Source organism: Longispora albida DSM 44784, from assembly GCF_000379825.1.
GTDB lineage: Bacteria > Actinomycetota > Actinomycetes > Mycobacteriales > Micromonosporaceae > Longispora > Longispora albida.
The window spans coordinates 221,233-437,346 of the sequence record NZ_KB903836.1; the positions used below are offsets into that span (position 1 = coordinate 221,233).

Sequence of the window (216,114 nt, forward strand, 5' to 3'; positions counted from 1 at the left end):
GCCGCCCGGGTCGGCTGGATCCACCACGAGGACGCGGCGGCGGCGACCGTCGCGGCCGCCGAGCGGGGCCGGGCCGGGGAGGCGTACAACATCGTCGACGACGTACCGGCGTCGTGGACCGAGCTGATCCGCGAGAGTGCGACACTGGCCGGGGCGCCGGCACCCCGGGTACTGCCGCCGTGGCTGGTCCGGATCGCCGCGCCCTACGGCTGGTCGGTGCTCGGCGGCACGAGCGTCCAGGCCAGCAACGCCAAGGCGCGGCGCGAGCTGGGCTGGGCCCCGGAGTACCGGTCGTACCGGGAGGGGCTGGCCGCTGCGGCCGCCGCGCTGTAGAGGACGGGAGACACATGCGGCTCTTCGTGGCGATCTTCCCCGACGCCGAGGTCATCGAACATGTCTCCGCCTTCGCGGACGGCCTGGCGATCGGCCGGGCCGCCGCCGGCGGGGTCAACACGCGGCGGCTGGCCCCGGACATGCTGCACGTGACGCTGGCCTTCATCGGCGAGGTACCCGACAAGAAGCGCGCGGGTGCCGAGCTGGCCACGGCCGAGGCCGCCGCCGTGCTCGCCCCGGCCGGGCTGCGGCTGCGGGGCGGCGGGAGCTTCGGGCCGGTGCTGTGGACGGGGGTCTCCGGGCCGGTCGGCGCGCCAGCCGTCGCGATCCGCCGGGCGCTGACCCGGCACCGGGTGCCCTACGACCAGCGGAAGTTCCGGCCACACCTGACACTCGGCCGGCCGGGCGACCGGATCCCGCTGGCGGACTTCGAGGACGACGTCGAGCGGCTGGGCGGGTACGAGAGCCCGGAGTGGACGGTCGGCAGCCTCGAACTGGTCGGCAGCGTGACGGGGCCGCAGACCCGGTACGAGATCCTGGGGTCCTGGCCGTTCGGCCGCACCGGCTGAGCGCAGTGATGATCAGTACGTCTCGATGCGGCTGCCGTCAGCCTGGACGTGTCAAGTCAGTCGGTGGCGGAGTTCTGCGAGCCCGTTCTGGGCCGCGTGGCGGATGGGTTCATGCTTGTGGGGCAGGAAGCCGTTCAGGATTGGTTCCACGCTTGGGTCGCCCGTTGCGCCGAGGATGGGAAGCAGGTACTCCACCGCGGACAGGTTCAGCGTGGCCAGGGCAGGGAGCAGGGGTGCCAGATCGTTCAGCGGCAGGTCCTGAGGGATGCCGCTGATCACGTTCGCAAGAGCTTCCTGGACAGCGGCGTCAGTTTCGGCTGCGAGGTGTGTGATCGCCAGGTGTGCCAGATCTGTGTGATCCGCAGCCGGCGTCCAAATCTGAGTCAGGTCACTCAGCTCGTCGGCGGCCAGCTCGCGGACACGTGAGTCACCACTGTCTAGCCGCCGCTTGATCCGAGCCAGTTCAGGATCCATAGCCCACAGTGTGGCCGAGAGCGTCTACCCCGATGCCTCACATGACTGTCGCCTGCGCGGGCCGATGCCGTCTCGCCGCATCAGAGGACCCAGCGCGTCCGTGCCCAGCCGATTGATCGCCCGGAGCGCGGGCGCGCCGAACACGCACAGCGTCGACTCGCACGCGCTCGCAACCAGGCCGAATCGCAGGTCCCGGGGCACCAGGATTGCGGGGTCACGCCAGCCCGCCAGTACTTTGGCTTCGTTCTCGCCAGGCCCGCCCTCAGGTACGCAGCAGGGCAGGAACAGGCTGGACGGGTGAACCCAGTCGTGGAAGACCGCTGCCTCGCCGAACCCCAGGCACTCCTCCAGGACCGCGCAGACCAGCTGCCCGACACCCAGCCAGTCCGGCGGCCCTGCGTCGCGCACCGGCAACAGGTCCCAGGTCAGCGAAGGTGCCGGCTCCGTCGCCAACGGCTGGCAGAAGGTCGCGCGCCCGAACTCGTCCTGATACTCCTGCCACAGCCCGCGCCAGGCGTCGTCCTCCAGTTCTACCCACGGGCTGGGCTCTTCCTCAAGGTCCGCCAGGTGTGCCATCGCCGTACCGTAATGGCCGCAGCCACCCCGCGTCGCCCGAGATTGGCCGGCCACGCATCAGCCCAGAAGAGCATCACACCGTCGCCTACGATTCCGATCGTGCGAGCCGGTGGCGAGCGCGATCAGCCGATCAGTTGCGCCGCAGCCCATGTCTCTCCTCACGTCCCGCGTCTGGTCCAGTGCCATCCAGCACACCAACGGAGGTAGCACCCGCCTCAGCCAGGACTCGGCGCAACCGGCCGGGGCACGATCGCCTGTGGCGACGGCAGCCCTGGTGTCGGCATGATCCCTCCCCGTTCTCGTGTCTGCCGTCAGCAGTAGTCAGGATGCGGTCAGGGCGGTGGGGAGTACCGGGTCGGGGGTGCCGCACGGGACCTCGGCTGTGCAGCGGCGGATGCGGGCGAGGGCGAGACGGGTGCCGATCCAGGCGCCGTAGACGCGGATCGCTTCCGCGCCGTACCGGCTGCAGCTGGGCGTGTAGCGGCAGTGCGCGCCGAGCCGGGGTGAGACCCAGCGCTGGTAGCAGCGGATGGCGAGCAGCCCGGCCCTGGCCGGCAGGGTGACCCGGCCGAGCGGGCGCGGGTCGGCGACGGACATCCACAACGAGGTGACCCGCTCGACCCACTGGGCGGACTGTCCACAGGAGAGGTTGGAGTCCCCGCAGTTCAGCGTGCCCTTCGCGCAGCTGTCGTCGACGATCGCCTGGCAGGTGTCCTCGACGATGTCTTCCATGATGTCGCCGCACACCTGGTTGCACGAGTCGTCGCAGCTGTCGCCACAGGAACCGCCGCAGCTGATGGGGCCCGTTCCGCCCGTATCGGGTGTCTGCCCGATGACGCCGGGTGTGGTCTTCGTTCCGGTCGGCAGTGGAGTGGGTGTTCCTGAGTGGGCGGTCGGGGAAGCGGAGGAGGCGGGGGCAGCTGGCGGGGTGCGGCGCTGGCTCAGCCACCAGCTGAAGGCCAGGGCCGCGGTGACCAGAGAGGTGAGGGCTCCCAGCGCCCACCAGAGCGGCCGTCGTCGATCGGGCACGTCGGGCAATCTACCTCGCGCGGGGGATCGGGGCCACCGCTGAGCGGGATGGCTGGCGGCACGGGCTGGGCGAGAGTCGGGTCATGAGATACGGATACCTCGCGGTCGCGGCCATGTTGCCGTACCTGTTCCTGAAGATCGCATGGCTGGCCGGCAGCGACATCGGCGTGAACGAACCCGGGATGATGAACACACCGGGGATGCTGGCGGCCAACGCCGTCACGGGCGGGATGGAACTCGCGGGCGCGCTGATCGCCGTCGCGCTGACCCAGCGGTGGGGGCAGCGGCTGCCCGGCTGGCTGGTGACCTTCCCGATGTGGGTGGGGACGGGGCTGCTGGTGCCGATCCTGATGACCGTCCCGGCCGGGATGGCGCTCGGTGCGATGTCGGCGGCGAGCGACGAGCTGCAGCCGTGGGTGTACCTGGTGGTGTACGGCGGGTTCTGTGTCCAGGGTGTCGCGCTGATCCTGGCGTTCGGTGCGTACACGAAGCGGCGCTGGCCCGGGGCGTTCGCCGCCGGGCCGGGGGTCGCGGGCCCGGCTCGGCCGTTGCAGGCGACCGTGGCGAAGGGGATGGCGGCGCTGTGCGCGCTGAGCGCGGTGCTGGGCGTGTACTGGCTGCTCGGAGGCTCGGCTGGCCGGCCTGACGCGTACCGGTACACGACTGTCCAGGTGCTGTCCCATGTGGCCGAGGTGCTGCTGGTGCTGGCTGCGGCGGCTGGGCTGGCGATGCTGGTGTTCCGGTACGGCAGGCCGGGGCTCGGGGCGGCGCTCGCGTGGACCGGCAGCGGGGCGATGTTCGCTGGGGGCGTCATGGGGCTGCTGCCGACGCTGCTGGGCGCGGTGGAGGGCAGCGGGCTCGGTGACGTCGCCGCGCTGGCGAACGGGCTGACCGGCGTGACGATCGCGCTGTCCGCCGCCTTCGTGCTCGCCGAGCGCCAGGCGGCAGCCGAGGCGTGATCTCAGGGAAGGAGTGCTCTCAGTGGAGGGCAGCCAGGTCGGCTGCCCTCCACTGAGGTCCTTTAGCGGAAGCGTTTGACCAGCACGTATCCGAGCAGCCAGAGTTCGGCGACGGCGGCTGGGACGATGGCGAACGGGCTCACCTCCGCGCCGATGCCGGGGACGAGGAACCGGGTGTACATGTCGGTCAGGTAGCCGAGGCAGCCGATCCCGAGCACCACGCCGAGCGTCTTCGGGAAGAAGCCGGAGCGGTAGGCCAGGTAGCCGAGCGGGGCGAGCCACAGCGCGAAGAAGATCTGGGCGATGAGGAAACCGTAGGCGTTCAGGTCGAGCAGGAGCAGCACGAGCGCGTCGGAGCCGGCCTTGCCGAAGGCGGTCGCGTAGGAAGGGCCGGTGGCGACGAGCAGCGCCCCGGACTGGTGGACGAGGTTGAGTGCCATGGTGGCGCTGGCGGCGGCGACGAACAGCATGAGCAGCCGGGCCGCGTTGCGGCTGACGTGGCCGAGCAGCCGGCAGAAACCGAAACCGACGAAGATCATCAGCGTGGCCTGGGTGAGGTCGGCGGCGAAGCCGAACCGGAGCAGCGTGGCGTGCTCCGCCACGTTCCTCGCGGTCGCGGCGGCGTCGCCGGGGACGTGGATCGTGCCGCGCACGGCGAAGTGCGCGAAGGCGCTGAGGAGGGCGACGAGCAGGTAGAGGACGCCAGTGATCTTGGCGATCCGGTTACGGGGGGTCATGGGTGGCTCCCAGCGGGGTCCAAGAGAAGGGATGTCAAAGATTCTTGACAAGGCCAATGTATGGCCCTGCTTGACATGAAGTCAAGAATTCTTTACTCGTACCCTGGGGGAATGACGGACGTGCTGACCGCGCTGGCTGCCCGGGTACGCCGGCGGGGCACCGGAGGCGGCGAGCTGCTGGGGCCGCTGGACGAGATCTACCGCCCGGCCGCGTACGAGATCCGGATCGAGGCCGAGGCCCGCCAGGAACAGGGCGCGCCGCACGCACGCGGGGGCGAGGACTCCGGGTACCGGGGAATGGGTTTCACCGTGAAGGGACAGTGAGCGGCCTGCCCAGCGGAAAGCCCTACTGGCAGTGCTACTGGTATGACCTGCGCTTCCGTGCCCTGGGCGCACCGTCGTTCGAGCCGTTGGGGGACGGCCGGCCGCAGCAGGTGCCGAACACGTGGCTGGCGACGGGCCCGGTCGGGGATTTCGCGGACTGGATTCTCGCCGAGGCCGCCGGAGAGCTGGACGATCTGCGCGGTGAGCTGCGCGTTCTCATCTACACCGATGCGCGGCCCGGCCCGGACGCCGAACCGGTGCTCGCCCGGACAGCCAGCCTCGGCGCCACCCGGGCTGGTGAGGTCAGCAGAAGCCGGACTCGAAGGCGGCGATGACCGCCTGGGTACGGTCACGGACGCCCAGCTTGACCAGGATGTTGCGGACGTGGGTCTTCACGGTCTCCACGCCGAGGAACAGCTCGGCGGCGATCTCCGCGTTGGACAGCCCGGAGGCCATCAGGCGCAGCACGTCCTGCTCACGGTCGGTCAGCCCGGCAGAGGCGAGCCCGGCCCTGAGCCCGGCCTGCCGGACGCTCATCGCGCGGATCGCCGCCGGGAACAGCAGCGAGTCGCCGCTGGCCACCACCCGGACAGCCTGCACGATCTCGGCCGGGCGCGAGCGCTTGAGCAGGAAGCCCTGCGCGCCGGCCCGCAGCGCGTCGTAGACGTAGTCGTCGTTCTCGAACGTCGTCACCACAATGATCTTCGGCGGGTCCGGGATCTTCTCCAGGATGTGCCGGGCGGCGGAGATGCCGTCCACTCTGGGCATCCGCACGTCGAGAAGTACCACGTCGGGGCGCAGCCTGCGGACGGCGTCGAGCGCCTCGACCCCGTCGGCGGCCTCCCCGGCCACGGTCAGGTCCGGCTCGGCGGCGATCACCGCGCGCAGGCCGACCCTGACCAGTTCCTCGTCGTCAGCGATCAGTACCGATGTCATCGCGGTAACCACACCTCCACCCGCCACAGTTCCCCTTCCAGTCCAGCGCTCGACCTGCCGCGCAGCGTCCTGGCCCGTTCGGCGATGCCGCGCAGGCCCCGGCCGCCGGACGGTACCGGGGTGCCGGGGCCGAGCGGGTTGGTCATCACGATCAGCAGGCCCTCGGCGTCGGGGGCGAGCCGGAGCGCCGCCGGTACCTGGCCGGCGTGCCGGAGCACGTTCGTCAGGCACTCCTGCACGATCCGGTAGGCCTCCCGTGACACCTTCTCCGGCAGGCCCGACAGGTCACCGGACAGGTCGAGGGTCACGGAGACGCCTGCGAGCCGGGTCCGGTCCAGCAGGTCAGGGAGGGCGCCCAGGTCCGGGCTGCCGGGCTGGGTGCCCCGCTGGTCGTCGTGGTCCTCGCGGAGCAGCCCGAGGACCTGGTCGAGATCGGTGAGCGCGGCCCGGGCCGTGTCCTCGATCGCCGCGAGGGCCCGGCGGGCGAACTCCGGATCGGCGTCGAGCACGTGCCCGGCCGCCCCAGCCTGGACGGTCACGATGCTGAGCGCGTGGCCGACGGAGTCGTGCAGGTCCCTGGCGAGCTGGTTGCGCTGGGCGAGCCGCTCGGCGCGGCGTTCGGCCTCGGCGAGTTTCTCGGCGGCGGACGGGCCGAGCAGTACCGGGGCGAGGCGGGCCAGCAGCCAGCCGGCCCCGGCGACCAGGGCGGCGAGAGCGGCCAGGCCGGCCAGGCCCGCGAGGGGAGCGGTGCCCGAGCCCCACTCGGCGGGCTCGTACCCCCACAGGTGCATGTCGCGGCTGGCCTGCTCGCCGAGGAGCGGCACGCCGAGCAGTACCAGGCAGGCCGGCGGCACGCTCAGCGTCAGTGCGCTCATGACGCCGCCGAGGATGAGGTGCGCGGTGAGCCACAGGCCGGTACGCCACCGGTCGGCCCAGGTCGCCGAGCGGGCCGGGGTGAGGTGCACGCCGAGCAGCTGGCGGGCGACGGCTGCCGACAGTGCCCTGATCACGGGTACCCAGCCGGTGACCACCAGCGCCGGGATCGTCCCGGCGAGCACCAGCACCTGCGCGCGCAGCATGTCCGCGGAGTTTTCGAGGCTGACGCTGGAGCCGACGGAGAAGAGCACCACGCCGAGCAGCACGTACGGGGTCAGTAACGCCCCGCCGATGATCAGGAAGGCCCAGCGGCCGAGCAGCGCTCGCACCACATGATCTTGCCATGCGGGCCGGGCCGCGCGCGTTCCGCCCGGATCGGCGGACGGCGTGCGGCAGGATCGATCACGTGGCCGGAGGGTGCACGCGGCTCGGTGGTGTCCGGATCGGAGGGCGCACCTGGTTCGGAGGGGGCCTGGTTCTGAGGACGCAGGCGGATCGGGGTGCACCCGGCTCGGGGACGTACATGTATCGGGGGTGCGTGTGGCCCGGAAGGTGGCGGGGCGGGAACTCGCCGGGCTGCTGGTGGTCGGCGCGGTGGCGCTCGGTGCCGTGCTGCTCCTGCGCGGTTCGCGGGGAGAACCGCCGGCTCCCGCCCCGCCAGTCGCCGCCGCCGAGGCGCTGAGCCTGCTCGCCGGGCTGCGGCAGGAGACGCAGAGCCACTGGGAGAGCTACGACCGGCGTGCGTTCGGTGAGCCACTGTGGACGGACGACACCGATGCCCCGGACGGGGGCAACGGCTGCGACACCCGCGACGACGTGCTCCGCCGGGACATCCCGGACGGCGACCACGGGACCGGGTGCGGGGTGCGGGCCGGGACGCTCCGTGACCCGTACACCGGCCGGGAGCTGTACTACGACCGGCGTCAGGCCAGCGAGATCGAGACCGATCATGTGGTCGCGCTCGGGGCGGCCTGGCGGTCGGGCGCGTGGGCCTGGGAGCCGCAACGCCGGCGCGCGTTCGCCAACGACACCGGGAACCTGCTCGCTGTCTCGCGGGCGGCGAACCAGGAGAAACGGAGCCAGACGCCGGACAACTGGCGGCCGCGGCGGGAGTTCTGGTGCGGCTACGCCAGCCGGTACACGATGATCAAGTCTCGTTATGAGCTGAGCGTGACGGCCACCGAGCGCGACGCCCTGGCGGACATGCTCGGGACCTGCTGAGTCAGAGCGCCGCGACCCGGTCGAACACCCGGGACTCGCCGACGGCCAGGTCCCACAGGTCCTCGCGGGGCAGGCCGGCGTCCGCCCAGGCCACGCGGGCCTTGTACAGCGGTTCGAGTACGGGTTCGGGTGTCAGGCCGAAGGTGCCCCAGTGCATGGTCGCCATCTTCGCCGCCCCGAGTTCCCTGGTCGCCTGGACGGCCTCGGCCGGGTCCATGTGGACGGACCGCATCATCCAGCGTGGCGAGTAGGCGCCGATCGGCATCAGGGCCACGTCGAGCGCCGGGTATCGTTCGCCGATCTTCTGGAAGTACGGGCCGTAGCCGGTGTCGCCGGCGAAGAACAGCTGCTCGCCGAGTACCCAGCCGCCCCACAGGCTCTTGCACGTGTCGGTGAGGGTACGGCGGCTCCAGTGGTGTGCCGGGACGAAGCCGAACGACAGGCCGCCCACCGAGGCCGACTCCCACCAGTCGAGCTCGGCGACCTGCGTGAAGCCCCGCCGGCGGAACCACTTGCCGAGCCCGCCCGGTACCAGGACCGGCGTGGCCCGGTGCAGCCGTTTCACGGTCGGCGCGTCCAGGTGGTCGTAGTGGTTGTGGCTGATCACGACGGCGTCGATCCGGGGCAGGTCGGCCCACGGCACACCGGGCGGGGTGTACCGGGCCGGGATCGCCGGGATCTTGCGCGACCACACCGGGTCGGTCAGCACGGTCAGCCCGCCGATCTGGACGACGAAGCTGGCGTGCCCGGCCCAGGTGACGGCGGCCTGGCCCTCGCCGACCACCGGCAGCCCGTCGCGCTTCTCCGGCAGGCCGGGTATGCCGTCGAGGGCTGTTCCCCGGGGGACGAGGCCGCCCTGCCGGTACACCCTGAGCAGGTCGCGCAGGCTGGGCAGCGGCGCGGACAGCCGGTCGGCGAACGTGCTGGGCCAGGTGCGTGTCATGTCCTGATTGTCCACCCTGGTGCGCGGCTGGAGGATCGAATGCCGCAGGAGGTCACAGACTCCATATAGTGAACTAGATCGATGTATGATCCCGCAGTGGATCGCCAGCCGTCCGCCCGGCTCCCCGTCGGCCTCGTGGCCCTCGGGGTGAGCACGCTGCTCCTGCTGACCTCCGGTGGCTACGGGTACCACCGCGACGAGCTGTACTTCCGGCTGCTGTCGGCGCATCCCGCGTGGGGGTACACCGACCAGCCGCCGTTCACGCCGATGCTGGTGCGCGCCTCGATCTGGCTGTTCGGGGACACCGTGGAGGCCATCCGCGTGCCAGCCGCGCTGTTCGCCGGCTTCGCCGCCGTGCTGCTGGCCCTGGTCGCGCGGGAGGCCGGCGGAGACGCGCGGGCACAGGTGCTGGCGGCGCTCGGCGGCGGGGCCAGCGGGTACGCGCTGGTCAACGGGCACCTGGCCGTCACGAGCGGACCGGACCTGGTGGTGTGGCTGCTGGTGATCCTGTTCGCGCAGCGGGCACTCGGCCGTGGCGAGCCGCGCTGGTGGCTGGCGGCCGGCGTGGCCGCCGGCCTCGGGCTGTACAACAAGCACCTGGTCGTCCTGCTGCTGCTCGGGCTCGCCGCCGGGCTGCTGGCCGCCGGTCCGCGCCGGGTACTCGCCTCGCCCTGGCTGTGGGCGGGCGTGGCGGTGGCGGTGGTGATCGGGGCGCCCAACCTCTGGTACCAGGTAACGAACGGCTTCCCGCAGCTGGAGATGGCCGAGGCCGTCCGGCGCACGAAGGGCGGCGAGTCCCGGGCCACGCTGCTCCCGATCCAGCTGCTCGTCCTCGGCCCGCTCCTCGTTCCCGTGTGGATCGCGGGGCTCGTGCGGGCGGCCCGGCGGGCGGAGCTGCGCGCCTTCGCCGTGGCGTACCCGGTGATCCTGGTTCTGGTTTTTGTCACGGCTGGCCAGCCCTACTACCCGTCCGGGCTGCTCCTGGCCCTGTATGCGATGGGGTGCGTGACTGCCGCGCGCTGGTTCCGGGTGTACGCCTGGCCAGCCGTCGCGCTCAACGTCGTCACGGCCATCGTGATAGCGCTGCCGATCGTGCCTGCCGGGCTGCTGGGCAGCACGCCGATCCCCGAGATGCACCCTGGCACCCGCGACCAGATCGGCTGGGAGGCATACGCGGCGCAGGCCGAGGCCGTCCGCCAGGGCCTGTCACAGGAGGAGCAGGCCATGACGATCGTCCTGACCAGCAACTACGGGGAGGCCGGGGCGCTGCGCCGCTTCGGCGGAACCCCGGATGTCTACAGTGGGCACAACGAGCTGGCCCGGTTCGGCCCGCCTCCGGAGAGCGCGCGGATCACGATCCTCATCGCGCGCCGGCCCGTCGCCGCGCTCGGCGCCTGCGAGGAACGCGGCCGGCTGAATAACCAGGCCGGCGTGGACAACGAGGAAGAAGGCGTGCCGATCTGGATCTGCCGCGACCGCCGCGTGCCGTGGCGCGACCTGTGGCCGCAGCTCAGGCACTACTCGTAGATCCGCTCCAGGACCAGGGCCACGCCGTCGTCGTTGTTGCTCGCTGTCCGCTGGTGGCCTGCGGCCTGGACCTCCGGATGCGCGTTCGCCATCGTGTACGCCGTGCCGGCCCAGCTCAGCATGCCGAGGTCGTTGATGCCGTCCCCGAACGCGAGCACGTCGGCAGCCGTCAGGCCCAGGCTCGCGCTGTAGGCGGCCAGGGTACTCACCTTCGTCACGCCCGGCGCGCTGATCTCCAGCAGGCCCGCCCCGCCGGAGTGCGTGATCTCGGCGAGGTGGCCCGCCGCCGCGCGGGCCGGGCCGAGCATCGCGTCGGCGGTGAGGTCCGGGGCGTGCACGAGCAGCTTGCTGATCCGGGCAGCGTGGCCTAGCGCGGCCTCCACATCGGGCACCTCCAGCTCGATGCCCGGCCCGTCGTGGCCGCAGCGCCAGGTGAACGATGGCAGGCAGTACACCAGGTCGCCGGTCTCCACCGCGCAGCCGGCCGAGGGCAGCGCCACGCTGATCGCCTCGACGAGCTTGCGCGTCACGGCCGGTTCGAGCGACCGCTCGGCGAGAACTTCCCTCGTACCGGGCGCGTACGTGATCGCGCCGTTCGAGCAGATCGCCGCGTCGGCGTACCCGCCGAGCCAGTCGATGAACCGTGGCGGCCGGGCCGTGACCGGCACGACGAGCGCCCCGCGCGACCGGGCGAGCGCGAGGGCCGCCTTGGTGCGATCGGAGAGGACGCCGCCGGTACGCAGCAGGGTTCCGTCAAGGTCGGTGGCGATGAGACGCGGCAGCATCCGCCGATTCTGCCAGCACCCCCGTGAACCCTGCCCGGTGGATCTTGCCAGCGCGAGCCGGGTCCCTGAAGTCCTACCGGCCAGGCCCCAGCGCCCCGGCGATCCGGTTGAGCATGGGGCGCGAGTCCGACACGCGCCAGGCCAGCGCGATGCCGCACCGGTGGGCCGGCGGCAGCGGGACGAAGGTGAGGCCGGAGCGGGCGTAGTGCTCCCCGGTACTGAGGCTGCTCAGCGCGAGCCCCTGCCCGGCGGCGGCCAGCTCGAGGATCTCCTCGATGGACGCGCACTCGGTGACGCCGGCGATGTCGGTGATCCCGAGGTGGCCCGGATGCCGGAAAGCCTGGTACCGCCGGTCGGGTGTGCCGGGCACCAGCCACCGCTGCCCGGCCAGGTCGGACGGCTCGATCGTGTGGCGCGCGGCCAGCGGGTGGCCGGCCGGGAGCGCGATGGCCCGCTGGTCCGTCGACAGCGGAAGGACGGCCAGCGCCTCGTCCCCGCCGAGCGGCGGCCAGACGATCGCCAGGTCACTGGCCCCGGACAGCAGCCCGCACGACGGATCGTCGAAGTCGTACCTGCGCAGCCGCAGCTCCCGCCCCGACTCCCGCTCGATGACCTCCAGTACCCGCCGGGTGTCCGACGCCGCGGCCTCCCCGAGAAACCCGATGGTCAGCGGCGCGGCGTCCCGGCCCGCCAGCAGCGACCCGAGGTCGTCCGCGGCGCTGACCAGGGCCGTGGCGTGGGGCAGGACGCGCCGTCCGTGTTCGGTGAGCCGGACCCCGTCGCGTTCCCGGTGCAGGAGCTGCTGCCCGGCGCTGTCCTCGAACCGCCGGACCGCCGCGCTGAGCGTCGGCTGGCTGACCCCGAGCTCCCGGGCGGCCGCACGGAACGATCCGGCGGCGGCGACAGCGGCGAACGCGCGGACGGCTGGCAGGGTGATCTCGGGGGTGCGCTCCACGCAGCGACAATAGCCTCAGGCTATCGGGTTAGCCACACGCTATCGGGTACCCGGGGCGGCCATCAGGCAGGCTGTACCCATGATCGGAAGCATGAACGGGACCATCCGCCGGCTCGGCGTCGCCGAACTGCCCGCCTGCATGGCGCTCGCCGCCGACCGGGGCTGGCAGCCAGAGGAAGCCAAGTGGCGGCTGCTGTTCTCCGTCGGCGAGGTGTACGGGCTCGAACTCGGCGGGCAGGTCATCGCCACGGCGACGCTCACCCGGTACGGGACCGGCCTCGGCGCGATCAGCATGGTCCTCGTCGCGGCCGCCCACGAGGGCAAGGGCCACGGCCGCCGCATCATGAACCACCTCATCGACGCGGCGGGCCCGGAAACGACGGTGTTCCTGCACGCGACCCCGATGGGCCAGCCGCTCTACGAGAAGCTCGGCTTCCGCGTGACCCACCACGTCGGCATGCACGCCGGGACGATGGACGTGCCCCCGGCCAGGATCTCCCGCCCCGCCACCCACGCCGACCTGCCGGACCTGATCGCCCTCGACGCGAAGATCTTCGGCGTGGAACGGGCGGACCTGGTGACCCGGCTGCTGGACTTCGCCGCCAGCGTGCGGATCGCCCTCGACGGCTCCGGCTACGCCGCGGCCTGGGACAACACCAGCAACCACGTCATCGGGCCACTCCTGGCCGGCTCGCTGACCACAGCGCAGGGGCTCGTCAGTGACCTGGCGGCGGACGTGGCGGGGCCGGTACGCCTCGACCTCGACGACCCGGCCCTCACGTCCTGGGCCCTCGGCCACGGAGCCCAGCTCTTCGCGTCCGGCACCTTCATGGTGCGCGGCGCCGGCATGCCCGGCCTCCGCGCACACGTCTGGTCCCCGGTGATGCAGGCCCTCGGCTGACCGGTACCGGGCGCGGCGCGAGGGCTCAGCGATCACGGACGGGACATGGTGATCTGCCGCTCGAAGTTCACGTAACCGGCGCGCTCGAAAGCCCTGGCCATCGGCACGTTGCCCAGGTCGGTGGCCGCCCGGATCCGGGGCATGCCGGCCTCGGCGAGGATCCGGGTACCCGCGGCGAGAATGTCGTCGATGTATCCCTGCCCGCGATGTGCGGGCAGCACGCCGATGTAGGCGATCACCGGGTTGTACGGGTTGTGCGCGCCGACGACGAACCCGACCGGCTCGCCGCCGGGCAGCTCGGCGATCTGCCACCAGTCCCGGGGGCTGGTGTAGTGCGCGAACTCGCCGTCGTAGTGATCGGCCGCGGCCTCCTCCGGCGTCATCCGGGTCAGGTCCTCCTGGCTGTGCGCGTCCAGGGTGCCGTCGAGTACCTGGGTCATCAGGCCGATCAGCTCCTCCCGGCCCGACACCGGCCGGAAGTTCAGCCGGCCGGCAGGCTCCGCCAGCGGGGTACCCGGGCGCCACTCCAGCCGCAGCCGCTCGACCTGGAAGACCCACCCGGCCCGTTCCACGACAGCCGTCCGGTCGGCGACCACCTGCCCCGCCTCGGGATCCTCACGCCAGTCCGGCGGGATGAACCGGATGTAGTCCGGTGCCTGCGTACCAGCCGGGAGCACCTCGGCCATCGAGGCTTCCAGGAGCCGCACGCCGACCTCGACCCGGTCCGGGGCCTCGCCGTCGAGGTCGAGGAAGTCCAGGACATCGGGGACGGCGGCGCCGGGCTGCGACCACCAGGCGAGCCGGGCGACCGGGCGGCCTTCGCGCAGCGCCAGCCACATCCACTCCGGACGGCGGCGGCCGGTGCTGAGGTCGTCGGCCAGCTCGTGGTCGAGGGAGTAGCTCAGGCTGGTGAACAGGCCGAGTTCCTCAGCGCCGGTGATGGTACGGATAACCAGGGACAAGCCAGACTCCTGACAAAAGATGATCTTCGCCAGGAGGCTACCAACCTGCGGCGCTGACGGCGCTGGCAGTCAGCTGGCCGGCTCGAGCAGGTGCTCGTCGTTGGCCTTCACCTGGTTGATCCTGGGGGAGATGCGGTACGCGGTCACGAGGCCGGTCGCGGGTTCCAGGAGGCTGACAGCGGCTGCCGGGTCGCTCAGGGCCGGGTCCAGCCAGTCGTCCCACGAGCCTGCCGGGACCGTCATCGGCGTGCGGTCATGGATGTGACCGAGGTGGTCCTCGGCGGTGGTGGTCAGGATCGTCATCGACAGTACCCACGCGCCGGGCGCGCTGACGTCACCGACCTCGGGATCACGCCAGTACCCGTACAGCCCGGCCAGGTGCAGCATCTCCCCGTCGCCGCCCTGGGGCCTGAGGTACCAGGGCAGCTTCGACTTCCCATCGTCACCCGTGGTCCACTCGATGTACCCGGACGCGGGGACGATGCAGCGCCGGGTACGGATGCCCTTCTTGAACGACGGCAGCTCGGCAGCCGTCTCGGCGCGCGCGTTGATCAGAGGCTTCGCGCCCCGCAGGCTCTTCACCCATGGCGGCAGCAGCCCCCACCGCGCGGCGTGCAGTCTCCGGACAGCCTCGCCGTCCTCGCCTGCCCGTTCGAGGATCGCGGGGACGACGTTCGTCGGCGCGACGTTGTAGGACGGCAGCACCGTGAACTCCGGCGCCGAGCCGTCGGGCATCGGCTCCGCCCGGTACAGGGCCGCGAGAGCCTGCGGGGTGGCCTTGACCGTGTAGCGACCGCACATCGAAACCTACCGGTACGTTGACACCCGGCGAGGCTACGCCGGGAACGGGTTGAGTCACGCAGGGGTCCAGGGTAACCATGACGGCTGGGAAGCCGTGATGGCGAAGTAAGCGCTGATGTCAGGCCGGAGTGGCGGGGGCGCGCCTGTAGCGCTCGTAGATCACACGCGAGCCGAAGGTCCTGGTCTCGACCAGGTCCAGCCGGACGTCCCCGGTGACCGGGGGGAGGAACGGCGTGCCGCCGCCCACGACGATCGGATTGCGGAACATCCTCAGCTCGTCGACGAGGCCGAGTTCGACGGCTGCGGCGGCCAGGCCCGCACCGCCGATCGCGACATCCCTGTCAGTCGTGCCGAGCACCGTGGCGACCTCCTCGGCCACGGACCCCCGGGCAAGCCGGGCATTGCCCTGGACGCTGCCGAGCGTCCGGCTGAAGACGACTTTCGGGAGGGCGCTCCACACGCCGGCGAACGCATCGCCGAGTTCTTCCTCCCGTAGCGAGGGATCCGTCTCCCACACCAGCATGGTCTCGTAGAGCCTGCGGCCCAGCAGCATGCCGCCGAGTTCACGGGTCTGCGCGAGATGGAACCGGAACTGCTCCTCGCTGGGCTCCGACCACCCGAACGCCCCTTCGCGATCGGCGATGAAGCCGTCCACCGAAACGCTCATCGAGTAGATCAGCATGGTTGCAGGATACGTGCCTGTTCCCGTGTGATCGTGGCGTTCGGGCAGCACACCCGGCAGCGGAAGGGGCCGCGGGTGTAGCTTGGGCGCGCGTCGATCACCGGCGAAAGATTCACCGAAGTCACCGGCATCGGAGTGGGCCTGATGGGGCTGTGGGCAAGGATCATCGTGGTCAGGGCGGAGTCGGCCGAGGATGTCGATGCCGACCTCGTCGAGTCCGTCATCGTTGACGACCTGCCGCTGCGCGAAGGGTGGCGGCGAATCGTGCTGACAGGCACCAGCCATCAGGCCCTGGTGGACGAGGTGCGCGTTCTCGCGGAGAACTCGGGCACACACGTTCTCGGCGCCAGGGTGCTCGGCAGCGCGTGCGCAGTCCTGGCCGGGGCGGATCCGGACGGCTCGTGGTGGCAGACATCCCTCCACGAGCGGGTGTTCGCGGCACACGGCGCCCCGCTGGTGGGGGAGCCCGTGCTCGAGGCGGCACCGAAGGTGGTGGCCTGGGCGGAACGAGCCGGGCTGAGAAGCGATCCGCGACTGATCGGCCGGGCACTGGCCGCCTGTGAGGATTCAGCAGAGCGCACGTTCGACGGGCTGATCGTGGCACTGGACCTGGCCTGACGCCATCGTGCCGCCGGCTACCAGCCCGTTATGGTGGTCCGGTCCCGCGCTGGCTGTGCAAGGAGGTTTGGTGTCCGTTCCGGTTCTCCGCGAAGCGCCAGCGCCTCCCTCGTTCGCAGTGCGGAGCGGGCTCTGGCTGTTCGCCCGCCATCTTTTCACCGTCATGGTCACGGTCGCGGTCGTGATGGCAGTGTGGGCTGTCGTCTCCGCGCCATTCGTGATGGTCTTCATCGTCGACAAGTCGTTCTCCGCCTCAGGTTATGCGGGAGCGGCCCTCTGGGTGGCTGGTGTCGTGGGCGTGGCGACTCTGGCGATCACGCCGATCGCGCTGGTGCTGGAGAGGCTGGTCCTCCGGGGCGGTCGAGTGTGGACGGTGGCAGGGGTGCTCCTGCCGGTCGTCCTGGGCGTGGCGATAGCCGGGGGTGTCGTCGCCATGTTCAAGCTCACCGGGTCACCCGGGGCTTACAAGGCCGTCGGTATCACGGCCTTCCTCATGCTTCTCCTCGTGATCTACTGGCCGGTGCTGTGGGCGCTCAACCTCGCCAGCTTTGTCCTGCGCCGGATCCGCCACGCCTACCAGGTCCGCCGCCGCCCGTGACCGCCGGTGCGTAATCGGATTGACGCCGCTGCCCCGGCTCCGCATGCTGACCGCCGATCTTGTTTGCCGGATGACGGGGTGCCCGGACATGGACTTTGCTCTTTTCGACCAAGGCACTGCGACCAGCTCGGACTATGAGGCGATCACCGGGATGCTGTCCCGCGTCTATGCCGCCGACCAGCCCGGGAGCACGCCGGCCGCCGTGGCCGCGACAATCGCGTTCCTGACCGAGGCCGATCCTGCGGCCTCGGGCGCTTGGACCTTCTGGCTGGCCCGCGACGACTCCGGCGAACTGGCGGGCATCGGACGCGTTTCCCTGCCGGAGCAGGAGAACACCGACACAGCGATCGTTTTCCTGGAGGTCGATCCCAGCCGCCGCCGCCAGGGCATCGGTACCGCCTTCCTGCGGGCGGTGCTGCCGTCGGTGCGGGCGGCCGGCCGGACACGCGTCCTGGCACGGAACGTCACCATCGCCGGGGACGGCGAGCGGTTCGCCGAGGGGTGGGAGCCAGGTGCACCATCCGAGGCCTGATGCAGACGCTGGACATCCCTGCCGCCGATCCGGCGCTGTGGGAGGTTCCCGCGCCGGCCGGCTACCGGGTCGAGAGCTGGAACGCGGCAGTACCAGAGGAGTTCCTCGTCTCCTACGCCGAGGCGCGCACGGCCATCGCCGACGCTCCCTCCCAGGAACACGAGTGGGAGCACATGGCCTGGACGCCCGCGCGGGTCCGTGAGGAGGAAGCCGCGTTCGCCGCGTCCGGACAGGACTACCGGCAGGCCGTCGCCATCTGCGAGGCGAGCGGGGAGGTCGCCGGCCTCACGGAAGCCGTCGTCCATCCCGCCGAGCCCGAGCACGCTCAGCAGATGGACACCGCCGTGCGGGAGACCCACCGGGGCCACGGGCTCGGCCGGGCGATCAAGGCCGAGCTGATGCGCAGCCTGGTCGCCGAGCGGCCAGCCGTGCGTCAGGTGACGACGACAACCGCGTCGGACAACGTGCACATGATCGCCGTGAACCACGCTCTCGGCTACACCGACACCCGCGGCCTGGCCTACTTCGAGGCGACCGTGGAGGAACTGGCCGCACGGCTGGGCGGTTGAGCTGCCCGCGCCGGTCCTGGATACGCGGGTATCACTTCAGGTGCCTGGCGAAGAAGCGGGTCGCGTCGTCCGCCTCGAACTGCGGGACGCCCGTGTGGCCGCCCAGGTTGGCGTGCAGTGTCTTCTCCGTGGAACCGAGGGCGCCGAACAGGTCCAGGGCCATCTGCCGGTCGTTGCCCTCGTCGTCCCACTGCAGCAGGACCAGGAGTGGGATGGTGACCTGCCGGGCCTCCTCGAACACGGCTCTGGGTACGTAACTCCCGGCGAACAGGAGGGCGGCCGCGATGCGCGGGTCGGCGGCCGCCAGCCGGACGCCGATGGAGATCACCCCGCCCGAGTACCCGGCGGGGCCTGTGATCCCTGGCAGCGACAGGAGAGCGTCCAGAGCGGACTGCCATTCCGGTACCGCCTGGTCGAGCAGCGGGAGAACGAGCCGGTCGACGATCTCGCCGGTCACCGGCTCGCCGGCGCGGAGCGCGTTGTGCAGTGCGGCGCGGGCCTCCTCGGCGGCGCCGGAACGGGGCCGGTCACCGGCCCAGGGGAGTTCGATGGTGGCTGCGGCGAAGCCCTCCGTGACGGAGTGCCGGGCCCGGGCCGCCAGCCGGGGGTACATCCTGCGCAGCCCGCCGGGGTGGCCGAGGAGGATCAGCGGGGCCGGCGCGGACGCGGATCCGGCTGTCCACAGGATGCCGGGGACGCCGTCAAGGGTGAACTCGCGTTCGAGTACGCCGTCGAGGTGTTGTCCGGAAGTGAAGCGCATGGTCGTGCCTTTCGGGAGTGCTCCTGAACGGCGCTCCCGGGCGGCCTATCGCCCGGCCGTGACCCCGGAGGGGAGCACCCACGTCGATACGTTCACGGGTACCACCTCCTCGTTGTCCAGCACGGCTTCCGGCAACGTAGCAGCAGCCGGGTGGCGGGCAAACAGGTTTATCGTCATGACTGCAGGTAGGCGAGGATCTCTGGCAGCGGGTCGGTGCCGGAGGTGTCCACGGTGAGCCGGGGGCCGGTCCACGGCTCGTAGGGGAGTGCCTGCACCTCGGCCCAGGTCGGCGGCGTGTGGCCGGTCAGGTCCGGTAGGCGCTGCTCGACGCGGCGGCGGAGCGCGGCCGGGTCGGCGCAGACCACCTCGACGAACCGCGCTGCCGCGCCATGCTCGGCCGCCAGCGCTGGCCAGCCCGAGCGGGAGACCGCGACCGGGTGGACGGCGTCCACGATGACGGTGCCGCCGAGCGCGAGCTGGGCGGCGGCCAGCTCGGCGGCCACCGCGTAGCCGGCGGTCCCGACCGGGCGGGCACCCGAGCGGCCGATGGCGGCCTCGATCGCGTCGACCCGCAGCCAGGTCGCAGCCATCCGCCGGGCGAGCTCACGGCTCACAGTTGTCTTCCCGCTTCCTGGCAGGCCACCGAACACGATCAGCATGGGCTCAGTCTGCCCTGCCGCCACACGTGCCTGTCCGCAAGCTCCTCCGGGACTGCGCGTGAACGAGGTCAGGGGTGCTGTCGCGCGTGCGCGATGGCTGATGGGGCCAGCCGCCCGACGATCGCCGGGGCCTCGTGGATCAGGGCACGGTCGCCGATCGCCTCGACCATGAACTGGGCGTAGTCGACGCGCCGGGTCAGGTTGCTGGCCAGCACCGGGTCGCCCACGTGCCTGCTCCACACCGGCAGTCCCTGGCTTTCGCCTTCCTCCAGGTCGCTGCCGCGCACCACAGTCCATTGTGTACTGCTGGCGAAGATCCGGCGGCAGGCTTCCACCTGGTCGTCGATGTCCACGAAACGGGCGAGCTTGGCCAGCCGCCCGAACACGGCCGCGTACAGCCGGAACGAGCGGGTGTAGACGTCCAGCCCGTCGCGGGTGATGTGCCAGCCGCAGGAGAACACCAGCCGGGCTCCGGGCTCGGCGTGGTCGAGGACAGCCTGGGCCGTACCGGTGGCGTAGTGGTTCATGCCCCACGGCACCAGAACTGTGAGCACGGCATCGCAGCCCCGCACGGCTCGCGCGATGACGGCCGGGTCGCTGGTCGGCCCGGGGATCACGGTCAGCAGCCCGGCGAAGTCCGCCAGCTTGCCAGTGCTCTTCTCACGGCACACGCCGACGACCTCGTACCCGCGGTCGAGCGCGTGCCGCACCATGTACCGCCCGAGTTTGCCGGACGCGCCGACGACGCACACCCGCTTGCCTGTTCCGGACTTGCCGATCGGTTCCACAGTGGCCTCCTCGCGCCGCGCCCAGCTCGGCTTACCCTGCAAAACTAAGCGACCCCGCAGCCGGGCGGCATGACATACTGCTCGGGTTCCTGCCGGAGGATGGAAGAAGTGAGGTGACGCTGTGGACGCCATGACTGTCCGCCTGGGCGTCGCCGCCTGCCGCTGACCGTCGTGTCGCGGCATCGCCGTTCGCGCCCGGGCTCAAGCCCGTTGAATTCTTTGCGCGAAAGGCAACTCCTGGATGAACCAGCAAGCAAGCACTGCCATGCCAGCGATGGAGTCCGCAGGTGTCGTCCTGCTCGGCGGCGACCTGCCGGTACGACGGCTCGGGTACGGCACGATGCGACTGACCGGGCCCGGTTTCTGGGGGCCGCCGGCCGACCGTGACGAGGCAGTCCGGGTACTGCGCCGGGCTGTCGAGTGCGGCGTCACCCTGATCGACACCGCCGACTCCTACGGGCCGCACATCGCCGAGGAACTGGTCGCCGAGGCGCTGTACCCGTACCCGCCGGACCTCGTCATCTCCACCAAGGGCGGCTACACCCGCCAGGGCCCGGACCAGTGGCGGCCCCTCGGGCGGCCGGAGTACCTGCGCCAGTGCGTCGAGCTGAGCCTGCGCCGGCTCAGGCTGGACCGCATCGACCTCTACCACCTGCACCGGATCGACCCCGCCGTACCGCTGGCCGACCAGCTCGGCGCGCTGGCCGAGCTCCAGTCGGAAGGCAAGATCGGCCACATCGGCCTGTCCGAGGCCGGCGTCAGCGAGATCCGGGCGGCCCGGCAGCTGGTCGAGGTGGCCGCCGTCCAGAACATCTACAGCCTCACCCGGCAGCGGATGCGCGACACCCTGGAGTACTGCACGGCCGAGGGCATCGCCTTCGTGCCGTACTTCCCGCTCGGCAAGGGGGAGCTGGCGCGGCCCGACGGGCTCCTGGCGGCCGTGGCCGGCGAGCTCAGGGCCACACCGGCGCAGGTGGCACTGGCGTGGCTGCTGCACCTGTCGCCGCTGGTCGTGCCCATCCCGGGTACATCAAGGGTGTCTCACCTGGAAGAGAATCTCCGGGCGCCGGCGGTCAGCCTCACCGCCGGGCAGGTAGCGGCGCTCACGGCCGCGTGGACCGACCACCCGGTCTCGTAGGGATGTCAGGCCCGGCGGGTTGTCCCCGCCGGGCCTGGCCAGGCTGACTAAGGGTGAACCCTGAGGGGGTTGCAGGGAGTTCCCTGACACCGAAATCGGTGCCCTGGTCATCCTCCGGGCTGACGAGTGGCGCACGGCACGGGCCGACGATATGCGCATGACTCGAAACGCAGTGATGACGTCGACCGCGGTGGCCGCGCGCGCCGATGAGGTCTGGAAGGTGTACGGCAGCGGCGAGGCCCAGGTGATCGCGCTCGGCGGGGTGAGCGTGAGCCTGGCCAGGGGTGAGTTCACCGCCATCATGGGGCCGTCCGGCTCCGGTAAGTCGACGTTGATGCACTGCCTGGCCGGGCTGGACACCGTGACCCGCGGCGAGGTGCACGTGGGCGACACCAAGGTCACCGGCATGTCGGACCGGCAGCTTACGGCGCTCCGGCGGGACAAGGTCGGCTTCATCTTCCAGCAGTTCAACCTCCTGCCGACCCTGACGGCCGAGGAGAACATCCTGCTGCCGCTGTCGATCGCCGGGCGCAAGGCCGACCAGGCGTGGTTCGACACCGTGATCCGCACGGTCGGGCTCGCCGACCGGCTCAGGCACAAGCCGACCGAGCTGTCCGGCGGGCAGCAGCAGCGGGTGGCCTGCGCGCGGGCGCTGGTCGGGCGGCCCGAGGTCATCTTCGCCGACGAGCCGACCGGTAACCTCGACTCGCGGTCGGGTGCCGAGGTGCTCGGCTTCCTGCGGAACTCGGTGCGGCAGTACAACCAGACGATCGTCATGGTCACGCACGACCCGAACGCCGCGTCCTACGCCGACCGGGTCGTCTTCCTCGCCGACGGTCACATCGCCGGCGAGCTGCGCAACCCGACCGCCGACGCGGTGCTCGACACCATGAAGCGGCTCGACGGGGCCGGTGCGCACTGATGTTCAGAGCCGCGTGGAAGAGCCTGCTGTCCCGGAAGCTGCGGCTGCTGCTGTCGGGAATGGCTGTGGTACTCGGCGTGATGGCGGTGTCCAGCGCGCTGATCCTGACGAACTCGCTGAGCGCGTCCTTCGACTCGATGTTCCGCACGATCAACGCCAATGTGGACGTGCAGGTCACCGCCAAGCCGCTCGCCGAGAGCAACGGCGAGGACGAAGACAACGCGATGCCGCAGTATCTGAAGCCGGACGCGATCACCAGGGTCGCGGCGGTGCCCGGCGTGAAGACCGCCGTGGGGCAGGTCGACGCCAACGGGGCCCGGGTGGTGGCCAAGAACGGCAAGGTGATCGTCACGCAGGGCCCGCCGAGGCTCGGCACGGCGTGGCGGGACGGTGACGGCGTCGCCGAGCTGCGGACCGGCACCGGGCCGAAGAGCGACGACCAGGTCGCGATCAACGCGGTACTGGCCAAGGAGGGCCCGTTCAAGGTCGGCGACACCATCGAGGTGCTGACCCTGGAACCGAAGAAGAAGTTCACGGTCAGCGGCATCTTCGGCCTGTCCGGCGGCCGGGACTCGGTCGGCGGCGAGACGATCGTCGCGTTCACCGAGCCGGTCGCGCAGAAGCTGATGCTCGGCCAGCCCGGCGTGTACTCCTCGATCAGCGTGACGGCTGCCTCCGGCCAGACCCCGGCGCAGCTCAAGACGGCGATCGCCGCCGCGCTCGGCGACGGCTACGTGGTCAGGACCAGCGAGGAGGTCGCCAAGGCGCAGAGCGCGGACGTGCAGGAGTTCCTCAGCCTGTTCCAGAAGTTCCTGCTGGGCTTCGCCGGCATCACGCTGTTCGTCGGCATCTTCCTGATCCTCAACACGTTCTCGATCCTGATCGCCCAGCGCACCAGGGAACTGGCGCTGCTCCGCTCGCTCGGAGCCGGGCGGGGCCAGGTGATCCGGTCGGTGTTCTTCGAGGCGCTGATCGTCGGCGTGGTGTCGTCCACACTGGGCCTGTTCGCCGGGTACGGCGTGGCGGCGCTGCTGAAGAGCCTGATGTTCAGCAACCTGTCGGAAGCCACCCTGTCGTTCACTCCGGCGGCCGTCATCGCCGCCTACGCGGTGGGCGTGCTGGTCACGCTGGTCGCCGCCGTCGTGCCGGCCATCCGGGCCTCGCGGGTCGCGCCGATCGCCGCGCTACGGGACGCCGCGGCCACCGAGAAGTCGATGGTGAAGATCACGGTGGCCGGTGCGGTACTGCTCGCCGCCGGAGCCGGGGGCATCGCCTGGGCGCTGTTCGGCAGCCTCCCGGGCAGCACGATCTCGCTGGTGCTGATGCTCGGCGTGCTGCTGGTGTTCACCGGCGTCGCCCTGGTCACGCCGAGCGTGGCGCGGCCGATGGTCGGCGTGATCGGCCGGGCGTTCTCCTGGTCGCTGCCGGGCAAGCTGGGCAGGCGCAACTCGGCCCGCAACCCGCGGCGTACCGCGAACACCGCGGCGGCACTGATGATCGGCCTGGCCCTGATCACGGGGGTGAGCGTGCTGGCAGCCTCGCTGAACGCGAGCATGGAGGGCACGTTCAAGCGTGAGCTCAGTGCCGACCTGCTGATCATCCCGGACTCCGGTGACGCCACCTACGATCCCGAGGTCATCACCCGGATCAAGAACCTGCCGGGTGTGGACAAGGCGATCGGCCTGTACGGCGGGGTCACCGCCGACGTCACCGGCAAGCGGGTCTGGATGACGGGCCTCGACGTGGCCAGCGCGATCCCGATCCTGAACATCAAGGCGAAGGCTGGTGAGGTCCGCGCGCTCAAGCACAACGAGATGCTGATCAGCCAGCAGTTCGCCGACCTGCGCGGTCTCGGTACCGGGTCCTCGATCAAGCTGAAGACCGCGCGGGCCGGCGAGCAGACCTTCGTCGTGGCCGGCGTGTACGCCCCGCAGGAACTGTTCAGCGAGCCGCTGATCTCCGACACCGACGCCCGGGAGTACTTCCAGAGCCAGATGCCCGGCGTCGGCGCGGTCAAGCTCAAGCCGGGCGCGGACGAGAAGCAGATCCGCAAGGAGATCGAGGGCATGCTCGCCGGCTCGCCCGAGGTGGCCGTCGCCAGCCAGGCGGAGTTCGTCAAGCAGCAGTCCGGGCAGGTCGACACCGTGCTGAACATGCTGTACGCGCTGCTGGCCCTCGCCGTGATCATCGCGATCATGGGCATCGTGAACACCCTCGCCCTGTCGGTGCTCGAACGGACCCGCGAGCTGGGCATGCTCCGCGCCGTCGGGCTCAGCCGGTGGTCGGCGATGCGCATGATCACAGTGGAGTCCGTGGTGATCTCGGTGTTCGGCGCGGTGCTGGGCCTGGCGGTCGGTACCGGGCTGGGTGTCGCGGTGGTCCGCGCGCTCAAGCACGAGGGCTTCGACGAGCTGGCCGTGCCGTGGACCCGGATGCTGGTCTTCCTCGGGCTGTCGGTCGTGGTCGGGCTGTTCGCGGCGATCCTGCCCGCGATCCGCGCCGCCCGGGTCAACGTGCTCCAGGCCATCTCGTACGAGTAGCCGGGAGACCTCCGCCCGCCGTCTCGGGACCGGCGGCGGGCGGATAGAAGCTCAGCCCGTTCCTGGTGGCAAGGCCCCGCCACCGGGAACGGGCTGAGCCTTTGCTGGGAAAGGGCCCGGTACCGGCACAAAATCACATATGGTCCCCGTTATGGACACGGTGATCTTCGGGGTGCTCCTGCTGGCGGCGGTCGCCGTCCTGCAGGGACGGTCCCGGCGCGACGTCCTGATCGTCTTCGCCGGCGGTCTGGTCGTCGTGCTCCTGCTGTTCAACCACCACGTCACCAGCTCGCTCAACCTGGAGTTCTGATGACGTGGAACCGGGCGGGATTCTGGGCGCTGCACCTGTTCGTGCTGGCCTACTGCGGGGTGCTGCTGGGCGGCTTCATCGTCCAGTTCGGCGGGCACGAGTATCCGTGCCCGCTGTGCGTCCTCCAGCGGATGGCGATGATCCTCACGGCGCTCGGCCCGGCATACATCATCGTGCGGGCCAAGGCCGGCCCGGTGAGCCTGCGCGACTACACGACCGGGCTGGGCATGGCGATGGCCGGCGCGCTCGCCGGGGCGGCGATGTCCACGCGTCAGGTGCTGCTGCACATCGTGCCCGGCGATCCTGGCTACGGCGAGGCCGTGATGGGCCTTCACCTGTACACGTGGGCGCTGGTCACGTTCATCGTCGTGCTCGTCTACTGCGCCTTCGCCCTGATCTTCGCGAAGGAGCTGGTACCGGCGGGCGTCCGCTTCGGCTGGCCGTCCAGAGCGGTGCTGTGGCTGTTCACCGCCCTGATCGCCGCGAACATGATCGTGGTGTTCTTCGAGGAGGGCTTCCACTGGGTACTGCCGGACGACCCGGTGCGCTACCAGCTCTGCTACGACCTGGGCCTGTGTGACTAGCTGAGCACGGCGCGAGTCAGCTCCGCGGTCAGCAGCACGGCGAACGCGAGCATGACCCCGCCGGAGATCCGGTCGAACCACACGCGCCTGTCCGGCGTCAGGTACCGGCGCAGCAGCGCGGCCCCGACCGCCAGCACCGCGAACCACAGCCACGACGCCGTCACGGCACCCGCGCCGAACGCGACCCGCCCGGACTCGGGCTGTGCGGCGATGGCCGCGCCGAGCACGCCGACCGTGTCGAGAATGGCGTGCGGGTTGAGCAGGCTGACCGCGACCGTCCGCGTGACGACCCGCCGCGTACTGAACGCGGTGGCGTCGGCGGCCAGCTCGCCCCCCGCGTCCGGCTTGGACCGCAGGCTCTGCACACCGAGGTGGCACAGGAACACCACGCCGCCGGCCAGCAGGACGACGCGCAGCCCCGGTACGACGCCCAGCAGCGCCGAGACGCCACCGGCCCCGGCGAGGATCAGCAGGGTGTCGCAGGTGGCGGCAGCAGCGGCCGTCCACAGTGCCCGGGGCAGGCCGGCCGCGACGCCCTGGCCGAGCACGAACACGTTCTGCGCGCCGATCGGGGTGATCAGGGCCAGGCCGAGCGCGACGCCGCTGAGGAAGACGACCATCAGGGCAGCGGTGCGGGGCCGGTGAGCATCCGGGTACGGTACCTCAGCTCGCGGCCGTAGCCACCTGGGTCGGCGGCCAGCAGCGCCCGGTGCAGGCCTGGGAGCCGGTGATGCGGGACGCCGGGCCAGAGGTGGTGCAGGGCGTGGTGCCCGTCGCCGTGCGGGTGCACCAGCAGCCGGTGCCACGGGCCGAGGTTGGACCAGGTCGCCGCGAAGAGGGTGGCCGTGCCGGTGTACGAGTGCTCGGAAGCCTCGCCGGCCAGCCGGACAGCTGGCAGGACGAGCAGGAAGCCTGCCAGCCAGACGGCACTGCTCAGCACGGCTGCCGCCGGACCCCAGCTCAGGCCCGAGACCGCCGTGAGCGCCAGCCCGCAGAACGACGGGCCGGCCACGGCGGCCCAGCTGGCCGGTGTCACGGTGCGCTGGTACCAGAAGAGGCGGCGGTACACACCGCGCAGCAGGGCCAGCGGAGAGTGCCGCGGAAGCGCGGCGAGGTTGAGCTCCTGGTAACGGCGCCATTCCGGGTCCTCCCACGTGCCGAACCGGCCATGGTGGACCAGGTGCGCCGACCGGTACGCGCTCAGCCGCAGGCCGGACGGCAGCCCGGCGAGGGTGACGGTGAGCAGGTCGTTGAGCCAGCGGGTACGCCGGACCCAGTTGAAGTGCGAGCCCTCGTGCACCAGGCATTCGAGGCCCCGCATCGCGCGCGCGTAACCGGCCAGGCCCGCGAGGCCCGCCAGCACCCCGGGCACCGGGCCTGCGATCGCCAGCGTCCACGCTGGGCCAAGGAGCGAGAACACGAGCAGCAGGTGGCAGGCTCCGGCGGCCGCGAAGGTCAGTACCGGATTCGTGCGGTGGGCGGCCGCGACGAGCCCCCTCAGGTGCGCGGGCGGGGTGTACCCGCGCCTGTACGTCCTTGCCCCCGTAGCAACAGACATGCTGGCGAGGCTAGGCGGGCGCTCGCTCGGATCCGGACCCTGTTCCTGCATAGTGGACAGTCGCGTGACGCTGGCCGGCCGGTGTTCCGCGATCGGTGGTTACGTTCACCAGCGTCGATGCGCGATCGGTGCGGCCCGGGTCTGGCGGTCGAGTGTGGCGCAGGTCACGTGGCGGCGTTCCAGGATGCGGGCGCGCCGTCCCAGTTCAGTTCAGCTCGTCGAACTCTTCCGGGTACGTGACGTGACCCTGCGGCTCCCCGTTGTAGGCGGGCAGCGGCAGCACCTGGTAGGCGGCCCCGACCCCCGGCCACGGGGCGACCAGGTTGTACTCCGAGGCCGGCTCGAACCCGAACCGCGCGTAGTACCCCGGATCGCCGAGCACCACGACCAGCGGCAGCCCGGTCGCGGCGGCGGCGTCGAGCACCGCGCGGACCACAGCGGAACCGTAGCCCCTGCCCTGGCACTCGGGCAGCACGGCGACCGGTGCCAGGCTCAGCGCCGGCGCCCCGTCCACCTCGACCCGGGTGATCAGGGCGTGCCCGACGACCACCTCGTCCTCGGTGACCACCCAGGACAGCCCGCCGATCCACGCCTTGCTGTACCGGAGCGCGTCGACGAGCCTGGCTTCCTCCGGCCGGCCGAACGCCGCCTCGTGCACGCGGTGCACCGCGCCGCCGTCGCCGGGCCGCTCGGCCCTGACCGTCATCTGTTCACGCTAATGCCAGGCTGGCCTGCGCGAAGGCCTGATCGACAAGCTCGCCGAGGTCTTCGGCCCCGTCGGCGGCCGCCCAGCGCTCGACGGCGGCCTCGTAGGCGGCGAAGCCGATCGCGGCCTGGACACTGGCCCGGTACGGCTCGCCGGTCCGGGCGGCCAGCAGGCCGGCCACCTCCGTGCGCAGCTGGTGCTGCCGGTCGAGGTACCTGGCCCGGACCGCCGGGGTGCCGAGGACCAGCCGGGCCAGCCGCAGGCTCTTGGCCGGATCCGGGTGCCCGGTGGTGAACTCGTCGATCGGGATCTGGAACACCGCACGCAGCGCCTCGGCAGGGGACTCCGAGGCCGGGCGGGTGGCCAGGCCTGCCCGGATCGCGTCGGCCAGCTCGCTGAGCATCTCGATGAGGACGTCTTCCTTCGCCGCGAAATACCGGAAAAATGTTCTTTTCGACACCCCGGCGGCGGCGGCGATCTGCTCGATCGTCGTTTCCTCGAAGCCCTGGTAGGCCAGCAGCTTGAGCGCGGCCTCGGACAGCTCGTCGCGGACGAGCTGGCGCTTGCGGTCGGCGAGGCTCCTCATGACGGCGAGCCTACCAGGTGCCATAGCTGGCGTGATGAGCCTTAGTTGACACTCAGTGCCATGCGAGGCATGCTGTGCTCATGAACGCGACTCGCTGGACCGCAGACCAGATCCCCGCCCAGCACGGCCGGACCGTCATCGTGACCGGAGCCAACAGCGGGCTCGGTTACGTCACCGCCCGTGAGCTCGCCCGGCACGGTGCCCACGTGATCATGGGAGTGCGCAACCCCGCCGCCGGCCAGGCCGCAGCCGCCCGCATCCGGCAGGACCACCCGGCAGCGCAGCTCGACGTCCGCCAGCTCGACCTGGCCGACCTGACCTCGGTCCGGGGCTTCGCGGAGAGCATCGGCGAGGCCGACGTGCTGGTCAACAACGCCGGCGTCATGATGTGCCCGAAGGGCGAGACCGCGCAGGGCTTCGAGCGGCAGTTCGGCACGAACCACCTCGGGCACTTCGCTCTCACCGGCCTGCTGCTCGGCAAGCTCCGCCCCGGCCGCGACCCGCGCGTGGTCACCGTCTCGTCCGACCTGCACAAACGAGGCAGGATCGATGTCGGGAACCTGGGCGGCGGCTCCTACAGCCGCGTCGGCGCCTACTGCCAGTCCAAGCTCGCCAACGTCCTCTTCGCACTGGAACTCGACCGGCGGCTGCGCGCGGCCGGGTCGCCGGTGCGCAGCCTCGTCACCCACCCCGGATACTCCGACACGAACCTCCAGTCCAGCGGGCCGACCGGCCTGATGAACCTGGTGCTCAAGGTGACCAACCGGTACATGGCCCAGCCTGCCGAGATGGGCGCGCTGACCCAGCTCTACGCCGCTGCGGCCCCCGAGGCGGCCGGCGGGCAGTTCATCGGGCCCGACGGCAGGGGCGAGAAGCGCGGGTACCCGGCGATCGTCCACCCGGCACCGCTCGGCACGGACGCGGCGCTCGCCCGGAAACTGTGGACGGTGTCGGAGGAGATGACGGGCGTGACGTACGCGGCCCTGGTGTAAAGGTCAGGGCGGGGATCAGGGGCAACCCTGACGCGGGCCGGACCAAGATCAGAAATCATGGTCGCCATGACGACGGCGAAGATCTTGATGGCAGGCGCGGCCGGGCTGCTCCTGGCCGGGACGGTATCCGGCTGCCGGATCGAGTCCGGCGACCGGACCGAGACTTCCAACGCCTACGAGGTCGCCGAGGTGGCCACCAGGCTGGAGATCACCGGTAAAGCCGGATCGGTCCGGGTGGTGGCCAGCAGCGGGCCGATCAAGGTCCGCGAGCGGGTGAAGTACAAGGACAAGAAGGTCACCACCCGGCACGCCGTGGCCGGCGGGGTCCTCAAGCTGACCGACGACTGCGTGGAGGACTGCGAGGTCGGCTACACCGTGCAGATCCCCGCAGCCACGGTGGCCGCCATCAACCTCGGCGAGGGCTCGATCGCGGTCGAGGACCTGACCGGCGACCTCGACCTGCGGACCGAAGGCCAGATCGAGGGCATCGGGCTGGGCGGCAAGCGGGTCAAGGCGACCGGCGACTCCGGCAGGATCAGCCTCAGCTTCGCGGCCGTGCCGGATGACGTGACTGCGAAGAACACGGCGGGGGAGGTCACGATCGCTGTGCCGTCCGGCACGAAGTACAAGGTCAAGACCTCGCGTTCGGCCGGATCGGCCAAGGTCACCGTGGACACCGACGACAGCTCGGCGCACGCGATCACGGCGGGCACCGACGTGGGCGACGTGGTGGTCAAGAACTCCTGACAGGTGTACCCGCGCTCAGCGCGCGACAGCCGACAGGCCGAAGTGGGCGATGGCCCGCCCGGCGACGGCCTCCGGGCTGAGCGCGGTGTTGTCGACCCGCAGGTACCCGGGCTGGTCGTCGAACCGGCCTTCCGAGCTGAACTGGTGCTGCTCGTCCATCGTGAGCAGATGCCGGTCCGACCAGGCGAGATCCCGCTTGGACGGCTTCTCGGCCAGCCGGGTCGCGCCCCGGTTCCGCTCGATCCGGACCTCCTGGCTGGCCGACAGCTCCAGGTACCTGACGGCGGCACCCCGGGCACGGAACGGCTCGGCGTAAAGGCTGAGGGCCTCCTCGTCGCCTGGCAGGTCGTACGCCCACGCGTACGTGAAGATCAGGCCGGGCAGGTCACTCGCGGCGACCTCCTCGAACACCTGCTGCCGGAAGTTCCGCACCAGCCTGCCGAACGGCTCGGTACCGAAGTCGAACAGCCGCAGCACCGGCTCTATCGCCATGTGGTTGTGGAAGAGCCTGAGCCCGGTACGCCGGGCGATCTCCTGGCCGACGGTCATCTTCCCGGCGGCCAGCGGGCCGACGACGAACAGGAGGGTCTGGTCTGACATCCCGCGAGGCTACAGCAGCGCCTCCGGCTCAGCCGCCTGGTTTTAGAGGTCCTAACTCAATGGCGGTGGTGCTGTGGCGAGTTCCAGGAGGCGAGCGGCAAGCAGATCTCAGAGCCGGATACCGGTGTTGTATCCGGCTCTGAGATCTGCGCAGTCCGGTCGTCTTCTGGGGCCGCCAGAGCGCCGCCAGTCATTGAGTTAGGACCTCTTATCCCGGAGATCTCGGCGCAGCGGGCCAGCAGTTGCTCCTGGAAATCAAGGCCGGAGGCTGCCGGGTGCGGCGTGATCGCTGCCTGGTGCTTGAAGAACAGGCCCGAACGGGCCGCCTCCGCCTCCTCGCTGACGGCCAGCCAGGCCTGGGTCGCTGCGCCCAGCGTGAAGTCGCTCGAACCGCCGGGGCCGCCCATCCTCGTCGCCACCCAGCCGGGGTCGACGGCGTTGGAGCAGGTCTCCGGCCAGCGGCGGGCATAGGCGAAGGCGAGCCCGATGACGTGGAGCTTCGTGTCGGAGTAGGCACGGGAGGCGTTCCACGGGCGGCGCGACCACTGGAGGTCGCTGAGATCGGGGTCGCCGCCGCGCTGCATGACCGAACTCAGGTACACCAGGCGGGCCGGGCGGGCGATCAGCTCGGTGAGCACGTACGGCGCGAGGGTGTTGACCGCGAAGAGCGCGGTCACGCCGTCGGCCGTCATGGTCCGGAGTTCCCTGCTGCCCAGCGCGGCGTTGTGGATCACCGCGTCGAACTGGCCGAGCGCGTTGGCCCCGTCAGCCACCTGCTGCATGCCCTCCACTGTGGAGAGATCGCCGACCAGTACGTGATCCGCCGACGGCAGGGCTGCCCGGGCGTCGGCTGCCCGCTGTTCGCTGCGGGCGTGGAGGGTGACGGCATGGCCTGCGGCTGCGAGGAGACGCCCGGCCGTCAGGCCGAGCCCGTCAGCGGAGCCGGTGATGAGCACACGTGACATACCCGGAAAACTACCGCAGGAGCTGCCTCTATGGACACCTCTGGGCTCGTCGATCCGCTGTTGAACGTTCGTTGACCGGCGGCTGGTGTCCTTCGTGGTGCACGGGCCCGGCACAACGGGCTCCCTCCACTGAGGAACGATCATGACGCGTAACACCATCGGCCGGGCCGGGCTGGCCGTCGCGGCCGGAGCTGTCGTCGCCGCATCGCTGGCCGGTACGGCACAGGCCGCCGAGGTCTACCCGGCTTCGCGGTACGTCAACGGGGCGACCGGCTACTGCCTCGACGGTGACTACGCCGGCCGGGTGTACACGATGGGCTGCAACGGCGGGAACTACCAGAACTGGTACGTGATCGACCACGGCACCTCGCAGGAACTGGTCAGCGCGCAGACCGGCCGCTGCCTGGACAGCAACGCCGTCGGCAACGTCTACACGCTGCCGTGCAACGGCACCGCCTACCAGAAGTGGACGCTGGTGTTCACCCAGGGCGGCTACGGCTACAGCAACGTCGCCACCGGCCGGGTACTCGACAGCAACTGGCAGGGCCAGGCCTACACGCTCCCCCTGAACAACAGCCCCTACCAGACCTGGCGGCGCGCGTAGTGCCGACCCGCTGAGGACGAATCTGGACTGCGCATCACGGTTTCCCACGTACAACACCGGTACGAGGGAAACCGTGATGCTTGCCAGATCCGCCCTCAGCGGGCCACCGCGCGTCAGATCAAGAGCAGATCAAGTGCTTTAGTGCTTCAGGCTTTCCGCGCCGATGATCCGCAGGCTCGGGCTGAAGTCGCCCGGGCCTGCCGGGGCAAGCTCGACGGCGAGGACCTTCTCCGGGCCTGCGTCGAAGAGCGGGCAGTAGACCTGCTCGCCCTTGCCGTGCCGGTGGTGCTGCCAGCCCTGCTCCGACCACAGCACCGGCTGGGCGCAGTCGGCGCAGATGTAGTTGCGGACGGTGCCCGGCTCCACCGGGTAGCGGTCGGCGGGCCGGGCCTTCGGCTCGGTGCCGGACATGCCGGGGCCGAGCACCCGGCCGTCGGTGCCGCCGCCAGGGGTCCGGCTGGCGATCCGCCACGGCAGCTTGCGCTCGGGATCGGTCCGGTTGAGCATGGCGCGGGCCTCGTCGAGGCTGCCGTGCGCGGAGATGTGCCAGCCGCGCGGCGTGTCGACGACGAGCGTCCACATCGCCACGGCCGCGTCGTCCCTGGCGATCCGGTACCTCGCCTCGACGCTGCCGCCCGGCGCGCAGCCGAGCTGCTCCACGACGTCGATCAGGTCCTCGGCGAGGTGGAGTGTGATCAGCCGCCGGGCGACCTGCATCTCCGACGTGCGGCAGGCCAGGGCGAGGCGGGGCAGCCGGGTGCGGCGCTGCCAGCCGCCCCGGAGGATCTCGTCGTCGGACGCCGTCCAGTACTGCCGGCCGTCAGCCGCATACCGGCTGAGGACGGCGCTGCGCCAGTCGTAACCCGGCTCCTCGGCCAGCCGCTGGCGCAGCCACTCCTCGGCGACGGACACCTTGCGGATGTCGAGGTCGAGGGGGGTGAGCTGCTTGAGCTGCGCCTCGATGGCCGGCACTGAGCGGCCGAGGTCCGCGGCGATCTGCTCGATCGTCAGGCCGCGGCGCAGCTCGACGATCAGCTCGGCGTGGTGGTGCTCGGTCCAGGTCTCCCCGGAGTGCGAGGGACGGTGGGCAAGATCGGGAACAGCCATGAGGAAACCTCCGCCATAGGGAAAGCATCGGTGGCGAGGTGAACATTACGCGGGGGGTACGACAGTTTTAGATCGATCAGCGCCGATGTCCACTGCGGAATCAGTGACTGGCGGCCGCGGTGGCTTTCACGGGCGGTACCAGGAAAAACACCGCAACGGCCAGCAAGATCATCGCAATGCCGACACCCACGCCGGTGACGCTGAACGCTGAGCTGAACGCATCCCTGGCAGCATCGGCCAGCGCCGGGCCGCCGGGGGCCGGCAGGGTGCCGGCGGTGAGCACGGCCTCGCCGATCGAGTCCTGGGCGGCGGTCACCGAGCCCGGGGGAGTCCCGGGCGGGATGTCGAGCCAGCGCCGGTAGAGCGCCACGGTCAGGCTGCCCAGCACGGCGACGCCGAGCACGTTGCCCAGCTCGTACGACGTCTCCTGGATGGACGCCGCCCCGCCTGTCCGTTCCGGCGGCGCGAACGCCATGATCACGACGGTGCTGGAGATCAGGGCGAGGCTCAGCCCGAAGCCCATCAGCGCGAGGGAGATCCCGACCAGCACCGGGCCCGGCGCGCTGACGGCGCTCGGCACGACCAGCGCCGCACCGAGCAGCGCGATCCCGGCAGCCATCGCCGTGCGGGCCGGCCACCGGTCGAGGATGCGGGGCCCGGCCAGCGAGGCGGCCATCGACGCGATCGGCGCGGGCAGCAGCGCCAGGCCCGCCTCCATCGGCGACATGCCTTTCACGAACTGGAGCCACTGCGTGAGCAGGAACATCAGCGCGCCGAAGCCGACCATCGCCAGCAGGTAGACGGCCACCCCGACCGAGAACGACCGCGAGCTGAACAGCCGCACGTCGACCATCGGATCGTCCTGGCTGAGCTGCCGCCGGGCGAACAGCGCCAGCAGCACGACGCCCAGCACGAAGAACCCGCCGGACTGCCAGTCGAACGGACCCTCCTTCGCCGTCATCTTGATCCCCTGGACGAGCGCGGCGAGACCCGCGCAGGACAGCACGACGCCGGTCCAGTCCCAGCGGGCGGACGACGGGGTGAACGACTCGCGGATCAGGTACAGGCCGGCGGCCAGGGTCACGAGCACGATCGGGATGTTGACCAGGAACACCGAGTTCCAGTGGAAGTGCTCCAGGAGGAACCCGCCCAGGATCGGGCCGATCGCCGCGCCCACCCCGGCGATCGTGGCCCAGATCGCCAGCGCCCGCGTCCGTTCCCGCTCGTCGTCGAACGTGTTGCGGATGATGGACAACGTGGACGGCATGATCATCGCCCCGCCGAGGCCGAGCAGGCCACGGGCAGCGATCAGCGCGGCCGGGTCCGGAGCGAGGACCGGGATCAGTGAGGCGAGGCCGAACACGACCAGCCCGGCGCACAGGATCCGCTTACGGCCGGTCCGGTCACCGAGCGCGGCCATCGTGACGAGGAAACCGGCCAGCACCAGCGCGTAGCCGTTGACCACCCACAGCTGCTCCAGCGAGGTCAGCTTCAGGTCAGCGACCAGCGACGGCAGGGCGACGTTCAGGATCGTCGCGTCCAGCGCCACCATGAGCAGGCAGGTCGACAGCACGCCCAGGACCCACCACCGCCGATTGTCCATGACGGCAGTTTTTCATGGCTTACCGACCGTTATTAGCTATTCCATTTCAGGAGTACCTGACGGGAACGCTCGAACCCCAGCACCGACACCGTGGACGTGTCCAGCCGCAGCCGGCCCCCGCCCGACGGTGGCAGCCCGATCCACCGCGCGGCGCACACGCGCAGGCAGTGCCCGTGCCCGACCAGGGCGACGTCGCCGTCGGCCAGCAGGGGCAGGGCGGCAGCCAGTACCCGGTCGGCCCGCGCGCCCACCTCCTCCGGCGACTCCCCGCCCGGGCAGCCGTCCCGCCACAGGTCCCAGTCGGGCCGGCCCTCCCAGATCTCGGCGGTGGTGATGCCCTCGTACCCGCCGTACGCCCACTCCGCCAGATCCTCGTCGACCCCGGTCACGCGCAGCCCGGCCAGCTCGGCCGTCCGCTGGGCCCGCAGCCGCGGCGAGGTCCACACGGCGGCGAAGTGCCGGCCACGCAGCTTGGCCTTCAGCGAGCGCGCCTGGTCCTCACCGGTACTGGTCAGCGGCAGGTCCGTGACAGACGTGTGCCGGCCGGTGGCGCTCCACGCCGTCTCCCCGTGCCGGACCAGCACGATCTCAGACATGCCCGGCCTGGCCAGCCACCGTGCCCAGCCCGCCGGAGCCGGGCTGGAGGATGCCGGGCTGCGCCAGGCCTGGCTGGGCCAGATCCGGCTGGCCGAGCCATTCCGCCCGGGTCGGGGGCATGCCGCTGCCACCCCCGGGCAGGGGGCGGACCGCGAGGATCTGGTTCACGCCGATCTGGCCGTACTTGAAGCCGAGGGCCGAGGCCGTCATGTACAGCCGCCACACCCGGGCCCGGCCCTCGCTGGTCAGCTTGACGGCGCGTTCCCAGCCGGCGTCCAGGTTGGCAGCCCAGGCCAGCAGCGTGCTGGTGTAGTGCTCGCGGAGCGACTCGAAGTCCCTGACCTCGAAGCCGGCCCCCTCGATCAGCGACAGGGTCAGCCCGGCCGGGCTCAGGTCGCCGTCGGGGAACACGTACGACTCGATGAACGACGGCTGCGCCGGGCTGCTCGCCGGGCTCCGGCTGATCTGGTGGTTGAGCAGCCGCCCGCCCGGCCGCAGCAGCTCGAACAGCCGCGCGCAGTACCCGGCGTACTCCTCCTCGCCCACGTGCTCGGCCATGCCCACACTGGACACCGCGTCGAAGGGACCGTCGGCGACGTCCCTGTAGTCCTGGAGACGGAAGTCGACCCGGCCGTCGAGGCCGGCCTGCGCCGCGCGTTCCCTGGCGAGTTCGAGCTGCTGCTCGGACAGGGTCACGCCCACGACGTCCGCGCCGTACTCCTTGGCGGCGTGCAGAGCCAGCGAGCCCCAGCCGCAGCCCACGTCGAGCAGCCTGCTCCCCGGGCCGAGGCCGAGCTTGCGGCAGATCAGGTCCAGCTTGGCCTGCTGGGCCTCCTCGAGCGTGGCGGCGGGAGCGGTGAAGTACGCGCAGGAGTACACCATCGTGGGGCCGAGGACGAGCCGGTAGAACTCGTTGCCCACGTCGTAGTGGTGGCTGATCGCCGCCCGGTCGCGGTCCCGGCTGTGCTTGGCCCCGGCGAGGTGGCCGATCTCCTCCGGCGGCGGGTCCGGCTCGCCGCCCAGCACGCCCAGCAATGTGGCCTGCCGGAGCAGCTCGGCCTTGTCGATCGCGCGGAGCAGCGGGCGGCCCCTGATGACCGAGAGGCGTTCGAGCGCGGTGTACAGGTCGCCGTCCACGTCGAGCTCCCCGGCCACGTACGCCCGGCCGAGGCCCAGCTCGTTGGGCTGGCGCGCGATGCGGCGCAGGGCCTGCCTGTCGCGCACCCACAGGACCGGCCCGCCCTCGGGCCCGGCCTCCGAGCCGTCCCAGGCCCGGATCCGAAGCGGCAACCCGTCGCCGAACAGCGTCGTGAACACCTTCAGCAGGCGCCCGGCAGCAGCCATCGCAGCTCTCCCTCCGCTGGTGATCCCAGACTAGGGGAAATCGCGTGAGCGGGGCGAGAAGTAACGCACTCCGGCGAGTGCCGGCGTTTCCGCAGGTCAGAACGTCAGGACTGTGCGGCCCACGGTGCCTTGAGGACGTAGCTGCTGACCGAGCCCGACGGGTTGAGCACGACCTTCCAGCCCTCGACGAGGTGGGCCTGGAGCCGCCACTGCTGGCGGTCCTCGACGACGAGGTAGCCGGCGCCGTACCGCTTGGCGATCGCCGTCACCGCCGCCGGGGCCAGCCGGTCGAAGTCGGCCGTGTGCCGGATGCACTGGTCGAAACCGCCGAGCGCCTCCATCCGGGCCGCGTACTGCTTCCACGGGTCACCGCCGTACGGGCCGTACTTGCAGTCCACGACGATGGCGCGCTTGGTGACCTGGCGGATCCGGCCGGAGGTGGGGGAGACGAGCAGCTGCTCGCCGGGCGGCACGACCCGCTCGACCTGCTCGCCCCACGAGCGCAGCGCAGCGTCGTTGTAGAACGTCGGGTCGAACTTGCGGAAGTGCATCCGCCCGCTCGTGAAGGCCGGGAGCAGGGTCAGCAGCGCGACGGCGAGCACTGCCGTCGTCCACGCCGGAGCCTTGTACTCCTTGAACTCCGGCACGGTCATCAGCAGCGTGATCAGGATCAGCACGGCGAGGGTCGCGAAGGCCACGGCACCGCCGCGCGGGTACCCGAGGATCCAGCCGCCCTGGCCCAGCGCCACGTACCCGAGCATCATCGTCAGGCCGAGCAGCGCCCAGCGGGCCAGCACCCCGACCCGCGCGAAGATGATCGCGACCATGCCCCAGACGGCGAGCGGGAGCATCATCACGTCGAGCCGGTAGATGTTCAGCCCCTGCGCGAGCACGCCGAGCCCCGGCACGTCGTACCGGTCGACCATCACGCCGGCCGTCAGTCCCACGGCGGGCAGGATCACGACGACCCACCAGCGCCAGCGGTCGGAGCGGGCCAGGTACACGATGGTCAGGAAGGCGAAGGCCATCAGCGCCATGCCGCCGGCGATCTGCTGCGGATCCCAGATCGTCGCGTTGCAGTGGAACGGGATGAGCTTGTCGCACGCGGCGGCGAAGTCCTCGAGGTGGCCGGCGACCGGCCGCAGCCGCAGCCCGAAGAACACGATCGCCGCCGAGGCCAGGCCGGAGCCCGCCAGCCACCAGTCGATCTTCCGGGTACGCGCGAACACCACGGCAGCCGCCGCCAGCAGCAGGACCAGCACCACCGCGCCCTGCTGCACGTGGACGAGCGCAGTCGCGACGGCGGCCAGCCCGGCGACCCGGTGCCTGCCGATCAGCAGCGCGCCGGTCGCGAGGTAGATGAGGAACCCGCTGAGCACGCCGGGCAGCGCGATCGCCAGCAGCGGCGAGCCGGTGCCGAGCAGCCACTGTGGCGTGATCGCCGCGATCGCGGTCACCAGGAGCACCGCCAGCCACGGATGCCGTCCTGCCCAGGCCCGGGCCATCATCGTGGTGGCCGCCCCGAAGACGACCAGGCTGATCACCCAGTAGGCGAAGTAGACCGCCGCCACCGAGCCCAGCTTCACGCCGAGGAACGTCACGATGTCGAACAGCCAGTGCGGCTGCGGGGCGTTGTCGACCGTCCAGTCGTTCTTGAACCAGTCGGGATTCGCCCAGCGCATGCCGACCGGCGACAGCACGAGATGGTCGTTGTCCCCGGCGTTGTACCCCCACCGCATGTGCATCAGCACACCCAGCAGCAGGGCGCTGAGCCCCGTCATGCCGAGGTCCGCAGGGCGGAACCAGCGGCGGCGGGCCGGGGCCGGTGCGCCAGCAGCGGGATCGCTGGCCGTGTCCTGCTGGCCCGAGCCGATCCTGGTCATACCGGTTGCCAAGACACCCTCCCGTAAGCTGCCGGGCCCCGGTACCGGGGCCACCCAGGCGATCGGGCCAGGGTGCGGCATTCCGCAGAACAGGGTACGTGGTCGTGGCGAATCCTTTGCGAGTGCCGGGTTGCCCGCCAGAACCACATCTTCCGGACTTTCACCCCTGAATCAGGCGCCAGTACTGCCGTTTCTTCTCTTCGCGGACAACAACCCCCAGCCGGGCGAGCTCGGCCCGCAGCTCGGCTGCGTCGCGTGTCTCACTCTTTCCCAGCGCCTTCTGCCTGGCCTTGAGCAGCGCGTCAGCTCCGGCCGGCAGCCCGTCCATGCCCTCGGCCCACCGCCGGAACTGGGCGTGATGAGGATCGCCCCCGGCCAGCCACGGGTAGCCGTGCCGGGTGAAGGCACCGGCCAGCGCGTCCGCCGGCAGGTCACCGGTCTCACGGGCCAGCTCCGCGGTACCGGGACCGAGCACGACGACCTGCTTGCCGTCGAGGAACACGGCGTGTACCTGCTGCCGGGGCACGTGGTGCTCCTTGCCGCCGCGCAGGAAGTCCACTCCGGACACCGCGACCCGGACGGTCAGGCTCTCGTGCGCGGCGAGCAGCCCGAGCACCACCCCGGCGAGGAGGCCCACGCCGATCCCGCCCAGCGTGCGGCCCGGCTCGGGCAGCGAGCTGATCAGCTTCGCCGGCCCCTGGAACGGCGCCCACGGCCACGTCGTCATCCACTGTGCCAGCAGTGTCAGCAGCCAGCCGGCCACCGCGCCCAGCGCCGGGAACACACCCCAGATAATGATCTTGTTGATGGCGGGCTCGGCGACCACTGTCCCGGTGCTGTCGTCGGAGAACATCCGCCCAGTCTGCCCTACCGTAATCAGCACACCGCCCCGCTGGAGGTACCGATGCCCGACCTGCCCACTGCGGTACTGCTCGCCGCCGTCGTCTGCATGGGACTGTCGGCAGGCCTGTTCTACGCGTACAGCTGCTCCGTGATGCCCGGCCTGCGCCGCGCTGACGACCGGACCTTCGTCACCACGATGCAGGAGATCAACGTCGCGATCCTCAACGGCTGGTTCATGCTGAGCTTCCTCGGCGGCCCGCTGCTGGCCGGCGTCGCGACAGCCGTCCACTTCGGAACCGGCGGCAAGGTCCTGGCCTGGACCATCGCCGGCCTGGTCCTCGCCATCGCGAAGCTCGTGATCACCGGCGCCGTCAACGTGCCGCTGAACAACGTGCTGGCGGCGGCCAGCCGCGAAGGTGACGTGGGTGCGGTCCGCGCCCGGTTCGAGGCGCGCTGGGTCCGGTTCAACAACCTCCGCACCCTGGCCGCGCTGGGCTCCTTCGCCTGCCTGGCCTGGGCGCTCGCCATCCGGTGATCAGGCGGTTCCGTCGCGGGCCGCGCCGAGCTGGGCCGCGACGGATTCCTCCAGTTCGGACATCGTCCGGCGGAAAACCGGCCCAAGATCTATCTCGTACTTGGCCGCGAGGACCAGCACCGACCACAGGCAGTCGGCCAGCTCGTGCTCCAGGGCCCCCCGCCCGCCGGGCATGTCCCGGGCACCCTCGGCCGCCATGACCAGTTTCGCGAGGTCGCCGACGTCGCCGGTGAAGCCCAGCATGAACTCCTCCCTGGTCCACACCCGGCCACGCTTCGCGAGGTTCAGCTCGTCGTACAGGTCGTGCACGCGGAGCGCCCGCGCTGTGAGTTCATCAAGATCCATAACTGGAGGACGGTACCGGAGCCGGCCGCAGTTCTCAGCCCCGCCCGGCAGCTGGGGGCTCGCCGCCGGGCGGGCGTGACGTGATTCAACGGACAGTTCGCGCGGTAGATCAACGCACTGTATGCGGCACATGAGAATGCTCCAACCTTGTCGCGCCGCCAGCTCCTTGGGCGGAAATATCAGGCAGGGGTCCTCTTGACGCTGCTTGTACGCTCGCGGCCATGGACGCAGGCCACCTCCTTGCTCACCTGAACGCCCTGGAGCCCGATCTGCGGGCCGACTGCGTCTTCCGGGCGGGCTACGCGGATGAGGTACTCGGCGAGCTCCGCGACCGGCTGGCTGCATGGGACGGCGAGGATCTGCCTGCGCTGTTCAGCGCGGTCAGCGACGGCATGGTGGCGTATGCCCTGGCCCGCGTCGTGCACAGCGCCCCCGGTTTCGCGCCGGCGGCGCCAAGCCGCGCCGGCTCGGTCGAACCGACCGGTGCCGAGGAGTTCGAGCGCGTGATCGCTGGCGACCTCCACGTCGGCGGAGACGTCGGCATGTACAACGGGGAAGCGCTGATCGTCCTGGGCGACCTTCACGCGAACGCGGTCAGCGCCGACGAGACCGCCCACGTCATCGTTGCCGGCACAGTGACAGCGCGTTCCGTGTGGAGCGAAGGAAACGTGCTGGCCAACGACATCAACGCCGAGCTTGTCTACGGCTCGTACGAGGCTGGCACTCTCGGCGTCAGCGGCACACTGCGGGCCCGCCTCGTCGTCAACAACAGGCACGGCTTCGCGGCGGGATCCGTCGAGGCCGGCTTCGTCTTCGACGGCGACACAGGGTTTCTGTCACCGCAGGACGAGCAGCGCCTCGACGAGCTGGCCGTGCGGGTGCCGCAGTCTGTTGTGGTTCGCGACGGCGAAAAGGGAGACCAGCTCGTCGGACGCGTCGACATGGGGAAACTGATCCGGCACGTTGACGCAGGCGGTAGTCCCCTCGCTTGATTGTGGGGCGCCCCGGTTGATCGGCGGCGGGGCTCGGCCGAAGCGTCCCGGCGACAGCGGCGCGAACATACGCTCATCGGCAGGGCTGGATGTTCGCCATGCGTCCTGCCGGCAAGGATCCTTCGTATGGCTGGGATTCCCCTAACGGACACGCGGTTCCGGGTCGGGCTGGGCTGTCGGCAGGTCGGCCAGGCGTAGTCAGCCGTGCCGATGACCGGAGGCCGCAGCGGCCCGGCGTCGGCAGGATCAGCTCCGGTTCGGTGGCTGGCGGGTGCCGGGGTACAGAAAAGCACTGGCGTAGCTGCACCCGATCCGCTGTGATCTTCCCGATCAGGCGTCAGCCCGGTTTTCGGCCGAACGGGGGTTCACATGTCGGAACTGAGTGGCGATGTCACGCCGGCCCTGCTTGCCAGTGCCTACACACTAGGCAGTGTCAGCGGCTGGGCGCAGGCGGCGGAAGGGTCGGCTGGCGAGATTTTCCGGCTGGTGACCAGCGAGGGCGTCTTCGCCGCCAAGGAGTTCACCGGCGAGCAGCGGCCGGCCTCCGAGGACCTGGAATGGCGGGCCGGCTTCGCCAGCGCCTGCCGGGCCGCAGGGGTGCCCAGCCCGGACACGCTGCGCACGACCAGCGGCGGCCTGCTCTTCGACCATCCGGAAACGGGCAGGCCATGGCTGGTCCAGCCGTGGGTGGACGGTACTGTGCCCGACCGCACCGATCTGGCGGCCACGGTGTGGCTGGCCGAGCAGGCGGCGCTGATCCACCAGCTCGCCGTGCCCTGTCGTGCAGGCGAGGAGGTTTTCCCGTTCTACGTCCAGGTGGACGCGGACTGGGCTGGCCTCGCCGCTGGCGCTCAGGAAGCAGGTCTCGAGTGGGCTGGCCGGCTCGCGGACCGGGCGGCGGAGTTCGCTGAACTGACCGAGTTCGTCAACGCCGCGCCGATCGGTGACGTGGTCAGCTGCCACCGCGACCTCAAGACCGCCAACACCCTCGCCGGTGCGGACGGGAGCCGGTGCCTGCTGGACTGGGACACGGCCGGCCCTCAGGAACCCTGGCGGGAACTCGGCACCCTCCTGATCCACCACGTGCGGGACGAAGCGGCGCTCCGCGCCATCGCCGGGGCGTACCGGCGAGCCGGCGGCCCGGCCTGGCCGGAGGGCGCGGTGCTGTTCGCCACCGGCCTCGCCGTCTGGCTCAACTTCCTCGACGGCCAGGTCTCGGCCGCGCTGGACCCGGAAGCTGACGAGGACGCCCGGGACTTCGCGGAGTTCATCGCGCCGAAGCTCACCGAGGACATCCCCGGCTTCGCGATGCTGGACGCCGCAGCTGGCGTGGTGGCTGCCAGCTGACACACCCAGAACAGCGCGGAAAGCCGCCAGGGCGCTCCGCGCTGTTCTGCGCGCACAAATGAGCCGCGTGAAACCCTCCCAAGGCGCCAGAGCGCGTGGCATTCGGCAGGTCGGCCAGGCGTAACCGGCCGTGCCGATGACCGGAGGCCGCAGCGGCCTGGCATCAACAGGGTCAGCTCGATCGGGTGCTGTCCGATCCGCGTGTCGCCAAATCGGCCGTCCGCGCCTTCCGGGTGGCAGACGATGGATTCGTTCCCTCGTTTCCCGGGAGGCGCGGACGGTGCAGGAACAAGACGGTGCCAGTCAGCCGGGCCTGCCGGTGGGTGAGGAGCTCAGGCGGCTGTCGCGGGCCGGGCGGGCCAGGGAGGCCGTCGCGATGGCCGACCGGCTGCTCGCCGGGCAGCTGAGCGACCGCGACCGGGTGACGGTACTGCTGGCCAAGATCACCGCGCTGCTCAACCTCGACCAGGTCAGCCGGTGCGCGCCGCTGATCGACACCGCCTTCGGGCTGCTCCAGCGCCTGGACGCCCCCGCACTGCTGGGCAGGCTGCACGCCCTCGCGGCCGGCATGTCGCGACGGCACGGAGCACTCGACCGGTGCCTGGCCCACCTGGTACACGCGGCACGGGCTCTGGAACTCGCCGGCCCGGCCGGTGACACCGACGCGGCTACGGCATGGCTGGTGATGTCCGTGGTGTACTCGCGGGCCGGGTTCCACGAGATGGCCGCGGTCTCCCTCGGGAACGCGCAACGGGTCGCCGCGGAGGCTGGCCTGCCGCCCGGCCCGTACACGCACCCCGAGGTCCAGCTGCGGTGGGCGCTGTGGCTGGACCACCACGGCGACACGGCGGGGTGCCTGCGGGAGCTGTCCGCCCTGGCCAGCGGGCTCGGCCCGGACGACGTCGTGGCTCAGGAGCGGCCGTTCCTGGCGTACGCGGGCGCGCGGATGGCCGCCCTCGGCGCTGTCCCGCCCCGGGATCCGCTGGCGGTCCTCGGCTCCCACGAACCACAGAGCCCGCAGGGCCAGGCGATGGTGGACCTGGTCCGGGTCTGCCTGGCCCTCGCCGCCGGCCGGTCAGCCGAAGCGCTGTCCCGGCTCGAAGCGCCGGGACTGACCGGGCAGGTCACCGAGGCCGAGGCCCAGCGGTTGCGCGCGCTGGCGCACCGGGCGGCGGGTGACCTGGAGGCAGCGCTGGAAGCGGAACGGGCGGTGGTCCGCGCCTCGGCGCCCCTGTCCCGGCGGCTCCGTGCCCTGTGCGTCGACGGAGTCGCCGCGCGCCTCGACCAGGACGAACTTCGCCGGAACATGTCGCGCTACTCCGACGAGGCGCAGACCGACGCGCTGACTGGCCTGCCGAACCGCCGTCACCTGGAGCGGTTCGTCGCCGACCTGACCGCGCACGGCGGGACCGGCACGGTGGGGGTCGGCGACCTGGACGGGTTCAAGGCGGTGAACACAGTGCACGGTCACCTGTCCGGTGACGCGGTACTCCAGCAGGTCGCGGCGATCCTCACCCGGGTACTGCGCTCGGCCGACTTCTGCGCCCGCTACGGCGGCGACGAGTTCGTGGTGGTGCTGCCCGGCACCGGGCTGCCCGAGGCGGGGGAGGTGGCAGCCCGGCTGGCCGCCGCCGTGTCGGGATTCGACTGGGCCACCCTGGTACCCGGCACCCCGGTCGCCCTGACCGTCGGCCTGGCCGAACTGACCCCGGGCGGCACGCTCGCCGAGGCGTTCGGCCGCGCCGACCTCGCCATGCTGCGCAGCAAACCCAGACCCAGCTGAGCGGCTGCGTCTCCTGTGAAGCGTTGCGTCACATGACGAATCCAGGCGCACTACCAGGGCGGGAGGGCGGTCGGGGCTCCGTGCTTTTATTGCCGCAATACCGGTAACGATAATTCGATAATCAACGCCAGAAACCTCCCGAGGGGACAACACCATAATCCCTGTTATGTGGTGGGTGTGCTGAACGGGGAACTGCACTGGCCGGCATGAGCTTGGCTGGTGTCAGGTCCGGAACGTGTCGGTGTACAAGCCACCCCCAAGGGGCCTGTCCGACCCGGCACGGTGGAGCATCAATCCAGCCCACGTGAAGGAAGCACTATGGACCAGCAGCCTCAGCCGGACGCATCCCCAGGCGAGATTCACTTCGACGAGCCCACACAAAGCCACACGGTCACCCTGCCCACCATCGGCCGGCTGTGGCTGATCTCCGACGACGAAACTCCCTTCGTCGATCTGCTTCCCCACGCCCGCCGGATCATCGCCGCCTTCGACCAGGTCCACCGCGAAAGCCTCGCATTCCTATGGTCCTGGGGCGCCACGGGCGACGAGACAGCCGAGGACCAGGCCCGGTTCCGCGACGAACTGCGCCCCGAGACCGTGACCCTGCACCCCTCAGGTGCCTTCGTCGTGCACTACGCCGTCACCGCCGGCCGGCACTTCCCCGACGGCTACTGGCCCGCCGTCCACCACCACGCCGACCTGACCCCAGCAAGGGTCACTGTGGAGGCATGAACCCACCAGCTGAAGACACCGCCGATCTCCGGTGCCGCCGTCGACGAGGCTCGCGCCCTAGAAACGACAGGTAGATCCGGACACCCCAGGTGGCAACCGTCCGGATCAAGTTGTCGCACCCCAGCTCAACCGGCCGTCGCCCGACAAGTCTTACCGGAGGGCGAAGGCCGGGAGCAACTGCCAGAGCGGTGCTGGAGTCAGCAGTTCGAGCGGGTGGCCCGGTGCGGTCGTTCACACCGCCGCGCTGTGCCTGGTGGTGCGGGATGAGCCGGTGGTCGCCTGGGAGCCGGCACTGTTACCCGAGCAAGACGTGGCGGAACTGGGCGAGGACGAGTTCTTCGGCTACGGCGTGGACGCCGGCCCGGGTGCGTTCCCGCCGGGGGTGCTGCCCGAGGAGCCAGTGCCGGGCCTGCTGGCATCCGGCGTTGCCGCCGCCGGCCGGGCCGACCTGGTCTCGGTGACCTCTGGCTGGGGCGACGGCTGCTTGGGGACCTGGATCGGCTGGACGGCCGCCGGCAATGTGGCGGCGGCAGTTACGGACTTCGGGGTGTGGCCGGCACATGCCTGACCTGCCACAGGTCTTCCGGGAAGCGGGCCACCGGCGCTGATGCCGTTCCGCTTCCGGCAGACTCTTACAGATCAGTAATCGACGACATGGTTGCGGGCCATCACCCGAACTTCGTCCATTGCCCTTCGGAGACCACCTCGACGGAGCCGTCGATGACCTTGATCGCCGTCTGCTCGTCGATGGCATAGGCCGGCACGCCTAGGTCAGCAGCCCACCTCTCCGCGTCAGCGAGGGTGTTCTCCGGGAAAGCGTCCAGGTGCGGGAAGATCGAGAAGCCGACGACTCCAAGGGTCCGGTCGTCCGGCGCGGACGGCCACTCGACGAATTCCGCCCCGATCCGGGGCGTCATCACCATGCTTCCCGCGCTCACCCCCACCCAGACCATGTCGGGCAGCGAGGGCAGCAGATCGGCCAGCCCGGATTCTCGCATCCAGTGACACAGGTACGTCGCGTCGCCGCCGTCGACCAGGAGCACGTCGGCCTCCCGGACCCAGGGGACCCATCGCTCCGCGCCGACGGTGGGCAGCGCGATGAGTTCCAGCAGGCCCAACGACTTCCAGCCAAGGCCGCACAAGTCCGACGGGCTCTGGCCGGCGATGAAACGCCAGGCCGAGGCGGGGGTGCACATGGGGTGCCCGTACTCCGCTGTGGGAATACAGAGGGCATTGGATTCGCCGATCGGCTTGCCGAGGAGCTGCACGAGCGCCGAGTGGATGCTCGGGTTCGTGACGCCACCTGACGTAAGCAGGAGCTTCAAGGTGCCTCCGATGTCGCGCGCGGAAGGGTAGTTGCCTGAAGATCAAAGTCCGAGCCGGGACTCATCGTAGTTCGGGCACCCTCTTTTCGGAGGCCCCACGTTAGGGTCTCCGTCCGCAGTGGACTTCCTCGCGCGTCTTCAGCGGCGTACCTGATAGCGCAGGTGAAGCACCCGGTTGCCCTGGATCACCGCGTCAGGATCGTCCAGCAGGTGCTGCGCGCGGACCGATCCGAAGTAGCGCTTTCCGGAGCCGAACACGACGGGTACGACGTCCATGCGTACCTCGTCGATCAGGCCAGCGGCAAGCAGCTGGCCACCGACGTCGCCAGCGGCGACCTCGACGATGCGGTCGCCCGCGAGCTCCTGCGCCTTGGACATGGCCGCCTCGACGCCGTCGACGAAGTGAAACGGCGCCTCGGGGTTCCAGCCCTCGGGCGGCGGCCGGTGCGTCACGACGACCAGGTGGTCGACCCCGCCCGGAGGCTTACCGCCCCAGCCGTCCGTCATGTCGAAGACGTGGCGGCCGACGATCGTCACCCCGATCTGGTCCCAGTACGGCCGGGTGTAGTCGTAGGAGGTCTGCGACACCTTCAGGTAGCCGCTCTCGTCCAACGGGACATCACCGTTGGACAACCAGTCGAACAGGGGTCCGGGCTGGTCATTGTCGTCCGCGACGAAACCGTCCGCCGACACCGAGCTGTACATGACCACTTTGCCCACGAGGCTCTCCTCTGCTCTGGGTTACCCCCAAGCTAGCCTGTCGTGAGCTGTCTCCCTCAAGAAATCAGCGGCCGGCCGTCCAGTGGCGGAGAATGTTTGCCGTGGAGATCATTCCCGGCGTGGGCGTCGACATGGTGAAGATCGGTGATCGCCGTGAGGTGGCGGAGAGCCGGCTCGGCGCGCCGGTTCATCCAGGCCGCGACCGAAGGGCCGTCTACTCCTCGGACCCGATGCTGGTGGTCACCTACGACGCGGACGACATTGTGGAACTGGTCGAGGCCAGCTGCAGCGGCCAGCACGGAGGGGAAGAGATCTTCTTCAACGGCGTGCAGCTGACCTGCAGGTTCATGGACGACGTCGTCGCCGACCTCGCGGCACTGGGTCACGCCGGTACACCGTTCGACATCGGGGTCTCGTTCGAGCCTGGCTTCGCCATCTTCTCCATGTCGTCGCTACGTGCCCGTGACCTGGACCCTGACGCCAGCGAGGACGACGCACGCGCAGTGGCCGAGGGTGTGGCGATCGCACCTCGTGCCTACTTTGACTACGGTCCTCCGGCCGATGCCACCCCTGAAGAGCTGGAAGCATGGTTGCGCGAGCAAGGGGTACTTCCTGCCGAGGCCGGATGATCCGGCGCAGCCCGGCGCCTGCAATCCTCACCAGGCCCCTCTTGGACCTGCGGCTGGGCGGGAATGTCGTACGTGCTGTCTAGGGTGCCGTGCGTGGAGATCACTCACGAGGTTGCGTTCATCGTCCTGACCGATCGGGCCGGGCGGGTGCTGATGCAGCATCGTGACCTGGACAAGCAGGCGGAGCCGGGACGGTGGTCGCCGCCGGGCGGACTGGTCGAGCCAGGGGAGGACGCTCTGGCCGCCGCCCATCGTGAGCTGCTGGAGGAGACCGGGCTGACCGCCACCCTTGAACTCCGCCGGGTGCTGGAGCAGGCCGGTGCCGACGGAAACGGGGTTCGCTTCCACGTGTTCGAGGGCAGCACCGACGCCCGTCAGGAAGACGTTGTCCTCGGTGAGGGGCTCGCGATGCGGTTCCTCACCCGTGAGGAGATGAGTACCAGGGAGCTGGCCAGCAATGCCTGGGCGTTGCTCGGCCAGGAGTGACGGCGCTCAGTCCTGGCCGGGGGCCAGCAACCCGGTAGCACGCCGGTGATCTTGCCGGTAGGGTCGCCGGGATGTCGACGTGGCCCCTGCCCGAACGGCCCGAGCCGCCGCACGCACCGGCCGGTGAGCGGGCCGCTCTCGAAGCCCTGCTGGACTTCCAGCGCGCCACCTTGCTGATGAAGTGCGCGGGGCTCACACCCGAGCAGCTCGCGATGCGTTCCGTTGAGCCGTCGGCGCTGTCGCTGCTGGGACTCGTCCGGCACATGTCCGTAGTGGAGTCGTGGTTCCATTTCTACGACGGCAAGCCGATCCACCAGTTCTTCTGGGACTACGACCCTGATCGTCCCGAGGGCAGCGACGATGTGGACGCCAGCCACGCCGGTGACGACCTGGCTCTCTACCTCGCGAGTGTCGAGCGGTCCCGCGAGGCTGCGGCGATGCACGACCTCGGTGACATCATGCCGGACGACGACTACAGCCTGCGCTACGTCTACCTGCACATGATCGAGGAGTACGCGCGCCACAACGGCCATGCGGACCTCCTCCGTGAGCGCATCGACGGAGTCACCGGAGAGTAGCGGCTGTGGGTGTCCGTGCTAGCCGGACGGCGTACCGCTGTCGTGGCGCTGGCGCTGGCGGTGTTTGCGCATGGATACCTGGGAGCCGCAGCCAGTGCTGCAGTACAGGCCGCCGCCGTTGCGGGTGCGGTCGAAGAACCCGAAGTGGCATGGCGGGTTCCGGCAGGCTTTGATGCGCCGCCAGTCGCTGCTCTGGGCGAACGTCGTCACTGCGGCCAGTACGGTTCCGAAGACGCGCGGTACTCCGGCCTGTGGTGAGGCCAGTTCCACGCCGCTGGCCGTGACCACTGTCGCCAGCGGGTAGAGCGAACCCACGCGCCGCAGGTGCCGTTCGGCACGCAGTAGCGGCTCACCCAGGCTTTCCTCGTCGCCCGAGTGCGCGAGCAGCACGGTCACCAGGGCATCGCGCAGCTCGCGGGCGACCGCAGCGTCGGCGTCGGTCACCACGGTTTCGCCGTCGAACTCGTCGCGCTCCGCCAGCCACGCCGCGAACGAGTCTCCGTTGCCGAACAACTCCCGGCGGCCCGATCCGTCCGCGCGCGTGTTCACGAACGCGAGAACGGTCTCCACCGTCGGCGTGACGGTGCGCGGGCTGGCTTTGGGGGATCCGGCGGCCGCAGTGATCATCTGCCCACAGTACACCAGTGCGAGGGGCGCTAATCGATCTAGTGAGCAACTGGTATGCTGATCTGGCTTGACGTGTTGCGAGCTAACGGCTTACGGTCGCAACATGAATGGAACATCGGACCACCGGCCCCACTCCCGCACATGGCTGATCACCGGCGCGACATCAGGCATCGGCCGCGAACTGACACTCCAGGCCCTCGATAACGGCGACACCGTCTCGGCCCTCGCCCGCGACACGTCCGCCCTGGCTGAACTGGCGCAGGCGCACGGCGAGCGCCTGCTCCTCAACCAGGCGGACGTACGAGACGAGCGAGCAGTCCGCGACGCGGTCGAACGCACGCTCGCAATGTTCGGCCGGATCGACGTCGTGGCCAACAACGCGGGATACGGGCTGTTCGGAGCCGTGGAGGAGGCCTCTGACGCGCAGGTGCGTGCAGTGTTCGACACCAACGTCTTCGGAGTGCTCAACGTGCTCCGCGCGACGCTGCCAGTGCTTCGCGCCCAGCGGTCCGGGCACATCCTGCAGGGCTCGTCGGTCTATGGGCAGTCCGCCCATCCCGGAGTGGGCCTGCTGGCAGCTACCAAGTACGCGGTCGAGGGGCTGTCTGACGCGCTCGTGGCCGAGGTCGCGCCGCTCGGTATCAAGGTCACGATCATCCAGCCCGGGATGACCGCGACCCCCTTCCTGGCCAATCTCCATGTCGCCGACGCCCTGGGCGACTACGACCAGACAGTCCGCGAGGTCCACAAGGCCATTGGGGAGATGCCGGCTTCCGCGTTCTCCGCTGCGGCGCGGATCGCCGCAGGCATGCGGGATGTGGTCGGCAGCCCCAACCCTCCGTTGCGCCTGGCCCTTGGCGCCTCCAGCACGACGGGTATGCGCCCCGCCCTGCAGGCGCGGCTCGCGGACCTGGACACCTGGCAGGGCGTGACCGAAGCCGTCGACAGGTAGCAAACCGCGAATCTCGCCGGCAACCTGGTTATGGGTAGCCCGGCGCTGCCATGACCAGCGGGTCTGGGCCGAAGCCACCTGTCGCTGCTTCGGTCCAGCCCGCTTCATGCGGTGGCCATCGGGTGCGGCGTTCGTGCCCGCTGGCGGTTGCCTGGGTCATTTTGCGGGACGCCGGGAGTTCATTCCGTCCAATGTGCTCAGTTGTACCACCTGGGGTGCAACTGCCGGTGCGGCCCGGCTGATCGCCAGCCTGTAATACTTGATCCATGACTGTAGATGTGATGGTCGAGCCGTTCGACCCTGCGCACGCGACGGACGCGGATCTCGCGGCGTATCACGAGCTGGTGGCCGCCGTCCGCGTCGCCGACTGGCCGGGTGATCCCGTGCCGTCCTACGAGCAGACGGTGGAGGGGCTGCGTGCCGTCATGACCGATCGTGGCGTGCCCAGCTACCTCGTGGCCCGCAGTGGCGGGCGCGTCGCGGGATCAGCCCGGGTCGGCCTGCTCGACGGTGGCAACGCGCACATCGCGATGGTCCACGTCCAGGTACATCCGGGGCGGCGCAGGTCGGGGATCGGCACGGCGTTGCTCCGGTCGGCGCTGCCGCTGGTACGGGACGGAGAGCGGCGGGTGATCCTCGGCGTGCCGATGGAAGGCGGAGCCGGAGCCTCCTGGGCGGCCGGCCTCGGTTTCCGGGTCACCCAGCGCCACGTCGTGATGCGCCTCGACCTCACCTCGGCGGACCAGCGGCTCTGGCAGCCGGCCGCCGCCGAGGGGTACCACCTCATGAGCTGGCGGAACGAGGCCCCGGAGGATCTCGTCGTCTCCTACGCCCGGGCACGCAACGCCATGCACGACGCGCCAAGCGGCGACGACTCCGCCGTCCAGCAGCATTCGTGGACGCCCGAGCTGGTCCGCGAGCTGGAACGCGACCTCGCCAGCCGTGACGTCGAGCAGTGGGTCGCGGTCGCCGTGCACTCCGCCACCGGCGAGGTCGCGGGCTTCACCGAGCTGGAGCTGTACCCGCACATGCCCGGCATCGGCGTCCAGCAGGACACCGCGGTGCTCGCCGCCCATCGTGGTCACGGGCTCGGCGTGCGGATCAAGGCGGCTGTCCTGCGCCAGCTGGCCGCCGACCGCCCCGGCTGCCAGCGGATCGACACGTCCACCGACCAGGCCAACGCCCCCATGATCGAAGTGAACCGGCGGCTCGGGTTCACGATCCACGGCGTGCCGATGTCCGTAGAGCAGGACACCGCCGATCTGGGGACGCGGCTCGGTCTCTGAGTCCGTATTGGATGGCGAGGTCAGGCGGCTGCCGGTGGCATGATCACTCGGTATGGCAGGTACTAGCAGTTTCGAGCTGAAGACCGTGGTGTTCGACGCGCGGGATCACCGGGGGCTGGCCCGGTTCTATGCGGAACTCACCGGGGGCGAGGAGCGGTACGCCGACGACGAGTGGGTAACTGTCTTCACCGGTGACGGCTGGCGGCTCGGGTTCCAGGCCGCGCCCGATCATGTCGCCCCGGAGTGGCCGGGCCAGGCGCGGCCCCAGCAGATGCACCTCGATTTCCAGGTCGCCGACCTGGCGGCGGCCACCACCGGGGCCGAGCGGCTCGGCGCGCGCAGGATCGGCGGCGGGGACACGTGGAACGTGATGGCCGACCCGGCCGGTCACCCGTTCTGCCTGTGCGCGGGCGAGCACGCCGAGCCGATCCGGACGTACGGGGTGAGCATCGACTGCTCCGACGGCGGGCCGCTGGCGGTGTTCTACGCGGAGCTGCTCGGGTACACAGTGAAATATCAGCAGGATGGGATGGCCTGGATCGGAACCGCCACGCCGGCTCCGATGGGCGAGATGCTCTTCCAGGCTGTGGAGGGTTACAACCCGCCACAGTGGCCGGACCCGGCGCACCCGCAGCAGCTGCACCTCGACATCACGGTCAGCGACATCGAAGCGGCCGAGCGCCGCGCGCTGGAACTCGGCGCGACCCGGCTGCCCGGGGACGGCGAGAACTGGCGGGTGTACGCGGACCCGGCCGGTCACCCGTTCTGCCTGCTCTGGATGGTGTGACCCGCAAGGCGGACGGCACACTGGCATGCTTGCCGGATGAAATTGGTTCTGCTGTACGGGCCGCCGGCCGCAGGGAAGCTGACGATCGCCACGGAGCTGGCCGCGATGACCGGGTACCGGCTCGTCCACAATCACCTCACGCTGGACCTCGCCACGGCCGTGTTCGAGCGGGGGAGCGACGCGGCCGTCGAGTTCGTCGACGAGACCCGGCAACGGCTGATCGGAGCCGCCGCGGCGCACGGGGTGCCGGGGATGGTGTGGACGATGGTGTACGACACGGCCAGGGTGAAGCACATCGACGGGTACCGGCGGCGGCTCACGGAGGCCGGGGGCGAGCTGTGCCTGGTCCGGCTGACGTGCGACGAGGCTGAGCTGCACGTCAGGGCCGGGTCGGAGTCCAGAGTGGATCGGGGGAAGCTGGCCGACCCGGTGCGCTACGCCGCGTATCTGGCCAGTCTGGACGACCCCTATGCGGTGTACCCGCACCAGCCCAGCCTCGTCGTCGACACCGCGATCACCCAACCAGAGACGGCGGCGAAGCTGATCGCCGGGCGTTACGAGCTGCCGGGGCGGTAGCCGCCGCGCCCTCCAGGGGTCAGGTCGCGAGCTCGACCGGGTCGCCGATCGTGAGGTGGCCCGGCCGCTCCACCGTCGCCCACACGCCGAACAGCAGGCTGTGGTCCTCCGCGACCGCCTTGAGGATCCGGCCGTGCTCGGGGAGGTGGTCCTGGGCGAAGTCGACCATGACGCACCGGGTCATGGGCTTCTGGACGCGCAGGACGACACCGGAGCCGATCCGCAGGGCCTGGCCGGGCCAGGTGTCCTCGGGGTAGCCGGTGCCCGGCGTGCCGATCACCAGGTTCGCCCGGAAGCGCAGCGGGTCGACGGGCTCGCCGAGTACCTCGCCGAGCTGGCGCAGGCCGGCGGTGGTGATCACGCTGACCGGCCCGTCGTCGTGGTGCAGGACCTCGGCCTCACGCGTGACGGTCACCTTCCGGCCCACCGTCTCGCTGAGCGCGGCGTGCCCGGCCGGGTCACTGGCGGCGAACCGCCGCCCGTCAGGGAACTCCACTTCGGGCTCTCCGCCGGTGTGCAGCCCGCGCAGCCCGAACAGCCCGGGCATCCGGCGGAACCGGCGCGTGTTCTTGCCGCTGCCGAACTTCCCGTCCTCGTCGCGGACCGCCCAGAGCCGGTCGCCGGTCAGGCCGCGGTCACCGACCCCCGACTCGGTCACCTGCTCGCCGAGCAGTGACTTGACCGGGAACCGGCGGATCTCCAGGAGTCTCACCGCGCCATCCTAATCAGGATCTTGAGGACTCCGGCGGCCCGTCTCCTACGCCGCCGCCTCGCCAGGTAGCCCGGCCTGGCGCAGTTCGCTCGGGCTCACGCCGTGCCAGCGCCGGACCGCGCGGCGCAGGGCGCGGGGGTCGCTGTACCCGGTCCGCGCGGCGATCGCGTGCAGCGGCAGCTGGCTGGCGCGGATGAGTTCGCAGGCACGCTGGGCCCGGGCGGCTTCGGCCTCGGTACGCCAGGTGGTGCCGTGTTCGGCGAGCCGGCGCTGGAGGGTACGGGTGGTCGTGCCCATGCGGGCGGCGATGGTGGCCAGCGACGGGTTCGGTTCCTCGGCGGACGCCTGGCAGGCGGCGGCGTGGAACGCTTCCAGCCAGGTACGGACCGGCCTGGCCTCTGCCAAGGTGGAGTCCGCGTGGGCGCGCAGGATGCCGAGCAGCCCCGGGTGGTGGCCGGGCAGGGGCGCGGCGACGTCGGAGCGCAGGAAGGTGACCGTGTTGGCTGGCGCGCCGTACGCGATGTTGCGGGTGCCCAGCAGCTCGGCGAGCGGGCCGGGTACGGCAGGCGCGCGATGCCGGAACGACACGCTCACGGGCCGGATGTCCCGGTGGGCCGCTGCCCGGGCACGAGTGATCATCAGCCCGATCCCGAACTGCTCGACGGCGGTGACCACGTCCTGCTCGGCCGTTCCCGTGCTGTACCGGACGGTGACCAGTGCGCCGTCCTCGACGACCTCGAACTGGTCGGCCCCCGGATCGCCGAGGGAGCCGATGTACTCGCCGATCACCCGGAAGGCGTCGATCAGGTCCCGGCTGGCGGCGAACGCGCCGACGCCGGTACCGCTGTCGGTCAGGATGACCTGCTCCCAGAGCCAGAGCACGGAGCTGGTCGGCACGCGGACCAGGCCGTCGCCGAGGATGTCCGGTCCGGTGTGCGGGATCCGGGCGAGCCTGGCCCCGGACATGCCGGCCGAGCGGGCCGCGCCGACAGCGAAGCGTCCCATCGCCGAGGACACTGTGCCGCTCAGCGCCGGGCCAGCGGGCCGGTCCGAGTCCGCACGAGTCGTCCTCTGTGACACGGCGCAGAGCCTAACAGAGTTGATCTTGGCGCGTCAGGTCCTCTTCGTGGCGCCCCCGGTCCCTCCCCGGGCGTGCCCGGGCGTCATACGGTCTAGATCGGCAAGGCGGCCCTACCGGACCGCCTGCCCGGCCACCGGGCCCCGGCTCACCAGCCCGGGGCCACATCCCGTCCGGCCACTTCGGACCACCTCCCGCGTCATTCCCAGAGCACAGGAAGAGAGCAGCCATGCCGCGTCCCGCCAGGATTCTCGCCATCTCCGGCAGCCTGCGAGAAGACTCGTTCAACTCCGCGCTCGTGCGCGCGGCGCGGAAACTCCAGCCCAGCACGCTCGACATCGAGATCTTCGACGGCCTGCGCGACATCGGGCCGTACGACCAGGACCTTGACACCCCGGAACTCCGGCCCGCGCCGGTGGCCGAGCTGCGCCGGCGGATCGCGGAGGCCGACGGGCTGCTGATCGCCACTCCCGAGTTCAACTACGGCATTCCCGGCGTGCTGAAGAACGCGCTGGACTGGGCGAGTACGCCGGGGCCCGGCGCGCACTCGCCGCTCCACCGCAAGCCTGCCGCGATCATGGGTGCCGCGCCGACGAACTTCGGCTCGGTACGGGCCCAGCTCGCCCTGCGCCAGGCGTTCGTGTGGATCGACGCCGACCTGGTGGTCAAGCCGGAGGTTGTCGTGTTCCGGGCGCACGAGCGCTTCGACGAGACGGGAAACCTCACCGACCCGGGGACCATCGACCTGGTCAGCGGGCTGCTGGACGCGCTGGCCGCCAAGACCCGGTGCGGCGCCGTGACCGTGGTCGCCCGGCTCACCGCGCGCCCCGGCCTGGAGGACCGGGTGCGCGAGACGGCACTGTCGCTCGTGGACGCTTCCCGGGCCGAGCCGGGTAACCTCTCCTACCGCACGTTCGCCGACCTCACCGATCCCGGGTCGCTCGTCGTGGTGGAGGAGTGGGAGTCCCGCGCGGCGTTCGACGCGCACCTGACCAGCCCGCACATGGCCGAAGCCTTCGCGGCTGGCGCCGCGCTGCTGACCGGGCCGCCGGTCGAGCACATCATCGCCAGCTGAACACACCGACGAAGAGAATATGGGGGACGCACATGCAGGCCACAGAGGACATTGTCAGCGGTACCACCGCCAGCGGCTTCGAGGCGGCCCGCGCGGCCTTCGCCCAGGTCGCCGCCGCCGAGCCCGGGCTGTCAGCCCAGCTCGCTGTCTACCGGCACGGGCAGCAGGTCGCCGACCTGTGGACGGGGCCGGGGGTGTCTGCGGACTCGCTGCTGGCGCTGTACTCGTCGGGCAAGGGGGCTGCCCACCTCGTGATGGCGCTTCTCGTTCAGGACGGCGCCGTTGAGCTCGACGCGCCGGTGGCCGCTTACTGGCCGGAGTTCGCGGCCGAGGGCAAGGGCTCGATCACGGTACGGGAGCTGCTGTCCCACCAGGCTGGCCTGATCGGGGTCGAGGGCGGGTTCACCCTCGCCGAACTCGCGGACGACCAGGTGCTCGCCGCGCGGCTGGCCGGGCAGAAGCCGTGGTGGGAGCCTGGTACCGCATACGGGTACCACGCCTTCGTCATCGCCGCGCTGACCGGCGAGGTGATGCGCCGGGTCACCGGGCTGCGGCTCCAGGAGCTGTTCGAGCAGCGCGTCCGGGCGCCGTACGGGATCGACTTCCACCTCGGGCTGCCCGGCAGCGAGGAGCACAGGTACCTGCCTGTCCAGCCGCTGCTCCCGCACCAGCAAGCGGCACTCGATGCCGGGATGCCCGCACCCGACTCGCTGACGGGTATCGCGTTCAACCTCAACGCCACCCCGCCCACCGATCTGGTCACCTTCGCCAGCGACCGTACTGTGCGGGCGCTCGGCCCCGGATCGTCTGGCAGCATCGGCAGCGCGCGGGGACTCGCCCTCATGTACGCGGCGGCCATCAGCGAAGTCGGCGGACGCGCACCCCTGCTCCGGGAGGACGTCCTGGCCGAGTTCACCGCGCCGCACACCCGGGGCATCGACGTGGTCACCGGCGAGACTGACCATTTCCTGCTGGGCTTCGAGGCGCAGGCTGTCCGGTACGCGGGCCTTGGCGCACGCGCGTTCGGCCACAGTGGTGCGGTCGGCGCGCAGGCGTTCGCCGATCCGGACTCCGGCATCGCCTACAGCTACACGCGACGCCGTTTCTCCTTCGGCGGTGGCGGGGGTGCCCCCGAGAACCAGCAGCTCGTCGCCGCCGTCGTCGAATCGGCCACCCGGTAGGAGGAAAGAGACCTGCGGCACCGAGCCCTGCCGCTGGAACGCGTTTCCGCTGGCGGGCAGGGGCAGCGGCACATTTGATCAATGGTTACGCTCGGCGGATGCGTGAACCTGAGCTGGAGACGGAGCGGCTGCGGCTGCGGCGCTGGCAGGAGTCCGATCGGGAGCCGTTCGCCGCGCTCAACGCTGACCCGGAGGTGATGGAGTACTTCTCCTCGCCCCTGAGCCGCGAGCAGAGCGACCGGATCGTCGACCTCAGCGAGGCCTGCTTCGACGAGCGTGGCTACAGCCTGTGGGAGCAGACGTTCGACGCGCACTTCACGCCCGCCGTCGAGATCGGCTGGCGGTTCGCCCGCTCAGCCTGGGGTCACGGGTACGCCACGGAGGCTGCTCGCGCTGTCCTCGAATACGCGTTCGGCCCGCTGGGTCTCGCCGAGATCGTGTCGATGACCGCGACGGCCAACGAGCGCTCGATCGCCGTCATGCGGCGCCTCGGCATGGCCAGCGACCCGGCGGAGAACTTCGACCATCCGAAGGTGCCGGAGGGCAGCCCTCTGCGCCGTAACGTGCTCTACCGCATCAAGCCCAGCTGAACACCCACGAGCAGATAGGTCCCGCGGAGATGGAATGGCGAACTGTGCGGTCCGAGCCGTGTATCGACTCCCCGTACTTCCGGGTCCGGCGTGACGATGTGGAGTTGCCGTCGGGTGACGTCGTGCCCGGGTACCACGTCTGGGAGTCCAAGGACATCGCGACGGTGGTACCTGTGACGCCCGGCGGCGAGTTCGTGCTGGTCAGGCAGTGGCGTCACGGGACGGGGCAGCTGATGCTCCAGTTCCCGGCCGGTGGTGTGGACGCGGGGGAGACGGCGCTGGAGGCAGCCCGGAGGGAACTCCGCGAGGAGACCGGCTACCTGGCCGGGAACTTCGTCCACCTGGGAGACACGAGCTCGTACCCGACGAAGATGACCGGCTGGAGCCGCCTGTTCCTCGCTGAGGATGCCTACCCCGGCGCGGTTCCCGCCGACGATCCGATGGAGCAGACCGAGATCGTCGTGGTGGACGCGGCCGGCCTCCGGGAACTGATCGAGACCAACCAGTTCCAGGTGGCCGACTCGCTGGCGGCAGCTCTGCTGACAATGCGGAGGCTGGGCCTGTAGCCGGGGCGCTCGCTGGTGTGGCCAGCTATGCCCGGCCGTCGCAGAAGACCTCGTTGACGAGACGTTGCATGGCGCTGCGGCCTGGTCCCTGCATGGAGCCCGAAGCGTTGTCGACGTAGGTCAGTGAGGCGGTCAGGGTCCTGCGGCCGTCGGGGGTGCTGTACATCAGCGTCCCGTAGCCCTGGACGCCGCCGTTGTGCGTGACGAGCGTGACCTTGCAGCTCGGCTGCGGGAACGGGGACGGCGTGACCCCGTCGAGCACGAACAGCCCGTAGCCGTAGCCCGCGACCGGATCGGGCGTGCGCATCTCGGCCACCAGCGAGAGCGGCAGCAGCCTGCCGCGCATCAGTGCCGAGACGAACGTGCCGAGGTCCTCGGTGGTCGAGATCATGTCACCGGCTGCGGAGATCCACGACGGGTTCTGGCTGCTGACGTCGACGGTCTTCTGCTCGCCGTTCTCCTCGTAGCTGTAGTAGGCGTGGGCGTGCTGGCCGGGAATCTCCGTCGAGGTTCCGGGAACGAACGTGCCGCGCAGGCCGAGCGGCTGGATGATCCGGCGGTGTGTCTCCGTGGCGTACGAGCGGCCGCTCACCCTCTCGATCAGCAGCTTGGCCAGCACGTAGTTGGTGTTGGAGTAGCTCCAGGACGCGCCGGGTTCGAAGCGGGGCTGGTGGGACAGTGCGAACCGGACCAGTTCCTCGTCGGTGTAGGTGCGGAACCGGGTGCTGACCCATTCCTTGCCCGCCGAGACGATGCCCGGCACGACCGTGCCGTCCGGGAGGTACTCCCCGGTGAAGTTGAAGATCCCGCTCGTGTGCTGGAGCAGCATCCGCACCGTGATCCGCCGGTCCAGAGCGAACTCCGGCAGGAGACCGGCCACCGGGGTGTCCAGCCCGATCCGGCCCTCGGCCACCAGCTGGAGCACCACGGTCGCGGTGAAGGTCTTCGTGACGCTGCCTACGCGGAACCGCCCGTTGACGGACGGCCGGGCGGTCCCGCCCAGCTCGCGTACTCCCGCGCTGCCGGCCCACTCGCCCCGCTGGTCGCGCACGCGCAGCTGGACGCCGGTGAACCCGGAAGCGGCGATGTCCTGCATGGCCTTCTGGAGTTCCGGGCGTTTCCGGGCGGCTGTGCCGTCGTGGGCACTGGCGGCCCCGGGCGCGGCCGCCACTCCGGCCAGCAGTGCGGCCGCGAGTGCTGTGACACCTGCCCGGAGGAGGGGCCGAAGCAGCTTCTTCGTGCTCATGATGGCTCTGGAACCTCTCGGTCGATGACGGGCGGGCCGGCCGGCCACAGTGCTGCGGCCGGCCCGGGGAACGCGGGTCAGAGGCTGCGGGCGGTGATGTTGCCGTAGGCGGTGGTGGCGTGGATGGTCACCTGGGCGGAGCCACTGCCCGTGTTCGCCAGCGCGTTGCTGATCCGGCCGTAGGAGGTACCGGCGTCCAGGAAGGCCGAGACCCCGGCCGCCACGCCGACCGTCACGTCGCCGGCCTCGGTACGCAGGGTGAGCGCGCCGCCCGTGGCCTCGGCGATCCGGATGTCGCCCTTCGCCGTCCGGACCTCCGCCGGGCCGGTGATCCGGCCGAGCGCGATGTCACCGGCCTGGGTGGTGATCCGGGCACCGGCAGCTTCGGCGATCTCGACCGAGCCGTGCGCACCGTCGTAGCGGACCTCGCCGAGGCGGCCCGAGGTGCGCAGCTCGGCGCTGGCGGCCTTCACCTCGACGTGCGACCCGGCCGGGAGCTGGACAGTCACGCTGACCGAGCCGGAGGAGCCGAACGCCTGGTTCTTCTCCGGTGCGGCGATCCGCAGCACGCCCTCGGCGTAGGAGACCTGGGTTTCGGCCGCCAGCTTCACGTCGCGGTCCTTGGACGGGTCGGCCGGCCCGACCTCGACCACGGTGCCGTCCCGCTCGGCCGCGGCGAACCGGACGGTGCCCGCCGGGATGTCGAGGATAGCGGTGATCGGGGCGGTGGTGTCGAACTGCTGCATGATGGTGCCTCTTCCGTGTGGCTCGTCGTTGTTTCCGATGTGCGAAACGCTACGTTGCTTTCCATGTCCCTGCAACACGATCATTGCGCATGATCAGTGTTTGTGCAGCTAGGCGGCCGATAATCATTGCACTGTGACTGAGCGCTAATGCAACGCCAGGTGCGAGTCCGTTGCAATGGACTGAGCGTGAACGCATACCCGCGCCCACTTCCCGCGTACTTGATCAAGGGCCGGGCCAAGCATCGCCAGCGCGCCGGGCGGGAACAATGGCCGATCCGGCAACAGGCGTTAAGCCCCGGTTATCGACGGGGGTTGCGCCCGCCGGGGCCACTGGGAATACTTAACCACATGGTTAACCGTCGCGGATTGGATGCCGCCTTCCACGCGCTGTCCGACCCGACCCGGCGGCGGATCCTCGCGGCCCTGGCTGGCGGGGAGCACACGATCGCCCAGCTGGCCGCGCCGCTGGACATGTCGCTGGTGGCCGTCAGCAAGCACGTCACGGTGCTGGAGCAGGCAGGCCTGCTGGCCCGCGTGAAGGCCGGCCGGTCGCAGGTCTGCACGCTCACGGCCGGCCCGCTCGGTGAGGCCGCCGCCTGGCTGGACGGCTATCGCGAGTTCTGGGCGGAGCGGCTCGGCAACCTGGCCCGGTACCTGGAGGAAGAAGACACCGATGAAGCTTGAACTGCGCCGCACGGTCAGCGCCGCCCCGGCTCGCGTCTGGCGCGCGCTGACCGCCCCCGGGGAGCTGGCCGCCTGGTTCTGGCCCGAGCGCCTGTCCCCGGCTGCGGCCGCCGATCTGCGTGTCGGCGGCCGGTACCGGATCTCGGGCGACGGCCTGGCCGTGACGGGGGAGTACCGGGTGGTCGACGAGCCGTCCAGGCTGGAGTTCACCTGGCAGTGGGAGGGTGACTCCGAGGTCACGGTCGTCGCGATCGAGCTGTGCCCTGTGGCCGGCGGCACGGGTACCGAGATCGTGATCGTCCACACTGGCCACTCGGATGAGACCACTACCGGTAACCACGCCCAGGGCTGGGCAGACTGCCTCGGCCGCCTGCCCGCCTGGCTGGAAACAACTCCCTGAAGCCCCGCCCGGCTTGTCAGCGGAAGGCCGGCAGGTTCCGGGCCGCCCACGCGCTGAACGGGCTCGCCGGGCGGCCGAGCACCGTCTCGACATCCGGGCTGACCCGCCGCTCGGCGGGCAGTGGCTGGCCGAGGATGTCCAGCGTCCCGCCGACGACTTCCTCCGGCATGAACTGGGCCAGGTGCCCGGCGGCCTGTTCGCGCGACAGCTCGGCGAAGGTCACCTGCTCACCGAGTACCTCGGAGAACACGGCTGCCTGCTGGCGGGGGCTGATGGCTTCGGGGCCGGTCAGCTCGTACACCTTGCCGGCGTGACCGTCCCCGGTCAGGGCCGCCGCCGCGACGGCCGCGATGTCGGCCGGGTCGACGACCGGCAGGGCCACGTCCCCGAAGGGCGCGTGGATCGTCCGCTGGGTACGGACGGGCTCGGCCCAGGCGTAGGCGTTGGAGGCGAAGCCTGCCGGGCGGAGGATCGTGTGGTCCAGCCCGGACTCGCGGACGGCTGCCTCGTACTCGCGGAGCCGGTCGTGGGAGCGTGCGGCCGGGCGGGTGGCGCTGACCTGCGAGGACACCAGGACTACCCGGCGCACTCCGGCTTCGGCCGCCACCTTGAGCAGCGCGTGAGGGCTCTCGCCATACGCGTTCAGCTCGCCGCCGACCAGCAGGAACAGCGCTTCGGCCCCGTCGAGGACCTCGCGCATGCTGGCGGCGTCGCCGACGTCGGCCTGCGCGTGGCGTACGCCGGCTGGGAGGCCGGGCAGCTCCGCGCGGCGTGAGACGGCTGTGACGGCGTGCCCGGCCCCGGCCAGCAGCGGGACGAGGTGCTGGCCGATGTTGCCGGTGGCTCCGGTGACGATGATCATGGGTACCACTCCAGAAGTTAGTTGGGTGACTGACTTATTCCGTCGGGAGTGGACAGTACACAACCGGCGGCCGGCTGTCTATAGTGGGTCAGGTGACTAACTCAGTACGGGCCGCGCAGCCGCGCGGGACGGAGAAGCGCCGCCGGCTGACGGCCGCGGCCGCCCAGGTCCTGCACGAGCAGGGCGTCGAGCGCACCACGCTCGCCGACATCGCCCGCGTCGCCGGGGTGCCGGTCGGGAACCTGTACTACTACTTCAAGACCAAGGACGAGCTGGTCCAGGCCGCGCTGTCGGAGCACGTCGCGTACCTGGGCGAGCTGACAGCCCGGCTCGGCGAGCTGCCCGGCCCGCTCGACCGGCTGCGCGGCCTGGTCGCCGCGTGGGTGGAGCAGCGGGAGCTGGCGGCGCGGTACGGGTGCCCGACGGGCTCGCTGGCTTCCGAGCTGGGGAAACGCGGGGACGGCACGCTCGACGCCGAGGCCGGTGGCGTGATCAGGCGGCTGCTGGGCTGGACAGCGGAGCAGTTCCGTGAGGCCGGGTTCGACGACGCGGAGGATCTGGCGGTGACGCTTGTGTCCGGGTACCAGGGAATGTCCTTGATGGCCTGTGCCCTGCGCGATCCCGGCATCATGATCCGCGAGGGCGACCGCCTCCTGCGCTGGCTCGACGGCCTGGACGCCTGACTGCCGGGGCGTGCGCACGCCCCGGCAGTCAGCGGGAGAACTCAGGAAGCGAAGCAGATCGCGCTGGTGACGACCTTCGTGCAGCGCACCTGCCTGGTCACGGCCGAGGTCTGGCCACGGCTGTCCGAGACGGTCAGGCTGACGGTGTAGGTGCGGGTCTCTGCCGGATACGTGTGGCTGACCGTCCTGCCCGTCCCGCTGGTGCCGTCACCGAAACTCCAGGTGTACCCGGAGACGGGGCCCTCGGCGTCCGCCGAGGATGACGCGTCGAACGAGCACACCGCCCGGCTGCACCGCCCCAGGTAGGCCGCGGTCGGCGGGAGGTCGCCGGCCTTCACCAGCCGCCGCGCGACATTGGTCTTGCCGGCGTTGTCGGTCACCGTCAGCTTGACGCTGTAGTAGGCCGCGCGCGGATAGGTGTGGCTGGCCGTCTTGCCACTCCCGGTCGCGCCATCGCCAAATTCCCAGGTGTACCCGGTGAGCGTCCCATCCGGATCCCGCGAAGCACTCGCGTCCACCGAGCACGTCAGGTGCTCCGCCGAGCACGCCGCTGTGAACGCGGCCACCGGACGGCCCGGGTCGGGCGTACCGGCCGGGTAGTCCGCCGTGGACGACACGTCGAGCAGGGGCTCGCGGACGCCGTCGCCGGAGTCGTCCGTCCAGTTGGTGTTCGCGGTGTCCAGGAGCCGCTGCCGTACGGCGGCGACGCCGTCGCGCCCGGTGGCCCGGTTGCCGTTGGCCGTCAGGAGCGCTGCGGCCCCGGCGACGTGCGGGGCGGCCATCGAGGTGCCGGAGAGCGTGGCGTAACCGCCGTCCTTGCTGGTCGAGTAGATGCAGGTACCCGGGGCGGTGATCTCCACGACGCTGCCGAAGTTGGAGAAGTCGGCCAGGGTGTCGTCCTGGTCGGACCGGCAGGTGGAGGCCGCGCCGCCGCCCGGTACCCCGTTGAAGTCCGCGAGCGCCGACACCGTGATCACGTCGGGGTGGTTGGCGGGGGAGAAGGTCCTCGCGTCCGCGTGGTTGTTGCCGGCGGCGACGGCGAACACCACGCCCCGGCCGACTGCGTTCGTGATCGCCGTGTTCATGCTCGCGTTCTCGCAGTTGTTGCAGCCGAGGCTCATGTTCGCGACCTCGATCTCGTCCGAGTGCGCCGCGACCCAGTCGATGCCGGCCACCACACCGGACAACTGGCCGCTGCCGGAGGAGTCGAGCACCTTCACCGACCAGATCCGCGCGCCCGGTGCCACGCCGACCACGCCGATGCCGTTGTCGCGGGCAGCGATGGTGCCGGCCACGTGGCTGCCGTGGCCGTGGTCGTCGGTACCGGAGTTGTCGGTGCACGTCGTGGTGTTGAGGCAGCTGGTACGGGCGACGACGTTCAGGTCGGGGTGCCCGGCGTCGACTCCGGTGTCGATCACCGCGATGTCGGCGTCCACGCTGTAGTCGTCCGTGCCGTTGATCTTCAGGTTCGCGTTGCCGGCCGCCCCGGAACGCGCGATGCCGGTCGGGGTGGCCTGGGCCGTGGTGTGGACCAGCACGTCGGGCTCGACGGCGAGGACACGCGGGTCACGGCCGATCGCCGCCGCACCCGCCTGCGTGAACTGGCCGGCGAAGCCGCGCACGGCGTGCCGGTAGACGTGGCCGACCTGCCCGCCGTACTGCCGGGCGTAGCCGGAACCCAGCGCGCCCGGGTCCGTGCCCTGGTCCCGGAGCGTGACGATGTAACCGGCCGCTGGTTCGGCCGCTGCCGCGGGGACGGCTGGTGCCAGTACGGCGGCCATCGCGGCGATCAGAAGAGCTGTGCTGAGGGGACGCACGATTCCTCCCTGGTATCGGTTGACGCTGTTGCGTCCCCGACACCTTCGGCCCTCACCGCCGGCCGGAACAATCCGGGAATCCTGGGTACCACCTACCTAAACAATGCGGCCCGGCCGGGACGGGGCGCACAGCACCAGCGGGAGCGGTCTGGGCCGGGCACGCCTGCTGCCGTGTGCCCGATATCGTTTCGCTGCTCAGCAAGGACGAACATTTACGGGGATCGCATGAAAGACCGCAGGATCGGCTTACTCACCCTGAGCCTCGCCGGTGTCCTGGCCTGGACCGGCGGATGTACAGGTGAGCCAGCGTCCGCACCGCCAGTGTTCCGGGAGCTCACACCCACCGCCGAACCAGCCACCACCGAACCACCGGCGGATCCGGTGCGTAACGAACTCCTGCAGGCACTGCGCAGGTCACAGGGCGCCGCATACCAGTACACCGTGCAGGGCAGCCTCCCTGAAGGCGCGAGTGTGCAAGGCACCGGCAAACACGATCCAGGGGAGCGGGTGTTCGAGTCCACCGTGAACATCACTGGCGGAAAGAGCCCGTCAGCCATCCAGCGCATCGTGATCGGCCAGGACAGCTACACGCGGGAACCGGACGACCAGACCTGGGTGCACCTGGACCTGAGCCGGGTGAAGCAGGACAGCCTCGCTTACTTTGACATGGGTGACCCCACCGGTCTCGTCAAGTTCAGCTCAGCGATCGGGTCGGTCCGGCAGACCGGCCCGCACGCTTACGCCGGCACGTTCAGCCCCGAAAGCAGCAACATCCTCAAACCCTTCCTGCCGGTGGGCGCGCCGAGCATGATCGCTGTCTTCATCATCAGCGCCAAGTTCACGGCCACCACGGACGAGCATGGCTGGGTCACGTCGATCACGGTCGGATTCGAGCCCAGCAACAGCCCGCCGCTGAATATGACCACCACGATGACCGGCCACGGCACGAAGCTCCAGGTGAAGGCGCCGCCAAAAGGACAGGTTCACGAGGCCGCCGGCTTCTATTACGAGAAGTGAGCCACCCGGCGCACGCCTAGACCATGCGGCTGGCGATGTCCGCCCGGCTTGTTGCCCCGAGCTTGCGCAGCAGGCTGGCCACGTGGTTCTCCACGGTGCGGACGGAGAGGAAGAGCTGGCCTGCGATCTCCCGGTTGCCGTACCCGGCGGCGGCCAGCCGGGCCACCTCACGTTCCCGGGGCGACAGGCCGGTGCCGTAGCCGCGCCGTCCGGGCCGGGCCATCGGGGCCGCCCGGCCGTGCCGCCTGAGGAGCTGGGCGCACCGGTCCCCGTCGTACCGCGCCCCGAGGCCAGCGAAGATCTCAGCCGCCTCGGCCAGGAACCCGGCCCCCGCCAGCCCTGTACGGGCGCGGCCCTGAGCGGCGAGTTCCCGGGCCTGGTCGTAGGGCCGGGGGAGCCCGCCGTACAGCGCTGCCGCCTCGCCGTGCGCGTCGGCGTCGCCGTCCACGGCTGCCCGGCATGCCACGATCACGGCCGTCCCCAGTGGATGGTCGCGGCCCTCCATGTCCGTCCTGAACGCGGCGAGGAGTTCCCGGGCGCCTGCCTCGTCGCCTGACCGGAGCAGTGCCTGGACACCGGCCTCGGCCAGGTCGGCGGCCCACGCCCAGCAGCCCTTGGCGCGGACCCGGCCCGCCGCCCGGTCCAGTATCGACAGCGCCCGGGGCAGTTCGCCGAGGCGGAGCGCGAGGCGGATGCCGGCTGCGGCGTACTCCGTCATCTCCGGTCCCGACCGGTGCTCGTGCGCGACGGCCGCCGGGTCGGTGAGGTACCGGCCTGCCAGCTCCAGCTCGCCTGCCGCCGTGGCGAGGGCTCCGCACACGAGCGGGGCGACCCCTGCGGCATAAGGGCTGTCCGGGTTGGCAGCCAGATGCCCGGCTGCCCGGCCGGCCAGGCCCTGCCACTGGCCGGTGACCCAGTCCAGCCGCATCCGGTTGCCGACCGGCAGGTACGGGGCGACGCCGGCACCGACCCGGCTGGCCAGTTCCTCGGCGCGTGCCACGAATCCGGCGGCCGGCCGCAGGTACCCGAGGGTGATCGCCGCGTCGGCCAGCCCCGTGTACCCCCGCACGAGCTGCTGCCGCACCGCCTCCGACTCCGCGTCGACCGGCAGCTCGCCGATCGTGGGCCAGGCGCGCGGGTCGCCGAGTTCGAGGAGGGCCATCGCCCGGTTCACGGCGATGCCGGCGAGCACGGCTACGTCCCCTGTGGACGGTGCCGTCCGGGCCGCGCGGTCGAGCCACTGGACGTGCTCGGTGACGTGTGCGGTGCTCCAGTACGGCAGGGCCAGTGCGGACATGGCCCGGGCGGCCAGTGCCGGGCGGTACCTGAGGTCCTTCAGCGCCCGAAGCAGCTCGGCCCGCCCGGCGTCCTCGTCACCCGCCTGGGAACTGAGCAGCATGCCGAGGTACAGGCGGACCTCGCCGCGCGCCCCGCCCGCCGGTATCGCAGCCAGCAGCCCTTCGAGCAGCCCGGCCGTGTCGGCGCACTGCGGGACGCTCACGGCCAGCGGGGTGAGCCGGCCAGCCAGCGCCGCGTGCCCGGCGGCCGGCAGCCCTGGCTCGGTGATCAGCGTGCCGAGCAGCCGCGCCGCCCCGGCCGCGTCACCAGCGGCCTGAGCCTGCCCGGCGGCCTGCCCGACGAGCCGGGCGACCTCGGCCGCGTCGCCGGCGCCCCTGGCGTGCGCGAGCAGCCGCTCCGGATCGGCCCACGTACGGGCCCCGGCCAGGATCGCCGCGTGGACGGCGCGCCGCCGTTCGTGGGACATGGCCCGGGCCACGGCATCCGCGAGCAGTGGCGGTCCACAGCGGACAGTCTCCTCGCCGCTGGCCAGCCCGGCCGCCTGCGCTTCGTCGAGCGCCCTGGCGACCTGGGCCGGGCTCAGCCCGCACACCGCCGCCAGCTGCCCGATCCCAGCCGGGCCGGCCAGCAGCGCCAGGGTCTCCGTGACCAGCCTCGCCCGCTGCGACAGGGACGCGAGCTGCCCGGCGGCCCACGCGCCGAGCACCGGGGAGCCCCGGCCGGCCACGTATCGGGGGATCCCGCCCGTCGCCTCGTACACCGCTTCTGCCTCATCGGGCGGGACTCCAGGGAAGGCAGCGACCTCGCCGGGCGTGAGCGGGCCGAGGTCGACGCGCGTCCCGGTCAGCCGTACGGGCGACGTGCACGTCGCGACCAGTGCCACCCCCGCCGGCAGGCGGCCGGCCACACAGGACACCACCTGGCGGGAAGGCTCGTCCGCGAGGTCGAGGTCGTCGAGTGCCACGAGCACCGGGCCGGCGTCGCGCAGGCCGGCCCGGATCGCCCGGCACAGCTCGTACACGGCCGGGTCGCGGACGTCCGGCAGGCCGAGGGCGTCGAGCAGCTCGCGGGCGGCCGTGAACGGCGTACCGGGCAGGTCCCGGCACCCGGCCGAGACCACCGGCCGCCCAGCCCGGCGCGTGACCTCGCCCAGCAGCCAGGACTTGCCCATGCCGGGGGCACCCGCGAGCAGCGTGGCCCCGGTACCGGAGGCCAGGCTCGCGGCGAGCGCTGTCCGGTTGCCCATCGGTGCCTCCCGATGCCTCGCGAGAGTGTCAGTGGCCAATGTTAGGGTCCGGCCATGCGCTTCACCGTCCGCAACATCGCCATCGACTGTGCCGATCCGTACCGGCTCGCTGTGTTCTGGAGCCAGCTGCTCGGCGTCCCCATGAGCGAGGACGACGAGCCGGGCGACCCGGTCGCGATCGTGCAGCCGCCCGGCGCGCCGGCCTTCTACTTCGCGCAGGTGCCAGAGCCCAAGCGCGGCAAGAACAGGGTGCACGTGTGCCTGACCCCGGAGGATCTGGGCCGGGACGCCGAGGTCAGCCGGATCCTGGCCCTCGGCGCCAGCCTGGTCACCGACCAGCGCGACCCGGACGGGACGGGCTGGGCGGTGCTCGCCGACCCCGAGGGCAACGAGTTCTGCGTGCTGCGCAGCGCTGCCGAACGGGCCGCGACGGGCGGCTGAGGCTCCCTCCGGTACACCGGAAGATCTATAACCCACGGGGATGGCCGCAGGTATTGGAGCGGCGCGGCGTGCCTGGCGCATGGTGGATGGGAGACACCACACGGGGGAGGCTGACATGGGTGCGATGGGCGCAGGAGTGATGAGACTGGGTCTGGTGACCGGCGCGATGCTGCTGGCGGTGAGCGCCACGACCGCCCTGCCCGCGCAGGCGGAGACCGGCCCTCGCGGCTGGTGTGGCTGGGAGCCCGCCACCGACGAGGGCACCTTCGGGAACGCGGCGACGTTCACCGTGCCGCTGCGGACGGGTGCGGGCACGCACTGCCAGCAGATCGGCCAGGCGAGCCCGGACGACGCCCTGCACTACCGGTGCTTCACGACCGACCGGCGCGGCCTGGCGTGGACATACCTGACCGATCTCGCGACCGGGGTCACCGGCTGGAGCTACAGCGGCAACCTCATCGGGAACGGTGCGAGCCTGGCCTGCCAGTGATCGTGAAGTGATCTGCCTTGCGTTGACAGCCGGCCGCTGCCCGGTTTGAATGGTCTGCGTGCCACGTGGCACCGGCCAGGAGATCTGGGCAGGCCGGCTGCTGGGTGTCACCTGCACAAGGGACGATGCCATGAACACGGACTCGTAAGCGCTGAAGCTGCCGCGCTAGATCTCGCACCGTCCGCCGTCCCTTGCGGTTCTTCCCTCTTGCCCCCTGAGCGCTTTGGTCACACGAGCGCTTTGGTCACATGACGTAACTCGGGGCTGGTCTTCTCCTGCAAGGTTCGCGGGCTCATCACACCCATTTTTTCCGCGTACCCGGTGTGCGCGCGACCGCGTTACCCCAACACCACAGGAGAACTATGTCTTTCAACCAGTCCGTCATCGAGGAGTTCCGGGCCAACGGCGGCCGGGTCGGCGGGATGTTCGAGGGCGGCGACCTGCTGCTGCTCACCACGACCGGCGCCAGGTCGGGGCGGGAGCACACCGTGCCGCTCGGCTACGTCCGCCACGACGGCGGGGCACTTCTCGTGATCGGCTCGGCCGGCGGCTCCGACCAGCATCCGGCCTGGTACCACAACGTCCTCGCGCACCCGATGGTCAGCGTCGAGGTGGGCACCGAGCAGTTCGGCGCCGTCGCCGTACCGGCGGAGGGTGCCAGGCGGGACGAGCTGTTCGCCTACGTCGTCGAGCGCGTCCCGGGCTACGGTGACTACCAGGCCGGCACGAGCCGTACGCTGCCCGTCGTCGTCCTCGAACGCTCCGAGCCCGACGAACCGGTCCCGGTCGCGAACCTGGCCGACAAGCTCATCGAGGTGCACACCTGGCTCCGGTCGCAGCTCAAGCACGTCAGGTCGGAGGCCGGCGCCTACTTCGCCGGCCGGGTACCAGGGGCGGCGCCGGGGCTCGGTCTCCAGCTGCGGCAGCACTGCCTGGCGTTCTGCCAGTCGCTGGAGTTCCACCACACCAGCGAGGACGCGCACATGATGCCGGCGCTGGCCGCGTCGCACCCGCATCTCGCCCCGGCCATCGACCGGCTGCGCGAGGAACACAAAACCGTAGCGCGGCTCCAGTCGTCCCTGGCGGCCCTGCTGGGCACGATCGCCGAGGCCAGCCCGGCCGCCTTCCTCTCCGAACTGGACGAGCTGGCCACCGAGCTGACCCTCCACCTTGACTACGAAGAGGAGCAGCTGCTGCCGGTCCTGGCGGAGATCCCGTTCCCGCCGAGGTGACCGGGGAGACTGGTGTGGTGCCGGGGATACCGGCACCACACCAAGATCGTTTAGACTCGCCCTCCGGTACAGGCGGCACGGGGGCGGGGCATGGAACTGCGCGACATCGAGATCTTCCTGACGCTCGCCGAGGAACTCCACTTCGGACGGACAGCGCAGCGGCTCTTCATCTCGCAGGCCCGGGTCAGCCAGGCCATCAAGAAGCAGGAACGCACGATCGGCGCACCACTGTTCGAGCGGACCAGCCGCGTCGTGCACCTCACAGCCGTCGGCCAGCAGCTCCGCGACGACCTGCGCCCGCTGTTCGCCGGGCTGCGCGACAGCATCGACCGGGCCAGCCTCGTGGCGCGCGGTACGAAGCCGCTGCTGCGGATCGGCACGATCGCCGGGTTCTTCGCCGAGATGCGGCCGTACTTCGACACGTACCGTCGGCGCCATCCCGGCTGGGACTTCGTGATCCGGCCCACCCCGTTCCTCGAGCCGTTCGAGCCGCTGCGCCGGGGAGACATCGACCTCATGATCTGCTGGCTGCCGGTCGAGGAGCCGGACCTGACCACCGGCCCCGTGCTGCGTACCGAGAGCCGGATGCTCATGGTCAGCCCGCAGCACAGGCTGGCCGGCGAGAGCTCGGTGTCCATCGAGGTACTCGGTGACCAGCCGGTGCTGAGCGCCGCCCGGCCACTGCCCGACTACTGGGAGAACGCCTACATGCCGTTCTTCACACCCAGCGGCCGGCCCATCGAGCGGGGTACGCCGATATCCACGCTGGACGAGATCCACGCGATCATCTCCACCACCGACGCGATCCACCAGATCTTCGCGCACGCGACCGTGTACAACACGCGGCCGGACATCGTGCACGTGCCGATCGTGGGCGGCAGCCCCGGCCGGTGGGGCCTCGTGTGGCGGTCGGAGTCGGAGAACGACCAGATCCGCGCCTTCGCGGCCGTCGTCAGGGAACTGGGGGAGATCCCTCCGCTGTGAACCGGCTACGGCCCGGCCATGGGCCCGGTAGCGTCAGCGGTCATGGAGATCTCCGCGGTCACCCACATCCTGGTGGTCGCCGACCCGGCGGCCTCGAAGGACTTCTGGGCCGGGCTGCTCGGCGGGCGGCTCTACCGGGAGTACGGCTCCAGTGTGGTCATCGACTTCCACGGGAGCTGGCTGTTGCTGGTGTCCGGCGGTGAGCCGACGCCGGACAAGCCGGACGTGACCTTCGCGGGGCCGGGTGACCCCGGCCGGGTCAGCCACGCGATGACATTGCGGGTCGCCGGCTGCCAGGCGGCCTACGACGAGCTGACCGCCCGGGGCGCGCGGTTCCTCACGCCGCCCTACGACTGGGGCGGGGAGGTGCGCTGCTTCCTGCGCGACCCGGACGGGCACCTGGTCGAGCTGAGTGAGGCGAGATGAAGCTCAGCCGATCGACAGGCAGACCTTCCAGTCGCCGTCTTCCCTGATCAGCGGGATGTCGTCCGCGGGCTGCCTGTACTCAACCCTGGGGTGGTCCACCTTCACCCACACGGTGGCGGTGTCGCCGTTCTCCTCGACCCGGGTGACGACGAACTTCAGCTTCTTGAGCTCCGCGCGCTTGCGGGCCCGCTCGCCGGCCGTGTCGTCGTCGTCAAGGTCCACCAGCTTCGCCGCCGCCTTCTGGAGGCTGGACAGGATCTTGTCGCGCTCCTTCTGGGTGTCCTGGTCGGAGCGGCACATCCGGCTCGTCGCGCCCTCGTAGTCCCCCTCGGCGACGGCCTCCAGGAACTCGGTGGCTGTCTCGTCCGGCCCGTCCTTGCCGACGAGGAACACCCCGGCCATCGCCCCGACCAGCAGGTAGAACACGATGCCGCCCGCGATGGCCGCCAGCCCGCCGCTGCCGACGCTCGCGTGGAACGAGCGGAACGCCGCCTGTCCCTTCTGGACCGGGGACGGCACGGGCGCGGGAAGAGCCGGCGGCACCGGCACCGCACCGGAACCCGGCTCCGGCATGTACACCGGCGGCGCGGGGGACAGGACAGTGCTGAGGTTGAACGCGAAGCCCGGGTCCTCACGCAGCAGGCTGGCGAGCACGGCGGTGACGGTCTCGCGCGCCTCCAGATCCCCGGGGGCCAGCTCCCACGCGGTCAGGGCCGCGTCGCCGGTCTCGGAGGAGTGGAGCCTGGCTGCGGCCATCAGGTACACCGGGTCCTCCCCGGCGCTACCTGCGGCCAGGCTGGCGGCGATGGAACTGACGGCTGCGACGGCGAGGGAGTCGATATCCACTTGTGTGTCCCCGGTATCCATTGTGGTCGGCCGGGACACTGTACTGCGCCGGTGCCAGCGCCCGCCTACCGCCAGTGGGCCGGCCGCTGGAGCACGCCGGGCAGCCTGGTCGCCGCGTCGCCCCGGGCGGCGTTGACCTGGGCCTGCGTGAGGAACAGGCAGCCGGACAGGTCGGTACCGGACACGTCGGCGTCGCGCAGGTCCGCGCCGATCAGGTCGGCGTCGGTGAGGTCGGCCCCGCGCAGGTCGGCGCCGATCAGGTACGCGCCGCGCAGGTTGGCCCCGCGCAGTTTCGCCCCGCGCAGCCGGGCGCCGATCAGGTCGGCGTTGCGCTGCTCGCGGCCCCGGTGCTTGGCGCGGGTGAGCTTGCTGGCTTCGAGGAGGAGTTCGCTGACCTGCTGGCGGAGGGCCGCGACGTCGAGGGCCTGCAGGGTGCCTGCGTCCTCGCGCGTGTGCTGTTCGATCGTGGCCTGGGCGGCGCGCAGTGCGGGGTGCAGGGGGCGGGCGGGACGGAGGGTGACGGCCTCCGCCAGGTACCACAGAAGCTCGTGGAGCTGGCGCATCACCGGGAGCATGGCGAACATCTGCGGGGCTGTGCCCGGAGCCTCGCGCCAGGACCGGCCGCCGAAGGTGACCTGGGAGACCTGCTGCCCAGCGCCGAAGCAGTCATAGGTCGTGCAGCCCTGGAAGCCCTTGGCCCGCAGCTTGCCGTGGATGCCGCAGCCGAAGGACTCACCCAGGTTGGGGCAGGGGTCACCGGCCGCCTTGGTGATCGCGAAGTCGGCCGACGCGGTGAACGCGAGGGCGACGCAGCACAGGCCGAAGCAGTTCGAGCAGTCTGACTGGAGTGACTGTGGGTGCATGATCGCTCTACTCTGCCACAGGCTCGCCGGCCGCCCGTCCGGACCATACGAGGACATGCCAGAGCTGTTTGACGTACTGGAGGCATTCGTCCTCGGTGCCCCACCGTGCCCAGTTCTGCGAGTCGCGGTGCAGGCCTGCGGCTGCCCGTCCGAGAACGGACGCGGTGAGCTCCTCACCCTCCGCGCAGATCCAGGCGGCCAGGCGGGGCATGACCGGCCCCCTGAAGTCCGCGCCGACCTCATCCGCCGCGAGCACGAAACCGGCGTGCCACTCCACCGGCACCCCGATGGAGGCCAGCTGCTCCCCGGCCGCCGTTCCCCGGAACGACGGGTCCAGCACCAGCGCTTCCGCGTCCCTGACCAGGTCGATCTCGCCGTGGACCTGCGCTTCGACGTAGTCGTCCAGCGCCCGGCCGTTCGGGCGGGCAGGCTGGGCGGCCAGGTCCAGCAGGTGCGCCACCGGATCAACCCCGGAAACCCCCAGGGTGTACCCGCTGGCGGCAGCCCCGGCGACCAGCCCGCCCAGCACCCCCTCGAACGCGGCCAGCGTGCCCGTGAACTCGGGCCCGAGGTGGCTGTCCCCGTAACAGAACGTGGCCCGGTGCGAGACCTCCGGCCGGAGCCGGACGTGACACGATCCGAAACGGGGCGCGGCACCGTCGGCGTGGCGCATCAGGTTCAGCGCCCCGTACTTGGGCCGGTCGCCGGGCAGCACACCCGGCCCGTGGTAGGCGCCGCCGAACAGCGCCAGCTCCCAGCTGTCGCGCAGCCCGCCAGCGAACGCCGTGCGGCTGCCGCTGGACAGCCCCGTCTCGTACTGCCCCCGGTACTTGCCGCAGGCCGCCATCGACTCGGCGACCGTCCGCCCACTGGGGAGGACGCGGTCGGGATGGAAGTTGAGCGTGATCCGGCCGTGCGCGGCGACGGCGGCCACCAGCCCGGCCGCGTGCGGTACCGCGACGGGCGGCGGCGCAGCACCCCGCCGGACATGGTCGATCGCGGCCAGCTGGGCTGGCGTGAGGCGCACGGTGTCCACGCGGCGAGTATCTGGAGCCGTTCGCGGCGCCGCAAGCCGGATCCAGGCGTCTCCCATCGTGGGAACCTCGATCCCACCCCTGTAGACGGTCACCGTATGTAGTCTGCGCTCATGGATACGCTGATGATCGCGGCGCTCGCCGCCGCGCTGGCCGCCCCGGCCCCAGTGGCCATCCCGGCGATGGAAGGCGCGCCTGTGGCGCAGACAGCCCGGGTGGACCGGGTCAGGGTCGCCCAGTGGCCCGGCTTCCTGCCGGCCTGCTTCGCCCTCCGAGGCAAGGTTACTGTGAGTTATGACGGCGCCCGTTACTCGCTGATCGACACGGCGGCCATGCCGCGCTGGGTGTGCCTGGACAACGGGCCGGAGCTGCACGGCGATCCGGTCGAGGTCCGCACGGTGTGGACGGGCAACCCGAGCCTCGACCCGCCGATGACCGTCGAGGTCGACCTGGCCGCAGACCTGCCGTCGGGGGTGCGGCGGCTGGCCGCCGGGTCGCTGGAGTTCCACAAGTACCCGATCGCCTCCGACGACTGCATGACGATGGGCCGGACACTGAAGGACGTGGCGACGATCGAGGTCAACGTCCAGTTCTGCGGGAACTGACCCGGTGCCGGCCCCGCCGGGCGTACCGTACGGATCATGGGCGAGGCCGTGGAACTGGAAGTCGCCGGGCACGCTGTCCGGGTGTCCAGCCCGGACAAGGTCATGTTCCCCGAGCGCGGATTCACCAAACTGGACGTCGTCCGCTACTACGAGGCGGCGGGTGAGGCCATCCTGCGTGCCCTGCACCACCGGCCGACCACGCTCCAGCGGTTCCCCGACGGGGTGGGCGGCGAGATGTTCTTCCAGAAGCGGATCCCGCAGCGGGGCGTGCCGCCGTGGATCGAGACCGTCGAGATCAAGTTCCCCAGTGGACGGACGGCCGACGAGTTGTGCCCGCCCGACCTCGCCCACGTGATCTGGGCGGCGCAGATGGGCACGGTCGTGTTCCACCCGTGGCCGGTACGCCGCGAGGACGTGGACCGGCCCGACGAGCTGCGCATCGACCTGGACCCGCAGCCCGGTACCGGCTTCGCCGACGCCGTGGTCGTGGCCGGCACCGTCCGCGAGATCCTCGACGAGCTGGGCTGGACCGGCTGGCCGAAGACGTCCGGCGGCCGTGGCGTGCACGTCTACGTGCGGATCGAGCCACGGTGGACGTTCACCGAGGTACGCCGGTGCGCCATCGCCATCGCCCGTGAGGTCGCCCGCCGCCGCCCCGACCTCGTCACCACCGCGTGGTGGAAGGAGGAACGCGGTGAGCACGTCTTCGTCGACTACAACCAGACAGCCAGGGACCGCACGATCGCCTGCGCGTACTCGCTGCGCGCCAACCCCCGCGCCACCGTCTCCACGCCGGTCACCTGGGACGAGCTGTCCCAGGTGGAGCCCGACGACTTCGACCTCGCGACCGTGCCGCCCCGGCTCGCGGCGACCGGCGACCCGCACGCCGCGATCGACGACTCCCCGGCTGACCTGAGCCCGGTACTGGAGTGGGCCGAACGCGACGAGCACGCCGGGCACGGCGACATGCCCTACCCGCCCGACTATCCGAAGATGCCCGGCGAGCCGAAACGCGTCCAGCCGAGCCGCGACAAGGACCGGCCACGCGACGCCGACACCTGATCGCGGCAGCGTTACCCGGCCGGCCAGACGACGTACAGTTTTGCCATGCCCAGCAGCCGTGAACTCGTGCAGGAATGGATCGCAGCGCTGACCATCCTCGGGGACAGCAGCCTGACGCCGAGGGAGCGGACCGACCTCGTCGCCCAGGTCATCCCGCCGCCCACACTGGAGGTGCGGATCTCCACGCCGCTGCCCAGCGAGGACATGACCGCCATCCAGGACGCCTTCTCGCAGGCCGGCTGGCTGCACAGCCGCAAGACCGGCGTGCACCTGCTCGTGGAGAACCAGCTGATCGCCTGGTTGTCGGGGGAGACCGGCGAGACGCGGGAGCAGATCCTCCAGCGCCTCGCCCTCACCCTCGACGCCCAGCTCGGCGACGACTGACCGGGCTCACGCCACGGCTGTGCCCTCCAGCTCGACCAGCAGGCCGGGGATCGCCAGCCGGGTCACGCCGAGCATCGTGGTGGGCGGGGTGGCCCCGGCGGCGGCCAGCCGTCCCGCCAGTACGCCATAGTGCTCGAAGAGGACGTCCACGTCGGTCGTGTAGACGGTGAGCCGGACGAGGTCCGTGAGGGACATGCCGGCCTCGGCGAGCACGGCTTCCAGGTTCGCGAGGCTCAGGGCCAGCTGCGCCGCCATGTCACCGGGGTGCTCGGGCTTGCCGTCGGCGCTCATGGCGGCCTGCCCGGCGCAGTACAGGGTCCTGCTGTGCCCGGAGACGACCTCGCCCTGGTTGTAACCCAGCTGCGCCGACCACGGCCACGGGTTGACCGCTGCTCGTTCGACTGTCATGTCAGCTCCGTTCGTAGGAAACGTATGCTGACCAGCCTCGCAGCTAATCACGACATCCTCTGTCATGTATCGCGGTAAAGTTCTGCGATGCGTGCTGACCGGTTGATCTCGCTCGTGCTCCTGCTGCGGCAGCGGGGCCGGCTGTCGGCAGCGACCCTGGCCAGCGAGCTGGAGGTGTCCACCCGCACGGTGCTGCGCGACATCGAGGCGCTGTCGTCGGCGGGCGTGCCGGTCTACGCCGAGCGGGGCAGGCACGGCGGGTTCGAGCTGCTGCCCGGGTTCCATACCGAGCTCACCGGGCTGAATCACGACGAGGCCCTGGCGCTGCTGGTGGCCGGGCCGGGGCGCGGGGAGCAGGCGCTCGGGCTCGGCCCGGTGCTCGCCTCCGCGATCCGCAAGGTGGCCGACGCGCTGCCCGAGGGCCACCGGCTCACCGCGAGCGACGCGGCGCAGCGGCTTCTCGTCGAGCCGGAGACTGACCTGCTCGCACGCCGGGCGATGACCGAGGAGGTGCCGGGCGCGACGATGGCCGAGGTCAGGCGGGCGGTGCTGGCCGGTAACAAGCTGCGTATCCACTACTCGGCCACCGGCCAGGACCCGCAGTGGCGCACCGTGGACCCGATCGGACTGGTCACGGTGCGCGGCCGGGGTTACCTGCTGGCCACGCGATCCGGCGCGGACCGTACCTACCGGCTGTCGCGCGTCCTGGCCGCCGAGGAACTTCCCGAACCCGCCGAGCGGCCGGACCAGGTCGACCTGGACCGGATCTGGCGGGAGCGCTCCGCGCAGTTCCTGGGCGACGGCCATATTTCCGTGCCGGTACGGGTGAACCCGGCCCGCCGCGAGGAGCTCGTGTACACCGCGATCGCTGTCCGCGCCGAAGAACCCGATGCCGGCGGCTGGCTCCGAGCGGAGGTCACATACCAGGACTCAACACACGCGGAGTGGGCACTGTGGCGGCTCGGTACCGATGCGGAAGCACTGGCCCCGGCATCGCTGCGCGCCGCACTGCGCCAGCGGGCAGCCGCGTTCGCCGCCCGCTACGAAGACTGATCGGTCACGGCCATTCCAGCAGCTCGAAGCGCGTGTCGAGGTCGCCCAGGCTGATGGCCAGCGTCTCGCCGTCGTCGAACGTGCAGCAGGCCATCCGCCCGAGGATCTTGTGCGCCTGCACGGCGTCGATGCGCATCGTGCGGGGCGTGCCGCGCAGCAGCCGCCAGGTCTGGCCGGGTGCGGCGAGGACGTAGGGCGAGCGCCGGTCGTACGCCTCGGCGGCCAGCGCCCTGGCGGCGGCGTGTGGCAGCAGGTCCTGCCGGCGCAGCCGCCTGCCGTGCGCCTCGACGAGCCGCCTGCGGCGCAGCGGCCCGATGAGCGCGTCGATCCGGTCTGTCATCTCGTCAACCTCCTCCCGCTGGGGGCCAGGGGATGTTCATCCAGCGTGAGGGCAGGTCACGGGGTCCGTCCAAGGCCGAACGGCTCTTTTCCCGGTACCCGGACGGCCGGCTCCGCGTCACGAAAAGGTCGCGGCGGGCCTGGCGGGAATCGGCCGCCGAGGGCCGGGTTCACACGTCTGTTTGCCGCCAGACCGGCGCGCTCCGCCCAGCCAGGATCGAACTAGTTGATCAAGCAGGCAACGAGGGAGCAGCGCAATGTCCAAGGTGTACATCGTCACGGGTGGTACTTCCGGCATGGGCCGGGCTGTCGCCGGGAGGCTCGCGGCGGACGGAGCCGCCGTCGTGATCGCGGCTCGTGGCAAGGAACGCGGCGAGGCGGTCGCCGGGGAGATCCGCGCGGCTGGCGGCCGGGCACTGTTCACGGCGGCCGACCTCACCAGGGAGGAGGACAACGCGATGGTGGTCAGGGCGGCGCTGGACGAGTACGGCCGGCTCGACGGCGCGTTCAACAACGCCGGCGGGGTGTGTGCCTTCGGCCCGGTACAGGAGATCAGCGACGGGAACTGGCGGGCCGACCTGGAGCTGAACCTGTCCTCCGTGTTCTACGCGATGAAGCACCAGGTACCGGCGCTGCTGGCGTCCGGCGGCGGCTCGATCGTGAACAACGCCTCGAACCTCGGCGCGGTCGGCATGCCGGGTGTCGCGCCCTACGTGGCGGCCAAGCACGGCGTGGCCGGGCTGACCCGCTCGGTGGCCCTGGAGAACGCGGCCAGCGGCATCCGGGTCAACGCCCTGCTGACCGGCGGTGTGGACACCCCGCTGTTCCGGGCCACGATGGGCGCGACGGAGGAGGGGGCCGCCCAGATCGCCGCGCTGCACCCGGTGGGCCGGATCGCGGAGCCGGCCGAGATCGCGGCCTTCACCGCGTTCCTGCTCAGCGACGAGGCGAAGTTCATCACGGGTGCGTGCCTGGCCATCGACGGCGGCTTCACGGCACGCTGACCCCGGGGGCCGGGACGGCTTCGGCGTCCCGGCCCTGCGCGGGTACTACAGCAGGTCGTTGATCTCGCCGAAGGTGAGGGCCTCGCCGAGGGAGGTGTAGGTGCCCTGGCCGAGCATCTCGCGGGCCGTGCGCTGGGCGACGGCGTAGGCGGCCTCGGCGACGGCCGAGCCGAGGCTGATCCGGGCCACGCCGAGCTTGCCGAGGGTGGCCACGTCGGGAGCGCCCGGGCCAGCCAGCACGTTCAGCGGGACCGTGACCGCCTCCGCCAGCGCCGTGATCGTCTCGGTGTCGACGACGCCCGGGACGAAGATCCCGTCGGCACCAGCCGCGGTGAATGCTGTGGCTCGCTCGATGGTCTCGGCGAGCCGGTTCTCCGGTTCGCCGAAGCCGAGGAGGAAGTTGTCGATCCGCGCGTTGATGAACAGCTCGTCTCCGGCCGCTGCCCTGGCCGCCGCCAGCCGCTCGCACTGCTCGGCGATCGGCAGCTGCTGGTAGGCGATGGTGTCCTCGATGTTGACGCCGGCGGCCCCGGCCTCGATCACGGCGCGGATGGTGCCGGCGACGCCTGCCGGGTTGTCCGCGTATCCGGCCTCGATGTCGGCGGTCACCGGCACGCTCACCGCCGCCGCGATCCGGGCGATCAGGTCGATGGCCCGGTCACGGCTCAGGTTGCCGCCGTCGCGGGTACCGAGGCTCCACGACACCCCGGCGCTGGTGGTGGCCACGGCGGCCGCCCCGGCGTCCTCGACGATGCGGGCGCTGGCGACGTCCCAGGCGTTGGGGAGGGCGAGCGGGGAGCCGGTGTGGTGGAGGGAACGGAAGAGCTGCGCGTTGGTCATAACTGGGAAGTCTGGCCGGCATGTCCGGATCCCGCTGGCGAGAATACGACGTGGACGTGGAGGGGTCGCGGGAATACGACGTCGCATTCCCGCTGGACCACACCCGGGTGCTGCGGGGATGCTGACCCGATGCATGAGGACAGGCAGCGGTGCGTGCGCGCCGTGCACTCGCGGGACGCCCGCTTCGACGGCTGGTTCTTCACGGCGGTCCTGACCACCAGGATCTACTGCCGGCCGAGCTGCCCGGTGCCGCCGCCGAAGGTCGAGAACATGGTTTTCTACCCGAGCGCCGCGGCGGCTCAGCAGGCCGGCTACCGGGCGTGCAAGCGCTGCCGCCCCGACGCCAGCCCGGGCTCTCCGCGCTGGAACGAGCGCGCCGACCTCGTGGCCAGGGCCATGCGCCTGATCTCCGACGGGGTGGTCGACCGGGAGGGTGTGCCGGGGCTGGCAGCCCGGCTCGGGTACAGCATCCGGCAGGTCGAGCGGCAGCTCGGCGCGGAACTCGGGGCCGGCCCGCTCGCCCTGGCCCGTGCCCAGCGGGCGCAGACGGCCCGGCTGCTGATCGAGACGACGGCGCTGCCGATGGGGGAGGTGGCGTTCGCGGCGGGGTTCGGGAGCATCCGCACGTTCAACGAGACGGTGAAAGAGGTGTTCGCGCTGTCCCCGACGGAGCTGCGCGACCGGCTCGCGAAGGGCAGGCCCCCGGCGACGTCCGGCACGATCTCGCTGCGGCTGCCGTACCGGGCTCCGCTGTGCCCCGGCAACCTGTTCGGTCACCTGGCGGCCACGGCGGTGCCGGGCGTGGAGGAGTGGCGCGACGGCGCGTACCGGCGGACGCTCCGGCTGCCCCACGGCCACGGCTTCGCGACGCTGCGGCCCGCCGCCGGGTACGTGGCGTGTGATCTGGCGCTGACCGACCTGCGGGACCTGTCGAACGCGATCAGCCGGTGCCGGTGGCTGCTCGACCTGGACGCCGACCCGGCGGCCGTCGACGCGCTGCTCGCCGAGGACCCGGCCCTGGCTCCGCTGGTGGCCGCCGATCCGGGCCGCCGGGTACCGCGCACGACCGACCCGGCCGAGTTCGCCGTGCGCGCGGTCCTCGGCCAGCAGGTCTCGACGGCCGCCGCGCGTACCCACGCCGCCCGCCTCGTCCTCGCGCACGGCGAGCCGGTGTCCGACCCGGCAGGCGGGCTGACGCACCTGTTCCCGACGCCGGAACAGCTGACCACTGTGGACCCGGCGACGCTCGCGATGCCCGCCACCCGCCGGCGTACCCTCACGACGCTGATCGGCGCTCTCGCGGACGGCACAGTGGACCTGGGGATCGGCGGAGACTGGCAGCGTGCCCGGGCTCACCTGGCGGCGCTGCCGGGTATCGGGCCGTGGACGGTGGAGACGATCGCGATGCGCGCGCTCGGGGACCCGGACGCCTTCGTGGCCACTGATCTCGGCATCAGGCTCGCAGCCGCCGGGCTTGGCCTGCCGGAGAGCCCGGGGGCGCTGATCCGCAGGTCGGAGCGCTGGCGGCCGTGGCGAGCCTACGCCGTGCAGTACCTGTGGGCCACGGGTGACCACGCGATCAACCGGATGCCGGCGTAAGGGGCGGACGGGAACTGCGAGGATGGCGCACAACGTGCCATCCTCGCGTCATGTCAGCGACAGTCGTGAATATGTCGAGCCTCTAGCGTGACGGGATCCCTCATCCACAGTGGAGACCGCCCATGCACGCATATCTCCGCAGGCTGCTGGCATCCGCCGCAGCCCTCGCGCTGACCTTGACAGCCCTGCTCACCGCCAGCATGCCGGCCCAGGCGGCCGTGCCCGACGTGTGGGCCTTCGCCTACAACGACACCCTCGCCCCGGCTCCCGGCAGCACCATGAACACCGCCTACCAGTGGGGCACGTTCAAGACGGCGTGCCCGCTGTCCTGGGCGACGATCACGATGGTCACGCCGGGCAAGTACGCGGTGGTCCTGCCCTGCTCGTCGGGGGCCGACAGCCGTGGCGTCGTCCACGTCACCGCCGTCAACGACAACGGCAGGTACTGCGAGATCGAGAACTGGGCCGACAGCGGCACCTCGAAAGTCGTGACCGTGCTGTGCTTCAAGGGCCCGTCGCCCGATCCGTCGAAGTTCACGGTGTCCTACATGCGCAGCTCCGGCCCGGCCGGGGCCGGCGCGCACGCCTACGTCCACTCGGACTTCGCGGGCTCCATCATCGACGCCTACAACTCAGCTTCCGGAGCCGTGACGGTCACGCACATCGGGACCGGCCGGTACGAGGCGAGGTTCGCCGGGCTCAGCGGCGGGCTGGCGACCTACAACGGTGACTGGCAGGCCACCGCGCAGCACGTGAACGACCTGCCCCGCCGGTGCAAGATAGACAACTGGTTCTACAGCGGGCCCGACTACTCGGTGCTCGTCTCGTGCACCAACCCGAACGGTGCCCTCACCGACACGTGGTGGACGCTGTCGTACCACCACAAGCGGGCTGTGACGGGTGTGCTGCCCGGGTCGAACCGGTTCGCGTACGAGACCACGCTGGCCGGGGCTCCGGCGGGCAGCAACTACAACCCGATCGCCCCGCCGAACACGTTCGTGGCCGTGCCGCCCGGCAAGTACACGATGATGTATCCGGGGGTCTGGGGTGGCCGCACCCACATGCAGGTCACGGCCCTGGCCGGCACCTACGGCCACTGGTGCAACCTGGAGAGCGTGTGGACGCCGTTCGCCCCGTCGGGTGTGCAGGCCAAGGTGATCTGTTTCAGCAACGTGGGCACGCTCGCCGACAACATGGCCTTCACGACCTACACGTCAAACGCCTGACGTGCCGTCCGGTGGGCTCGGGGCACCCGGGTCCACCGGCCGCTCGAAGAACGTCTCCAGCACGACGGTGGCGCTGGTGCCGGTCACGCCGTCGATCTCGTAGATCCGGCGCAGGACTCCCTGCAGGGCTTCCGTGCTGCCCGTCCGCACCTTGACCAGCACCGAGGCCGATCCGGCGATCACGTGCGCCTCCTGGATCTCCGGCAGGGCCGCGAACGCGGCGGCCGAGTCGCCCATCCACGAGCTCGCCTCGACCATCACGTAGGCCAGGACCCCGCGTCCGAGCGCCGCCGGGTCGGCGTCCACTGTGGTCCGCCGGATCACGCCCCGCTCGCGGAGCTTGCGCACCCGGTCGTGCGCGGCGCCAGCCGACAACCCGACGGCCTGCCCGAGCGCCGCGTATGCCCGGGTGGCGTCCTGCTGCAACAGCGCGACCAGCGCGCGATCGATGTCGTCCATGCTGTGCCCGAGTCTACGGCCAGGGCGTGGTGCCGTAACCTCGCCGGGGTGGATGATCTTGCTGAGATCCGCGAGGCGGGAAGGCTGCGGGCCGCTGCCCGGACTCCGGGCCCTGCCATGAAGACCGAACACCATCGTGTACCCGCACCAGCGCGCCTCTACCAGCCACAGTCCCCGGCCTGCGTCGTGTACCTGCACGGCGGCGGCTGGACGATCGGCAGCGTGGACACCCACGACGCGGCGTGCCGGCGGCTCGCGGCGGGTACCGGGCTGGCCGTCCTGTCCGTGGACTACCGGCTGGCGCCCGAGCACCCGTACCCGGCGGCTTTCGACGACGCGCTCGGGGCGGCCGAGTGGGCGCTCGGCAGGTACCCGTCGGTGTCGGTGGCGGGGGACAGCGCCGGCGGCACCCTCGCGGCCCTCGTCGCGCTCCGGCTGCGGGGCCGGCTCGCCGGGCAGTTCCTGTGCTATCCGAACACCGATCTCACCCTGAGCCAGCCGAGCATCGCGCTCACCGGCTGCGACCTGAGCGCTGCGGACCTGGAGTGGTTCGCCGGCAACTGGGTACCGGATCCGGCCCTGCGGTCCTCGCCGGAGGTCAGCCCGCTGTTCGCGGCGGACCTGGCCGGGCTGCCACCGTCCCTTGTGGTCACCGCCGAGCACGACCCGCTCCGCGACGAGGGCGAGCTGTACGCCGCCCGCCTCGCCAGCGCCGGTGTCCGCACGATCGCGCGCCGCGAACCCGGCCTACAGCACGGCTACCTGACGACCGACGCGCCCGAGTGCTTCGCGGCGGCCGGGCGCTTCCACGCCGACGTCCGGGCGCTGCTCGGGCTGACTACACCTGGCTCGTGATCAGCGCCAGCCGCCCGGCCACCGGGCCGGGCGGGATCTCGGCCAGCTCGTAGCCGAGCGCCTCGTACACCTCCTGGTGGATCCGCTCGAACCTCAGCGCCTCAGGGAGGGTGATCCGGCGTACGGCTGTGCGCTCGACGTGGCCGAGGGTGCGGACGAAGAAGACGCGGCGCTCGTAGACCTCCTCGCGCTGGATGCGGTCTAGCTCGGCCTCCAGGGCCGCTGACGGCGGGCGGCCGGCGTAGACGCTCAGTGCGTACGTGCACACGGGCGACCGGTCGAAGAACTGCACGCTCCCGGCGGCGCCGGCCTGCCGTTCCCGCTGGCAGGCCACGATCTCGTCGATCAGGTCCGGCCCGTCCAGCTTCTCGCCCCGCCGCCGGCTGGCCGCGATGACGTCGGTGGCCGCCTCGGCGACGACCGTGTACCCGAGCCCGGCCAGCCCGCCGAGGATCGTCGTCTTGCCAGCTCCCGGCGTGCCGGTGAGGACGAACCGCTTCACTTCTTCCCCCTTGCTCGTACCTGCCCCGCCAGGTCCCGGGCCGCATCCGCCCACTCCGTGAACTCGAACGAGAACCCGGCGCCGAGCAGCAGGCCCGGTACGACGCGGCGGCTCTTGAGCAGCAGCTCCGTGTCGGTCCGCAGTGCGAACGCCCCGATCTCGGCCATCATCCGGGTCGCGGGCAGCCCGGCCGGCACGCCCCACGCGCCGCGCAGCGCCCGCATGAACTCGCGCTGCGGCAGCGGGCCGGGGGAGGCCAGGTTGACCGGGCCGGTGATGTCCTCCCGCCCGAGCAGGAACAGTACCGCCGCCACGAAGTCGCGCTCGTGGATCCACGACACGTACTGCCGCCCGCCGGCGACCGGCCCGCCGAGCCCGAGCCGCACCATCCACAGCAGGTAGTCGAAGACGCCGGCCCGATCGGCGCTCATCACCATCGCTGAGCGCAGGGCGACCTTCCGGGTACCGGGTACCGGGGCGAGTTCCTGCTCGCGTTCCCAGGCCTTGGCGATGTCGATGCTGTAGCCCCAGTAGCCGGGCACGCCGGGTTCCGTGCCGCCGATGACGCCGGTGGCCTCGTCGTTGGCGGTGTCGTACCGGTGCGCGTAGATCGTCGCGGTGCTCATCTGGAGCCACACCCGGGGTGGCCGGCTGGCGGCGGCGATGGCCTGCCCGACGGCGCGCGTGGAGTCCACCCGGGAGTCCATCATCTCCTGGAGGTTCTCCTTGGTGTACCGGCAGCTCACGCTCCGGCCGGCCAGGTTGATCACGGCGTCGCAGCCGTCGAGCTCCGCGGCCCACGGCCCCAGGGTCGCGCCGTCCCATGCCACCTCACGCGGGCCCCGTGGCCGCCTCGTGAGGATGGTGACCTCGTGACCGGCCCCGGTGAGGGCGCGGCCGAGGAGCCGGCCGACCTGGCCGGTACCGCCCGGAATCACGATCTTCATCTTCGCCCCCGCACCTTGAACACGTTCAGTTGAACGCGTTCAAGATAGCGGATCGCCCTCACATCCGCGACTGGAGCTTGCGGGCCAGGGTGCCGAGGGTGGCCAGCTCCGCGGGGGTGAGGACGTCGACGACCATGCGGCGGACGCTCTCGACGTGCGCGGGAGCCGCCGCCTTGATCGCGGCCAGGCCTTCCGGGGTGAGGACGGCGTACACGCCGCGCGCGTCGCCGGAGCACTCCTCGCGGCGGGCCAGCCCCCGCCCGGACATCCGGCGGATCTGGTGCGACAGCCGGCTCTTCGACCACGACAGCGCCGTGCCGAGGTCCTGCATCCGCAGCCGGTGCTCCGGGGCCTCGGAGAGCACGACGAGGACGACGTAGTCCGGGTACGACAGGCCGGAGGGCGCGAGGTCGCGGGCCAGGCCGGCCTCCAGCATCTCGGCCAGGGTGATGAAGGAGCGCCAGTCGCGGAGCTGGTCCGGGCTGAGCCAGGTGGTCATGGTCCCCATCCTAGTGGCATAGTTGATGCGTCAACCAAGGGAGTGACCATGACTGTGCGCAGGCTCAACCACGCTGTGCTCTATGTCCGTGATGCTGAGGTATCGTCCGAGTTCTACCGGGAGACCCTCGGCTTCGAGGTCTCGGCGGCGCATCCCGGAGCGGTCTTCCTCAAGGCGGCCGGCAGCGCCAACGACCACGATCTCGGGCTCTTCAGCGTCGGCCCGGACGCCGGCGCGCCCCGCAGGGGCCAGACCGGCCTGTACCACCTGGCCTGGGAGGTCGGCACGCTCGGCGAGCTGCTGTCCGTCGCGGAGCGGCTGTCGGAGCGCGGGGCGATCGTCGGGGCCTCCGACCACATCGTCGCCACCTCGATCTACGCCAAGGACCCCGACGGCATCGAGTTCGAGGTGATGTGGCGGGTGCCGGCCGGGGACTGGGACCGCGAGGCCCGCAGCCGCCAGCTCGACCTCGACGCCGCGCTGGCCCGCTGGGGAGCCGACCTCGCCACGGGGGCCGCGGCCGGCTCACCCACCTGATCAGGCCGTCGCGTACCGGAGGGTGTGCGCGGTGAGGGACCCGTACGGTGTCACGACCGCGAGCCGTACCTCGTGCTCGCCGGGCGGCGGGAGCGGCAGCACGAACTCGGAGCCCGCCTCGGCGCCGTCCACGGTGAACCCGGCCGCGAACGGGTGCGCGGCCCGCATCGTGATCGCGACCCGCCCGTCCCGGTCCGCCGTGCCGATGGCCAGCTCCGAGAGGTCCGGGTAGGACAGTGCCCGGTCGGTCACCAGCTCACGGACCGACATCGGCATGCCCTGGAAGACGGGCACGAAGTGCCCAGGGGTACCCCAGCTGGTGCCGTTGGAGCCGGTCTGGAAGTAGGACCACCACAGGGCGGCGTCCTTCTCGGTGGTCTCCTCCGCCAGGTACGTGAACGGCGGGCGGGTCTCCAGGTCGAGCAGCTCGGGCAGGCCCAGCGGCGTGCCGTCCTCCGTGTGCCAGTAGAGGCCGTTCTGGCCGTCGAGGACGACCCACTTGCCGAGGTCGTCGATCCAGGCCTCGGAGACGACGTGGCCACGGCCCAGCCCGGCGTGGTAGCCGTGCTGCCGGAGCGCCACCCGGCGGGCCGGGATGCCGGAGGCGTTGAGGGCCTGGCTCAGCACGGTCGAGTACTCGACGCAGGCGAACCGGGCTCCCTCGTCGACGCGTTCCAGGATCTTCACGGCGTCGTCGGAGGGCTCGTGCTCGTTGGTGTGCTTCCAGCACGTCGTGACCCAGTGCAGCAGCCGCACCGCCGTCTCCCAGGCGCTGGCCTCCGGCGCGGGAAGCCGCTCACGGAGCATCGCCTCGCGTTCCTCCGGGAGCCGGAAGAGGGCGAGCGGCGCGGCCGGGGTGATGGCTGGCCAGCTCAGCAGGGTCACGGGGGACGGGCGCAGGTTCGCGGCCATCGCGGCGAGCAGTGCCGGCCACTCCGGGTCACTGCCGAACGCGTCGGCCATGTCCGTGCCGAACAGCTCCGGCTGCGCGAAGCCACCGCTGACCGCCTCGTCGAGGAAGGCCCGTGCCCGGCCGTCTCCCTGCTTGCTGGCCGCCAGCGCGCACATCGGCGCCCAGATCCCGGGCCAGAACTCCGTGTCGAGGCGCAGCTCCGCCTCCATCTCCAGCAGCCCGGCCATGTTCTCGGCGTTGGACGCGTCCTGGCCACGGGTGCGGATGTCCACCAGCTGGTCGTTCCCCAAGTTCCCCATGACGGGCAACCGTAGCGCTCAGCCGAGGCCCTGTCTGTCCGGTGTCAGCGCGATCGCCTGCTCCCGGCTGTCCGGTACGAGGCGGCGGACAGCCCCGGTCAGCATCTCGCGCTGGGCCCGCACCTCCGGCAGCAGCTCCTCGGGGAGCACAGCCGCCAGGTCGTCGAGCCCGGCGAGGAGCCGGCGGCTGATCTGCGGGGAGCCGGCCCCGTACAGCCGGATCTCGGTGAAGGCCAGCCGGAGCAGGTCGGCGAAGCCCGGTACCTCGATGACGACGCGGGCCACGCCCTTGCGGTCGTGGTGCACGCCTGCGGCCGCCGGGCGGGCACCGATGTCGACCATCAGGTCCACGAGCCGGTCGATGGCCTGGACGGCAGTGGTCGGGTCGTTGACGGCGGGGGAGAGCGCGCGGATCGCGATGTCGACGAGCAGGCGCAGCGAGTACGAGGGGTCGTCGGCCACGGTGCGCTCGCGGCCCCAGTGGAGTGCCTCGTAGGCCGCCCACGGGCGGGCCGGTCCGTAGACGAGGAAGAGGGGTGCGCCCCGGGCGACGAAGTCGCCGATTCTGGGTACAAGATGAAGCACTGTGCCGGAGCGGGCAGCCACCCGCACCAGCCGGCGGTGCTGGACCGCTGTGAGGACCGACGCTTCGGTGGCCGCGAGCACGAAGTCGGGCTGGCCGCGTTCCGGCAGTGGCTCGCCGGCCGCGACCGGGTACCACTCGTTGAGCACCGCCCGTGCCTCGCTCGCCACCGCCTCGATCACGTAGGTGGCCCGCATGAGCCGCAGGACGGTGTTCACGTAGAACACGAACAGGACCAGGCTGCCGAACAGCAGGACCCACGTCATGAGCAGCGAGGTCAGCGGCACGAACGAGTTGCCTTCGGCGTCCTTGTACTCCCCGATCGTGCCGAGCACCGTCAGCGAGTAGACGAAGGTGGCCAGGAAGACGCCCAGCGTGACCTTCGTGATGGTCAGCCGGGCGAAGATCCGCAGCACGCGCGGCGACATCTGGCTCGCCGCGAGCTGCAACCCGACGAGCGACATGGAGAACACGACGCCGACGAAGCTCAGCATCGCGGCCGTGACGGCGCTGGTGACGGCCCGGTTCGACTCGTCGCTGAGCGGCGTGCCGTCCACGAGCGACGGTGGCAGGGCCAGCTCGTAGTCCAGCCAGTCGGTCAGGCTCGGCAACGCGACGCCGACCAGCAGCAGGAACAGCGGCAGCGGCCAGAATGCCCCTCTGACCTGCTCACGCCAGTGCCGCATGCCTCCCATCGTGCCCGCCACGCCGGGCGGGGATGCGCAGAATGGCGGGATCTGCGAGTCTGGGCGGATGCAGGACTGGACACAGCGTTTCCGGGTGCCGTCGTTCTCCTTCCCGCAGCAGGCCCGCGACCTGCCCCACCGGGCCGTCTACACGTCGACGGTCACCGGAGCGATCCAGGTGTACGCCTGGGACAGGCTCAGCGGCACCCACCGCCAGGTCACCCGCCACGACCAGGGCACAGTGCTGTGCGCGGTCAGCCCGGACGGCGCGTACGTGTGGTGGTTCTCCGACCCGGACGGCGACGAGCGCGGCGTGTGGCTGCGCGAGCCCTTCGGCGGGGGCGCTCAGGAGCGCATGTCGGAGCCCGCGTGGCCCGCCGGGCTCGCCATCGGCCGCACGCTGGCGGTCGCCGGCTGCTCGACCGGGGAAGGCGTGACGATCCACGCGGGACAATCCATCGTGTACTCGGCGAAGACCGACGCGAGCGTCGCGGCCCTCTCCGACGACGAGTCCCTGATCGCGATCGAGCACTCGGAATACTCCGACGCCCGCCGGCGTGCCGTCCGCGTCCTGCGCCCCGACGGCAGCGTGGCCGGTGAACTGTGGGACGGGCCGGGACTGGGCCTGCGCGTCTCCGGTACCGGCTTCGAGCCCGGTGGCCATCGGCTCCTGCTCAGCCACGACCGCGACGGCCGGCCGGAACCGCTCATCTGGGACCCGCTGACCGGCGCGGAGACCCCGGTGACGCTCGGGCTGGCCGGTGAGGTGACCGCCAAGTGGTACCCGGACGCCTCCGCGCTGCTCGTCCTCCACGCCTACCACGCCCGCCACGAGCTGTACCGCTACGACCTCGGCACCAGTACCCTCACCCGGCTGGACAGCCCGCCCGGCTACGTCCTCGGCGCAGCGGCCCAGCGCGACGGCGGGGTGGAACTCAAGTGGACCTCCGCCGAGCACGCCCCGACGATCCGCCGCCTCGACGGCACGGTCCTGCTCGGCGTCGAGGCGCCGCCCTCCGTACCCCTCGAGGACGCCTGGGTCGGCGACGTCCACGCCCTGATCGCCCGGCCGGCAGGCGAAGGCCCCCACCCGGCCGTCTTCTACCTGCACGGCGGGCCCGACGCCCAGGACGTGGACATGTACTCGCCGATGCGCGCGGCTTTCGTCGACGCCGGGTACTGCGTCATCCACGTCAACTACCGGGGCTCCCACGGGTACGGGCTCGCGTGGCGTGACGCGCTGGTCGGCAATCCGGGCCACCCGGAGCTGGAGGACACGGCTGCCGTGTACGACTGGGCGGTGGCCCAGGGCATCGCCGACCCGGCCCGGTGCGTGATCGGCGGGGCGTCGTGGGGCGGGTACCTGACGCTGCTCGGCCTCGGTACCCAGCCGGAACGCTGGGCCGCCGGCCTGGCCCTCGTGCCGATCGGCGACACCGTCGCGCTCTACGAGGACGAGATGGAGCCGGTGCGCGAGTACGACCGGGCACTGTTCGGGGGCTCGCCGGACGAGATCCCCGAGGTGTACGCCCGCTCGTCCCCGATGACCTACGTGGACAACGTGGCAGCCCCGGTGCTGATCACGGCCGGGCTCAACGACCCGCGCTGCCCGATCCGCAACGTGGAGAACTACGTGAACCGCCTGGCGGCCCTCGGCAAGCCGCACGAGGTGTACCGGTTCGACGCCGGCCACTCCAGCTTCGTCGTCGCCGAGCGGATCGCCCAGGCCAGGCTCCAGCTCGACTTCCTGGCCCGCCACGTACCGGCGTGACCACGGGGCCTGGGGATGTGCGGGACGTGCCCGCCTCGGGCTAGGGTCACGCGGTGACCGCACGAGACACCCCGGCCCCGCCCCTCCAGCCGCGCCCGGCGTGGACCAGCCTCGTCGCTGACGGGCTGGGCCATCACTGGTGGCGGCTGCTGCTGGTCGTCCTGGCCGGCGACGTGCTGTCAGCCCTCGCGTACATCCCGCTCGCGCTCTACCTGCGCAACCCGGCGGAGGGCATCGCCGCGACGGTGACCGCCCTCGCCGGCACGGCACTGGCCAGCGCGTGGACCTGGTCGGCCACGCTCGCCATCCTTGAAGGTGCCGGGTTCCCGGCGGCGCTGCGCCCGCGCCCCGGCCGGATGGTGCGGCTCGCCGGGTGGTTTCTGGTGATGAAGCTGGCCGGGTTCGTCACGCTGCTCAAGTTCGTCGACATCGACCTCTACCTGCGGTTCCTGATGTCTGGCTGGGCTGTGGTGCTCGGCCCGCTCCAGTGGCTCCTGGCGATCGTGACCGCGATGCTGCCCATGGCCGTACTGCTGGAAGGCAAGGGCATCCGGCGGTCCTGGCAGCTGCTCTGGCGCCTGCCGACCGCCGGGTACGTGCTGCTCGTGGTGGGCCTCGGGGCCCTGGCGACGATGGCGATCAGCGGGTTCGGCGGCCGCTCGCTGTTCGACGCGCCTGTGACCGGGGTGGTCATGGCCGTGCCCGGGGCGCTGATCACCGTGGTGACCTCGACCGCGCTGTACTGCGCGTACTGGCTCTCACCGGCCCGCCAGCCCGCCGACGGCACCACGCGGGGATGACCGGGCCAGCACCCGTCGTCCTGCTCGCCGACGACGACCAGGCCATCACCGGGCAGCTCGCCCCGCTGCTGGAACGCTCCGGGTTCACCGTCCTGGTCGCGGCCGACGGCGAGGCCGCGCTCGGCATCGCGCAGGACAGCCATCCCGACCTGATCGTGCTGGACGTGCTGATGCCCAGGCTCGACGGCCGCGAGGTCCTGCGCCGCCTGCGCCGCGCGGGCGTGGCCAGCCCCGTCCTGCTGCTCACCCAGGTCGGCGGCTCGACCGAGCGGGCGATGGCCCTGGAGGAGGGCGCCGACGACTACCTCAACAAGCCGTTCGACCCGTACGAGCTGATCGCGCGGCTGCGGGCCGTGCTGCGCCGCTCCCGGCGTGGCCTGCCGGCCCTCGGCGCCGCCGGGCAGCTCCGCGCCGGGCAGCTGCGCCTGGACCGGGTGGCCAGGCGGGCCTGGCTGGGAGAACGGGAACTGCGGCTCACCCCGAAAGCCGCACTGCTGCTCGACTACCTGGTCACCCATCCCGACGAGCTGCTGTCCCGCGAGCGGCTCCTGGAAGTGGTGTGGGGCTGGGACGCGATGAGCGGTACCCGTGCCGTCGACAACCGGATCGCCGAGCTGCGCCGGGCACTGGCCTGCGACCCCGGCGCCCCGCAGTGGATCGAGACGATCCCCGGCCAGGGGTACCGCTTCCTGCCGGCCGTCGTGGTGGTCCCGTGAGGCGGCGGGCGCTGGCGGCCGGCGTCGTGCTGGGTACCGGGCTGCTCGCGACCCTGCTCGCCGCCGTGCTGGCCGGCGACCTGCGCGTCGTCTTCCGGGTCTCGCCGGCCTTCCTCGCCGGGCTCGTGACCCTCGGTCTCGCCGGCGCGTACGCCGCCCGGCTGGCGGTCAGGCGCTCGCTGGCCCGCGCCAGAGCCGAGGCAGCCGAGGCCGCGCGGCACGAGCACCGGCTGTTCCTGCGCCGCCTCGACCACGAGCTCAAGAACCCGCTCACCGCGATCCGCGCGGGCCTGGCCAACCTCGGCGGGGGCGAGGCGGCCCGTGCCGTCGACGCCCAGGCGATGCGGCTGTCCCGCCTCGTCGGTGACCTGCGCAAGCTCGCGGACATCTCCGAGGCGCCCGCCGAGCGGGTACCGGTGGACGTCGCGACCCTCCTCCGCGACGCCGCGGCGTACTGCGAGGACAAGGGCGCCGCCTCGGTCACCGTCACCGTGCCGGAGGTGCCGTGGCCGCTGCCGCCGGTACCGGGTGACCCGGACCTGCTGGACCTCGCGATCTGCAACCTCGCAGACAACGCCGTCAAGTACAGCGCGCCGGACGGGCAGATCGCCCTGCGCGCCTCCGAACAGGACCAGCACATCGTCATCGAGGTCGCCGACACCGGCCGGGGCATCCCCGCAGCCGAGACCGGCCTCGTCTGGGAGGAACTGGCCCGGGGCAGCACCGCACTCGACGTGCCGGGCAGCGGGCTGGGCCTCGCATTGGTGCGGGCGGTCGCCGCCCGGCACGGCGGTACGTATGACCTGCGCAGCCGGCCCGGCGAGGGTACCGTCGCGCGGCTGCGGCTGCCTGTCTGAGGCGTGTCGCGAACCTGGTACATCGCTGCGATAGCCGTGCCACACCGGCTGCCTAGGCTCAGTCGCGAGCACACCGATCCACTGAGGAGTGAACGAGATGCGCAAGGCCGCGCTGTTCTTCGCCGTCACCACGGCCGCCCTGACCGCCACCGCCGGATGCACGGCGACTATCGAGCGCGAGAACGCGCAGGCCCCGGCGCCGTCGGCCATCCAGAGCACAGCCCCGGCCGGGCCGGCGCCAGCCCGGGGAGGCGCAACGCCACCGGACATGGTCGTCTCCGGTACCGGGGTCGTCGAGTCCTTCGACTGCACTGGCCAGAACGTGACGGTAGAGGCCAGCGCGGGGACGATCACCCTCAAAGGCAACTGCCTGAAGCTGGTCGTGTCCGGCTCGGTCAACACCATCAGCGCCGACCAGCTGGCCGAGGTCCGCTTCGTCAGGGGCGGCGGCGGCAACACTGTCGTCTACAAGGGTCCGGCTCCAGAGACGATCAGCGACACCAGCAACGCGCCCGGCAACACTGTGACCCGCAGGGCTATCTGAGGATGTTGATCGCCCGTGCGATCACCAGGGCCGCCGTGACCAGCGAGACTCCCGACTGGAGCATCATGGCCATCTTCGCCCACCGGCTCAGCGGCATCGTGTCCGTCGGGCTGAACGCGGTCGCGTTGGTGAACGACACGTACAGGTAGTCGAGGAACTGCGGGTGCCAGCCGGGCCCGGCGAGCTTCGGTGCCGTCATCTGCGGGAAGAGGAAGTCGGGGTCCGGGCAGCGGCCCTTGGACCGTGCGGCGGGGCCGCCCCGGTCGAGTTCCCAGTACCACAGGGCGAAGACCACCACATTGGTCAGCCAGATCCCGCCGCCGTTGAGCAGCAGCATCGGCGGGTCGCTCTCGGCGCGCCCGGTCGCGATCTGCCAGACCAGCTTGAACGCGGCGAACGCGGTGACCAGGCTCGCGACGCACACCAGGGCCAGGCTCAGCCAGCGGATCACCCGGGACTCCCGGGTGATCCGCGCCGGGTTGGCCCAGAACAGCGCGAGGAACAGCGCGGACTCGATCCCCGGCAGCAGCCACCACGGCCGGAAGGTCAGGCTGTCGTTCAGCGCCACCTGGCAGGCGATCATGACGAGGATCGCCAGGCTGGCCGCCACCCGGTGCTCGGGCAGGTGCGGCTTGTCCCAGGCCGTCGCGCCCGCGGCCGTGCCGGTGCTCATCACACCATTGTGGCTGGTCAGGCCGGGTACTGTGCGCCGTTGACCGTGACGCGCAGGGTGTACAGCGAGGTGGCGGCCGTGATGTAGAGCTGGTTGCGCTTCGGGCCGCCGAAGGTCAGGTTGGACACCGACTCCGGCATGAGCAGCTTGCCGATCAGGTCGCCGTCCGGTGCGAAGACGTGCACGCCCTCCCACGTCGCGGCCCAGATCCGCCCGGCTGCGTCCACGCGCAGCCCGTCGAACCGGCCGAAGGTGCACAGCGCGTGGATCTTCCCGCCGGTCAGCGTGCCGTCGTCCTGCACGTCGAAGACGCGGATGTGGCTGGGCTCGCCCCGGGTGTCGGCGATGTAGAGCTTCTTCTCGTCGGGGGAGAAGGCCAGCCCGTTGGGCCGCTGGAAGTCCTCGGCGACGACGGTGACCGCGCCGGTGTGCGGGTCGATCCGGTACACGTAGGACGCGCCGATCTCGCTTTCGCCCTGGTTGCCCTCGTAGTCGGTGAGGATCCCGTACGGCGGGTCGGTGAACCAGATCGAGCCGTCGGCCCGGACCACCACGTCGTTGGGGCTGTTGAGCCGCTTGCCCTCCCACCGGTCGGCGAGGACGGTGACCGTGCCGTCGTGCTCGGTGCGGGTGACGCGGCGGTTGCCCTGCTCGCAGCTGATGAGGCGGCCCTGCCGGTCGATGGTGCCGCCGTTCGCGTAGCCAGAGCCGGCCCGGAACACGCCGGTCGCGCCGGTCGTCTCGTCCCAGCGCATCAGCCGGTCGTTGGGGATGTCGCTGAAGACCAGGTAGCGGCCTGCCGGGAAGTACACCGGGCCCTCGGTCTTGCGGGCGCCGGTCCACAGCCGCTCGACGACGTAGTCACCGTTGATGCCGGTGAACCGGTCGTCGAGGAGTTCGAACTGTGCGGGGGTGACGTCGGCCATCAGAAGCTCCTGTCCGAGATGCTGTTCACCCAGAACCTACCAAGGCCGAATGAGATTCGGTCAAGGCCTCCGTTTCCCAGATCACATCCGTGTACCGGGCTCGTTTAGACTGGCGCCCACCCTCGTCACCGGAGTCGTCGTGAATCGCCGTGCCCGCAAGCCGCTCATCCTTCTCGTCCTCGCCGCCGCCGTCGCGCTGACGGCTGGCGTCACGGGGACGCTGGCCGTGCTGACCGCCGGCGAGCCGGGCGAGGCCCGGATGGCCCCGGCCGCGGCGTCCGCTGTGGCTACCCCGGAGGTGACCACGCCGGCACCGTCGCCGTCCGAGTCGCCCTCGCCGTCGCCCACACCTGCGCCTTCGCCTTCGCCTTCGCCGGAGAGCGTGCCGTCGCCCGTTCCCGAGGCGCCACGGAAGACGACGCCGGTCCCGCCGCGCCCGCCGAAGACCCTGGCGACGCTCAAGCAGCCGCAGCCCCAGCCGGCCGGGTGCTCCACGACCGGGCAGGTGACCTTCCGGCCCGGCGACACGTTCGGCGTGGTGACCGCCAGCGTCGCGATCAACACCGGCCCGCCCTACCAGCTCTGCCCCGGCGCGCAGGTCCGCGTGTACTGGGCGACCTACACCATCGACACGGCAGGCGTGAAGCACCTGTACGCGTCGGGAGCCTCAGCGCTCAGCCACCAGCAGCCCCAGGTCACGATGACGATGAACATCCCCGGCGGCTCCCAGTGCGACCGGCTGTGGTTCTACGGCGAGGGCAACGGCGCGATCCCGTCCACCTACACCGGTAGCGGTGAGTCGTTCAGGCCGCCCGGCGTCCGGGGCGGGTTCTTCCCCAACCACTACGACGGCTGCCCGAACCGTTCCTAGCGGACGATCCGGTAGTGGGTCGTCAGCCGGTTCGCGTCGTCGAGCACGTGGAACGCGATGACCGGCGGGTCGTCCAGCGTGATGTGCTCGCCGGTCTCCCACGGCAGCAGCAGTGTGGACACCACCCCGCCGCCGACCAGCATCGGCTTGCCGGCGAAGGTGCTGACCGCCGCGGTGTGCGCGTGCCCGCAGAGGACGGCGGTGAGGTGGGCGTGCTTGGCCAGTACGGCGGAAAGTCGTTCTTCGCCCGTCTGCCGCAGTGAGTCGACCAGGGTGTTGTGCAGCATGACCGGCGGGTGGTGGAAGCACACGAAGGACGGCGCGTCACTGGCGGCGAGCTCGGCGTCGATCCAGGCCAGTGTCTCGTCCGGCAGGTAGCCGTCGTCGCGGCCAGGGATGGTCGAGTCGCAGAGCAGGAACCGCGCGCCATCCACCTCCCGCACCACGTTGACCGGGCCGAACCAGTTCTGGAACTCCTCCCGGTTGTCGTGGTTGCCCGGCAGGATCATGACCGGATACGGCAGCTCCAGCGCCTCCCGCGCCTCCTTGTACTCCTCGGCCAGCCCGTGGTCCGCGATGTCCCCGGTGACCAGGACAGCGTCGATCGGCGCGGCGAGATGCGCCAGGTAGCCCGTCACGGCGCGGGTGCGCGCGGCGGCGCGCTCACCGCCGTCGAGATGCGTGTCGCTGATGTGCGCAAAGATCAACATCAGCCCATCGTAGGCAGGTCAGGCAGCTCACCGGTGAAATAGCGCTGGAGTGCCGGGCCGACGGCCGCGACGATCCAGGCCGGCTCCGCGCTGGCGAGCGGCTCGAGCTTGATGATGTACCTGGCCATCGCCAGCCCCATCAGCTGCGAGGCGACCAGCGCGACCCGCCGGTCGCTGTCCGGCACGTCCAGCTCGGCGGCGACCCGGCGCAGGACCTGGCTGACCAGGAACTCCCGGATCAGCCGGGCCGACCACTCGTGGCTGACGGCCGCGCGGAGGATCCCGGCCGCGGCGGGCCCGGCGGGGGAGTCCCACACGCCGAGGAACATCCGGACGAGCCGCTCACCGAGCTGCTCCCGGTCGCCGGCCAGCACCTGCGGCAGCAGCTCACGCGGGTCGGCCGGTGCCTGCACCGCGGCCAGGAACAGCTCGTCCTTCGTGCCGAAATAATGGTGTACCAGCGCGGGGTCCACACCAGCCGACGCGGCGATCTGCCGGATCGAGGCCCGGTCGAAGCCTCGTTCGGCGAAGGCGTCCCTGGCTGCGGCCAGGATCGCTGCCCGGGTGTCCGGGCTGCCCGGCCGCCGTCCCTTGCGGATACCCATGTGCCGGTCAGCCGCTGCGCCTGCGCAGGGTCGCGGCGCCCAGGATCAGCGCGAGCACCACGGCACCCCCCACGATGGACACGTCCCGCCACAACGTACCGGTCGGCTCGGCTTGCGTGCCGACCTCCTGCAGCGCTTCGACAGCGTACGTCAGGGGGAGTGCGTCGCTGATCGCCTGGAGCCACCCGGCCATCTGGTCACGGGACACGAACAGCCCGCACAGCAGCAGCTGTGGCAGCGCGAACACCGGCATGAACTGCACAGCCTGGAACTCGTTGCGGGCGAAGGTACTCGCGAACAGGCCGAGCGCCATGCCCAGCAGCGCGTTGACCACGGCGATCGCGATGACCAGCGCGAGGCTGCCGCGCGGGTCGAGGCCGAGGGCGAAGTACGCGAAGAGCGTGCTGACCGCGGCCTGGAGCGCGGCGGCGACCGCGAAGGCCAGCCCGTAGCCGAGCAGCAGGTCGAGCTTGCCGAGTGGCGTGGTCAGCAGCCGTTCGAGGGTGCCGGAGGTGCGCTCGCGGAGCATCGCCACGCTCGTGACCAGGAACATCAGGATGAACGGGAACACGCCGAGCATGATCAGGCCGACGCCCTGGAAGACCGCCGGCTGCGCCTCGAACAGGTACTTGATCAGGGTGAGCAGCACCGCGGGCACCACGAGCACGAGCCCGACGGTGCGGTGGTCGTGCCGGAGCTGGCGGAGCACCCGCCCGGCGGTACTGAGAGTGATCCGGGGGTTCATGCCGCCACCTCCTGGGCCTTGATGAGCCGGAGGAACGCTTCCTCCAGGTCGTCCGTACCGGCGGCGGCCCGCACAGCGGCCACCGTGTCGTCGGCGATGAGCCGGCCCTCCCGGATCAGCAGCAGCCGGTCACACCGGCCAGCCTCGTCCATGACATGGCTGGAGACCAGCAGCGTCGTACCGGCGGCCGCCATCGCCCTGAACCGCCCCCACAGCTCGTCGCGCAGCACCGGGTCCTGCCCGACGGTCGGCTCGTCGAGGACCAGCAGCTCGGGGCTGCTGACCAGGCAGCAGGCCAGCGAGGCCCGGGCGTGCTGCCCGCCGGACAGGCTGCCAACGAGCTGTCCGGCCGCCTGGCCGAGGCCAACGTCGCGGACCGCCGCTGCCGCTTCGGCGGCCGGGACGCCGTAGAGGCTGGCGAAGTACCGCGCGTTCTCCATGACGGTCAGGTCGGCGTACACGCTGGGGGCCTGGGTGAGGTAGCCGACCTTGCGGCGCAGAGCCGGCGAACCGGCGGGCTCGCCCAGCACGGTGACCGCACCCGACCTGACCCGCTGCACCCCGACCACGCACCGCATGAGCGTGGTCTTGCCGCTGCCGCTCGGGCCGAGCAGGCCGGTGATGCTGCCCCGCTGGATGGTGGTGCTCAGGCCGTGCAGGACGGGACGCCCGCCCCGGTCGACGGCCAGATCGGTGATCGTGATGGCAGGGTCCATGATCCCTCCAGAGCCGGCAGAATTCATCACCTGTTGAATTCCACGGTAAACGGGTTCCGCCCACCGGGGCAAGGCCAGGTATCGTCCCGGCATGCCAACCGCCCGGCCCTCCGCCGCCTGGGGTTCGGCCCTGGTCCTGCTGTCGGCGGCAGGCTTCGGCCTCGCCCCGCTGTTCGCCACGCGCGCCTACGACGCGGGGATCAGCGTGCCGTCCCTGCTGTTCCTGCGTTTCGGCCTGGCCGCGGCGGCCCTTTTCGCGTACCTCGCCCTGCGCGGCACCCTGCCCCGCCGCACCGCCCGCGAGCTGGCCGGCCTGGCCCTTCTCGGCGTCCTGTACGCGATGGTGGCCCTCGGCTACTTCACCGCGCTCAAGCACGTGTCGCCAGCCCTCGCCGTCCTCCTGCTGTACCTCTACCCGGCCTTCGTCGCCCTCTCCGGCCGCGACCGGCTGCTCGGGGCGGTCGCCGTGTCGATGGCGGGCATGGTGCTCGTGGTCGGCAAGCCCGGCGGCGCGAGCCTGCTCGGTATCGGCTGCGCCGCCGGGGCCGCTGTCGTCTACGCGGCGTACATCCTGGCTGGCAACAAGCTCGCCGCCGCGATCCCGCCGCTGGAGACCACCGCGTACGTCGCGCTGGTCTCTGCCGTCGTCTTCGCCGGGCTCGGGCTGGGCCGTGGCGACCTCGATCTCGGGTTCGGGCTGGCCAGCTGGGCGGACGTCCTCGCGGTGTCGTTCCTGGCCACGGTGCTGGCGATCGGCTGCTTCTTCGCCGGCATGCGCAGCCTCGGCCCGACCCGCGCCTCGATCCTGAGCATGGCCGAACCGGTCATCGGCATCCTCGCCGCCTGGCTGTTCCTCGGGTCCACGCTGAACGCGGTGCAGCTGCTCGGCGGGGCGATCGTCCTGGCCGGCGCCGCCTGGGGCATCCTCGGCCGCCCAGCCCGCCAGCCAGCACTCGACGGCTGAACGGGTACCCGCCGGCCGGCGCCAGCCTGGCAGGATGGGCCGCATGAACAGCGCACCGGCCGACAACGCCCGCCTCGCAGCCAGCCGGTGGGGCAGGCAGGAAGTGGCCGCCCGGTGCGCCGCGATCCTCCACGGGACGGAAGACGCCGAGCTGACCGTGGTCATCGGGGGCCTGCACGGCCGCGCCGTCGAGGCCGGTACGACGAAGGAAGGCGACTGGCCCCGCGTCTGGGCGGCCCGTGCCCTGCTCTACGTCTGGGACGAGCCCGCAGCCCCCGCCGTCGTCGCGGCGCTCGGCGATCCACAGTGGCGGGTGCGCGAGATGGCCGCGAAGGTCGCCGCCCGGCGCGAACTGGGCGAAGCCGCCGAAACCCTGGCCGGCCTGCTCGCTGATCCCGTACCCCGGGTCCGCGCCGCCGCCTGCCGCGCGCTGGCCGTCACCGGCGAGTCCGAGCACGCCCCCGGCCTGCACGCCCTCCTGTCCGACCCGGACCCCGACGTCCGCACCCGCGCCGAACAGGCCCTCGGCACCCTCGAACACCGCCTCGACCGAGCGGACCTCTGAGGGTTCACCATCCACGCGGAGGGGTGGATTCCGGCAGCGGCGGGACGGTACGGCTACTCCCGAGCGGTCTTCCACTGCCCATAGTGGACAACGTCCTCCACCGGCCGCTTGCGCTCCTGGAACGAGGCTTTCCGTTCGGGTGTCAGACGGGCATCGGAGGGCGCCGGGTAGCCGACGGTGATCGCGCCGACCGGGGTGTAGGAGTCCGGCACGCCGAACTCCGCCCGGTACCGGGGGATCTCGCCGGGCATGATGCCGAACAGGCAGGCCCCGAGCCCCTCGTCGACGGCGGTCAGGAGGACGAGGAGGGCGGCCATGCCGGTGTCCACGTCCCAGTACGGCACCGGCCAGCGGTCCTCAGCCCGGTCCGACCAGCCCTTGTCGTCCCGCGCGTACCGGTCGAGGTACACGTCCTTGCAGGAGTGCGCGACGACGATCAGCGGCGCGGTCATCATCCCGGCCCGCCACTCGGCGAGGCCGGCCGCCGCTGCGGTACCGGCGTTCGGGTCGGAGGGGTCGAGATCCGTCGCCGCCCAGAACCTGTCGCGATCAGCCTGCTCCGTCAGGAACAGGAACCCCCAGCCCTGCGAATAGCCGGCCGAGGGCGCGCGCTGGGCGTGGCGGGCGATCCGCTCGACTGTCTCCTGTGGTACCGGCCGGGAGGGGTCGTAGGCCCGCACCATCCGCCGCCGCCGCACGACATCCCGGAACTCCATAGACGAGAGTCTAGGCCGCGACCCGGGCCACTGTCGCGTCCCGTCACTAGGGGTAGCATGGCGCTTCGTGCGGGTGCATCCGGACAGCAGGCGTCCGCCCACACGCCGGCGTTCCTCCTGGTGCACCGCGCTGACCACGGACTCGTCACCGGAGGTAGCACGACATGACTGTCTACACCCTGCCTGATCTGCCCTACGACTACGGCGCACTCGAGCCGGCCATGAGCGGCCAGATCCTCGAGCTGCACCACAGCAAGCACCACGCGGCCTACGTCGCCGGTTCCAACGCGACGCTCGACGCGCTCGCCGAGGCCCGGGACAAGGGCAACTACGCCGGCATCGTCGGCCTGGAGAAGACCCTCGCGTTCAACGTGTCCGGTCACGTCCTCCACTCGATCTTCTGGGAGAACCTGTCCCCGGAGGGCGGCGAGCGCCCCGAGGGTGAACTGGCCGCCGCGATCGACGAGTACTTCGGCTCGTTCGAGGCGCTCCAGGCCCAGCTGTCCAGCGCCACCAAGCTGGTGCAGGGCTCCGGCTGGGGCGTGCTCGGCTACGAGCCGCTGTCCGGCCGTCTCCAGGTCACCCAGGTCTACGACCACCACGGCAACGTGGGCGTCGGCACGACCCCGATCCTGGTCTTCGACGCCTGGGAGCACGCGTACTACCTGCAGTACAAGAACGTGCGCCCCGACTACGTCGACCAGCTCTGGAAGATCGTGAACTGGGCGGACGTCGCGGCCAAGTTCGACGCCGCGCGCGGCACGGCCAAGTAACGAAGTACTGCTCACGCCAGCGCCGGGGCCTGCGGGCTCCGGCGCTGGCGTGTTAGAACCGGGCATGCCCGAAAGCCTGATCAGCACGCTCGCCGACGTCCTGGCCGCCGACGAGACCGTCCTCGGGGTGTGGCTGGCCGGCAGCCGTGGCCGGGGCGACGACGACCAGTACAGCGATGTCGACCTGTGGGTGGTCAGCACGGACGTGGACGCGTTCCTGGCCACGTGGCCCGAGCGCTGCGCCTCGGCGGTCGAGGTGGTGCTGACGAAGCGGGTCGGTTTCGCCCCGGTGTTCGCCCATGTCACCCCGCAGTGGTTGCGGTTCGACATCTCGGTCTCAGATCCTTCTTCGGTACCCGGGCGCGGCAGCGCCGGCCTCAAGCCCCTGCTCGACCGGGCTGACCTGCACGCCCAGCTCTCCGGCGACGCGCCGGACCTGATGCCGGACCCGCGCCGGGTGGCCGAGCTGACCGGCGAGTTCATCCGCGTACTCGGGCTGCTGCCGATGATCCTGCACCGTGGCGACTACGTGCTCGCCGCTTCGGGCTCGAACCTGCTGCGCCAGTACCTCATCCAGCTCATGACCGAGGACATCGCCGTGCCGGACCGGGGCGGGGCCGGTCGGAGGTACGCGCTGCTGCCCCGTCAGGTACTCGAGAACCTTCCCCCGATCGCCGCGACCCGCGAATCGGCCCTCGCCGTGCACCTGGCCTGCGCCTCGGCCTTCGAACCCCTGGCCCGCCGCCTCTGCGGCCCGTCATTCCCCGAGGCACTGTGGACAGCCATGACCGCCCACCTCACCCGCGAAGGCATCCCCCTCGCATGAACCACACCACCCGTGTCGTACCCCTGTGGCACGATGCCGGGCATGGCAGACGGGATGCTTCGCGGGCTCGATGACGTTGACTGGGCCGGGTTGCAGCACGCGTACGGCTCGGCGGGCGACGTGCCCGTGCAGATCCGTGCGCTGCTGTCGGCGGAGCAGAAGGTCCGTGACCGGGCGATCTGGGAGCTGAACGGCAACATCTTCCACCAGGGCACCCGGTACGAGGCCACGCCGCACGCCGTGCCGTTCCTGCTGGAGGTCCTCGCGTGGCCCGGCTGCGAGTGCCGGGCGGAGCTGATCGTGCTGCTCGCCTCGATCGCGATCGGGTACGAGGAGGCGTGGCTGCCGGAGCCTTTCCCTGTTGCCGAGCTGCGCGCGAAGGCTGAGGGCGGGGCCCGCTTGATGGCAGCCGTGCCGCAGGCCCGTGACTACGGGTCCGATGACGACTACGGCGACGCGGTGTACCAGCACCACGAGTCACTGTCCGAAGAGGAATCCGAGTCCCTGTACGCCTACGAGGGCCTGGAGTGTTACGACGCCGTCGCCGCCGGCCTCCCGCAGGTCCGGGCGCTCCTGGCTGACCCGGCCCCGCCGGTCCGTGCCCTGGCGGCGAATCTGCTGGCCTGGTTCCCGGAGGCGGCCGAGGGCTCCGTGCCCGCGCTGCGAGCGCTGACCGCCGACCCGGACGAGTCCGCTGCGGCCACTGCGATCGTGGCGCTCGGCCTGCTGGGTGAGGCCCCCGCAGCCGGGCTGCCTTCCGGCGGCTCGCCGCTGGTCCGCTGGGCCTCAGCCGTCGCGCTGGCCGCTGTCCACGGCCGCGACGCCGGACCCGGTGTGGCCGGCGAGCTGGAGAAGTGGGCCGATGAGATCACCACAGCCACAGTCAGCACGCCGTTCCTCGACGGCGACACAGCCGCGTACGCCGGGCATGCCTTCGACCAGGTCGTCCTCGGCCCGCCGGCCTAGTCAGGACCGCTTGAGGCAGGTGTAGGCCCCGAAAGCCCGCATCGTGTACTCCACGGACACGATCTCGAAGCCCGCCGCCTCCAGCATCGGCTCGAACAGCCACCGGAAGGTGCTGTGCTCGGTGCGGATGTGCTCGATGTAGTCCTCAGCGGTGTACCCGGCCGCCGGGTCCTTCGACGCCCCCGCGAACCAGCGCTGGAACACGGCCGGCGCCTCGCCGGGCGTGAAGTCGTAGATCAGGTCGCGGACCCGCAGCACGCCGCCCGGCCGGAGCATCCCGGCGATGCGGTGCAGCGCGATGGCCTTCCAGAAGTCGGGTACCTGGTGGAGCGCGTTTCGAGTGTAGACGCCGTCGGCCACCTGCTCCGGCTCGTAGCTGAGGAACCCGGCGCGGACGGCAGTCAGCCCCGGGTCCTGCGCGCGCAGGTACTCCACCATCACCGGCGACACGTCGACGGCTGTCACGTGGCCGAACACCTTGCGGGCGGCCAGCGCGAACTGCCCGGTACCGGCGGCGAGGTCCACGACGGCCGAGCCCGGCCCGAGCCCGTGTGCCTGGAACTCGGCGATGTCCGGGGCAGGGTCCGGGTATCCCTGCTTGCGGTCGTAGCCGGCCACGAACTCCGGGTCGAGGTGCTCGGGCCCGGCGTGGGCCAGTTCGTCGAGAAGCCAGGAATCGGTCATGCCCCGATCATGGCTGGCGGTGCCGGGCTCTGCCCCTCCTTTTCAGATGTCGTCGCAGCCGGGGAAGCGGCGGGCGACGTCGTCGGGCACGTGGCCCTTGCAGAAACCGGAGCTGCCGGCGCTGACCGGCCGCCACTTCTTGTTCTCGGTCACGAACAGCACGCGGATCGTCTGCGTGGGCCCGTCAGCCCTGGCCACGGCCCACTTGTCGGCGCACACCGCTTCCTTGAGGGCTGCGGGCTCGCCGGCCTGGGTGTACACATCGGTGAGTTTGAGCACTGCCAGCAGGTCGGCTGCCTTGACGGCGCAGGCAGTGGCGCTCGGTACCGGGCTGCGGCTCGCCTTCGGACGCCCGGTGGCGGTGGTACCGCCGGGGGTCGCCGCGCCGGGGGAGCCCTGCTGGGCCGCTGACGACATGGGGGCGGTGGCCTTGCCGCCAGCCGGAGGCTGCTCGGCGGCTGGCTTGTCCTCCGCGCACCCGGCGAGGGCGAGAGCGAGGAGGATGAGGGGGGTGATCCTGCGCACGGCGAGATCCTACGAGATCACTCCACCGGGCGGGCGCGGGGAGCACACGCCGGCGCGATCCCGGGACCACAGTGCAGGGTGGGACGGAGACTGGACAGGGCGCGGGGCGCGGCGCACCATCATGGGCGTGGCCAGCCGTGGCCGGGGCCCTGGTCTCGCCGCTCTGCTTCACGGTGACGGGCGGCCGGCCAGCAGACAGCTCCCCGGCCGGGACGAGACGGCCGGGGAGCCCCTTCGTTCTCCCCTTCATTTCCGGTGCGCGTTCGGCCACGATGGACAGATCAGGCCAGATCGGAGTGATCCGAGTGAATGGAGTGATCATGGTCAAGGTGCTCATCGTCACCGGCGACGCCGCGGAAGACCTTGAGGTGATGTACCCGTACCAGCGCCTGCTCGAAGAGGGCTACGAGGTGCTGATCGCCGCGCCCAGCGCCAAGCGGCTCCAGTTCGTCGTGCACGACTTCACGGACGGTTTTGACACGTACACCGAGAAGCCGGGCCGGACGTGGCCGGCCGACCTGGCTTTCGCCGACGTGGACCCGGCCGGGTTCGCCGCGCTCGTGGTGCCGGGTGGCCGGGCCCCCGAGTACCTGCGGAACGATCCGGAGTGCCAGCGGATCGTGCGGCACTTCGTCGAGGCTGGCAAGCCGATCGCGCACCTGTGCCACGGTGCGCTGATCGTCGCCGCGGCAGGCGGGCTGGAGGGCCGGCGGTCGGCCGCGTACCCGGCGCTGGCACCTGATGTGCGCGCGGCCGGCGGAGAGTTCGTGGACGGCGAGGCCGTCGTCGACGGGCTGATGGTGTCCGGGCGGGCGTGGCCCGACCACCCGGGCTGGATGCGCGAGTTCCTCACGGTGCTGAGAGCGAAAGGCTGAGAACGGGCGAAGGCTGGGTACCCGCCGGGTACCCAGCCGCTCAGCTCGTGACGTCCTTCGTGGCGAACCGCGCCCACGCCGCCGTCGTGAAGATCAGCGTGTAGATCCCGGCGGACAGCAGGCCGGGCCCGGCTGAGTTGAACGAGACCGGGTCGCGCAGCAGGTCACCGAACGCGAACCAGTAGTGCGTCGGCAGGTAGGGGCCGATCGCGCTGAGCTGGGGGATCGTGTCGAGGATCTGGCTGACGATGTAGAGGATCAGCACGGCGATCCCCGCGCCGATCGGCTGCTCGGTCAGCGTGGACACGAACAGGCCGATGGCGGCGAGCGCTGACAGGCAGACCGCCGCGTACCCGCTGACCATCGCCACCCGGCCCAGGCCGCCCCAGAAGCCGATCTCCGTGCCGGACAGCAGCGTCATCTTCCCGCCGCCGAACAGCAGCAGCCCGGCGATCATGCCGGTTCCGACGACGGTCAGCACGGCGGTGGCCGCGAACACCACCAGCGCGGCGAACTTCACCGCGATCAGCCGAGTCCGGTGCACCGGCACCGTCAGCAGGTAGCGGAGTGTGCCCTGGTTGGCCTCGCCGGCCACCGCGTCACCGGCGATCGTGGAGATCGCCAGCGGGAGGAAGAAGCCGAGTTCGACGGACAGCGCGGCCAGCGCCACGAACAGCCCGTTGGTGGTGATGCCGCCGAAGAAGCCACCCTCGTCCTCACCCGGGGCGTTCACCTTGGCCGCGACCGCGATGATCACGGGGACGACCGCGAGGATGGCCAGCCCCAGCCAGTTGCGCCGCCGCCCGAAGATCAGCAGCAGCTCGGAGCGGAAGAACCTGCCGGTACCTGCGAGGCTAGCCACTGACATCGAACCCTTCACCGGTCAGGTGCACGAACAGCTCTTCGAGGCCGGGCCGCTCGACGGCGAACCCGCGCACCGGTACGCCGGCGCGGACCAGCCCGGCCACGATGTCCTCTGGCGCCAGGTCACCGAGCAGGCCCCGGGCCTCGCCGTCCGCGGACGACACGTCCTTGAGGCCGAGGGCCTCCAGGCACCGGCCGGCCTCGGCGGGATGACTCGTCTCGACGCGTACCCGCGTTTCCGATCCGGCCCGCAACGCCGGCAGCGAGCCCTGCGCGACGAGTTTGCCGAGGTGCATGACCCCGGCGTGCGTGCAGATCTGCTCCACTTCGGACAGCAGGTGGGTCGACAGCATCACCGTCGTACCCTCGGCAGCCAGCCCCGAGATGATCGAGCGGACCTCGCGGGTGCCCTGCGGGTCGAGCCCGTTCGTCGGCTCGTCGAGGATCAGCAGCTTACGCGGCCGCAGCAGCGTGCCGGCCAGGGCGAGACGCTGGCGCATGCCCAGCGAGTACGCGCGGTACCGCTTGCGCGCGGCGGCCAGCAGGCCCACCCGGTCGAGGGCCTCGTCGATGCGCGCGGCCGCCGTGGCCGGGTCGGCGTGCCGGTCGGCGGCGTCGAGGCGGCGCAGGTTGTCGCGGCCCGACAGGTACAGGTGAAAAGCTGGGCCCTCGACCAGGGAGCCGACATCCGGCAGCGCCGCGAAGCTGGTCGTGCCGAGCAGGTTGCTGGAGCCGGCGGTCGGCTCGATCAGGCCGAGCAGCATCCGGATCGTCGTGGTCTTGCCGGAGCCGTTCGGGCCGAGGAAGCCATAGACAGAACCGGCCGGTACGGCCAGGCCCACGGCGTTCACCGCGACCTGGCCGGACCGGAACCGCTTCGTCAGCCCCTCGCTGCTGACTGCGAGACTCACTTACTCGCCACCTCGTAGAGCTTCTCGGGAGCGACGGCACCGGCGAAGAGCCGGCCGTCGTCGGTGATCAGTACGGAGAACAGCTTGGAGCTGATGACGCGCCCGGTGCCCCACGACCCGCTGGCCTGGGTGCCGAGGGAACCCAGCAGCCCCGGAGCTTCCTTCTTCACGTCCACCTTGGCGGTGAGAACGCTGGTCCAGCCGGTACCGACGATCTTCGGCTCCAGCTCCCTGCGGCCCGGCTCCTCTTCCTTGTCCTCCTTGCCCGGCACGTTCTGCACGCCGGCCGGCGGCTTGAACTGGAAGTGCTCCTCACCCGGCTTGTCGAAGCTGATCTGCTGGAAACCGACCTCGAACGCCGGGGACGCCGCGTTCTTCGAGAACACCTGGACGCGCAGCGGCACGTGCTTGTCGCCGTCGATGGCCAGCCGGACAGAGCCGACCAGCGACGCCCGGTCACGCGGGGCGAGGATCAGCTCGTAGGCCGGCCGCCCGGCCACCTTCACCTGGCCGCCCGTGGAGACCACAGTGGTCGGGTCGAGCGCGCCGAGGATCGCGTCTGCGGCTTCCTGCGGGGTCTTCGGCAGCTCCTTCGGGTCGGTGAAGGAGGGCTTGCTGTCCGCGGGTACGTCGTAGTGGGTGGCCTTGTTCTGCTGGCTGGACCAGATCCACAGATCCTTGCCGTTGCGGATCACGTCGGACTCGCCGAGCGTGCCGAGCAGCGCGAGCCGCACCTTGTCCTGCCCGCCGTACCAGATCCGCAGCGTGTGCGTGCCGGAGATCATCGAGGACAGCTCGGAGCTGGCGCCGGGCATGGGCGGCAGCCCGAGGTCCGCGCGCTGCACGATCGTGCCGCTGAGCGGGTCGAGCCTGGCCTGCTCCAGGTCCATCAGCAGCTGGGAGGCGCTGCGTTTGGGCAGGTCGGGCTGTGCTGAGGCGAGCTGGCTGAAGCCCGCGACCGCCGAGACGACCGCCACGACTCCGATGGGTACCGCCCAGCGCAGTGCCTTGTTCTTCGTCATGCTCCCCATGGTGCGCCAGCCTAACTGTGAGAAGGCTGAGAGCGGTTCAGGCCGGGCTCCGCCGCCGTGGCAGGCTGACGGCATGCGGGTGCTGGTGGTGGAGGACGAGGTGCGGCTGGCGAAGGCCCTGAAGAAGGGGCTGGAGGCCGAGGGCTTCGTGGTGGACGTGGCCGGCGACGGGCTCACCGGCTTGGAATCCGCCAGGTTCGGCGGCTACGCGGCCGTTATCCTGGACATCATGCTGCCCGGTATGTCCGGCTATCAGGTGGTCCGGACCCTGCGCCAGGAGGCCAACTGGGTGCCCGTCCTGATGCTCTCGGCCAAGGACGGCGAATACGACCAGGCCGACGGCCTCGACTGCGGCGCCGACGACTACCTCACCAAACCCTTCTCCTACGTGGTACTCCTGGCGAGACTGCGCGCCCTGCTCCGCAGGGGAGCCCCGGAACGCCCGGCCGTCCTCACCGCCGGAGACCTCACCCTGGACCCGGCCAGCCGGGAGGTCAGCCGGGGCGGGGTGCCGATCACGCTGACGGCCCGCGAGTACACACTGCTGGAGTACCTGATGCGCCACGCGGGCACAGCGCAGTCCAAGCTCGCGATCCTCGACCAGGTCTGGGAGTCCGGCGCCGACACCGACCCGAACGTCGTCGAGGTGTACATCGGGTACCTGCGGAAGAAGATCGACGTGCCGTTCGGGCGGCGGACCCTGCGGACGGTCCGCGGCGCCGGATACCTGCTCGCCGACGACGGGAGCTGAACCGTGCACCTGCGGACCCGGCTCGTCCTGATCGCGGCCACCGGCCTGGCCGTCGTCCTCGCGATCGGCGGGCTGATCCTCGTCCTCGTGCTCCGGATCGCCCTGCTGCACTCGCTGGAGACCTCGGCGAACCAGACAGCCCGCGACACCGCCCAGCTCGTCCTGGCCGGTGAGCTGCCCGATCCCATCCCGTCCGGCGGCTCGGCCGTCGTCCAGGTCCTCGACAGCGAAGGCCGGATCCTCGCCGCGTCGATGGGCGCCGACCGCCTCGTCCCGGTCCTGAACGGAGACCTCGCCGCCCAGGCGCGCTCCGGCCGGGCCGTGTACCGGGAAAGCGCACCCACCGGCATCGACGGCCCGGTCATCGTCGCCGGCGCGGCAGCGGGGGAGCAGACCGTCCTCGTTGTCGTGTCGGCCCGGGACACAGAGGACATCCTCCGCGCGCTCGGAGCCAGCCTCCTGGTCGCCTTCCCCGTGCTGCTGGCCGCGATGGTCGCCGTCGGGTGGGTCGTGATCGGCCGCGCGCTGCGGCCAGCGGAGGAAGCACGTACCCGCCAGCGCATCTTCGTCGCCGACGCCGCCCACGAGCTGCGCAGCCCGATCGCGAGCCTGCGTACCCAGCTCGAAGTCGCCGTGCACCTCGACGACCCCGCCGACCCCGCCGAGCTGCTCGCCGACGTCGAGCGGCTCGGCCGGCTCGCCGACGACCTGCTGCTCCTGGCGCGGGTGGAGGGCGAGGCTCCGGCCAAGCGGGTACCGGTCAACGTGGCGGCCCTCCTCGGCCTCGACGGCGAGCACTGGGTCCTCGGCGACGAGCACGAACTCCGCCGCGTCTTCGAGAACCTGGCCGGCAACGCGCGCCTGCACGCCGGCTCCGAGCCGGACATCGCGATCGGGCGCGACGGGCCTGATGTGCTGGTCACGGTCACCGACCACGGGCCGGGCATCCCCGCAGCCGACCGTGAGCGGGTGTTCGCCCGGTTCACCAGGCTCGACGCCTCGCGCGCCGGTACCGGCACCGGCCTGGGCCTGGCCATCGTCCGCGAACTGGTCACCGCCCACGGCGGCACGGTCCGCCTCGCCGACGCCGCCCCAGGCCTGCGAGCCGAGGTCCGCCTGCCCCGCGCCCGGGCCACACCGGCGACCGGCAGGTAGTCCTTCCAAGGCCAACCCCATGCCCTGCCCGGGCCCCGCCGCGCGACCGGCAGGTAGTCCTTCCAAGGGCAACCCCGCGCCCTGCCCGGGCCCCGCCGCGCGACCGGCAGGCAGTCCTTCCAAGGCCAACCCCGCGCCCTGCCCGCGCCACGTCGGCGACCGGCAGGCAGTCCTTCCAAGGGCAACCCCATGCCCCCGCCACGTCGGCGACCGGCAGGCAGTCCTTCGAAGGGCAACCCCACGCCCTGCCCGCGCCACGCCGCGCGACCTAGTTCACACTTCGTTCACGTCGCAGCCTCCCAGTGCGAATATGGCCGGATGACGCACCTCGCGGAACCACTGACGGCACCGGCGCCGTGGTGGGAGCTGGAGCGCTCGGCGCTGGCCCGGCTGGCCTCGGGCTGGTCTTCCCGGCTCTCCCCGGCCGAGCTGGAGCCGCTCCGAAGCCTCGGCGACCGGCTCGACGCGACCGAGCTGGCCCAGGTGCTGCTGCCGGTGGCGCTGCTCGTCGAGGCCTACGCGACAGGTACGCAGGCCAGGCAGAACGCGCTCGACACCCTGCTGGCCAGCGTCGACGCCCGTGGCCCGGCCCACGCGCCGTTCGTGATCGGGATCGCAGGCGGTGTGGCGGTCGGCAAGTCCACCGTCGCCCGCGTCCTGCGCGAGCTCCTGGCTCGCGGCCCCGGTAACCCGCACGTCGAGCTGATCACCACCGACGGCTTCCTGCTGCCGAACGCCGAGCTGACCCGGCGGGACCTGATGAGCAGGAAGGGCTTCCCGGAGTCGTACAACGCGCGGGCGCTGCGCCAGTTCCTCGCGGCGGTCAAGGGCGGGGCCGAGGCCGTGTCAGCCCCGGTCTACTCGCACCTCGCGTACGACGTGCTGGCGGGCGAGCGCGTCATGATCCGCAAGCCCGACGTGCTGATCGTCGAGGGCATCAACGTGCTCCAGCCCCCGCGCACCGGGCCGAACAAGCGCAGCCAGCTCGCCGTCTCCGACTTCTTCGACTTCTCGATCTACGTCGACGCCCGGCTGGAACACGTCCGCCAGTGGTACGTCGAGCGGTTCCTCACGCTGCGCCGCACGGCCTTCGCGAACCCGGCGTCCTTCTTCCACCGGTACGCCTCACTCAGTGACACCGAGGCCGTCGCGACCGCCCAGCGCATCTTCCGTGAGATCAACGAGGTCAACCTCGTCGAGAACATCCGGCCGACCCGCAGCCGGGCCAACCTGGTACTGCGCAAGGGCGGCGATCATGCGGTCGAGCGGGTACTCATCCGCCACTAGGCTCCGGTTCCGTTTGGCTCGATGAGCGACGTCAGGTCATCTTTGAATGCCACCATGCGGTGCAGCCGCCCACTGTGAGCGCCGGGCACACGTTCGGCGTGAGGCGTCAGCAGCACAATCGCATCGGTGATCGCGGTCAGCGCTTCGTCCCATGCGGAGCTGCGCGCGTGGACTCTGGCCAGGGTGCACAGAAAGTCCGCGAAAGTGGGCTCGTACACTCCCGGATTGGCTCTGGCCAGTGGCCGGCCGAGGTTGATCGCCTGTTCGACGGCCGTCCGGGCGTTACTGACCTGGCCCAGCTCGAGCAGGCAGGATCCCAGATTGTTCAGGGACCTCGCCAAGCCGCGCTGGAAGGTCTCTGGCTGGAACAGCGCCAGCCCCGCCCAGATCCGCACGGCTTCCCGTGCGGCATCAGCTGCTGCCGCATAGTTTCCGTGATGGGCTAGTCCGGCAGACAGATTGCTCAGGGCATCCGCGAGGTGATTCCTGTCGCTGGGGTCGACGCTTGCCATGTATCGGGACAGGGCGACGGCCTCCTGGCTGGCAGCCAGAGCCTGGTGGTCGTCGCCGACCTCGGCCAGACCTACCGCCAGTCCGCTCAATGCCGCTGACAGGCTCCGCGCTGCTTTGTAGTTGACGCGGCTGGCCGACCGCAGGATCGTCACCGCTTCACAGGTAACGGACAAGGCTTCAGATCGCCGCCCCATAGAAGCCAGGCAGCTGCTGAGGTTGCTCAGTGCCAACGCCAGGTCCGGCCCGCGGTCTTCCGGGTCAGCTGCGGCGACCGCCCGCCAGCTTTCGACCGCGTTCTGGAGGGCAACCAGCGCCTGCTCGTACCACTCTCCCCGCAGTAGCCTCAGCCCATAGTGATTGTGGTAGCTCGCCCGCCCGGCCGGGTCGGTGATCAGACCGACGCGATGCTTGTAAAGCCGCCGGCTCACCGCAGCGATGCCAAGCTCAAGGCTGTTGTGGTACTCGCTCGTCGGCGGGAATTTCCTCTCGATCAGCTCAAGGAGGCCTAGATCGGCCGCCGGGTCCTCGGCGAGCGCGACCAACCCGGCTGGCCCCATTTCCAGTGCCAGGCCGGGATCGTCGCGCAGCATCGGTTCCAGGTATCCGGTGCGGACGTGGGGCCAGCGGCGGGCGGCGGCAGCCACGAGGAGCAGGGGTCTCAGGGTCCATACCGGGGCAGGGATGTCGCCTATGGACACTGTTCGTACCGCCTGGGCGCTCCACGGGTCGGCAAACGGGCTTTCCGTGTCACCCGGCAGGGTGAGCGCGATGAAGTCCTCAGCAAGCCGATCGGGGTACAGCGGTTCGAGGACACGCGCCTGGCCGCCTGCTGGGTAGCACCTGGCGTGGAGGTCTGTGAGCTGCTGAGGGCTCCAGCCTGGCCAGGAGGGCAGGCCTAGGGTCTTCAGGGTGATGAGGGCCGACGCGTTGTCCACCGGGCCGAGAAGGGCTGCGACGAAGACGATGCGGCGCGCGTCGACGTGACGGTCGGGGCCGTATAGGCGGTGCCAGTGCTTTGCTTCGCGTTTGAGGAGGTACTCGGAGAGGCCTGCTGCGTTCGCGGGGGAGTGTTCGTTGTGGACGGTCGCGTCGACGGCGGCGAGGGCTGCCATGTGCAGGGCAAGGGTGAGGGCGTATTCGGGGTCGGAGAGGGGACCCGGTACGGGAAAAGCCTGGTCTTGGGTTTCGTAGATCTCGGCGAAACGGGTGCACGTGGCGTCGAACATCTCGCGGCGAGCAGCCTCGGAGTCCGTCAGGGACGGGAGTGCTTCGCTGGTGGTGCGGTAGTCGAGGTCGTCGCAGTGGCTGTCGGCCTGGGACCAGAAGGTTTCGGAGCGTGCGAGCAGGATGACGCGTACCTGGTCAGCGCGCGCCGCGCTGCTGAGTAGTGACTGCAGGTCCTCGGATGGCCAGCGGTCTGCGTAGTCGACGAGGACCAGGAGAGGACCTGCGGGTGGCTCGGGGGTGTCGGCGGGTAGCTTGCCTTCGTGGCGGTGGCGGGCCCAGACGGTTGTCCAGCCGTCCTGCTGGGCGAGGGTCGCGACGTGGGAGGCGAGGCGGGTTTTGCCCTGGCCACCTGGGGCGTGGAACAGCCAGGCCGCGCGGCGGGCGGGGCTGGCGAACCAGGCCGTCAGGCGGGTCAGGAGGTCGGTGCGGCCGGTGAAGGGGATGGCCTGGCGGCGGGCGATCAGCAGCTTGCTGGGCTGGTCGCGCATCTCCCGCAGCTCGGTGAGGCCGGCCGGCTCGTCACGGTGCTGCTGGAGGACGTACGGGACCTCGGCCGAGCCGTAGTGATTGTGGACAGTGGCGGCGGCGTTGGGGCCGAACGCCGCCGCGCTGCCGGCTGCGAGCAGGCCCTCGTAGCGGTCTCCCATGCGGATAGTTATAGCTCGATCGTTGATCCGTCACTGCCGGTACCCGGACCATGGAGAGTGGCTATGCCCCGGCCAGCAGGTTCGCGGCGGCAGCCCGGGCTCCGTCGGGGCGGACCGTCCCGGCCACTGTGGCTGCCCGGGCACGGACGTCGGGGTCCAGGGCTGCGGTGAGCGCGAGGGACAGCGAGTCCACAGTGGGTGCTGGCCCGTCGTGCGCCACTCCGATGCCCAGTTCGGCGACGCGGCTGGCCCAGTACGGCTGGTCGGCGCCCTGGGGCACGACCACCTGCGGTACACCGGCCAGCGCGGCCCTCGTCGTGATGCCGCCGCTGCCGTGGTGCACGACAGCGGCCACCCGGCCGAACAGTGCGTCGTGGTTGACCTCGTCGACCACGAGGCAGTCGCCGTGGTCACCGGCCAGGTCTAGGCTGGCCCAGCCGCGCGCGAGTACGAGACGCCGGCCCTGCGCCTGGACCGCCCCGGCTACGACCTGGGCGATGTCCGGGGCCGCGTTCATCGGTGAGCTGCCGAAACCCGCGTACACCGGTGGTTCGCCGGCTGCGAGGAACGCCTCCAGCTGTGCCGGGAGTGGCCGGTCGTCTCGCCGTACCCACGCGCCGGTCTGGACCACGCCGAGGCTGGTCGGCTGCCACGGGCTCAGTACCGGGTCGGTGGCCAGCCACGGCTGTTCCGTGAACGCGTAACTGCGGACGTCGTCCACCGGCGGGAGCCCGAGCGTGGCCCGCTGGGCGTTGAGCGCCGCGCCGAACATGTCCTGCGCGATCTCGGCGTCCAGCTTCCACAGCTCGCCGTTGTCGGTGACGTCGGCTGGCAGCGGCCGGCCGCGCCGTCCGGGCGGCCGGTGGCCGGGCGAGGGCAGGCCGATCGGGGTGTGGCTGGCGTGCACGTACCGGATGCCCAGCTTCTCGGCCACCGATCGCGCGCCGGCCACCACCGGCAGCGGCCCGGTGGCCACGATCGCGTCGCAGCCCTCGGCAGCCGCCGCGACGATCCCGAACTGTGCGTCCATCAGGGCGGCGACCCGCTGAGCCAGACCCTCCGCTGAACCCGGAACCACAGTGGTCACCAGCTCCCGCACCGGTGCCCCGGCCGCCACCACCGGAACCCCTGCCCCGGCCAGCAGCTCCGCGAACTCCTCATCCGGCGGGGCACACATCAGCACGTCAGCGCCGAGATCCCGTAACGCGACAGCCAGGGCCGCCAGTGGCTCGACGGTTCCGCGCGGCCCGTACGCCGAGAACAGCACCCGCATCTCGTGACTCCCTGCTTTCATGATCCTTTTCGCTCGTGATTGTGGACCATGTCCCGCCCCGGTCTTTCGCTGGATCTGTCCCCACCGGGTGACAGGATCGCGCCTGATGACAGCAGACGACTCCTGGAAACGCGTCGCACCTGGCCTTCTGACGTGGGAGAAGCGCTGGACGTGGCCCGGTCCATCGCCCACCCGGTAACCCGCGACGAGGTGGTCAGCCCGGCTCGGCCTGGAGCCTGCGGAGTAGCGCACGCAGGGCGTCGAGTTCGGCGGCCAGCGCGGCCTGCCCCTGCGGGGTGATCCTGATCCACGTCTTGGGCCGCCGGCCGTCGTACCCTTTCTCGATCTCGACCAGGCCGGCCTGGTTCAGCACGTCGAGGTGGCGGGAGAGGTTGCCGGGGGTGAGTTCCAGGGCGTCGCGCAGGTAGGCGACCTCCACCCGGTCGGCCTCGGCGGCGATGGTGAGGATGCCGAGCCTGTGCCGTTGATGGACGGTGTCGTCGAGCCCGTTCGTCGGGAAGGTCATGCCGTCTTCTTCCGGGAACCGGCGTAGGCGACGACGCCGCCGATGAGCAGGACGGGCGCGGGCAGGACCGCGGCGATCAGGTAGCCGAAGCGGTTCACGTCGGCGGTGCCGAGGTCTGTGGCCGCGAAGTAGAGATTCACCAGGGCTGTCGCGGCGGCGAAGCATATGGCGACGACGACGAGACCTTGGCTACGTTCCAGCCGGGCGAGGACGAACAGGCCTGCCGCGATGGCGACGTGCGGGAACAGCCCCAGGCTCCAGGCCCGGAACAGTGGCGTGATGATCCAGCCGACCAGGTCGCTGGAGTACCAGTTCATCAGCACGAAGCGCAACACCATGGGCAGCGCCAGCCCGGTCAGGATGCCGGTCGCGCCCGCTGTGACGTACGCGCGGGTGGAGGTCCGCACGCCTACCCGGCTGCCGTGCCAGCGGTACCAGGCCAGGCTGACCAGGTAACCGGCGATGAGGGCCACCAGCCAGTACCAGCCCAGGGCTCCTGAGTGTTCGAGGAGGTCGCCGCCGAGGCCGGCGAGCGCCGGGTTGTGCTTGGGCGCGCGGATCAGCGCGGGATCTGCGGACTCCGCGTACAACGGGGCAGCCAGGACGATGAGCAGCCCGAACAGCAGGAGCGGTAGCCAGTAGGCATGCCGCGCCGAGCGAGTACGCCGTCGCAACGCGTCAACAGCCGCGAGAACTTCGCCGGGTGTGGATGCCTGTCCCAGGTTCACTTTCGCTTGCTCTCCCATGGCAATAGCTTTGCATTGCAAAGTAGTTTGCACAAGGGCGGTTCTGGTGCGAGTACGGCCGCTCGGCCATGCTCGTGCTCTGCCGCTGTCAGTCTCGCCCGGCTGATTCAGTTCCTGGTCCGTACGCCTCGATGAGGTCCCGGCGGGTTTTGCTGAGACCGGTGAGGAAGGCGGTGTAGGGGGCGGGGCTGCGAGCCGCCAGGGGTTCGCAGACGGCTATCGCTTCGGTGACGACGGGGAGCGCGGCCTCGTGGCTGGCGGGGTCGTCGCAAAGGACGCGGGCGAGGGCTGTGAGGGACTGCAGGAGGCCTGCCTGGTGGCGGCTTGGGTTGGCCGCAGCGAGTACGCGGCCGATGGCTGCGGCTTCCTCCAGTGTGGTGCGCGCCTCGGCGCTGCGGCCGGTGTCGGCGAGCCGGGTGCCGAGAGTGGTGAGCGTTGCGGCGAGGAGGAGCTGGTATCGCTCGGGGTCGCGGCCGGCCGCTGACCGGGTGATGCGGACGGCACTCTGGGCGACCTTCAGCGCCTCGTCCAGCCTGCCGAGCCGTTCGAGGATGTTGGCCAGGTTGTTCAGCAGCGCGGAGAGTTCCGTGTGGTACGTGTCGGGGTCGTCGCGGAACAGGGGGAGCATGATCGCGACCGCCTCGCGGAGGGCGGCGTGGGCTTCGGCGTCGCGTTCGAGACCGGCCAGGTTACGGCCGAGGTTGCCGAGCATGCGGGCGAGGTGGGCGAGGTGCTCGTCGTCGCCGGACTGGGCGAGTACCTGACGGATGGAGACTCCTTCCTGGAGGGCTTCCACCGCTTCCTCGTACCGGCCGAGCTCGGTGAGGCTGCCGGCCAGGTTGTTGAGCAGCACGGCGACGGCTGGCCGGTAGACGTCCGGCCGGGCGGCGGCGAGTTCCCGGAAGATCGTGAGGCTCTCCCGCAGGTGGGTGAGTGCCTCGGCTGGGCGGCCGGCGGCGTAGAGACGCAGCCCGCGGTGGAACAGCAGGTCAGCCCGTCTGACCGGGTCGGATGCCGTGGAGATCTGGTGTTCGAACAGCCTGCCGTTGAGAGCTGCCATGCCCACTTCGATGCTGGAGTAGGACTCGTGGGCCTCAGGGAACTCGTCCTCGATCGCGGCCAGGACGGCCAGGTCGAAGTCCTCGTCCTCCGCGAGCGCCGCCAGCCCGGCCGAACCCGCGTCGAGGGCGAGGGCCGGGTCGTCACGCAGCATCGGCTCCAGGTACCCGGTGCGGACGTGGGGCCAGCGGCGGGCGGCGGCTGCCAGGAACAGCAGGGGCCTCGGGGTCCAGACGGGAGCCGGGATACCGCCTGTGGACACGGTCCGTACCGCCTCTGCGCTCCACGGGTCAGCGAAGGGACTTCCCGTGTCACCCGGCAGGGTGAGGGCGATAAAGTCCTCGGCGAGCCGGTCCGGGTACAGGGGTTCGAGGACCTGGGAGTGGCCGGCGGCGGGGTAGCAGCGGGCGTGGGCGTCGAGGAGTTCCTGTGCGGTCCGGTTGTGGCCGGCGGGGAGGCCGAGGGTGGTCAGCGCGACGAGGCCGGAGGCGTTGCCGACCGGGCCAAGCAGGGCCGCGGTGAAGACTGTGCGGCGGGCGTCGTCCACGCCGCCGGCTCCGTACAGGCGGTGCCAGTGTTTCGCTTCGCGCTTGAGGAGATACTCGGAGAGGCCGGCCGCGCTGGCGGGGGAGTGTTCGTTGTGGACGGTCGCGTCGACGGCAGCCAGGGCAGCCATGTGCAGGGCGAGGGTGAGGGCGTAGTCGGGGTCGGACAGTGGCCCCGGTACAGGGGAAATCTGCTCTGGGGCTTCGTATATCCCCGCGAAACGGGCGCATGCGGCGTCGGACATCTCCCGGCGGCCGGCCTCCGTGCCGGTGAGGGATGGCAGGGCCTCGCTGCGGGTGGTGATGTCGAGATCGTCGCAGTGGCTGTTTGCCTGCGGCCAGAAGGCAGCCGAGCGGGCGAGCAGGACCAGCCGGACCCTTCGCGCACCGGAAACGCTGCTGAGCAGGGCTTGCAGGTCCCCGGCAGGCCAGCGGTCCGCGTAGTCGGCGATGACCAGCAGCGGGCCTGCCGGGACGGGTGACACCTCAGCTGGCCTGCCTTCGGTGCGGTGGCGCGCCCACACCGCCGTCCAGCCGTCCTGCTCGGCGAGGGTCGCGAGGTGGGAGGCCAGCCGGGTCTTGCCCTGGCCGCCTGGTGCGTGGAACAGCCAGGCGGCCCTGCCGTCGCCGTCGAGCCAGGCCCGGAGCCGTCGCAGCAGGTCAGCGCGGCCCGTGAACGCGATCGCCTGCCGCCGGGCCAGGAGCAGCTTGCTCGGCTGGCCGCGCATCGCGCGCAGCTCCGCGAGGCTCGCTGGCTCGTCGCGGTGCCGCTGGAAGACGTACGGCGGGCCGTCGGCCCCGTAGTAGTTGTGCGTGCTGGCCACCGCGCCCGGCCCCTGGGCGACGGAACTGCCCGGTGACAGCGAGGCCTCGTACCGGTTCATGCCCGGCCGAGTTCGGTGAGGACGGCCTGGTGGACCTGGTGCATGAGGAAGAACATGTGGCCGTACGCCTCCGGGTTCTGTTCGGCGAGCGGCGACTGGATGCCGATCGCCTGGGTGATGTCGGCCAGCGCCTGGTTCAGGTCCTTCCTGATCAGGAGCTGCGCGCGGGCGAGGTTGGCCAGTGCCCTGGCGACGTCCGGCCGGTACTGTGCCGGGCTGCGCGCGGCGAGCCGTCCGTAGAGGACGAACGACTCCTCGAAGGCCGCAAGCGCCTCCTGGTGGCGGCCGAGGCCGAGCAGCCCGTTCCCGAGGTTGCCGAGGACCTGGGCCAGGTCGGGGAGGAACCTGCCAGGGGCGGCCCCGGCCAGCCCCCGGTAGACGGTGGCCGCCTCCCGGATGGCGTCGAAGGCCTCACGGTACTGGCCCAGGCAGGCCAGGCTGCGGCTCAGGCCGCACAGTCCGGCCCCGAGGGTGTGGACGTGCCTGCCGGGCTCTTCCCGTACCAGGTCCCGGCACTGGGCGACCGCCGAGCGGAGGGTATCGATCGCCTCGTCGTACCGGTGCACGTCGACCAGGCAGCTGCCGAGGCTGTACATCGCCGCGACGAGCCTGCTGCGGTACCCGGGCTCCACGTCGGCCAGCAGCTGGTACAGCCGGGCCGATTCCTGGTGCGCGGACAGCGCCTCCTCGTACCGGCCTGCGACGCCCAGCCTCAGCCCCGTCTCGTGGTGGATCCGGGCGCGTTCCGCCGGGCTGGCGGTCCTGGGTACCCGGTGCCCGGCGAGCCGCCTGCTGACGGCGGCGAGCCCGGGATCCAGGCTGGCGTGGCGTTCCCCGGCCGGCGGGAACGCGCTTTCGACCGCTGCGAGGACCTCCACGCTGATCGCCGGGTCCTCGGCCAGCGCTGTCAGCCCGGCCTGGCCGGCCTCCACGGCCAGCGCGGGATCGGCCAGCAGCAGCGGTTCGAGATGCCCTGTGCGGACGTGCGGCCAGCGCCGGGCCGCAGCGATCAGGAAGAACAGCCCGCGCGGTGTCCACACAGGAGCCTCGATGTCCCCGCTGGTCATCGTCCGCAGTGCCTCGGTGCTCCACGGGTCGGCGAAGACGCTGTCCTCGCTGCCGGGAAGGGTGAGCGCGATGAAGTCCTCGGCGAGCAGGTCGGGGCAGAGGGGTTCGAGGACTGTGGCCTGACCGGGGGCGGGGTACCGGCGGGTGTGCTCGTCGAGCAGTCCCTGTCTCGTCCAGCCCTGCGCGCTGGGCAGCCCGACTGCCTCCAGGGCCGCGAGGGCGGCGGAGTTGCTGGCCGGGCCGAGTACCGCCGCCGCGAACACCGCCCGGCGGGCGTCGCCGCCGTACCAGTGCCGGGACTCCCGTTTCAGCAGGTACTCGGACAGGCGCGCGGGGCCGGACGGCGCCTCGGTGTGGCTGGCCGCCGCGTCGACGGCAGCGAGGGCCGCCATGTGCAGGGCGAGGGTCAGGCCGTACTCCGGGGCTGCCAGGCTTCCTGGCGGATCGAAGGAGCGGGGCTCCAGCTCGTACACCTCCGCGAACCGGGCGCAGGCCGCGTCGAACAGCTGCCGCCGGGCACCGGCGGGCGGAGCGAGGCCGCTCGCCGCCGTCGCGTAACCCAGGTCCTCGCAGTGACTGTCCACGTGCGACCAGAACGCCGCCGACCGGGCGAGCAGGATGATCCGGACCGGGCCTTCGTGCCGGGCCAGGTCGCCGGCCAGCCGCCCGAGGTCCTCGGCGGGCCAGCGGTCAGCGTAGTCGGCGACCACCAGGACCGGTCCTTCCGGCGGCGCGCCCGGATGCTCGCCGGTACCGTGCTGTGCCCACACGGCCGTCCAGCCCCGCCGGGCAGCCAGGCTAGCGACGTGCGAGGCCAGCCTGGTCTTGCCCTGCCCGCCGGGCGCGTGGAACAGCCACGCCGCCGGGCCGTCCCCCTCCAGCCAGGCGGTGAGCCGTTCCAGCAGGTCCTCGTGGCCGGAGAACGGGACGGCCTGCCGCCGGGCCAGAAGCAGCCTGCTCGGCTGGTCGCGGAGTTCCCGCAGCTCGGCCAGCCCGGCTGGCTCGTCTCTGTGCGGCTGGAGGACATACGGCGAAGCCGGGCGGCAGTAGTGGTTGTGCACCTGGGCTGTCGCGCCCGGCCCGAACGCCCCGGCGCTCCCGGCCGCGAAGCTGCCCTCGTACCGGTCTCCGGTCATGCGGACAGTTATATCCACATCGGAGAATCGCAGGCCGGTCTCTGTCGGCTAGTTGCCGGGCTGGTCGTGGGTGGCGCAGTGGATCCCGCCGCCGCCGGCCGCGATCGCGTCGATCGGCAGCGCGACGACCTCGCGGCCGGGGAAGTGCTCGCGCAGGATGCCCCTGGCCCGGTCGTCGGCCTTCGCGTCGCCGAACCCGGGCAGGAACACCGACTTGTTGGCGACGTAGAAGTTGACGTACGAGGACACGAACTCCTCACCACGGCCCCGGATCAGCTCCGGGTCCGGCTGGGGCAGGTCGAGGACCTCCAGCTTCCCGCCCCGCGCGTCGGTGGCCTCGGCGAGTACCCCTCTGGCCTGGTCGATGGACCGTGACCAGACGTCGGGCGGCCCGCCGGGAGCCTGCTTGTCCAGGAGCACGACGCCGGGCGCGGCGAACCGGACCAGGGTGTCCACGTGCGCGTCGGTGATGTCCGCGCCGCGCACCCCGGCCAGCCAGATGACCTTCCTGGCACCGAACGCCGCCACGAGGTCCGCCTCGATCTGCTGGCGCGACCGGCCCGGGTTGCGCTTGCCGTGCACCAGCGAGCTCTCCGTGACCAGGAGCGTGCCCTGCCCGTCGGTCTCGAAGGAGCCACCCTCGGCCACGAGCGGGGTCTCGATCCGCCGGATGCCGTACTTCGCCAGCACCTCGCGGGCGACCTTCCCGTCGTTCGGGTGCTGCTGCTTGCCGCCCCACCCGTTGAAGTTGAGGTCCACCCCGGCGAGCTTGCCCTGATCCTCGACGAAGACAGGCACGGTGTCCCTGGCCCACAGGTCGTCGACGGGGACCGGGACGACCTCCACCCCCGATCCGCACGCCCGGCGGGCCTCCTCGGCCTGCGCGGGCCGGGCGAGCAGCACGACGGGCTCGTATCCGGCCACCGCGCGGGCGATCCGCGCCACGTCCTCCCGGACGGCCGTCAGGTCGGGACCCCAGATGCCGGTGGAGGCCGGCCAGGCCATGAAGGTCCGCGCGTGGTTGTCCCATTCCGCGCCGAGCCGCCGGCTGCCTGGCTGCGCGGTGGCCGGGTCGTCAGCCCCGCCCGGTTCGCCGAGCGGGGTGCATCCGCCCAGGCCCAGGGCGGCCAGGGCCACCAGGACGCTTCTGCGGGTCAGGGTGGCGGGTGTGCGCACGGAAGGCCCCATCCACAATCAGATTTTCTGGTACTTACAGGGTAAAGCTGGCAGGGGTTCAGGCGGCCGGTTCCTGCATCGTCGAGCAGTGGATCCCGCCCCCGCCCGCCATCAGCCGGTCCACGTCGAGCTGCACGACCACCCGGCCCGGGAACGCCCCGGCCAGCGCGGCCTTCGCCGCCTCGTCCCGCACCCGGTCGCCGAACTGTGCCGTGATCACCGCGCCGTTGACGACGTGGAAGTTCAGGTAGGAGTCGACGAACTGGTCACCGGACGCCCGGGTCCTGACCGGCCCGCCGACCTGGATCACCTGGAGCCGGCGTCCCCGGGCGTCGGTGGCCGCCGACAGGATCGCCAGCTGCTGGCGCGCGTCCTTCGCCCACACGTCGGTGCGGTCCGCCGGGGGTACCTGGACCATGACCACGCCCGGCCGGATGAACCGCGAGGTCACGTCGATGTGGTCGTCGGTGATGTCCTGGCCCTTGATGCCCGGTACCCAGATCATCCTGTCCGCGCCGTAGGCCAGCAGCACGGCCCGCTCCACGTCGGCGCGGCTCATGCCCGGGTTGCGGTTCTTGTTGACCAGGCTGCTCTCCGTGGCCATCACCGTCCCGTCCCCGTCGGTCTCGATCGCGCCACCCTCGCCGACGAAGCCCGCCGTCGTGAACGGCAGAGACAGGTACCCGGCGACGTATCCGGCCACCCGCGCGTCGGTGGCGTGGCGCTGCTTGCGGCCCCACCCGTTGAACCGGAGACCGATCGTGTCCACCCCGCCAGCCCCGTCGCGCCGGAACACCGGAGCCGTGTCACGCATCCACAGGTCGTCGGCCGGGATCTCGCCTGTCACGGTGACCTGCGGCCCGCACAGCGCCCGGGCGTCCGCCGCCGCGTACTGGCCTGCCGCGCACATCACCACCGGCTCGTACGCCGCGACCGTGCGGGCGATCAGCGCGATGTCGGCCTGCGCCCCGGCGAGATCACGTCCCCAGATCGAACGGCTGGCCGGCCACGACATCCACGTGCGGGCGTGCGGGACGTCGTCGGGAGCCACCCGCCACCGCGGCTCGGTGCTGCGCGGCACCGCACCGGCTGCCCCGAACCCGGCAGCGCCGAGGACGGCCCGGCGCGACGGCTCCTGCTGTGATGTACCCACGGTTGGCTCCCAAGCTCGATGCGGCACTTTCGCCTGCTCCGTGTACCCGATCGAGCACCGCGACCGCGAGCAGCCCGAGGCCGGTCACTGCTCGCTGCCGGACGGGCATGCCGCTCCCTCCCGCCGGCTGGATTCCGGCTCCCGCCCCCAGCATGCACGGCGGGAGCCAGGCACGTCCGGCGTTCGGGAGGTGCGCCGCTACCAGGCCCCGGGAGCGGCAGGCCTCGGAGTGTGTACCCGGCGGCGGCGCAACGCCCACCAGGCCACCGGGACCAGCAGCACAGCAGCGAACCCGATACCGGCGGCGCGCGTCCACAGTGGCCACGGCCCCCGCTGGATGTTGCCTGCCGACCGGCGCACCGAACCGCGCAGCAGGCCCGTGGCGAGCTGGACGTCACCCACAGCGAGATCGTCGCGCCGTCCCACCTCGAACCGGCTGATCACCTTGTGCTCGCCGGTCAGCTGCACCTCGATGATCAGGTTGGACGTCGTCCCGTCCACGTCGCCGCTGCTCGCCAGGAACGCCGACCCCGACCGCCAGCCCAGCACCTCGCGGCCGGTGTTGCGGGGCACGAGGTTCTTCGCCGGGATCGGGCCGGGCACCCGCTCGGCGTACCCGTCCACGTCGAGGAACACGAAGCTCGCGCCGCCGCCGTGGTAGTGGCTCTCGGTCCGGTCCTGCTCGTACTCCATCAGGACCAGCAGCGTCCCGTCCGGGCTCCACGCCGCGGGCCCGGTCAGGTGCTGCCCGTTGCTCAGTTCCTTCGTGCTCGCGGCCGCACCGTCCAGGCCGACGATCGTCAGCCCCCGGCCGTTCTGCACGGCGATCCGCTGCCCGTCGGGGGAGAAGGCCGCCCGGTTGTACCGGCTGTCGTCGTGCATCGAGCCGGGCCGGATCTGCCAGTGCTTCCCGGTCAGGGTGTCCAGGATCCACACGCCCCGCGCGACCGGGTCCATCCGGCTGGCCTCGTGCGTGTTGTACACGAGGTGACGGCTGTCGGGGGACCACGCGACGGGGAACGCCCCGCCGCTGGCCGGTCCCTTGTAGAGGCTGACCTGCCCGGTCACCAGGTCCACGATCCGGACCTCCGCCTGGCGCCCCGCACCGCCGACCGCGACGCGCGTGCCGTTCGGCGAGAGCTGCGGATGGTCGGCTGTGCTCGCCTGGGTCACCTCACGGTACGTGTTGTTGTACGCACCGGCCACGACCCGCTGGGCGAAGGTGAAGTCCTCGTGCCCGGTACCGCTGGAGTACATCGCGATGACCCGGCCGGGCGGGCTGTCACCCACAGCGCCGGTGAGCGGCGAGTAGCCCGGGAAGCTCACCGGCAGGGTCGGGGTGCCCTTGTCCGGCCGGTCGCTCTCGGGCGGGTACAGGGCGATGGCAGCCAGGATCAGCCAGGCCAGCAGGGCCGCGCCCGCGACGGTCAGCCGTTTCGTGTTCGCTCGCACCGTGCCAGTGTGCAGCAGCCCGTCCACTGCGGCGGGCTGGCCAGCTGTCTCATGTGGAGTGAAGGGGGGCTGCGGTGCCTCGTACAAAATGATGCTCTTGATCTGAGGGGTAGTTCAGGTGGTTGGCCTCAGCAGGGTGGCGGCCCGCGAGTGTCGCTATGCGGAGTTTCTCAGGGGCTCAAGGGCGGCCAGGATGAGGTCGAGGCCGAAAAGGAACTCCTCCGCCGGGTCGTAGCCGGAGGCGGCGAGGGTCGCGGCGGACTCGTTGAGATAGGGGAACTCTTCGGGAGGAAGCTGGGGCAGGTAGACGTCCTCGACCATGTCCGCGAGCTCACCGGCGGTGTCGAACGGCACGCTGGCTTCCTGGAGGGCGTGCCCGTAGACATAGCTGTCGAGCAACCAGTTGGCGTGCGTCGCCATCAGGACAGAGAAGCCAGCCCTCCGCAGGCAGGCGGTGACCGCTTCGAGGTGGCGGAGGTGCGCGGGCCCCGGCGATGTCCGCGCGTCCATCAGGCCGATCGCCCACGGGTGGCGGGCGAGAACCTGCCGGGCGGATATCGACCGCCGCCGCATCGCCGACTGCCAGCCAGTCTTCTCTGGCGGGAGCTCGATCTCCTCGAACACGACGTCGATCATGGCGTCCAGCAGCTCCTCCTTGCTCGCCACGTAGTAGTAGAGCGACATCGCGCCCGCGCCGAGCGCGCCTGCCAGCCGGCGCATGCTCAGCCCGTGGACCCCCTCATGGTCGGCGAGCCGGATCGCCTCGGCCACCACGCGCTGCTTGTTCAGCCCGGAGTCTGACGCGGCCTGGCGTTGTTCTCTCGCGGACACGGGTCTCCTCGCTCCCTCGGACGGCTTGACGATCGTACAGCGTACGACCCATAGTACGGTGTACGACGTACAGTGTACGAGACGGCGAGGGGCCCCGGCTCGGACGTAACGAAGGGGTAGTGATGAGACCACCGGAGAACACCTCCACCACGCCAGCCAGCAGCCGGTTCGTCCGAGGCCGGCTCGTCGGCGCTGCGGCGATCGCGTTCGCGGTGCTGGTGGTGACAGAGAACGTGTTGTTTGCGGTAACGGGCGCGCCGCCCTACGACGCTCCGATCGAGAAAGTGCTGGCCTACTACCAGGCCAACCGCGACGCGGTCGCGATCGAGTCCGGCCTGGTAGCCCTGTACCTGCCCCTGCTGCTCGTGTTCGTGACGGGACTGCACGGCCTCCTGGCGCGGCGCGGCGGAGCGGGCACCGACTGGTCGCGCCTTGCCGTGGCCGCTGGCGCGACGCTGTCGGCGATCTTCGTGCTTGTCAACGTCCTGCAGATCGGGCTCGCGCTCGCCGCCGACGGGCTCGCCGAGCCGACGCCCGCGTTCGGGCTCATCTGGCAGATTCACGCGGCGGCGTACGCGCTGGCACTGCCGATGCTCGGCACCACCTGCATCGGCCTGGCCCTCGCCACGCACGCGAGCGGGCTGACTGCGGCCTGGCAGCGCCTGCTGGGCATGGCGGGCGGGAGCCTGCTGCTCGCCGCGGGGCCGGGCAGTCTCGCGATCGCCGACGGATCGCCGCTGATCTTCGCCGGGCTCCTGGGGTTCCTCGCCTGGCTCGTCTGGCTGCTCACGACCGGCGTGCGCCTCGTCAGGTCATGACCGGATGAGGGCGGCACCGAGGTCGCGCACGCGGGCGAGGATTCCGCGGAGGGCCGCCCGGGGCCTTCCAGGGCGGGAATGACAAGAGGAAGGCCCGCCCACGTACCGGAGTTGTACGTGGGCGGGCCTTCCGCGCTGCTCATTCCTGGTCTGGGAGGTGTCCCGGCCAGTCTGGTCAGACCTTGGAGGCCTTGAGGAAGTCGCGGTTGAGGCGGCCGATGGTCTCCAGCGGGATGCCCTTCGGGCAGACCGCCGTGCACTCACCGGTGTTGGTGCAGCCACCGAAGTCCAGCTCGTCGTGCGTGTGCACCATGTTGAGCACCCGCTCGTCGCGCTCCGGCTGGCCCTGCGGCACCAGGCCCAGATGCGTGATCTTCGCTGCGGTGAACAGCATGCCGGAACCGTTCGGGCAGGCTGCGACGCACGCGCCGCAGCCGATGCAGGTCGCGGCCTCGAACGCGGCGTCGGCGTCGGCCTTCGGCACCGGCACGGCGTGCGCGTCGGGCGCGGAACCGGTCGGAGCCGAGATGTAGCCACCCGCCTGAATGATCTTGTCGAACGCCGTGCGGTCGACGACCAGGTCCTTGATGACCGGGAACGCCCGCGCCCGCCACGGCTCGATGTCGATCGTGTCGCCGTCCTTGTAGTGCCGCATGTGCAGCTGGCACGTCGTCGTGGCCTTCTGCGGGCCGTGCGGGGTGCCGTTGATGACCAGGCTGCACGCGCCGCAGATGCCCTCACGGCAGTCGTGGTCGAAGGCGACCGGCTCCTCGCCGTCCAGGATCAGCTTCTCGTTGAGAACGTCGAGCATCTCCAGGAACGACATGTCCGGGGACACGTCCGACAGCGGGTAGGTGACCATGCGGCCCTTGTCCCCGGGACCGTTCTGCCGCCAGATGCGCAGAGTCAGGTTCATTACTTGTAGCTCCTCTGCGAAGGCTTGACGTACTCGAACACGAGCTCTTCCTTGTGCAGCACCGGCGCAGAACCGGTGTGCTCCCAGGCCGCCACGTACGAGAAGTTCTCGTCGTCGCGCTGCGCCTCGCCGTCGGCGTCCTGGCTCTCGGCGCGGAAGTGCCCGCCGCAGCTCTCGGTACGCGCCAGGGCGTCCAGGCACATCAGCTCGGCCAGGTCCATGAAGTCCACGACCCGCCCTGCGCGCTCCAGCGCCTGGTTGAGGCCCTCACCGGTACCGCTGACCTTGACGCGCTTCCAGAACTCCTCGCGCAGCTCCGGGATGCGCTCCAGAGCCTTGCGCAGGCCGGCCTCGGTGCGCTCCATGCCGCAGTACTCCCACATGAGCTGGCCCAGCTCGCGGTGGAAGGAGTCGGCGGTGCGGTCGCCGTCGTTGGTCACGAGCCGCTCGATCTGGCCGGTGACCTTCGCGATGGCTTCCTTCGACGCCGGGTGGCTCTCGTCGACCTTGTCGAACGGGCCGGCCGCCAGGTAGTCACCGATGGTGTTCGGCAGCACGAAGTACCCGTCGGCGAGGCCCTGCATCAGCGCGGACGCGCCGAGCCGGTTGGCGCCGTGGTCGGAGAAGTTCGCCTCGCCCGCCACGAACAGGCCCGGGATGGTCGACTGGAGGTCGTAGTCGACCCACAGCCCGCCCATCGTGTAGTGCACGGCCGGGTAGATCCGCATGGGCTGCTCGAACGGGTTCTCGCCGGTGATCCGCTCGTACATCTCGAACAGGTTGCCGTACTTGGCGTCGACGGCGTCCCGGCCGAGCCGCTTGATCGCGTCGGCGAAGTCGAGGTACACGCCCAGGCCACCCGGGCCGACACCACGGCCCTCGTCGCACACGTTCTTCGCGGCGCGGGAGGCGATGTCACGGGGCACCAGGTTGCCGAACGCCGGGTAGATGCGCTCGAGGTAGTAGTCGCGCTCGGCCTCGGGGATGTCGGCGGCCCTGCGGGTGTCACCCTTGGCCTTCGGCACCCACACGCGGCCGTCGTTACGCAGCGACTCGCTCATCAGGGTCAGCTTCGACTGGTGGTCGCCGCTGACCGGGATGCAGGTCGGGTGGATCTGGGTGTAGCAGGGGTTCGCGAAGTACGCGCCCCGCCGGTGCGCACGCCAGCTCGCCGTGACGTTGCAGCCCTTGGCGTTGGTCGACAGGTAGAACACGTTGCCGTACCCGCCGGACGCCAGCACCACGGCGTCGGCGAAGTGCGTCTCGATCTCGCCGGACACCATGTCCCGCACGACGATGCCCCGGGCCCGGCCGTCGATGACGATCAGGTCCAGCATCTCGTGGCGGGAGTGCATCTCGACGGTGCCGGCCGCGATCTGCCGCTCCAGGGCCTGGTACGCGCCGAGCAGCAGCTGCTGGCCCGTCTGCCCCCGGGCGTAGAACGTCCGCGACACCTGCGCGCCGCCGAAGGACCGGGTGTCGAGCAGGCCGCCGTACTCACGGGCGAACGGCACGCCCTGTGCCACGCACTGGTCGATGATCTCCACCGAGATCTGGGCCAGCCGGTGCACGTTGGACTCGCGCGAGCGGAAGTCGCCGCCCTTCACCGTGTCGTAGAACAGCCGGTGGATCGAGTCGCCGTCGTTGCGGTAGTTCTTCGCGGCGTTGATGCCGCCCTGCGCGGCGATCGAGTGGGCGCGGCGCGGGGAGTCCTGGTAGCAGAACGACTTCACCCGGTAGCCCAGCTCGCCCAGCGTGGCGGCGGCGGCGCCACCGGCCAGGCCGGTGCCGACGACGATCACGTCGAGCTTGCGCTTGTTGGCCGGGTTGACCAGCTTGGCGCCGAACCGGCGCTTGTCCCACCGGGTCTCGATCGGGCCCTCGGGGGCCTTCGAGTCCTTGATGGGCTCGCCTTCGGTGTAATCCGAGAACGTCATCGCTACTTCACCAACCCCGTGACAACCGCGAACGGCACGGACAGGAACATGGCGCACAGGAGCACGGAGAAGCCGAGGGCGACGCCCTTGAGGAACTTCTCTCGCCGCTCGTTGCTGCGGCCCAGGGTCTGGATAGCACTCCAGAGGCCGTGCCGCAGGTGGAACCCGACAGTCACCACGGCCAGCACGTAGAACGCGGTCACGTACCAGCGCGAGGGGGCGAAGTCGGCGGACAGCCGGGCGAAGGGGCCGCCGTCCGGGTTCGGGTTCAGGTGACCGGTGGTGAGGTCGAGGATGTGGTAGATGACGAAGAGGACGACGATCACGCCACCCCAGCGCATCGTCCGCGCGGCGTAGGAGCCCTGCACCGGCTTGCGGTGGGCGTACTTCACCGGGCGGGCGCGCTTGGCCCGCAGCGCGAGCGAGGTCGCCGACCAGATGTGCCCGATGACCGCGGCCAGCAGGCCGACCCGGGCCAGCCACAGGAAGCCCTCGTGCGGCAGGATCGGCGTCAGCACCGTGCGCAGCCAGTGCGAGTAGTGGTCGAACGCGTCGCCGCCGAAGAACACCTTCATGTTCCCGAGGGCGTGGAAGAACAGGAACCCGACGAGCATCAGGCCCGTCACCGCCATCACGGCCTTCTTGCCCACCGTTGACCGCGTCAACGACTTGGACCTAGTCATAACTGCCACAACGTCAGACGCTAAGCACGTACCGGACAGTCGTCTAATGCATCAGACCCCCATGGTCCATTCCCTTAGGCTATGGGTATGCAGCTCCAGCAGCTCCGGTACTTCGTCGCGGTCGCCGAATCCCGGCATTTCACGCAAGCCGCCGAGAATATCGGTGTGACCCAACCCACGCTGAGTAAGCAGATTCACACCCTGGAGATGGATCTCGGGGCCACCCTGCTCAACCGGGGCCGTGGCGCGATCACCCTGACCCCCGCAGGTGAGGCCTTGCTGCCCCTGGCCAGGAGAATCATCGCCGACGCCGACACCGCCAGGTCCGAGATCGGCGACCTGATCGGCCTGCGTACCGGGCGGCTGCGGCTCGGCGCGACCCCCAGCCTGTGCACGTCGCTGGCGGCCGAGGCTCTGCGCGCCTTCCGCGACGCCCACCCCGGAGTCCGGTTGCAGGTGGAGGAGGGCGGCTCCCAGGACCTCGTGCGTACCCTCACCCGGGGCGGCCTCGACCTCGCCCTCATCATCCTCCCCGAGCACGGCACCGACCCGGCCCTGGAAACCCGGCCGCTGCTGTCGGAGAGCCTCGTCGTCGCCTCCGCGTACTCCCTCGGCCGCCGCGAAGTGGAGATCACCGACCTGCGGCACTACGACCTGGTCATGTTCCGCCCCGGGTACGACCTGCGCGACGCGACCCTGGAGGCGTGCGGCCGGGCCGGGTTCACGCCGCGCTTCGCCGTGGAGGGCGGGGAGATGGACGCGGTACTCGGGTTCGTGGAGGCGGGCCTGGGCGTCGCCCTCGTACCCGCGATGGTCCTCGCCGGCCGCCCGCGCCTGCGCGCCACCCCGCTCGCGGCCCCCGGCATCCCGCGCACCATCGCCCTCGCCCAGCGCCGCGACGTCGAGCCGACCCACGCGGCCCGCGCGTTCCAGGAGATCCTGCTGGCCCACCTCGCCGACCGCTGAGCTGGGCAGGCGCCTGTGCGGAACAGAACGGAACAGCATTCCGTACTCATCGGAACACTGTCAGCCATTGTGCCCCTCTGTGGGTGCCCCGAAGCTGGGGCCAGCGCCGCCGGTGACGTGCCGGCGGTGATCGATCCTCAGGAGGAACTCTTGATCAGGAAGACGCTCACCGTGATCGTGCTGACCGCAGGTGTGCTCGGGGCTGCCACGCCGGCTGTGGCCGCCAGCCCGGATGCCGCCCCGAGCGTGAGTGCGGACGGCCCCTACTGCGCACTGTCGTGGAACGACAACTACACCGCTGGCATCACGTGCGTCGGCGGCGGAAACGGCTCGTTCCGCGCCAGCGCGCAGTGCAAGAACGGCCAGTGGGCACGAGGCGAAACCGTTGCGCTGGGCTATACCTCCTACGCCTACTGCTCGTCCCTCGGTTCCTCGCTGTACAAGCCCGTGCGGTGGAACGCCTTCGTCGGCACCTCGAACTGAGTGTCAGCTGGCTCGCGGCCCCCGGCCTGGCACCGGCCAGGGGCCGCGAGCGAATCGTCCCGCCAGGCCCGTCAACGGCGGCCTAGAATCGGCACTCCACCATGCATAGGAGCGTGTCGATGTCGCCAGTGCGTGCCCAAGGCCTCCTGCGCCGCCTCGCCCGGCTGATGCCGCCCCAGCGCGGCTGGGCGCTGGCGGGGCTCGTCGTCCTGATGTTCATCATCCCGGTGACCGTCCACAACCTCCAGGAGATCTACCGCAGCCAGAAGGACTTCGTCGTCGGCCTCGCGTTCTCCGCCGCGTCGTTCTGCTTCGGCCGCGCGTACAGCCGCAGGTCCGAGCAGGAGGCCATCCACCTGGTCCAGAGCCCCACACCGGAGGTCGAGCGCGCGCTCCGAGAGGAGACGTTCGCCTGGCTGGCCCGGCGAGGGGTGTTCGCGGAGTCCTCGGTTCTCGGCAGGAACCTGGAGGCGGCCTGCGAACGGCTCGGCGAGTTCTACGACCTCCAGGCCGGGCACGCCGGGTTCCACCAGACCATGCCGGTGCTCAAGGTCGCCATCTCCGACGTCGAACGCGCCCGGCGGAACGTCGTGGCCCTCGACCTGATGCTCGACCCCGACCGGCAGGACCGGCACGAGGGCATGCCGGAGGGTGTCCGGCTCCGGCTGCTGTCGGCCGGGCGCGACCTCGCCGCGGCGAACGACCGGCGGGACAAGGTACACACCTGGCTCCTGGACGCGCTGCCACCGGAGGAGCAGGAGGCCATGCCCCTGTTTCTCGTCATGACCTCGGATGTCCTCAAAGCACTGCGCGGTCTCGACGCCGCGCTGAACAACGACACCGGCCAGGCACTGGCCGAGCAGCTCACCGTGGTGCGGGACTTCCTGCTCGTGGCGGCCGAGCGCACTGAGGAACTCGCGCAGCTCCTCGGAGTCCTGCGCCTGCCGCCACCCCAGATCTTCCGGGTGATGGACGCCGACATCCGCCACGCGAGCCAGGGCATCTCCGGGATCCTGGCGGCAGGCGCGCGACCGGACGTGCCCGGGCCGCGCCGGCCGAAGCCGGAGGCGGCAGGCTAGTTCTTCCTGGCCAGCAGCACGTACGTCTCGTGCTGCGACCTGATCGTCCCGCCCAGCTCGTCAACTGCTTCCCGGACCGCGCCGAGCAGGGCCGCCAGCCGCTCGGGGCCGAGGCGGCGGTGGTCGCTGATCGTGGAGGCCAGCCCGGCCCACTCGCCGGAGGTGAAGGAGTACTCCCAGCCGTAGAACCGGGGTTCCTCCACGGTGAACCGGGGGTCTCCGGCGAACGGGTCGCCGGACAGGTCGTCAAGAATCGTGTCGCTCCGTGGCCGCCACATCTGCGACACCTCGGGCGCGTGCTGCTGGTAGACGGCGTCGAGAGCCTCGACCACATGCTCGGATACCGAATAGGTGTTCCAGAACCGTGCGGCGGTCCCGCCCGGGTTGAGGATCTCGGCTGCCTTGGCCACGCCCTCGGCCGGGTTGATCCAGTGCCACGCGTCGGCGCAGGTGAGCAGGTCGAAGGTCCGGCCGGCGGCGTCCCAGGTCTCAAAAGCGGCGATCTCGACGTCCAGCCCATGCCCCCGCGCCACGGTGGCCATCCGCTCGTCCAGCTCGACGCCGAGAACGGCCAGCCCGCGCCGGGCCAGCGCTGTGGCCGCCTTGCCGGTGCCGCAGCCCACGTCCAGCACGGTTCCAGGGTTCCGTGCGGCCAGGTCGCCGATCAGAGCCTCGGGATAGGACAGCCGGTACCGGTCGTAGTCCCCGGCCGCCGAGCCGAAGGACCCGGCCCGGGCCCGGTCGCGGTGCAGTTCCTCGATGGTCATGATCGCCACGCTACCCGGGGGCAGCGTGGCGATCATCGGGTGCGTTACTGCCCCAGCAGCCTGCGGACCCGGTCGGCGCCGACCGCCAGGAGCAGCGTGGGCAGCCGCGGGCCGGTGTCGCGGGAGACGAGCAGCGTGTAGAGCAGGGCGAAGAAGTTCCGCTGCGCGACCTTGAGTTCCGGGGTCGGCTTGGTGTCGGCGGGCAGCCCGGCCTGGATCTTCGGCACGCCGTAGACCAGGGTGGTCAGGCCGTCGAGCGACCAGTGCTCGTCCAGGCCCTCAGCGAGCAGCCGCAGCGACTCGCGCTGGGTGTCGCCGAGGGAATCGAGAAGTTCCTTGTCGGCTTCCTCGCGGACCTGGGTGCGCTGGTCGGCGGGCACCTGGGTGGTGATCCAGTGCTGGGCCAGGTCGAGCCTCGGCCGGGCCTCGTCCAGGCTGGTGATCGGGTCGGCCGGGTCGAGGTCACGCAGGATGCGCAGTGTCTGCTCGTCCTGCCCGGTCGTGATGTCCACGATCGAGGCCAGCGTGCGGTACGGCAGCGGCCTCGGCGTCACCGGCAGCGGCCCGGTGGCCGTGCCGGCCGCGCGGCCGTAGGAGGAGGTGTCCGCCTCGTTCGCCGTGCCCTCGGTGACCTTGCGGGTCAGCACGTCCCACTCGTCGTACGTCCGCTGGATCTCCTGGTCGAACGCGATCTTGAAGGACTGGTTCGGCTTGCGGCGCGCGTACAGCCAGCGCAGCAGCGGGGCCTCCATGATCTGGAGAGCGTCGGCAGCCGTCGGCACGCCACCCTTCGAGCTGCTCATCTTCGCCATGCCGCTGATGCCGACGAACGCGTACATCGGGCCGATCGGCTGCTTGCCGCCGAACACCTCGCCGACGATCTGCCCGCCGACCTGGAACGAGGAACCGGGGGACGAGTGGTCCACACCGGAAGGCTCGAAGACCACGCCCTCGTAGGCCCAGCGCATCGGCCAGTCGACCTTCCAGACCAGCTTGCCCCGGTTGTGCTCGGACAGCTTCACGGTCTCGGAGTGCCCGCACTGGCAGGTGTACGCGAGCTCGGTGCTGGCCTCGTCGTAGGCGGTGACCGTCGTCAGGTCACGCTCGCACACCGAGCAGTAGGGCTTGTACGGGAAGTACCCGGCCGCGGCCTTGCCGTCGTCCTCGCCAGCCGCCCCGGAACCCTCCGCCGCGGCGGCCTCGTCCTCGTCGGCCGACACCTTCGCCGGCTTCTTCGTCCGGTACCGGTCGAGCACCGTGTCGATCGTGTTCCGCTCGCGCATGGCCAGCAGGATCTGCTCCCGGTACGCGCCAGAGGTGTACATCTCGGTCTGGCTGATGCCCCGGAACTCCACGCCCAGCTCGGCCAGCGCCGCGATCATCGGGGCCTTGAAGTGCTCGGCCCAGTTCGGGTACTCGCTGCCGGCCGGGGCTGGCACCGAGGTCAGCGGCTTGCCGATGTGCTCGGCCCACGAGGGGTCGATCCCGGCGGGCACCTTGCGGAACCGGTCGTAGTCGTCCCAGGAGATGATGTGCACGGCGTCGTGGCCCCGGCGGCGGATCTCGTCGGCCACCAGGTGCGGGGTCATCACCTCACGCAGGTTGCCCAGGTGGATCGGGCCGGAGGGGCTGAGCCCCGAGGCGCAGACGATGGTCTTGCCCGGCGCTCGCCGTTCCGCCTCGGCGATAACCTCGTCAGCGAACCTTGACACCCAGTCGGCGTCGGTGCTCTGCGCCACTACCTGCACTTCCTTCCTCAATATCCGTCAGCGGACCATTCTCGCAGTACCGCATGACGGGCCTGAAACTCGGTGGCGGGAACGAGCCACCTCGCCCACGCTGCTCGCCATGCGACGCTACGACTACACAGGACCAGACGATCTCCGCGCCATGCAGTTTCTGGTGCGGCGGCTGTGGCCGCACAGCTATCAGGGGCACGCCGGGAACCTGGCGTGGAGCCGGTTCCAGCACACCGGCCGCGAGGGGGAGTGGCGCACGTCCCTGTGGGCCGACGGGGACACCGTCGCCGCGTGGGCGTGGACCTACGACGACGGCACCATCGAGATCTGCACCGATCCGGCGTACCCGGAGCTGGCCGCCGAGGTCCTCGCCTGGAGCCAGGCTGCGTGGCCGGGCGTCCAGCGGCACAGCGTGGAGATCCTCCAGTCCGCCGGGCATCTGTCCGCCGCGCTGCTGACCGCCGGCTTCACTCCCGCAGACACCAGCGGGATCGTGATGGCCCGTCTCCACCACAACCTCGAAAACCTCGCAGATCCTGTCGTACCCGGCGGCTTCACCCTCCGTCACGCCCAGCCGGGCGACGAGGGCCGGTGGGCCGCCGTCCACCAGTCGGCCTTCGCCCCCTCGCGGGTGACAGAGGAGAGCATCGGGAACGTGTGGTCGGCCTGGCCGTTCGAGCACCGGTTCGCGTGGCTCGCGGAGGCGCCCGACGGCAGCTTCGGGGCGTACGTGATCGGCTGGTACGACGAGGTCAGCCGGGTCGGCGAGTTCGAGCCGGTCGGTGTTCGTGAGGACCTGCAACGGCAGGGGCTCGGCCGGGCGGTGTGCCTGGCCGCGCTGCACGCGTTCCGGGCGGCCGGCGCCGAGCACGCTGTCGTGTACTGCCGCGCCGACGACGGGTACCCGGCTCCGGCCGCGCTGTACACCGCGATCGGCTTCGAAGAGTACGACCGCACCGAAACATATGAAAATCGCCGTTTAGCGGACTAGCCGCCCGGGCATCCCGCACAGTAGGGGGGACGCGAAGGGGGGCCGGTCAATGGCGGTCTGTGAGGTCTGCGGAAACGACTACTGGATGTCGTTCGAGGTACACACGGTCGGCGGCAACGTGCACATCTTCGACTCGATGGAGTGCGCTGCCCACCGGCTGGCCCCGGTGTGCGAGCACTGCCGGTGCCGGGTCCTCGGGCACGGCGTCGAGGTCGACGGCCGCTTCTTCTGCTGCGCGCACTGCGCCCGGACCAGCGGCATGGAACACGGCGCCGAGATCCGCGACTGCGTCGGCGCGCACCCGGGCTGATCCGGCCAGGTCAGGCGGCCCGTGCGTGGGCCACCCGGGCACGCTGCCGCTGATCGCGCTGGCCCGCCGAGCTGGGGCCAGCGCGATTCTGCGTGCCCTACGCCGTTGCGGGCTCCGGCTCAGGCTCAGGCTCCGGCTGGGGCTCCGCCTCGATCGACCGGGACCCGGCCGAGTCGTAGGCGTCCCGGTCGAGAGTGCCCTCGCGGGCGCTGACCACGACCGGTACGAGGGCCTGGCCTGCCACGTTGGTCGCGGTGCGGATCATGTCGAGGATCGGGTCGATCGCCAGCAGCAGCCCGGCGCCCTCCAGCGGGAGGCCGAGGGTGCTCAGGGTCAGGGTGAGCATCACGATCGCCCCGGTCAGGCCGGCGGTCGCCGCCGAGCCGACGACTGAGACGAAGGCGATCAGCAGGTACTCCTTGATGCCCAGCGGCACGTTGAACACCTGGGCGACGAAGATCGCGGCCAGGGCCGGGTACACGGCGGCGCAGCCGTCCATCTTGGTCGTCGCGCCGAACGGCACCGCGAACGAGGCGTACTCCTTCGGCACGCCCAGCCGCTCGGTGACCCGCTGCGTGACGGGCATCGTGCCGACCGAGGACCGCGACACGAAGGCCAGCTCGATCGCAGGCCACGCCCCTGCGAAGAACCGCAGCGGGTTGAGCCGGGCGAACAGGGCCAGGACCAGCGGGTACACCACGAACAGCACGATGGCGCAGCCGACGTACACGTCGATGGCGAAGGTCGTCAGCGGCTTGAGCAGGTCCCAGCCGTAGCCGGCCACCGCGTGCCCGATCAGGCCCAGGGTGCCGATCGGGGCGAGCCGGATGACCCACCACAGCGCCTTCTGCGTGACCTCCAGTACCGCGCGGTTGAGGTTCACGAAGGCCTCGGCCTTGGCTCCGGCCGCCAGCGTCGCGGCACCCGCGACCAGGGCCAGGAACACGATCTGGAGCACGTTGGGCTTGCTGAACGCCTCCACCAGGTTGGTGGGGATGATCCCGGTCAGGAAGTCGATCCAGGTACCCGACTTGCTGGGCGCCTTCGCGCCGGTGACGTCGAGGGTGACGCCCTTGCCGGGGTTGGTGAGCAGGCCCAGCCCGATGCCGACGCTCACGGCGACCAGCGAGGTGATGCCGAACCAGACGAGGGTCCGCACGGCGAGCCGTGCCGCGTTGCTCACGCCGCGCAGGTTGACCAGGCTCACCACGATCGCGGTGAACACCAGCGGCGGAACGGCCAGCTTCAGCAGCTGGACGAAGATCGAGCCGGTCTTGTCGAGGGCAGTGGCCAGCCAGGAGATGTCCTGGCTCCTGGCGAGCAGTCCCAGTGCCACGCCCAGGACGAGGGCGAGCAGGATCTGCGCCGAGAAGGGAAACTTCTTCATGCTTTGTCCAATTTTTTATCTGGTACGCGGGAGGGGAAGGTGTTACCGGTAACCGGGACAGCCGCCGCTGGCCTGTAGTCGCAGGTCGACATACAGGCGCTTCGTGAAGAACCAGACTTTGGTCATAGCGCGGGCGAGCCTATCCAGGCCGGGCAGATCGAATCCACCTTTCGGCCCGTGATGGCACACACACGCCCCGCGACCTTGCCCCGTTGCACTAGTGTGCAGCGGCGTGTACCCACAAACTCCACACCAGCCCGCAGGGCTCACCCTGACCACCAAGTACCACTGGCTGACGTTCATGTTCGCCCTGTTCAAGCCCAAGGCTCTGATCAACGGGCACGAGGCGCAGCTCGCGTGGGGCGACAACCACCTTCCGCTGCCTCCCGGCCTGCACACGATCGAGGTCTGGATCCCGTACCTGTGGAAGGTCGGCTCGGCCACGATCCAGGTCGACACCCGCAGCGGGCAGCCGGTGGCACTGTTCTACTCGGCCCCGGCGATCGCCTTCTCTGGCGGCGCGCTGGACTACCAGCAGCAGAAGCACCCCGGCATGATGCTGGCCATCCTGCTCATGGTCGTCCCGCTGGCCCTGGTCATCCTCTGCTGCTGCGGCAGCACGCTGCTCAGCGCGATGAGCGACAGCTCGTCCTACTAGGCGAGCACTGCGGGGCTCCGCGCACCGGAAGGCATAAGGTCGGCAGGTGACTGTGGACCTGATGCCTTCCGGTGCCGAGCTCCCGGCGGGGTTCGCCATGCCCGCCGCCGCGCGGATCGCAGCAGCCTTCCTGCTCGGCTACCGGGGGAACACCCGTGCGGCGTACGCGGCGGACCTCGCCCACTTCGGGCGGTGGTGCGCGCACCTCGACGTGGAGGTCCTCTCCTGCGGGCGCGCGCACCTCGACGCCTATGTGGACCAGCAGTCCCGGGACGGTGCGGCCCCGGCCACGATCCGCCGCCGCGTGTCGGCGATCGCCGGCTTCTTCTCCTACGCCCTCGACGAGGGGCTGATCCAGCGCAACCCGGCCGCCCGGGTACGGCGCCCGTCGGCAGGGGACAACGTCCAGTCGACCGGCCTGACCCCGGCCGAGGCAGCCGCCCTGATCGCCGCCGCCGAGGAACACTCCACGCGGGCGGCCGTGATCGTCCTGCTCTCCCTCCTGCTCGGCCTGCGGGTCAGCGAGCTGTGCTCGGCCACCGTCGCCGACCTGTCACACCAGCGCGGCCACCGGGTACTCACCGTGACCCGCAAGGGCGGCAAGCGCCAGACGATGGCCGTGCCGCCCCGGGCCGCCGCCGCGATCGACGACTACCTCGGCGGGCGCGCCGAGGGCCCGCTGCTGGTCACCGCGACCGGCCGGGGCATGGACCGGCACGCGGTGTGGCGCCTGATCCGGCTGCTGGCCGGGCGGGCCGTGCCGCATCTCGCGCACACCCTGCACCCACACGACCTGCGGCACACGTGCGCGACTCTCGCGCTCGACGCCGGGGCCACGCTTCGCGACGTGCAGGACCTGCTGGGCCACGCCGACCCGCGGACGACCCGGCGCTACGACCGGGCGAGGTTCAGCCTGGACCGCTCGCCGAGCCACCAGCTCGCCGCCCTGCTCAGCTGAGCGGTGCCCATATTGGCTGGCGGGCCGCCGGCCGCTCCCGTTACGGTGGCCGCATGATGATCGCCGCACTCAGCACGACGACGCCGGGCACACCCCGGCGGATGTGGCGAGCGCGGTAGTCACCGCTGACACCAGAACCCCGGGGCATGCGCCCCGGGGTTCTTTCGTGGTTCCCGGTGCGCGTGTCCCCGTATCTCCAGGGAGCACACCATGAGCCTGCACGCTGACCTCGGCCGGGAACTCGGCATCTTCGACTCACACCCGCTGGCGGGGGCCGGCCTGCCGATCTGGCTGCCCGAAGGCGCGGCGGTCCGGCTGTCCGTTGAGGACTACCTGCGCAGGGCGGAACGCGCTGCCGGGTACCAGCACGTCTACTCACCGCCCATCGGCAAGCGTGAGCTGTACGAGATCTCCGGCCACTGGCAGCACTTCGCCGAGGACATGTTCCCGGTGATGGACGGCGAGGTGCTGCGGCCGAGCCTGTGCCCGCACCACGCGATCGTCTTCGGGCTGCGCGGCCGGTCGTACCGGGAGCTGCCGCTGCGGATCGCCGAGATCGGCCAGCAGTTCCGGGCCGAGCGGTCGGGTGTGGTCGGCGGGCTGTCCCGGGTGCGGTGCATGAACCTGAACGACGCGCACATCTTCTGTTCCCCGGACCAGATCGCCGCCGAGGTCGGGGCTGTCCTCGACCTGATCATCGCCGCGTACGAGCATCTGGGCATCTCCGGCCACCGGTTCCGGCTGTCGCTGCGGGGCGCGCCGGACGACCCGAAGTACGCGGCCGGGGCCGCGATGTGGGACCGGGCCGAGAATCACCTGCGGAACGCGCTGCTCGACCGGCAGTCCGGGTTCGAGGAGATGCCGGGGGAGGCGGCGTTCTACGGGCCGAAGATCGACGTGCAGGTACCGGACGCGGCCGGCAAGGAGTGGACCCTGTCGACCGTGCAGCTCGACTTCTGCAAGCCGGGCCGGTTCGCGCTGCGGTACAGGGGCGCGGACGGGCAGTCCCATGAGCCGGTGATGATCCACCGCTCGATAGCCGGGTCGATGGAACGGCTGGTCGCCCTGATGCTGGAGCAGAACCAGGGTGCCTTCCCGGCGTGGTGCGCCCCGGTACAGCTCGCGGTGCTCCCCGTCGGGGACGTGCCCGTGGACGGGCTGCTGTCGCCGGACCTGCGCTCGGTGGTGCTCAGCGAGGGCTCTCTCGGGTCCCGGGTACGGGAGGCCATCAGCCGCAAGATCCCGTTCGCCGCCGTCGTGGGGGAGCGGGAGGCCCGGGCCGGCGAGGTGTCGCTGCGGGTACGCGGCAGCTCCGAAGCCCGGGTACTGCCGCTGGCCGAGGCCAGGGCGCTCATCGCGCGGGAGTGCCAGCCGCCTCACTGACCTGCCTGACCGGCGTGTCCCCGCCGCTGGCTTCCCCGGCCGGCGGCGGGGTCACGTCCTCTGGCTGCCTGTACCCCCGGCCGATCAGCCAGGTACCGAGGCCCATGAACGAGACGGCGAGCCCGGCGAGCCCGAACTGCGCGTACCACGGCTCAGCCCACGTCCAGGACTGGAGGATGTCGCCGTTGCCCTGGAGTTTCCAGACGGCGGAGAGCACCAGGAACACCGCGAAGGAGCACAGGCCGAGGCCGATGAGCCAGGGGTTGCGATAGGGCTTGGCGGGCTCGCCGTTGACTGTCATGGATACCATCTTCCCCGGCCGGGCCGCCGCGCGCCTGCTCCCGGCGGGGGAAACGCGCGTACGACTCAGGTCTGACCCGGGCCGTGGTTCCTCCACTGTGGGTCAGCGCTGGGCCGGCAGGACCATCGGCTCGGCGTCGAGGTACTCGTCCACGTCGACCTCGACGAGCGAGTCGCCGTGCGCGAGGCGGACCTCGGCCAGGTCGAGCCGGTAGATGCTGTGGCCCTCGCCGATGCCGAGCAGGTCGCTGACCGGGTTGACCTCGGCGAATTCGAGGGCTGCGGCGCGGGCGGCGATCCCGTCGAGCCTGGTGGCCCAGCCGGACAGCCACAGCCGGCCGTGGCTGGGGTGGTCGATGGACAGGACCGCGCCGGTGTCGGTGCCGCCGTCCTCCGGTACGAGCGCTTCGGCGAGGTGGCTCCGGTCGTGGACGAGGAGCAGCGGGCTGCCGTCGCTGCCGGTGGCGTGGCGTACGCGGAGCGGGCAGAAGTACCCCTTCACGTGGGCCATGCCGGGCAACCGCCCGCTGGCGAGAGTCCTGGCGACTGCGGCCGGGCTGGCATCCACTGGCCACCTCCTGTGATGTTAGGCTTCCCTTAGTTAGTGAAGGCTAACCTATTAAGGAGGCAGTGTGAACCAGGCCCGGCCCAAGGTGCGGCTCTCCCGCGCGCTCGGCATCCCGCTCACCCCCAAGTGCGTGAAGTACTTCGAGCGCAGGCCTTTCCCGCCGGGTGTGCACGGCCGGGCCCGCAAGAAGGTCAGCGACTACGGGACCCGGCTGCTGGAGAAGCAGCGGCTGCGCCACCAGTACAACGTCAGCGAGAAGCAGCTGCGCCGGACCTTCGAGGAAGCCGTCCGCAAGCCCGGCAAGAGCGGTGACAACCTGGTCGCCCTGCTGGAGTGCCGCCTCGACGCGCTCGTGCTGCGCTCCGGCTTCGCCCGCACCATCTACCAGGCCCGCCAGATGGTCACCCACCGGCACATCCTGGTGAACGGCCGGCGCGTCGACAAGCCGTCCTTCCGCGTCAAGCCGTACGACACGATCGAGGTCGCCGCCAAGAGCAAGCAGTCGGTGCCGTTCCAGACGGCCGCCGCCGGCGGGTACGCCTCCGAGCGCCCGGCCGCCTACCTCGACGTCAGCCTGTCCGCCCTGCGGGCCACGCTGCTGCGGGTACCGGAGCGCGTGCAGGTGCCCGTGGTGTGCGACGTGCAGCTCGTCGTGGAGTTCTACAGCCGCTGACCCCGTTGTTACCGGCCGTGTAAGGTAACGGCCCGTGACTCCAGACGCTCTCGCGGTACCGGCCGCTGGTGACGGGCGGCTCCGGCACGGCGCCAGCCTCAAGTTCTTCTACGGGCCGATGGACTGCGGTAAGTCCACTCTGGCCCTCCAGATGAACCACAACCACGCCCGGCAGGGCCGGCGGGGGCTGCTGCTGACCAAACTGGACCGTTCGGGAACCGCCCAGATCACCAGCCGGATCGGCCTGGGCCGCGAGGCACTGGAACTCACCGACGACATGGACCTGCGCGAGCTGGTCCGGGCCAACTGGGCGGCCGGCGAGCGCGTCGACTACCTGATCTGCGACGAGGCACAGTTCTACACCCTCGCCCAGATCGAGCAGCTCGCCGACCTGGTGGACTGCTCCGACGTCGACGTGTACGCCTTCGGCCTGGCCACCGACTTCCGCTCGGAGCTGTTCCCGGCGGCCCGGCGGCTGTTCGAGCTGGCCGACTGCGTGGCCAGGCTCCAGGTCGAGGTGCTGTGCTGGTGTGGCCGGGAGGGCAACTTCAACGCCCGCATCATGGGCGACCTGGTGATCCGGGAGGGCGAGCAGGTCGTGATCGGCGACACGGGAGCCGACGCCGTCAGGTACCAGGTGATGTGCCGCAGGCACTACCGCACCGGCGACCTGGGACCGGTGGCACCCAGCGCGGGCCAGCTGCGCCTCGCCTGAAGTCACACAATCCAGTCATAGCGGAAGGGGGCCGGTGCGCACCGGCCCCCTTCCTGCTGCTCGCGTCACTGATTGACCGGCACTGGTACCGGCACCGGCAGGCACGACGCCGCGCCCGGTGCCGCCTTGGTCAGGTCCGTGACCGTCGTCTGGACGCCCGTCACCTGGCCGAGGAGCCCCACCACGTCCGGCAGGGCGCCGCCCAGGGTCTTGAGCAGGTTCTGGAGCAGGCCGAAGAGCTGCGACAGCAGGCCGGCCGCCGGCGCCGCGCACGGCGGGACGGCGGGGACACCCGGCAGCGGCAGTCCTTCGTTGGCCGCCACGGGAACCGGCACGGGGACTGCGGTTGCCGGGTTCGGCAGGCAGCCGAGGGCGACCAGGTTGGTCGCGATCCCGGTGATCTTGCCGACGATCCCGGTCACCTTGCCGATGTCGGGCGGGATGCCCTGCAGTGCCCCCGTGATGTCGGTCAGGGCCTTGGTGATCTCACTGGTCAGGTCCGCGCACGCCGCTGCCCCTTCCGGGGCCGGTGGTTCGGCTGCGGCGCTGCCAGCAGGGAGGACGCCGACCGCGAACGCCGCGATCAGGGACATGCCGAGCAGCTTGAGTCTTCGGGTACCGAACATCATTCCTCCGTCCACGCAGATGCGCTCCGGCGGACAACGGCGGAATTGCCGTAGTCCGCCAGTTACAAACCGTAGTCATAACAGCGCGGACACATGATGGAAATACCACTATTTGCGAAAAAAACTCAAATCGCTCATAGCGTGCTTGGCGGCGTGTTACCGGCCGCCACGATCGCCCTGCGCATCGGCACGGCGAGCAGCAGGAAGAAGCCAGCCACGAAGAACACCAGCAGCATGACGATGCCGGACCGGTAGGAGTGCGTCGCCTGGTACGTCAGGCCGAACACCAGCGGGCCCAGCCAGCTCATGCCCTTGTCGGCGAGCGCGTAGAAGCCGAAGTACTCGCCTTCCTTGCCGCGCGGGATCAGCTGGCTGAACAGGGAACGGCTCAGTGCCTGGCTGCCGCCGAGCACCAGGCCCAGCGCGACACCGAGCAGCATGAACGCCGCCGGATTCCGCGCGGGCAGCCAGAACGCGCTGAGCACCACGCCGATCCACAGGATCAGGGACAGCAGTACCGTCTTCCACGCGCCGATGCTCCTGGCCAGCCGGCCCAGGCCCAGCGCGCCGCCGAACGCCACGAACTGGATGAGGAGGATCGTGGCCGCGAGCACGTTCTGCTCCAGGGCCAGCTCCTCGGTCGCGTACAGGCTGGCCTGCGAGATGACGGTCTGGATGCCGTCGTTGTAGACGAGGTACGCGGCGAGGAAGAACAGGGTCAGCGGGTACTTGCGCATGTCGCGCAGCGTGTGCCCGAGCTGGCGGAACCCGGCGGTCAGCCGGTTGCCCGGCAGCACGCTCACCTCGACGGGCTCACGGTCCTTGAGCCGCGACACCGAGAACAGCATGAACCCGGCCCACCACACGCCGGCCGAGACGAGCACATAGCGCGCGGCACCGTTGCCGAAGGTGAACAGCGCGACCATGCCCAGTGCCAGGTGCAGTCCGCCGCCGATGTACCCCATCGACCAGCCGATGCTCGACACCGAGTCGCGTTTCTCCGGCCCGGCGAGCTGGGGCAGGAACGAGTTGTACACGACGGCCGCCGCCGACAGGCCCACCGTGGCGAGGATGAACAGCGCGCCGCCGAGCAGGTACCGCCCGCCGGTGACGAACCAGAACCCGCACGTCGCCGCGATGCCGAGCGAGGCCAGCCCGGTGAGCAGCCGCCGCTTGTGCCGGGACCTGTCGGCGATGGCGCCCACCACCGGCAGGGTCAGCACGGCGATGATCACGGCGACGGTGACCAGGTACGGGTAGTAGGAGCCGACAGCGATCTTGATGCCCAGCGGGTACAGGTAGCTGTCCGGGCACTTGTCGGTGGTGCAGCCGGCCGCCGTCTTCGCGATCGAGGTCAGGTACGGCGCGATGATCACCGCGGTGACGGTGGTGTAGAAAGCGTGGTCGGCGAAGCCGTAGAAGTACCAGCCGACGCGTTCCCTGCGGGTGCTGACGTCCGGGGTCTCCGGGCTGCTCTCCGCTAGCTTTTCCACAGGCCCCGCTCCTGGTAGACGTCGCGCAGCACTTCCACGCGATCGGTCATGATGCCATCAACGCCAAGATCGAGCAGCTCGCCGATCTGCGTGGCGTCGTCGATTGTCCACACGTGCACGCGGACGCCGTGCCGGTGCGCGGCCTCCACGAACCGCCGGGTGACGATCGCCAGCGGACCGTAGCGCACCGGAACCTGAGCCGCGATCCCCCCAGCGGGCTTTTTCCCGGCATACCGCAGCCCGGCGACCTCGCGCAGGGTGAGGGAGGTCGCGATGTGCGGGGCGGCCCTGCGGATCCGCAGCAGCCGCGCCGAGTCGAACGTCGCCAGCAGGCACCGCCCGGCCGCCCCGGCCCGGTCGATCGCCGCGACCGTCGGGGCGATGGCCGCCTCCGACTTCACGTCGATGTTCAGCCGGGCGTGCGGCCACTTCGCCAGGAGTTCCTCCAGGCTGGGGATCGGCTCGCCGTCGACGGTGAGCCGGGAGATCTCAGACCATTTCCTGGTACTGATGGAGCCGCGCACCCCGGTCAGCCGGGTGGTGTCCCGGTCGTGGAAGACCACGGCGACGCCGTCGGCGCTCGCGTGGACGTCAGTCTCGAGGTAGTCGTAGCCGAGGGCGATGGCCCGCTCGAACGCCGCGAGGGTGTTCTCAGCCCCGCCAGCGGCGCCGCCCCGGTGGGCGAAGGCGATCGGGCCGTCGGAGCCCAGGAAAGGATGCTGCACGCCGAGACACTACCGGTCAGTACAGCGGCTTGACGAGATAAGCGCACGGGTCGGCCACCACATATCGTGTCAGGCGCTGTCTCGCCCGAGGCGCACGACGGGGGTGGGGTTCGATGCGTGCCGTGATGTCGCCGGTCGTGGAAACCATCGCGGCGTGGCGCCGGCTGCCGCAGGTCGTCTGGTTGCTGACGGGGGCGCGTGCTGTCAACAGGCTCGGCGCGTTCACGATGGCCTTCCTGGCGATCGCTGTGACCGCCCGCGGCTTCACCGTCACGGACGCCGGCTGGCTGATGGCGGCATTCGGGCTCGCGGGCATCGTCTCCCGGCTGCTCGGTGGCCAGCTGGCCACCAGGATCGGTAAGCGCGCAACCATCGTCGCGGGGCTCGTGTCGACGGCAGCCGCGCAGTTAGCCCTCGCCGCATCGACGTCACGCCTGGCACTGGGTGTGGCGGTGATCGCTGTCGGGCTGGCATTCGAGATCTACGAACCGGCGAGCCAGTCCCTCATCAGCGACGTCACCAGCCCCGCCGCGCGGCCGGCCGCCTTCGGCCTGTTCGGTGCAGCGCTGGCCGCTGCAGGTATCGGCGCCGGCGCGCTGGCGGCGGCCCTCGGCGGGCTCGACGTGCGGTGGCTGTTCGTCGCCGACGCCGTCACATGCCTGCTGTGTGCGCTGCTGATCGCCGTGATCCTGCCCCCGGATGCCGCGACGGTCCTGCCCGTCGCTGAGGTACCGCGGGAGCGCGGCTCGTGGCGCGACCCGCTCCTGCTGGCGATGCTGGCCTCAGGTACCGCCTTCGCGGCGGTGTACCTGCAGGTGATGTCAACGCTGCCGCTGACAATGGCCCGCCACGGTCTCGGCGCGGGGGCCTACGGGCTGCTGCTCACTGTCTCAGCCGTCACCATCGCCGCAGGCCAGCCCCTGCTGTCCTCACGGCTGGCACCGGTGACTGCAATGGTCGCGGGCTACGCCCTGCTCGGCCTGGGCCTCGCGCTGAACGCGGTGGCGTCGAACCTGTCAGCGTTCCTCGCCGCAACGGTGATCTGGAGCATCGGTGACCTGCTCCTGCTCGGGCACGCCTACGCCCTGGTCACCACCATCGCCCCGCCGGGGGCCGCTGCCGGCTACCTGTCCGTCTACGGCACGAGCTGGGGCATCGCCGGGCTCGTGGCCCCGCTCGCCGGGACTCAGCTCCTCGCGCACGCTGGCCAGGCCTGGCTGTGGGCGGGGGCCGCAGCCTGCTGCCTGGCCCTCGCCGCCGTCCAGCCTCGGCTCAGCCGTGCGGCCAGGCGCCGCGCCCGGGCCTCTCAGCCGGTTCCGGACCTGTCTCCTGCCCGAGGGAGGGGTTCTACAGCGGCTTGACGAGATAAGCGCACGGGTCGGCCACCGCGTGCCGCGTCCCGGCCCTGTCGGTGTACTCGTAGTGGTCGAGGTAGCCGAAGCCGGTGCCGGCGTAGCCGAGGGCCTCGTACAGCGCCCGGGCGCGCCCGTTGGTGTCGTCCACCCCGAGGCCGATCCGCTGGACGCCGCGCTCGCGGGCCAGGCGCTCCATCTCGGTGATCATGGCCCGGCCGATGCCACGGGACTGGAGCCGCCCGGGCCACACCTGGAGCCCGTTGATCTCGGGGCAGCCCGGGAAGGCGGCCCGGACCTCGTCCTCCTTCGGCCCGCCCCACATCACCTCACCGGTGCCGGCCGGCCGCCCGCCGAGCCAGGCGACCAGGAACGTCGACGTGCCGTTGTCCTGCCGGGCGAAACGCTCGCCGTGGTTCTTGCGCGGCAGCCACTCCTCCAGCACCGGCAGGTCACTGGCCTGGCACTCCTTGAAGACCAGCAGACTTTTCTCGTACCCGATGCCGTCCGCGGCCGGCCCCGTCTCCGTGAAGCCCGCCTTGCGGAGGACGGCCTGCGAGCCGTGGTTGTCCACAGAGGTACCCGCCGTGAGCCCGGTCAGCCCGTACTCCTCAGCCGCCAGCCGCATCACCTCGGCGACGGCCCAGCTCGCCAGGCCCTTCCCTGCGGCCGGCTCGGCGATCCGGAACCCGAGCTCACCCCGCCCCCGCTCGATCTCGACGATGTTGACCCGGCCGAGGACCGCCCCGGCATCGTCCACGATCACGTGAAAGTGGTCGGTGCCCTCGTCCTGGTACCGCAGGAGCGCGGCGTGCCGCCCGGCGAAGTCCGCGAAGTACTCGTCGCCCCGGTCGGGGATGGTGCGGGCGAAGTAGGCCCGGTTGGCCAGCTCGAACGCGAGTACCGCCCCGGCGTGGCCGTCGGCGAGCCGTTCCACGCGCGCACCCAAGATCGTCATGCCCCGGATCGTAGGCACCCGCCGCCGGGGCCGCACGCGCGTTTCACTGCATCCGCAGCTCAGCGCGGCCTCTCCGATCATGGCCGGAAGGCGGGCATGGCGTCTGGCGGGTCTCCAGTAAGGTGCTCTCCATGCGTGGGCTTGCTCATGCAGCTCAGTGGTACCTTCGCGAACGCAGCCGGAAGGCGGGCATGGCGTCTGGCGGGTCTCCAGTAAGGTGCTCTCCATGCGTGCGCTTGCTATCGACTTCGGTACCTCCAACACCGTCGCCATGCTCCGCACCCCCGACGGCCGGGTCCGGCCACTGCTCTTCGATGGTTCGCCGCTGCTGCCGTCCGCTGTGTACCTGCAGCCGGACGGCCGGATCACGGTCGGCAAGGACGCCGAGCGCTCCGCCAGGCTCGACCCGAGCCGCTTCGAGCCGAACCCGAAGCGCCGGATCGACGACGGCTCGATCTTCCTGGGTGACCAGGAGATCCCGGTGCCGCGTGTGATGGCGTACGTGCTCGAGCAGGTGGTCACCGAGACCCGCCGCCAGCTGGGTGCCGCACCGGAGCGGGTGCTGATGACCCACCCTGCCCGCTGGGGTGAGCAGCGCCGCCGGCTGCTCGTGGAGGCCTCGCGGATCGCGGGCCTGCCCCAGCCGCAGCTCATCCCCGAGCCGGTCGGCGCGGCCTCGTACTTCACCGCCGTGCTCGGCTCTGGCGTTCCGGTCGGCCGCTCCCTGGCGATCTACGACCTCGGTGGCGGCACGTTCGACGCGACAGTGGTCCGCCGGACGCAGACCGGTTTCGAGGTGCTCGCCGAGGAGGGCCTGCCCGACATCGGCGGCGTCGACTTCGACCACGCGGTGATCGAGCACCTCGGGTCGACGTACGAAGCGAGCCACGCGGAGAAGTGGAAGCGGCTGATCACCCCGCAGGACCCGGGCGACCGCCGCCAGCGCCGCATGCTCTACGAGGACGTGCGGGGCGCGAAGGAGATGCTGTCGCGGACCTCGGCCGCCGACATCCACCTCCCGGCTCTCGACGTCGACGCGCACCTGACCCGCGAGGAGCTGGAGGCGCTGATCCGGCCGTACCTGGAGCGGACGGTCGAGTGCCTCAGCCGCACAGTGACCAGCGCTCGGCTGACGCCGCGTGACCTGGTCGGCATCTTCCTGGTCGGCGGGTCGAGCCGCATCCCGCTGGCCGCGCACCTGATCCACAGCGAGCTGGGCGTCGCCCCGACCACCCTGGAGCAGCCGGAGACCGTCGTGGTCGAGGGCGCGCTGTGCGTGGGTGGCGCGCCGACGTCCGGGTTCCGCCCGCAGTCGGGTGCCCCGCGTCAGGTCATGCCGCAGGCGCAGCGGGTCGCCCCGGCGGTGCCGCCGCGCCTGATGCCGCCGCAGGGCCGCCCGATGCAGCCCCAGCAGCAGGTCCAGCGGCCGATGGGGCCGCCGCAGCCTCAGCAGCAGCAGCGGCCGCCGGTCGCGCCGCCGCGCCCTCCGGTGATGGCTCCGCAGCCGCCCCGGCCGCAGATGCAGCCGCAGCAGCAGGTCCAGCGGCCCGTGTCGCCTCCGCCGCCTGTGCAGCAGCGGCCGCCGGTGGCCCCGCCGCGCCCGCCGGTCATGGCTCCGCGCCCGCAGCCCGTCCAGCCGCCGAGGCCTCAGCCGCAGCCGGTCCGGCCGCCGGTGATGGCCCCGCAGCCGGTGCCGGTGGCCGAGGAGAAGCGCTGGTACAAGGAGCCGGGGCCGGTTGTGCTGGTCGCGGTGTCCGGCATCCTGGTGCTGTTCTTCATCGGCCTGCTGGCCTGGGTGATCGGCAAGTAGAACGGTGTCACGTGTGGCCCGGGGCTGGTCCAGCCCCGGGCCACACGGCTGTCACAGGCCGGTCAGCAGGCGCGTGATCTGGCCGGTGATCGCGGCCTCGTTCGCCTCGAACTGGGGGCTGGTCAGCGCCCCGCCCGCCGGCAGCCCGTAGAGGACCGGGGTGTGCAGGTGCCCGCCCGGCATGGCGGGCAGGCCGCGTTCGAGCCGGAGCCGGTTGGTGCGGTAGGCGACCTCGTTGGACAGGTACCCGCCGCCTCCGCCGGCCACGGCCCGCGAGCCGGGGGTGGGGCCGTCCGGCCGGTACACGGGGGCGGTCTGGCCGGCCGGGATCTCGATGACCTCCGGGTTCAGCTCGGCGGGGAACGACCCGGTACCGGCGGCGATCATCGACGGGGCCGGCAGCGTGGTGGCGATGAACTCCGGGCCGGCGCCGAGGCCGGGCGCGTCGACCGGGTGGCTTTGGGTGCCGCCGGACAGCGCGCGGTCGTTGTCGGGGTACGGGTCGGCGGACCTGGCCCGGCCTGCCCAGCCCTCGATCGTGAACAGTCCCGGGTACCCCTGGCTGATCGTGGTGATCGCGTCGGCGGTGGCCAGCCGGGGGCCGAAGGCCCGCTCGACGATCCCGGCGTCGAAGTCGGCGTACCTGACGGGCAGCACGACGGACCGGATCTCGGCCGGTGCGCCGCTGGCCAGGGTGATCCGCCTGCCGTTGAGTGCCAGGGCGGCCGCGCCCGACGGGTTGGCCGTGCGCTGGTCGCCGTCGAGGCCGAACGGGTCGAAGCCGCTGACGAAGATCTTCTTCACGCCGGTACCGGAGGAGAAGGTGTTACCCAGCAGGCCCCGGCTGGCGTCTTCCCATGCCCGCGTGACGCTGGTCTTGTCCGCGGTGAACACCGGGGTCCACTGCCGGATCTGGAGCGAGAGCCTGAGCCGGGTCCAGTACAGCGGGCGGTCGTCGCCGGGGGCGAGGTCGCCGGTGCGGCTGCCCTGGGCGCGGCTGACGGCCGACTGCCACAGCGCCGTGCCCCAGCTGACGGCGAGGCTCTCGGCCTCAGCCTGCGTACGGGCCGTGCACAGCGCGGCCGGGAACCGGTCGGGCCACGCGCTCAGCCCGCCGCGCCGGATCAGCTCGGTGCTGGTGCTGCCGAGCCGGGACTGCTCGGCGGTGCCGGCGACGGCCGGATCGGTTCCGCAGACAGCGGCGGCGCTGGCGGGTGCTGGGACGGTGAGGGCCAGGCCTGCCGCGAGGGCGAGCGTGACAACTTTCCTGAACAAAGGGGCTCCTCGGAGCACGAGTGAGAGTGGAATGTCATACACTACTCAGCTCCGGTCCGGCCACTCAGGACACCCCGCACCACATCGGACCTGTCTCGCGGATCACGTCGCCAGGGACAGCCGCCGGCCGGGAGCGTCACTAGCATCAGCCATATGTTGAACGCGTTCAAGGCGCGGTGGCTGGCCTGGCCGCTCCTCGCGCTGGCGCTGACCGGCTGCCTCGGGACCTGCTGCTGCTGGAACTGGATCGGCCCCTCACCGGGCCTGGCCGCCGAGGACCTGTCCGGTGACTGGGACGGCCCGTTCGGCGGAACCCTGAACCTGCGCACGGACGGCACCTACACGATGCGCGACGTCGTCCTGTGTGGTGAGAGCGGCCGGGAGCGCGGTGGCAGCCCGGTCTCCCGCGAGGGCACATGGCGGCTGGCGGAGCCGGCCTTCCTCACGCCCACGCAGGCCGTCTACTTCGACGAGTCCGAACTCGGCACCAGCTACGCGGCCACCAGCGACGACAATCTGTTCTACTACGTCGGCGACCGCGACAGCGTCGACCTGTGCCACTTCACCCGGCCCGGCTAGGCGGCCGATTCCTGCTTGCTACCTTCTCGATCATCAATCACCGGCCTGCCGGGCACGGGCTCCGGCTCAGGGCCGGCTCCACATGGACCTGACGCCCGAGGAGATCGACACCCTCCTCACGGATTACATGTACGGGGACGACCGCGCCCTCGGCGGCCTGCTCGCAGCAGGTCCGGCGAGCCTCCGCCGGCTTCTGGCCATCCGGGTGGGCCGGGTAAATCCGGGCTGGGACATGGCGGAGATCATGGCCCGCGACCGGGACGAGTACCGGCGCCCCGGAGAAGCCCAGCTGCACCTTGCCCGCGCTTTCCCCGACATCTTCTTCTCCGAGGCTGCGGCGGACCCCGCGCTGGAATCGGTGGTGCTGGGAACGCTGGAGCACATCGAGGATCCGCGGGCTCTGCCGTTCCTGGAGCGTCAGCTGCGCAGCAGCAGCCCGGAGTCTCGCCGTCGAGCGCTGCGCGGGCTGGCCGTGCACGGGACGGCCAGCCACACGAACGCCGTCGTGGCGTGCCTGGCGGACCCCGAGGTGCGATCCGAGGCGGTTGACACGCTGGCGCGGCTGGGTGACGCCCGCGCGGCCGGGCCGTTGCTGCGCGAGCACCTGGCCGGCGACTCCCACTTCGCCCGGCACGCGGGGGAAGCCCTCGACCAGGTCGAGCAGCGCATCGGCGGGCCGCTCGTACCGCCGGTGTGGCGTGAGCTGGGTCCGGTGGAGTTCAGCGCCCAGGCCGTGATGGGGTTGCCGTGGTGCGTGGCCGAGGTCCTGGTCGAGCCCGGCCAGGACGTCCGAAGCGGCCAGCTCATGGCCGTCCTGGAGAACGACATTGTCTGCCAGGATCTGTGCGCGGACGGGCCCGGCACGGTCACCGAGGTCCGGATCGCGGCGGGCGGCCAGGTTCCGGAGGACGCCGTTGTTCTCGTCGTCCAGTCCCGCCGCCGGATCGGCTAGACGATCACATGCTGATGTGCCTGGCTACGACCAGGTACACGGTGAAGCCGGCGATGACCGGCCCCGCAGTGAGGCGGTCCAGCCAGGCCGCTGCCTCCTGGGAGTTCAGGGCCCCGTCGCGTACGGCGCGGGCGGTGTTGCGGGTGAGGCCGAGGAACTGGTCGGCGGACGGGAAGTCACGGAACAGGATCGGCACGGCCTCGGCGCTGTGGATCCCCAGGCCGGCCTGGGCGGACAGCCGTACTAGGTCACGGCCGATGGTGGCGTTGCGGACGCCGCCGGCCACGTACCGGGCGAACCGGCGGCTGACGTCAGTGTCCTCGTCGGCCACGGCGAGGGTGTCCCAGTCCGGTTCGGCCATGCCGAGCAGGCCACCCGGGCGGAGTACGCGGCGGGCTTCGGCGATCACGCGGGCCGGGCTGGCCACGTGCTGGAGGACGCGGTCGGCCCGGGCCCGGTCGGCGCTGGCGGCGGGCAGGGGCAGGTCGTGGAGGTCGCCCGGGGTGATGGTGACGTTCGGCAGGTGCGCGTACCGGCGGCGGGCCTCGGCGAGCATCTTCTCGTCGTGGTCGACACCGATGACGGTGCCGCCGGAACCGGCCGCCCCGGCGATGCGGCCCAGGTCGGTACCCGGGCCGCAGCCGAGGTCGGCGACCGTCTGCCCTGGACGGACGGCGAGCGCGCCGAGCAGCCGCCGCTTGTACGCCAGGCCGGCCGGGGCTGCGGCGGCCGCGTCCATGTACTCGATCGGGTCAGGAGTGTCCATCCCGTGATCCGATCACCCGGTTGTGCGGGAACCGTGGTCAGGAGATGCGGGTGCCGAGGTCCTCGCCTTCGCAGATCCGGCGCATGACGCCCCGCGCCGCGACGTCGAAGACGTGCATGGTGAGGTCGCGCTCGCCGGCCAGTACGAGAGCGCTGGTGTCCATGATCTTGACCTGTGCGGCGAGGGCCTCGGCGTGGGTGAGGGTGTCGAAGCGGACCGCGTCGGTGAACGTGTTCGGATCCTTGTCGTACACGCCGTCGACGCCGCGCTTGGCGACCAGCAGCGCGTCGGCGTCGAGTTCGAGGGCGCGCTGGACGGCCGGGTAGTCGGTCGTCACGTACGGCTGGCCGATGCCGCCGGCCAGGATCACGATCAGGCCCCGGTCGAGGTGCCGCATGGCGCGCAGCCGGATGAACGGCTCGGCGACGCTCTGCATCGGCATCGCGGTCATCACGCGGACGCTCGTGTCCGTGCGGGCGGTCAGCGCGCCGCGCAGCATGAGCGCGTTCATGACGGTGCCGAGCATGCCGATGTTGTCGGCCTCGGCGTGGCCGATGCCCCAGCCCTCGGCCATCCGGCCCCGGAAGTAGTTGCCACCGCCGACGACCACGGCCACCTGCACGCCCAGCTCGGCCACTGACAGCACCTCGTCGGCCAGGTGCGCGAGAGCTGCCGGGTCGGCGCCCCATCCGCCGCTTCCGGCGAGTGCCTCACCACTGAGCTTCAGGACCACTCTCTTGTACCGTGCCACAGCGCACCATCCTCCCCGTCCGGCCCGGCAGCGGCGCCGGGCCGGACGGAAGGCTACACGGTCAGACCGCCGGGTACTTCACGTCGGCGACGTAGGTGGCGGAGGTGTTGATGCAGTCGCGTACCTCGTGGCGTGGCGTCGCCGTGCCCGTCCAGCGCAGCATGCCCGTGGCACCGGTCGCGGCGGCGTTGTTGCGGAACCGGCAGCCGTCGTAGATCAGCTTGCCGGCGGTGGTGGCGGTGCTGGCGGTGGCCACCTCGTGGTACCCCATCAGGGCGCAGTCGGTGTAGCGGACCAGCGGGCCACGGGAGCCGCTGGTGTTGAACCGGTACACGTGGCTCTTCGTGCCGGCCGCCCAGCCGGTGTGGCCCTGCGCGGTGTCGTCGCAGGACACGAAGCTGACGCTGCCCTTGTACCACGACGAGTCGATCACCTTGTGCAAGTTGCTGCGCAGCTCGAAGCGGATGCCCTGCGCGTACAGCCGCATCACCGAGTCGGCCCGGCCGCCGAAGTCGCCGGTCAGCTCGAAGAACGTGCCGGGCTTGGTCTTGTCGATCAGGATGTAGGAGCCGCCGATGAAGTTCATCGAGCCGCCGCGCCGGTTGCGGACGAACACGCCGTGGTCGAACTCGACCTTGCACTCGCGGAACCAGTAGTTGAGGAACTGGTCCTGCTGGGTGGACTCCGTCCCGCCCATGCCCATCGTGAGGAACGCCTCGGAGTACGAGCCGCCGATGTCGCAGTGGTCGAAGCCCATCTCGCTGTTGAGGTCGGAGCGGTCCGGGATGCCGCTCGGGTGGCCGGGCACGATCGGGCCGCCGTCGAGGCCGATGCCCCGCTTCCACGCCCCGCGCCACTCCACGTCGGTGTACCAGGTGTCCTGCACGCCCAGGCCGTCCTTGGCCGAGTAGGCGTAGTTGAAGCTCGACGTCGGGTTGGTGCTGGTGAACGTGATGCCGGAGATCCGGATGTTCTTGTAGCGCCGGTCGTTCGTCCACAGCGTGGTGTCGTTGGCCGCCGGGGAGTACGTGATCCGGGTGATGCGCTTGCCGTACCCGGTGATGGTGATCCCGTCGAACACCTTGTTGTCCGTCGTACCCGATGTGCCGGGCAGCAGCGAGTCCGGCTGGGTGAGCAGGTAGTTACCCGGCGGGATGACCAGGATCTTCTTCAGCAGGTACCCGGAGATCTGGTCGGCCTGCTTCGCGCTGAGCAGCGCGGCGGCCGCGTCACGGAACGCCTGGTCACTGGGCTTCGTGCCCGTGTCGTCGGCGCCGAAGGCCCGCACGTCCACGGTGTACAGGTCGTGGCCGGTCTCCGCGGCCGCGGCCGGTGCCGCCCCGGCGGTGGTGCCAGCCAGCGCGCCGATGCCGAGCGCGCCGAGTACCACCGACCTGCGGCCGGGCTTGTGGTCCTGAGCCGTCATGGTTTTCCTCCCCTGGGTTGTTCTTGAAGATCAACTTGGCGATTATGCGCGGGGAGGGCAAGCGGGCGCCACATGATCATTGTCCACAGTGGTCAGCTGCGCAGGCTCAGCCCCAGGGCTGCGTGGCCGGTGGAGGGGCGGAAGCCCAGCTGCCGGTAGAGCGGCTCGCCTTCAGGTGTCGCCGCGAGGCCGATCCTGGTGACGCCCCGGTCCGCGTACCAGGCGATCAGCGCCGTCATGCACGCCCTGGACAGGCCACGCCTGCGCTGGTCAGGATCTGTCGCGACGTTGAGGATGTACCCGGCCTCCCCGGACGGGTTGCCGGGGTCGGCGAACCGCTGCTCGACGAGCCCGGCCGCGCACGCCGCCAGGCCGCCGCCCTCGCGATCGGCGACGAAGGCCGCCATGCTCCCGCCGGCCATCCGGTCGCGCATGGTGGCCGCGGCTGCGTCCTGCCACGCTCCGGCTTCCGCCCCGCCCAGCATCACGCCGCGCAGCCTGACGAGTTCCGGCACGTCGGCGGCCACGGCGATCCGTACTTCGATCATGGCCGGTACGGTACCTGTGCCGGCTTGGCGGCACGGAAGGGAGCTTGCGGTGGCGATCGTGATCGAACTCGGCGGCCCCGCGCCACAGTGGCTGGTGTCGCCGCTGGCCGAGCTGGGCTGGGCGTGGCACGGGCTCGCCTGCCCGGCCGGGCACCAGCTGGCCGTGTTCCCCGCCGGGATCCGGGCGCGGCTGTCCGGCTGGGCTTTCGCGGTGAGCGCGGTACGGGCCAGCGTGTTCGCCGACCCGGGCCTGCTGCCGGGGCCGTCGTTCGCCGATCAGCTCAACGCGCTGCGGCGGATGCCAGCCGGGGACTTCACGGCTGGGCTGCTCCGGCCGCTGCTGCGGGTACGGGGCCGGCCGGCGGCGGCTGACCGGGCTGGGCTGCTGAGCCTGGCCCGGGCGCGCGGGCCGGCGGTGCTGGACGTGGTGCGTGCGCTGACCCATGAGCCGGAGGAAGCCCGGGAGACGTTCACCGGCCTGCTGGCCGAGGCGTGGGAGGCGTTCGGGCCCGCGTGGGAGGCGACCGGGCCGGTACTGGCCGCCGAAGCCGCCCGCCGCGCCGCCCTCAGCCCGCGCCAGGCCCTGGCCGGGCTGTCCCCGGCCCTCACCCTCGACGTACCGGGCGCGCGGCTGACCGCCGACAAGGTGCAGAACAAGCGGCTCGTCACGGCGGGGCGGGGGCTGGTGCTGACGCCGACCCGGTACGGCGCCCCGCACCTCACGGTCTCCGACGAGCCGGGGCGGCCGGTGGTCGTGCACTATCCAGTGCCGGCTCCGGCCCGGGCGGCTGGCAGCCGGGAGACGGTGCGGCGGCTGGAGGTACTCGGACACCCGGCCCGGCTGGAGATCTGCCGGGCGATCGCCGTCGAGCCCCGGTCGGCACGCGAGATCGCCCGGCTGTGGGGGCTGGCCGAGCCCGCCGTCACCAAGCACCTGTCGGCGCTGCGGTCGGCGGGGCTGGTGCGGGCGGAGCGCGCGGGGCACTTCGTCCGGTACACGCTGGACAGTGAAGTGATCGCCGCGGTCGGGACGGACCTGCTGGACGTCCTCCGGCGCTGAGCAGGGCTCCGGAGGACGTCCAGCCGTCAGCAGGCTTTGAGGGAACTCACCCACGTGGGCCGGAAGTAGTCCCCGCTGTCGTTCGGCAGCACACCAACGACGTCACCCTCGTAGTAGGCGTGCTCGTAGAGGCACCAGTGCTTGTTGGTCCGGTTGATGAAGCTGCGGACGTTGTCGTTGAGCGATCCACCCAGGAACTGGCTGAGGTTGTCGGCTCCGTACCGGAACTTGGCCCAGTGGTAGCCATCCGAGAAGGTGTCGGCTTCCGAGATGCAGAAGTACCCGCTGGGGCACGGCCCAGCCGCCTCAGCGGGCGCGGCGGCGACGAGGGTCGCGGCGCTGACGGCCACGGCGAGGACGGAGGCCCTGATCATGCGTCGAGTCTTGTTCATGAGGCGACGCTATGCAGGCCGGATCGCGGGGAACAGGAAGTACACCGGCAGCTGAGCGGCAACTTGCCGACGTCCCTCTGTCACCCGGCCCGGACCGGCAGGCTCAGCGGGCCTCTGATCGTGGTCGTGAGGCGGCGCTGGACCCGGCCGGCCAGCCGCAGCCCAGGCAGGCGCTCGGCAAGGACACGGATCGCGGTGGCCGCCTCGTTCAGGGCGAGGGGCGCGCCGACGCAGTAGTGGATGCCGGCCGAGAACGCGAGGTGCGGCGGGCCGCCGGTCCGGTGGATGTCGAACACGCCGGGCCGGTCGTGGGCCTCGGGGTCGCGGCCCGTACCGCCGATCATGCTGAACACGAACTGCCCCGGCCGGATGTCCGCGCCTTCGAGCTGGACCGGCTCCTGGGCGACGCGGGCCACGCGCTGCACCGGCGGGTCGTACCGCAGGGTCTCCTCGACGGCCGCCAGGGCCAGCCCGGCTGGGTCCGCGCACAGGTCAGCCCACTGTGCCGGGTGGCGGAGCAGGGCGAGGACGCAGTTGGAGATCAGGTTCACGGTGGTCTCGAAGCCGGCGACGAGCAGCAGGTTGCACATCGGCAGCAGCTCGTGCGGGCGGATGCGGTCGCCGTTCGCGAGGAGGTGGCTGACGATGTCGGCGCGCGGTTCGCGGCTGCGCAGCTCGATCAGCCTGGTGAACAGGGCTTCGATGTGGACGCTGCTGGCCTGGAGGCTGGCGGCGTGCCGGAGGGAGCGGATGCCGTCGAGCGCGCTGCCGATGATCTGGCCGTGCCGGGCGAACTCCGCGGTGTCGGCGTCGGGGACGCCGAGCAGCTCGGTGATGACGGCGATGGGCAGCGGGGCCGCGAAGTCGTGTACCAGGTCGAATCGCTGCCCTTCCCGCCCGTCCAGCAGCTTGGCCGCCGTGTCCGTGATCCGTTCCGTGTACCCGGCGACGGCTTTCGGGCTGAACGTCGGCTGGGCCAGCCTCCGCAGCCGGGTGTGGCCGGGCGGGTCGAGGGCGAGGAACGACAGGTCCAGGCCCGGCTCGCCCTGCGCGGACGGTACTTCGACGCCGAAGCGGCGGTCGCGCAGTACCTGGCCCGCGACGCGGTGGCTGGCGGTCATCCAGTTGCCGAGCCGGGTCGGGGTGAGCGGGCCGCGTGCCCTGATCCGGGCGTAGACCGGGTACGGGTCGCGCTGGCCGGGCGGCAGGTGCAGCAGGGCCATCGGGTCGCGCCTGGCGTACCCGGCGAACGCGATCTCCATTCGCTGGGCGAGCAGCGTCCTGACCAGTGCGAGTCTCATCGCTGGGCTCCCACTCCGCCGAGGAACGCCGACAGGGCCAGGCCGGGCGCGTCGCGGGGCGCGAGGTGGCCGGTGCGCACCGACTCGGCGGCGACGTAGATGACCGAGTAGAAGATGCGCTGGATCCACCAGTCCGGCAGGCCCGGCGCGATGACGCCCCGGGCGCGGGCGGCCAGCAGCACGCCGAGGCCCCGGCTCTCGGCGCTGATCCAGCGCTGGCCGATGTCCGGGGAGTGGTCGAAGGCCGGCGTGCGCCACAGGAAGGCGAGCTGCTGCCCGATCGGGATGACCGCCGCCATCATGGCCAGCAGGCCGCCGTCGGCGCTGTCGCCAGGGTTGATGCCCGTGACGGCGGCGTCCCACTGGTCGATCACCCGGTGGCCGACGGCTTCGAGCAGCGCCTCGCGGGTCGGGAAGTGCTTGTGGAGGGTGGTGCGGCCGATCCCGGCGGCCTCGGCGACCTGGGCGAGCGAGGCCGCCGGGTCGGCCACCAGCACCGTGGCCGCGACGTCCAGCAGGGACACTGTTGTCCGGATGCGAACACTCATGTTCGCAACAGTACATCGAAGCCCGCGATCGTCCACAGCGGAGGTTCCCGGAAGGCTGCCGGTGACGGGCAGTCACTGGGGCCTGCGGCTGGGCCGTTCGTACGGTCGGGGTCATGACGATCCTTCCGCGCAGCGCCGCCGTCGCCCGGTTCAGTGCCGACCGGCAGCTGCTGCTCGACATCCCGGTAGCGGAGCTGGCCGTCCGGCGCGACGGCCTCGGCGAGCCGCTGGAGAGCCTGCACGACGTGCTCGCGCACGTGCTGATGTGGGACGAGATCAACCTGGCTGTGCTCACTGAGGCCCGGGCCGGCCGGGCGCACTGGAGCCTGGACGCCCGCTGGGAGACGCCCGCCGCCGGCCGGCTGCTCAACGCTGGCGGGGTGCTCGCCGCCCGGGACGTGCCGGGCGCGCTGCTGGCGCACCGGTTCCGGGTGGTGACGGATGCTGTGCGCGCGGAGCTCACCCGGTACACGGAAGAGGAGTGGCTGGCCCCGATCGGCCTGAAGGGCGGCAGCGTCGGCGGGCTGGCACAGTATGTGATGACGGGCCCGGACGAGGAGTCCTACCGGCACGCGATCTACCACCTGGACCGCGGCTAGGATCGGCTCGCATGAGAGCAGCCCTGCCAGCGCTGGCCCTCGCCTGCCTGCTGGCCGGGCACGGCCTGGTGCCCAACGCAGGCCCCCGCCTCGGCAGCCTCCTGGAGATCTTCCTGCCGTGGCTGGGCCTGGGGGTCCCGGTGCTGCTGGTCTGTGGCCGCCGTTCGCCCTCAGCCCGGGCCGCGCTGGCCGTGCTGTCGATGGTGTGGCTCGCGTTGTTCGGCGGGCAGCTCACCGGTCCCGGGCCCGCCGCTGGCCTCACGGTCGTGCAGCACAACGTCAGCGACGAGAACCCCGACCCGGCGGGGACCGCGCGTGCGCTGCTGGCCGCCGGCCCGGATCTGATCGCCCTGGAGGAGGTCGTGCCAGGAGCGCTGTGCGCCTATCAGGCGGTGCTCGGGCAGAGCCACCCCTTTCATGGTGTACGGGGGACAGTGGGCCTGTGGTCGAGGTACCCGCTGTCGGAGGTGCGCACCGTCGACATCAGGCCGGCCGCCATCACCGGCGACTGGAGCCGTGGCCTGCGTGCGGTCGCCAGCACCCCACGCGGCGATGTCACCGTGTACGTGGCGCACCTGCCGTCGATCCGGCTCGGGCCTGCGGGGCTGCGGTCTGCGCTGCGGGACGAGAGCGCCCGGCTGCTCGGCGCGGCCCTCGCCGCCGAGCCTCCGGGGCCGCTGATCGTGGCCGGTGACTTCAACGCCACGCTCGGCGACCGGGGGCTGGCTCCGGTGACCGGGCGGGCCGGCTCGGCCAGCGGCCGGTTCGCGTTCAGCTGGCCTGCTTCGTTCCCCGCCGCGCGGATCGATCACGTGATGGCACGGTCGGCCACTGTGGCCGATGTTTGGGTACTTCCCGCGACGGGTAGCGACCATCTGCCGGTGGCGGCGACCGTGATCCTGTGAGCCGCTGCTGGTGTGACAGCTTCATCCGGGTACGCACCTCACCCGGCTGCGCGTACTGGCGTGGCGTGACCGGGCAGGTGCGCTCCGGCGTGGTACCGGCCGCCCGTACGGCCCGCCGCGCCGGTGGGTACGCGGAGGGAACGGCCCGGCACGTGTGGAGGCGTCGCCGGGGCGCGCGGGAAGGCAGCCCGCCGCGCCAGCCAACAGTTCCTCTCCGCCCGGCGGCGGTGCCCAGTCTGTGGGTACCGCCGCCCTTCGCTGACGGCCCCCACGGTTTCCGGCTGTGCGGCTAGAGTCCGGTCGTGTCGATGATTGACCTCGGCGATGTGTCGGAGCCGGAAACCGCGCCGCGTCCTGCGGTCTCCCGGCGGCCACGGGGCCCGGGATGGCTGCGGCGCGTCACGGCCGGCGTGGCCGCCGTCGCTGTGCTCGGCCTGTGCGCCGCCTCGGGTACCCCGGCGGCACCCCGGCTCGAACTCGTGTACGCCGACCCGGTCCCGCACAAGCTCGACCGGCCGGACAGCCCGCACGACGTCGCGATCCTCCTCGACGGCGATGCCCTGTACGTGGCCAGCAAGGACTCCGTCGAGCGCCGGGACCTGACGCGCGGCGGGCAGGTCACGTGGCGGGTACCGGTGCCCCCGGGACAGAACCCGCCCCGGCTGAAGGCCGCCGGTGGCCTGGTGCTCGTGACGGGCGCCCCGGAAGGGAAACCCTCGGCGACCGTGGCCCTCGGCGCGGACGGCAAGGAGCGCTGGCGGGCCGGAGGCGAGCCCGAGCACGTGCTGAGCAACGGCTACGTGCTGTTCTCCGGGTCGGAGTACGCAGCCGTGGAGTTCGCGACGGGCAAGGTGCTGTGGCAGTCGAAGTACGGCGGGGAGTACCTCTTGGACGCGTCCGGCCAGCCGGTCTGGCCGGCCCGGCTGGCAGGTTTGTCCTCGACTGTGGGCCTGGACAAGTACAAGACCGAACTCGTGCTCCGCGATCCGGCCTCGGGTAAGGAACTCGCCAGCACCGTGCTGCTGTCCTACACCGCGCCAGGCAGCCGCGGGAGCGCCAGTTACGGCGGGGATCTCGAACGCGTCCTGGCCGTGCCGGGCGCGGTGCTGGTCCAGACCGGTGGTTACCTGAGGATCGGCGACACCAGGTTCTCCGTGCCGTCCGAGCTGCGTTCGTTCGGCGCTGACCTCACGCCGGCCCGGCCGGCCATCCCGTTCGCCGAGGGCGTGCACCTCCGGCGCTGCGGCCGGCACCTGTGCGGGGAGTCCGGGAGGTTCGGGTCGCTCGCCGGCACCGAGAGGTTCGTGCTCGATCCGGCGACGGGAGCGCGGCTGTGGTCGAGCCCGCACGACGGGCTCATCAGCACCGGCGGGACGGTGCTGATCCCGGCGTCGCGGGCGTGGAAGTACTACATCGGCGATCCGGCCTCGCCCGGCCAGCTCCAGGAACTGCCGGGATGGCGTCCGGTCGTGGGTGCCGCCGGGCCGCGCGGGCTGCCCGTCCAGCGGTTCGCGGCGGACCACTGGCTCGGGCTGCTCGATCCGGGGAGCCGGTCGGTGCGGGTGGCCGGCAAGATACCCGCGCGGCTGGAGGAGGGCGTGGCTTCCGGCTCCTACTTCGCCGGCTTCGACGACGCCGGCGTGCTCCGGGTCTGGCGGCTGCGGTGAAGCGTCCACCCCGGTGTCCTCACGAGGCCGGCTGACCCTGGATACCTGGCGGGCGTTGCGGCGCGACGACGCGTCCGAGCTGTGCTCTGGCGAGGTCCTGCGCCCGGGTGTCGGCCGTCCCGGGATCGTTGGAGAGCCCGAAGTTCAGGAACGACAGGCCGAAGACCGCCGCCCAGGCTCGCCCGCGATGCCAGGTCGCCGCGGAGACCTGTCCGTAGGCGTGCCAGAAGCCGCTGTGCGCGTCGGGGTCGAAGAGCCACCAGAGCGCGGCCAGGTCCGTTGCGGCGTCTCCGGCAGCCATGTCGCCCCAGTCGAGAACGGCGGCGATCCGGCCATCACGCACGAGTACGTTGCGGGGGTGCAGGTCGCCGTGCAACCAGAGGCGTTCGCTGCCGGGCTCAGCCGCCAGGCCCCTGTCGAAAACAGCGCGGGCCGCCGTGATCAGCGCGCGATCGCCGGTCGTCGCCGGATGTTCGGTCCACTCCGTGACCGAGGACTGGCGGTGCCCGAGCGGCACTCCGCGGAACGGGTTGGACGGGGCGTCCGCAGGCGCGGGCACGTGAAGCGCGGCGAGGAAGCGGCCCAGGGCAGGGGCTTCGGCCCGGTCGAGCGGAGCGTGCTCGGCGGTGTTCCCGTCGTACCAGGGAGCCACGCTCCAGGGCCACGGGAAGTGCTCGCTGGGCCCCGCCGCGACGACTGGTGCCGGTACCGGCACGGGCAGGTGCGGGGCAAGTATCGGAAGCCATCGCTGCTCGTTCGCGTGGAGGCTGCCGGAGACCGCCCGCCGGGTGATCCGCAGCGCCAGGGCGTCGCCGAGGCGCCAGATCACGTTGTCCCACCCGTTCGACACCGGGGCGAGCGGGAGGCCGGCCAGGTGCGGGGCCTGGTCGTGCAGGAGACGCCGCAGGAGGGCCTCGTCGATCTCGGCGGGGGCGCCCGGATCACTCATCACCCGGGAAGCACTCTCTCCACATGGTCCGGGCCCGCAGCGCGCTGCGGGCCCGGACCATGACGTACTTCTACTGGCCGGGCTGCCAGAACCGCGCGAGGTTGCTGGTGGCCGGGTCCTCGGAGGCCACGGCGTCTTCCCAGGTGCCGCCCTCGGAACCGTTGTAGGACAGCACCTCCGGGGCCTGCGGGTCCTCGACCGGCTCGGTGTAGCCGGCCTGGTCACCGAGCAGCGCCGGGTCGGCCCACGGGAAGCCGTCGACGGGTTCGGGGGCCGGGAAGTCCAGCTGCGGCGGGAACGTGCCCGTGGCGTCGCCGTCCGGGTCCAGCCCGTCGAGGCCGTCGCCGTGGGTGTCCTCGTAGCCGGGGCCCTCGTCGTGGTGGGTACCGGCGCCGTGGTCACCGCTGTCGTCGTAGCCGGCGGCCTGCCCGTCGTCGTACCCGCCGTCGGGGTATCCGGTGCCGTAGTCCTCGTCGTGGTCCATGACCTACTCCTTGGCTTCGGCCGGGCCGGCCGGCGTGATCGAGCGGACCCGGATCAGCACCTCGTCGATCTGCTTGAGCCGGGCGCGGACCGCCTCGCGCTCGGCGACCAGGGCCGTGCGCTTCTTGCTCCGGCTGGCCTTGTCCTCGGCCATCGCCTTGTCGATGTCGGCGATGTGGTCGTCGAGCTGCTTGAGGCGGCGCTCGATGGCGTCGTCGAGGGCGAGGGTCAGGGCGTACTGCAGGTCGGTGAAGCGGTGCATGATCTCGTCGGACAGTGCCGCGCGGGCCTCGCCGAGGACCTCACGGAGCCACACCTTCGCCTGGGTCTTGTCGCCGGCGACCTTCCGCCGGTACAGCATGAACGCACCGGCCGCCAGACCCAGGGCGATGCCGACGCCGGGGATGATCAGGCCGCCGCCGACCACGCTGCCGACGCCCATCGCGCCGACGCCGGCCATCGCACCCCGGCCGGCCATCATCGCCATGCCGGCCGTCGACGTGATCATCATCAGGTTGTCCTGGCCGCCCTCGCGGCGGGGCTTGGTGGCGATGGCGTGCCGGAGCTTCGCGTTGAGCCTGCGCAGCACGACGCCGAGTTCCTGCTGGCTGAACACGCTGGCCAGGATCCGCTCGCCGATCTTGCGGAAGCGGAACTCCAGGTCGCTGGACAGCCGCACGCTCAGGGCGTGCAGTGCCCGGTCGACCTCCTGCGGGAGGGCCTTGACCGTGCCGGCGTTGCCCTTCTCGATCTTGGTGAGCATCTCCTCCTGGAGCTTCGAGACGTACGTGCGCAGCAGGCCGGTGGCGTCCACCCTGGCCCGCGACGTCTCGGTGTTCAGCGCCAGCGACCACTGCTTGGACTCGGAACGCTTGCGGGAGGCGACCTTGGCGCGTTCGTCCTTGGCGCGCTGCGCGTCGTTCGGGTCGGGGTCGGTGGCCTTCATCCGGTCACCGATCTCGATGTCGCAGCGGACCAGCTCGCTGCGCAGCATGCGCAGCACGTTGGACTGCTGGAGGATGTGGCCCTTGCTGGCCAGGTCCACCAGGGCGTGCTGGAGCTGGCCGACCTTCGACTCCTTGATCAGCTCGCGGCCAGCGTCGGGCGCCAGGGTCATGGCCAGCTCGGCCAGGCGCGCCGACACCGGGAAGAACGGGGCGCTGCCGAACCGCGGCGCGTGGGCCTGGAGGTGGTTGCGGTTGTCGTCGAGGATCGTCCGCCAGCCCGGGTACGCGTCGACCTTGGTGAGGGCGAACACGACGAAGTTGACCCGCTTGCTGGCTTCGAGGAGGAAGTCCAGCTCCGGCTTCGAGAACGGTGAGGACGCGTCGACGACGAACAGCAGCGCGGTGGCCCGCTCGACGGCGTCGAGGGCGATCTCGGCGTGCAGGGAGTCCAGGCCGCCGACGCCGGGCGTGTCGACCAGCGTCATGTACTTCAGCAGCGGCGCGGGGTGCGCGACCTCGATCCTGCGGGGCGGGCGCATGCCGTCGGGCATCCGGCCGAGGACGGTGCCCCAGTCGCGCAGGTCGCCGGCGTTGAGGGTGATCGGCAGCTCGTGGCCGGGCACGTGGGCGCGGACGGACTGCCGGTCGTCGTGGGTGAACTCCAGGTACGAGCTGGTGGCGACGGCCGCGTCGACGGGCGACAGGCCGGGCACGCCGATCAGCGCGTTGGTGAGGGAGCTCTTGCCGCGTTTGGTCTCGCCGACGACGACGATGGACGGGCGGGCGATCTCCCGGCGGCGTACCGCGTCGAGGTCGGCGGCGGCGTCCGCGTCGATCTTGCGGAGGAACGCGAGGCCGCCGTCGATGGCGGGCTTGAGCATCTTGCCGAGGTCCGGCTTGGCGCCCTGGGCGGGTGGCGGGCCGGCGGGCTTGGCGGCGGGGGCTGTCACTGGCCGTCCCGGTAGACGGTGACGACGGGGGCGCGCAGCACGGTACCCCGGTCGGTGTATCCGGCGACCTCGACGGCGGCGATGGTGCCGGCCTGCTCGGGTGTCGGTGACGGCGCGGAGCCGCCGGCCTCGTGCTGGGCCGGGTCGAAGCGGGCTCCGACGGGGGTGATGGTGGCGACGCCCACCTCCGACAGCGCCCAGCCGAGCCGGTCGGCGATGGCTTTGCTGCTGGCGCGGTCGCGGACGTACACGGCGGTCTTGATCAGGGTGTCGCGGTCGCTTTCGAGGGCTGCGACGACGGCCGGGTCCGGGCCTGCGGCCACGGGCTGGGCCGGGGCTGGCTTGGCGGCGGGCGCGGGGGTGGTGCGGATGAACGCGGTGGCGCCGAGGACGAGGCCGCCGGTGATCAGGACGCCGAAGACGCCGGCGGCGGCCGGTACGATCCCGAACTCGCTCCTGGGCTCGCAGTTGCGGGAGACGGGCTTGAGCGGCCCGGCGCCCGGCAGCTCACCGGGCCGGGTCTCGGGAGCCATGACGGTCGTGCATTCTTCGTGGCTGGTCGTCAGGCCGGCCACCACTCCGGTGAGCACGGCGACGATCGCGGTGAGGCCGGCCGCTGCGGCGCGCAGGATGCTGGGGGACATCTCGTGTGGCTCCTGGTTCTTCGGTCGGTCTGACTAGCTGGAGGCGGCGCTGGCTAGCTGTATGCGGCCTGGCCGCGCACCCGCTGGGACAGCAGGTGGAATCCACGATGCGCCACGAGCGCAACCCGGGACTGGGAGGGGCTGGCGCCGCTGACGGCGAAGGCGCGCCACCGGCTGGCGGCCTGCAGTGCCGCCTGGGCGAGGTGCTCGGGTGGCGCGCCGGGCAGGCCGAGGATCCAGGCGGGGTCGGTGGACAGCGCGAGCCTGGTCAGCTCGCCTTCCATCTGGTCTGGCAGGTCGACGGAGCCGGTGGTGACGAGCTGGGCGACTTCCAGGAGCCGCAGCCGGTGGTACTCCGGTTCCTGCAGGACCCGCTCGATGGCGTCGCGGAGCATCTCGCGGTCGCGGGGCTGCTCGGCGTGGCTGGCGATCTTCTCGAGGCTCGACAGTGCCCAGCCGGCCTTGATCGCGTCGGTGCGCCAGCGGAACGTCTCTTCCAGGGTCTGGCGGAGGCGGGCGATGCCGGAGGCCTGCAGGAGCATGCGCAGCAGCTCGCCGGTCGCCAGCTGGGGGCGGCTGGACAGGGCGGCGATGGCGTAGCCGATGCCGTAGAGGTCCAGCAGGCGCAGGAGCCGCTCGCGCTGCTCGGCGCTGACCTGGCACTCACGCTGGGTGAACAGGTCCACGGAGGCCAGGAGGACGAGGCGCTCGGCTTCGGGGAGGCGGGCGAGCTCGCGGAGGGCCTCGCAGTCGGCTGCGGTGAGGCGGCCGGCTTCGGTGGTCTCGGCGAGCAGGCCGATGACGGGGACGACGTCGGAGACGACGCGGCGCAGGACGCGGCGCTGGTCGGTGGCGAGGGCCGCGGCCACACCCCACGGATCGGTGCCGGCTCCGGCCAGCTTGTCGACCTTGTTGAACAGGCCGACGGAGTTGATCGGGTTGCTCGACAGCCGTGAGGACATGGAGCGGAACGACTCGAGGGCCTGCACGTCGTCCTCGCGGACGCTCTGGGTGAACACGTAGATGATGGCCTCGGCGCCTGACAGCGCGCCCGCGGAGTCGGGGTCGATGTCGTCGTCGATGGGTGCCTCGTTGAAGAGGAAGCGGCGGGTGCCCGCGGAGACGGCCTGGTTGGTGGAGGACAGGCCTGGGGTGTCGACGACGGTCAGGTCACGCAGCCGGTCGCTGGTGAGGGTGACGTCGACGTAGGCGATCTCGTGGCGGGGCACGCCGAGCCGCTGGGGGATGGCTCCGGCGTCGTCGAGGGGCAGGCTGGCGCGGCTGCCGTCGCGGCGGACGACGTCGACGCGGTCGGAGGTGCCGTAGCGGAACTGGGTGACGACGCGGGTGCACTCGCCGACGTCGGTCTGGGCGACGCGGCGGCCGATGAGGGAGTTGACGAGGGTGGACTTGCCGGCTTTGAGCCTGCCGGCGATCGCGACGCGCAGCGGCTCGCTGAGCCTGCGCTGCACGTCGAGCAGCTGGTCACGGGTCGCGCCGGGCGCTACCCTGCCTGCCGCGTCCGTGCAGATTCCCGCTACCCGGGCGCTGAGTGGACCCGCCGCCATCCTGCCGCCTCTTCCTCCCGCTGGACACCACCAGCCACACTACGAAGGTCCCGCCAGTGCGGGATCCCATGTTCGTGCCACCCCACGGAGGTTCCGCAGCAGTGCACGCGCCGCTCCTGGATGAGATCACCAGCCTGCTTGCCGGTCCTGGGCTGTTCGTGCTGGCCGGGGGGCCGGGGTGCGGGCGCAGCAGCGCGCTCGCCGCGGTCAGCTCAGGGTCTGGCAGGCCTGTCCTCGCCGGGGGTGGCCTGGCGATCCTATGCAATGCGCCGGCGCTGGCTCTCACCCGTGCCGTGCGGGCGAAGCTGCCGGCCGACGATCCGGCTCTGCTGGCCGAGGCCGTGCTGTCGCGGGTGCGCGGTGGCCTGCTGGTTCTCGACGATCTGCAGTGGGCGGACGCGGTGACGCTGGCCGCGCTGCCGCTGGTCGCGGCGAAGGTGCCGGTGCTGGCGGCTGTGCGCACGCCGTACCGCAGTGCCGCGATCGACGAGCTGCGCGCCTGCGCTTCGGTGTGGGCCGAGCTGCCGCCGCTGTCCGATGAGGATGCCGCCGCGCTGGCGCTGAGGACGGTGCCGTCGCTGTCGCCGGCGCAGGTCGCGTCGGTGGTCGCCCGGTCGGGCGGGGTTCCGCTGGTGGTGACGGCGCTGGCGGGGTCTCCGGGGCGCACGGCGCCGGGGGACGCGAGTTTCCTGATCGCCGAGGCGCTGGCGGATCTGACGCGGCCTGCCCGGACGGCGCTGGCCGCGCTGGGCCTGCTGGGCCGCCCGGCGAACGCTGAGCTGGTGGCCTCGGGCCTGGCGGAGCTGCTGGCCGCCGGCCTGGTCCGGCAGGACGGTGATGCGGTGCGGGCGGTGTCGCCGTTCGTGGCGGAGGTGGCCGCTGGTGTGCTGGACGCGGGTGAGCGCTGTGCGCTGCACCGGCGGCTGGCCGAGCTCACGCCGCCGCTGGAGGCTGCGCGGCATCTGGCCGCGGCCGGTGACCGTGAGCCCGCGGCGGAGCTGGCGCTGGCCGCGGCGTCGGGTGAGGAGTCGGCGGCTGGCCGGGCGGAGGCGCTGCTGCTGGCGGCGTCCTTGTCGGACGATCCTGCGGTGGCCTGTGAGGCGGCGCGGGCCGCGCTGGCGGCTGGCCGGCCGGAGGAGGCGCTGCGGGTGGCTCCGGAGCACGCTGTGGCGGTGCGGGCGGAGGCGCTGCTCCAGTCTGGACGGCCGGGTGAGGCCCTGGCGGTGCTGGACGGTACCGCCAGCTGGTCTGAGGTGCCCGCTGACGAGCTGGCGGCCCCGGACGCCGACCCGGATGTCCTGCGGGTGCGGCTGCTGGCGCTGCTGGCTGCTGATCCGGCCGCGGCGGTGGTGCTGGCTTCGGGGCTGGACGATCCGCCGGCTGATCCGGGGCTGCGGGTCGCGCACGCCGCTGTGGCGGCGCGGGAGCGTGCGGCGGGCTGGGAGTACAAGCTGGCGAGCGCGGCGGGTGCCGCTGATCCCCTGGCGGCGCGGTGGGCGGCGTGGCTGCTGGTGGAGGCGCTGATCGCTGACGGGCGGCTGGAGGAGGCGGTGTCGTCGGCGCGGGCGGCCGCCGAGGCGTGCGCTGTGCAGCTGGCGTACTCGTGGCAGGCGCGTTTCGTGGCCGCCGAGCTGTGGTGCTGCGCGCTGCGTGGTGAGCGGCTCGACGAGGTGGCCCGGCGGGCGGTGGAGCTGTCGGACCGGACGCTGCCGGAGGTCGCGCGCGGGTACGCGGTGGCCGCCGCGGCCCTGGCGGAGGCGGACGCTGGCCTGACGCGGGCGGCGCGGGCCCGCCTGGTGCCTGCGGCTCCGTCCCCTGCGGACTGGGTGGCGGCTGAGGCGGCGTGGCTGGACGGGCAGCCCCAGCCGGTACCGGAGGGCACTGAGGACGGTGGCCTGCTGGGCGGGCTGCGGTTCATCACGGCGCGGTGGGCCAGCCTGGACGGTGCGGGCCCGGTTCCGGCGGTGCCGGTGTCGGCGCTGGCGGCGGTGTCGGAGACGGCGGCTGGCTGGGCGGGTGAGACGGAGCGGTTCAGCACGGCGGCTCAGGCGTGGCGGGGCCTGGCGGCCCGTGAGGAGATCCGCGCGCTGCTGGCCTGTGGCCTGCTGGCGCACGATCCGGGGGTCGCGGTGCCGGCGCTGACGGCGGCGGAGGAGCTGGCGGAGTCCTCGGGGATGATCGTCCTGGCTGGACGGGCGCGGATGGGGCTGCGGCGGCACGCGGTGCGCCGTGACCGGCGGGGACCGCAGCGTGACGGCGAGCTCACGGACCGGGAGCGGCAGATCCTGGAACTGGTGGCCGGCGGAGAACCCACCCGCCGGATCGCTGGCGTTCTGGGTATCTCCCGCGAGACAGTAGAGACCCACATCCGTGCGGGGATGCGAAAGCTGGGCGCCCGGACCCGGACTGAGGCCGCGGCGCGCTGCGTGGAGGCACCGTGATCGCAGGAGGCGCTGTGAACCGACCTCGGTATCTTGTCGGCACCGGTGCGGACGCGGCCGCCGTGCTGCGCCGCCTGGCCAGGGACGGCTGGCGGACCCGGGAGAGTTTCGCGCTGCCGGAGGCTGCGTGGGATGTCTCGGATGCCCGGCTGGTCCTGTTCGGCCGGGTCGCTGATGCCGACGCGGTGCGGATGGCGGTGCTGGCCGCGGCGCGGGGCGCGGGGATCGTCGCGGTGGTGGATCTGGAGTGTGATCTGGGCCGCGCGCTGCTGGCCGACCTGTCGAGGGTGGGGCCGGTGGTGCGGGGGGCCGAGGAGGCCCCGGCTGACGAGCTGCCGCTGTCGGACGAGCAGTGCCAGCTGCTGGAGCGCCTCGCCAGCGGGGAGACGATCGCGGCGGCCGCGGCGGCGGAGTACCTGTCGTTACGGACGGCCAACCGGCGCATCGCCCAGGCCCGCGACGCGCTCGGGGTGGCCACCACGCGTGAAGCCGTTCTCGCCTACATCCGGCATAGAAGAAGCTGAACGTCCCGTTCTGTGTTACCTGATTGTTGCCATGGCCACGTTGTCGCAGGTAGAACCGTTACCGGAGGCGTGCCTAGCCTTGCGGTCATGCGTCATCGATTACCTGCCGGGTTCCTCGGACGCCACAGGCGCCTCGGTGAACCCGCCGCTCAGAAACTCGTTGCCGGAAGCATCACGGTCGCCCTCGCGGGCGGCTTCTTCTTACCCCTGCTGACCGCCTCCGACGGCAAGCAGGACCGCCCGGTTCCCGCCGTGCTGGCCGCGGCCGGTGCCTCGCCGGAGTCCCGGGCCTCCGGGGCCCCGGAGGCCGCCTCGCGTGGCCAGCAGCGGACGGGCACCAGGGCTCCTGCGGCCGCTGCCGCGCCGGCTCCGCCCGCCGCCGCTCCCAAGCCCGCGGGTCCCGTGCGGCCGGAGTCGGCGCCCGTGGCCGGGCTGTCGGCGGTGCAGATGAACAACGCCGAGGAGATCGTGCACGTCGGCAACCTGATGGGTGTCCCGACCCGGGGCAAGATCGTGGCGATCGCCACAGCCCTGCAGGAGAGCCAGCTGCTCAACCTCGCCAACACCGGCTCGGCGGAGTCGCTGAACCTCCCGCACGAGGGCATCGGCTGGGACCACGACTCGGTGGGCCTGTTCCAGCAGCGCCCGGTGTCGGGCTGGGGCTCGATCGCCGAGTGCCAGCTGCCGGGTTACGCCGCCGCGAAGTTCTACGGCGCGCTGCTGCGGGTGCGTGGCTGGCAGAACATGCCGGTGACGGTGGCCGCGCAGACCGTGCAGGGTTCGGCCTTCCCCGACCACTACGCCAAGCACGAGGACCGCGCCACGGCCATCGTCGCAGCCCTCGGTGGGTAACCGCCCGCCGCATACCCCCCTTGCCCCCTGAGCCCGCCTGGACACCACCCCTCCCAGGCGGGCTCTTCTGTGTCCCGGGTAAACCCCGTTCCTGGCGGGTGCCCTGGCCCGCGGCGGGTAACGTCTGCGGTCATGCGGATCAGGTGCACGTGGTGCGGGGCTGAGCTCCCGTCGGCCGCCGGCATGGGCAGGCCGCGGCGGTACTGCGCGCAGGCGTGCCGTCAGCGCGCGTACGAGCAGCGGACGGTGTCGGCGCGGGCTGGCCTGCCGCCGGAGGCCGTGGTGGTGTCGCGGCCGGAGCTGGACCATCTGCTGGATCGGCTGTTCGCCCTGCGCTGTGCGCTGTCCGATGCCAGAGTGGTGCTCGGAGAGCAGGCGTCTGCGGCGGAGCTGCGAGGGGTGCTGGAGCAGGTCGGCTCGGCCGCGGGGGAGCTGGACCGGCTGTGGGTGACCCCGCGCGAGTGACCCTTCTTCTACGTCTCGTAGAATCTTCTACGGGACGTAGAACATCGGAGGGGCACTGTGGACGCACTCGACCTGGCCCGGTGGCAGTTCGGCATCACCACCGTCTACCACTTCCTGTTCGTGCCGATCACGATCGGGCTGATCTTCCTGGTCGCCATCTTCCAGACCGCCTGGTACCGCACGGGGGACGAGAAGTGGCTCAAGCTGACAAAGTTCTACGGCAAGCTGTTCCTGATCAACTTCGCGATGGGGCTGGTCACGGGGATCGTGCAGGAGTTCCAGTTCGGCATGAACTGGTCGGACTACTCGCGGTTCGTCGGTGACGTCTTCGGCGCGCCGCTGGCGATCGAGGGCCTGCTCGCGTTCTTCCTGGAGTCCACGTTCCTCGGGCTGTGGATCTTCGGCTGGGACAGGCTGCCGCGCCGGATCCATCTGGCCTGCATCTGGATCGCCGCGATCGGCACGCTCCTGTCGGCGTACTTCATCCTCGCCGCCAACTCCTTCATGCAGTGGCCGGTCGGGTTCCGGTACAACCCGGCGACGGGCCGGGCGGAGCTGACCGACTTCTGGGCGGTGCTCACCAACAAGGTCGTCCTGGCCACGTTCCCGCACACCGTCGCGGCGTGCGCGATGACGGGCGGGGCGCTGGTGCTGGGGGTGGCGATGTTCCACCTGATGCGCGGCAGGGACGCCGACAAGCCGGCGTTCCGCAGCGCGGCGAAGCTCGGCGCGTGGGTCGTCATCATCGGCTTCGCCGGTACCGCGATCTCCGGCGACTCCCTCGGCAAGGTGATGACGGAGACGCAGCCGATGAAGATGGCCGCCGCCGAGGCCCTGTACAGCACGGAACAGCCCGCCAGCTTCTCCCTCTTCACGATCGGCACCCTCGACGGCAAGAGCGAGGTGTACTCGATCACCGTGCCGAAGGTGCTGTCGTTCCTGGCGACCGGCTCCTTCGACGGCAAGGTGCAGGGCATCAACAACATCCAGGCCGACTACGCCGCGCTGTACGGCCCCGGGTCCTACACCCCGATCGTGCCGGTCACGTACTGGAGCTTCCGGGCGATGATCACGCTGGGCGCGTTCGCCGCGCTCGTCGCCCTGATCTCCCTGTGGACACTGCGCAGAGGACGGACACCCACCTCGAAGTGGCTGATGCGCGCCGCGCTCGTCCTGCCGCTGGTGCCCCTCGCGGCGAACTCGGCCGGCTGGATCTTCACGGAGATGGGCCGGCAGCCGTGGGTGGTGTTCGGCCTGATGAAGACCTCGGCCGGGGTGTCACCGTCGGTGTCGGCCGGCGAGGTCCTCACCTCGATGATCGTGTTCACGCTGCTGTACGGGATCCTCGCCGTCGTCGAGGTCCGCCTGCTGCTCACCTACGCGCGCGGCGGCCTGCCCGACGTGGAGCCGCCGAAAGAGAAGACCGACGACGACCAGCTCGCATTCGCCTACTAGGGACAGAAGCTGATGGAACTCACGACAGCCTGGTTCATCCTCATCGCGTTCTTCTGGGTCGGCTACTTCGTCCTGGAGGGCTTCGACTTCGGGGTCGGCATGCTCGTGCCGGTCCTCGGCCGCGACGACACCGAGCGGCGGGTCCTCATCAACACGATCGGGCCGGTGTGGGACGGCAACGAGGTGTGGGTCATCGTGGCCGGCGCAGCGACGTTCGCCGCGTTCCCGCACTGGTACGCCACCTTGTTCTCCGGGTTCTACCTGCCGCTGCTGGCGATCCTGGTGGCCCTCATCGTCCGGGCCGTCGCGTTCGACTACCGGGGCAAGCGGCCTGACGCGCGGTGGAAGGCCCGCTGGGACTGGTGCATCATCGCCGGGTCGGCCATCCCGTCGCTGCTGTGGGGCGTGGCGTTCGCGAACATCGTGCGGGGCGTGCCGATCGACGCGTCCAAGGAGTACACGGGTGACCTGTTCACGCTGCTCAACCCGTACGCGCTGCTGGGCGGGCTGACCACAACCGCGCTGTTCCTCACGCACGGCGCGTTCTTCATCGCGCTGAAGACCTCAGGCGACATCCGGCAGCGCGCGCACGCCCTCGCCGCGAAGCTCGGCGCTGGGGCTGCTGTTCTCGCGGTGGCGTTCCTGAGCTGGACGCTGGGCCTGCGGTTCCAGACGGGCGCGCTCGTTGCCGCCATCACCGCCGCTGTGGCGCTCCTGGGGGCGCTGGCGGCCAACAGGGCCGGGCGCGACGGCTGGGCGTTCGCCGGTACCGCCGTCACGATCGCCGCCGCCGTCGCCGCACTGTTCCTGGCGCTGTTCCCGGACGTGATGCCGTCGAGCACCGACCCGGCGTTCTCGCTGACGGCGGCCAACGCCGCGTCCACCCCGTACACCTTGAAGATCATGTCCTGGACAGCAGTCGTCTTCACGCCCCTGGTCCTCCTCTACCAAGGCTGGACCTACTGGGTGTTCCGCAAGCGGATCTCCGTCCGCGACATCCCCGCATGAAACCCTTCGACCCCCGGCTGCTGCGCCTCGCCGGGCTCCCCGTCGCCGCGGTGGCGGGGCTCGGCGCGGCGGCCACCGGGCTCATCATCGCCCAGGCCATCGTCCTGTCGCGGGCCCTGGCCGCCGCGTTCACCGGCACGCCGCCCGCCACGGGCACCCTCGCGCTCCTGGCCGGGCTGTTCGCAGCACGCGCCGCCGTCGCCTGGGCCACCGAAACCACCGCGCACCGCGCCTCCGCCACCGTCAAGGGCGCCCTGCGGCAGCGTCTCGCCGCCCATGCACTGCGCCTGGGCCCGGCATGGCTGTCCCGGCAGCGCACCACCGAGATCACGCAGCTGGCCACGACCGGCGTCAACGCCCTCGACGACTACTTCGGCAAATACCTGCCGCAGCTCGTCCTCGCCGTCATCGTGCCCATCGCCGTCCTCGCCGTCATCGTCCCCGCCGACCTCATCTCCGGCCTGACGATCATCGTGACCCTGCCCCTGATCCCCGTCTTCATGGCACTCATCGGCCTGGCGACCGCCGCCCACACCCGCAAGCGCCGCCTCGCCCTGGCCCGCCTCGGCCACCACTTCCTCGACGTCGTCGCCGGCCTGCCCACCCTCAAGATCTTCGGCCGGGCCAAAGCCCAGGCCCAGCAGATCCAGACCATCACCTCCCTGTACCGGCGCGCCACGCTGCGCACCCTGCGCCTGGCGTTCCTGTCGTCGCTCGTGCTGGAACTGCTCGCCACGATCTCCGTCGCCCTCGTCGCCGTCGGCATCGGCCTGCGCCTCGTCCACGGCAACCTCACCCTCGCCACAGCCCTGCTCATCCTGCTCCTGGCCCCGGAGGCGTACCTGCCGCTGCGTGCCGTCGGAGCCCACTTCCACGCCTCCGCCGACGGGGCCGAAGCCGCCACCCGCGTCTTCGAAATCCTCGAAACCCCGCCACCACCGGCAGGCACCCGGCCCGTACCCGCCAGCCCCGCCATCACCGTGCACGGCCTCACCGTCCACCACCCCGGCCGCGACACCCCAGCACCCCGCGACCTGAGCCTCACCGCCGCACCAGGAGAGTTCGTCGCGATCACCGGCCCCTCCGGCACCGGCAAGACCACCCTCCTCAACGCGATCCTCGGCTTCACACCCACCGAAGCCATCACCATCAGCAGCACCCCGCTACCCGAACTGGACCCCGCCGCCTGGCACCGCCACATCGCCTGGCTGCCCCAGGAACCCCGCCTCGCCACCGGCACCACCATCCCCACCGGCCACGCCTTCCTCGACGACATCCCCCCAGGCCAGCTCATCGGCGAAGACGGCGCTGGCCTGTCGTCCGGGCAGCGCCGCCGCCTCGCCCTCGCCCGCGCCCTCGACCGCCGCGCACCCGTCCTCCTCCTCGACGAACCCACCGCCGGCTGCGACCCCCACCGCGAGCAGCAGATCATCACCAGCCTCCGCGCCGCAGCACGCGACGGGGCACTCGTCCTCGCCGTCAGCCACCGCCCAGCCCTCACCGCAGCCGCAGACAAAGTGGTGACCCTGTGAACAACCGCTTCCTCATCGCCTGGCTCACCGGCACCCTCGCCGCCCTGTCCGCCGCAGGCCTCACCGCCACCGCAGCCTGGCTCATCTCCCGCGCGGCCCAGCACCCCCCAGTCCTGTACCTGATGGTCGCCATCGTCGCCGTCCGCACCTTCGGCATCGGCCGAGGCGTCCTCCGCTACACCGAACGCCTCACCGGCCACGACGCCGCACTGCGCATCCTCGCCCGGCTCCGCGTCACCGTCTACAACCACCTCGAACGCGACCCGTCCACCCTCCTCGGCCGCCGCGCCGGAGACCTCGCCGCCCGCTACACCACCGACGTCGACACCCTCGCCGACTGGTGGCTGCGCATCCTCCTGCCCTACGCCGCGGCCTTCGCCACCGGGGGAGCAGGCATCGCCCTCACCGCCTGGTACCTGCCCCAAGCAGCCTGGACCCTCGCACTGTCCCTGCTCATCGTCGCCTTCGGAGCACCCTGGCTCGCCCTGCGCCACGCCCGCACCGCCGAAGCCCGCACCGCACCCCTCCACGGCGAACTCGCCGCCAGCATGACCACCCTCCTGCGCCACATCGGCGAGATCATCGCCCACGGCGAACAGGACACAGCCCTCGCCAGCCTCCACACCACCGGCAAAGCACTCACCCACGCCGAACAGCGCGCCGCCAGCGGACGCGGAACCGCCACAGCCCTCGCCGTCCTCGCCGCCGGAACCTCCGTCACCGCAGCACTCTGGCTCGCCGCCGGCACCGTCGACCCCGTCCTCCTCGCGACCCTCGTCCTGCTGCCCCTCGCCCTCCACGAACTCTTCGCCGCGCTCATCCCCGCAGCCGCGATCCTCCCGCGCATCCAGGCAGCCCGCGCCCGCATCCAAGCCCTCGAAACCCCCGCCACCCCAGAACCCGCCGGCACCCTCCCCGCCACCTACGACCTGCGCACCGACAACCTCACCGCACGCGGCTGCACCATCCCCGACATCCACATCCCCGCCGGAACAGCCCACATCCTCACCGGCCCCTCCGGTACCGGAAAATCCACCCTCGCCGCCCTCGCAGTGAAACTCGCCGCACCCACCTCAGGACGCATCCTCCTCGGCGGAACCGACATCGCCACCATCCCCGGCGACACCCTCCGCACCACCATCGGCCTCTGCGCCCAAGACGCCCACGTCTTCGACAGCACCCTCGAAGCCAACCTCCGCCTCGCCAAACCCGACGCCACCGACGCCGAACTCCACGCAGCCCTCGACGCCGCCCACCTCGGCGACTGGGCCCGCACCCTCCCCGAAGGACTCCACACCCGCACCGGCGAACACGGCACCCACCTCTCCGGCGGCCAGCGCCAGCGCCTCACCCTCGCCAGAGCCCTCCTCGCCGACTTCCCCGTCATCATCTTCGACGAACCCGCCGAACACCTCGACCCCCGCACAGCAGCCGAACTCACCCGCGACCTCCTCACCGCCACCGCCGGCCGCACCGTCCTCCTCATCACCCACCAGCCCCCGCCACCCGGCATCCCAGCAACCAGTACCGTCACCCACCATGACCTGGCACGAACCTGACCACCTGCTCACCCGCACCGCCCTGGCCGCCGCCGGGGGAGCAGCAGGCGCCCTCACCAGGTACGCCATCACCACCCTCCTCATCACCGGCCCCCTAGGCACCCTCGCCGTCAACACCACCGGCTGCCTCCTCATCGGCCTCCTCCTCACCCGATGGCCCCGCCACCGCCTCCTCCTCGGCACCGGCTTCCTCGGCGGCTACACCACCTTCTCCACCTACATCACCGACACCCTCCACCTCCCACCAGCACAAGCCACCGCCTACCTCCTCCTCACCCCCGCAGCGGCCATCACCGCCGTCACCCTCGGACGCCGGCTGTGACCCTCCTGCTCCTCACCCTCGGCGCCGCCACCGGAACAGCCCTGCGCTACCTCACCAGCCAGGCACTCCGCACCCCCTGGGCCACCCTCACCGTCAACACCACCGGCAGCCTCATCCTCGGCTACACCCTCACCGCACCCCTCCCCGAAACCCTCCGCACCCTCCTCGCCCCCGGCCTCTGCGGCGCACTCACCACCTACTCCACCCTCAGCCACGAACTCACCCAGCTCACCCGCAAACAAGCAGCCCAGTACCTCACCACCACCATCACCCTCGGCCTCACCGCAGCCCTCACCGGCACAGCACTCGCCAAACTCATCCACTAACCATGTCAACCACACACCCCACCAGCCCCGTTTCCTGAGCACACCAAGAAACGGAGCACCCGTGCGAACCCGCGACGACCCCCACTTCCGCGAATTCATCACCACCCGCATCCCGGCACTACGCCGATCCGCGTACCTGCTCTGCGGCAACATCCACACCGCCGACGACCTCGTCGCCATCGCCACAGCCAAGGTCTACCGGCACTGGAAACGCATCCAGCGCCTCGAACAACCCGACGCGTACCTCCGCCGCATGCTCCTCACCGCCTGGCTCGACGAACGCCGCCGCCCCTGGCGCCGCGAACACCCAGCCGAAGCGCTCCCCGACACCGCAGCCACCCCGGCAGCGGACACCGGCGAACGCCTCGACCTCGTCACAGCCCTCGCCCGGCTACCCCGCCAGCAGCGCGCCGTCCTCGTCCTGCGCTACTTCGACGACCTCAGCGTCGACGACACAGCAGCAGCACTCGGCATCAGCACCGGCACCGTCAAAACCCACACCTCCCGGGGCCTCGCCGCACTCCGCACAGCCCTCGGCCCCGAAACCATCAAGGAACCCGCATGACCGACGACCTGCGCAACCTCATGCGCGACACCACCAGCACGCTCCCGCCCAGCACCGTCCACCTCGACACCATCATGGACAGCGAAGACCGCAAGCTCCGCACCCGCCGCATCCTCACCGGCACCGGAGCCCTCGCCGCCGTCACCGCCATCGCCCTCACCATCCCCGCACTCCTGCCCGCCAGCGGCACACCCACCGCACCCCTCGGCGCACCCCCCACCGCCACCACGCCAGCCGAGCCCACCCCGCCCCCCAAGCCCGCCCGCACCGCCGCCCAGCTCACCACCACCGCCAGCACCCAAGCCGCCGAACTCCTCCCGGGCGCCACCTTCACGGCCACCCCAGGCACCGGAGCCACAGGCCTCGGCCCCTGGCAGTTCACCCCCAGCCAGGCCAGCACCTTCAAAGCCTGGGCCACCATCACCGACCCCCAGGGCACCAGCCACGCCTTCATCGCCATCACCGGCCCCGAAACCCCGCCCCCCGGCAAACCCTGCACCCGATCCGCCAGCAACGTCACCATCACCTGGCAGTGCACCTGGACCACCCTCACCGACGGCACCACCCTCGTCGAGGAAACCGAACCCACCGGCCCCCACGGCGCCATCACCTACGTGGTCGTCGCCTACAAGCCCGACGCCACCTTCCGCGTCACGGCCACCAACTACACCCAGACCGGCAAGAACACCGAACCCGCTGCCCAGCGCCCCACCCCGGCCATCACCCACCCCATCGGACGCGCACTCGCCCTCGCGCTCTGACCCGGAAAAGGAGGAGCCCTTCCCCGGCAGGGAAGAGCTCCTCCTTTCTTGGCTCACTCACCGCGACCGGCGACCCCGCATCCGGATACGCCCGTCCGCCGCGCACGGATCCCGCCGGAGCAGGCAACCACTTCCGCACACCAGCAGCAGCGGGGGAGGACCACCCCACCACCCCAGCACAGCCGACCCGCCCGCCAGAACCACACCCCGCCGGTCCACACCAGACTCCCTTACGATCGACCCATGATCATGGAGATCCGCACCTACCGCCTGAAGCCCGGAACCCGCGACGAGTTCCTCCGCGTGATGCTCGAGGAGTCCGTCCCGCTGCTCACCGCGCACGGCATCGACGTCATCGCCGCGGGAGCCTCGCTCACCGAACCCGACGACGCGTACCTGATCCGGGCCTTCGCCAGCCTCGAAGCCCACCAGGAACAGGAAGAGACCTTCTACGCCAGCCAGCCGTGGCTCACCGGCCCCCGCGAGGCCATCGTCTCGCGCATCGACACCTATCACACCATCGTCATCGAGACGACGAAGGAAGCGGCCGAAGCCCTCCGGCACTAGAGAACCCCGGCCGCACCCGGTCAGCGCCGGTGGATCTGCACTTCCCTGATCGTGTGCGCGGAGATGTAGGTACTCGACACCTGCCCGGCCGGCTTCCACTCACCCCACATCACGATCGAGCACCCGACCTCCGGCAGGAAGTGACACTGCTTCACCCAGATCCGGTGCTCGCCCGTACCGGACGCACAGAAACTCGACGCTGTCCGCGCGTACTGGTCGATCGTGTAACTGCACTGCTCAGGCAGCGCCTGCGCGGTGCCGGGCACAGCCAGGACCGCGGCGGCACCGGCGGCGGCGACGGCCAGGAGGCGGGGGAGAAGCTTCGGCATGTGGACTCCTCTATAGATACAGTAAACAAGGCTTACTGAAGTAGCGCCGACGCTAGCGGCCCCGCAACCCCCGGGTCAACGCCAGGGGAGTGCCGACTATCAACACAAGAGAGCCAACCAGGACGGGCAGCACAGTGGACCAGGTCACCCGCCAGCAGATGCTCACCCACCTCACCCAAGCCGCCACAACCACCACGACCACACACCCCACACGCATCGCCATCGACGGACCACCAGCAGCCGGCAAAACCACCCTCGCCGACGAACTCGCCACCACCCTGCGCACACACGGCCACCACGTCGTCCGCGCAACCATCGACGACTTCATCCACCCCCGCGCACACCGCTACAGGAACGGCGAATACTCCGCCGAAAGCTGCTACCACGACGCCCACGACCACCACACACTCAACCGAGTCCTCCTCGATCCACTCGGCCCGCACGGAGACCGGCGCTTCCAGCACACGATCTACGACCACGCCACCGACACCGTGCTGTCCCCGCCAGCCACAACCGCCACCCCCAACGCCATCCTGATCTTCGACGGCGTCTTTCTCCTGCGCCCGGAACTCATCGACCGCTGGGACCTGCGCATCCTCGTGACCACGTCACCAGAACAGGCCACAGAACGCGCCGTGGTCCGCGAGCGCCACGCGCAGTCCCGGGCCGAGGTCGACCGACGCTGGCGCGAGCGCTACATCCCCGCCCAGCAGCTCTACGTCGCCACCGTCGATCCAGCCCGCCACGCCGACATCATCGTCCACAACGACGAGCCCCAGATGCCGATCCTGGAGGCCGGCGGCAGGGGAGTGCTGGCCATCGATTCACCGAAACAGTCATGAGCTGCGGCGGCTACGCCGATCCTCAGCATGTCCAGGACGGGTCGTCGCGGTCCAGGTCCCGCTCCACGAACGCGGCGTCCTTCCACCTCACGCAGGCCACGCCAGCCCGGACCGAGTGGCTCATCCGTGCCACAACCCGGGGCGAGGGAGTGGCTGATCCTCACTAGTTAACATAATGCCAATTATCGCTACGGGACTTTTATCTGGTACCAGCCGGGAAGAAGCTGAACCGGCCGCTACCCGGTCACCCTCCACACGAGACGCCGGCGACCACAGAACCCGGGCCGCCAGCTCAGAGCACAGCCTCAGCGGAGCACTCACACCAGGCGCGGCTCGGCGAGAGCCGGGGCGGTCAGGCGCCCGGCACAGCTCAAGATCCAGACCGGCCCCAGCCCCCGCGCACGCCTGAAACACCCCGCCACACCGGTCACCGCCGACCAGGAATTCCCTGCCCGCCACCCGACATTTCGTCACCGTGACGTAACCAGGCCGGCAAAGTTTGCCTGGCGCACACGACCTCGAAAACACCCCAGCTCACCGGATCACCCGGACTCGATCCCAGTCACCTCAAGAACCCGCCACCCACACAACCGCAAGCACCCGGACCACGCCCACACCGAACACGCCACGGCGGCGATCACGCACCCACCCAGCCCGCCCTCCACAGTGAGGACCCGTGGCACCCTCCTCCGCCTATGCCCGACCCACCCCTCTCCGTAAATTCAGCATAATTGGCGTTATGCGGACAAAACTATACAAACACCCCGACTGTCACACCCGCGCGTCATACTGTCTCCGTGCCCCGGATCTTGGATGCGATCGACAGTTTCTTCACCGCCCGCGCCCCGCGTAAGGACTCCCCTCACACCACCGCCGCGTACCGCCGGGATCTGCTGGCCGTCACCACTCTCCTGGCCGGGCTGTCCCAGTCGGATCCTGAGGCACTCCCCTGCTCGGCCCTGACGCTGAGCGCGCTGCGCCGGGCGTTCGCGGGTTTCGCGGCGGGCCGGGCGAAGTCGTCGATCGCGCGGTGCTGGTCGACGTGGAACACGTTCTGCGGGTTCCTGGTGTCTGAGGGTCTGCTGGAGGGCAATCCGATGGCTGGGGTGGCGCGCCCGCAGCCTCCGATCCGGCAGCCGAAGCCGTTGCGGGGTGAGGATGCTCCTGACGATCTGCTGATCGCCCTGGTGCAGCGGGCGCGGAAGGCGCGTGATCCGTGGCCGGAGCGGGATCTGGCTGTGGTGGCGACGCTGCTGCTGACGGGTGTGCGGAGTGCTGAGCTGCTGGCGCTGACGGTGGGCGATGTGGCTGGTCCTGCGGGTGAGCGCCGTCTGCTGGTGCGCGGGGGTAAGGGTGATGCTGATCGGACGGTTCCGGTGGAGCCGGCGTTGGAGCGGTTGCTGGAGGGTTATCTGGGTTCGCGTGCGCGGCGGTTTGTCGCGGAGCGGCGTCCGTTGCCGGTGGGTGCGGTGTTGTTCGTGGATGGTCGTGGTTCGCGGTTGACGCGGAATCAGCTGCAGTATCTGGTGCGGCAGTGTTATCGGCATTCGGGTGTGGCGGATCGGGTGGAGCGGGGGGCTCTGGTGCATGCGTTGCGGCATACGTTCGCGACGCGGCTGGGTCAGGCTGGTGCGTCGGCGATGGAGATCATGGAGTTGCTGGGGCATCGTTCGCTGGCGGCGTCGCAGGGGTATTTGAAGACGACGGCGCGGGAGTTGCGGGATGCGGCGCGGTCGAATCCGTCGTATCGGGTGCTGGAGCGGCTGGCTGATTCGTAGGGGCGCTGGGGGTCCCGTGCGGTTGCCGAAGCGGTTCCAACGGTTCTCTTCCCGCCTTGGGTGGGCTCCCCTGCCGTGATCTGGTTTCTGTGCTGCTGGGCCGGCGTGAGGTGCTGGCTCGGGGGTGGTCTGCGGGTGTGCTGGGTGGGTTTGGCGGTGTCGGCTGGTGGGTTTGTCGTACCGGTGTGCTAAAAAGTGCCGGGACGTTGACGCTGGGAGGTCGATGATGCTGTCTGCTGAGGACATTGCTGGGTTGCGTGGGGTGCTGGAGTCGGGGAAGAAGCCCCGGGTGATGTTCGCGGCTTCGGCTGGGCAGATGGCTGGGCAGCTGGGTCAGGTGGTGGAGCTGGCTGAGCCTGCGGAGGGTGAGTTCATCCTGGTGCGGTTCGGTCGGGATGAGCTGGGGTTCGCTCCGGTTGATCTGATGATGCCGCCGAAGAAGGCTCCGGCTCAGCGTGCTGCTGCTGAGCCGGCCGCTGAGGTGAGGGCGGAGAAGGCTGAGCCGGTGCTGGAGGGGCCGCCGCTGCTGCCGGATCCGCCGAAGCAGACAATCAGGGCTATGGAGACGAGTGTGGAGAAGGTTGTGGCGCCGCGGAAGCCCGCGAAGGTCAAGGCGCCTGCCGAGCTGACGGTGACGCTGACCTGTCAGGAGGGTCAGTGGACGGTGCAGGCGGCGCGCGGGACGAAGGTGGTGGCGAAGCCGCAGGCTGTGCGGGCTCCGGAGGCGCTGGCGATGGTGGCGTTGCTGGATGTTCCGGCGGTGAAGGACGCGGTGGAGGAGCTGGTGTCTTCGGCGCGGGCTGCTGCTGAGGAGGAGGCTGAGCGGTTGCGGGCTCAGCTTGCTGAGGTGGAGGCGCGGCTGGCGGAGCTGCCTTCGGTGTAGTTCCGGCAGGCTTGAGCAAAGCAGCCCTGGCTCTGGGAGCCGGGGCTGTTTCGTGTCATGGGAGGAGGCTGGTGACGGCTGCGGCGAATTCTTGTGGTGCTTCCTGGGGGACGTTGTGGCCTGCGCTGGGGATGCGGAGGTGGCGGTAGGGGCCGGTGAAGTTGTCGCGGTCGTCGCTGGGGATGGGTCCTCCGACGCCGTCGGATCCGGCTTCGATGACGACGGTGGGGACGGTGATGGGTGGCTGGGTGGCGATGAGGTCTTCGAGTGCCTGGTACTGGGGGTCGCCGTCTGCGAGGAGGTGGCGGTGTCGGTAGGAGTGGATGACGACGTCGGTGAAGTCGGGGTTGTGGAGGCTGGGTGCTGTGGCGGGGAAGGCTGCTGTTGCGCCTTTCCAGGTGGGTGACCATGTGCGCCAGAGGTGTTCGCAGAGTTCTTCGCGGTGGGTGGTGAGGCCGCGGCGGCCGCGTTCGGTGTGGAAGTAGTACTGGTACCAGTAGGTGGCTTCGATTGCTGGTGGTGCGGGTTCGGTGGCGTGGGTGAGGTCCTGGATGTTGTAGCCGTCGACGGTGACGAGGCCGAGGACGCGTTCGGGGTGGAGTGCTGCGGTGATGCAGGCGGCGCGTCCGCCCCAGTCGTATCCGGCGAGGATGGCGGCCGGGATGCCGAGGGTGTCCATGTAGTCGGTGAGGTCCTGGGCGAGGGCTGCTTGCTGGCCGGAGCGGGGTGTGGCGGGGTCGCGGAAGGTGGTGGGGCCGAAGCCGCGGAGGTATGGGGTGTGGACGCTGGCGCCGTGTGCGGCGATGGCTGGTGCGGCGTGGTCGTAGGCGCGGGTGTCGTAGGGGAAGCCGTGGAGGAGGATGACGGGCGTTCCTGTGGGGTCGCCGGTGTGTTCGTATCCGATGTGGAGGGTGGGGGTGGTGGTGTGGTGGATGGCGCGGTTCATGGTTTTGATCTTGTCATGGTGGTGGCGGGCTGGCCGGGTTTTGTCGGGGGGTGGTTCTAGCCTGGTGGCATGGTGATGGTGTTGGAGTTCCAGGTGGTTGTGGACAGTGCCGAGCCGCATGTGCTGGCTGGGTGGTGGGCGGAGACGCTGGGGTGGGGTGTGGAGCCGCAGGATGAGGGTTTCATCCGGCGGATGGTGGCTGAGGGTCACGCGGGTGAGGCTGACACGGTGGTGCATGAGGGTGCGCTGGTGTGGCGGGCTGGGGCGGCGATCCGGCATCCGGAGGGTCTGGGGCGGGCGCCGCGGGTGTTGTTCCAGCTGGTCGCGGAGGTGAAGTCGGTGAAGAACCGGATGCATCTGGATGTGAAGGCCGGCGCCGAGGGTGTTGATGTGGTGGCGGAGCGGCTGGAGGCGCGGGGTGCGCGTTTCCTGTACCGGGGGCGGCAGGGTCCGTCGTCGTGGGTGACGATGGCTGATCCTGAGGGCAACGAGTTCTGTGTGCATTCGTAGCGCGTAGGGGGCGGTGGTGCCGGAAACGGGTCGCGGCGCTCTCCCCCGTTGTCTACGGTGCGCGTCATGACTGTTGATGATGGTGTGGTTGCGCGTAACCGGCGGGGCTGGGATGAGATCGCGGTGGCGCGGGCTGGCGGGTTGCCTCCGGCTGCTTTTTTCGCGTCGGGTGGTGTGGATCTGGATGAGCCTGATGTGGCGGCGATGGGTCCGGTGGCTGGGTTGAGGTTGCTGCATCTGCAGTGTGCGCATGGTTCGGATTCGCTGTCGTGGGCGAATCTGGGTGCTGTGGTGACCGGTGTGGATTTCAGTGCTGAGGGCATCGCTGCGGCGCGGGGGCTGGCGGCGGAGTCGGGTGTGGCCGCGGAGTTCGTGGTGGCTGATGTGCTGGCGCTTCCGGCGGGTGTGCGGGATTTCGATGTGGTGTACACCGGTGGCGGGGCGTTGTGCTGGATGCCGGATCTGGATCGGTGGGCGGCTGTGGTGGCTGGGTGCCTGCGGCCGGGTGGTGTGGTGCAGGTGGCTGAGCATCATCCGGTGTGGGAGGTGGTGTCGTGGCCGGATGGCGGGGTGCCGGTGGTGTCGGGTGACTACTTCTCGCGGGGCCGGCCGGTGGAGCATGTGCCGGGTGCGCGGCAGGCGGCGTCGGGTGGTGTGCCGTCGGAGCCGTTCCGGACGTTCGTGTGGCCGGTGGGTGATGTGGTGTCGGCGCTGGTCCGGGCCGGGCTGCGGGTGGAGTTGCTGGAGGAGCACGGCCTGGCGGGGATGTTCGGTGACGCTGGCGGGGTGCGGCTGCCGTCGCTGTACGTCCTGCGGGCGCGCAAACCCGTGTGACCCGGGTGGGGTGGGTCAGCCCGGGATGGGGTCGTTGTACTGGCCGGGCGGGCCGGTGTAGCGCTTGCCGTCCTGGTATGGCCAGGCTCCGGGTGTGCAGCCGTGCATGCCGAGGGTCTGCTGCTGCATGACGGGGGCGGTTCTGCCGTCGCCGGGGCAGGTTTCGTGGCCGTGGCCGAGGCGGTGGCCGGTTTCGTGGTTGAGGGCGTACTGGCGGTAGGCCTCGATGGGGTCTTTGAAGTGGGGTACGCCTTCGGTCCAGCGGGCGATGTTGAGGACGACGTTGTTGGCGTTGCGGCAGCTGGTGTAGGTGTCGTTGCCGTCGGCGCAGAGTTTGGCGCGGGTGGCGGGGGTGGCGAGGTAGATGGTGTATTCGTGGGGCTGGTTGTCGCCGACGCGCTGGAAGCGGTACTGGCCGCCGGCTGTCCAGCCTCGGGGGTCGGCGTAGGTGGTTTCGATGAAGCTGGCGACGGCGGCGGGGTCGAGGCCGGTGATGCCGTTTTCGATGGAGACGCGGAAGCGCAGGAGCTGGCCGCTGGTGCCGAGGATGGCGCTCTGGCCGCCGATGACGGTGTAGGTGGCTGGGCCTTGGCGCGGGTAGGTGATGGGTACTGGGGCTGGCTGGGTGGCGGCTGGTTTGCTGGCGGCGGCTTCGGGGCTGGCGGGTGTGGCGCGGGGCGGGGCTGCGGCGGGGGCTGGCCTGCTGCTGACGGGCTGGCCGGGTTCGGGGTCGAAGGTGGCTTTGCGGGCGAGGGCGGCTGCGGCGATGACGGCGGCGAGGGCGAGGATGACGCTGGCCGTGATGCGGGTCTGGCGGTGACGGCGCTGCACGCGGGCGCGGCGGAGGCTGCGTGCTGAGGGGGTGCGGGGTCGCGTGCTGGTCGTCGTCATCGGGGCCAAGGGTGCCATGTGAACTGCGGGTTGCCAACGGGACCTGCCGCTGGTGTGCTGGGGAGCTGGCCCGGCCCGCCGGGTATGGTTAGCCTGTCCTAATGTGGAGGTTTGCCCTGGTGCGGCATCCTGTGGAGCATCTGCCGGGCGCGCGGGCCGCTGTGCTGGGCCGGTTGTGGGGGGCTCTCGCGCGGGAGTCTTTCGCCGCCGTGACGTCCCGCTCGGTCGTTGGTGACGAGCTGGTGGTGCGGCTGGCTGGCGGGCGGCGGCTGTCGGGCCCGGCCGCGTGCGCGGAGCGGTTCGCTGACTATGCGGGCGGGGTGGTCCTGGAGCTGGATGGCCGGCTGCTGGACGATCCGGTGGTGCTGGCTGCCGGGCTGGGCTGGCCGCAGCGGCTGCGCGAGGAGCTCGCCGGGAGTGTGGAGAACGTGGCGCTGGCGCGTACTGCTGTTCCCCCGTCTGGTTGGTCGCTGCCGGAGGTGGAGGCGCGGGTGGTGGACGGGCATCCGCTGCATCCGCTGTGCCGGACGAGGACGGGCATGTCGGCGGCCGAGCAGCTGGCGTACGCGCCGGAGCACCAGCCGGTCGTGTCCCTGGATCTCGTGGCGGTGCCCGCCGGTGCGTGGTCGGGTTCGGCCGGGTGGCCGTGGCGGGATGGCGGGGACTTCCTCCTGCCGGTACACCCGTGGCAGCTCAGGCATGTGCTGGGTGGTGAGGGGCGGCGCACGGCTGGGGTTGTCGAGGCGCGGCCTCTGATGTCGCTGCGGACGCTGGATGCCGGTGAGTGGCATGTGAAGACGGCGCTGAGCGTGCAGATGACGTCGGCGGTGCGGACGGTGTCGCCGGCGTCGGCGCGTAACGGGCCGGCGTTGTGGGGGCTGGTGGCGGAGCTGTCGGGGCTGGAGGTGCTGGCGGAGCCGTTCGGTGGTGGTGACGGGCGGCGGGAGTGCTCGGCGTTGCTGCGCAGGCCGCCGGTCCTGGCTGCGGGTGAGGTGGCGGTGCCGCTGTCGGTGCTGGCCGCTGGGCCGGTGCCGATGCTGGCGGGTGTCACGGCCCCTGCCGCGTGGATGGCCGCTGTCGCGGAGGTTCTCGTCAGGCCGCTGCTGGGGTTGCTGCGGGCGGGCGTCGCGCTGGAGGCGCATGGCCAGAACACTTTCCTGGTACTGCGGGAGGGCTGGCCCGTCCGGGCCGGCTACCGCGACTTCGGTGGTGTCCGGGTCTCCCCCGCGATCCTGGCCCGGCACGGCGTGGTGTGCCCGGAGCTCGCCGGTGACATCCCGTCGGACGATCCGCGGGTGCTGCGGGACAAGCTGGCGTCTTCGCTGCTGGCGTCGGCGTGCACGGAGCTGGTGACGGTGCTGTCGCGCTGCTCGGGTGTGCCGGCCGGTCAGCTGTGGCGTCCGGTGGCCGCCGAGCTGGCGGCTGTGCCGGAGTTGCTGCGGGGTCCGTGGCCGTTGAAGGCCACGACGGCGATGCGCCTGGCTGCTGATCCGCTGGAGGATGTGTGGGTGCCGGTACCGAACCCTGTGGAGGCGCTGTGACGGGCCTGCTGCTCGCCGAGGCCCGGGAGCACGTGTCGCGGCTGCTGCTGGGGGCCCTGTACACCGAGGACGTCGCCGGGCTGGGCGGCAAGGCCCGCTTCGAGGGCGGTGTGCTGCACTGGCCGGGCGGCGTGACCGTGCCCGCCGTCCCGGTGCCTGCCGGGGCGCTGGACGTGCACGGCCCGGCCCGTCACGGTGGTGAGCCTGTCACCGATCCTGTGCGGCTGCTGGAGCTGCTGGCGGGCCCGCACGAGGGCCTGGCGGCCGAGCTGGCCGACGCCGTGGCCAACCTGGCCGTCGCCGCCGCGCGCCGCCCGGTTCTCAAGCAGGACGCGCTCGCCGAGGCCCTGAGCCTCGGTCCCGACGACGGTGCGCTGCTGCTGGAGCGCCTCGCCACGGGCGGGCACAACCTGCATCCCTGTGGCCGTACCCGGCTCGGCATGTCCCGGGACGACGTGCTGCGCTACGACATCGAGGGGCCGGGGTTCGCGCTGCTGTTCGCCCGCATCCCCCGCGAGCTGCACACCGGTGACGATGTGGGGGCGGCGATGGGCTTCGCGGGTGATACCCGGTTCGCGGTCCAGCCGGTGCATCCGTGGCAGTGGGACAACGTGCTGTGCCGCGCCCCGGGTATCACGCTCGCGGAGGGGCTGGCGGTGCAGGCCGCGCCGACTGGTTCGCTGCGCACGCTCCTGACGTCGGCCGGGCATCTGGTGAAGGTGTCCCTGGACGTGCAGGTCACCTCGACGCGCCGGTCGGTGTCGCTGGCGACGGCGCTGAACGGGCCCGTCGTGTCGGAGGTCCTGCGTGAGCTGGTCGCGGGCACGGGCGGGGCGCTGCTCGCCGAGTACGCGGGGGCCGGTGCGCGTCTTGCGCACGGCGAGCGGGACGCGACGGCGCTGCTGCGCGAGCCGCTGGCCGCCGTGGTGCGGCCCGGGGAGCTGGCCGTGCCGGGTAACGCGCTGCCGGCGGTGTGCCCGGTGACGGGGCGGACGGTGCTGGAGCTGCTGGCGGCCGGGCAGGACAGGCTGGAGTTCTTCACCGCGTACGCCACGGCGCTGCTGCGGCCGGTGACGGCGCTCGCGGCGGCGGGTGCTGGCCTGGAAGCGCACTTGCAGAACTGCGTGCCGGTGTTCCGGGACGGGCGGATCGTGCGCATGGTGTTCCGTGACCTGGGCGGTGTGCGGCTGCACCTGCCGCGCCTGGCTGCCTCAGGCCACCCCCTGGAGCTGTACCCGGGCTCGGTCACCGGCACCACGGACATCGAGGTGATGCGGTCGAAGGTGTCGTACACGGCGCTCGTCAACCACCTCGGGGCCCTCGTCGGCGGCCTGGGTCTCGGCCCCGCAGGCTGGGCGGCAGCCGGGCAGGTCCTGCGCGCCTGCTACACCATGCTGGACGGCCCCGAGGCCGCCGCCGACCTGGAGGCGTTCACCACCCGCCCCTGGTCGCACAAGGCGCTCGTCACGATGCGCATGACCGGCTCCGGTGACATCTACGTGCCCGTGGAGAACCCGCTGTGAGAGACCCCGTCTGCCGGTACGTGTACTCCCCCGCCGTCCTCACCGCGCGGATCGCAGCACTGCGCGCCGTGCTGCCGGACGGAGCCGGCCTGTACTACGCGGTGAAAGCCAACAGCCACCCGGCGCTCCTGGAAGCGGCCGCCGCGCACGCCGACGGGCTGGAAGTCGCCTCCGGCGGGGAACTCGCCAAGGCCGTGGCGGCCGGGGCGCGCCGCGTCGTGTTCGGAGGGCCGGGCAAGACCGACGCGGAGCTGGCCGCCGCAGCTTCCTGCCCGGTCCCGGTGATCGTCAACGTGGAAAGCGCGTGGGAACTGCGCCGCCTGTCCTACCTCGCGCAAAGGCCTGTGGATGTGTGTGTCCGGGTCGCCCGCGCGTCCGGGCTCACCGGCAGTCACCAGATGACCGGCGTGCCGGCCCCGTTCGGCGTGCCCGAGGAGGAGCTGGGCGATGTGCTGGCCCTCGCCGGGCGGCTGCCACGGATCCGGCTGCGTGGCCTGCACCTGCACGCCGTGTCCAGCAACCTCGACGCCGCCGCGCACGCCGCGTTCGTCACTGGTTCCCTCGCGTGGGCGGGTACGGTGCTGCCCGATGCCGAGATCGTCAACTGCGGTGGCGGGCTCGGCGTCGACTACACCGGCGGCACGGAGTTCAGTCTCACCGGCTTCGGGGCGGGGCTGCCCGCCGATCCCCGGCTGGTCGTCGAGCCGGGCAGGTGGCTGGTGGCGCCCGCCGGGCGGTACGAGGCGGAAGTCCTTGATCTGAAGAAGAACGGCGGCGTGTGGTTCGCCGTGCTGCGCGGCGGCACCCACCACTTCCGCCTGCCCGCCGCCTGGGGCTACAGCCATCCCTTCACCGTCCGCAGGCAGGACGCCTGGCCCTACCCGATGGCCCGGCCCGTGGTGCGCGACGCCGCCGTGACCGCGGCCGGGGAGCTGTGCACGCCCCGCGACGTGCTGTGCCGTGACCAGCACGTGGACGAGCTGCGTGTCGGTGACGTCCTCGTGTTCGCCCTGGCCGGCGCGTACGGCCTGGAGGTGTCCCACCACGATTTCCTCTCCCACCCCAAACCGGGCATCGCCGTCGAGCACTTCGCATAATCTGGCCCAATGCGGGCAACTGTGATTTACGGGCCGCGAGACGTCCGGGTCGAAGAGGTCCCGGACCCGCAGGTCCGCGAGCCGCACGACGCGGTCGTGCGCGTGACCCACGCGTGCATCTGCGGCAGCGACCTGTGGGCCTACCAGGGCGTGGCGTCCCGCAAGCCGGGGCAGCGCATCGGCCACGAGTTCCTCGGCGTCGTCACAGAGACCGGGCCGGACGTGCACGGCGTCGCGCCGGGGGATGTGGTCATCGCCCCGTTCGTGTGGTCCGACGGCACGTGCGCCTACTGCCTCGAAGGCCTGCACACCTCCTGCCCGCGCGGCGGGTTCTGGGGCGAGCCGGGCTCCGACGGCGGGCAGGGTGAGGCCGTCCGCGTCCCCCACGCCGACGGCACCCTCGTGAAGATCCCGCCCGGCCTGCCCGAGAACACCATGACCGCGCTGCTGGCCCTGTCCGACGTGATGTCCACCGGCCACCACGCCGCCCTCGCCGCCGGCGTACGCCCCGGCGTGACCGCGGCCGTCGTCGGCGACGGCGCCGTCGGCCTGTGCGGGGTACTCGCCGCCCAGCGGCTCGGCGCCGCCCGGATCATCATGTGCGGCAGGCACGCCTCACGTACCGCCATCGCCGGCCGGTTCGGCGCCACCGACATCGTGCCCGCGCGCGGGCAGGACGCCGTCGACGCCGTCCGCGACCTGACGGGCGGCGAGGGTGCCCACGCCGTCCTGGAAGCCGTCGGCACCGAGCAGTCCATGCGCACCGCCATCCACATCGCCCGCGACGGCGGGGCCGTCGGCTACGTCGGCGTCCCGCACGGCGGATCGGCCGGTGTGGACATCAGCGACATGTTCGGCCGTAACATCGCCCTGCGCGGCGGCGTCGCCCCGGCCCGCGCGTACATCCCCGAGCTCCTCGCGGACGTGCTCGCCGGGCGGCTGGACCCCGGGCCCGTGTTCGACACCGTCACCGGCCTGGACGGGGTACCCGCCGGCTACGAGGCGATGAACGGCCGCCGCGCCCTCAAGGTGCTGATCAGGATGGAGGGCGCTTCATGAGCGCCGCAGAACTCGACCTGCCCCGCCGGGACCTGATCTGGGCGGCGTTCGCCACCCGGTACGCCTTCAGGCCGTCCGTGGTGCGCTTCCCCGGCATCAGCGAGCCCGCAGCCTCGGTCACCTGGGACCTCACCGCCCTGGAGTCCCGGCCCGAGCTCGACCGCGCCGGGCGCATCACCATGATCCGCTCCGTGCCGGAAGGCCAGGGCCTGTACGTCCTCGACTGGCAGCACCCGTGCTTCTGGCTCGACCCGGCCCGCACCCCGCCCCGCGACTGGCCGCTGGGCGTGTACCCCGACGGCGACTACTACATCCACATCACCCAGGACCTGTCGGCGGGCCTGTTCGGGCACCCGTGGGAGAAGACGCTGTGCGCGTTCGGCGACGCCGTCCTGCCGCACGTGGCCGGCCTCGACAAGCTCATGCCCCGCGTCCGCTACGGCGGCCAGCCCCTGGACGCGTGACGCGCACGCCACGACCGGGCCGCCGGAGGGCCGGTACCCGCTTTTCGCCGGCGGGTACGTATTTACTCCCGTGCGCATTGAGACGCCGCGTGCCGGGCGTGAGGATCGCTGTCAGCTCCTCATCCCCGAAGGAAAGGACGGCACGATGATCCGCCGTACTCTTCTCGCCGCGGCCCTCGTGGCCGGCGGCCTGTTCGCCGGCGCCGCACCGGCGAACGCGATTCCCGTCCCGCCGGGAGGCGGCGGGCAGACGTTCCTCAGGATCCTCTACTACAGCGACAACACCTACTCGAACATGGTCGGCGTGCACATCCCCGGCCCGTGGTGCGGAGCCCACGAGACCTACCGCTGGGGTACCGAGACCACCTTCTACCGCTTCGACCAGGGCCTGTGCTGACGGCCCCCCGCGTCACCTGGGAGCACGCGTCCCGCTGACGTGGGCCCCGTGAACCGGCCGGCCCCGGAAGGCACCCCCGGGGCCGGCCTCACCACGTTCACCGTCCTGTATAGACGGCCGATAAATATGCGCCGGCGTCAGGCGGAGCGGGCCGGCAGCCCGGCCCGGATCGCGCGCAGCGCCGCCCTGCGGGTGTCGCCCTTGAGGGTGTCCACGTACAGCTGCCCGTTGAGGTGGCCCGTCTCGTGCTGCAGTGCCCGGGCGAGGAACCCGGAGCCGCTCACCTCGATGGGCTCGCCGTGCTGGTCGTAGCCCCGGCAGACGGCGTGCATGGCCCGCGGCGTCGGGAACCACAGGCCGGGCACCGACAGGCAGCCCTCGTCACCGTCGAGCTGCAGTTCCTCCGACAGCTCCAGCTCCGGGTTGACCACGTGGCCGCGCTGGCCGCCTGCGTCGTAGACGAACACCCTCGCGCTCACCCCGATCTGGGGGGCGGCGACCCCGGCCCGGCCCGGCGCGCCGAGCAGGGTGTCCATCAGGTCGGCGACGAGGGCGCGCAGGCTCGCGTCGAAACTCGTCACCGGGTCGGTCGGGGTCCGAAGTACCGGGTCGCCAATGATCCGGATAGGCCGCATGGTCATGCCCTCACCGTAGCTTCCTAACAACTTGGCGACTGGTCCCGCCGTCTGCGTCACCGGGATAAGCCCTGGATAACGATAAATCCGGACGAAAGAAGTAACGGTAAGTGATCATTCCGGTACTGCGTGAAGTCTGGCTGCACAGTGCGTGTTCCGCCTATCGGCAGTGGCCGTGCCAACCCCTACACTACGACGGTCCCAGGCTTGATCTACGTGTTCGGGAGGCATCCCTATGCCACCGCATGGCCGTCATGCGAACGTCCGGTCCCACCGCCGCGGTGGCCCCCGGCGGCGCCTCACCGTCGCCCCGTGGATCGTCATCGCCAGCGTTTCCGCGCTGGTCCTGGCGGGCGGCGGCGCCGGGGCGGTGTACATCGCGAACTCCGGCTGTTCCGGTGACCCCGTGACCGCGCAGGTCCTCGCCGACCCCGCGATCGCGAAGATCCTCGACAAGCTGGCCCGGGAGTGGCAGGACACCGAGCCTGTCGTCACCGACGCCAAGGACAAGAAGACCGAGCACTGCGCGGCCGTCGACATCGTCGCGAAGGACTCCTCCGACGTGTCCACGGCACTGGGCAGCGACTGGGACCCGCGGATCAACGGCCCGCAGCCCGACGTGTGGGTGCCCGCGTCCACGGCGTGGGTGCGCAAGGCCGCCAACAACCCGCTCGCCGAGCGGACGCTGCCGACGCTGCAGCCGTCGCTGGCCCGCACGCCCACCGTCATCGCGATGCCCGAGCCGATGGTGAAGGTGCTGCAGGCCGGCGCCTGGGCTGGCAAGCGCGCCAGCTGGAACGACCTGATCACCGCGCTGGGCACCGGCCTGACGTGGGACAAGTACGGCGGCAAGGCCGAGTGGGGCCCGCTGAAGGTCGCCATGACCGACCCGTCGAAGTCCACGCCGGGCCTGCACGCCCTGATGGCCGTCACCGACGCCGACGACGACGGTGACGTCAGCAGCGAGGAACGCCAGTCGGTCTGGAACTTCAAGAAGGCCGTCCAGCCCGAGATGTACATGCAGAGCACCGACCAGATCTTCGCCGGGCTCGCCAAGGCCGACGCGCAGAGCGAGCTGGACGCCCTCAAGTACGTGTCCGGCTTCCCGGCGCTGGAGCGCGACATCATCGCCTACAACGCGGCCAAGCCGAAGGTCCCGCTGGTCGCGGTGTACCCCTCCGGTGGCTCCGCCGACGCCGACAACCCGTACCTGGTGCTGGAGCGGATGGCGTGGGCCGACCCGAACCGGCAGGCCGTCGCGAAGGCGTTCCTGACGTTCCTGCGGGGTGACTCCGGCCGGGAGACGTTCCTGGCCGACGGGTTCCGCGACTCCAACCGGATCGGCGGGCAGAACCTCAACTCCGCCGCCGGTATCCAGCCGCAGATGCAGACCCTGCCGCGTGCCGTGCTGCTGCCCGAGTCGGTGCAGGCCACCTACTCGACGTGGACGGCCCTCGCCCGCCCGGTCAACGTGCTGCTCGTGATGGACGTGACGGGCTCGATGAACGACCCGGTGCCCGGCACCAACGACGGCACCGGCAAGAACAAGACCCGCCTGGACCTGGCCAAGGAAGCGGCCGTCCACTCGATCGGCATGTTCGGCCAGCAGGCCCGGGTCGGCCTGTGGGCGTTCTCCACGCCGCAGGGCCAGCCGGACAACTACCGCAAGCTCGCGCCGATCGCGATCCTCGACACCGGCCACCGGCAGACCCTGATCAACCAGGTCAACGGCCTGCAGGCCAACGGGGCCACGGCGCTGTACAACACGACGTGGGACGCCTACCAGGAGGTCCAGAAGAACTACCTGGACGAGGCTGCCCGCAACGTCGTCGTGGTGATCACCGACGGCGAGGAGGAGACCGTCGCCGGCGGCCTGAGCCTCGACGCGCTCACCGGCAAGATCAAGGATGCGAACAAGGCCAACGGCGGCAAGAAGCCGGTCAAGGTCATCACGATCGGCTACGGCCCGAAGGCCGACGCGGCGTCGCTGCAGGCCATCGCGCAGTCCTCCGAGGGCCGGTTCCACAAGTCGCAGACGTCGCGCGACATCACGACCGTCCTCGTCGACGCGCTGTTCGGCTAGCCGGCTCCAGCGGCGGTGGCCCCGGCCGGGGTCATCGCCGCCATCAGCGGCCCGGCTTTCGCCGCCGCTTCCAGCACTTCGGCTTCCGGGTCGCTGCCCCAGGTGATGCCGCCCCCGGCCCAGATGTGCGCCAGGCCCTGCGTCACGGCCACGGTCCGGATCGTCAGCCCCAGTTCCAGGGTGTACCTGCTGAGGTAACCCGCGGCCCCCATCGCCGGCCCCCGCCCCGCCGTCTCGAGCGCGGCGATCTGCGCGAGCGCCGCCAGCTTCGGCGCACCTGTCACCGACCCGCCCGGCGCGACGGCCCGCAGCAGCCCGTCCAGCCCGGTACCGGCGCGCAGCCGCGCGGTGACCACCGACTCGGCCTGCCACAGCGCGACCCAGCGGCGCAGCGCGAACAGTTCCGTGACGGCCACCGAGCCGGTCTCGGCGACGAGCGCGAGGTCGTTGCGCACCAGGTCGACGATCATGATGTGCTCGGCGCGTTCCTTCACCGAGGCGAGCAGCTCGGCGCGGCCCTCCGGAGTGGACGGCCGGGTGCCCTTGATCGGCTTCGACGTGACGGTACCGCCGGCCACCGACACGAGCAGTTCCGGTGACGCGGTGGCCAGCGCCCAGCCGTCGCCGGTGAGCATGCCCCCGTACACGGCGCCCGGGATGCCGGCGATGCGGGTGAGGGCGGGCCGGGGGTCACCGGAGCACGCCGCCGCCCAGTGGCCGACGACGTTGACCTGGTACACTTCGCCGCGGCTGATGGCGGTACGCACGGCGGACACGGCGGCGGCGTGTTCCTGCGGGGCCCACGACGGCACCCACGGCCCGATCAGCCACGGCTCGCCTTCCGCTGCCGGTTCCGGGTCCGCGTGCTCGTAGACGATGACCGCCACGTCCGGTACGCCCGGGGCGGGTGACGGCGGCCCGGCCGGCCCGCCGATCGCGGCGGACCCGGCGGCCGCCGACAGCAGGATCGCCGCCCCGCACACCGAGCCGGGTGGCCCGCCGGGGCACTCGCCGCCGGGCAGCGCTGTCAGGTCCTGGGCGGGAAGGCCCGCCGCGGTGAGGAAACTCACCGTCATCGCCAGGGGGTCCCCGGGGTCTCCGGTGCGCCATTCGCGGCGTTCGCGCTCCCGAACCGTTCCCTGACAGTTACGGGGAGTAGCCGGGGGGCAGGCCAGACTCAGCCGAATGGTCAAGACTTCACCTCAACTCCGTTACGGAGAGGCACAACCGCCGTTAAACAAGGTAGCGTGCAATTGCGCCTGTGAGGCTCGTCACGCCAGAGTCGGAGATAGAACATGTGCCCCCACCAGCCAGCCTGCCCCGCCGCCGACGCCACGGATGCCGAAGCGGCAAGGATCATCGCCGGTCACCCCGAGCAGGGCTGGAACCTGCTGTGCAACGGCGTGATCCAGTTCGAGGACACCGGCGAGCTCCTGCCCGACGGCCGCTGCGTCGCCCCGCACCGCGGGCCGGCCCTGCACCTGGCCGCCGCCTGAGCGGGCCGCGGCCGCGAGCCCAGAGGCAACGACAAGAGGTGGCCCCGCCAGGCGGGACCACCTCTTCGCTGTCTGACCGGGGAGGACCCTAGTCCTCGAAGGCCTCCGGTGACGGGCAGGAGCACACGAGGTTACGGTCGCCGTAGGCCTGGTCGATCCGGCGGACCGGCGGCCAGTACTTGACGGCGGTCACGCCACCCGGGTATGCGGCGGTCTGCCGGGAGTAGGGGTGCGCCCACTCCTCGGCGGTGACGGCCGCCGCGGTGTGCGGGGCGTTGCGCAGCGGGTTGTCGTCCGCGGGCCACACGCCGTCCTGCACCTGGGCGATCTCGCCGCGGATGGCGATCATCGCGTCGATGAACCGGTCCAGCTCGCCCAGGTCCTCCGACTCGGTCGGCTCCACCATCAGGGTGCCGGCCACGGGGAAGGACATGGTCGGGGCGTGGAAGCCGTAGTCGACGAGCCGCTTGGCGACATCGTCCACAGTGACGCCCGAGTCGCGGGTGATGCCGCGCAGGTCCAGGATGCACTCGTGGGCGACGAGGCCCTTGTTGCCGGAGTACAGCACCGGGTAGTGCTCGCGCAGCCGGGCCGCGACGTAGTTGGCGGCCAGTACCGCGCTGGCCGTGGCCTTCGCCAGGCCGTCGGGGCCCATGAGCCGCAGGTACGCCCACGAGATCGGCAGGATGCCCGCCGAGCCGTGCGGGGCGGCCGACACGGGGCCGACCTTGGTGCCCTCGTGCAGCGGGTGCCCGGGCAGGTACGGGGCGAGGTGCGCGCCGACGGCGACCGGGCCGACGCCGGGGCCGCCGCCGCCGTGCGGGATGCAGAACGTCTTGTGCAGGTTGAGGTGCGACACGTCCGCGCCGAACTGGCCGGGCTTGGCGAAGCCGAGGAGTGCGTTGAGGTTCGCGCCGTCGACGTACACCTGGCCGCCTGCGGCGTGGACCTTGCCGCACAGCTCGGTGATGCCTTCCTCGTACACGCCGTGCGTGGACGGGTAGGTCACCATGATCGCCGACAGGTTCTCCACGTGCTTGGCGATCTTCGCGTCGAGGTCGGCAAGGTCGACGTTGCCCTCGTCGTCGCAGGCCACGACGACGACGCGCATGCCGGCCATGACGGCGGAGGCGGCGTTGGTGCCGTGGGCGCTGGACGGGATGAGGCACACGTCGCGGTGCGCCTGCCCGTTGTCGCGGTGGTAGGCGCGGATGGCCAGCAGGCCTGCCAGCTCACCCTGCGAGCCGGCGTTGGGCTGGACGCTGACGGCGTCGTAGCCGGTGACCTCGGCCAGCCAGCCTTCGAGGGTGCGGACGAGCTCCTCGTAGCCGGCGGCCTGCTCGACGGGCGCGAAGGGGTGGATGGAGCCGAACTCCGGCCAGGTCACCGGTTCCATCTCGGTGGTGGCGTTGAGCTTCATCGTGCAGGAGCCGAGCGGGATCATGCCCCGGTCCAGGGCGTAGTCCTTGTCGGCGAGGGACTTGAGGTAGCGCAGGAGCTGCGTCTCGGAACGGTGCGCGGAGAACACCGGATGCTCCAGGTACGCCGAGGAGCGCAGCAGGGCGTCCGGCAGCGCGTCGGGGGTGGCCGCGTCCAGGTCGGAGATGCTCAGCGAGCCGAGCCCGAAGGCACGCCACACGCTCAGCAGGTCCCCGTCGGTGGTCGTCTCGTCGCAGGCGATGCCGACCAGGTCGGCGTCGACGAGCCGCAGGTTGACGCCCGCGTCGGCGGCCGCGTGCACGATCTCTGCCGCACGGCCCGGCACGCGGGCGGTGACGGTGTCGAAGAAGTACTCGTGGGCGACCTCGACGCCACCGGCACGCAGCCCGGCAGCGAGGACGGTGGCGTTGCGGTGGGCGCGCTCGGCGATCTGCTTGAGGCCGTCGGGGCCGTGCCACACCGCGTACATGCTGGCCATGACGGCCAGGAGCACCTGCGCGGTGCAGATGTTGCTGGTGGCCTTCTCGCGGCGGATGTGCTGCTCGCGGGTCTGCAGGGCCAGGCGGTAGGCGGGGTCACCGTCGGCGTCCTTGGACACGCCGACGAGCCGGCCCGGCATGGACCGCTCCAGGCCCGCGCGGACCGACATGTACCCGGCGTGCGGGCCGCCGAAGCCCATCGGCACGCCGAAGCGCTGGGCGGAGCCGACGGCGATGTCCGCGCCGATCTCACCCGGGGCGCGCAGCAGCGTGAGGGACAGCAGGTCGGCGGCGACGGCGACGATGGCGCCGCGCTCGTGGGCCTCGCTGATCAGCGCCGCGTGGTCACGGACAGCGCCGGAGGCGCCCGGGTACTGGATGAGCACGCCGAAGAAGTCACCCTCGGGCAGCCCTGCGGACAGGTCGGCGACGGTGACCTCGATGCCGAGCGGCTCGGCGCGGGTGGCGATCACGGAGATCGTCTGCGGGAACGCGTCGGCGTCGACGACGAACCGGCTGCTCTTGGACTTGCCGGCCCGGCGGGCGAGGGTCATGGCCTCGGCGGCGGCCGTGGCCTCGTCGAGGAGTGACGCGCCGGCGGTCGGCAGGCCGGTGAGGTCGGAGATGACGGTCTGGAAGTTCAGGAGCGCTTCGAGGCGGCCCTGGGAGATCTCCGGCTGGTACGGCGTGTACGCGGTGTACCAGGACGGGTTCTCCAGGACGTTGCGGAGCACCACCGGGGGGGTGTGGGTGCCGTAGTAGCCCAGGCCGATCATCTGCGACATGACCCGGTTGCGGGAGGCGATCTGCCGGAGTTCGGCGATGACCTCCGGCTCGGTGGCCGCTGCGGGCAGGTTCAGTGCCTGGGTGGTGCGGATCGCGCCGGGCATCGCGGCGTCGAGCAGGTCCTCGGCGCTGGAGTAGCCGACGGTGTCCAGCATCTGCTGCTGGTCGGCGGCGGAGGGGCCGATGTGACGGCGGGAGAACGGTACGCCGCGCGACAGGTCGGTGAGACTCGCGCGGTGGTCGGGACGCGCCATGCATGCTCCTGGAGTCGGCTCGGGTGGTGAGCGTCCTCCCCCTCTGTCGGGTGACCGGAGAGCTTTGCCCCGTCGGTGCGGCCTGGGGCCGGCTTTCCAGAGGTGCCTGCCCGGGTGGTCCTTTCGCCTGAGAGATTCCGGGGAGGTCTTGCCCCTTCGGCGCCGGCCTGGCTGGCGGCCAGGCGGTCTCTCCCACACGGGTGTGACGGCTGCGCCCACGGTACCAGCCGGGGCTGTGCTGATCGGATGGCCGGGGTCACATCTTGGCGCGCCGGACGGCCATCCCGGTACACAGGTGATCAATACGACAGGCAGGGGCAGCTGGTCATGAGGGCTTTGACGTTGTTCGCGTAGTGCTGGGCGCCGGCCGGGATCGCGATCTCGTGGCCGTTGACCACGCCGGCCGCCCCGTAGTTGTAGGCGGCGGCGACGACGTTGAGGAGCTCGGGGTTGCCGAGGTCGCGGGAGCCGCCGAACCAGGTGTCGCCGAAGTAGGCGGTCAGCGACGCGAGGTAGAACGCGCCGAGGGAGATGTTGCCGTCGAGGCTGTTCACGTCGTAGGTCCTGTCGGTGACCTCGGCGTTGAGCCACTTCGCGGTGCCGGGCATGACCTGCATGACGCCGATGCCGCCGTCGCACGCGACGATCGCCGGCTGCCAGCCGCTTTCCTGCCACGCCACCGCTTTCAGCAGCTCGGCGGGGAGGGTGTTGCCTTTCGCGTACTTCTTCTGCGCGACCGTGTTCAGCGCGTCGCGGACCTGCGTGGTGCTGGCCTTCGGGCCTGTGTACGACGGGCACGTGCCGGTCGGCTTCGGCGGGGCTGGCGGGGCAGGGGGCTGCGGGGCTGGCGCGGGCGGCGGCGCGTAGGTGGGCTTCACGGCCGGCGCGGTGGTACGCGGCGGGACGGGTTTCGCCGGGGCGGCCGTCGTCTTCGCCGGCGACGGGGGCCTGGTCGTGACCGGCGCGCTGCTGGGCAGGGGACTGTCCGGGACCGGGATGGCAGACGCCGGTGCTGTGGCTGCCGCGTTCTCCGGTACGGCCGTGCGGGCCTCGTCGCTGGCTTTCCCGCCGCAGCCCGCGGTCAGCAGCACGGCGGCCAGCACCGTCATCGCCCGTAACCTCATCAGTGTTCCTCCCGTGGTGAAGCGCCCACCATACCGGCGCCGCGCCGCCTCCACTGTGGACCGGCGGCGCGCTGTGACCCTCCGGTGCTGGTGGTGGGTAGGCTCGGCGGCTGTGACTCGCATTCTCATCACCGGCGCGGCCGGTTCGATCGGGCGGATGCTGCGGACCCGCCTCGCCCAGCCCGGCCGGGCCCTGCGCCTCCTGGACGTCGTACCGCAGGAAGACACCGGCGACGGCGCGGAACTCCTCACAGCCGACGCCACCGACCTGGAAGCGATGACCGCAGCGTGCCACGGCGCGGACGCGGTCGTGCACCTCGCCGGTATCCCCGGCGAGCGGCCCTGGCAGCAGATCTCCGCCGTGAACCTCGACGGCACCTACATCGCCCTGGAAGCGGCGCGCCGGGCCGGCGTCAGCCGCGTCGTGCTCGCCTCGTCCAACCACGCCGCCGGGTTCAGCGAACGCGGCGACGGTGACCTGCCCGCGGACGCCGCCGGCGCGCCCGACACGTTCTACGGCGTCACCAAGGCCGCGATGGAGGCGATGGGGAAGCTGTACCACGCCCGGTTCGGCATGGACGTCATCGCGCTGCGGATCGGGTCGTGCTTCCCGGAACCGTTCAATGTGCGGTCCCTGGCGACGTGGCTGTCGCCGGACGACTGCGGCCGGCTCGTGGAGGCGGCGCTGACCGCCCCGTCGCCCGGGTACCGGGTCGTGTGGGGTGTCAGTGCCAACACGCGCCGCTGGTGGTCCCTCGCCGAGGGTGAGGCGATCGGCTACCACCCGGCCGACGACGCCGAAGCGCACGCCGCCCGGATCCTCGCCGCCCAGCCCGAGCCCGACTGGGCCGGCGACCCTGACCTGTACCGGGCCGGCGGCCAGTTCTGCCGCACCGAGCTCGGCGGCTCTAGCGGCTGAGGAAACCCTCCACCGCCGACGTGAACCACGCCGGGTCGTCCAGCCACGGGAAGTGCCCGCCGCCGGGCTGCACCACGGTCTCACCGGCCGGGAACAGCTCGGCGAGCGCGGCACAGTCGGCTGCGGAAGGCCGCCCGTCGAGTTCCCCGCCGAGGACCAGTACCGGGGCCTGCACCTGCGCCAGCAACGGCACGGTCGCCTCGGGGGTGAACGCCCCGCTGGCGAAGTACCCGGCCGCGGCCTCCGGGTTGCGCTGGACGGGGTCGGCGGCGGCGTGCGCGCGGGCCTGGTCGTCCCACCGGCCGTAGAACAGCGGATCCCAGGGCGCCGGCACCTCGCTGGACGGTTCGCCGGAGTCCCACGCGGCGATCGCCGCCGGGTACCACGGCTCGCCGGCCCGCCGCGCCCACACCGCCTTCATGTCCTCCTCCGACGCCACGATGCCGGCCGGGCGGGCCACCGCGGTGACGAGGACGAGCTTGCGCAGCCGCTGCGGGTACCGGGCCGTGTAGTGCAGGGCCACGCCACCGCCGGCGGAGTGGCCGAGCAGGTCCATCGTGCCCAGCCCGAGGTGCTCGCGCAGCGCCTCGACGTCGGCGGCGAGCCGGTCACAGCGGTAGGTGCCCTTGTCCTCCGGCTCGTCCGAGCCGCCCGTGCCCCGGTTGTCGAGGAGGATCAGCTGCCGGTGCCGGTGCAGCCCGCCGAGGTCACCGAGGTACTCCGCGGCCCGCCCGGCGCCGCCAGGCACGCACACCAGCGGCTCGCCGTCCCCGAGGACGTGGTAGGCCAGCTTGGTGCCGTCATGGGAGGTGAAAGATCTCATGCGCCCATCCTGGCGGTACGAGGCAACCCGGTTTCCGGCAAGATCAGCCGGGTGTCCCGCGCCCTCGCACTCACCCTCGCCGTCGTCTGCGGTACCGCCATGGCCGCCCAGGCCCGCATCAACGGCGAACTCGGCAGCCGCCTCGGCAACGGCGTCGCGGCCGCCGCCGTGTCCTTCGGCTCCGGCCTGCTGATCCTCCTCGCCATCACAGCCGCCCTCCCTCAGGCCCGCCGGGGACTGCGCAACGTCCTCGGCGCCGTACGCGGCGGCACCCTCCGCTGGTGGCAGTGCACCGGAGGCGCGTTCGGCGCGGCACTCGTGGCCAGCCAGGGCCTCACCGTCACCACCCTCGGTGTCGCGCTGTTCAGCGTCGCCGTGGTGTGCGGGCAGGTCACCAGCAGCCTCCTCGCCGACCGGGCCGGCGCGGGCCCCGGGGGACCGCAGCCGGTCACCGGCCCGAGGCTCCTCGGCGCCGGCCTTGCACTGGCCGCGGTGGCCGTCGCGGTCGCCGACCGGCTGTCAGCGACCTCCGACGTGGCCCTCGCCGCCACAGCCGTCCTCGCCGGCGCCGGTATCGCCTGGCAGCAGGCCATCAACGGCCGCGTCCGCGAAGCCGCCGGCGGGGCACTGCCCGCGACGCTCCTCAACTTCGCGACCGGTACCGCCGTCCTCGTGACCGTCCTCGCCGCCGTCACCGCCGTCCGGGGCCTGCCCGGCCAGCTCCCGCCCGAACCGTGGCTGTACCTCGGCGGCAGCCTCGGCATCGTGTTCATCGCCGTCGCCGTGACCATCGTCCGCGTCCTCGGCGTGCTCCTCCTCGGGCTGGGCATGGTCGCCGGGCAGCTGGCCGGCTCCGTTGCCCTCGACCTCATCGCCCCGGCCCCCGGCCACCAGCTCGCCGCCAACACCCTCGCCGGCACGGCACTGGCACTGTGCGCCGTCGCCGCAGGCACCTTCCGCCGCCGCAGCCCCGCGCGCTAGCGGAACAGCTCCACCGCCTCGGCGACCACCACATCCGGCCGCTCGTCGGCCACGAAATGCGACGCGCCCTCCGCCGTGACGATCCGCAGCCGGTCAGCGTGCCCCTCCCAGCCGGCCAGGAACTCCACCCGCACCCCCGGATCCCGGGCACCGAGAAGAACCGTGACCGGAACATCCACCCGGGCGTCGCGGTAGGCACCCGACACGATCCGCCTCGCCTCCGGCAGGATGAACCCCCGGTACAGCGCCGAACCCGCCCGCGCACGGTCCCGCTCCCGCAGCCGGGAACAGAACACCTCCAGATCGTCCTCAGTGAACGTCCCAGGGACAGCGGCATACGACCGCAGCAGATACCGCGTCAGCCACGTCCGCAGCGCCCACGGCCCCACCCCCGGCGTCACGATCACACCCTGGAACCACAGCCGCCACATCTGCCCCAGCATCGCCGGATGGAACCGGATCCACGGATGCGGCACCGACAGCGACAGGTAACTGTGCACCCGCTCCGGATGCTCCAGGCACAGAAGCCACCCGAGAACCGCCCCGTAGTCATGCCCGATCAGCCGCGCCCGGCGCACACCCAGCGCGTCCAGCACCCCCAGGAGATCGGCCACCAGGCGCTCACGGTCGTAGCCGCCTGCTGGCGCGCCCGTCCACCCGGCACCCCGCAGGTCAGGGCAGATCACCCGGTACTGAGAAGAAAGCGCGGGAATGACATGCCGCCACTCCCACCAGTGCTGGGGGAAGCCGTGCAGCAGCACGACCGGTTCACCCTCCCCGGCCTCCGCCACGTGCACAGGCAGCCCCGCGACATCGGCGAACCGGTGCCTCACACCACTGAGCGGCGGGAACGCGCCCTGCCCGAGGGCCGCCCCGCCATCTGAAGGTACGGTACCCATCCCCCAACGCTACTACAGCCATAGTAGAAATCCACTACAGCTATAGTGCGAGGATGGTCAGCCCCCGCGAACGCGCCCTCGACGCAGCCATCGACCTCACCGGAACCCAGGGCCTGCGCGCCCTCACCCACCACCGCGTCGACGACCACGCGGGCCTGCCCCGCGGCTCAGCGTCCAACTACTTCCGCACCCGCGACGCGCTCCTGACCGCCACCCTCGAACGCATCGCCACCCTCGAACAGGCCCAGATCACCCCCGCGGCACCGCCAGCCACCCCAGCCCAGCTCACCGAACTGCTCGCCGCCACCATCGAGCACCTCACCGGCCCCGGCCGCACGACCACCACAGCCCGCCTCGTCCTGTTCATGGAAGCCAGCCACAACCCGAGACTCCGCGACGCCATCCAGACGGCACGCCACCGCATGGAAGCAGCAGCCATCACCATGCTCGCCCACCTCGGAGCACCAGACCCGGCCACCGCGGCCACCGCCGTCATGGCCTGCTGCGAAGGACTCACCCTCCACCGCATCGGACGCCACGACACCACCGACCCCCGGCCGGCCCTCACTCTCACCATCACCGCGGCACTCACCACACGCGGCTGAACAGCTCAGCGATCTAGCGGCTCAGCGGCTGGACCGCTAACTCGCGCTGCGCCTCGCCCGCCGCGCCGCCAGCTCGTCACCCACCGGCAGCAGCACCGGCACAACCACATCCGTCACCTCGGCCCGCTCGGCAGGCAAATGCGCCAGAGACCCCTGGATCTCCTTGAACGCCCCGCCGATCGCGATCCCGAACACGCCCTGACCACCCTGCAGCAGATCCACGACCTCCTCAGGCGACCGGCACTCATACACCGTCGTCCCATCAGAGATCAGCGTGATCTGCGCCAGATCCTCCACACCCCGCGACCGCAGCGCCTCAATCGCCTTCCGGATGTTCTGCAACGACACCCCGGCATCCAGCAGCCGCTTCACAACCTTCAGGACCACCATGTCCCGGAACGAATACAACCGGGCAGTACCCGAACCCGACGCCGGCCGCACACTCGGCACCACCAGGCCCGTCCGCGCCCAGTAATCCAGCTGCCGGTACGTGATCCCCGCCGCGTGACACGCCGTCACACCCCGGTAGCCCACCGAGCCGTCATCCCCGGGCTCACCACCCTGGAACAGCACACCCTGCACAGGCCCTTCGGAGAACCGTTCGTCCACTGCGCCCTCCTCCCCCGAGCACCTACGCGCCACAGCCACGCTATAACCCACCCGGCAGCCCCGAGCCCGCACAACGCGCGACACGCCGGAGCGATCTGGGTCACACCCCGGCGTGGCAGCACCTACTCGAAATCCTCCGGGCTGATCTGGTCCAGGAACTCCCGGAACCGCTCGACCTCGTCCTCCTGAGCATCAGGAATCACGATCCCCGCATCCACCAGCACCTGCTCGGCACACCGGATCGGCGCGTGAGCCCGCAACGCCAGAGCGATCGCGTCCGACGGCCGCGCGGACACCCGCACACCCTCACCCAGCACCAGATCAGCGTAGAAAATCGTGTCCCGCAGCTCCGTGATCTCCACAGCCTGCAACGGAGCCTGCAACGCCACCAGCACATCCCGCAGCAGATCATGCGTCAGCGGCCGGGCCGGCTTCACACTCTGCTGCTCGTAGGCGATCGCCGTCGCCTCCACCGCACCGATCCAGATCGGCAGATAACGCTCACCCGCCGCCTCCTTCAACAGCACAATCGGCTGATTCGTCGGCAGCTCAACCCGCACACCGACCACATTCAGCTCCTGCACGCCAGCCCCATTCCCGCGCCAGCGGCGCACCGAACACCCACGGGTAACCTCCAACCTCGAGGCTACCCGCCCAGCGAACCCCGCAGCCCAGCCTGCACCAGAGCCGCACGCAACCGCAGCGACAACGCGGCCAGCTCCCGCAACGTCTCACCAGCACGCGCACGCGCCGCCGGATCACGCTGCAAAGCCAGCGGCGCCACCACCTGCTCCAGCAAACCCAGCTCCCGGTCAGCAGCCACCCGGAACGCCCGCAGATGCCGCGCCTGCAAACCATGCTCAGCCAGCGCGGCCACCACCGAGCACACCTCCAGAGCCTCCGGCTCGAACCGGCCATCCGGCCGCGAAGCCACCAGCCCGAACTGCACAGCCCCCGCCAGGCCCTCCTCATCCAGGCCCGACAACGCCAGCAGCTCAGAGCGGTCCAGCACCCGCTCAGCCACCGGCTGCCGCTCATCGGCACCCACCAGCCGCAACGGCGCGGCCGCCCCAGCCTCCAGCTGCTCCCGGATCACCCGCAACGGCAGATACCGATCCCGCTGCGCCGTCAGGATGAACCGGAGCCGCGCCACATCCGCCCAGGCGTACTTCCGATACCCAGACGCCGTACGACGCGGCTCCACCAGGCCCTCAGCCTCCAGGAACCGCAACTTGGAGATCGTCACATCCGGGAAGTCCGGCCGGAGCTGACCCAGCACCTCACCGATGCTCATCAGCCCCCCGGCGCCATCGGCTGATGCCGCAGCACCCCCGGACCCCGTCACGACGCGGCAGCCCCCTCAGCCGACCGCGGCCCAGCGATGAACACCAGACGGAACTTCCCGATCTGCACCTCATCACCATTCGACAGCGTCACGGCCTCCACCCGCTCCCGGTTCACATAGGTGCCGTTCAGGCTCCCCACATCCCGGACAGTGAAATAACCACCCTCACGCTGGAACTCGGCATGCCGCCGCGACACCGTCACATCATCCAGGAAGATGTCGGAATCAGGATGCCGCCCGCTCGTCGTCACATCATGATCCAGCAGGAACCGCGCACCAGCGTTCGGCCCACGCCGCACCACCAGCAACGCCGTGTCCGGCGGCAGCGTGCCAGAAACCCTCGCGGGCATTACATCGTCATCGGACGCCAGCGCATCATCTATGGCGCCGAGATTCAAGGTCGACGTCACATCGAGCGGGGGGTACTCGTCGTCTGCGCGTGTCATCGGGCCACCTCACGGGGAGAAAACCGGCGGGCATCACGCCACCCGCCAGCTTGGACTGTCAGGACTGCTCAATCAGCTTCTGGTACGCGGCCGCGTCCAGCAGCTCGCCGTACGCCGCAGGATCAGCCGGCTCGATCTCCACCAGCCAGCCATCGCCATACGGGTCACTGTTGATCAGATCCGGCGACTCCGCAAGCGCCTCGTTGCGAGCCGTCACCGTACCGGACACCGGAGCATAAATCTCCGACACGCTCTTCGTCGACTCCACCTCACCAGCCGACGCGCCAGCCTCCACAGCCGACCCAGCCTCCGGAAGGTCCACATAGACGATGTCACCCAGCGCATCCTGCGCGAACTGAGTGATCCCGACCCGCAGCGCCCCACCCTCCGCAACACGAACCCACTCGTGCTCCGCGGTGTACCGCAGCTCCTCAGGAATCGCAGAACTCACGTGCAATCCTCTCGATCATGAAACGGGCCGAGCATACTTCGCCGACACAGCCTGCCGCAGCGACGTCACCCGCACCTCACCAGGCTGACGAATAACGACCGTACCGTCCACCCGCCGGACCATGTCCACTACCCCGCCCGGAATGTTCAACGCGGCGCGCATCGTCTGCGGATCACCGATCACCGACACAGTGAACGGAGCACCCAGCTTCACACCGTCCACGATGATCCCAGCCCCATCGTCCACGAAGTACGTCTGCGCCACGATCCGCACCGTCCCGCCCGTCGCCCCACCGATCTGCATCGCCTCCGCACCGGCACCCCGCAGCTCCTCCACCGCGTCCAGCACCGTCGAAGCCGTCACCGGCTGCGTACCAGCCCGGAACTCGATCTCCAGTCCCGTACCCGTGGCAGGCAGCGTCCCCGCCAGGATCCCCAGCTCGTCAGCACGCGAACGGGCAGCGGCCAGCGCCGCCTCCTTACCCTGCGCACCCGACGTCAGCTGCCGCTTCGAATCCTCCAGCGCCGCCAGCTCACTCCGCAGCCGCTCCTGCCGCGAATCCAGGTCACCCAGAATCCGCACCAGGTCCTCCTGCCGCGCACCCTGCAGATCCTCGTCGGTGTTCCGCGTGTTCACCTGCGCCACGATCGCCAGCCCCAGTACCGCCAGCAAACCAGCGATCAACGTCAGCGCCAGCCGCCGCGAAGCCACCGTCCGCCCAGGCTGCCGCCGCTCCGCAGCCTTCGCTTCGGGCTTCTCCGCGAGCTTCTCTTCCGTGGTCTCGTCAGCCATCATCACGCCTTGAAGAAATGACGCCGGATCGCAGCGACATTACTGAAGATCCGGACCCCCAGCACCACCACGACCCCCGTCGCCAGCTGCCCGCCGACCCCCAGCTGATCCCCCAGGAACACGATGAACCCGGCCACCAGCACATTGGACACGAACGAGATGATGAACTGCCGGTCATCGAACACCTTGTTCAGCTTCGCCCGCAGCCCGCCGAACAACGCGTCCAGCGCCGCCACCACAGCGATCGGCAGATACGGCTGCAACCCCACCGGCACCGTCGGCTCCAGCACCAGGCCCAGCACCATCCCGGCCAGCAACGCCAGCACAGCGATCATCGGACCCCTCCCGAACCCGACACCGAAGGCGACGGAGACGGACTCGGCGACGGCACCGGCCGCGCGTACCGCAACTGCGGATCAGCCGCCGACGCCATCGACAACTTCGAAGCCGCCTTCACCTCGAACACCATCCCGTACTGCCCCACATAACCCTTGAACTGCCGCGCGGCAGCCGTCCCGTTGAAACGCTTCTCCAGATCATCCGGCCCGATCGCCGCGATCCGGTACGGCCCAGACACCGGTTTGAAGTCCACCAGGATCGCCCCGCCAGCCTTCCGGATCGTCGACGTACCCGCCAGCCGCTGATCGTTGATCGCCACCGCCTCGGCACCCGAAGCCCACAACGCGTTCACGATCCGCTGGATGTCACGGTCGTACACCTTCCCCTGCGCCTGGGCCTTCGGCTTCCCCGTCACCGGATCGACCACATCCGAGGCGTCGCCCACCGTCACCACGATCCCGGCACCCCGCACCGGCCCCAGCCCAGTGATCGCCTCGAGATCCCGCAGGTACTTCGCGTCACCACCAGCGTCAGCCAGCGCACGATCCCGCATCCCCGCGACCTCGGCCCGCAGCTTCACCGTCCGCGACTCCAGCTCGTCAGCCGAAGCCTGATCCCGCTTGATGTCCGAGACCAGCTTCTCCCGCGTCTTCGTCGCGTCCGGAGCGTCCGCCACCACCTTCAGATACGCCACGGCCAGCAGGAAACCGATCGCCGCCAGCGCCAGCACCCGGCCGGCCACACCCCACGGGCCACTCTTGTGCCCACCAGCGGCCGCATCCGCATACCCCGGATCCAGCGAATTCTCGAAGATCTCCGTCAGCAGATCCCCGCCGAACTGCTGACCAGGCTTCCCCCCACCAGGAGCGGTCATACCCGGCTCTCCTGCCTCGCCTCACGGATCAGCGAGAAGATCTGCCACAGGTACAGCACACCCGACAGCCAGTACAACGCCAGACCCCAGATGCCCAGCGCCCACCCGGCCGCGTACGCCCACGTGTGCACCGTGCCCGACGTCGCAGCCGACAACAACAACGTCGGGAACGCCATCAGCAGCACGAACGTGCCCGTCTTCCCGATGTAGTGCACCGGAGGCGGCCCATACCCGTACCGCCGCAGCACCGGCAGCCACACCCCCACCACGACCTCACGCGCCAGCAACGCAGCGGTGAACTGCCACGGCACGATCTCCCGGATCGTCAGCGCGGCCAGCGTCGCCAGGATGTACAACCGGTCAGCGAGCGGATCGAGCAACTGCCCGAGACGCGAACCCTGGTCGAAGCGCCGGGCGACATAGCCATCAACCCAGTCCGTGCCACCACCCACGGCGAGAACCACCACCGCCGCCAGGTCATAGTGCACCGGCCCGAGCATCAGCCACAGGAACACCGGCACACCCAGCAACCGGGCGAACGAGATGGCGTTCGGCACAGTCAGGACCCGCCACGACTCCGGGGAACGCTCCCGCACCATGAGCCCTCCCCGCCAGGTGAAACCGTCTCCAAGACTGTAACCGGCTAGGCCCGCCACAGGCCCAGCAGGCAAGCGTCACTCCCCGGCATACGTCCCGAAACACCAGTAAACGCCCTCCGGGTCCCGCACGATGAAGTCCCGCGACCCGTAGTCCGTATCACCCAGCTCCCGGACCACCACCCCACCGGCAGCAACCGCACGCTCGTACAACGCGTCAGGCTCCGACGTCACGATGTACACCGAACCCTGACCGGCCAGATGCTCCTTCAGCGCGCCGGCCCCCGCCGTACCCAGCATCACCCCGCCACCCTCCGGCCACCGCAACTCCGCATGCACCACAGCGCCCTCCACATCACCAGGCACCGTCAGCGTCGACACGAACCCGAAAGCCTCCGTCAGGAACCGGATCGCCGCAGGCGCGTCGCGGTAACTCAGACCAGGCCACACATGTACTGCCTTGTTCTCCGTCATACCGACGACGCTACGGACGCCTCCCGCCCGCCGACTTGAACAATTGGGAACTCCTCCCCCGCCAGCCACGCCGACGGCGAGCACCCGGCGAGATCCCGCCACTCCCGCGCCAGATGCGCCTGGTCGGAGTACCCGCAGTCCGCGGCGATCCGGGCGAGCGAGAGCCGGCCGTGCCCGACGAGCAGCTCACGGGACCTGGCGAACCGGGCGACCCGCGCAGCTTCCTTCGGCCCGATCCCGTACTCCGCCGTGAACCGCGCGCTCAGATGCCTGCGGCTCCAGCCCAGCTCGTCAGCGAGGGAGGCGATCGGAAGCGTGCCGGCCGAGGCGAGGATGCGCCGGTAGGCGCGGGTGAGGGTTTCAGTGGGTGCCGGGTCACCCTCGCTTTGGCATCCTAGGACCCTATCCAACAGGGCGAACCGTTCCGGCCAGGTGGCCAGGTCCGCCAGCTGAGACGGAAGGTCCCGCCCCGCCGGGCCGAGCAGGTCCCGCAGGTCGACGCACAGACCGGCCAGCTCTCCGGCCGGTACACCCAGAAGTGCTCTTGCGCCGGCGGGCGTGAGGTCCAGCTGCACGCCGGTCTGGTTGCCATCGTGGGGAAGGAAGGCCGGGCCGGCGAACAGGCCGCTGGCCAGAGCGGCGAAGCCCTGCGGCGCGGCGGCGGAATCGAGGCTGACCAGGGTCGGCGCGGCCAGGCTGATCACGACGGTCAGGTAGGGACCCGGCAGGCCGATGTGCACCCCAGGTGCGAAACCTCGCAGGTCATAGGCCTGGTAGCTCCGGACGAAGGGGCGCAGTCCCGGCGCGGGCAGCCCGGTGACGGAGATCGCGGTGTGGCCCACGCCATCACGGTAGCTCCCGGGCACCACGAGGCGGGCAAGTACAGTTCCGTGGGCGTACCCCGTATGGAAGGACAAGACGGAAGTGAACGGCATCGACCCCGCACGGCTGGCGCTGGCTCTGGAAGTGATCGCCGAAGCCGAAGGCCTCGACGCCGAGCACCCGGACGCCATCGCGATCCGCCGTGCCACGGCCGGCATCTACAAGGCCGTCAAGCAGCAGCGCCGGATGACCAAGCGCGCGGCGGAGGCGGCGGCCGACCTGGCCGTCACCGAGCTCACCGCGACCGGGGCAGCTGGGCGGATCGACGACGAGACCGAGGGCATCCCCCTCGTGTCAGCCGCGCCGAACGCCCTCGCCGGTGTGCTCAACAAGGCACGCGGCTGCTACACGTGCAAGAAGCGGTACACGCTCGTCGACGCGTTCTACCACCAGCTGTGCCCCGACTGCTCAGCCTTCAACCGCTCCCGGCGCGAGGCCCGCACCGACCTGGCCGGGCGGCGCGCCCTGCTGACCGGCGGCCGGGCGAAGATCGGCATGTACATCGCGCTCCGGCTGCTGCGGGACGGCGCGCACACCACGATCACCACCCGGTTCCCGAACGACGCGGTCCGCAGGTTCAAGGCGATGCCGGACAGCGCGGAGTGGATGCACCGGCTGCGCATCGTCGGCATCGACCTGCGGGACCCCGGCCAGGTCGTCACGCTCGCCCAGTCCGTGGCCGCGGCCGGGCCGCTGGACATCCTGATCAACAACGCGGCGCAGACCGTGAAGCGCTCCCCCGGCGCGTACGCCCCGCTCGTCGAGGCCGAGTCCGCGCCGCTGCCCGCCGGTGAGCTGCCGGAGATGGTGCACCTGTCGCGCGGGCAGGCCGAGCTGGCCAGCGGCCACGAGCACGCGTTCACCCCGGCGATGCTGACCGAGCTGGCCCTGACCGCCCGGTCCACGTCGCCGGAGCGGATGGCGGCGCTCACCGCGATCGACGCCGGCGGACTGGTGCCCGACCTGGCCTCGGTGAACAGCTGGACGCAGCGGGTCCACGAGGTCGACCCGGTCGAGCTGCTCGAGGTGCAGCTGTGCAACCAGACCGCGCCGTTCATCCTGGTCAGCATGCTCCGGCCGTCGATGGCGGCCTCGCAGTCCCGCCGCAAGTACGTCGTGAACGTGTCGGCGATGGAGGGGCAGTTCAGCCGGGCGTACAAGGGGCCGGGGCACCCGCACACCAACATGGCGAAGGCCGCGCTGAACATGCTCACCCGGACCAGCGCCGAGGAGATGCTGACCGACGGGATCCTCATGACGGCCGTCGACACCGGCTGGATCACCGACGAGCGCCCGCACCCGGAGAAGATGCGGCTGCACGCCGAGGGGTTCAAGGCCCCGCTGGACCTCGTCGACGGGGCGGCCAGGGTCTACGACCCGATCGTGCGCGGCGAGGCCGGCGAGGACATCTACGGCGTCTTCCTGAAGGACTACGCTCCGTCTCCCTGGTGAAAGCGCGGTGCCCGGCGTTCGAGGAAGGCGCTCAGTCCTTCCCTGACGTCGGGGGCCGTCCGGCTGCGGCGTTCCCACTCGCGGGCGGTCGCGTGCGGGTCGGGGCTGTCGATGATGGCCTTGGCCGCGCCGAGGGTCTGCGGAGAGCGGCTGGCCAGCAGCGCGGCGAACTCCTCCGCCCTCGTGGCGACGTCCGGTACGACCTCGTCGGCGAGCCCGATCCGTTCCGCGTGCTCCGCGCCGACCAGTTCGGCGGAGAACAGCAGGTACTTCGCCCGGGCCGGGCCGACCAGCCGGGCGAGGCGGGCTGACGGCACCGCCGGGTACACGACGCCGAGCTTGGCCGGCGTGATGCCGAACCGGGCGGACGGCTCGGCGAACCGCAGGTCGCAGGCGACGGCGAGCTGGCAGCCGCCCCCGACACACGCGC

General features: G+C 71.1%; 237 protein-coding genes and 2 riboswitches (2 of these 239 cut by a window edge). Of the genes, 119 read left to right on the forward strand and 118 right to left on the reverse strand.

From position 1 onward, the window contains the following. Positions 1-333, forward strand: the 3' end of a protein-coding gene (locus A3G1_RS0126880) for an NAD-dependent epimerase/dehydratase family protein (protein WP_018352601.1). 582 nt of this gene lie to the left of the window's left edge; the window shows 333 of its 915 coding nt (coding positions 583-915); the start codon falls outside the window, past its left edge; the stop codon is at positions 331-333. Positions 334-347: 14 nt separating this feature from the next. Further along, complete coding sequence (gene thpR, locus A3G1_RS37070; protein WP_018352602.1) at positions 348-902, forward strand: RNA 2',3'-cyclic phosphodiesterase; 555 nt, start codon at positions 348-350, stop codon at positions 900-902. A gap of 51 nt (positions 903-953) precedes the next feature. Here thpR and A3G1_RS40900 read toward each other — a convergent pair whose 3' ends face one another. From A3G1_RS40900 to yidD, 3 genes are all read right to left on the reverse strand, one after another. Continuing rightward, positions 954-1,376, reverse strand: coding sequence for a hypothetical protein (locus tag A3G1_RS40900; protein ID WP_157641423.1), 423 nt, complete (start codon positions 1,374-1,376; stop codon positions 954-956). A 24-nt stretch (positions 1,377-1,400) separates the two neighbouring features. After that, the gene (locus A3G1_RS0126895) at positions 1,401-1,952 is read right to left on the reverse strand and encodes a DUF2716 domain-containing protein (RefSeq protein ID WP_018352604.1); all 552 of its coding nucleotides are present in this window, start codon (positions 1,950-1,952) and stop codon (positions 1,401-1,403) included. A gap of 321 nt (positions 1,953-2,273) precedes the next feature. Further along, complete coding sequence (yidD, locus tag A3G1_RS41945) at positions 2,274-2,981, reverse strand: membrane protein insertion efficiency factor YidD (protein ID WP_245563600.1); 708 nt, start codon at positions 2,979-2,981, stop codon at positions 2,274-2,276. Between the two features lie 83 nt (positions 2,982-3,064). On the opposite strand from yidD, the gene A3G1_RS37075 reads away from it, so the two are divergent. Next, positions 3,065-3,940, forward strand: coding sequence for a hypothetical protein (locus A3G1_RS37075; RefSeq protein WP_018352606.1), 876 nt, complete (start codon positions 3,065-3,067; stop codon positions 3,938-3,940). A 62-nt stretch (positions 3,941-4,002) separates the two neighbouring features. Here the strand turns inward: A3G1_RS37075 and A3G1_RS37080 are convergent, their stop codons facing one another. Beyond that, positions 4,003-4,677, reverse strand: a complete 675-nt coding sequence (locus A3G1_RS37080) for a DUF4386 domain-containing protein (protein ID WP_018352607.1) — start codon at positions 4,675-4,677, stop codon at positions 4,003-4,005. A 111-nt stretch (positions 4,678-4,788) separates the two neighbouring features. Here A3G1_RS37080 and A3G1_RS37085 point away from each other — a divergent pair, with 111 nt between their 5' ends. Continuing rightward, positions 4,789-5,001: a hypothetical protein gene (locus A3G1_RS37085; RefSeq protein ID WP_018352608.1), complete on the forward strand. Its 213-nt coding sequence runs from the start codon at positions 4,789-4,791 to the stop codon at positions 4,999-5,001. Continuing rightward, positions 4,998-5,336: a hypothetical protein gene (locus tag A3G1_RS0126920; RefSeq protein WP_018352609.1), complete on the forward strand. Its 339-nt coding sequence runs from the start codon at positions 4,998-5,000 to the stop codon at positions 5,334-5,336. The genes A3G1_RS37085 and A3G1_RS0126920 overlap by 4 nt, the downstream gene beginning before the upstream one ends. Here A3G1_RS0126920 and A3G1_RS0126925 read toward each other — a convergent pair. Then, on the reverse strand, positions 5,305-5,937 hold the full coding sequence (locus tag A3G1_RS0126925; protein ID WP_018352610.1) for a response regulator: 633 nt from the start codon (positions 5,935-5,937) through the stop codon (positions 5,305-5,307). The two genes, A3G1_RS0126920 and A3G1_RS0126925, sit on opposite strands and share 32 nt — an antisense overlap. Then, entirely contained in the window at positions 5,934-7,142 is a 1,209-nt protein-coding gene (locus A3G1_RS0126930; protein WP_211216390.1) for a sensor histidine kinase, read from the reverse strand. Before A3G1_RS0126930 ends, A3G1_RS0126925 begins: the two co-directional genes overlap by 4 nt. Before the next feature lie 211 nt (positions 7,143-7,353). Here A3G1_RS0126930 and A3G1_RS0126935 point away from each other — a divergent pair, with 211 nt between their 5' ends. After that, positions 7,354-8,034: an HNH endonuclease family protein gene (locus tag A3G1_RS0126935; protein WP_157641424.1), complete on the forward strand. Its 681-nt coding sequence runs from the start codon at positions 7,354-7,356 to the stop codon at positions 8,032-8,034. A gap of 1 nt (position 8,035) precedes the next feature. Here A3G1_RS0126935 and A3G1_RS0126940 read toward each other — a convergent pair whose 3' ends face one another. Next, positions 8,036-8,977: an MBL fold metallo-hydrolase gene (locus A3G1_RS0126940; protein ID WP_018352613.1), complete on the reverse strand. Its 942-nt coding sequence runs from the start codon at positions 8,975-8,977 to the stop codon at positions 8,036-8,038. Positions 8,978-9,073: 96 nt separating this feature from the next. On the opposite strand from A3G1_RS0126940, the gene A3G1_RS0126945 reads away from it, so the two are divergent. Beyond that, positions 9,074-10,504 carry an ArnT family glycosyltransferase gene (locus tag A3G1_RS0126945; RefSeq protein WP_018352614.1) on the forward strand — a complete coding sequence of 477 codons (1,431 nt, stop codon included), beginning with the start codon at positions 9,074-9,076 and terminating at the stop codon, positions 10,502-10,504. Here A3G1_RS0126945 and A3G1_RS0126950 read toward each other — a convergent pair. Continuing rightward, complete coding sequence (locus A3G1_RS0126950; RefSeq protein WP_018352615.1) at positions 10,495-11,289, reverse strand: HAD family hydrolase; 795 nt, start codon at positions 11,287-11,289, stop codon at positions 10,495-10,497. The genes A3G1_RS0126945 and A3G1_RS0126950 overlap by 10 nt on opposite strands. 73 nt (positions 11,290-11,362) lie before the next feature. Beyond that, positions 11,363-12,244: a LysR family transcriptional regulator gene (locus A3G1_RS0126955; protein ID WP_018352616.1), complete on the reverse strand. Its 882-nt coding sequence runs from the start codon at positions 12,242-12,244 to the stop codon at positions 11,363-11,365. A 91-nt stretch (positions 12,245-12,335) separates the two neighbouring features. Between A3G1_RS0126955 and A3G1_RS0126960 the strand changes: the two genes are divergently transcribed. Beyond that, the gene (locus A3G1_RS0126960) at positions 12,336-13,145 is read left to right on the forward strand and encodes a GNAT family N-acetyltransferase (protein WP_018352617.1); all 810 of its coding nucleotides are present in this window, start codon (positions 12,336-12,338) and stop codon (positions 13,143-13,145) included. Positions 13,146-13,177: 32 nt separating this feature from the next. Here A3G1_RS0126960 and A3G1_RS0126965 read toward each other — a convergent pair whose 3' ends face one another. The 3 genes from A3G1_RS0126965 to A3G1_RS0126975 form a co-directional block, all read right to left on the reverse strand. Then, entirely contained in the window at positions 13,178-14,107 is a 930-nt protein-coding gene (locus A3G1_RS0126965) for a GNAT family N-acetyltransferase (protein WP_018352618.1), read from the reverse strand. Positions 14,108-14,176: 69 nt separating this feature from the next. Beyond that, positions 14,177-14,908 (reverse strand): SOS response-associated peptidase, encoded by a 732-nt coding sequence (locus A3G1_RS0126970; RefSeq protein WP_018352619.1) that lies wholly within the window; start codon positions 14,906-14,908, stop codon positions 14,177-14,179. Between the two features lie 118 nt (positions 14,909-15,026). Beyond that, complete coding sequence (locus tag A3G1_RS0126975) at positions 15,027-15,590, reverse strand: dihydrofolate reductase family protein (protein WP_018352620.1); 564 nt, start codon at positions 15,588-15,590, stop codon at positions 15,027-15,029. A 144-nt stretch (positions 15,591-15,734) separates the two neighbouring features. On the opposite strand from A3G1_RS0126975, the gene A3G1_RS0126980 reads away from it, so the two are divergent. The 4 genes from A3G1_RS0126980 (at position 15,735) to A3G1_RS0126995 (ending at position 17,907) form a co-directional block, all read left to right on the forward strand. Beyond that, complete coding sequence (locus tag A3G1_RS0126980) at positions 15,735-16,208, forward strand: hypothetical protein (RefSeq protein WP_018352621.1); 474 nt, start codon at positions 15,735-15,737, stop codon at positions 16,206-16,208. A gap of 70 nt (positions 16,209-16,278) precedes the next feature. Next, positions 16,279-16,806, forward strand: a complete 528-nt coding sequence (locus A3G1_RS0126985; RefSeq protein ID WP_157641425.1) for a hypothetical protein — start codon at positions 16,279-16,281, stop codon at positions 16,804-16,806. An 88-nt stretch (positions 16,807-16,894) separates the two neighbouring features. Continuing rightward, entirely contained in the window at positions 16,895-17,338 is a 444-nt protein-coding gene (locus A3G1_RS0126990) for a GNAT family N-acetyltransferase (protein ID WP_018352623.1), read from the forward strand. Then, positions 17,338-17,907: a GNAT family N-acetyltransferase gene (locus tag A3G1_RS0126995; RefSeq protein ID WP_018352624.1), complete on the forward strand. Its 570-nt coding sequence runs from the start codon at positions 17,338-17,340 to the stop codon at positions 17,905-17,907. The genes A3G1_RS0126990 and A3G1_RS0126995 overlap by 1 nt, the downstream gene beginning before the upstream one ends. A gap of 31 nt (positions 17,908-17,938) precedes the next feature. Here the strand turns inward: A3G1_RS0126995 and A3G1_RS0127000 are convergent, their stop codons facing one another. The 3 genes from A3G1_RS0127000 to A3G1_RS0127010 all read right to left on the reverse strand — a co-directional run bounded on the left by A3G1_RS0127000 (position 17,939) and on the right by A3G1_RS0127010 (position 20,114). Then, the gene (locus A3G1_RS0127000) at positions 17,939-18,667 is read right to left on the reverse strand and encodes a hypothetical protein (RefSeq protein WP_018352625.1); all 729 of its coding nucleotides are present in this window, start codon (positions 18,665-18,667) and stop codon (positions 17,939-17,941) included. A gap of 173 nt (positions 18,668-18,840) precedes the next feature. After that, entirely contained in the window at positions 18,841-19,326 is a 486-nt protein-coding gene (locus tag A3G1_RS0127005; protein WP_018352626.1) for a P-loop nucleotide/nucleoside kinase family protein, read from the reverse strand. A gap of 68 nt (positions 19,327-19,394) precedes the next feature. Next, positions 19,395-20,114, reverse strand: a complete 720-nt coding sequence (locus A3G1_RS0127010) for an NAD(P)-dependent oxidoreductase (protein WP_018352627.1) — start codon at positions 20,112-20,114, stop codon at positions 19,395-19,397. A 274-nt stretch (positions 20,115-20,388) separates the two neighbouring features. Here A3G1_RS0127010 and A3G1_RS0127015 point away from each other — a divergent pair, with 274 nt between their 5' ends. From A3G1_RS0127015 to A3G1_RS0127035, 5 genes are all read left to right on the forward strand, one after another. Further along, positions 20,389-21,252, forward strand: coding sequence for an aldo/keto reductase (locus A3G1_RS0127015; protein WP_018352628.1), 864 nt, complete (start codon positions 20,389-20,391; stop codon positions 21,250-21,252). A gap of 157 nt (positions 21,253-21,409) precedes the next feature. Further along, positions 21,410-22,174 carry an ABC transporter ATP-binding protein gene (locus A3G1_RS0127020; protein ID WP_425411410.1) on the forward strand — a complete coding sequence of 255 codons (765 nt, stop codon included), beginning with the start codon at positions 21,410-21,412 and terminating at the stop codon, positions 22,172-22,174. Next, entirely contained in the window at positions 22,174-24,714 is a 2,541-nt protein-coding gene (locus tag A3G1_RS0127025; RefSeq protein WP_018352630.1) for an ABC transporter permease, read from the forward strand. The genes A3G1_RS0127020 and A3G1_RS0127025 overlap by 1 nt, the downstream gene beginning before the upstream one ends. A 151-nt stretch (positions 24,715-24,865) precedes the next feature. Further along, the gene (locus A3G1_RS40905) at positions 24,866-25,024 is read left to right on the forward strand and encodes a DUF5993 family protein (RefSeq protein WP_018352631.1); all 159 of its coding nucleotides are present in this window, start codon (positions 24,866-24,868) and stop codon (positions 25,022-25,024) included. Continuing rightward, positions 25,024-25,608 (forward strand): disulfide bond formation protein B, encoded by a 585-nt coding sequence (locus A3G1_RS0127035; protein WP_018352632.1) that lies wholly within the window; start codon positions 25,024-25,026, stop codon positions 25,606-25,608. Before A3G1_RS40905 ends, A3G1_RS0127035 begins: the two co-directional genes overlap by 1 nt. Here A3G1_RS0127035 and A3G1_RS0127040 read toward each other — a convergent pair. From A3G1_RS0127040 to A3G1_RS0127055, 4 genes are all read right to left on the reverse strand, one after another. Then, complete coding sequence (locus tag A3G1_RS0127040; protein ID WP_018352633.1) at positions 25,605-26,228, reverse strand: LysE/ArgO family amino acid transporter; 624 nt, start codon at positions 26,226-26,228, stop codon at positions 25,605-25,607. The genes A3G1_RS0127035 and A3G1_RS0127040 overlap by 4 nt on opposite strands. After that, positions 26,228-27,166 (reverse strand): fatty acid desaturase, encoded by a 939-nt coding sequence (locus A3G1_RS37090; protein WP_018352634.1) that lies wholly within the window; start codon positions 27,164-27,166, stop codon positions 26,228-26,230. Before A3G1_RS37090 ends, A3G1_RS0127040 begins: the two co-directional genes overlap by 1 nt. Before the next feature lie 205 nt (positions 27,167-27,371). Beyond that, complete coding sequence (locus A3G1_RS0127050; protein ID WP_018352635.1) at positions 27,372-27,872, reverse strand: GNAT family N-acetyltransferase; 501 nt, start codon at positions 27,870-27,872, stop codon at positions 27,372-27,374. 4 nt (positions 27,873-27,876) lie between these two features. After that, a complete protein-coding gene (locus tag A3G1_RS0127055; protein WP_018352636.1) occupies positions 27,877-28,458 on the reverse strand; it encodes a TetR family transcriptional regulator in 582 nt (193 codons plus the stop codon). Between the two features lie 80 nt (positions 28,459-28,538). On the opposite strand from A3G1_RS0127055, the gene A3G1_RS0127060 reads away from it, so the two are divergent. After that, a complete protein-coding gene (locus tag A3G1_RS0127060) occupies positions 28,539-29,450 on the forward strand; it encodes an oxidoreductase (RefSeq protein ID WP_026212566.1) in 912 nt (303 codons plus the stop codon). Between the two features lie 66 nt (positions 29,451-29,516). After that, positions 29,517-30,197 carry a DUF4097 family beta strand repeat-containing protein gene (locus tag A3G1_RS0127065; protein ID WP_157641426.1) on the forward strand — a complete coding sequence of 227 codons (681 nt, stop codon included), beginning with the start codon at positions 29,517-29,519 and terminating at the stop codon, positions 30,195-30,197. Between the two features lie 15 nt (positions 30,198-30,212). On the opposite strand, the gene A3G1_RS0127070 is transcribed toward A3G1_RS0127065, so the two are convergent. Continuing rightward, on the reverse strand, positions 30,213-30,797 hold the full coding sequence (locus A3G1_RS0127070) for a DEAD/DEAH box helicase family protein (protein WP_018352639.1): 585 nt from the start codon (positions 30,795-30,797) through the stop codon (positions 30,213-30,215). 56 nt (positions 30,798-30,853) lie between these two features. Then, positions 30,854-31,762: an SDR family NAD(P)-dependent oxidoreductase gene (locus A3G1_RS0127075; RefSeq protein ID WP_018352640.1), complete on the reverse strand. Its 909-nt coding sequence runs from the start codon at positions 31,760-31,762 to the stop codon at positions 30,854-30,856. Between the two features lie 142 nt (positions 31,763-31,904). Here A3G1_RS0127075 and A3G1_RS0127080 point away from each other — a divergent pair, with 142 nt between their 5' ends. Further along, positions 31,905-32,366, forward strand: coding sequence for an RICIN domain-containing protein (locus tag A3G1_RS0127080; RefSeq protein WP_018352641.1), 462 nt, complete (start codon positions 31,905-31,907; stop codon positions 32,364-32,366). 138 nt (positions 32,367-32,504) lie between these two features. Here A3G1_RS0127080 and A3G1_RS0127085 read toward each other — a convergent pair whose 3' ends face one another. The 6 genes from A3G1_RS0127085 to A3G1_RS0127110 all read right to left on the reverse strand — a co-directional run bounded on the left by A3G1_RS0127085 (position 32,505) and on the right by A3G1_RS0127110 (position 39,753). Beyond that, complete coding sequence (locus tag A3G1_RS0127085) at positions 32,505-33,473, reverse strand: hypothetical protein (protein WP_018352642.1); 969 nt, start codon at positions 33,471-33,473, stop codon at positions 32,505-32,507. 100 nt (positions 33,474-33,573) lie between these two features. After that, complete coding sequence (locus A3G1_RS37095) at positions 33,574-35,076, reverse strand: MFS transporter (protein WP_018352643.1); 1,503 nt, start codon at positions 35,074-35,076, stop codon at positions 33,574-33,576. Positions 35,077-35,108: 32 nt separating this feature from the next. Continuing rightward, a complete protein-coding gene (locus A3G1_RS0127095; RefSeq protein WP_018352644.1) occupies positions 35,109-35,672 on the reverse strand; it encodes a histidine phosphatase family protein in 564 nt (187 codons plus the stop codon). Next, complete coding sequence (locus A3G1_RS0127100) at positions 35,665-37,017, reverse strand: SAM-dependent methyltransferase (protein ID WP_018352645.1); 1,353 nt, start codon at positions 37,015-37,017, stop codon at positions 35,665-35,667. Before A3G1_RS0127100 ends, A3G1_RS0127095 begins: the two co-directional genes overlap by 8 nt. A 104-nt stretch (positions 37,018-37,121) precedes the next feature. Next, positions 37,122-38,900: a hypothetical protein gene (locus A3G1_RS0127105; protein WP_018352646.1), complete on the reverse strand. Its 1,779-nt coding sequence runs from the start codon at positions 38,898-38,900 to the stop codon at positions 37,122-37,124. Between the two features lie 160 nt (positions 38,901-39,060). Next, a complete protein-coding gene (locus tag A3G1_RS0127110; RefSeq protein ID WP_018352647.1) occupies positions 39,061-39,753 on the reverse strand; it encodes a YqeB family protein in 693 nt (230 codons plus the stop codon). A gap of 51 nt (positions 39,754-39,804) precedes the next feature. Here A3G1_RS0127110 and A3G1_RS0127115 point away from each other — a divergent pair, with 51 nt between their 5' ends. Further along, positions 39,805-40,278 carry an anthrone oxygenase family protein gene (locus tag A3G1_RS0127115; protein WP_018352648.1) on the forward strand — a complete coding sequence of 158 codons (474 nt, stop codon included), beginning with the start codon at positions 39,805-39,807 and terminating at the stop codon, positions 40,276-40,278. Here the strand turns inward: A3G1_RS0127115 and A3G1_RS0127120 are convergent, their stop codons facing one another. Further along, positions 40,279-40,623 (reverse strand): MazG nucleotide pyrophosphohydrolase domain-containing protein, encoded by a 345-nt coding sequence (locus A3G1_RS0127120; protein ID WP_018352649.1) that lies wholly within the window; start codon positions 40,621-40,623, stop codon positions 40,279-40,281. It lies immediately after the preceding gene. A gap of 221 nt (positions 40,624-40,844) precedes the next feature. On the opposite strand from A3G1_RS0127120, the gene A3G1_RS0127125 reads away from it, so the two are divergent. From A3G1_RS0127125 to A3G1_RS37105, 5 genes are all read left to right on the forward strand, one after another. Next, a complete protein-coding gene (locus A3G1_RS0127125; protein ID WP_018352650.1) occupies positions 40,845-41,615 on the forward strand; it encodes a hypothetical protein in 771 nt (256 codons plus the stop codon). 369 nt (positions 41,616-41,984) lie between these two features. Continuing rightward, positions 41,985-42,962 carry a phosphotransferase enzyme family protein gene (locus A3G1_RS0127130; protein ID WP_018352651.1) on the forward strand — a complete coding sequence of 326 codons (978 nt, stop codon included), beginning with the start codon at positions 41,985-41,987 and terminating at the stop codon, positions 42,960-42,962. A 280-nt stretch (positions 42,963-43,242) separates the two neighbouring features. Next, positions 43,243-44,745, forward strand: a complete 1,503-nt coding sequence (locus tag A3G1_RS0127135; RefSeq protein ID WP_051110678.1) for a GGDEF domain-containing protein — start codon at positions 43,243-43,245, stop codon at positions 44,743-44,745. Between the two features lie 318 nt (positions 44,746-45,063). Then, complete coding sequence (locus tag A3G1_RS37100) at positions 45,064-45,477, forward strand: hypothetical protein (protein WP_018352653.1); 414 nt, start codon at positions 45,064-45,066, stop codon at positions 45,475-45,477. 244 nt (positions 45,478-45,721) lie between these two features. After that, on the forward strand, positions 45,722-46,045 hold the full coding sequence (locus A3G1_RS37105) for a DUF4241 domain-containing protein (RefSeq protein ID WP_083937139.1): 324 nt from the start codon (positions 45,722-45,724) through the stop codon (positions 46,043-46,045). 100 nt (positions 46,046-46,145) lie between these two features. Here the strand turns inward: A3G1_RS37105 and A3G1_RS0127150 are convergent, their stop codons facing one another. Continuing rightward, entirely contained in the window at positions 46,146-46,802 is a 657-nt protein-coding gene (locus A3G1_RS0127150; RefSeq protein ID WP_018352655.1) for a Type 1 glutamine amidotransferase-like domain-containing protein, read from the reverse strand. A gap of 138 nt (positions 46,803-46,940) precedes the next feature. Beyond that, on the reverse strand, positions 46,941-47,522 hold the full coding sequence (locus tag A3G1_RS0127155; RefSeq protein ID WP_018352656.1) for a dihydrofolate reductase family protein: 582 nt from the start codon (positions 47,520-47,522) through the stop codon (positions 46,941-46,943). A 92-nt stretch (positions 47,523-47,614) separates the two neighbouring features. Here A3G1_RS0127155 and A3G1_RS0127160 point away from each other — a divergent pair, with 92 nt between their 5' ends. The 3 genes from A3G1_RS0127160 to A3G1_RS0127170 all read left to right on the forward strand — a co-directional run bounded on the left by A3G1_RS0127160 (position 47,615) and on the right by A3G1_RS0127170 (position 49,215). Continuing rightward, positions 47,615-48,151: a hypothetical protein gene (locus tag A3G1_RS0127160; RefSeq protein WP_425411411.1), complete on the forward strand. Its 537-nt coding sequence runs from the start codon at positions 47,615-47,617 to the stop codon at positions 48,149-48,151. 93 nt (positions 48,152-48,244) lie between these two features. Further along, positions 48,245-48,637 carry an NUDIX domain-containing protein gene (locus A3G1_RS0127165; RefSeq protein ID WP_026212568.1) on the forward strand — a complete coding sequence of 131 codons (393 nt, stop codon included), beginning with the start codon at positions 48,245-48,247 and terminating at the stop codon, positions 48,635-48,637. Positions 48,638-48,708: 71 nt separating this feature from the next. Then, the gene (locus A3G1_RS0127170; protein ID WP_018352659.1) at positions 48,709-49,215 is read left to right on the forward strand and encodes a DinB family protein; all 507 of its coding nucleotides are present in this window, start codon (positions 48,709-48,711) and stop codon (positions 49,213-49,215) included. Positions 49,216-49,233: 18 nt separating this feature from the next. On the opposite strand, the gene A3G1_RS0127175 is transcribed toward A3G1_RS0127170, so the two are convergent. Continuing rightward, a complete protein-coding gene (locus A3G1_RS0127175) occupies positions 49,234-49,842 on the reverse strand; it encodes a CGNR zinc finger domain-containing protein (protein WP_018352660.1) in 609 nt (202 codons plus the stop codon). A 103-nt stretch (positions 49,843-49,945) separates the two neighbouring features. On the opposite strand from A3G1_RS0127175, the gene A3G1_RS0127180 reads away from it, so the two are divergent. The 4 genes from A3G1_RS0127180 (at position 49,946) to A3G1_RS39120 (ending at position 53,443) form a co-directional block, all read left to right on the forward strand. After that, positions 49,946-50,794, forward strand: coding sequence for an SDR family NAD(P)-dependent oxidoreductase (locus A3G1_RS0127180; RefSeq protein ID WP_018352661.1), 849 nt, complete (start codon positions 49,946-49,948; stop codon positions 50,792-50,794). Positions 50,795-51,060: 266 nt separating this feature from the next. After that, positions 51,061-52,080: a GNAT family N-acetyltransferase gene (locus A3G1_RS0127185; RefSeq protein ID WP_083937140.1), complete on the forward strand. Its 1,020-nt coding sequence runs from the start codon at positions 51,061-51,063 to the stop codon at positions 52,078-52,080. Positions 52,081-52,132: 52 nt separating this feature from the next. Next, positions 52,133-52,867, forward strand: a complete 735-nt coding sequence (locus A3G1_RS0127190) for a VOC family protein (RefSeq protein WP_018352663.1) — start codon at positions 52,133-52,135, stop codon at positions 52,865-52,867. Between the two features lie 36 nt (positions 52,868-52,903). Then, the gene (locus tag A3G1_RS39120) at positions 52,904-53,443 is read left to right on the forward strand and encodes a P-loop nucleotide/nucleoside kinase family protein (RefSeq protein WP_157641429.1); all 540 of its coding nucleotides are present in this window, start codon (positions 52,904-52,906) and stop codon (positions 53,441-53,443) included. Positions 53,444-53,462: 19 nt separating this feature from the next. On the opposite strand, the gene A3G1_RS0127200 is transcribed toward A3G1_RS39120, so the two are convergent. Both A3G1_RS0127200 and A3G1_RS42175 read right to left on the reverse strand, forming a co-directional pair. After that, entirely contained in the window at positions 53,463-54,155 is a 693-nt protein-coding gene (locus tag A3G1_RS0127200; protein ID WP_018352665.1) for an MOSC domain-containing protein, read from the reverse strand. A gap of 45 nt (positions 54,156-54,200) precedes the next feature. Continuing rightward, positions 54,201-55,160, reverse strand: coding sequence for an AraC family transcriptional regulator (locus A3G1_RS42175; protein ID WP_018352666.1), 960 nt, complete (start codon positions 55,158-55,160; stop codon positions 54,201-54,203). A gap of 302 nt (positions 55,161-55,462) precedes the next feature. Here A3G1_RS42175 and A3G1_RS37120 point away from each other — a divergent pair, with 302 nt between their 5' ends. From A3G1_RS37120 to A3G1_RS0127225, 4 genes are all read left to right on the forward strand, one after another. Next, entirely contained in the window at positions 55,463-56,308 is an 846-nt protein-coding gene (locus A3G1_RS37120) for an NAD(P)H-dependent oxidoreductase (protein WP_018352667.1), read from the forward strand. A 32-nt stretch (positions 56,309-56,340) separates the two neighbouring features. After that, positions 56,341-57,489, forward strand: coding sequence for a serine hydrolase domain-containing protein (locus A3G1_RS0127215; protein ID WP_018352668.1), 1,149 nt, complete (start codon positions 56,341-56,343; stop codon positions 57,487-57,489). Between the two features lie 98 nt (positions 57,490-57,587). Continuing rightward, positions 57,588-58,079 (forward strand): GNAT family N-acetyltransferase, encoded by a 492-nt coding sequence (locus A3G1_RS0127220; protein WP_018352669.1) that lies wholly within the window; start codon positions 57,588-57,590, stop codon positions 58,077-58,079. 29 nt (positions 58,080-58,108) lie between these two features. Further along, positions 58,109-58,645 (forward strand): NUDIX hydrolase, encoded by a 537-nt coding sequence (locus A3G1_RS0127225; protein WP_040479849.1) that lies wholly within the window; start codon positions 58,109-58,111, stop codon positions 58,643-58,645. A gap of 25 nt (positions 58,646-58,670) precedes the next feature. Here A3G1_RS0127225 and A3G1_RS0127230 read toward each other — a convergent pair whose 3' ends face one another. Then, entirely contained in the window at positions 58,671-59,891 is a 1,221-nt protein-coding gene (locus A3G1_RS0127230) for a serine hydrolase domain-containing protein (protein ID WP_018352671.1), read from the reverse strand. Positions 59,892-59,968: 77 nt separating this feature from the next. Then, on the reverse strand, positions 59,969-60,637 hold the full coding sequence (locus tag A3G1_RS0127235) for a DUF4097 family beta strand repeat-containing protein (protein WP_018352672.1): 669 nt from the start codon (positions 60,635-60,637) through the stop codon (positions 59,969-59,971). 348 nt (positions 60,638-60,985) lie between these two features. Here A3G1_RS0127235 and A3G1_RS0127240 point away from each other — a divergent pair, with 348 nt between their 5' ends. Next, positions 60,986-61,321, forward strand: coding sequence for an ArsR/SmtB family transcription factor (locus A3G1_RS0127240; protein WP_026212570.1), 336 nt, complete (start codon positions 60,986-60,988; stop codon positions 61,319-61,321). Further along, positions 61,311-61,721: an SRPBCC family protein gene (locus A3G1_RS37125; RefSeq protein ID WP_018352674.1), complete on the forward strand. Its 411-nt coding sequence runs from the start codon at positions 61,311-61,313 to the stop codon at positions 61,719-61,721. The genes A3G1_RS0127240 and A3G1_RS37125 overlap by 11 nt, the downstream gene beginning before the upstream one ends. Positions 61,722-61,737: 16 nt before the next feature. Here A3G1_RS37125 and A3G1_RS0127250 read toward each other — a convergent pair whose 3' ends face one another. Continuing rightward, entirely contained in the window at positions 61,738-62,583 is an 846-nt protein-coding gene (locus tag A3G1_RS0127250) for an SDR family oxidoreductase (protein WP_018352675.1), read from the reverse strand. 92 nt (positions 62,584-62,675) lie between these two features. On the opposite strand from A3G1_RS0127250, the gene A3G1_RS0127255 reads away from it, so the two are divergent. After that, positions 62,676-63,266, forward strand: a complete 591-nt coding sequence (locus A3G1_RS0127255; RefSeq protein ID WP_026212571.1) for a TetR/AcrR family transcriptional regulator — start codon at positions 62,676-62,678, stop codon at positions 63,264-63,266. A gap of 41 nt (positions 63,267-63,307) precedes the next feature. Here A3G1_RS0127255 and A3G1_RS0127260 read toward each other — a convergent pair whose 3' ends face one another. After that, the gene (locus A3G1_RS0127260) at positions 63,308-65,083 is read right to left on the reverse strand and encodes a S8 family serine peptidase (protein ID WP_245563602.1); all 1,776 of its coding nucleotides are present in this window, start codon (positions 65,081-65,083) and stop codon (positions 63,308-63,310) included. A 441-nt stretch (positions 65,084-65,524) separates the two neighbouring features. On the opposite strand from A3G1_RS0127260, the gene A3G1_RS0127265 reads away from it, so the two are divergent. Beyond that, positions 65,525-66,100, forward strand: a complete 576-nt coding sequence (locus A3G1_RS0127265) for a hypothetical protein (protein WP_157641430.1) — start codon at positions 65,525-65,527, stop codon at positions 66,098-66,100. A 16-nt stretch (positions 66,101-66,116) separates the two neighbouring features. Here A3G1_RS0127265 and A3G1_RS0127270 read toward each other — a convergent pair whose 3' ends face one another. Then, positions 66,117-68,645: a helix-turn-helix transcriptional regulator gene (locus tag A3G1_RS0127270; protein WP_018352679.1), complete on the reverse strand. Its 2,529-nt coding sequence runs from the start codon at positions 68,643-68,645 to the stop codon at positions 66,117-66,119. Positions 68,646-68,699: 54 nt separating this feature from the next. Here A3G1_RS0127270 and A3G1_RS41230 point away from each other — a divergent pair, with 54 nt between their 5' ends. The 5 genes from A3G1_RS41230 (at position 68,700) to A3G1_RS0127295 (ending at position 72,218) form a co-directional block, all read left to right on the forward strand. Further along, positions 68,700-69,086, forward strand: a complete 387-nt coding sequence (locus A3G1_RS41230; protein ID WP_018352680.1) for a VOC family protein — start codon at positions 68,700-68,702, stop codon at positions 69,084-69,086. 139 nt (positions 69,087-69,225) lie between these two features. Next, positions 69,226-69,576 carry an SH3 domain-containing protein gene (locus tag A3G1_RS37130; RefSeq protein WP_157641431.1) on the forward strand — a complete coding sequence of 117 codons (351 nt, stop codon included), beginning with the start codon at positions 69,226-69,228 and terminating at the stop codon, positions 69,574-69,576. 362 nt (positions 69,577-69,938) lie between these two features. Next, positions 69,939-70,808 carry a nitroreductase/quinone reductase family protein gene (locus A3G1_RS0127285; protein ID WP_018352682.1) on the forward strand — a complete coding sequence of 290 codons (870 nt, stop codon included), beginning with the start codon at positions 69,939-69,941 and terminating at the stop codon, positions 70,806-70,808. Positions 70,809-70,898: 90 nt separating this feature from the next. Next, entirely contained in the window at positions 70,899-71,792 is an 894-nt protein-coding gene (locus tag A3G1_RS0127290) for a LysR family transcriptional regulator (protein ID WP_018352683.1), read from the forward strand. 42 nt (positions 71,793-71,834) lie between these two features. Further along, positions 71,835-72,218 carry a VOC family protein gene (locus A3G1_RS0127295; protein ID WP_026212572.1) on the forward strand — a complete coding sequence of 128 codons (384 nt, stop codon included), beginning with the start codon at positions 71,835-71,837 and terminating at the stop codon, positions 72,216-72,218. Positions 72,219-72,221: 3 nt separating this feature from the next. Here the strand turns inward: A3G1_RS0127295 and A3G1_RS0127300 are convergent, their stop codons facing one another. The 3 genes from A3G1_RS0127300 to A3G1_RS0127310 all read right to left on the reverse strand — a co-directional run bounded on the left by A3G1_RS0127300 (position 72,222) and on the right by A3G1_RS0127310 (position 74,963). Continuing rightward, positions 72,222-73,064, reverse strand: coding sequence for an Rv0361 family membrane protein (locus A3G1_RS0127300; RefSeq protein WP_018352685.1), 843 nt, complete (start codon positions 73,062-73,064; stop codon positions 72,222-72,224). Between the two features lie 65 nt (positions 73,065-73,129). Next, positions 73,130-73,927, reverse strand: a complete 798-nt coding sequence (locus tag A3G1_RS0127305) for a pentapeptide repeat-containing protein (RefSeq protein ID WP_018352686.1) — start codon at positions 73,925-73,927, stop codon at positions 73,130-73,132. A 7-nt stretch (positions 73,928-73,934) separates the two neighbouring features. Beyond that, positions 73,935-74,963, reverse strand: a complete 1,029-nt coding sequence (locus tag A3G1_RS0127310; RefSeq protein WP_018352687.1) for a DUF3626 domain-containing protein — start codon at positions 74,961-74,963, stop codon at positions 73,935-73,937. A gap of 111 nt (positions 74,964-75,074) precedes the next feature. Here A3G1_RS0127310 and A3G1_RS0127315 point away from each other — a divergent pair, with 111 nt between their 5' ends. From A3G1_RS0127315 to A3G1_RS0127325, 3 genes are read left to right on the forward strand one after another with little or no spacing between them, the layout of a single operon-like run. Beyond that, positions 75,075-75,566 carry a hypothetical protein gene (locus A3G1_RS0127315; RefSeq protein ID WP_157641432.1) on the forward strand — a complete coding sequence of 164 codons (492 nt, stop codon included), beginning with the start codon at positions 75,075-75,077 and terminating at the stop codon, positions 75,564-75,566. Positions 75,567-75,602: 36 nt separating this feature from the next. After that, complete coding sequence (gene ligD / locus A3G1_RS0127320; RefSeq protein WP_018352689.1) at positions 75,603-76,628, forward strand: non-homologous end-joining DNA ligase; 1,026 nt, start codon at positions 75,603-75,605, stop codon at positions 76,626-76,628. Positions 76,629-76,673: 45 nt separating this feature from the next. Continuing rightward, positions 76,674-77,012: a hypothetical protein gene (locus A3G1_RS0127325; RefSeq protein ID WP_026212573.1), complete on the forward strand. Its 339-nt coding sequence runs from the start codon at positions 76,674-76,676 to the stop codon at positions 77,010-77,012. A gap of 6 nt (positions 77,013-77,018) precedes the next feature. Here the strand turns inward: A3G1_RS0127325 and A3G1_RS0127330 are convergent, their stop codons facing one another. Next, positions 77,019-77,420, reverse strand: a complete 402-nt coding sequence (locus A3G1_RS0127330) for a RidA family protein (RefSeq protein ID WP_018352691.1) — start codon at positions 77,418-77,420, stop codon at positions 77,019-77,021. A gap of 87 nt (positions 77,421-77,507) precedes the next feature. Between A3G1_RS0127330 and A3G1_RS0127335 the strand changes: the two genes are divergently transcribed. After that, entirely contained in the window at positions 77,508-78,473 is a 966-nt protein-coding gene (locus A3G1_RS0127335; protein ID WP_018352692.1) for a helix-turn-helix transcriptional regulator, read from the forward strand. A 4-nt stretch (positions 78,474-78,477) separates the two neighbouring features. On the opposite strand, the gene A3G1_RS0127340 is transcribed toward A3G1_RS0127335, so the two are convergent. Then, positions 78,478-78,813, reverse strand: a complete 336-nt coding sequence (locus tag A3G1_RS0127340; RefSeq protein ID WP_018352693.1) for a hypothetical protein — start codon at positions 78,811-78,813, stop codon at positions 78,478-78,480. A 256-nt stretch (positions 78,814-79,069) separates the two neighbouring features. On the opposite strand from A3G1_RS0127340, the gene A3G1_RS0127345 reads away from it, so the two are divergent. Further along, positions 79,070-79,816, forward strand: coding sequence for an SDR family NAD(P)-dependent oxidoreductase (locus tag A3G1_RS0127345; RefSeq protein WP_018352694.1), 747 nt, complete (start codon positions 79,070-79,072; stop codon positions 79,814-79,816). Between the two features lie 45 nt (positions 79,817-79,861). On the opposite strand, the gene A3G1_RS0127350 is transcribed toward A3G1_RS0127345, so the two are convergent. Beyond that, the gene (locus tag A3G1_RS0127350) at positions 79,862-80,656 is read right to left on the reverse strand and encodes an isocitrate lyase/PEP mutase family protein (protein ID WP_018352695.1); all 795 of its coding nucleotides are present in this window, start codon (positions 80,654-80,656) and stop codon (positions 79,862-79,864) included. Between the two features lie 129 nt (positions 80,657-80,785). Here A3G1_RS0127350 and A3G1_RS0127355 point away from each other — a divergent pair, with 129 nt between their 5' ends. Next, positions 80,786-82,255, forward strand: a complete 1,470-nt coding sequence (locus A3G1_RS0127355) for an AlkA N-terminal domain-containing protein (protein WP_018352696.1) — start codon at positions 80,786-80,788, stop codon at positions 82,253-82,255. Between the two features lie 122 nt (positions 82,256-82,377). Next, positions 82,378-83,481, forward strand: coding sequence for a hypothetical protein (locus tag A3G1_RS0127360; protein WP_018352697.1), 1,104 nt, complete (start codon positions 82,378-82,380; stop codon positions 83,479-83,481). On the opposite strand, the gene A3G1_RS0127365 is transcribed toward A3G1_RS0127360, so the two are convergent. After that, a complete protein-coding gene (locus A3G1_RS0127365; RefSeq protein ID WP_018352698.1) occupies positions 83,470-83,940 on the reverse strand; it encodes an Lrp/AsnC family transcriptional regulator in 471 nt (156 codons plus the stop codon). The two genes, A3G1_RS0127360 and A3G1_RS0127365, sit on opposite strands and share 12 nt — an antisense overlap. A 48-nt stretch (positions 83,941-83,988) precedes the next feature. Between A3G1_RS0127365 and A3G1_RS37135 the strand changes: the two genes are divergently transcribed. Beyond that, complete coding sequence (locus A3G1_RS37135; RefSeq protein WP_211216391.1) at positions 83,989-84,795, forward strand: alpha/beta hydrolase; 807 nt, start codon at positions 83,989-83,991, stop codon at positions 84,793-84,795. Here A3G1_RS37135 and A3G1_RS0127375 read toward each other — a convergent pair. The 3 genes from A3G1_RS0127375 to A3G1_RS0127385 are packed head-to-tail and all read right to left on the reverse strand — an operon-like array spanning position 84,779 to position 86,743. Continuing rightward, positions 84,779-85,297, reverse strand: coding sequence for an ATP/GTP-binding protein (locus A3G1_RS0127375; protein WP_018352700.1), 519 nt, complete (start codon positions 85,295-85,297; stop codon positions 84,779-84,781). The two genes, A3G1_RS37135 and A3G1_RS0127375, sit on opposite strands and share 17 nt — an antisense overlap. Continuing rightward, positions 85,294-86,244 carry a TIGR01777 family oxidoreductase gene (locus tag A3G1_RS0127380; RefSeq protein ID WP_018352701.1) on the reverse strand — a complete coding sequence of 317 codons (951 nt, stop codon included), beginning with the start codon at positions 86,242-86,244 and terminating at the stop codon, positions 85,294-85,296. Before A3G1_RS0127380 ends, A3G1_RS0127375 begins: the two co-directional genes overlap by 4 nt. A gap of 58 nt (positions 86,245-86,302) precedes the next feature. Beyond that, positions 86,303-86,743: a MarR family winged helix-turn-helix transcriptional regulator gene (locus A3G1_RS0127385; RefSeq protein WP_018352702.1), complete on the reverse strand. Its 441-nt coding sequence runs from the start codon at positions 86,741-86,743 to the stop codon at positions 86,303-86,305. A gap of 48 nt (positions 86,744-86,791) precedes the next feature. Between A3G1_RS0127385 and A3G1_RS0127390 the strand changes: the two genes are divergently transcribed. Continuing rightward, complete coding sequence (locus tag A3G1_RS0127390; protein WP_026212575.1) at positions 86,792-87,280, forward strand: VOC family protein; 489 nt, start codon at positions 86,792-86,794, stop codon at positions 87,278-87,280. Here the strand turns inward: A3G1_RS0127390 and A3G1_RS0127395 are convergent, their stop codons facing one another. Together A3G1_RS0127395 and A3G1_RS0127400 are read right to left on the reverse strand one after the other, a co-directional pair. Beyond that, on the reverse strand, positions 87,281-88,492 hold the full coding sequence (locus tag A3G1_RS0127395) for a transglutaminase-like domain-containing protein (RefSeq protein WP_018352704.1): 1,212 nt from the start codon (positions 88,490-88,492) through the stop codon (positions 87,281-87,283). It lies immediately after the preceding gene. 18 nt (positions 88,493-88,510) lie between these two features. Then, positions 88,511-89,761 (reverse strand): DUF2254 domain-containing protein, encoded by a 1,251-nt coding sequence (locus tag A3G1_RS0127400; RefSeq protein ID WP_018352705.1) that lies wholly within the window; start codon positions 89,759-89,761, stop codon positions 88,511-88,513. A gap of 67 nt (positions 89,762-89,828) precedes the next feature. Here A3G1_RS0127400 and A3G1_RS0127405 point away from each other — a divergent pair, with 67 nt between their 5' ends. The 5 genes from A3G1_RS0127405 (at position 89,829) to A3G1_RS0127425 (ending at position 94,449) form a co-directional block, all read left to right on the forward strand. Further along, a complete protein-coding gene (locus A3G1_RS0127405) occupies positions 89,829-91,532 on the forward strand; it encodes a S9 family peptidase (protein ID WP_018352706.1) in 1,704 nt (567 codons plus the stop codon). Positions 91,533-91,585: 53 nt separating this feature from the next. After that, a complete protein-coding gene (locus A3G1_RS0127410) occupies positions 91,586-92,332 on the forward strand; it encodes a hypothetical protein (RefSeq protein ID WP_018352707.1) in 747 nt (248 codons plus the stop codon). Then, positions 92,329-93,048, forward strand: coding sequence for a response regulator transcription factor (locus tag A3G1_RS0127415; protein ID WP_018352708.1), 720 nt, complete (start codon positions 92,329-92,331; stop codon positions 93,046-93,048). The genes A3G1_RS0127410 and A3G1_RS0127415 overlap by 4 nt, the downstream gene beginning before the upstream one ends. Beyond that, positions 93,045-93,905, forward strand: coding sequence for a sensor histidine kinase (locus A3G1_RS0127420; RefSeq protein WP_018352709.1), 861 nt, complete (start codon positions 93,045-93,047; stop codon positions 93,903-93,905). Before A3G1_RS0127415 ends, A3G1_RS0127420 begins: the two co-directional genes overlap by 4 nt. 97 nt (positions 93,906-94,002) lie before the next feature. Beyond that, entirely contained in the window at positions 94,003-94,449 is a 447-nt protein-coding gene (locus A3G1_RS0127425; protein WP_018352710.1) for a DUF3060 domain-containing protein, read from the forward strand. Here the strand turns inward: A3G1_RS0127425 and A3G1_RS0127430 are convergent. Together A3G1_RS0127430 and A3G1_RS0127435 are read right to left on the reverse strand one after the other, a co-directional pair. Then, positions 94,442-95,122 carry a DUF1345 domain-containing protein gene (locus A3G1_RS0127430; RefSeq protein ID WP_018352711.1) on the reverse strand — a complete coding sequence of 227 codons (681 nt, stop codon included), beginning with the start codon at positions 95,120-95,122 and terminating at the stop codon, positions 94,442-94,444. The genes A3G1_RS0127425 and A3G1_RS0127430 overlap by 8 nt on opposite strands. A 17-nt stretch (positions 95,123-95,139) precedes the next feature. Continuing rightward, entirely contained in the window at positions 95,140-96,048 is a 909-nt protein-coding gene (locus A3G1_RS0127435) for an SMP-30/gluconolactonase/LRE family protein (protein ID WP_018352712.1), read from the reverse strand. Positions 96,049-96,187: 139 nt separating this feature from the next. Between A3G1_RS0127435 and A3G1_RS40910 the strand changes: the two genes are divergently transcribed. Further along, a complete protein-coding gene (locus A3G1_RS40910) occupies positions 96,188-96,919 on the forward strand; it encodes a hypothetical protein (RefSeq protein WP_026212579.1) in 732 nt (243 codons plus the stop codon). On the opposite strand, the gene A3G1_RS0127445 is transcribed toward A3G1_RS40910, so the two are convergent. From A3G1_RS0127445 to A3G1_RS0127460, 4 genes are read right to left on the reverse strand one after another with little or no spacing between them, the layout of a single operon-like run. Then, positions 96,916-97,629: a metallophosphoesterase gene (locus A3G1_RS0127445; protein WP_018352713.1), complete on the reverse strand. Its 714-nt coding sequence runs from the start codon at positions 97,627-97,629 to the stop codon at positions 96,916-96,918. The two genes, A3G1_RS40910 and A3G1_RS0127445, sit on opposite strands and share 4 nt — an antisense overlap. Then, positions 97,629-98,234 (reverse strand): TetR/AcrR family transcriptional regulator, encoded by a 606-nt coding sequence (locus tag A3G1_RS0127450; protein ID WP_018352714.1) that lies wholly within the window; start codon positions 98,232-98,234, stop codon positions 97,629-97,631. The genes A3G1_RS0127445 and A3G1_RS0127450 overlap by 1 nt, the downstream gene beginning before the upstream one ends. Positions 98,235-98,241: 7 nt before the next feature. Further along, positions 98,242-98,979: an ABC transporter permease gene (locus A3G1_RS0127455; RefSeq protein WP_018352715.1), complete on the reverse strand. Its 738-nt coding sequence runs from the start codon at positions 98,977-98,979 to the stop codon at positions 98,242-98,244. Continuing rightward, on the reverse strand, positions 98,976-99,695 hold the full coding sequence (locus A3G1_RS0127460) for an ABC transporter ATP-binding protein (RefSeq protein ID WP_018352716.1): 720 nt from the start codon (positions 99,693-99,695) through the stop codon (positions 98,976-98,978). Before A3G1_RS0127460 ends, A3G1_RS0127455 begins: the two co-directional genes overlap by 4 nt. A gap of 91 nt (positions 99,696-99,786) precedes the next feature. Between A3G1_RS0127460 and A3G1_RS37140 the strand changes: the two genes are divergently transcribed. After that, a complete protein-coding gene (locus A3G1_RS37140) occupies positions 99,787-100,659 on the forward strand; it encodes an EamA family transporter (protein ID WP_018352717.1) in 873 nt (290 codons plus the stop codon). A 43-nt stretch (positions 100,660-100,702) separates the two neighbouring features. Then, complete coding sequence (locus A3G1_RS0127470; protein WP_018352718.1) at positions 100,703-101,224, forward strand: HEAT repeat domain-containing protein; 522 nt, start codon at positions 100,703-100,705, stop codon at positions 101,222-101,224. A 53-nt stretch (positions 101,225-101,277) separates the two neighbouring features. On the opposite strand, the gene A3G1_RS0127475 is transcribed toward A3G1_RS0127470, so the two are convergent. Then, positions 101,278-101,940: a nitroreductase family protein gene (locus tag A3G1_RS0127475; RefSeq protein WP_026212580.1), complete on the reverse strand. Its 663-nt coding sequence runs from the start codon at positions 101,938-101,940 to the stop codon at positions 101,278-101,280. 164 nt (positions 101,941-102,104) lie between these two features. Here A3G1_RS0127475 and A3G1_RS0127480 point away from each other — a divergent pair, with 164 nt between their 5' ends. From A3G1_RS0127480 to A3G1_RS37145, 3 genes are all read left to right on the forward strand, one after another. Continuing rightward, a complete protein-coding gene (locus tag A3G1_RS0127480) occupies positions 102,105-102,713 on the forward strand; it encodes a superoxide dismutase (RefSeq protein ID WP_018352720.1) in 609 nt (202 codons plus the stop codon). 64 nt (positions 102,714-102,777) lie between these two features. Then, positions 102,778-103,539, forward strand: a complete 762-nt coding sequence (locus A3G1_RS0127485; RefSeq protein WP_018352721.1) for a nucleotidyltransferase domain-containing protein — start codon at positions 102,778-102,780, stop codon at positions 103,537-103,539. 42 nt (positions 103,540-103,581) lie between these two features. Next, positions 103,582-104,505, forward strand: a complete 924-nt coding sequence (locus tag A3G1_RS37145; RefSeq protein WP_157641434.1) for a HEAT repeat domain-containing protein — start codon at positions 103,582-103,584, stop codon at positions 104,503-104,505. Here the strand turns inward: A3G1_RS37145 and A3G1_RS0127495 are convergent, their stop codons facing one another. Further along, on the reverse strand, positions 104,506-105,189 hold the full coding sequence (locus tag A3G1_RS0127495) for a class I SAM-dependent methyltransferase (RefSeq protein WP_018352723.1): 684 nt from the start codon (positions 105,187-105,189) through the stop codon (positions 104,506-104,508). It lies immediately after the preceding gene. 42 nt (positions 105,190-105,231) lie between these two features. Beyond that, a complete protein-coding gene (locus A3G1_RS0127500; protein ID WP_018352724.1) occupies positions 105,232-105,714 on the reverse strand; it encodes a hypothetical protein in 483 nt (160 codons plus the stop codon). A 320-nt stretch (positions 105,715-106,034) separates the two neighbouring features. On the opposite strand from A3G1_RS0127500, the gene A3G1_RS0127505 reads away from it, so the two are divergent. Then, positions 106,035-106,589: a DJ-1/PfpI family protein gene (locus tag A3G1_RS0127505; RefSeq protein ID WP_040480000.1), complete on the forward strand. Its 555-nt coding sequence runs from the start codon at positions 106,035-106,037 to the stop codon at positions 106,587-106,589. A 40-nt stretch (positions 106,590-106,629) separates the two neighbouring features. On the opposite strand, the gene A3G1_RS0127510 is transcribed toward A3G1_RS0127505, so the two are convergent. The 3 genes from A3G1_RS0127510 to A3G1_RS0127520 are packed head-to-tail and all read right to left on the reverse strand — an operon-like array spanning position 106,630 to position 109,395. Beyond that, positions 106,630-107,451, reverse strand: coding sequence for an ABC transporter permease (locus A3G1_RS0127510; RefSeq protein ID WP_018352726.1), 822 nt, complete (start codon positions 107,449-107,451; stop codon positions 106,630-106,632). Beyond that, complete coding sequence (locus tag A3G1_RS0127515; protein ID WP_018352727.1) at positions 107,444-108,364, reverse strand: ABC transporter ATP-binding protein; 921 nt, start codon at positions 108,362-108,364, stop codon at positions 107,444-107,446. Before A3G1_RS0127515 ends, A3G1_RS0127510 begins: the two co-directional genes overlap by 8 nt. Next, a complete protein-coding gene (locus A3G1_RS0127520) occupies positions 108,361-109,395 on the reverse strand; it encodes a LolA family protein (protein WP_026212581.1) in 1,035 nt (344 codons plus the stop codon). The genes A3G1_RS0127515 and A3G1_RS0127520 overlap by 4 nt, the downstream gene beginning before the upstream one ends. 73 nt (positions 109,396-109,468) lie before the next feature. Between A3G1_RS0127520 and A3G1_RS0127525 the strand changes: the two genes are divergently transcribed. From A3G1_RS0127525 to coaA, 3 genes are all read left to right on the forward strand, one after another. Beyond that, positions 109,469-110,146, forward strand: coding sequence for a response regulator transcription factor (locus A3G1_RS0127525; protein WP_018352729.1), 678 nt, complete (start codon positions 109,469-109,471; stop codon positions 110,144-110,146). 3 nt (positions 110,147-110,149) lie between these two features. Next, positions 110,150-111,301, forward strand: a complete 1,152-nt coding sequence (locus A3G1_RS0127530; RefSeq protein ID WP_018352730.1) for a sensor histidine kinase — start codon at positions 110,150-110,152, stop codon at positions 111,299-111,301. 318 nt (positions 111,302-111,619) lie between these two features. Beyond that, positions 111,620-112,588 (forward strand): type I pantothenate kinase, encoded by a 969-nt coding sequence (gene coaA / locus A3G1_RS0127535; protein WP_018352731.1) that lies wholly within the window; start codon positions 111,620-111,622, stop codon positions 112,586-112,588. Here coaA and A3G1_RS0127540 read toward each other — a convergent pair. From A3G1_RS0127540 to A3G1_RS0127585, 10 genes are all read right to left on the reverse strand, one after another. Beyond that, on the reverse strand, positions 112,585-114,975 hold the full coding sequence (locus A3G1_RS0127540) for a tetratricopeptide repeat protein (RefSeq protein WP_018352732.1): 2,391 nt from the start codon (positions 114,973-114,975) through the stop codon (positions 112,585-112,587). The two genes, coaA and A3G1_RS0127540, sit on opposite strands and share 4 nt — an antisense overlap. Before the next feature lie 61 nt (positions 114,976-115,036). After that, the gene (locus tag A3G1_RS0127545) at positions 115,037-116,248 is read right to left on the reverse strand and encodes a glycosyltransferase (RefSeq protein ID WP_018352733.1); all 1,212 of its coding nucleotides are present in this window, start codon (positions 116,246-116,248) and stop codon (positions 115,037-115,039) included. A 214-nt stretch (positions 116,249-116,462) separates the two neighbouring features. Then, a complete protein-coding gene (locus A3G1_RS0127550) occupies positions 116,463-116,774 on the reverse strand; it encodes a transcriptional regulator (RefSeq protein ID WP_018352734.1) in 312 nt (103 codons plus the stop codon). After that, positions 116,771-117,520, reverse strand: coding sequence for a spermidine synthase family protein (locus A3G1_RS0127555; RefSeq protein ID WP_051110679.1), 750 nt, complete (start codon positions 117,518-117,520; stop codon positions 116,771-116,773). The genes A3G1_RS0127550 and A3G1_RS0127555 overlap by 4 nt, the downstream gene beginning before the upstream one ends. An 88-nt stretch (positions 117,521-117,608) precedes the next feature. After that, a complete protein-coding gene (locus A3G1_RS37150; protein WP_051110680.1) occupies positions 117,609-120,008 on the reverse strand; it encodes a tetratricopeptide repeat protein in 2,400 nt (799 codons plus the stop codon). After that, positions 120,005-122,212, reverse strand: coding sequence for a tetratricopeptide repeat protein (locus tag A3G1_RS37155; RefSeq protein WP_051110681.1), 2,208 nt, complete (start codon positions 122,210-122,212; stop codon positions 120,005-120,007). Before A3G1_RS37155 ends, A3G1_RS37150 begins: the two co-directional genes overlap by 4 nt. Positions 122,213-122,260: 48 nt before the next feature. Next, complete coding sequence (locus tag A3G1_RS0127570) at positions 122,261-123,388, reverse strand: agmatine deiminase family protein (RefSeq protein WP_018352736.1); 1,128 nt, start codon at positions 123,386-123,388, stop codon at positions 122,261-122,263. Positions 123,389-123,446: 58 nt separating this feature from the next. Next, a complete protein-coding gene (locus A3G1_RS0127575; RefSeq protein WP_018352737.1) occupies positions 123,447-124,541 on the reverse strand; it encodes an agmatine deiminase family protein in 1,095 nt (364 codons plus the stop codon). A gap of 198 nt (positions 124,542-124,739) precedes the next feature. Further along, complete coding sequence (locus tag A3G1_RS0127580; protein ID WP_157641435.1) at positions 124,740-125,993, reverse strand: TolB family protein; 1,254 nt, start codon at positions 125,991-125,993, stop codon at positions 124,740-124,742. A gap of 156 nt (positions 125,994-126,149) precedes the next feature. Next, a complete protein-coding gene (locus A3G1_RS0127585; protein WP_018352738.1) occupies positions 126,150-126,824 on the reverse strand; it encodes a TetR/AcrR family transcriptional regulator in 675 nt (224 codons plus the stop codon). A gap of 122 nt (positions 126,825-126,946) precedes the next feature. Here A3G1_RS0127585 and A3G1_RS0127590 point away from each other — a divergent pair, with 122 nt between their 5' ends. Continuing rightward, entirely contained in the window at positions 126,947-127,642 is a 696-nt protein-coding gene (locus tag A3G1_RS0127590; protein WP_018352739.1) for a DUF4386 family protein, read from the forward strand. 175 nt (positions 127,643-127,817) lie between these two features. Here A3G1_RS0127590 and A3G1_RS0127595 read toward each other — a convergent pair whose 3' ends face one another. The 3 genes from A3G1_RS0127595 to A3G1_RS0127605 are packed head-to-tail and all read right to left on the reverse strand — an operon-like array spanning position 127,818 to position 131,178. Next, complete coding sequence (locus A3G1_RS0127595; RefSeq protein WP_018352740.1) at positions 127,818-128,558, reverse strand: succinate dehydrogenase/fumarate reductase iron-sulfur subunit; 741 nt, start codon at positions 128,556-128,558, stop codon at positions 127,818-127,820. Then, a complete protein-coding gene (locus A3G1_RS0127600; protein WP_018352741.1) occupies positions 128,558-130,495 on the reverse strand; it encodes a fumarate reductase/succinate dehydrogenase flavoprotein subunit in 1,938 nt (645 codons plus the stop codon). The genes A3G1_RS0127595 and A3G1_RS0127600 overlap by 1 nt, the downstream gene beginning before the upstream one ends. Before the next feature lie 2 nt (positions 130,496-130,497). Further along, positions 130,498-131,178 carry a succinate dehydrogenase cytochrome b subunit gene (locus A3G1_RS0127605; protein WP_040479867.1) on the reverse strand — a complete coding sequence of 227 codons (681 nt, stop codon included), beginning with the start codon at positions 131,176-131,178 and terminating at the stop codon, positions 130,498-130,500. Between the two features lie 81 nt (positions 131,179-131,259). Between A3G1_RS0127605 and A3G1_RS0127610 the strand changes: the two genes are divergently transcribed. The 3 genes from A3G1_RS0127610 (at position 131,260) to A3G1_RS0127620 (ending at position 133,706) form a co-directional block, all read left to right on the forward strand. Next, positions 131,260-132,144 (forward strand): LysR family transcriptional regulator, encoded by an 885-nt coding sequence (locus A3G1_RS0127610; protein WP_211216392.1) that lies wholly within the window; start codon positions 131,260-131,262, stop codon positions 132,142-132,144. Between the two features lie 126 nt (positions 132,145-132,270). Further along, the gene (locus A3G1_RS0127615; RefSeq protein ID WP_157641436.1) at positions 132,271-132,627 is read left to right on the forward strand and encodes a hypothetical protein; all 357 of its coding nucleotides are present in this window, start codon (positions 132,271-132,273) and stop codon (positions 132,625-132,627) included. 119 nt (positions 132,628-132,746) lie between these two features. Then, a complete protein-coding gene (locus tag A3G1_RS0127620; protein WP_157641437.1) occupies positions 132,747-133,706 on the forward strand; it encodes a hypothetical protein in 960 nt (319 codons plus the stop codon). Here A3G1_RS0127620 and A3G1_RS0127625 read toward each other — a convergent pair. Further along, complete coding sequence (locus A3G1_RS0127625; protein ID WP_157641438.1) at positions 133,703-134,473, reverse strand: class I SAM-dependent methyltransferase; 771 nt, start codon at positions 134,471-134,473, stop codon at positions 133,703-133,705. The genes A3G1_RS0127620 and A3G1_RS0127625 overlap by 4 nt on opposite strands. 44 nt (positions 134,474-134,517) lie before the next feature. Beyond that, the gene (gene lysS, locus A3G1_RS0127630) at positions 134,518-136,212 is read right to left on the reverse strand and encodes a lysine--tRNA ligase (protein WP_018352747.1); all 1,695 of its coding nucleotides are present in this window, start codon (positions 136,210-136,212) and stop codon (positions 134,518-134,520) included. Positions 136,213-136,321: 109 nt separating this feature from the next. Here lysS and A3G1_RS39125 point away from each other — a divergent pair, with 109 nt between their 5' ends. Together A3G1_RS39125 and A3G1_RS0127640 are read left to right on the forward strand one after the other, a co-directional pair. Continuing rightward, positions 136,322-137,203 (forward strand): GNAT family N-acetyltransferase, encoded by an 882-nt coding sequence (locus tag A3G1_RS39125; RefSeq protein WP_157641439.1) that lies wholly within the window; start codon positions 136,322-136,324, stop codon positions 137,201-137,203. 49 nt (positions 137,204-137,252) lie between these two features. After that, the gene (locus A3G1_RS0127640; RefSeq protein WP_018352749.1) at positions 137,253-137,513 is read left to right on the forward strand and encodes a Prokaryotic metallothionein; all 261 of its coding nucleotides are present in this window, start codon (positions 137,253-137,255) and stop codon (positions 137,511-137,513) included. A 97-nt stretch (positions 137,514-137,610) separates the two neighbouring features. Here the strand turns inward: A3G1_RS0127640 and A3G1_RS0127645 are convergent, their stop codons facing one another. After that, the gene (locus tag A3G1_RS0127645; RefSeq protein WP_018352750.1) at positions 137,611-138,900 is read right to left on the reverse strand and encodes a dicarboxylate/amino acid:cation symporter; all 1,290 of its coding nucleotides are present in this window, start codon (positions 138,898-138,900) and stop codon (positions 137,611-137,613) included. A 232-nt stretch (positions 138,901-139,132) separates the two neighbouring features. Here A3G1_RS0127645 and A3G1_RS0127650 point away from each other — a divergent pair, with 232 nt between their 5' ends. The 3 genes from A3G1_RS0127650 to thrS all read left to right on the forward strand — a co-directional run bounded on the left by A3G1_RS0127650 (position 139,133) and on the right by thrS (position 141,899). After that, the gene (locus A3G1_RS0127650; RefSeq protein ID WP_018352751.1) at positions 139,133-139,558 is read left to right on the forward strand and encodes a hypothetical protein; all 426 of its coding nucleotides are present in this window, start codon (positions 139,133-139,135) and stop codon (positions 139,556-139,558) included. Positions 139,559-139,604: 46 nt separating this feature from the next. After that, positions 139,605-140,516, forward strand: a complete 912-nt coding sequence (locus A3G1_RS0127655) for a tyrosine-type recombinase/integrase (protein WP_018352752.1) — start codon at positions 139,605-139,607, stop codon at positions 140,514-140,516. 210 nt (positions 140,517-140,726) lie between these two features. Beyond that, the gene (gene thrS / locus A3G1_RS0127660) at positions 140,727-141,899 is read left to right on the forward strand and encodes a threonine--tRNA ligase (RefSeq protein ID WP_018352753.1); all 1,173 of its coding nucleotides are present in this window, start codon (positions 140,727-140,729) and stop codon (positions 141,897-141,899) included. Here the strand turns inward: thrS and A3G1_RS0127665 are convergent. After that, entirely contained in the window at positions 141,868-142,200 is a 333-nt protein-coding gene (locus A3G1_RS0127665; RefSeq protein ID WP_018352754.1) for a hypothetical protein, read from the reverse strand. The genes thrS and A3G1_RS0127665 overlap by 32 nt on opposite strands. Before the next feature lie 102 nt (positions 142,201-142,302). After that, on the reverse strand, positions 142,303-142,767 hold the full coding sequence (locus A3G1_RS37165; protein ID WP_157641440.1) for a hypothetical protein: 465 nt from the start codon (positions 142,765-142,767) through the stop codon (positions 142,303-142,305). 64 nt (positions 142,768-142,831) lie between these two features. On the opposite strand from A3G1_RS37165, the gene rpsD reads away from it, so the two are divergent. Both rpsD and A3G1_RS0127680 read left to right on the forward strand, forming a co-directional pair. After that, positions 142,832-143,440, forward strand: coding sequence for a 30S ribosomal protein S4 (rpsD, locus tag A3G1_RS0127675; RefSeq protein WP_018352756.1), 609 nt, complete (start codon positions 142,832-142,834; stop codon positions 143,438-143,440). A 34-nt stretch (positions 143,441-143,474) separates the two neighbouring features. Beyond that, positions 143,475-144,155 (forward strand): thymidine kinase, encoded by a 681-nt coding sequence (locus A3G1_RS0127680; RefSeq protein ID WP_018352757.1) that lies wholly within the window; start codon positions 143,475-143,477, stop codon positions 144,153-144,155. 65 nt (positions 144,156-144,220) lie between these two features. Here A3G1_RS0127680 and A3G1_RS0127685 read toward each other — a convergent pair whose 3' ends face one another. From A3G1_RS0127685 to A3G1_RS0127695, 3 genes are all read right to left on the reverse strand, one after another. After that, a complete protein-coding gene (locus A3G1_RS0127685) occupies positions 144,221-144,781 on the reverse strand; it encodes a hypothetical protein (protein WP_018352758.1) in 561 nt (186 codons plus the stop codon). 134 nt (positions 144,782-144,915) lie between these two features. After that, positions 144,916-146,274, reverse strand: coding sequence for an MFS transporter (locus A3G1_RS0127690; RefSeq protein WP_018352759.1), 1,359 nt, complete (start codon positions 146,272-146,274; stop codon positions 144,916-144,918). Beyond that, positions 146,262-146,999, reverse strand: coding sequence for a glycerophosphodiester phosphodiesterase family protein (locus A3G1_RS0127695; RefSeq protein ID WP_018352760.1), 738 nt, complete (start codon positions 146,997-146,999; stop codon positions 146,262-146,264). Before A3G1_RS0127695 ends, A3G1_RS0127690 begins: the two co-directional genes overlap by 13 nt. A 113-nt stretch (positions 147,000-147,112) precedes the next feature. Between A3G1_RS0127695 and A3G1_RS0127700 the strand changes: the two genes are divergently transcribed. Beyond that, complete coding sequence (locus A3G1_RS0127700; protein WP_018352761.1) at positions 147,113-148,360, forward strand: MFS transporter; 1,248 nt, start codon at positions 147,113-147,115, stop codon at positions 148,358-148,360. On the opposite strand, the gene A3G1_RS41960 is transcribed toward A3G1_RS0127700, so the two are convergent. Continuing rightward, on the reverse strand, positions 148,347-149,309 hold the full coding sequence (locus A3G1_RS41960) for a GNAT family N-acetyltransferase (protein ID WP_245563603.1): 963 nt from the start codon (positions 149,307-149,309) through the stop codon (positions 148,347-148,349). The two genes, A3G1_RS0127700 and A3G1_RS41960, sit on opposite strands and share 14 nt — an antisense overlap. Positions 149,310-149,535: 226 nt before the next feature. Between A3G1_RS41960 and A3G1_RS37175 the strand changes: the two genes are divergently transcribed. Continuing rightward, the gene (locus A3G1_RS37175) at positions 149,536-151,119 is read left to right on the forward strand and encodes an Hsp70 family protein (protein WP_051110682.1); all 1,584 of its coding nucleotides are present in this window, start codon (positions 149,536-149,538) and stop codon (positions 151,117-151,119) included. Positions 151,120-151,170: 51 nt separating this feature from the next. Here the strand turns inward: A3G1_RS37175 and A3G1_RS0127720 are convergent, their stop codons facing one another. Continuing rightward, on the reverse strand, positions 151,171-152,394 hold the full coding sequence (locus A3G1_RS0127720; RefSeq protein ID WP_018352763.1) for a pyroglutamyl-peptidase I: 1,224 nt from the start codon (positions 152,392-152,394) through the stop codon (positions 151,171-151,173). 153 nt (positions 152,395-152,547) lie between these two features. On the opposite strand from A3G1_RS0127720, the gene A3G1_RS0127725 reads away from it, so the two are divergent. Together A3G1_RS0127725 and A3G1_RS0127730 are read left to right on the forward strand one after the other, a co-directional pair. Continuing rightward, entirely contained in the window at positions 152,548-152,973 is a 426-nt protein-coding gene (locus tag A3G1_RS0127725; protein WP_018352764.1) for a hypothetical protein, read from the forward strand. Positions 152,974-153,055: 82 nt separating this feature from the next. Then, positions 153,056-153,925, forward strand: a complete 870-nt coding sequence (locus A3G1_RS0127730; protein ID WP_018352765.1) for a HEAT repeat domain-containing protein — start codon at positions 153,056-153,058, stop codon at positions 153,923-153,925. Positions 153,926-153,929: 4 nt separating this feature from the next. Here A3G1_RS0127730 and A3G1_RS0127735 read toward each other — a convergent pair whose 3' ends face one another. From A3G1_RS0127735 to A3G1_RS0127750, 4 genes are all read right to left on the reverse strand, one after another. Next, on the reverse strand, positions 153,930-154,691 hold the full coding sequence (locus A3G1_RS0127735; RefSeq protein WP_018352766.1) for a methyltransferase domain-containing protein: 762 nt from the start codon (positions 154,689-154,691) through the stop codon (positions 153,930-153,932). A 37-nt stretch (positions 154,692-154,728) separates the two neighbouring features. After that, the gene (gene pyrH, locus A3G1_RS0127740) at positions 154,729-155,442 is read right to left on the reverse strand and encodes a UMP kinase (protein ID WP_026212586.1); all 714 of its coding nucleotides are present in this window, start codon (positions 155,440-155,442) and stop codon (positions 154,729-154,731) included. 61 nt (positions 155,443-155,503) lie between these two features. Further along, complete coding sequence (locus A3G1_RS0127745) at positions 155,504-156,868, reverse strand: hypothetical protein (protein ID WP_018352768.1); 1,365 nt, start codon at positions 156,866-156,868, stop codon at positions 155,504-155,506. A 92-nt stretch (positions 156,869-156,960) separates the two neighbouring features. Continuing rightward, complete coding sequence (locus A3G1_RS0127750; RefSeq protein WP_018352769.1) at positions 156,961-157,416, reverse strand: GNAT family N-acetyltransferase; 456 nt, start codon at positions 157,414-157,416, stop codon at positions 156,961-156,963. A 49-nt stretch (positions 157,417-157,465) separates the two neighbouring features. Here A3G1_RS0127750 and A3G1_RS37180 point away from each other — a divergent pair, with 49 nt between their 5' ends. Then, a complete protein-coding gene (locus tag A3G1_RS37180) occupies positions 157,466-158,476 on the forward strand; it encodes an ArsR/SmtB family transcription factor (RefSeq protein ID WP_018352770.1) in 1,011 nt (336 codons plus the stop codon). Between the two features lie 26 nt (positions 158,477-158,502). Here A3G1_RS37180 and A3G1_RS37185 read toward each other — a convergent pair whose 3' ends face one another. From A3G1_RS37185 to A3G1_RS0127770, 3 genes are all read right to left on the reverse strand, one after another. Beyond that, positions 158,503-158,868 (reverse strand): peptidase inhibitor family I36 protein, encoded by a 366-nt coding sequence (locus A3G1_RS37185; RefSeq protein WP_083937146.1) that lies wholly within the window; start codon positions 158,866-158,868, stop codon positions 158,503-158,505. Between the two features lie 80 nt (positions 158,869-158,948). After that, positions 158,949-160,169 (reverse strand): cytochrome P450, encoded by a 1,221-nt coding sequence (locus A3G1_RS0127765; RefSeq protein WP_040479874.1) that lies wholly within the window; start codon positions 160,167-160,169, stop codon positions 158,949-158,951. Then, positions 160,166-160,717 carry a TetR/AcrR family transcriptional regulator gene (locus A3G1_RS0127770; RefSeq protein WP_026212588.1) on the reverse strand — a complete coding sequence of 184 codons (552 nt, stop codon included), beginning with the start codon at positions 160,715-160,717 and terminating at the stop codon, positions 160,166-160,168. The genes A3G1_RS0127765 and A3G1_RS0127770 overlap by 4 nt, the downstream gene beginning before the upstream one ends. 113 nt (positions 160,718-160,830) lie before the next feature. Here A3G1_RS0127770 and A3G1_RS0127775 point away from each other — a divergent pair, with 113 nt between their 5' ends. From A3G1_RS0127775 to A3G1_RS0127785, 3 genes are all read left to right on the forward strand, one after another. Beyond that, positions 160,831-161,316: a hypothetical protein gene (locus A3G1_RS0127775; RefSeq protein WP_018352774.1), complete on the forward strand. Its 486-nt coding sequence runs from the start codon at positions 160,831-160,833 to the stop codon at positions 161,314-161,316. An 11-nt stretch (positions 161,317-161,327) separates the two neighbouring features. Next, positions 161,328-162,221: an endonuclease/exonuclease/phosphatase family protein gene (locus A3G1_RS0127780; RefSeq protein ID WP_018352775.1), complete on the forward strand. Its 894-nt coding sequence runs from the start codon at positions 161,328-161,330 to the stop codon at positions 162,219-162,221. Between the two features lie 308 nt (positions 162,222-162,529). Next, positions 162,530-163,888 (forward strand): outer membrane protein assembly factor BamB family protein, encoded by a 1,359-nt coding sequence (locus A3G1_RS0127785; RefSeq protein WP_245563607.1) that lies wholly within the window; start codon positions 162,530-162,532, stop codon positions 163,886-163,888. 19 nt (positions 163,889-163,907) lie between these two features. Here A3G1_RS0127785 and A3G1_RS37190 read toward each other — a convergent pair whose 3' ends face one another. From A3G1_RS37190 to A3G1_RS0127810, 5 genes are all read right to left on the reverse strand, one after another. Further along, on the reverse strand, positions 163,908-164,837 hold the full coding sequence (locus tag A3G1_RS37190) for an aminoglycoside phosphotransferase family protein (RefSeq protein ID WP_018352777.1): 930 nt from the start codon (positions 164,835-164,837) through the stop codon (positions 163,908-163,910). A gap of 70 nt (positions 164,838-164,907) precedes the next feature. Then, complete coding sequence (locus tag A3G1_RS0127795) at positions 164,908-165,321, reverse strand: hypothetical protein (protein WP_018352778.1); 414 nt, start codon at positions 165,319-165,321, stop codon at positions 164,908-164,910. Positions 165,322-165,324: 3 nt separating this feature from the next. Continuing rightward, entirely contained in the window at positions 165,325-167,217 is a 1,893-nt protein-coding gene (locus A3G1_RS0127800; RefSeq protein ID WP_018352779.1) for a dynamin family protein, read from the reverse strand. Then, the gene (locus A3G1_RS39130) at positions 167,214-167,861 is read right to left on the reverse strand and encodes a nucleotide exchange factor GrpE (protein WP_018352780.1); all 648 of its coding nucleotides are present in this window, start codon (positions 167,859-167,861) and stop codon (positions 167,214-167,216) included. Before A3G1_RS39130 ends, A3G1_RS0127800 begins: the two co-directional genes overlap by 4 nt. A gap of 53 nt (positions 167,862-167,914) precedes the next feature. After that, complete coding sequence (locus tag A3G1_RS0127810) at positions 167,915-169,429, reverse strand: dynamin family protein (RefSeq protein WP_018352781.1); 1,515 nt, start codon at positions 169,427-169,429, stop codon at positions 167,915-167,917. Positions 169,430-169,530: 101 nt separating this feature from the next. On the opposite strand from A3G1_RS0127810, the gene A3G1_RS42180 reads away from it, so the two are divergent. The 13 genes from A3G1_RS42180 (at position 169,531) to A3G1_RS0127875 (ending at position 181,806) form a co-directional block, all read left to right on the forward strand. Further along, complete coding sequence (locus tag A3G1_RS42180; protein ID WP_018352782.1) at positions 169,531-171,870, forward strand: helix-turn-helix transcriptional regulator; 2,340 nt, start codon at positions 169,531-169,533, stop codon at positions 171,868-171,870. Between the two features lie 14 nt (positions 171,871-171,884). Then, a complete protein-coding gene (locus tag A3G1_RS0127820; protein WP_018352783.1) occupies positions 171,885-172,394 on the forward strand; it encodes a hypothetical protein in 510 nt (169 codons plus the stop codon). 87 nt (positions 172,395-172,481) lie between these two features. Next, the gene (locus A3G1_RS37200; protein ID WP_018352784.1) at positions 172,482-173,246 is read left to right on the forward strand and encodes a hypothetical protein; all 765 of its coding nucleotides are present in this window, start codon (positions 172,482-172,484) and stop codon (positions 173,244-173,246) included. 132 nt (positions 173,247-173,378) lie between these two features. Next, the gene (locus tag A3G1_RS37205) at positions 173,379-173,711 is read left to right on the forward strand and encodes a hypothetical protein (RefSeq protein ID WP_018352785.1); all 333 of its coding nucleotides are present in this window, start codon (positions 173,379-173,381) and stop codon (positions 173,709-173,711) included. A gap of 57 nt (positions 173,712-173,768) precedes the next feature. Continuing rightward, positions 173,769-175,166 carry a cytochrome ubiquinol oxidase subunit I gene (locus A3G1_RS0127835; protein ID WP_018352786.1) on the forward strand — a complete coding sequence of 466 codons (1,398 nt, stop codon included), beginning with the start codon at positions 173,769-173,771 and terminating at the stop codon, positions 175,164-175,166. A 12-nt stretch (positions 175,167-175,178) separates the two neighbouring features. Continuing rightward, entirely contained in the window at positions 175,179-176,174 is a 996-nt protein-coding gene (gene cydB / locus A3G1_RS0127840) for a cytochrome d ubiquinol oxidase subunit II (protein ID WP_018352787.1), read from the forward strand. Beyond that, positions 176,171-177,706, forward strand: a complete 1,536-nt coding sequence (gene cydD / locus A3G1_RS0127845) for a thiol reductant ABC exporter subunit CydD (protein WP_018352788.1) — start codon at positions 176,171-176,173, stop codon at positions 177,704-177,706. The genes cydB and cydD overlap by 4 nt, the downstream gene beginning before the upstream one ends. Continuing rightward, positions 177,703-179,265: a thiol reductant ABC exporter subunit CydC gene (cydC, locus tag A3G1_RS37210; RefSeq protein WP_018352789.1), complete on the forward strand. Its 1,563-nt coding sequence runs from the start codon at positions 177,703-177,705 to the stop codon at positions 179,263-179,265. The genes cydD and cydC overlap by 4 nt, the downstream gene beginning before the upstream one ends. Beyond that, positions 179,246-179,587, forward strand: coding sequence for a fluoride efflux transporter FluC (locus A3G1_RS0127855; protein ID WP_018352790.1), 342 nt, complete (start codon positions 179,246-179,248; stop codon positions 179,585-179,587). Before cydC ends, A3G1_RS0127855 begins: the two co-directional genes overlap by 20 nt. After that, on the forward strand, positions 179,584-179,913 hold the full coding sequence (locus tag A3G1_RS0127860) for a fluoride efflux transporter FluC (RefSeq protein ID WP_018352791.1): 330 nt from the start codon (positions 179,584-179,586) through the stop codon (positions 179,911-179,913). Before A3G1_RS0127855 ends, A3G1_RS0127860 begins: the two co-directional genes overlap by 4 nt. Positions 179,914-179,974: 61 nt before the next feature. Continuing rightward, a complete protein-coding gene (locus A3G1_RS0127865; protein ID WP_018352792.1) occupies positions 179,975-180,478 on the forward strand; it encodes a SigE family RNA polymerase sigma factor in 504 nt (167 codons plus the stop codon). Next, on the forward strand, positions 180,475-181,239 hold the full coding sequence (locus tag A3G1_RS0127870) for a hypothetical protein (RefSeq protein ID WP_026212591.1): 765 nt from the start codon (positions 180,475-180,477) through the stop codon (positions 181,237-181,239). The genes A3G1_RS0127865 and A3G1_RS0127870 overlap by 4 nt, the downstream gene beginning before the upstream one ends. A gap of 243 nt (positions 181,240-181,482) precedes the next feature. Continuing rightward, positions 181,483-181,806 carry an NIPSNAP family protein gene (locus tag A3G1_RS0127875; RefSeq protein WP_026212592.1) on the forward strand — a complete coding sequence of 108 codons (324 nt, stop codon included), beginning with the start codon at positions 181,483-181,485 and terminating at the stop codon, positions 181,804-181,806. A gap of 20 nt (positions 181,807-181,826) precedes the next feature. Here the strand turns inward: A3G1_RS0127875 and A3G1_RS0127880 are convergent, their stop codons facing one another. Continuing rightward, the gene (locus A3G1_RS0127880) at positions 181,827-182,135 is read right to left on the reverse strand and encodes a hypothetical protein (RefSeq protein ID WP_018352794.1); all 309 of its coding nucleotides are present in this window, start codon (positions 182,133-182,135) and stop codon (positions 181,827-181,829) included. A gap of 134 nt (positions 182,136-182,269) precedes the next feature. On the opposite strand from A3G1_RS0127880, the gene A3G1_RS0127885 reads away from it, so the two are divergent. From A3G1_RS0127885 to A3G1_RS0127900, 3 genes are all read left to right on the forward strand, one after another. Beyond that, complete coding sequence (locus tag A3G1_RS0127885; protein ID WP_018352795.1) at positions 182,270-182,977, forward strand: cytidylate kinase family protein; 708 nt, start codon at positions 182,270-182,272, stop codon at positions 182,975-182,977. 797 nt (positions 182,978-183,774) lie between these two features. Further along, complete coding sequence (locus A3G1_RS0127895) at positions 183,775-184,755, forward strand: tyrosine-type recombinase/integrase (RefSeq protein WP_018352797.1); 981 nt, start codon at positions 183,775-183,777, stop codon at positions 184,753-184,755. 223 nt (positions 184,756-184,978) lie between these two features. Next, the gene (locus A3G1_RS0127900) at positions 184,979-185,638 is read left to right on the forward strand and encodes a hypothetical protein (RefSeq protein ID WP_018352798.1); all 660 of its coding nucleotides are present in this window, start codon (positions 184,979-184,981) and stop codon (positions 185,636-185,638) included. A 55-nt stretch (positions 185,639-185,693) separates the two neighbouring features. On the opposite strand, the gene A3G1_RS0127905 is transcribed toward A3G1_RS0127900, so the two are convergent. Next, positions 185,694-186,584 carry an alpha/beta fold hydrolase gene (locus A3G1_RS0127905; RefSeq protein ID WP_018352799.1) on the reverse strand — a complete coding sequence of 297 codons (891 nt, stop codon included), beginning with the start codon at positions 186,582-186,584 and terminating at the stop codon, positions 185,694-185,696. A 69-nt stretch (positions 186,585-186,653) separates the two neighbouring features. On the opposite strand from A3G1_RS0127905, the gene A3G1_RS0127910 reads away from it, so the two are divergent. Beyond that, positions 186,654-187,094: a VOC family protein gene (locus A3G1_RS0127910; protein ID WP_018352800.1), complete on the forward strand. Its 441-nt coding sequence runs from the start codon at positions 186,654-186,656 to the stop codon at positions 187,092-187,094. Between the two features lie 66 nt (positions 187,095-187,160). Beyond that, positions 187,161-187,928, forward strand: a complete 768-nt coding sequence (locus A3G1_RS42185; RefSeq protein WP_040480048.1) for a class I SAM-dependent methyltransferase — start codon at positions 187,161-187,163, stop codon at positions 187,926-187,928. 15 nt (positions 187,929-187,943) lie between these two features. Here A3G1_RS42185 and A3G1_RS0127920 read toward each other — a convergent pair whose 3' ends face one another. Continuing rightward, positions 187,944-188,819, reverse strand: coding sequence for a DUF3152 domain-containing protein (locus A3G1_RS0127920; protein ID WP_083937149.1), 876 nt, complete (start codon positions 188,817-188,819; stop codon positions 187,944-187,946). A 101-nt stretch (positions 188,820-188,920) separates the two neighbouring features. Here A3G1_RS0127920 and A3G1_RS42190 point away from each other — a divergent pair, with 101 nt between their 5' ends. From A3G1_RS42190 to A3G1_RS0127950, 6 genes are all read left to right on the forward strand, one after another. Continuing rightward, positions 188,921-190,360, forward strand: coding sequence for an IucA/IucC family protein (locus tag A3G1_RS42190; protein WP_083937150.1), 1,440 nt, complete (start codon positions 188,921-188,923; stop codon positions 190,358-190,360). Continuing rightward, entirely contained in the window at positions 190,357-191,883 is a 1,527-nt protein-coding gene (locus tag A3G1_RS37220; protein WP_018352804.1) for an IucA/IucC family protein, read from the forward strand. The genes A3G1_RS42190 and A3G1_RS37220 overlap by 4 nt, the downstream gene beginning before the upstream one ends. Beyond that, a complete protein-coding gene (locus tag A3G1_RS37225; protein WP_018352805.1) occupies positions 191,880-192,980 on the forward strand; it encodes an alanine racemase in 1,101 nt (366 codons plus the stop codon). The genes A3G1_RS37220 and A3G1_RS37225 overlap by 4 nt, the downstream gene beginning before the upstream one ends. Positions 192,981-192,989: 9 nt before the next feature. Further along, positions 192,990-194,039, forward strand: coding sequence for a zinc-dependent alcohol dehydrogenase family protein (locus tag A3G1_RS0127940; protein ID WP_026212595.1), 1,050 nt, complete (start codon positions 192,990-192,992; stop codon positions 194,037-194,039). Beyond that, positions 194,036-194,503, forward strand: coding sequence for a DUF2716 domain-containing protein (locus tag A3G1_RS37230; protein WP_018352807.1), 468 nt, complete (start codon positions 194,036-194,038; stop codon positions 194,501-194,503). Before A3G1_RS0127940 ends, A3G1_RS37230 begins: the two co-directional genes overlap by 4 nt. Before the next feature lie 145 nt (positions 194,504-194,648). Then, positions 194,649-194,900, forward strand: a complete 252-nt coding sequence (locus A3G1_RS0127950) for a hypothetical protein (RefSeq protein WP_018352808.1) — start codon at positions 194,649-194,651, stop codon at positions 194,898-194,900. Between the two features lie 137 nt (positions 194,901-195,037). Here the strand turns inward: A3G1_RS0127950 and A3G1_RS0127955 are convergent, their stop codons facing one another. Further along, on the reverse strand, positions 195,038-195,541 hold the full coding sequence (locus A3G1_RS0127955) for a peptide deformylase (RefSeq protein ID WP_018352809.1): 504 nt from the start codon (positions 195,539-195,541) through the stop codon (positions 195,038-195,040). Positions 195,542-195,770: 229 nt separating this feature from the next. On the opposite strand from A3G1_RS0127955, the gene A3G1_RS0127960 reads away from it, so the two are divergent. Beyond that, complete coding sequence (locus tag A3G1_RS0127960) at positions 195,771-197,618, forward strand: substrate-binding and VWA domain-containing protein (protein ID WP_018352810.1); 1,848 nt, start codon at positions 195,771-195,773, stop codon at positions 197,616-197,618. Here A3G1_RS0127960 and A3G1_RS0127965 read toward each other — a convergent pair. Further along, positions 197,615-198,811, reverse strand: a complete 1,197-nt coding sequence (locus A3G1_RS0127965; RefSeq protein WP_425411413.1) for a chorismate-binding protein — start codon at positions 198,809-198,811, stop codon at positions 197,615-197,617. The two genes, A3G1_RS0127960 and A3G1_RS0127965, sit on opposite strands and share 4 nt — an antisense overlap. 102 nt (positions 198,812-198,913) lie before the next feature. Between A3G1_RS0127965 and A3G1_RS0127970 the strand changes: the two genes are divergently transcribed. Continuing rightward, the gene (locus A3G1_RS0127970; protein ID WP_018352812.1) at positions 198,914-199,114 is read left to right on the forward strand and encodes a DUF5999 family protein; all 201 of its coding nucleotides are present in this window, start codon (positions 198,914-198,916) and stop codon (positions 199,112-199,114) included. Between the two features lie 88 nt (positions 199,115-199,202). Here A3G1_RS0127970 and gcvP read toward each other — a convergent pair whose 3' ends face one another. Further along, complete coding sequence (gene gcvP / locus A3G1_RS0127975; RefSeq protein ID WP_018352813.1) at positions 199,203-202,073, reverse strand: aminomethyl-transferring glycine dehydrogenase; 2,871 nt, start codon at positions 202,071-202,073, stop codon at positions 199,203-199,205. A gap of 33 nt (positions 202,074-202,106) precedes the next feature. Then, positions 202,107-202,178, reverse strand: a riboswitch (glycine riboswitch). After that, a riboswitch (glycine riboswitch) is annotated at positions 202,179-202,278 on the reverse strand. It lies immediately after the preceding riboswitch. Positions 202,279-202,372: 94 nt separating this feature from the next. Further along, a complete protein-coding gene (locus A3G1_RS40915) occupies positions 202,373-203,197 on the reverse strand; it encodes a transglycosylase SLT domain-containing protein (protein ID WP_026212598.1) in 825 nt (274 codons plus the stop codon). Between the two features lie 112 nt (positions 203,198-203,309). Here A3G1_RS40915 and A3G1_RS0127985 point away from each other — a divergent pair, with 112 nt between their 5' ends. After that, positions 203,310-204,116, forward strand: a complete 807-nt coding sequence (locus tag A3G1_RS0127985) for an NAD-dependent epimerase/dehydratase family protein (protein WP_018352815.1) — start codon at positions 203,310-203,312, stop codon at positions 204,114-204,116. On the opposite strand, the gene A3G1_RS0127990 is transcribed toward A3G1_RS0127985, so the two are convergent. After that, positions 204,106-204,939 carry an alpha/beta fold hydrolase gene (locus A3G1_RS0127990; RefSeq protein WP_018352816.1) on the reverse strand — a complete coding sequence of 278 codons (834 nt, stop codon included), beginning with the start codon at positions 204,937-204,939 and terminating at the stop codon, positions 204,106-204,108. The genes A3G1_RS0127985 and A3G1_RS0127990 overlap by 11 nt on opposite strands. On the opposite strand from A3G1_RS0127990, the gene A3G1_RS0127995 reads away from it, so the two are divergent. After that, positions 204,919-205,920: a DMT family transporter gene (locus tag A3G1_RS0127995; protein ID WP_083937152.1), complete on the forward strand. Its 1,002-nt coding sequence runs from the start codon at positions 204,919-204,921 to the stop codon at positions 205,918-205,920. The two genes, A3G1_RS0127990 and A3G1_RS0127995, sit on opposite strands and share 21 nt — an antisense overlap. Here the strand turns inward: A3G1_RS0127995 and A3G1_RS0128000 are convergent. Next, entirely contained in the window at positions 205,917-206,819 is a 903-nt protein-coding gene (locus tag A3G1_RS0128000; RefSeq protein WP_018352818.1) for an alpha/beta fold hydrolase, read from the reverse strand. The two genes, A3G1_RS0127995 and A3G1_RS0128000, sit on opposite strands and share 4 nt — an antisense overlap. Positions 206,820-206,872: 53 nt before the next feature. Between A3G1_RS0128000 and A3G1_RS0128005 the strand changes: the two genes are divergently transcribed. After that, entirely contained in the window at positions 206,873-207,424 is a 552-nt protein-coding gene (locus A3G1_RS0128005) for a TetR/AcrR family transcriptional regulator (protein WP_018352819.1), read from the forward strand. Positions 207,425-207,460: 36 nt separating this feature from the next. Here A3G1_RS0128005 and A3G1_RS0128010 read toward each other — a convergent pair whose 3' ends face one another. From A3G1_RS0128010 to A3G1_RS0128060, 11 genes are all read right to left on the reverse strand, one after another. Further along, positions 207,461-208,006, reverse strand: a complete 546-nt coding sequence (locus tag A3G1_RS0128010) for a MerR family transcriptional regulator (protein WP_051110697.1) — start codon at positions 208,004-208,006, stop codon at positions 207,461-207,463. Between the two features lie 149 nt (positions 208,007-208,155). Further along, entirely contained in the window at positions 208,156-208,617 is a 462-nt protein-coding gene (locus tag A3G1_RS0128015; protein WP_018352821.1) for a bifunctional nuclease family protein, read from the reverse strand. Between the two features lie 62 nt (positions 208,618-208,679). Beyond that, positions 208,680-209,327, reverse strand: coding sequence for a transcriptional regulator FtsR (gene ftsR, locus A3G1_RS0128020; RefSeq protein WP_018352822.1), 648 nt, complete (start codon positions 209,325-209,327; stop codon positions 208,680-208,682). Between the two features lie 47 nt (positions 209,328-209,374). Then, positions 209,375-209,824, reverse strand: a complete 450-nt coding sequence (gene odhI, locus A3G1_RS0128025; protein ID WP_018352823.1) for an oxoglutarate dehydrogenase inhibitor Odhl — start codon at positions 209,822-209,824, stop codon at positions 209,375-209,377. 58 nt (positions 209,825-209,882) lie between these two features. Then, positions 209,883-210,275, reverse strand: coding sequence for a glycine cleavage system protein GcvH (gene gcvH / locus A3G1_RS0128030; RefSeq protein WP_018352824.1), 393 nt, complete (start codon positions 210,273-210,275; stop codon positions 209,883-209,885). 15 nt (positions 210,276-210,290) lie between these two features. Beyond that, positions 210,291-211,070, reverse strand: a complete 780-nt coding sequence (locus A3G1_RS0128035) for a DUF881 domain-containing protein (protein ID WP_018352825.1) — start codon at positions 211,068-211,070, stop codon at positions 210,291-210,293. Next, positions 211,070-211,402 (reverse strand): small basic family protein, encoded by a 333-nt coding sequence (locus A3G1_RS0128040; RefSeq protein WP_018352826.1) that lies wholly within the window; start codon positions 211,400-211,402, stop codon positions 211,070-211,072. Before A3G1_RS0128040 ends, A3G1_RS0128035 begins: the two co-directional genes overlap by 1 nt. Then, positions 211,399-212,280 (reverse strand): DUF881 domain-containing protein, encoded by an 882-nt coding sequence (locus tag A3G1_RS0128045; protein WP_018352827.1) that lies wholly within the window; start codon positions 212,278-212,280, stop codon positions 211,399-211,401. Before A3G1_RS0128045 ends, A3G1_RS0128040 begins: the two co-directional genes overlap by 4 nt. Further along, positions 212,277-212,879: a cardiolipin synthase ClsA gene (clsA, locus tag A3G1_RS0128050; protein ID WP_018352828.1), complete on the reverse strand. Its 603-nt coding sequence runs from the start codon at positions 212,877-212,879 to the stop codon at positions 212,277-212,279. The genes A3G1_RS0128045 and clsA overlap by 4 nt, the downstream gene beginning before the upstream one ends. A 75-nt stretch (positions 212,880-212,954) precedes the next feature. After that, positions 212,955-213,350 (reverse strand): VOC family protein, encoded by a 396-nt coding sequence (locus A3G1_RS0128055; RefSeq protein WP_211216393.1) that lies wholly within the window; start codon positions 213,348-213,350, stop codon positions 212,955-212,957. Next, a complete protein-coding gene (locus A3G1_RS0128060) occupies positions 213,347-214,192 on the reverse strand; it encodes an AraC family transcriptional regulator (RefSeq protein ID WP_026212603.1) in 846 nt (281 codons plus the stop codon). The genes A3G1_RS0128055 and A3G1_RS0128060 overlap by 4 nt, the downstream gene beginning before the upstream one ends. Positions 214,193-214,274: 82 nt before the next feature. Here A3G1_RS0128060 and A3G1_RS0128065 point away from each other — a divergent pair, with 82 nt between their 5' ends. After that, positions 214,275-215,684 (forward strand): SDR family oxidoreductase, encoded by a 1,410-nt coding sequence (locus A3G1_RS0128065; RefSeq protein WP_018352831.1) that lies wholly within the window; start codon positions 214,275-214,277, stop codon positions 215,682-215,684. On the opposite strand, the gene A3G1_RS0128070 is transcribed toward A3G1_RS0128065, so the two are convergent. Next, positions 215,663-216,114, reverse strand: the 3' portion of a protein-coding gene (locus tag A3G1_RS0128070) for an enoyl-CoA hydratase/isomerase family protein (RefSeq protein ID WP_040480067.1). The gene runs 331 nt beyond the window's last position; 452 of the gene's 783 nt are visible here — the last part of the coding sequence; its start codon lies beyond the right edge, outside the window; the stop codon is at positions 215,663-215,665. The genes A3G1_RS0128065 and A3G1_RS0128070 overlap by 22 nt on opposite strands.

Excerpts from the sequence above, each read along its gene's own strand:
- A3G1_RS0127520 (WP_026212581.1), bottom strand. The coding sequence starts at position 109,395 with ATGGGGAGCATGACGAAGAACAAGGCACTGCGCTGGGCGGTACCCATC.
- A3G1_RS0127785 (WP_245563607.1), top strand. The coding sequence starts at position 162,530 with ATGATTGACCTCGGCGATGTGTCGGAGCCGGAAACCGCGCCGCGTCCT.
- A3G1_RS0127075 (WP_018352640.1), bottom strand. The coding sequence starts at position 31,762 with ATGTCACGTGTGCTCATCACCGGCTCCGCTGACGGGCTCGGCCTGACG.
- A3G1_RS0127970 (WP_018352812.1), top strand. The coding sequence starts at position 198,914 with ATGTGCCCCCACCAGCCAGCCTGCCCCGCCGCCGACGCCACGGATGCC.
- A3G1_RS0127290 (WP_018352683.1), top strand. The coding sequence starts at position 70,899 with ATGGAACTGCGCGACATCGAGATCTTCCTGACGCTCGCCGAGGAACTC.
- A3G1_RS0128000 (WP_018352818.1), bottom strand. The coding sequence starts at position 206,819 with ATGGGTACCGTACCTTCAGATGGCGGGGCGGCCCTCGGGCAGGGCGCG.
- A3G1_RS0127285 (WP_018352682.1), top strand. The coding sequence starts at position 69,939 with ATGTCTTTCAACCAGTCCGTCATCGAGGAGTTCCGGGCCAACGGCGGC.
- A3G1_RS0127080 (WP_018352641.1), top strand. The coding sequence starts at position 31,905 with ATGACGCGTAACACCATCGGCCGGGCCGGGCTGGCCGTCGCGGCCGGA.
- A3G1_RS0127295 (WP_026212572.1), top strand. The coding sequence starts at position 71,835 with ATGGAGATCTCCGCGGTCACCCACATCCTGGTGGTCGCCGACCCGGCG.
- A3G1_RS0127555 (WP_051110679.1), bottom strand. The coding sequence starts at position 117,520 with ATGGGAGAGCAAGCGAAAGTGAACCTGGGACAGGCATCCACACCCGGC.
- A3G1_RS0127115 (WP_018352648.1), top strand. The coding sequence starts at position 39,805 with ATGCCCGACCTGCCCACTGCGGTACTGCTCGCCGCCGTCGTCTGCATG.
- A3G1_RS0127365 (WP_018352698.1), bottom strand. The coding sequence starts at position 83,940 with ATGGACGACATCGATCGCGCGCTGGTCGCGCTGTTGCAGCAGGACGCC.
- A3G1_RS0127995 (WP_083937152.1), top strand. The coding sequence starts at position 204,919 with ATGGGAGGTGAAAGATCTCATGCGCCCATCCTGGCGGTACGAGGCAAC.
- A3G1_RS0127625 (WP_157641438.1), bottom strand. The coding sequence starts at position 134,473 with ATGACCATCGAGGAACTGCACCGCGACCGGGCCCGGGCCGGGTCCTTC.
- A3G1_RS0127110 (WP_018352647.1), bottom strand. The coding sequence starts at position 39,753 with ATGTTCTCCGACGACAGCACCGGGACAGTGGTCGCCGAGCCCGCCATC.
- A3G1_RS0127475 (WP_026212580.1), bottom strand. The coding sequence starts at position 101,940 with ATGGAGTTCCGGGATGTCGTGCGGCGGCGGCGGATGGTGCGGGCCTAC.
- A3G1_RS0127185 (WP_083937140.1), top strand. The coding sequence starts at position 51,061 with ATGACTGTAGATGTGATGGTCGAGCCGTTCGACCCTGCGCACGCGACG.
- A3G1_RS0127620 (WP_157641437.1), top strand. The coding sequence starts at position 132,747 with ATGTCGCCAGTGCGTGCCCAAGGCCTCCTGCGCCGCCTCGCCCGGCTG.
- A3G1_RS0127350 (WP_018352695.1), bottom strand. The coding sequence starts at position 80,656 with ATGACCAACGCGCAGCTCTTCCGTTCCCTCCACCACACCGGCTCCCCG.
- A3G1_RS0127545 (WP_018352733.1), bottom strand. The coding sequence starts at position 116,248 with ATGCGGGTGCTGTTCTCGGCGTACGGGCCGCGCGGAACCGTCGAGCCA.
- A3G1_RS39120 (WP_157641429.1), top strand. The coding sequence starts at position 52,904 with ATGAAATTGGTTCTGCTGTACGGGCCGCCGGCCGCAGGGAAGCTGACG.
- A3G1_RS40915 (WP_026212598.1), bottom strand. The coding sequence starts at position 203,197 with ATGAGGTTACGGGCGATGACGGTGCTGGCCGCCGTGCTGCTGACCGCG.
- A3G1_RS0127025 (WP_018352630.1), top strand. The coding sequence starts at position 22,174 with ATGTTCAGAGCCGCGTGGAAGAGCCTGCTGTCCCGGAAGCTGCGGCTG.
- A3G1_RS37120 (WP_018352667.1), top strand. The coding sequence starts at position 55,463 with ATGCCGCGTCCCGCCAGGATTCTCGCCATCTCCGGCAGCCTGCGAGAA.
- A3G1_RS0127390 (WP_026212575.1), top strand. The coding sequence starts at position 86,792 with ATGACTGTGCGCAGGCTCAACCACGCTGTGCTCTATGTCCGTGATGCT.
- A3G1_RS0127050 (WP_018352635.1), bottom strand. The coding sequence starts at position 27,872 with ATGACGGTCAGGGCCGAGCGGCCCGGCGACGGCGGCGCGGTGCACCGC.
- A3G1_RS0127870 (WP_026212591.1), top strand. The coding sequence starts at position 180,475 with ATGACCGACGACCTGCGCAACCTCATGCGCGACACCACCAGCACGCTC.
- A3G1_RS0127230 (WP_018352671.1), bottom strand. The coding sequence starts at position 59,891 with ATGAGCACGAAGAAGCTGCTTCGGCCCCTCCTCCGGGCAGGTGTCACA.
- A3G1_RS37100 (WP_018352653.1), top strand. The coding sequence starts at position 45,064 with ATGGACCAGCAGCCTCAGCCGGACGCATCCCCAGGCGAGATTCACTTC.
- A3G1_RS0127060 (WP_026212566.1), top strand. The coding sequence starts at position 28,539 with ATGAACGCGACTCGCTGGACCGCAGACCAGATCCCCGCCCAGCACGGC.
- A3G1_RS0127400 (WP_018352705.1), bottom strand. The coding sequence starts at position 89,761 with ATGCGGCACTGGCGTGAGCAGGTCAGAGGGGCATTCTGGCCGCTGCCG.
- A3G1_RS0127105 (WP_018352646.1), bottom strand. The coding sequence starts at position 38,900 with ATGACCAGGATCGGCTCGGGCCAGCAGGACACGGCCAGCGATCCCGCT.
- A3G1_RS0127445 (WP_018352713.1), bottom strand. The coding sequence starts at position 97,629 with ATGTTGATCTTTGCGCACATCAGCGACACGCATCTCGACGGCGGTGAG.
- A3G1_RS0127000 (WP_018352625.1), bottom strand. The coding sequence starts at position 18,667 with ATGCGCTTCACTTCCGGACAACACCTCGACGGCGTACTCGAACGCGAG.
- A3G1_RS0127385 (WP_018352702.1), bottom strand. The coding sequence starts at position 86,743 with ATGACCACCTGGCTCAGCCCGGACCAGCTCCGCGACTGGCGCTCCTTC.
- thpR (WP_018352602.1), top strand. The coding sequence starts at position 348 with ATGCGGCTCTTCGTGGCGATCTTCCCCGACGCCGAGGTCATCGAACAT.
- A3G1_RS37130 (WP_157641431.1), top strand. The coding sequence starts at position 69,226 with ATGAGACTGGGTCTGGTGACCGGCGCGATGCTGCTGGCGGTGAGCGCC.
- A3G1_RS0127360 (WP_018352697.1), top strand. The coding sequence starts at position 82,378 with ATGCACGCATATCTCCGCAGGCTGCTGGCATCCGCCGCAGCCCTCGCG.
- A3G1_RS0127435 (WP_018352712.1), bottom strand. The coding sequence starts at position 96,048 with ATGGCCGACGTCACCCCCGCACAGTTCGAACTCCTCGACGACCGGTTC.
- A3G1_RS0127005 (WP_018352626.1), bottom strand. The coding sequence starts at position 19,326 with ATGCTGATCGTGTTCGGTGGCCTGCCAGGAAGCGGGAAGACAACTGTG.
- A3G1_RS0127990 (WP_018352816.1), bottom strand. The coding sequence starts at position 204,939 with ATGAGATCTTTCACCTCCCATGACGGCACCAAGCTGGCCTACCACGTC.
- A3G1_RS0126940 (WP_018352613.1), bottom strand. The coding sequence starts at position 8,977 with ATGACACGCACCTGGCCCAGCACGTTCGCCGACCGGCTGTCCGCGCCG.
- A3G1_RS0126895 (WP_018352604.1), bottom strand. The coding sequence starts at position 1,952 with ATGGCACACCTGGCGGACCTTGAGGAAGAGCCCAGCCCGTGGGTAGAA.
- A3G1_RS0126925 (WP_018352610.1), bottom strand. The coding sequence starts at position 5,937 with ATGACATCGGTACTGATCGCTGACGACGAGGAACTGGTCAGGGTCGGC.
- A3G1_RS0127425 (WP_018352710.1), top strand. The coding sequence starts at position 94,003 with ATGCGCAAGGCCGCGCTGTTCTTCGCCGTCACCACGGCCGCCCTGACC.
- A3G1_RS0127130 (WP_018352651.1), top strand. The coding sequence starts at position 41,985 with ATGTCGGAACTGAGTGGCGATGTCACGCCGGCCCTGCTTGCCAGTGCC.
- A3G1_RS42175 (WP_018352666.1), bottom strand. The coding sequence starts at position 55,160 with ATGGGACGCTTCGCTGTCGGCGCGGCCCGCTCGGCCGGCATGTCCGGG.
- A3G1_RS0127725 (WP_018352764.1), top strand. The coding sequence starts at position 152,548 with ATGTTGAACGCGTTCAAGGCGCGGTGGCTGGCCTGGCCGCTCCTCGCG.
- A3G1_RS0127750 (WP_018352769.1), bottom strand. The coding sequence starts at position 157,416 with ATGATCGAAGTACGGATCGCCGTGGCCGCCGACGTGCCGGAACTCGTC.
- A3G1_RS0127460 (WP_018352716.1), bottom strand. The coding sequence starts at position 99,695 with ATGGACCCTGCCATCACGATCACCGATCTGGCCGTCGACCGGGGCGGG.
- A3G1_RS0127395 (WP_018352704.1), bottom strand. The coding sequence starts at position 88,492 with ATGGGGAACTTGGGGAACGACCAGCTGGTGGACATCCGCACCCGTGGC.
- A3G1_RS40900 (WP_157641423.1), bottom strand. The coding sequence starts at position 1,376 with ATGGATCCTGAACTGGCTCGGATCAAGCGGCGGCTAGACAGTGGTGAC.
- A3G1_RS0127175 (WP_018352660.1), bottom strand. The coding sequence starts at position 49,842 with ATGATCACTGCGGCCGCCGGATCCCCCAAAGCCAGCCCGCGCACCGTC.
- A3G1_RS0127640 (WP_018352749.1), top strand. The coding sequence starts at position 137,253 with ATGGCGGTCTGTGAGGTCTGCGGAAACGACTACTGGATGTCGTTCGAG.
- A3G1_RS0128040 (WP_018352826.1), bottom strand. The coding sequence starts at position 211,402 with ATGATCGCTGTGCTGGCGTTGCTGGCCGGGATGGTGCTGGGCCTGGTG.
- A3G1_RS0127525 (WP_018352729.1), top strand. The coding sequence starts at position 109,469 with ATGCGGGTGCTGGTGGTGGAGGACGAGGTGCGGCTGGCGAAGGCCCTG.
- A3G1_RS0127170 (WP_018352659.1), top strand. The coding sequence starts at position 48,709 with ATGTCGACGTGGCCCCTGCCCGAACGGCCCGAGCCGCCGCACGCACCG.
- A3G1_RS0127100 (WP_018352645.1), bottom strand. The coding sequence starts at position 37,017 with ATGGCTGCTGCCGGGCGCCTGCTGAAGGTGTTCACGACGCTGTTCGGC.
- A3G1_RS42190 (WP_083937150.1), top strand. The coding sequence starts at position 188,921 with ATGTGGAGGTTTGCCCTGGTGCGGCATCCTGTGGAGCATCTGCCGGGC.
- A3G1_RS0127745 (WP_018352768.1), bottom strand. The coding sequence starts at position 156,868 with ATGACGGCTCAGGACCACAAGCCCGGCCGCAGGTCGGTGGTACTCGGC.
- coaA (WP_018352731.1), top strand. The coding sequence starts at position 111,620 with ATGACGCACCTCGCGGAACCACTGACGGCACCGGCGCCGTGGTGGGAG.
- A3G1_RS0127250 (WP_018352675.1), bottom strand. The coding sequence starts at position 62,583 with ATGATCATCGTCACCGGAGCCACCGGCAACATCGGCCAGCACCTCGTC.
- A3G1_RS0127270 (WP_018352679.1), bottom strand. The coding sequence starts at position 68,645 with ATGGGCAACCGGACAGCGCTCGCCGCGAGCCTGGCCTCCGGTACCGGG.
- A3G1_RS0127595 (WP_018352740.1), bottom strand. The coding sequence starts at position 128,558 with ATGAACCTGACTCTGCGCATCTGGCGGCAGAACGGTCCCGGGGACAAG.
- A3G1_RS0127495 (WP_018352723.1), bottom strand. The coding sequence starts at position 105,189 with ATGACCGATTCCTGGCTTCTCGACGAACTGGCCCACGCCGGGCCCGAG.
- A3G1_RS39125 (WP_157641439.1), top strand. The coding sequence starts at position 136,322 with ATGCGACGCTACGACTACACAGGACCAGACGATCTCCGCGCCATGCAG.
- A3G1_RS0127880 (WP_018352794.1), bottom strand. The coding sequence starts at position 182,135 with ATGCCGAAGCTTCTCCCCCGCCTCCTGGCCGTCGCCGCCGCCGGTGCC.
- A3G1_RS0127795 (WP_018352778.1), bottom strand. The coding sequence starts at position 165,321 with ATGGACCACGACGAGGACTACGGCACCGGATACCCCGACGGCGGGTAC.
- A3G1_RS0127125 (WP_018352650.1), top strand. The coding sequence starts at position 40,845 with ATGGACGCAGGCCACCTCCTTGCTCACCTGAACGCCCTGGAGCCCGAT.
- A3G1_RS37125 (WP_018352674.1), top strand. The coding sequence starts at position 61,311 with ATGAAGCTTGAACTGCGCCGCACGGTCAGCGCCGCCCCGGCTCGCGTC.
- A3G1_RS0127430 (WP_018352711.1), bottom strand. The coding sequence starts at position 95,122 with ATGAGCACCGGCACGGCCGCGGGCGCGACGGCCTGGGACAAGCCGCAC.
- A3G1_RS0127910 (WP_018352800.1), top strand. The coding sequence starts at position 186,654 with ATGGTGATGGTGTTGGAGTTCCAGGTGGTTGTGGACAGTGCCGAGCCG.
- A3G1_RS0127955 (WP_018352809.1), bottom strand. The coding sequence starts at position 195,541 with ATGACCATGCGGCCTATCCGGATCATTGGCGACCCGGTACTTCGGACC.
- A3G1_RS0127235 (WP_018352672.1), bottom strand. The coding sequence starts at position 60,637 with ATGCAGCAGTTCGACACCACCGCCCCGATCACCGCTATCCTCGACATC.
- A3G1_RS37145 (WP_157641434.1), top strand. The coding sequence starts at position 103,582 with ATGGCAGACGGGATGCTTCGCGGGCTCGATGACGTTGACTGGGCCGGG.
- A3G1_RS0127340 (WP_018352693.1), bottom strand. The coding sequence starts at position 78,813 with ATGACAGACCGGATCGACGCGCTCATCGGGCCGCTGCGCCGCAGGCGG.
- A3G1_RS0127960 (WP_018352810.1), top strand. The coding sequence starts at position 195,771 with ATGCCACCGCATGGCCGTCATGCGAACGTCCGGTCCCACCGCCGCGGT.
- A3G1_RS0127665 (WP_018352754.1), bottom strand. The coding sequence starts at position 142,200 with ATGACAGTCAACGGCGAGCCCGCCAAGCCCTATCGCAACCCCTGGCTC.
- A3G1_RS0127485 (WP_018352721.1), top strand. The coding sequence starts at position 102,778 with ATGCCCGAAAGCCTGATCAGCACGCTCGCCGACGTCCTGGCCGCCGAC.
- A3G1_RS0127345 (WP_018352694.1), top strand. The coding sequence starts at position 79,070 with ATGTCCAAGGTGTACATCGTCACGGGTGGTACTTCCGGCATGGGCCGG.
- A3G1_RS0127220 (WP_018352669.1), top strand. The coding sequence starts at position 57,588 with ATGCGTGAACCTGAGCTGGAGACGGAGCGGCTGCGGCTGCGGCGCTGG.
- A3G1_RS0127095 (WP_018352644.1), bottom strand. The coding sequence starts at position 35,672 with ATGTCTGAGATCGTGCTGGTCCGGCACGGGGAGACGGCGTGGAGCGCC.
- A3G1_RS0127055 (WP_018352636.1), bottom strand. The coding sequence starts at position 28,458 with ATGAGGAGCCTCGCCGACCGCAAGCGCCAGCTCGTCCGCGACGAGCTG.
- A3G1_RS37075 (WP_018352606.1), top strand. The coding sequence starts at position 3,065 with ATGAGATACGGATACCTCGCGGTCGCGGCCATGTTGCCGTACCTGTTC.
- A3G1_RS0127470 (WP_018352718.1), top strand. The coding sequence starts at position 100,703 with ATGAACAGCGCACCGGCCGACAACGCCCGCCTCGCAGCCAGCCGGTGG.
- A3G1_RS0126950 (WP_018352615.1), bottom strand. The coding sequence starts at position 11,289 with ATGCTGCCGCGTCTCATCGCCACCGACCTTGACGGAACCCTGCTGCGT.
- A3G1_RS0126970 (WP_018352619.1), bottom strand. The coding sequence starts at position 14,908 with ATGTGCGGTCGCTACACGGTCAAGGCCACCCCGCAGGCTCTCGCGGCC.
- A3G1_RS0126980 (WP_018352621.1), top strand. The coding sequence starts at position 15,735 with ATGGGGCTGTGGGCAAGGATCATCGTGGTCAGGGCGGAGTCGGCCGAG.
- A3G1_RS0127700 (WP_018352761.1), top strand. The coding sequence starts at position 147,113 with ATGCGTGCCGTGATGTCGCCGGTCGTGGAAACCATCGCGGCGTGGCGC.
- A3G1_RS40905 (WP_018352631.1), top strand. The coding sequence starts at position 24,866 with ATGGACACGGTGATCTTCGGGGTGCTCCTGCTGGCGGCGGTCGCCGTC.
- A3G1_RS37080 (WP_018352607.1), bottom strand. The coding sequence starts at position 4,677 with ATGACCCCCCGTAACCGGATCGCCAAGATCACTGGCGTCCTCTACCTG.
- A3G1_RS0127590 (WP_018352739.1), top strand. The coding sequence starts at position 126,947 with ATGAGACCACCGGAGAACACCTCCACCACGCCAGCCAGCAGCCGGTTC.
- A3G1_RS37155 (WP_051110681.1), bottom strand. The coding sequence starts at position 122,212 with ATGACCGGAGACCGGTACGAGGGCAGCTTCGCGGCCGGGAGCGCCGGG.
- A3G1_RS0127540 (WP_018352732.1), bottom strand. The coding sequence starts at position 114,975 with ATGGGAGACCGCTACGAGGGCCTGCTCGCAGCCGGCAGCGCGGCGGCG.
- A3G1_RS0127070 (WP_018352639.1), bottom strand. The coding sequence starts at position 30,797 with ATGTCAGACCAGACCCTCCTGTTCGTCGTCGGCCCGCTGGCCGCCGGG.
- A3G1_RS0127950 (WP_018352808.1), top strand. The coding sequence starts at position 194,649 with ATGATCCGCCGTACTCTTCTCGCCGCGGCCCTCGTGGCCGGCGGCCTG.
- A3G1_RS0127550 (WP_018352734.1), bottom strand. The coding sequence starts at position 116,774 with ATGACCTTCCCGACGAACGGGCTCGACGACACCGTCCATCAACGGCAC.
- A3G1_RS0127645 (WP_018352750.1), bottom strand. The coding sequence starts at position 138,900 with ATGAAGAAGTTTCCCTTCTCGGCGCAGATCCTGCTCGCCCTCGTCCTG.
- A3G1_RS0127380 (WP_018352701.1), bottom strand. The coding sequence starts at position 86,244 with ATGAAGATCGTGATTCCGGGCGGTACCGGCCAGGTCGGCCGGCTCCTC.
- A3G1_RS0127775 (WP_018352774.1), top strand. The coding sequence starts at position 160,831 with ATGACGATCCTTCCGCGCAGCGCCGCCGTCGCCCGGTTCAGTGCCGAC.
- A3G1_RS37200 (WP_018352784.1), top strand. The coding sequence starts at position 172,482 with ATGCGTCATCGATTACCTGCCGGGTTCCTCGGACGCCACAGGCGCCTC.
- A3G1_RS0126975 (WP_018352620.1), bottom strand. The coding sequence starts at position 15,590 with ATGCTGATCTACTCGATGAGCGTTTCGGTGGACGGCTTCATCGCCGAT.
- A3G1_RS0127685 (WP_018352758.1), bottom strand. The coding sequence starts at position 144,781 with ATGTTCGGTACCCGAAGACTCAAGCTGCTCGGCATGTCCCTGATCGCG.
- A3G1_RS39130 (WP_018352780.1), bottom strand. The coding sequence starts at position 167,861 with ATGTCCCCCAGCATCCTGCGCGCCGCAGCGGCCGGCCTCACCGCGATC.
- A3G1_RS0127355 (WP_018352696.1), top strand. The coding sequence starts at position 80,786 with ATGCATGAGGACAGGCAGCGGTGCGTGCGCGCCGTGCACTCGCGGGAC.
- A3G1_RS0128045 (WP_018352827.1), bottom strand. The coding sequence starts at position 212,280 with ATGACCGCTCCTGGTGGGGGGAAGCCTGGTCAGCAGTTCGGCGGGGAT.
- A3G1_RS37205 (WP_018352785.1), top strand. The coding sequence starts at position 173,379 with ATGCGGATCAGGTGCACGTGGTGCGGGGCTGAGCTCCCGTCGGCCGCC.
- A3G1_RS0127040 (WP_018352633.1), bottom strand. The coding sequence starts at position 26,228 with ATGGTCGTCTTCCTCAGCGGCGTCGCGCTCGGCCTGGCCCTGATCACC.
- A3G1_RS37150 (WP_051110680.1), bottom strand. The coding sequence starts at position 120,008 with ATGAACCGGTACGAGGCCTCGCTGTCACCGGGCAGTTCCGTCGCCCAG.
- A3G1_RS0127905 (WP_018352799.1), bottom strand. The coding sequence starts at position 186,584 with ATGAACCGCGCCATCCACCACACCACCACCCCCACCCTCCACATCGGA.
- A3G1_RS41230 (WP_018352680.1), top strand. The coding sequence starts at position 68,700 with ATGCGCTTCACCGTCCGCAACATCGCCATCGACTGTGCCGATCCGTAC.
- A3G1_RS0127305 (WP_018352686.1), bottom strand. The coding sequence starts at position 73,927 with ATGCACCCACAGTCACTCCAGTCAGACTGCTCGAACTGCTTCGGCCTG.
- A3G1_RS0127455 (WP_018352715.1), bottom strand. The coding sequence starts at position 98,979 with ATGAACCCCCGGATCACTCTCAGTACCGCCGGGCGGGTGCTCCGCCAG.
- A3G1_RS0127215 (WP_018352668.1), top strand. The coding sequence starts at position 56,341 with ATGCAGGCCACAGAGGACATTGTCAGCGGTACCACCGCCAGCGGCTTC.
- A3G1_RS0126990 (WP_018352623.1), top strand. The coding sequence starts at position 16,895 with ATGGACTTTGCTCTTTTCGACCAAGGCACTGCGACCAGCTCGGACTAT.
- thrS (WP_018352753.1), top strand. The coding sequence starts at position 140,727 with ATGAGCCTGCACGCTGACCTCGGCCGGGAACTCGGCATCTTCGACTCA.
- A3G1_RS0127180 (WP_018352661.1), top strand. The coding sequence starts at position 49,946 with ATGAATGGAACATCGGACCACCGGCCCCACTCCCGCACATGGCTGATC.
- A3G1_RS0127855 (WP_018352790.1), top strand. The coding sequence starts at position 179,246 with ATGACCTGGCACGAACCTGACCACCTGCTCACCCGCACCGCCCTGGCC.
- A3G1_RS37085 (WP_018352608.1), top strand. The coding sequence starts at position 4,789 with ATGACGGACGTGCTGACCGCGCTGGCTGCCCGGGTACGCCGGCGGGGC.
- A3G1_RS0127610 (WP_211216392.1), top strand. The coding sequence starts at position 131,260 with ATGGGTATGCAGCTCCAGCAGCTCCGGTACTTCGTCGCGGTCGCCGAA.
- A3G1_RS0127120 (WP_018352649.1), bottom strand. The coding sequence starts at position 40,623 with ATGGATCTTGATGAACTCACAGCGCGGGCGCTCCGCGTGCACGACCTG.
- gcvP (WP_018352813.1), bottom strand. The coding sequence starts at position 202,073 with ATGGCGCGTCCCGACCACCGCGCGAGTCTCACCGACCTGTCGCGCGGC.
- A3G1_RS0127920 (WP_083937149.1), bottom strand. The coding sequence starts at position 188,819 with ATGACGACGACCAGCACGCGACCCCGCACCCCCTCAGCACGCAGCCTC.
- cydD (WP_018352788.1), top strand. The coding sequence starts at position 176,171 with ATGAAACCCTTCGACCCCCGGCTGCTGCGCCTCGCCGGGCTCCCCGTC.
- A3G1_RS0127810 (WP_018352781.1), bottom strand. The coding sequence starts at position 169,429 with ATGGCGGCGGGTCCACTCAGCGCCCGGGTAGCGGGAATCTGCACGGAC.
- A3G1_RS0127035 (WP_018352632.1), top strand. The coding sequence starts at position 25,024 with ATGACGTGGAACCGGGCGGGATTCTGGGCGCTGCACCTGTTCGTGCTG.
- A3G1_RS0128005 (WP_018352819.1), top strand. The coding sequence starts at position 206,873 with ATGGTCAGCCCCCGCGAACGCGCCCTCGACGCAGCCATCGACCTCACC.
- A3G1_RS42185 (WP_040480048.1), top strand. The coding sequence starts at position 187,161 with ATGACTGTTGATGATGGTGTGGTTGCGCGTAACCGGCGGGGCTGGGAT.
- A3G1_RS0127765 (WP_040479874.1), bottom strand. The coding sequence starts at position 160,169 with ATGAGACTCGCACTGGTCAGGACGCTGCTCGCCCAGCGAATGGAGATC.
- A3G1_RS0127020 (WP_425411410.1), top strand. The coding sequence starts at position 21,410 with ATGACTCGAAACGCAGTGATGACGTCGACCGCGGTGGCCGCGCGCGCC.
- A3G1_RS37140 (WP_018352717.1), top strand. The coding sequence starts at position 99,787 with ATGCCAACCGCCCGGCCCTCCGCCGCCTGGGGTTCGGCCCTGGTCCTG.
- A3G1_RS0127770 (WP_026212588.1), bottom strand. The coding sequence starts at position 160,717 with ATGAGTGTTCGCATCCGGACAACAGTGTCCCTGCTGGACGTCGCGGCC.
- A3G1_RS0127315 (WP_157641432.1), top strand. The coding sequence starts at position 75,075 with ATGGATACGCTGATGATCGCGGCGCTCGCCGCCGCGCTGGCCGCCCCG.
- A3G1_RS37185 (WP_083937146.1), bottom strand. The coding sequence starts at position 158,868 with ATGAACAAGACTCGACGCATGATCAGGGCCTCCGTCCTCGCCGTGGCC.
- A3G1_RS0127330 (WP_018352691.1), bottom strand. The coding sequence starts at position 77,420 with ATGACAGTCGAACGAGCAGCGGTCAACCCGTGGCCGTGGTCGGCGCAG.
- A3G1_RS0127900 (WP_018352798.1), top strand. The coding sequence starts at position 184,979 with ATGATGCTGTCTGCTGAGGACATTGCTGGGTTGCGTGGGGTGCTGGAG.
- A3G1_RS0127505 (WP_040480000.1), top strand. The coding sequence starts at position 106,035 with ATGGTCAAGGTGCTCATCGTCACCGGCGACGCCGCGGAAGACCTTGAG.
- A3G1_RS0127415 (WP_018352708.1), top strand. The coding sequence starts at position 92,329 with ATGACCGGGCCAGCACCCGTCGTCCTGCTCGCCGACGACGACCAGGCC.
- A3G1_RS0128055 (WP_211216393.1), bottom strand. The coding sequence starts at position 213,350 with ATGACGGAGAACAAGGCAGTACATGTGTGGCCTGGTCTGAGTTACCGC.
- A3G1_RS0128035 (WP_018352825.1), bottom strand. The coding sequence starts at position 211,070 with ATGATGGCTGACGAGACCACGGAAGAGAAGCTCGCGGAGAAGCCCGAA.
- ligD (WP_018352689.1), top strand. The coding sequence starts at position 75,603 with ATGGGCGAGGCCGTGGAACTGGAAGTCGCCGGGCACGCTGTCCGGGTG.
- A3G1_RS0127480 (WP_018352720.1), top strand. The coding sequence starts at position 102,105 with ATGACTGTCTACACCCTGCCTGATCTGCCCTACGACTACGGCGCACTC.
- A3G1_RS0127875 (WP_026212592.1), top strand. The coding sequence starts at position 181,483 with ATGATCATGGAGATCCGCACCTACCGCCTGAAGCCCGGAACCCGCGAC.
- A3G1_RS0127405 (WP_018352706.1), top strand. The coding sequence starts at position 89,829 with ATGCAGGACTGGACACAGCGTTTCCGGGTGCCGTCGTTCTCCTTCCCG.
- A3G1_RS0127190 (WP_018352663.1), top strand. The coding sequence starts at position 52,133 with ATGGCAGGTACTAGCAGTTTCGAGCTGAAGACCGTGGTGTTCGACGCG.
- A3G1_RS0126995 (WP_018352624.1), top strand. The coding sequence starts at position 17,338 with ATGCAGACGCTGGACATCCCTGCCGCCGATCCGGCGCTGTGGGAGGTT.
- A3G1_RS0127065 (WP_157641426.1), top strand. The coding sequence starts at position 29,517 with ATGACGACGGCGAAGATCTTGATGGCAGGCGCGGCCGGGCTGCTCCTG.
- A3G1_RS41960 (WP_245563603.1), bottom strand. The coding sequence starts at position 149,309 with ATGACGATCTTGGGTGCGCGCGTGGAACGGCTCGCCGACGGCCACGCC.
- A3G1_RS0127085 (WP_018352642.1), bottom strand. The coding sequence starts at position 33,473 with ATGGCTGTTCCCGATCTTGCCCACCGTCCCTCGCACTCCGGGGAGACC.
- A3G1_RS0127225 (WP_040479849.1), top strand. The coding sequence starts at position 58,109 with ATGGAATGGCGAACTGTGCGGTCCGAGCCGTGTATCGACTCCCCGTAC.
- A3G1_RS0127600 (WP_018352741.1), bottom strand. The coding sequence starts at position 130,495 with ATGACGTTCTCGGATTACACCGAAGGCGAGCCCATCAAGGACTCGAAG.
- A3G1_RS37190 (WP_018352777.1), bottom strand. The coding sequence starts at position 164,837 with ATGAGTGATCCGGGCGCCCCCGCCGAGATCGACGAGGCCCTCCTGCGG.
- A3G1_RS0127730 (WP_018352765.1), top strand. The coding sequence starts at position 153,056 with ATGGACCTGACGCCCGAGGAGATCGACACCCTCCTCACGGATTACATG.
- A3G1_RS37090 (WP_018352634.1), bottom strand. The coding sequence starts at position 27,166 with ATGTCTGTTGCTACGGGGGCAAGGACGTACAGGCGCGGGTACACCCCG.
- A3G1_RS37230 (WP_018352807.1), top strand. The coding sequence starts at position 194,036 with ATGAGCGCCGCAGAACTCGACCTGCCCCGCCGGGACCTGATCTGGGCG.
- A3G1_RS0127450 (WP_018352714.1), bottom strand. The coding sequence starts at position 98,234 with ATGGGTATCCGCAAGGGACGGCGGCCGGGCAGCCCGGACACCCGGGCA.
- A3G1_RS0127325 (WP_026212573.1), top strand. The coding sequence starts at position 76,674 with ATGCCCAGCAGCCGTGAACTCGTGCAGGAATGGATCGCAGCGCTGACC.
- A3G1_RS0127605 (WP_040479867.1), bottom strand. The coding sequence starts at position 131,178 with ATGACTAGGTCCAAGTCGTTGACGCGGTCAACGGTGGGCAAGAAGGCC.
- A3G1_RS0127335 (WP_018352692.1), top strand. The coding sequence starts at position 77,508 with ATGCGTGCTGACCGGTTGATCTCGCTCGTGCTCCTGCTGCGGCAGCGG.
- A3G1_RS0127940 (WP_026212595.1), top strand. The coding sequence starts at position 192,990 with ATGCGGGCAACTGTGATTTACGGGCCGCGAGACGTCCGGGTCGAAGAG.
- A3G1_RS0126960 (WP_018352617.1), top strand. The coding sequence starts at position 12,336 with ATGAACGGGACCATCCGCCGGCTCGGCGTCGCCGAACTGCCCGCCTGC.
- odhI (WP_018352823.1), bottom strand. The coding sequence starts at position 209,824 with ATGACACGCGCAGACGACGAGTACCCCCCGCTCGATGTGACGTCGACC.
- A3G1_RS37175 (WP_051110682.1), top strand. The coding sequence starts at position 149,536 with ATGCGTGCGCTTGCTATCGACTTCGGTACCTCCAACACCGTCGCCATG.
- A3G1_RS0127780 (WP_018352775.1), top strand. The coding sequence starts at position 161,328 with ATGAGAGCAGCCCTGCCAGCGCTGGCCCTCGCCTGCCTGCTGGCCGGG.
- cydB (WP_018352787.1), top strand. The coding sequence starts at position 175,179 with ATGGAACTCACGACAGCCTGGTTCATCCTCATCGCGTTCTTCTGGGTC.
- A3G1_RS0127240 (WP_026212570.1), top strand. The coding sequence starts at position 60,986 with ATGGTTAACCGTCGCGGATTGGATGCCGCCTTCCACGCGCTGTCCGAC.
- clsA (WP_018352828.1), bottom strand. The coding sequence starts at position 212,879 with ATGGTGCGGGAGCGTTCCCCGGAGTCGTGGCGGGTCCTGACTGTGCCG.
- ftsR (WP_018352822.1), bottom strand. The coding sequence starts at position 209,327 with ATGAGCATCGGTGAGGTGCTGGGTCAGCTCCGGCCGGACTTCCCGGAT.
- A3G1_RS37095 (WP_018352643.1), bottom strand. The coding sequence starts at position 35,076 with ATGGACAATCGGCGGTGGTGGGTCCTGGGCGTGCTGTCGACCTGCCTG.
- A3G1_RS0127735 (WP_018352766.1), bottom strand. The coding sequence starts at position 154,691 with ATGGACACTCCTGACCCGATCGAGTACATGGACGCGGCCGCCGCAGCC.
- A3G1_RS0127015 (WP_018352628.1), top strand. The coding sequence starts at position 20,389 with ATGGAGTCCGCAGGTGTCGTCCTGCTCGGCGGCGACCTGCCGGTACGA.
- A3G1_RS0127160 (WP_425411411.1), top strand. The coding sequence starts at position 47,615 with ATGTTTGCCGTGGAGATCATTCCCGGCGTGGGCGTCGACATGGTGAAG.